Annotated in this window: 206 protein-coding genes, 9 tRNA genes, 1 other RNA gene and 1 riboswitch (2 of these 217 only partly in view); of the genes, 103 read left to right on the top strand and 113 right to left on the bottom strand. The window is 50.8% G+C overall.

Annotated features, from left to right (window positions below; genetic code table 11):
* The 3 genes in view from rcsB to CLR69_RS10245 are tightly spaced (at most 16 nt apart) and all read right to left on the bottom strand, a layout consistent with a single transcriptional unit that may run on beyond the window.
* Window positions 1-511, bottom strand: partial view of a response regulator transcription factor RcsB gene (rcsB, locus tag CLR69_RS10255; RefSeq protein ID WP_005976164.1) — the 5' portion only. It extends 140 nt beyond the left edge of the window; only the first 511 of its 651 coding nucleotides appear in the window; the start codon lies at window positions 509-511; its stop codon lies beyond the left edge, outside the window.
* An 8-nt stretch (window positions 512-519) separates the two neighbouring features.
* Window positions 520-3,207, bottom strand: coding sequence for a phosphotransferase RcsD (rcsD, locus tag CLR69_RS10250; protein WP_129712580.1), 2,688 nt, complete (start codon window positions 3,205-3,207; stop codon window positions 520-522).
* Window positions 3,208-3,223: 16 nt separating this feature from the next.
* The gene (locus tag CLR69_RS10245; protein WP_129712579.1) at window positions 3,224-4,393 is read right to left on the bottom strand and encodes an MFS transporter; all 1,170 of its coding nucleotides are present in this window, start codon (window positions 4,391-4,393) and stop codon (window positions 3,224-3,226) included.
* A 567-nt stretch (window positions 4,394-4,960) separates the two neighbouring features.
* Between CLR69_RS10245 and menF the strand changes: the two genes are divergently transcribed.
* The 6 genes from menF (at window position 4,961) to menE (ending at window position 12,272) form a co-directional block, all read left to right on the top strand.
* Complete coding sequence (menF, locus tag CLR69_RS10240; protein WP_129712578.1) at window positions 4,961-6,283, top strand: isochorismate synthase MenF; 1,323 nt, start codon at window positions 4,961-4,963, stop codon at window positions 6,281-6,283.
* Between the two features lie 284 nt (window positions 6,284-6,567).
* Window positions 6,568-8,250, top strand: a complete 1,683-nt coding sequence (gene menD, locus CLR69_RS10235; protein ID WP_129712577.1) for a 2-succinyl-5-enolpyruvyl-6-hydroxy-3-cyclohexene-1-carboxylic-acid synthase — start codon at window positions 6,568-6,570, stop codon at window positions 8,248-8,250.
* Between the two features lie 50 nt (window positions 8,251-8,300).
* On the top strand, window positions 8,301-9,038 hold the full coding sequence (gene menH, locus CLR69_RS10230; RefSeq protein ID WP_129712859.1) for a 2-succinyl-6-hydroxy-2,4-cyclohexadiene-1-carboxylate synthase: 738 nt from the start codon (window positions 8,301-8,303) through the stop codon (window positions 9,036-9,038).
* A gap of 5 nt (window positions 9,039-9,043) precedes the next feature.
* On the top strand, window positions 9,044-9,901 hold the full coding sequence (gene menB, locus CLR69_RS10225; RefSeq protein ID WP_129703430.1) for a 1,4-dihydroxy-2-naphthoyl-CoA synthase: 858 nt from the start codon (window positions 9,044-9,046) through the stop codon (window positions 9,899-9,901).
* Window positions 9,901-10,872 carry an o-succinylbenzoate synthase gene (gene menC / locus CLR69_RS10220; RefSeq protein WP_129712576.1) on the top strand — a complete coding sequence of 324 codons (972 nt, stop codon included), beginning with the start codon at window positions 9,901-9,903 and terminating at the stop codon, window positions 10,870-10,872. The genes menB and menC overlap by 1 nt, the downstream gene beginning before the upstream one ends.
* Window positions 10,860-12,272, top strand: a complete 1,413-nt coding sequence (gene menE, locus CLR69_RS10215) for an o-succinylbenzoate--CoA ligase (protein ID WP_129712575.1) — start codon at window positions 10,860-10,862, stop codon at window positions 12,270-12,272. The genes menC and menE overlap by 13 nt, the downstream gene beginning before the upstream one ends.
* 18 nt (window positions 12,273-12,290) lie before the next feature.
* On the opposite strand, the gene CLR69_RS10210 is transcribed toward menE, so the two are convergent.
* Window positions 12,291-12,488: a catalase gene (locus CLR69_RS10210; protein ID WP_129712574.1), complete on the bottom strand. Its 198-nt coding sequence runs from the start codon at window positions 12,486-12,488 to the stop codon at window positions 12,291-12,293.
* Between the two features lie 251 nt (window positions 12,489-12,739).
* Here CLR69_RS10210 and CLR69_RS10205 point away from each other — a divergent pair, with 251 nt between their 5' ends.
* Window positions 12,740-13,279 carry a YfaZ family outer membrane protein gene (locus tag CLR69_RS10205; protein ID WP_129703438.1) on the top strand — a complete coding sequence of 180 codons (540 nt, stop codon included), beginning with the start codon at window positions 12,740-12,742 and terminating at the stop codon, window positions 13,277-13,279.
* Between the two features lie 201 nt (window positions 13,280-13,480).
* Here the strand turns inward: CLR69_RS10205 and tyrP are convergent, their stop codons facing one another.
* Complete coding sequence (tyrP, locus tag CLR69_RS10200; RefSeq protein WP_129712573.1) at window positions 13,481-14,689, bottom strand: tyrosine transporter TyrP; 1,209 nt, start codon at window positions 14,687-14,689, stop codon at window positions 13,481-13,483.
* Between the two features lie 485 nt (window positions 14,690-15,174).
* Here tyrP and CLR69_RS10195 point away from each other — a divergent pair, with 485 nt between their 5' ends.
* Complete coding sequence (locus tag CLR69_RS10195; protein WP_129712572.1) at window positions 15,175-16,368, top strand: nicotinamide mononucleotide deamidase-related protein YfaY; 1,194 nt, start codon at window positions 15,175-15,177, stop codon at window positions 16,366-16,368.
* Window positions 16,369-16,796: 428 nt separating this feature from the next.
* Here the strand turns inward: CLR69_RS10195 and CLR69_RS10190 are convergent, their stop codons facing one another.
* From CLR69_RS10190 to tesA, 3 genes are all read right to left on the bottom strand, one after another.
* A complete protein-coding gene (locus tag CLR69_RS10190) occupies window positions 16,797-17,657 on the bottom strand; it encodes a co-chaperone YbbN (protein WP_129712571.1) in 861 nt (286 codons plus the stop codon).
* A 110-nt stretch (window positions 17,658-17,767) separates the two neighbouring features.
* A complete protein-coding gene (locus tag CLR69_RS10185) occupies window positions 17,768-18,538 on the bottom strand; it encodes an SDR family oxidoreductase (RefSeq protein ID WP_129712570.1) in 771 nt (256 codons plus the stop codon).
* Between the two features lie 28 nt (window positions 18,539-18,566).
* The gene (gene tesA / locus CLR69_RS10180) at window positions 18,567-19,247 is read right to left on the bottom strand and encodes a multifunctional acyl-CoA thioesterase I/protease I/lysophospholipase L1 (protein WP_197730574.1); all 681 of its coding nucleotides are present in this window, start codon (window positions 19,245-19,247) and stop codon (window positions 18,567-18,569) included.
* Here tesA and ybbA point away from each other — a divergent pair.
* The 3 genes from ybbA to CLR69_RS10165 are packed head-to-tail and all read left to right on the top strand — an operon-like array spanning window position 19,173 to window position 22,622.
* Window positions 19,173-19,904 (top strand): putative ABC transporter ATP-binding protein YbbA, encoded by a 732-nt coding sequence (ybbA, locus tag CLR69_RS10175; protein WP_129712568.1) that lies wholly within the window; start codon window positions 19,173-19,175, stop codon window positions 19,902-19,904. The two genes, tesA and ybbA, sit on opposite strands and share 75 nt — an antisense overlap.
* Window positions 19,901-22,330 (top strand): putative ABC transporter permease subunit YbbP, encoded by a 2,430-nt coding sequence (ybbP, locus tag CLR69_RS10170; RefSeq protein ID WP_129712567.1) that lies wholly within the window; start codon window positions 19,901-19,903, stop codon window positions 22,328-22,330. The genes ybbA and ybbP overlap by 4 nt, the downstream gene beginning before the upstream one ends.
* Before the next feature lie 43 nt (window positions 22,331-22,373).
* Window positions 22,374-22,622, top strand: coding sequence for a hypothetical protein (locus tag CLR69_RS10165; protein ID WP_039554379.1), 249 nt, complete (start codon window positions 22,374-22,376; stop codon window positions 22,620-22,622).
* A 40-nt stretch (window positions 22,623-22,662) separates the two neighbouring features.
* Here the strand turns inward: CLR69_RS10165 and speG are convergent, their stop codons facing one another.
* The 5 genes from speG to purM all read right to left on the bottom strand — a co-directional run bounded on the left by speG (window position 22,663) and on the right by purM (window position 28,666).
* Window positions 22,663-23,238 (bottom strand): spermidine N1-acetyltransferase, encoded by a 576-nt coding sequence (gene speG / locus CLR69_RS10160; RefSeq protein WP_129712566.1) that lies wholly within the window; start codon window positions 23,236-23,238, stop codon window positions 22,663-22,665.
* A 166-nt stretch (window positions 23,239-23,404) separates the two neighbouring features.
* A complete protein-coding gene (locus CLR69_RS10155; RefSeq protein ID WP_242451578.1) occupies window positions 23,405-25,606 on the bottom strand; it encodes a TonB-dependent siderophore receptor in 2,202 nt (733 codons plus the stop codon).
* The gene (locus CLR69_RS10150; RefSeq protein ID WP_129712565.1) at window positions 25,599-26,705 is read right to left on the bottom strand and encodes an ABC transporter substrate-binding protein; all 1,107 of its coding nucleotides are present in this window, start codon (window positions 26,703-26,705) and stop codon (window positions 25,599-25,601) included. Before CLR69_RS10150 ends, CLR69_RS10155 begins: the two co-directional genes overlap by 8 nt.
* 285 nt (window positions 26,706-26,990) lie before the next feature.
* Entirely contained in the window at window positions 26,991-27,629 is a 639-nt protein-coding gene (gene purN / locus CLR69_RS10145; RefSeq protein ID WP_129703456.1) for a phosphoribosylglycinamide formyltransferase, read from the bottom strand.
* Entirely contained in the window at window positions 27,629-28,666 is a 1,038-nt protein-coding gene (purM, locus tag CLR69_RS10140) for a phosphoribosylformylglycinamidine cyclo-ligase (RefSeq protein WP_129712564.1), read from the bottom strand. The genes purN and purM overlap by 1 nt, the downstream gene beginning before the upstream one ends.
* A gap of 338 nt (window positions 28,667-29,004) precedes the next feature.
* Between purM and upp the strand changes: the two genes are divergently transcribed.
* From upp to hda, 3 genes are all read left to right on the top strand, one after another.
* Window positions 29,005-29,631 (top strand): uracil phosphoribosyltransferase, encoded by a 627-nt coding sequence (upp, locus tag CLR69_RS10135; protein ID WP_014914591.1) that lies wholly within the window; start codon window positions 29,005-29,007, stop codon window positions 29,629-29,631.
* Window positions 29,632-29,847: 216 nt separating this feature from the next.
* Window positions 29,848-31,137 carry a uracil permease gene (uraA, locus tag CLR69_RS10130; RefSeq protein ID WP_129703460.1) on the top strand — a complete coding sequence of 430 codons (1,290 nt, stop codon included), beginning with the start codon at window positions 29,848-29,850 and terminating at the stop codon, window positions 31,135-31,137.
* 99 nt (window positions 31,138-31,236) lie between these two features.
* Window positions 31,237-31,944: a DnaA inactivator Hda gene (gene hda / locus CLR69_RS10125; RefSeq protein WP_005976214.1), complete on the top strand. Its 708-nt coding sequence runs from the start codon at window positions 31,237-31,239 to the stop codon at window positions 31,942-31,944.
* 73 nt (window positions 31,945-32,017) lie between these two features.
* On the opposite strand, the gene arsC is transcribed toward hda, so the two are convergent.
* The 4 genes from arsC to CLR69_RS10105 form a co-directional block, all read right to left on the bottom strand.
* On the bottom strand, window positions 32,018-32,389 hold the full coding sequence (gene arsC / locus CLR69_RS10120) for an arsenate reductase (glutaredoxin) (RefSeq protein WP_129712563.1): 372 nt from the start codon (window positions 32,387-32,389) through the stop codon (window positions 32,018-32,020).
* Window positions 32,390-32,403: 14 nt separating this feature from the next.
* Window positions 32,404-33,867, bottom strand: a complete 1,464-nt coding sequence (bepA, locus tag CLR69_RS10115; RefSeq protein WP_129712562.1) for a beta-barrel assembly-enhancing protease — start codon at window positions 33,865-33,867, stop codon at window positions 32,404-32,406.
* A 169-nt stretch (window positions 33,868-34,036) separates the two neighbouring features.
* Entirely contained in the window at window positions 34,037-34,504 is a 468-nt protein-coding gene (gene bcp, locus CLR69_RS10110) for a thioredoxin-dependent thiol peroxidase (RefSeq protein WP_039356343.1), read from the bottom strand.
* A 53-nt stretch (window positions 34,505-34,557) separates the two neighbouring features.
* On the bottom strand, window positions 34,558-35,109 hold the full coding sequence (locus CLR69_RS10105; protein ID WP_197730573.1) for a glycine cleavage system transcriptional repressor: 552 nt from the start codon (window positions 35,107-35,109) through the stop codon (window positions 34,558-34,560).
* 301 nt (window positions 35,110-35,410) lie between these two features.
* On the opposite strand from CLR69_RS10105, the gene CLR69_RS10100 reads away from it, so the two are divergent.
* The 7 genes from CLR69_RS10100 to CLR69_RS10070 all read left to right on the top strand — a co-directional run bounded on the left by CLR69_RS10100 (window position 35,411) and on the right by CLR69_RS10070 (window position 42,428).
* Window positions 35,411-36,223, top strand: a complete 813-nt coding sequence (locus CLR69_RS10100) for an AraC family transcriptional regulator (RefSeq protein WP_129712561.1) — start codon at window positions 35,411-35,413, stop codon at window positions 36,221-36,223.
* A gap of 76 nt (window positions 36,224-36,299) precedes the next feature.
* The gene (locus tag CLR69_RS10095) at window positions 36,300-36,662 is read left to right on the top strand and encodes a cupin domain-containing protein (protein ID WP_129712560.1); all 363 of its coding nucleotides are present in this window, start codon (window positions 36,300-36,302) and stop codon (window positions 36,660-36,662) included.
* Between the two features lie 214 nt (window positions 36,663-36,876).
* Window positions 36,877-37,755: a 4-hydroxy-tetrahydrodipicolinate synthase gene (dapA, locus tag CLR69_RS10090; RefSeq protein ID WP_129703470.1), complete on the top strand. Its 879-nt coding sequence runs from the start codon at window positions 36,877-36,879 to the stop codon at window positions 37,753-37,755.
* 16 nt (window positions 37,756-37,771) lie between these two features.
* Window positions 37,772-38,809: an outer membrane protein assembly factor BamC gene (gene bamC / locus CLR69_RS10085; RefSeq protein ID WP_129703472.1), complete on the top strand. Its 1,038-nt coding sequence runs from the start codon at window positions 37,772-37,774 to the stop codon at window positions 38,807-38,809.
* Between the two features lie 144 nt (window positions 38,810-38,953).
* Window positions 38,954-39,667: a phosphoribosylaminoimidazolesuccinocarboxamide synthase gene (purC, locus tag CLR69_RS10080; protein ID WP_005976233.1), complete on the top strand. Its 714-nt coding sequence runs from the start codon at window positions 38,954-38,956 to the stop codon at window positions 39,665-39,667.
* A 200-nt stretch (window positions 39,668-39,867) separates the two neighbouring features.
* Window positions 39,868-40,320 (top strand): DUF441 domain-containing protein, encoded by a 453-nt coding sequence (locus CLR69_RS10075; protein ID WP_129703474.1) that lies wholly within the window; start codon window positions 39,868-39,870, stop codon window positions 40,318-40,320.
* Between the two features lie 17 nt (window positions 40,321-40,337).
* A complete protein-coding gene (locus tag CLR69_RS10070) occupies window positions 40,338-42,428 on the top strand; it encodes a tRNA(Met) cytidine acetyltransferase TmcA (RefSeq protein WP_129712559.1) in 2,091 nt (696 codons plus the stop codon).
* Between the two features lie 34 nt (window positions 42,429-42,462).
* Here the strand turns inward: CLR69_RS10070 and CLR69_RS10065 are convergent, their stop codons facing one another.
* From CLR69_RS10065 to CLR69_RS10015, 11 genes are all read right to left on the bottom strand, one after another.
* Window positions 42,463-42,834 (bottom strand): hypothetical protein, encoded by a 372-nt coding sequence (locus tag CLR69_RS10065; protein WP_129712558.1) that lies wholly within the window; start codon window positions 42,832-42,834, stop codon window positions 42,463-42,465.
* Between the two features lie 44 nt (window positions 42,835-42,878).
* A complete protein-coding gene (locus CLR69_RS10060) occupies window positions 42,879-43,061 on the bottom strand; it encodes a hypothetical protein (RefSeq protein ID WP_197730545.1) in 183 nt (60 codons plus the stop codon).
* A 72-nt stretch (window positions 43,062-43,133) separates the two neighbouring features.
* Complete coding sequence (locus tag CLR69_RS10055; protein WP_129712556.1) at window positions 43,134-43,490, bottom strand: hypothetical protein; 357 nt, start codon at window positions 43,488-43,490, stop codon at window positions 43,134-43,136.
* A 126-nt stretch (window positions 43,491-43,616) separates the two neighbouring features.
* Window positions 43,617-44,882, bottom strand: a complete 1,266-nt coding sequence (gene trxA, locus CLR69_RS10050; RefSeq protein ID WP_129712555.1) for a thioredoxin — start codon at window positions 44,880-44,882, stop codon at window positions 43,617-43,619.
* Between the two features lie 65 nt (window positions 44,883-44,947).
* Window positions 44,948-46,393 (bottom strand): metalloprotease TldD, encoded by a 1,446-nt coding sequence (gene tldD, locus CLR69_RS10045; protein ID WP_129712554.1) that lies wholly within the window; start codon window positions 46,391-46,393, stop codon window positions 44,948-44,950.
* A 34-nt stretch (window positions 46,394-46,427) separates the two neighbouring features.
* On the bottom strand, window positions 46,428-47,792 hold the full coding sequence (locus CLR69_RS10040) for a TldD/PmbA family protein (protein ID WP_129712553.1): 1,365 nt from the start codon (window positions 47,790-47,792) through the stop codon (window positions 46,428-46,430).
* 155 nt (window positions 47,793-47,947) lie between these two features.
* Window positions 47,948-48,370, bottom strand: coding sequence for an ExbD/TolR family protein (locus CLR69_RS10035; RefSeq protein WP_010283952.1), 423 nt, complete (start codon window positions 48,368-48,370; stop codon window positions 47,948-47,950).
* A gap of 14 nt (window positions 48,371-48,384) precedes the next feature.
* Entirely contained in the window at window positions 48,385-49,143 is a 759-nt protein-coding gene (locus CLR69_RS10030) for a MotA/TolQ/ExbB proton channel family protein (protein ID WP_129703489.1), read from the bottom strand.
* A 78-nt stretch (window positions 49,144-49,221) separates the two neighbouring features.
* Window positions 49,222-50,103: an energy transducer TonB gene (locus CLR69_RS10025; protein WP_129712552.1), complete on the bottom strand. Its 882-nt coding sequence runs from the start codon at window positions 50,101-50,103 to the stop codon at window positions 49,222-49,224.
* 146 nt (window positions 50,104-50,249) lie between these two features.
* On the bottom strand, window positions 50,250-51,224 hold the full coding sequence (locus tag CLR69_RS10020) for a FecR family protein (RefSeq protein ID WP_242451577.1): 975 nt from the start codon (window positions 51,222-51,224) through the stop codon (window positions 50,250-50,252).
* 9 nt (window positions 51,225-51,233) lie between these two features.
* Window positions 51,234-51,755 carry a sigma-70 family RNA polymerase sigma factor gene (locus CLR69_RS10015; protein WP_129703493.1) on the bottom strand — a complete coding sequence of 174 codons (522 nt, stop codon included), beginning with the start codon at window positions 51,753-51,755 and terminating at the stop codon, window positions 51,234-51,236.
* Between the two features lie 443 nt (window positions 51,756-52,198).
* On the opposite strand from CLR69_RS10015, the gene CLR69_RS10010 reads away from it, so the two are divergent.
* From CLR69_RS10010 to CLR69_RS10000, 3 genes are all read left to right on the top strand, one after another.
* Window positions 52,199-54,571 carry a TonB-dependent siderophore receptor gene (locus CLR69_RS10010; RefSeq protein ID WP_129712551.1) on the top strand — a complete coding sequence of 791 codons (2,373 nt, stop codon included), beginning with the start codon at window positions 52,199-52,201 and terminating at the stop codon, window positions 54,569-54,571.
* 61 nt (window positions 54,572-54,632) lie between these two features.
* The gene (locus CLR69_RS10005) at window positions 54,633-56,435 is read left to right on the top strand and encodes an ABC transporter ATP-binding protein/permease (RefSeq protein WP_129712550.1); all 1,803 of its coding nucleotides are present in this window, start codon (window positions 54,633-54,635) and stop codon (window positions 56,433-56,435) included.
* Window positions 56,341-58,674, top strand: coding sequence for a DPP IV N-terminal domain-containing protein (locus CLR69_RS10000; protein WP_242451576.1), 2,334 nt, complete (start codon window positions 56,341-56,343; stop codon window positions 58,672-58,674). Before CLR69_RS10005 ends, CLR69_RS10000 begins: the two co-directional genes overlap by 95 nt.
* Here CLR69_RS10000 and CLR69_RS09995 read toward each other — a convergent pair.
* From CLR69_RS09995 to CLR69_RS09985, 3 genes are all read right to left on the bottom strand, one after another.
* The gene (locus CLR69_RS09995; protein WP_129712549.1) at window positions 58,671-59,432 is read right to left on the bottom strand and encodes an AAA family ATPase; all 762 of its coding nucleotides are present in this window, start codon (window positions 59,430-59,432) and stop codon (window positions 58,671-58,673) included. The genes CLR69_RS10000 and CLR69_RS09995 overlap by 4 nt on opposite strands.
* Window positions 59,433-59,461: 29 nt before the next feature.
* A complete protein-coding gene (locus CLR69_RS09990; RefSeq protein WP_129712548.1) occupies window positions 59,462-59,833 on the bottom strand; it encodes a hypothetical protein in 372 nt (123 codons plus the stop codon).
* Window positions 59,834-60,055: 222 nt separating this feature from the next.
* The gene (locus CLR69_RS09985) at window positions 60,056-63,007 is read right to left on the bottom strand and encodes an autotransporter serine protease (RefSeq protein WP_129712547.1); all 2,952 of its coding nucleotides are present in this window, start codon (window positions 63,005-63,007) and stop codon (window positions 60,056-60,058) included.
* A 229-nt stretch (window positions 63,008-63,236) separates the two neighbouring features.
* On the opposite strand from CLR69_RS09985, the gene CLR69_RS09980 reads away from it, so the two are divergent.
* The 3 genes from CLR69_RS09980 to CLR69_RS09970 all read left to right on the top strand — a co-directional run bounded on the left by CLR69_RS09980 (window position 63,237) and on the right by CLR69_RS09970 (window position 66,191).
* Window positions 63,237-63,464 carry a DUF1272 domain-containing protein gene (locus tag CLR69_RS09980; RefSeq protein WP_129703505.1) on the top strand — a complete coding sequence of 76 codons (228 nt, stop codon included), beginning with the start codon at window positions 63,237-63,239 and terminating at the stop codon, window positions 63,462-63,464.
* 167 nt (window positions 63,465-63,631) lie between these two features.
* Entirely contained in the window at window positions 63,632-64,249 is a 618-nt protein-coding gene (ypfH, locus tag CLR69_RS09975; RefSeq protein WP_129703507.1) for an esterase, read from the top strand.
* 271 nt (window positions 64,250-64,520) lie between these two features.
* Window positions 64,521-66,191 carry a methyl-accepting chemotaxis protein gene (locus CLR69_RS09970; protein WP_129713370.1) on the top strand — a complete coding sequence of 557 codons (1,671 nt, stop codon included), beginning with the start codon at window positions 64,521-64,523 and terminating at the stop codon, window positions 66,189-66,191.
* A 99-nt stretch (window positions 66,192-66,290) separates the two neighbouring features.
* On the opposite strand, the gene CLR69_RS09965 is transcribed toward CLR69_RS09970, so the two are convergent.
* The 6 genes from CLR69_RS09965 to CLR69_RS09940 all read right to left on the bottom strand — a co-directional run bounded on the left by CLR69_RS09965 (window position 66,291) and on the right by CLR69_RS09940 (window position 71,972).
* Complete coding sequence (locus tag CLR69_RS09965) at window positions 66,291-67,469, bottom strand: acetyl-CoA C-acetyltransferase (protein ID WP_129712545.1); 1,179 nt, start codon at window positions 67,467-67,469, stop codon at window positions 66,291-66,293.
* Window positions 67,470-67,480: 11 nt separating this feature from the next.
* Complete coding sequence (locus tag CLR69_RS09960) at window positions 67,481-68,128, bottom strand: 3-oxoacid CoA-transferase subunit B (protein WP_129703513.1); 648 nt, start codon at window positions 68,126-68,128, stop codon at window positions 67,481-67,483.
* Window positions 68,128-68,784, bottom strand: coding sequence for an acetate CoA-transferase subunit alpha (gene atoD / locus CLR69_RS09955; RefSeq protein WP_129703515.1), 657 nt, complete (start codon window positions 68,782-68,784; stop codon window positions 68,128-68,130). The genes CLR69_RS09960 and atoD overlap by 1 nt, the downstream gene beginning before the upstream one ends.
* A 165-nt stretch (window positions 68,785-68,949) precedes the next feature.
* The gene (locus CLR69_RS09950) at window positions 68,950-69,249 is read right to left on the bottom strand and encodes an AtuA-related protein (protein WP_011092873.1); all 300 of its coding nucleotides are present in this window, start codon (window positions 69,247-69,249) and stop codon (window positions 68,950-68,952) included.
* Window positions 69,249-70,589, bottom strand: coding sequence for an acyclic terpene utilization AtuA family protein (locus tag CLR69_RS09945; RefSeq protein ID WP_129703517.1), 1,341 nt, complete (start codon window positions 70,587-70,589; stop codon window positions 69,249-69,251). The genes CLR69_RS09950 and CLR69_RS09945 overlap by 1 nt, the downstream gene beginning before the upstream one ends.
* Window positions 70,590-70,649: 60 nt before the next feature.
* Complete coding sequence (locus tag CLR69_RS09940) at window positions 70,650-71,972, bottom strand: CitMHS family transporter (protein ID WP_129712544.1); 1,323 nt, start codon at window positions 71,970-71,972, stop codon at window positions 70,650-70,652.
* Window positions 71,973-72,445: 473 nt separating this feature from the next.
* Here CLR69_RS09940 and CLR69_RS09935 point away from each other — a divergent pair, with 473 nt between their 5' ends.
* Window positions 72,446-73,345, top strand: a complete 900-nt coding sequence (locus CLR69_RS09935) for a LysR family transcriptional regulator (RefSeq protein WP_129703521.1) — start codon at window positions 72,446-72,448, stop codon at window positions 73,343-73,345.
* A 63-nt stretch (window positions 73,346-73,408) separates the two neighbouring features.
* On the opposite strand, the gene CLR69_RS09930 is transcribed toward CLR69_RS09935, so the two are convergent.
* The 4 genes from CLR69_RS09930 to CLR69_RS09915 are packed head-to-tail and all read right to left on the bottom strand — an operon-like array spanning window position 73,409 to window position 75,780.
* Window positions 73,409-73,600, bottom strand: coding sequence for a YpfN family protein (locus CLR69_RS09930; RefSeq protein WP_015839454.1), 192 nt, complete (start codon window positions 73,598-73,600; stop codon window positions 73,409-73,411).
* Between the two features lie 2 nt (window positions 73,601-73,602).
* The gene (locus tag CLR69_RS09925; RefSeq protein ID WP_129712543.1) at window positions 73,603-74,277 is read right to left on the bottom strand and encodes a M15 family metallopeptidase; all 675 of its coding nucleotides are present in this window, start codon (window positions 74,275-74,277) and stop codon (window positions 73,603-73,605) included.
* Window positions 74,274-75,401 (bottom strand): succinyl-diaminopimelate desuccinylase, encoded by a 1,128-nt coding sequence (dapE, locus tag CLR69_RS09920; RefSeq protein WP_129712542.1) that lies wholly within the window; start codon window positions 75,399-75,401, stop codon window positions 74,274-74,276. The genes CLR69_RS09925 and dapE overlap by 4 nt, the downstream gene beginning before the upstream one ends.
* Before the next feature lies 1 nt (window position 75,402).
* Complete coding sequence (locus tag CLR69_RS09915) at window positions 75,403-75,780, bottom strand: ArsC family reductase (protein WP_129712541.1); 378 nt, start codon at window positions 75,778-75,780, stop codon at window positions 75,403-75,405.
* A gap of 233 nt (window positions 75,781-76,013) precedes the next feature.
* On the opposite strand from CLR69_RS09915, the gene ypfM reads away from it, so the two are divergent.
* Complete coding sequence (ypfM, locus tag CLR69_RS23405; protein WP_143485675.1) at window positions 76,014-76,073, top strand: protein YpfM; 60 nt, start codon at window positions 76,014-76,016, stop codon at window positions 76,071-76,073.
* 306 nt (window positions 76,074-76,379) lie between these two features.
* Here ypfM and CLR69_RS09910 read toward each other — a convergent pair whose 3' ends face one another.
* Entirely contained in the window at window positions 76,380-77,321 is a 942-nt protein-coding gene (locus tag CLR69_RS09910; protein WP_129712540.1) for a LysR family transcriptional regulator, read from the bottom strand.
* Between the two features lie 82 nt (window positions 77,322-77,403).
* Between CLR69_RS09910 and CLR69_RS09905 the strand changes: the two genes are divergently transcribed.
* The 4 genes from CLR69_RS09905 (at window position 77,404) to CLR69_RS09890 (ending at window position 80,955) form a co-directional block, all read left to right on the top strand.
* Window positions 77,404-78,063, top strand: a complete 660-nt coding sequence (locus tag CLR69_RS09905) for a DsbA family protein (protein ID WP_197730544.1) — start codon at window positions 77,404-77,406, stop codon at window positions 78,061-78,063.
* A gap of 187 nt (window positions 78,064-78,250) precedes the next feature.
* Complete coding sequence (locus CLR69_RS09900) at window positions 78,251-79,084, top strand: MBL fold metallo-hydrolase (protein ID WP_129712539.1); 834 nt, start codon at window positions 78,251-78,253, stop codon at window positions 79,082-79,084.
* A gap of 5 nt (window positions 79,085-79,089) precedes the next feature.
* A complete protein-coding gene (locus CLR69_RS09895; protein ID WP_129703535.1) occupies window positions 79,090-79,479 on the top strand; it encodes a nuclear transport factor 2 family protein in 390 nt (129 codons plus the stop codon).
* Between the two features lie 294 nt (window positions 79,480-79,773).
* The gene (locus CLR69_RS09890) at window positions 79,774-80,955 is read left to right on the top strand and encodes an MBL fold metallo-hydrolase (protein WP_197730543.1); all 1,182 of its coding nucleotides are present in this window, start codon (window positions 79,774-79,776) and stop codon (window positions 80,953-80,955) included.
* A gap of 119 nt (window positions 80,956-81,074) precedes the next feature.
* Here the strand turns inward: CLR69_RS09890 and CLR69_RS09885 are convergent, their stop codons facing one another.
* Window positions 81,075-81,779 carry an aspartate/glutamate racemase family protein gene (locus CLR69_RS09885; protein WP_129712538.1) on the bottom strand — a complete coding sequence of 235 codons (705 nt, stop codon included), beginning with the start codon at window positions 81,777-81,779 and terminating at the stop codon, window positions 81,075-81,077.
* Window positions 81,780-81,997: 218 nt separating this feature from the next.
* Between CLR69_RS09885 and cspE the strand changes: the two genes are divergently transcribed.
* Complete coding sequence (cspE, locus tag CLR69_RS09880; RefSeq protein ID WP_005976270.1) at window positions 81,998-82,207, top strand: transcription antiterminator/RNA stability regulator CspE; 210 nt, start codon at window positions 81,998-82,000, stop codon at window positions 82,205-82,207.
* A 64-nt stretch (window positions 82,208-82,271) separates the two neighbouring features.
* On the opposite strand, the gene crcB is transcribed toward cspE, so the two are convergent.
* Complete coding sequence (crcB, locus tag CLR69_RS09875) at window positions 82,272-82,655, bottom strand: fluoride efflux transporter CrcB (RefSeq protein ID WP_095994005.1); 384 nt, start codon at window positions 82,653-82,655, stop codon at window positions 82,272-82,274.
* A gap of 84 nt (window positions 82,656-82,739) precedes the next feature.
* Window positions 82,740-82,845, bottom strand: a riboswitch (Fluoride riboswitch).
* A 255-nt stretch (window positions 82,846-83,100) separates the two neighbouring features.
* On the opposite strand from crcB, the gene tatA reads away from it, so the two are divergent.
* Entirely contained in the window at window positions 83,101-83,298 is a 198-nt protein-coding gene (gene tatA, locus CLR69_RS09870; RefSeq protein WP_129703541.1) for a Sec-independent protein translocase subunit TatA, read from the top strand.
* Between the two features lie 82 nt (window positions 83,299-83,380).
* On the opposite strand, the gene lipA is transcribed toward tatA, so the two are convergent.
* The 13 genes from lipA to leuS form a co-directional block, all read right to left on the bottom strand.
* On the bottom strand, window positions 83,381-84,346 hold the full coding sequence (gene lipA, locus CLR69_RS09865) for a lipoyl synthase (protein ID WP_039301956.1): 966 nt from the start codon (window positions 84,344-84,346) through the stop codon (window positions 83,381-83,383).
* A 226-nt stretch (window positions 84,347-84,572) separates the two neighbouring features.
* Window positions 84,573-85,256 (bottom strand): lipoyl(octanoyl) transferase LipB, encoded by a 684-nt coding sequence (lipB, locus tag CLR69_RS09860; RefSeq protein WP_197730542.1) that lies wholly within the window; start codon window positions 85,254-85,256, stop codon window positions 84,573-84,575.
* Window positions 85,257-85,427: 171 nt separating this feature from the next.
* A complete protein-coding gene (gene ybeD / locus CLR69_RS09855) occupies window positions 85,428-85,691 on the bottom strand; it encodes a DUF493 family protein YbeD (RefSeq protein WP_005976281.1) in 264 nt (87 codons plus the stop codon).
* Between the two features lie 148 nt (window positions 85,692-85,839).
* Window positions 85,840-87,051 (bottom strand): D-alanyl-D-alanine carboxypeptidase DacA, encoded by a 1,212-nt coding sequence (dacA, locus tag CLR69_RS09850; RefSeq protein ID WP_129703543.1) that lies wholly within the window; start codon window positions 87,049-87,051, stop codon window positions 85,840-85,842.
* 166 nt (window positions 87,052-87,217) lie between these two features.
* Entirely contained in the window at window positions 87,218-88,333 is a 1,116-nt protein-coding gene (gene rlpA / locus CLR69_RS09845; protein WP_129712536.1) for an endolytic peptidoglycan transglycosylase RlpA, read from the bottom strand.
* A 13-nt stretch (window positions 88,334-88,346) separates the two neighbouring features.
* A complete protein-coding gene (mrdB, locus tag CLR69_RS09840) occupies window positions 88,347-89,459 on the bottom strand; it encodes a peptidoglycan glycosyltransferase MrdB (RefSeq protein ID WP_129703547.1) in 1,113 nt (370 codons plus the stop codon).
* A 9-nt stretch (window positions 89,460-89,468) separates the two neighbouring features.
* Window positions 89,469-91,373 (bottom strand): peptidoglycan DD-transpeptidase MrdA, encoded by a 1,905-nt coding sequence (mrdA, locus tag CLR69_RS09835; RefSeq protein ID WP_129703549.1) that lies wholly within the window; start codon window positions 91,371-91,373, stop codon window positions 89,469-89,471.
* Window positions 91,374-91,406: 33 nt separating this feature from the next.
* Window positions 91,407-91,877: a 23S rRNA (pseudouridine(1915)-N(3))-methyltransferase RlmH gene (rlmH, locus tag CLR69_RS09830; RefSeq protein ID WP_011092891.1), complete on the bottom strand. Its 471-nt coding sequence runs from the start codon at window positions 91,875-91,877 to the stop codon at window positions 91,407-91,409.
* A gap of 1 nt (window position 91,878) precedes the next feature.
* Window positions 91,879-92,196, bottom strand: coding sequence for a ribosome silencing factor (gene rsfS, locus CLR69_RS09825; RefSeq protein WP_010284049.1), 318 nt, complete (start codon window positions 92,194-92,196; stop codon window positions 91,879-91,881).
* A 194-nt stretch (window positions 92,197-92,390) separates the two neighbouring features.
* Complete coding sequence (nadD, locus tag CLR69_RS09820; RefSeq protein ID WP_129712535.1) at window positions 92,391-93,080, bottom strand: nicotinate-nucleotide adenylyltransferase; 690 nt, start codon at window positions 93,078-93,080, stop codon at window positions 92,391-92,393.
* Window positions 93,047-94,072 (bottom strand): DNA polymerase III subunit delta, encoded by a 1,026-nt coding sequence (gene holA, locus CLR69_RS09815; RefSeq protein ID WP_129712534.1) that lies wholly within the window; start codon window positions 94,070-94,072, stop codon window positions 93,047-93,049. The genes nadD and holA overlap by 34 nt, the downstream gene beginning before the upstream one ends.
* Complete coding sequence (gene lptE, locus CLR69_RS09810; protein ID WP_129712533.1) at window positions 94,069-94,623, bottom strand: LPS assembly lipoprotein LptE; 555 nt, start codon at window positions 94,621-94,623, stop codon at window positions 94,069-94,071. Before lptE ends, holA begins: the two co-directional genes overlap by 4 nt.
* Window positions 94,624-94,637: 14 nt before the next feature.
* Window positions 94,638-97,220 carry a leucine--tRNA ligase gene (gene leuS, locus CLR69_RS09805; RefSeq protein WP_129712532.1) on the bottom strand — a complete coding sequence of 861 codons (2,583 nt, stop codon included), beginning with the start codon at window positions 97,218-97,220 and terminating at the stop codon, window positions 94,638-94,640.
* Window positions 97,221-97,529: 309 nt separating this feature from the next.
* On the opposite strand from leuS, the gene CLR69_RS09800 reads away from it, so the two are divergent.
* On the top strand, window positions 97,530-98,012 hold the full coding sequence (locus tag CLR69_RS09800) for a zinc ribbon-containing protein (RefSeq protein WP_129712531.1): 483 nt from the start codon (window positions 97,530-97,532) through the stop codon (window positions 98,010-98,012).
* Between the two features lie 280 nt (window positions 98,013-98,292).
* Here CLR69_RS09800 and CLR69_RS09795 read toward each other — a convergent pair whose 3' ends face one another.
* The 9 genes from CLR69_RS09795 to miaB all read right to left on the bottom strand — a co-directional run bounded on the left by CLR69_RS09795 (window position 98,293) and on the right by miaB (window position 108,107).
* A complete protein-coding gene (locus CLR69_RS09795) occupies window positions 98,293-99,018 on the bottom strand; it encodes an amino acid ABC transporter ATP-binding protein (protein ID WP_005976306.1) in 726 nt (241 codons plus the stop codon).
* Complete coding sequence (gltK, locus tag CLR69_RS09790; RefSeq protein WP_129703561.1) at window positions 99,018-99,692, bottom strand: glutamate/aspartate ABC transporter permease GltK; 675 nt, start codon at window positions 99,690-99,692, stop codon at window positions 99,018-99,020. Before gltK ends, CLR69_RS09795 begins: the two co-directional genes overlap by 1 nt.
* A gap of 3 nt (window positions 99,693-99,695) precedes the next feature.
* A complete protein-coding gene (locus tag CLR69_RS09785) occupies window positions 99,696-100,436 on the bottom strand; it encodes an amino acid ABC transporter permease (protein WP_129703563.1) in 741 nt (246 codons plus the stop codon).
* A 220-nt stretch (window positions 100,437-100,656) separates the two neighbouring features.
* The gene (locus tag CLR69_RS09780; RefSeq protein WP_129712530.1) at window positions 100,657-101,553 is read right to left on the bottom strand and encodes an amino acid ABC transporter substrate-binding protein; all 897 of its coding nucleotides are present in this window, start codon (window positions 101,551-101,553) and stop codon (window positions 100,657-100,659) included.
* Between the two features lie 448 nt (window positions 101,554-102,001).
* Window positions 102,002-103,531, bottom strand: a complete 1,530-nt coding sequence (lnt, locus tag CLR69_RS09775) for an apolipoprotein N-acyltransferase (RefSeq protein WP_129712529.1) — start codon at window positions 103,529-103,531, stop codon at window positions 102,002-102,004.
* 7 nt (window positions 103,532-103,538) lie between these two features.
* Window positions 103,539-104,417, bottom strand: coding sequence for a CNNM family magnesium/cobalt transport protein CorC (gene corC, locus CLR69_RS09770; RefSeq protein WP_010285415.1), 879 nt, complete (start codon window positions 104,415-104,417; stop codon window positions 103,539-103,541).
* Window positions 104,418-104,803: 386 nt separating this feature from the next.
* Complete coding sequence (gene ybeY / locus CLR69_RS09765; RefSeq protein ID WP_129703569.1) at window positions 104,804-105,283, bottom strand: rRNA maturation RNase YbeY; 480 nt, start codon at window positions 105,281-105,283, stop codon at window positions 104,804-104,806.
* Complete coding sequence (locus tag CLR69_RS09760; RefSeq protein WP_129712528.1) at window positions 105,280-106,338, bottom strand: PhoH family protein; 1,059 nt, start codon at window positions 106,336-106,338, stop codon at window positions 105,280-105,282. The genes ybeY and CLR69_RS09760 overlap by 4 nt, the downstream gene beginning before the upstream one ends.
* 344 nt (window positions 106,339-106,682) lie before the next feature.
* Window positions 106,683-108,107, bottom strand: coding sequence for a tRNA (N6-isopentenyl adenosine(37)-C2)-methylthiotransferase MiaB (gene miaB, locus CLR69_RS09755; RefSeq protein ID WP_129712527.1), 1,425 nt, complete (start codon window positions 108,105-108,107; stop codon window positions 106,683-106,685).
* Window positions 108,108-108,334: 227 nt separating this feature from the next.
* On the opposite strand from miaB, the gene ubiF reads away from it, so the two are divergent.
* Window positions 108,335-109,501 (top strand): 3-demethoxyubiquinol 3-hydroxylase, encoded by a 1,167-nt coding sequence (gene ubiF, locus CLR69_RS09750; RefSeq protein WP_129712526.1) that lies wholly within the window; start codon window positions 108,335-108,337, stop codon window positions 109,499-109,501.
* 22 nt (window positions 109,502-109,523) lie between these two features.
* On the opposite strand, the gene CLR69_RS09745 is transcribed toward ubiF, so the two are convergent.
* From CLR69_RS09745 to nagB, 11 genes are all read right to left on the bottom strand, one after another.
* Window positions 109,524-110,153, bottom strand: coding sequence for a hypothetical protein (locus tag CLR69_RS09745; protein WP_129712525.1), 630 nt, complete (start codon window positions 110,151-110,153; stop codon window positions 109,524-109,526).
* A gap of 134 nt (window positions 110,154-110,287) precedes the next feature.
* Window positions 110,288-110,362: transfer RNA gene (locus tag CLR69_RS09740), tRNA-Gln, on the bottom strand.
* Window positions 110,363-110,368: 6 nt separating this feature from the next.
* Window positions 110,369-110,445 (bottom strand) — tRNA-Met (locus CLR69_RS09735).
* Between the two features lie 54 nt (window positions 110,446-110,499).
* Window positions 110,500-110,574, bottom strand: a tRNA-Gln gene (locus tag CLR69_RS09730).
* A 35-nt stretch (window positions 110,575-110,609) separates the two neighbouring features.
* Window positions 110,610-110,684, bottom strand: a tRNA-Gln gene (locus tag CLR69_RS09725).
* Between the two features lie 57 nt (window positions 110,685-110,741).
* A tRNA-Leu gene (locus tag CLR69_RS09720) sits at window positions 110,742-110,826 on the bottom strand.
* A gap of 7 nt (window positions 110,827-110,833) precedes the next feature.
* Window positions 110,834-110,910 (bottom strand) — tRNA-Met (locus CLR69_RS09715).
* A gap of 218 nt (window positions 110,911-111,128) precedes the next feature.
* Entirely contained in the window at window positions 111,129-112,793 is a 1,665-nt protein-coding gene (asnB, locus tag CLR69_RS09705; protein ID WP_129712524.1) for an asparagine synthase B, read from the bottom strand.
* Between the two features lie 203 nt (window positions 112,794-112,996).
* A complete protein-coding gene (gene nagC / locus CLR69_RS09700; protein WP_129712523.1) occupies window positions 112,997-114,220 on the bottom strand; it encodes a DNA-binding transcriptional regulator NagC in 1,224 nt (407 codons plus the stop codon).
* A gap of 95 nt (window positions 114,221-114,315) precedes the next feature.
* Window positions 114,316-115,461 carry an N-acetylglucosamine-6-phosphate deacetylase gene (gene nagA, locus CLR69_RS09695; RefSeq protein WP_129703583.1) on the bottom strand — a complete coding sequence of 382 codons (1,146 nt, stop codon included), beginning with the start codon at window positions 115,459-115,461 and terminating at the stop codon, window positions 114,316-114,318.
* A gap of 19 nt (window positions 115,462-115,480) precedes the next feature.
* Window positions 115,481-116,281 (bottom strand): glucosamine-6-phosphate deaminase, encoded by an 801-nt coding sequence (gene nagB, locus CLR69_RS09690; protein ID WP_129703585.1) that lies wholly within the window; start codon window positions 116,279-116,281, stop codon window positions 115,481-115,483.
* Window positions 116,282-116,641: 360 nt separating this feature from the next.
* Here nagB and nagE point away from each other — a divergent pair, with 360 nt between their 5' ends.
* Both nagE and glnS read left to right on the top strand, forming a co-directional pair.
* Window positions 116,642-118,138 (top strand): N-acetylglucosamine-specific PTS transporter subunit IIBC, encoded by a 1,497-nt coding sequence (gene nagE / locus CLR69_RS09685; protein WP_129703587.1) that lies wholly within the window; start codon window positions 116,642-116,644, stop codon window positions 118,136-118,138.
* A gap of 174 nt (window positions 118,139-118,312) precedes the next feature.
* Window positions 118,313-119,971, top strand: a complete 1,659-nt coding sequence (gene glnS, locus CLR69_RS09680) for a glutamine--tRNA ligase (protein ID WP_129712522.1) — start codon at window positions 118,313-118,315, stop codon at window positions 119,969-119,971.
* Window positions 119,972-120,035: 64 nt separating this feature from the next.
* Here glnS and fur read toward each other — a convergent pair whose 3' ends face one another.
* Both fur and fldA read right to left on the bottom strand, forming a co-directional pair.
* A complete protein-coding gene (fur, locus tag CLR69_RS09675; RefSeq protein WP_129703590.1) occupies window positions 120,036-120,485 on the bottom strand; it encodes a ferric iron uptake transcriptional regulator in 450 nt (149 codons plus the stop codon).
* Window positions 120,486-120,815: 330 nt separating this feature from the next.
* The gene (gene fldA, locus CLR69_RS09670) at window positions 120,816-121,343 is read right to left on the bottom strand and encodes a flavodoxin FldA (protein WP_010285453.1); all 528 of its coding nucleotides are present in this window, start codon (window positions 121,341-121,343) and stop codon (window positions 120,816-120,818) included.
* An 887-nt stretch (window positions 121,344-122,230) separates the two neighbouring features.
* On the opposite strand from fldA, the gene CLR69_RS09665 reads away from it, so the two are divergent.
* The gene (locus CLR69_RS09665; protein WP_129703592.1) at window positions 122,231-123,898 is read left to right on the top strand and encodes a methyl-accepting chemotaxis protein; all 1,668 of its coding nucleotides are present in this window, start codon (window positions 122,231-122,233) and stop codon (window positions 123,896-123,898) included.
* Between the two features lie 113 nt (window positions 123,899-124,011).
* Here CLR69_RS09665 and ybfE read toward each other — a convergent pair whose 3' ends face one another.
* Together ybfE and ybfF are read right to left on the bottom strand one after the other, a co-directional pair.
* Window positions 124,012-124,293: a LexA regulated protein gene (ybfE, locus tag CLR69_RS09660; protein WP_010285457.1), complete on the bottom strand. Its 282-nt coding sequence runs from the start codon at window positions 124,291-124,293 to the stop codon at window positions 124,012-124,014.
* Window positions 124,294-124,584: 291 nt separating this feature from the next.
* On the bottom strand, window positions 124,585-125,352 hold the full coding sequence (ybfF, locus tag CLR69_RS09655; protein ID WP_129712521.1) for an esterase: 768 nt from the start codon (window positions 125,350-125,352) through the stop codon (window positions 124,585-124,587).
* A gap of 273 nt (window positions 125,353-125,625) precedes the next feature.
* On the opposite strand from ybfF, the gene seqA reads away from it, so the two are divergent.
* Window positions 125,626-126,162: a replication initiation negative regulator SeqA gene (gene seqA / locus CLR69_RS09650; RefSeq protein WP_129712520.1), complete on the top strand. Its 537-nt coding sequence runs from the start codon at window positions 125,626-125,628 to the stop codon at window positions 126,160-126,162.
* A 126-nt stretch (window positions 126,163-126,288) separates the two neighbouring features.
* The gene (gene pgm, locus CLR69_RS09645) at window positions 126,289-127,932 is read left to right on the top strand and encodes a phosphoglucomutase (alpha-D-glucose-1,6-bisphosphate-dependent) (RefSeq protein ID WP_129712519.1); all 1,644 of its coding nucleotides are present in this window, start codon (window positions 126,289-126,291) and stop codon (window positions 127,930-127,932) included.
* Between the two features lie 63 nt (window positions 127,933-127,995).
* On the opposite strand, the gene CLR69_RS09640 is transcribed toward pgm, so the two are convergent.
* From CLR69_RS09640 to kdpF, 7 genes are all read right to left on the bottom strand, one after another.
* Entirely contained in the window at window positions 127,996-128,424 is a 429-nt protein-coding gene (locus CLR69_RS09640) for an EamA family transporter (RefSeq protein ID WP_129704883.1), read from the bottom strand.
* A gap of 82 nt (window positions 128,425-128,506) precedes the next feature.
* On the bottom strand, window positions 128,507-129,187 hold the full coding sequence (gene kdpE / locus CLR69_RS09635; protein WP_129703600.1) for a two-component system response regulator KdpE: 681 nt from the start codon (window positions 129,185-129,187) through the stop codon (window positions 128,507-128,509).
* Between the two features lie 5 nt (window positions 129,188-129,192).
* Window positions 129,193-131,940: a two-component system sensor histidine kinase KdpD gene (kdpD, locus tag CLR69_RS09630; protein ID WP_129712518.1), complete on the bottom strand. Its 2,748-nt coding sequence runs from the start codon at window positions 131,938-131,940 to the stop codon at window positions 129,193-129,195.
* A 301-nt stretch (window positions 131,941-132,241) separates the two neighbouring features.
* Complete coding sequence (gene kdpC, locus CLR69_RS09625) at window positions 132,242-132,817, bottom strand: potassium-transporting ATPase subunit KdpC (protein WP_129712517.1); 576 nt, start codon at window positions 132,815-132,817, stop codon at window positions 132,242-132,244.
* A 12-nt stretch (window positions 132,818-132,829) separates the two neighbouring features.
* Window positions 132,830-134,974, bottom strand: a complete 2,145-nt coding sequence (kdpB, locus tag CLR69_RS09620; RefSeq protein WP_129712516.1) for a potassium-transporting ATPase subunit KdpB — start codon at window positions 134,972-134,974, stop codon at window positions 132,830-132,832.
* A gap of 15 nt (window positions 134,975-134,989) precedes the next feature.
* Window positions 134,990-136,678 carry a potassium-transporting ATPase subunit KdpA gene (gene kdpA, locus CLR69_RS09615; RefSeq protein WP_129712515.1) on the bottom strand — a complete coding sequence of 563 codons (1,689 nt, stop codon included), beginning with the start codon at window positions 136,676-136,678 and terminating at the stop codon, window positions 134,990-134,992.
* On the bottom strand, window positions 136,678-136,767 hold the full coding sequence (gene kdpF, locus CLR69_RS09610) for a K(+)-transporting ATPase subunit F (protein ID WP_113627333.1): 90 nt from the start codon (window positions 136,765-136,767) through the stop codon (window positions 136,678-136,680). The genes kdpA and kdpF overlap by 1 nt, the downstream gene beginning before the upstream one ends.
* Window positions 136,768-137,176: 409 nt before the next feature.
* Between kdpF and CLR69_RS09605 the strand changes: the two genes are divergently transcribed.
* The gene (locus CLR69_RS09605; protein ID WP_129712514.1) at window positions 137,177-137,383 is read left to right on the top strand and encodes a YbfA family protein; all 207 of its coding nucleotides are present in this window, start codon (window positions 137,177-137,179) and stop codon (window positions 137,381-137,383) included.
* A 141-nt stretch (window positions 137,384-137,524) separates the two neighbouring features.
* Here the strand turns inward: CLR69_RS09605 and CLR69_RS09600 are convergent, their stop codons facing one another.
* From CLR69_RS09600 to CLR69_RS09590, 3 genes are all read right to left on the bottom strand, one after another.
* Window positions 137,525-139,180, bottom strand: coding sequence for an ABC transporter permease (locus CLR69_RS09600; RefSeq protein WP_129712513.1), 1,656 nt, complete (start codon window positions 139,178-139,180; stop codon window positions 137,525-137,527).
* Window positions 139,181-139,380: 200 nt separating this feature from the next.
* Window positions 139,381-140,361 (bottom strand): ABC transporter substrate-binding protein, encoded by a 981-nt coding sequence (locus tag CLR69_RS09595; RefSeq protein ID WP_129712512.1) that lies wholly within the window; start codon window positions 140,359-140,361, stop codon window positions 139,381-139,383.
* Window positions 140,362-140,378: 17 nt separating this feature from the next.
* Window positions 140,379-141,071, bottom strand: a complete 693-nt coding sequence (locus tag CLR69_RS09590) for an ABC transporter ATP-binding protein (RefSeq protein ID WP_129712853.1) — start codon at window positions 141,069-141,071, stop codon at window positions 140,379-140,381.
* A gap of 415 nt (window positions 141,072-141,486) precedes the next feature.
* Between CLR69_RS09590 and CLR69_RS09585 the strand changes: the two genes are divergently transcribed.
* From CLR69_RS09585 to nei, 8 genes are all read left to right on the top strand, one after another.
* Window positions 141,487-142,446, top strand: coding sequence for a YbgA family protein (locus CLR69_RS09585; protein ID WP_129703616.1), 960 nt, complete (start codon window positions 141,487-141,489; stop codon window positions 142,444-142,446).
* 21 nt (window positions 142,447-142,467) lie between these two features.
* Window positions 142,468-143,946: a deoxyribodipyrimidine photo-lyase gene (phrB, locus tag CLR69_RS09580; protein ID WP_129712511.1), complete on the top strand. Its 1,479-nt coding sequence runs from the start codon at window positions 142,468-142,470 to the stop codon at window positions 143,944-143,946.
* The gene (locus CLR69_RS09575) at window positions 143,939-144,682 is read left to right on the top strand and encodes a type 2 GTP cyclohydrolase I (RefSeq protein WP_129712510.1); all 744 of its coding nucleotides are present in this window, start codon (window positions 143,939-143,941) and stop codon (window positions 144,680-144,682) included. The genes phrB and CLR69_RS09575 overlap by 8 nt, the downstream gene beginning before the upstream one ends.
* Window positions 144,683-144,838: 156 nt before the next feature.
* Window positions 144,839-145,495 (top strand): 5-oxoprolinase subunit PxpB, encoded by a 657-nt coding sequence (gene pxpB / locus CLR69_RS09570; protein WP_129703622.1) that lies wholly within the window; start codon window positions 144,839-144,841, stop codon window positions 145,493-145,495.
* On the top strand, window positions 145,489-146,433 hold the full coding sequence (gene pxpC, locus CLR69_RS09565; RefSeq protein ID WP_129712509.1) for a 5-oxoprolinase subunit PxpC: 945 nt from the start codon (window positions 145,489-145,491) through the stop codon (window positions 146,431-146,433). The genes pxpB and pxpC overlap by 7 nt, the downstream gene beginning before the upstream one ends.
* Complete coding sequence (gene pxpA, locus CLR69_RS09560; protein ID WP_129712508.1) at window positions 146,423-147,160, top strand: 5-oxoprolinase subunit PxpA; 738 nt, start codon at window positions 146,423-146,425, stop codon at window positions 147,158-147,160. The genes pxpC and pxpA overlap by 11 nt, the downstream gene beginning before the upstream one ends.
* Before the next feature lie 29 nt (window positions 147,161-147,189).
* Complete coding sequence (gene pcp, locus CLR69_RS09555) at window positions 147,190-147,837, top strand: pyroglutamyl-peptidase I (RefSeq protein ID WP_129712507.1); 648 nt, start codon at window positions 147,190-147,192, stop codon at window positions 147,835-147,837.
* Window positions 147,838-147,889: 52 nt separating this feature from the next.
* The gene (nei, locus tag CLR69_RS09550) at window positions 147,890-148,681 is read left to right on the top strand and encodes an endonuclease VIII (RefSeq protein ID WP_129712506.1); all 792 of its coding nucleotides are present in this window, start codon (window positions 147,890-147,892) and stop codon (window positions 148,679-148,681) included.
* Between the two features lie 76 nt (window positions 148,682-148,757).
* Here the strand turns inward: nei and CLR69_RS09545 are convergent, their stop codons facing one another.
* Window positions 148,758-150,044 carry a citrate synthase gene (locus CLR69_RS09545; protein WP_129703633.1) on the bottom strand — a complete coding sequence of 429 codons (1,287 nt, stop codon included), beginning with the start codon at window positions 150,042-150,044 and terminating at the stop codon, window positions 148,758-148,760.
* 650 nt (window positions 150,045-150,694) lie between these two features.
* Between CLR69_RS09545 and sdhC the strand changes: the two genes are divergently transcribed.
* The 24 genes from sdhC (at window position 150,695) to CLR69_RS09425 (ending at window position 173,070) form a co-directional block, all read left to right on the top strand.
* Complete coding sequence (gene sdhC / locus CLR69_RS09540; RefSeq protein ID WP_129703635.1) at window positions 150,695-151,084, top strand: succinate dehydrogenase cytochrome b556 subunit; 390 nt, start codon at window positions 150,695-150,697, stop codon at window positions 151,082-151,084.
* A complete protein-coding gene (sdhD, locus tag CLR69_RS09535) occupies window positions 151,078-151,425 on the top strand; it encodes a succinate dehydrogenase membrane anchor subunit (protein WP_129712505.1) in 348 nt (115 codons plus the stop codon). Before sdhC ends, sdhD begins: the two co-directional genes overlap by 7 nt.
* Entirely contained in the window at window positions 151,425-153,191 is a 1,767-nt protein-coding gene (sdhA, locus tag CLR69_RS09530; protein ID WP_129703639.1) for a succinate dehydrogenase flavoprotein subunit, read from the top strand. The genes sdhD and sdhA overlap by 1 nt, the downstream gene beginning before the upstream one ends.
* Window positions 153,192-153,207: 16 nt before the next feature.
* Complete coding sequence (locus tag CLR69_RS09525) at window positions 153,208-153,924, top strand: succinate dehydrogenase iron-sulfur subunit (protein ID WP_039302086.1); 717 nt, start codon at window positions 153,208-153,210, stop codon at window positions 153,922-153,924.
* 276 nt (window positions 153,925-154,200) lie between these two features.
* Window positions 154,201-157,008, top strand: a complete 2,808-nt coding sequence (sucA, locus tag CLR69_RS09520) for a 2-oxoglutarate dehydrogenase E1 component (protein WP_129703643.1) — start codon at window positions 154,201-154,203, stop codon at window positions 157,006-157,008.
* A 15-nt stretch (window positions 157,009-157,023) separates the two neighbouring features.
* On the top strand, window positions 157,024-158,250 hold the full coding sequence (odhB, locus tag CLR69_RS09515; protein ID WP_129712504.1) for a 2-oxoglutarate dehydrogenase complex dihydrolipoyllysine-residue succinyltransferase: 1,227 nt from the start codon (window positions 157,024-157,026) through the stop codon (window positions 158,248-158,250).
* A 195-nt stretch (window positions 158,251-158,445) separates the two neighbouring features.
* Complete coding sequence (gene sucC, locus CLR69_RS09510) at window positions 158,446-159,612, top strand: ADP-forming succinate--CoA ligase subunit beta (protein ID WP_010299192.1); 1,167 nt, start codon at window positions 158,446-158,448, stop codon at window positions 159,610-159,612.
* Entirely contained in the window at window positions 159,612-160,484 is an 873-nt protein-coding gene (sucD, locus tag CLR69_RS09505) for a succinate--CoA ligase subunit alpha (RefSeq protein ID WP_014914674.1), read from the top strand. The genes sucC and sucD overlap by 1 nt, the downstream gene beginning before the upstream one ends.
* A 227-nt stretch (window positions 160,485-160,711) precedes the next feature.
* Window positions 160,712-161,881 carry a YfaP family protein gene (locus CLR69_RS09500; RefSeq protein WP_129712503.1) on the top strand — a complete coding sequence of 390 codons (1,170 nt, stop codon included), beginning with the start codon at window positions 160,712-160,714 and terminating at the stop codon, window positions 161,879-161,881.
* Between the two features lie 733 nt (window positions 161,882-162,614).
* Window positions 162,615-164,183, top strand: coding sequence for a cytochrome ubiquinol oxidase subunit I (gene cydA, locus CLR69_RS09495; protein ID WP_129703649.1), 1,569 nt, complete (start codon window positions 162,615-162,617; stop codon window positions 164,181-164,183).
* Between the two features lie 13 nt (window positions 164,184-164,196).
* A complete protein-coding gene (cydB, locus tag CLR69_RS09490) occupies window positions 164,197-165,336 on the top strand; it encodes a cytochrome d ubiquinol oxidase subunit II (RefSeq protein ID WP_129712502.1) in 1,140 nt (379 codons plus the stop codon).
* 16 nt (window positions 165,337-165,352) lie between these two features.
* Window positions 165,353-165,469, top strand: coding sequence for a cytochrome bd-I oxidase subunit CydX (gene cydX, locus CLR69_RS09485; RefSeq protein ID WP_011092952.1), 117 nt, complete (start codon window positions 165,353-165,355; stop codon window positions 165,467-165,469).
* The gene (gene ybgE, locus CLR69_RS09480) at window positions 165,466-165,759 is read left to right on the top strand and encodes a cyd operon protein YbgE (RefSeq protein ID WP_039302106.1); all 294 of its coding nucleotides are present in this window, start codon (window positions 165,466-165,468) and stop codon (window positions 165,757-165,759) included. The genes cydX and ybgE overlap by 4 nt, the downstream gene beginning before the upstream one ends.
* 133 nt (window positions 165,760-165,892) lie before the next feature.
* Window positions 165,893-166,297, top strand: coding sequence for a tol-pal system-associated acyl-CoA thioesterase (ybgC, locus tag CLR69_RS09475; RefSeq protein WP_129712501.1), 405 nt, complete (start codon window positions 165,893-165,895; stop codon window positions 166,295-166,297).
* Window positions 166,294-166,980, top strand: coding sequence for a Tol-Pal system protein TolQ (gene tolQ / locus CLR69_RS09470; RefSeq protein ID WP_129703655.1), 687 nt, complete (start codon window positions 166,294-166,296; stop codon window positions 166,978-166,980). The genes ybgC and tolQ overlap by 4 nt, the downstream gene beginning before the upstream one ends.
* 12 nt (window positions 166,981-166,992) lie before the next feature.
* Complete coding sequence (tolR, locus tag CLR69_RS09465) at window positions 166,993-167,418, top strand: colicin uptake protein TolR (RefSeq protein WP_011092956.1); 426 nt, start codon at window positions 166,993-166,995, stop codon at window positions 167,416-167,418.
* Between the two features lie 64 nt (window positions 167,419-167,482).
* Window positions 167,483-168,667 (top strand): cell envelope integrity protein TolA, encoded by a 1,185-nt coding sequence (tolA, locus tag CLR69_RS09460; protein WP_129712500.1) that lies wholly within the window; start codon window positions 167,483-167,485, stop codon window positions 168,665-168,667.
* A gap of 138 nt (window positions 168,668-168,805) precedes the next feature.
* Complete coding sequence (gene tolB / locus CLR69_RS09455; RefSeq protein WP_039356588.1) at window positions 168,806-170,098, top strand: Tol-Pal system beta propeller repeat protein TolB; 1,293 nt, start codon at window positions 168,806-168,808, stop codon at window positions 170,096-170,098.
* A gap of 40 nt (window positions 170,099-170,138) precedes the next feature.
* Entirely contained in the window at window positions 170,139-170,648 is a 510-nt protein-coding gene (gene pal, locus CLR69_RS09450) for a peptidoglycan-associated lipoprotein Pal (protein WP_010299226.1), read from the top strand.
* 9 nt (window positions 170,649-170,657) lie between these two features.
* A complete protein-coding gene (gene cpoB, locus CLR69_RS09445) occupies window positions 170,658-171,434 on the top strand; it encodes a cell division protein CpoB (RefSeq protein ID WP_129703661.1) in 777 nt (258 codons plus the stop codon).
* Window positions 171,435-171,610: 176 nt separating this feature from the next.
* Window positions 171,611-171,686 (top strand) — tRNA-Lys (locus CLR69_RS09440).
* 40 nt (window positions 171,687-171,726) lie between these two features.
* Window positions 171,727-171,802: transfer RNA gene (locus CLR69_RS09435), tRNA-Lys, on the top strand.
* Window positions 171,803-171,844: 42 nt separating this feature from the next.
* Window positions 171,845-171,973: non-coding RNA, RtT sRNA (locus tag CLR69_RS09430), on the top strand.
* Between the two features lie 380 nt (window positions 171,974-172,353).
* On the top strand, window positions 172,354-173,070 hold the full coding sequence (locus CLR69_RS09425) for a DUF554 domain-containing protein (RefSeq protein WP_129703663.1): 717 nt from the start codon (window positions 172,354-172,356) through the stop codon (window positions 173,068-173,070).
* Between the two features lie 14 nt (window positions 173,071-173,084).
* On the opposite strand, the gene CLR69_RS09420 is transcribed toward CLR69_RS09425, so the two are convergent.
* Window positions 173,085-173,483, bottom strand: a complete 399-nt coding sequence (locus CLR69_RS09420) for a YjaA family stress response protein (RefSeq protein WP_129703665.1) — start codon at window positions 173,481-173,483, stop codon at window positions 173,085-173,087.
* Between the two features lie 215 nt (window positions 173,484-173,698).
* Between CLR69_RS09420 and nadA the strand changes: the two genes are divergently transcribed.
* Together nadA and pnuC are read left to right on the top strand one after the other, a co-directional pair.
* Window positions 173,699-174,760: a quinolinate synthase NadA gene (gene nadA, locus CLR69_RS09415; protein WP_129703667.1), complete on the top strand. Its 1,062-nt coding sequence runs from the start codon at window positions 173,699-173,701 to the stop codon at window positions 174,758-174,760.
* Between the two features lie 58 nt (window positions 174,761-174,818).
* Window positions 174,819-175,544 (top strand): nicotinamide riboside transporter PnuC, encoded by a 726-nt coding sequence (gene pnuC / locus CLR69_RS09410; RefSeq protein WP_129712499.1) that lies wholly within the window; start codon window positions 174,819-174,821, stop codon window positions 175,542-175,544.
* A 7-nt stretch (window positions 175,545-175,551) separates the two neighbouring features.
* On the opposite strand, the gene zitB is transcribed toward pnuC, so the two are convergent.
* Entirely contained in the window at window positions 175,552-176,514 is a 963-nt protein-coding gene (gene zitB / locus CLR69_RS09405; protein WP_129712498.1) for a CDF family zinc transporter ZitB, read from the bottom strand.
* A gap of 294 nt (window positions 176,515-176,808) precedes the next feature.
* On the opposite strand from zitB, the gene aroG reads away from it, so the two are divergent.
* Window positions 176,809-177,864 carry a 3-deoxy-7-phosphoheptulonate synthase AroG gene (gene aroG, locus CLR69_RS09400; RefSeq protein ID WP_129703673.1) on the top strand — a complete coding sequence of 352 codons (1,056 nt, stop codon included), beginning with the start codon at window positions 176,809-176,811 and terminating at the stop codon, window positions 177,862-177,864.
* A 130-nt stretch (window positions 177,865-177,994) separates the two neighbouring features.
* On the opposite strand, the gene gpmA is transcribed toward aroG, so the two are convergent.
* The 10 genes from gpmA to modE all read right to left on the bottom strand — a co-directional run bounded on the left by gpmA (window position 177,995) and on the right by modE (window position 190,510).
* Complete coding sequence (gene gpmA / locus CLR69_RS09395) at window positions 177,995-178,747, bottom strand: 2,3-diphosphoglycerate-dependent phosphoglycerate mutase (RefSeq protein ID WP_129703675.1); 753 nt, start codon at window positions 178,745-178,747, stop codon at window positions 177,995-177,997.
* Between the two features lie 137 nt (window positions 178,748-178,884).
* The gene (locus CLR69_RS09390; protein WP_129712497.1) at window positions 178,885-182,022 is read right to left on the bottom strand and encodes an efflux RND transporter permease subunit; all 3,138 of its coding nucleotides are present in this window, start codon (window positions 182,020-182,022) and stop codon (window positions 178,885-178,887) included.
* Window positions 182,019-183,512 (bottom strand): efflux RND transporter periplasmic adaptor subunit, encoded by a 1,494-nt coding sequence (locus tag CLR69_RS09385; protein WP_129712496.1) that lies wholly within the window; start codon window positions 183,510-183,512, stop codon window positions 182,019-182,021. The genes CLR69_RS09390 and CLR69_RS09385 overlap by 4 nt, the downstream gene beginning before the upstream one ends.
* Window positions 183,509-184,768 carry a TolC family protein gene (locus tag CLR69_RS09380; RefSeq protein WP_129712495.1) on the bottom strand — a complete coding sequence of 420 codons (1,260 nt, stop codon included), beginning with the start codon at window positions 184,766-184,768 and terminating at the stop codon, window positions 183,509-183,511. The genes CLR69_RS09385 and CLR69_RS09380 overlap by 4 nt, the downstream gene beginning before the upstream one ends.
* A 12-nt stretch (window positions 184,769-184,780) precedes the next feature.
* A complete protein-coding gene (locus tag CLR69_RS09375) occupies window positions 184,781-185,134 on the bottom strand; it encodes a copper-binding protein (protein WP_129712494.1) in 354 nt (117 codons plus the stop codon).
* 72 nt (window positions 185,135-185,206) lie between these two features.
* Window positions 185,207-185,659 carry a hypothetical protein gene (locus tag CLR69_RS09370; protein WP_129712493.1) on the bottom strand — a complete coding sequence of 151 codons (453 nt, stop codon included), beginning with the start codon at window positions 185,657-185,659 and terminating at the stop codon, window positions 185,207-185,209.
* A gap of 151 nt (window positions 185,660-185,810) precedes the next feature.
* Window positions 185,811-186,857, bottom strand: a complete 1,047-nt coding sequence (gene galM / locus CLR69_RS09365; RefSeq protein WP_129712492.1) for a galactose-1-epimerase — start codon at window positions 186,855-186,857, stop codon at window positions 185,811-185,813.
* Between the two features lie 124 nt (window positions 186,858-186,981).
* Window positions 186,982-188,001 carry a UDP-glucose 4-epimerase GalE gene (gene galE / locus CLR69_RS09360; protein WP_129712491.1) on the bottom strand — a complete coding sequence of 340 codons (1,020 nt, stop codon included), beginning with the start codon at window positions 187,999-188,001 and terminating at the stop codon, window positions 186,982-186,984.
* 199 nt (window positions 188,002-188,200) lie between these two features.
* Complete coding sequence (gene modF / locus CLR69_RS09355; protein WP_129712490.1) at window positions 188,201-189,679, bottom strand: molybdate ABC transporter ATP-binding protein ModF; 1,479 nt, start codon at window positions 189,677-189,679, stop codon at window positions 188,201-188,203.
* A gap of 39 nt (window positions 189,680-189,718) precedes the next feature.
* Window positions 189,719-190,510 carry a molybdenum-dependent transcriptional regulator gene (modE, locus tag CLR69_RS09350; RefSeq protein ID WP_129712489.1) on the bottom strand — a complete coding sequence of 264 codons (792 nt, stop codon included), beginning with the start codon at window positions 190,508-190,510 and terminating at the stop codon, window positions 189,719-189,721.
* Window positions 190,511-190,706: 196 nt separating this feature from the next.
* On the opposite strand from modE, the gene CLR69_RS09345 reads away from it, so the two are divergent.
* From CLR69_RS09345 to glk, 5 genes are all read left to right on the top strand, one after another.
* Window positions 190,707-190,862: an AcrZ family multidrug efflux pump-associated protein gene (locus tag CLR69_RS09345; protein WP_010285329.1), complete on the top strand. Its 156-nt coding sequence runs from the start codon at window positions 190,707-190,709 to the stop codon at window positions 190,860-190,862.
* Window positions 190,863-191,008: 146 nt separating this feature from the next.
* Window positions 191,009-191,779: a molybdate ABC transporter substrate-binding protein gene (gene modA, locus CLR69_RS09340; protein ID WP_129712488.1), complete on the top strand. Its 771-nt coding sequence runs from the start codon at window positions 191,009-191,011 to the stop codon at window positions 191,777-191,779.
* 2 nt (window positions 191,780-191,781) lie between these two features.
* Window positions 191,782-192,468 carry a molybdate ABC transporter permease subunit gene (gene modB / locus CLR69_RS09335; protein WP_129712487.1) on the top strand — a complete coding sequence of 229 codons (687 nt, stop codon included), beginning with the start codon at window positions 191,782-191,784 and terminating at the stop codon, window positions 192,466-192,468.
* Window positions 192,468-193,526, top strand: coding sequence for a molybdenum ABC transporter ATP-binding protein ModC (gene modC / locus CLR69_RS09330; RefSeq protein WP_129712852.1), 1,059 nt, complete (start codon window positions 192,468-192,470; stop codon window positions 193,524-193,526). Before modB ends, modC begins: the two co-directional genes overlap by 1 nt.
* Before the next feature lie 360 nt (window positions 193,527-193,886).
* Entirely contained in the window at window positions 193,887-194,852 is a 966-nt protein-coding gene (glk, locus tag CLR69_RS09325; RefSeq protein WP_129712486.1) for a glucokinase, read from the top strand.
* Between the two features lie 82 nt (window positions 194,853-194,934).
* On the opposite strand, the gene CLR69_RS09320 is transcribed toward glk, so the two are convergent.
* Complete coding sequence (locus CLR69_RS09320) at window positions 194,935-195,756, bottom strand: pyridoxal phosphatase (protein ID WP_129712485.1); 822 nt, start codon at window positions 195,754-195,756, stop codon at window positions 194,935-194,937.
* A 261-nt stretch (window positions 195,757-196,017) separates the two neighbouring features.
* On the opposite strand from CLR69_RS09320, the gene CLR69_RS09315 reads away from it, so the two are divergent.
* Window positions 196,018-196,105: transfer RNA gene (locus tag CLR69_RS09315), tRNA-Ser, on the top strand.
* A 98-nt stretch (window positions 196,106-196,203) separates the two neighbouring features.
* Here CLR69_RS09315 and CLR69_RS09310 read toward each other — a convergent pair.
* Window positions 196,204-196,566: a DUF4186 domain-containing protein gene (locus CLR69_RS09310; protein WP_129712484.1), complete on the bottom strand. Its 363-nt coding sequence runs from the start codon at window positions 196,564-196,566 to the stop codon at window positions 196,204-196,206.
* Window positions 196,567-196,799: 233 nt separating this feature from the next.
* Between CLR69_RS09310 and pgl the strand changes: the two genes are divergently transcribed.
* Window positions 196,800-197,798 (top strand): 6-phosphogluconolactonase, encoded by a 999-nt coding sequence (gene pgl, locus CLR69_RS09305; RefSeq protein WP_129712483.1) that lies wholly within the window; start codon window positions 196,800-196,802, stop codon window positions 197,796-197,798.
* Window positions 197,799-197,899: 101 nt separating this feature from the next.
* Here pgl and CLR69_RS09300 read toward each other — a convergent pair whose 3' ends face one another.
* The 6 genes from CLR69_RS09300 to metG all read right to left on the bottom strand — a co-directional run bounded on the left by CLR69_RS09300 (window position 197,900) and on the right by metG (window position 207,503).
* Window positions 197,900-199,150 carry an LVIVD repeat-containing protein gene (locus CLR69_RS09300; RefSeq protein WP_129712482.1) on the bottom strand — a complete coding sequence of 417 codons (1,251 nt, stop codon included), beginning with the start codon at window positions 199,148-199,150 and terminating at the stop codon, window positions 197,900-197,902.
* Between the two features lie 13 nt (window positions 199,151-199,163).
* Window positions 199,164-200,240 (bottom strand): sugar ABC transporter substrate-binding protein, encoded by a 1,077-nt coding sequence (locus tag CLR69_RS09295; protein ID WP_129712481.1) that lies wholly within the window; start codon window positions 200,238-200,240, stop codon window positions 199,164-199,166.
* A gap of 355 nt (window positions 200,241-200,595) precedes the next feature.
* Complete coding sequence (fdnI, locus tag CLR69_RS09290; RefSeq protein ID WP_129703713.1) at window positions 200,596-201,231, bottom strand: formate dehydrogenase-N subunit gamma; 636 nt, start codon at window positions 201,229-201,231, stop codon at window positions 200,596-200,598.
* On the bottom strand, window positions 201,224-202,132 hold the full coding sequence (fdxH, locus tag CLR69_RS09285; RefSeq protein ID WP_014700652.1) for a formate dehydrogenase subunit beta: 909 nt from the start codon (window positions 202,130-202,132) through the stop codon (window positions 201,224-201,226). The genes fdnI and fdxH overlap by 8 nt, the downstream gene beginning before the upstream one ends.
* A 12-nt stretch (window positions 202,133-202,144) precedes the next feature.
* Window positions 202,145-205,192, bottom strand: coding sequence for a formate dehydrogenase-N subunit alpha (fdnG, locus tag CLR69_RS09280; RefSeq protein WP_129712480.1), 3,048 nt, complete (start codon window positions 205,190-205,192; stop codon window positions 202,145-202,147).
* 280 nt (window positions 205,193-205,472) lie between these two features.
* Window positions 205,473-207,503 carry a methionine--tRNA ligase gene (gene metG, locus CLR69_RS09275; protein ID WP_129712851.1) on the bottom strand — a complete coding sequence of 677 codons (2,031 nt, stop codon included), beginning with the start codon at window positions 207,501-207,503 and terminating at the stop codon, window positions 205,473-205,475.
* 223 nt (window positions 207,504-207,726) lie between these two features.
* Between metG and apbC the strand changes: the two genes are divergently transcribed.
* The 5 genes from apbC to dcuC all read left to right on the top strand — a co-directional run bounded on the left by apbC (window position 207,727) and on the right by dcuC (window position 213,877).
* Complete coding sequence (apbC, locus tag CLR69_RS09270; protein ID WP_129703717.1) at window positions 207,727-208,836, top strand: iron-sulfur cluster carrier protein ApbC; 1,110 nt, start codon at window positions 207,727-207,729, stop codon at window positions 208,834-208,836.
* A gap of 179 nt (window positions 208,837-209,015) precedes the next feature.
* Entirely contained in the window at window positions 209,016-209,657 is a 642-nt protein-coding gene (gene udk / locus CLR69_RS09265) for a uridine kinase (RefSeq protein ID WP_005974035.1), read from the top strand.
* Between the two features lie 125 nt (window positions 209,658-209,782).
* Entirely contained in the window at window positions 209,783-210,364 is a 582-nt protein-coding gene (gene dcd / locus CLR69_RS09260; RefSeq protein WP_129712479.1) for a dCTP deaminase, read from the top strand.
* 57 nt (window positions 210,365-210,421) lie between these two features.
* Window positions 210,422-212,257 carry an outer membrane assembly protein AsmA gene (gene asmA, locus CLR69_RS09255; RefSeq protein ID WP_129712478.1) on the top strand — a complete coding sequence of 612 codons (1,836 nt, stop codon included), beginning with the start codon at window positions 210,422-210,424 and terminating at the stop codon, window positions 212,255-212,257.
* Window positions 212,258-212,524: 267 nt separating this feature from the next.
* Window positions 212,525-213,877 (top strand): anaerobic C4-dicarboxylate transporter DcuC, encoded by a 1,353-nt coding sequence (gene dcuC, locus CLR69_RS09250; protein WP_129712477.1) that lies wholly within the window; start codon window positions 212,525-212,527, stop codon window positions 213,875-213,877.
* 81 nt (window positions 213,878-213,958) lie between these two features.
* Here the strand turns inward: dcuC and CLR69_RS09245 are convergent, their stop codons facing one another.
* The gene (locus tag CLR69_RS09245) at window positions 213,959-215,545 is read right to left on the bottom strand and encodes a TerC family protein (RefSeq protein WP_129712476.1); all 1,587 of its coding nucleotides are present in this window, start codon (window positions 215,543-215,545) and stop codon (window positions 213,959-213,961) included.
* Window positions 215,546-216,286: 741 nt separating this feature from the next.
* Between CLR69_RS09245 and wecA the strand changes: the two genes are divergently transcribed.
* The 13 genes from wecA to CLR69_RS09180 form a co-directional block, all read left to right on the top strand.
* On the top strand, window positions 216,287-217,372 hold the full coding sequence (wecA, locus tag CLR69_RS09240; RefSeq protein WP_129712475.1) for a UDP-N-acetylglucosamine--undecaprenyl-phosphate N-acetylglucosaminephosphotransferase: 1,086 nt from the start codon (window positions 216,287-216,289) through the stop codon (window positions 217,370-217,372).
* A gap of 123 nt (window positions 217,373-217,495) precedes the next feature.
* The gene (locus CLR69_RS09235) at window positions 217,496-218,632 is read left to right on the top strand and encodes a polysaccharide export protein (protein WP_129703727.1); all 1,137 of its coding nucleotides are present in this window, start codon (window positions 217,496-217,498) and stop codon (window positions 218,630-218,632) included.
* Between the two features lie 8 nt (window positions 218,633-218,640).
* Window positions 218,641-219,075 carry an arsenate reductase/protein-tyrosine-phosphatase family protein gene (locus tag CLR69_RS09230; protein WP_129703729.1) on the top strand — a complete coding sequence of 145 codons (435 nt, stop codon included), beginning with the start codon at window positions 218,641-218,643 and terminating at the stop codon, window positions 219,073-219,075.
* A gap of 16 nt (window positions 219,076-219,091) precedes the next feature.
* Window positions 219,092-221,260: a tyrosine-protein kinase Wzc gene (gene wzc, locus CLR69_RS09225; RefSeq protein ID WP_129712474.1), complete on the top strand. Its 2,169-nt coding sequence runs from the start codon at window positions 219,092-219,094 to the stop codon at window positions 221,258-221,260.
* A gap of 205 nt (window positions 221,261-221,465) precedes the next feature.
* On the top strand, window positions 221,466-222,899 hold the full coding sequence (gene wbaP / locus CLR69_RS09220) for an undecaprenyl-phosphate galactose phosphotransferase WbaP (RefSeq protein ID WP_129712473.1): 1,434 nt from the start codon (window positions 221,466-221,468) through the stop codon (window positions 222,897-222,899).
* A 122-nt stretch (window positions 222,900-223,021) separates the two neighbouring features.
* Window positions 223,022-223,981 (top strand): CDP-6-deoxy-delta-3,4-glucoseen reductase, encoded by a 960-nt coding sequence (locus CLR69_RS09215; protein ID WP_129712472.1) that lies wholly within the window; start codon window positions 223,022-223,024, stop codon window positions 223,979-223,981.
* A gap of 93 nt (window positions 223,982-224,074) precedes the next feature.
* Window positions 224,075-224,848, top strand: a complete 774-nt coding sequence (gene rfbF / locus CLR69_RS09210; protein WP_129703736.1) for a glucose-1-phosphate cytidylyltransferase — start codon at window positions 224,075-224,077, stop codon at window positions 224,846-224,848.
* A 5-nt stretch (window positions 224,849-224,853) separates the two neighbouring features.
* The gene (gene rfbG, locus CLR69_RS09205) at window positions 224,854-225,945 is read left to right on the top strand and encodes a CDP-glucose 4,6-dehydratase (RefSeq protein WP_165345995.1); all 1,092 of its coding nucleotides are present in this window, start codon (window positions 224,854-224,856) and stop codon (window positions 225,943-225,945) included.
* Window positions 225,945-227,258: a lipopolysaccharide biosynthesis protein RfbH gene (rfbH, locus tag CLR69_RS09200; protein WP_129712471.1), complete on the top strand. Its 1,314-nt coding sequence runs from the start codon at window positions 225,945-225,947 to the stop codon at window positions 227,256-227,258. Before rfbG ends, rfbH begins: the two co-directional genes overlap by 1 nt.
* 1 nt (window position 227,259) lies before the next feature.
* Complete coding sequence (locus CLR69_RS09195) at window positions 227,260-228,171, top strand: NAD-dependent epimerase/dehydratase family protein (protein WP_129712470.1); 912 nt, start codon at window positions 227,260-227,262, stop codon at window positions 228,169-228,171.
* A gap of 1 nt (window position 228,172) precedes the next feature.
* Window positions 228,173-228,703: a dTDP-4-dehydrorhamnose 3,5-epimerase gene (rfbC, locus tag CLR69_RS09190; RefSeq protein WP_129703742.1), complete on the top strand. Its 531-nt coding sequence runs from the start codon at window positions 228,173-228,175 to the stop codon at window positions 228,701-228,703.
* Window positions 228,704-228,713: 10 nt separating this feature from the next.
* Complete coding sequence (gene wzx / locus CLR69_RS09185) at window positions 228,714-230,045, top strand: O-unit flippase-like protein (protein WP_129712469.1); 1,332 nt, start codon at window positions 228,714-228,716, stop codon at window positions 230,043-230,045.
* Window positions 230,046-230,063: 18 nt separating this feature from the next.
* A protein-coding gene (locus tag CLR69_RS09180) for a glycosyltransferase family 2 protein (protein WP_242451575.1) crosses the window boundary here: on the top strand, window positions 230,064-230,686 show its 5' portion. It continues 334 nt past the right edge of the window; 623 of the gene's 957 nt are visible here — the first part of the coding sequence; it begins with the start codon at window positions 230,064-230,066; its stop codon lies beyond the right edge, outside the window.

The following is a 230,686-nucleotide window of genomic DNA, read 5'->3' as shown; positions in this document are numbered from 1 at the left end:
TTTCGGTAACCAAAAAACCTTCTGCAAACAAACGTAGCACTTCACTTTCTTTCGGGGACAGGCGTTTATCGCCGTAACCGCTGGCGCTGATTTTTTCCAGTACTTTGGATACGCTATCCGGCGTGAATTTCTTCCCTTTCTGTAGGGCTGCCAGCGCTTTGGGTAGGTCGGTCGGCGCGCCCTGTTTCAGCACGATGCCTTCGATATCCAGATCCAACACCGCGCTCAGAATCGCCGGATTATTGTTCATGGTAAGAACAATAATAGAGAGGTGAGGAAAATGGCGCTTAATGTATTTTATGAGGGTGATGCCATCGCCGTATTTATCGCCAGGCATGGATAAGTCGGTGATTAAAACGTTAGCGTCCAGCTTAGGCAGGTTGTTGATCAGCGCTGTTGAGTCTTCAAATTCGCCAACCACATTGACCCATTCAATCTGCTCAAGCGATTTTTTGATGCCAAAAAGGACAATAGGATGGTCGTCGGCAATAATTACGTTTAGGTTACTCATCGTTTTGGTTACTCATCTTGTTGGCTACCTTGCTGCCCTTTAGGTTCTATTGGGGATAGTAATGCACTGACAAAACGCTCAATTTTATGAAGGTTAGCCTCGATTTGTACACTATCGTGCGCGGTAATATGCTGTTCAAGCTGTTCACACAACTGTTTGCCAGGATGCAGATTCAGCATGGCAAACACGCCTTTCAGCCGGTGTGCCGTCTGCGAAAGTGACGGAAAGTCGCCTGCTTCCGCTTCAGTATACAGCCTCTTTAAATCATCCGGTACTGTCTCCACGAACAGCGAATAATAGTCGCTTGACGCCAATTGAGCGGCGTAAAATTCGACATCGTTCGGTTCTCCCTCTTGGATCGCATCGGGTGGTGTTTCCAGTTGCAGCTCAATCAGCTTAAGCAATGCCTCCAGCAGGAGGTGGCTGATATTATAGTTCACCCGCAAGCGGCGCGGGCCCAAAGGCGTTACTGTGTCATCGTCATGGCTCAACAGTAGCGTATAGTCTGCTTTTTTCTCCGGGTCATCAGTAATACAGATATCGGCTTCCTGATTAATCTGGCGCTCATCGCTGACCAGATAATTAGCGCCCCAGCCCGTCAGCATATTGCCAACAATATGCTGCACTTCATCGGATGTCACATCCAGCAGAACACTAATACCATCAAGCAGTTTTTCTTCCTCAACGGGAAGCGTTTCTGGTTCCAGTTTCAGCGTCAGAATATAGTGCGTGCCTAGCCCGGACTTACTGTTGATGGTTAATGCGCCGCCGAGTTTATTACAGAGTTGATTGCACAAAAATAAGGTCAATCCTGAATTTTGTCCGAAATGATCGGAAGCGGCAGGATGCAGGAAAGGATGTCGAATATTTTCCTGCTCTTTGCCTGAAACCTTCGTCCCTGTATCGCTGACCTGAATAATCAACGTGTCCGACTCATTATTTTTTCTATCAATCGACACCGTGATTTTGCCGTAATCCGTGTTAGTCACCGAATAATTTAGCAACAGCGCCAGCGTCTTTTTCAACAGTCCGGCATCACCTATGTAAGTTTGATTACTATCCAAATTGTAATGATGGAACAGTGTCAGCCCTTTTTGTTTCAATCTTGGCAACAGCTCAAGAAGAACACTATCGATAAGAGCCAGCGGTGAAAAACTGTCATTGACCACGCTCCATTCCTGCGCTTCCAACTTTTCATGCAAAGCGATATTTTCCAGCAGTTCGATAGCACAGCGAGTATCCGCCGTTAGTTGATCCAGCGTTGGTGTTTGTACGGTTGCCGTATCGCTCTGGCGTATCGCATGAATGTGCTGTTGTAGTGAAATCAGCGGCTGTTTAAATTCGCTGAGCAGGTTTTGGAATAAACGTTTTCTGGCATGAATATTCTTTTCGTATTCACGCTGGGCTAGCAGCAATTTCCGCTGTACCAGAATCTCTTTATCCTGTTCACGCAGCAGAAATAGGCAATAATCTGGCGAATATTGGCTACGGATTTGGCGTATTTCGTACATCTCATTATTAATGGTGACCTGAATGACGCCCTGATGTTCATCCGCCATATTGGTGATTTTTTGCAGGCTCAGGTGTGGAAGAAGATGCTCCGCACGCTCATTTTGTATGATCACTCTGTTGCTGCTGAAATCATAAACCAGCACGCCCATCGGGATCCGGCCGGTTGTTTCGCGGTAAATATCCAGTTTCTTTTCCAACTGATGAGATAAATCCTCTCCAGGATTCGCATACTTTCGACGGAAAAGATAAAAACCAGCAATGGATAAACTCAGCAAAACCAGATTCAGCAGCAGAAGCCACACGTTATTACGCACTGAATCAATAATCAGCGCTTTTACGGGCATCTGAAAAACGATTTTTATCGGCGCATTGACGAGCGTAGCGGAGATTTCAAGGTTCGAACCATGAAACTGCACGTCGGCCACACCTTCGCCCGTATTACTGCTATCCATATTGCTGGCCGCTGGCGTATCCGGCTTCAGCATAAGGTATTCACGCGAGATCGTGTCTGGGATTAAGTCGTTGATCGGCAGATCGAACGCAAGAATTGTCGCCAGATGACCCGGCTGATTGAATGTGGTACGCAGCGTAAAATAGTAGTCGTTATAGAAGCGTAATTTACGCAGTGGGGAAAAACTTTCGCGTTCGTCTAACACATTCGCCTGTTGCAGCATTTCCGTCCGACGAGCCTCGGCGATGACCGTAATATAATTGCCGCGGAACTGCGAGGAGATATCTTTCAGCGTCTGTGTAGAAATCATCGTCAGGCTGTTATCGATGCCATTCAGATAATACATGGAGTAGACGTTATTTTCTGCTCCCCAGAGAATATCGAGGTAACGTGATATACGGCGAACCGACGTCAGTGTGCCTTTATCGTGTTGCCCAAAAATCAGAGCATCCGTTTTCTGACCGTTTTTTTCTACGTAGAAAACGTTGGGCATCAGATTAATCGCGGTGATATTGGTGTCGCTAGCGGACGGTTCGCTGTTCAGACTGCCGTAAATTTGGTACGTGAAGAAACGGTAGGTATCGATACGTTTCTGTATGCCTTGGGCAATGGTTGTCAGCGAATGTTTTTTATCCGCCAGCAAATCGTTGATGTAGCTATAGCCGAATGTTCCGGTAATCAGCAGCGATAACACTGTAAGGAGGGAAAAATAACGCAGGATCATGGCTGGCATCAATTAACGCTCCTGATTAGCGGATAACGGCACGCGCACTAGCGCTGACGATCAGCAATAGCAGTGCGACAAACCCGAATGCGGTGGCTAAATTGCTGAATTGTGCAATAAAACCGAGAATAGTCGGGCCGATCAGAATACCCGCATAGCCTACTGTTGTAATAGACGCGATGGCTAGATTTGGCGGCATGACCTTTTGATTTCCTGCTGCGCTGAAAAGGATTGGTACCACATTGGATGCGCCGATACCGACCATAACGAAACCAATAATGGCGGTAACGGCATTATCAATACTGATCGTTAACATCAGACCGAGTGCGGCACAGAGGCTGCCACCGGTAAGAATCGCGTAGCGTCCGAGCGCATTAACGATACGATCGCCATTCAGTCTGCCCAGTGTCATTGCCACGGAAAACGCGGCATAGCCCATGCCTGCCTGCGCGCCGCTCAGGTTGCGTTCAACCGTTAAAAAGAGGGCGCTCCAGTCCAGTATGGAGCCTTCGGCTAAGAACATAATGAAGCACAGTGAACCAATGAACATCACCCAGCCACGTGGAATAACAAACAGTGGGCCGCTGTCATCTTGATTCGTGGTGCGCAGCAGGTGCTTGTGCGCCGTTGCCATGAATATCAACATGAGTGCGACAATAGTCAGAATGGCCAGTAGTGGTGACAGACCAAACCACAGTAGGGCGCTGACGCCACCTGCGCCGACAATCCCCCCCACGCTAAAGAAACCATGAAAACCAGACATCATGGCTCGACCACTCGCACGTTCCACGATGACAGCCTGAATATTCATCGCGACATCGATCATACCGATGGAGGCGCCGAAAAAGATCAGTGTTATCGCCATCAGCGGCAGAGTTTCTGCCTGCGTCAGTGCGGGCAATACCAGGCAAAGCAGTGCACTTGCCAGCAAAATAACGCTGCGACATCCCAGCTTACTGGTAAGGAAACCGGTGAGCGGCATTGCCAGTAGTGAGCCAATACCGAGAGAAAGCAGCAACATCCCCAGAGAGGCATCACTGATAGCCAGCCGCGTTTTGACAAATGGCACCAGTGGTGCCCAGGAAGCCATGGCAAACCCTGCAACAAAGAAAACGATGCGTGTAGCTGCCTGCGCTTTTTTGCCTGGCAGATGCCGATTAATGCATAACGGGTTGGAATTCAGAGTCGTACTCATCCTGAATGAGGCTATCCGGTCGACGTAACAAGGGCCTATTTTTACCATAATTAGCGGTCTGAATGGAAAGAATCCTGACGTGCGGTTTTACGGGGGAGAGAAGAGTGGGGGGCTTTAGGCCACGGAGCAGACAAAAAAATGCCGATTAGATAATCGGCAAAAGAAATCGAACAATTGAAGCAATAATGATGATGGAATAGGATTTTAGTGCGATGTGCGCGCTTCGTTTTGCCGTTTGATGCGATTTCAGTCCATGCTCACCGTTCTGGTCATGCAGATAATCCTCTGTGGGTAAAAAATTTCCGGGAGAAATTTTTAACGTTGCGCTAGCAACGGTCCGTAAGGGGGGCGGCCAGGGATGGCACGTCATAAAAAATTTCCGGGAGAAATTTTTAACGTTGCATCAGCAACGGCCCGTAAGGGTGACGGCCAGGGATGGCACGTCATAAAAAATGCGATGAGGCGTACTCTACTAAAGGTAACCCTTTGGGGTTGTGTAACCTCTCACCCACGACGTGTTTTTTTCCCGTATAATCCCCTACTTTGTGTTAGGTCTCCGGGGTGACGGTGAAACAACTTTCCGACTTGTTGCGACATTTGCAGCAGGATTTGCGCGAGCCACAGCCTGAACGCGCAGGTTTCAGACAAATAACGCGTTCATTAACTCTTAGCGACACGTCCGAACTACTGCCGTGGCTGGCGATCCAGCCAGTGTATCCTCAGTTCTATTGGCAGCACCGTCAGGATCGTGAAGAAGCTGCCGTTTGCGGCAAGGTGTGTGGGTTTCATCATCTTCAGGATGCAGAGGCATTCCTCGTTCAGCAGCAGTGCGATCCCGATGTGCGTATCTGGGGATTGAACGCGTTTAACCAGATAAAAGAAGGCAGTACCTCATCACCTGGCTATCTGTTTTTGCCTCGGGCAGAACTACGGCGTCAGGATGATACGCTCAGCCTGAGTATTAACCTGTTCAGTGAGACGTCATTGCAGCAGGATGCCGATGAAGCCTCGGCGTTTATTAACCTGCTTCTGCCTCCCGCATCACAGCCTATTTTGCATGCGGAAGTGCAGTCCGTTGGGCATCAGCCGGAGCATCAGGGGTGGATTAATTTGCTCCAGCGGGCGCTGCATGACATCAAAACAGGGCTAATGGAAAAGGTCGTTCTGGCGCGGGCTACCACGCTAACGCTCTCACAGCCGTTACAGGCCACTACCTTTATGGCCGCCAGTCGAGCGGCAAATCACCACTGTTTCCATTTCATGCTGGCGCACGATGCGCGTCATGCATTTCTCGGCTCTAGCCCGGAGCGGCTTTATCGTCGGCGGGGAAGCGAACTGGAAACGGAAGCGCTGGCGGGAACGGTGGCAAGCGATCGCGATGCGCTCAAAGCCGCTGAGCTGGCCGATTGGTTGATGAAAGATACCAAGAATCAGTGCGAGAACATGCTGGTGGTGGATGATATTTGCCAGCGGTTACAGCAGTCTGCGCTGTCGCTGGATGTGATGCCGCCAGAAATTGTGCGTCTGCGCAAGGTGCAGCATCTGCGCCGTACCATTCATGCGACGCTGCGTTCCGCGTCTGATAGCGCATGCCTGAACGCATTGCAGCCTACGGCGGCTGTAGCGGGTTTACCGCGGCAAGAAGCGCGCCGTTTTATTGCCGCTCATGAACCGTTTGAGCGTGGCTGGTATGCGGGTTCTGCGGGTTACCTTTCGCGCCATCAGTCCGAATTCAGCGTGGCGCTACGTTCGGCCGAAGTACGGGATCATGTTTTGACGCTCTATGCCGGTGCTGGAATTGTGGCAGGTTCTGATCCAGAACAAGAATGGCAAGAGTTGGAGAACAAAGCCGCTGGGCTGAGATCCCTGCTAGACGGTGATATGTCATAGTTTTGTTTTATGATTGTTGTGTCAGGTACTGGTTTATATCAAAGTCAGCGTGGTAAAAAAAAATATAATAAGGCTGATCGTGATAGTCGTTGAAGGGCAACCAGGCCACCAACAGTTTGATCATTATTATTTGCTATACCCTAAATAATTAGAGTTGCAGGCGGTGAGCGCACGACTCTCAGGAGCTTACATCAGTAAGTGACTGGGGCGAGTAAGAGAAGCCAGCGTATATGCAGCTTGAGGTATGACGGGAATAACCTGCAACCTGAGTTGTTGAGTAAATCATGTCAACAAGTGTATTTAATCGCCGCTGGGCTACATTACTGCTGGAATCGCTGACCCGTCACGGCGTCCGGCATATCTGCATTGCGCCTGGTTCTCGTTCCACCCCGCTGACGCTGTCCGCGGCGGATAATCATGCGCTGATTTGCCACACGCATTTCGACGAACGAGGGCTCGGGCATCTTGCTCTGGGGTTGGCAAAAGCCTCGCGTGAGCCTGTTGCGATTATCGTAACCTCCGGTACGGCTGCCGCGAATCTCTATCCCGCAATCATTGAAGCAGGGCTGACCGGCGAACGGCTGGTGGTTCTGACGGCTGACCGCCCGCCGGAGTTAATTGACTGCGGTGCGAATCAGGCGATTCGTCAGCATGCACTGTATGCGTCACACCCTACGCTGGCGCTGGATTTGCCGCGTCCTACGCCCGATATTCCGGCTAGTTGGCTGGTTTCCTCTGTGGATAGTGCAATGGCGCGGCTTACACACGGCGCGTTGCACATCAACTGTCCTTTTGCTGAACCGCTGTACGGTGCTGATGATGGCACGGCCTATCAGGACTGGTTGATGACGCTTGGCGACTGGTGGAACAGCCGTGAACCCTGGCTGCGTGAAATGCGCCAGAGTGCGCTGGCGGTACAGCCGGACTGGCCACAGTGGCGGCAGAAGCGCGGCGTCGTCCTCGCTGGCCGCGTTAGCCCTGAACAAGGCACGCATCTTGCGGCGTGGGCGAATGAGCTGGGCTGGCCGCTGATTGGTGATGTTCTGTCGCAAAGTGGGCAGCCTTTGCCCTGTGCCGATATTTGGCTGGCACACCCTGAAGCAGCAGATCTTTTACGGCAGGCGGACATCGTCCTACAGTTCGGCGGAAGCCTGACTGGCAAACGTCTGCTGCAATGGCAGGAACAATGTCAGCCGCAAGAGTTCTGGTTAATTGATGATTTACCAGGACGGTTGGATCCCGCTCACCATCGCGGGCGTCGTCTGGTCGCGGACGTTGGCGAATGGCTGTCTGCGCATCCGGCAGACAAACAGACGCCGTGGGCGGATTTACTGGTGGATATTGCCGACAAAACGCAGCGGCAGGTTGACGCGCATCTGGCTTCCCGCTTTGGTGAAGCGCAACTGGCGCAGCGGATACCGGCGCTTTTGCCGCCTGATGGGCAGTTATTTATTGGCAACAGTCTCGTGGTACGTCTGATAGACGCACTGGCGCAGCTCCCGCAAGGGTATCCTGTGTATGGTAATCGAGGCGCCAGCGGTATTGATGGCCTGATTTCCACACTGGCAGGTGTTCAGCGTGCCACGGCGAAAGCGACGCTGGGCATTGTCGGCGATCTCTCTGCATTATACGATTTGAATGCGTTGGCGCTATTGCGTCAGTCCCCTGCGCCACTGGTGTTGATCGTGGTGAACAATAACGGTGGCCAGATATTTTCCCTGCTGCCGACGCCTGCTGCACAGCGTGAAGCATTTTATTGCATGCCGCAAAATGTGGAATTTGGACATGCCGCTGCGATGTTTGGCCTGAATTACGTGCGTGCCGAAAGCTGGGAACAACTGGCGGATACCGTGTCGGATTGCTGGATTCAAGGGGGCGTCACGCTGCTTGAAGTTATCGTTGAACCAAAGGATGGCGCGGAAACGCTTAATGAACTAGTCGCGCAGGTAGCGACGTGGGCTCACTAGGTTTTCAGGGGCTAGCCTGCCGAAAAGCGGCATATGGTGCGGTTGCTCCGATGCAGCCGTGGCTGGTGTGTCTGCATGGTTTATTAGGCAGCGGTGAGGATTGGCAGCCTGTCCTGCCGTTTTTTCGTGATTGGCCCGTGCTGCTGGTGGATTTACCCGGACACGGTGCGTCACAAGCCGTTGCTACAGCAGATTTTGCCGATGTAAGTCGCCAGCTAACCGCTACGCTGCTGGCGCAGGGCATTGAGCGTTATTGGCTGTTGGGCTATTCGCTCGGCGGGCGCATTGCGATGTACCAAGCCTGCGAGGGAAATCATGACGGCATGCTGGGGTTGCTGGTCGAAGGCGGACACCCCGGTCTGGCAACGTCCGAACAGCGTACGGAGCGTATCCACCATGATGCACGCTGGGCGCTGCGCTTTCGTCAGGAACCGCTGCCAGAGGTCTTGCTGGACTGGTATCAGCAGGCAGTTTTTGCCGATGTTGACTCCGTACAGCGTGAGCAACTGGTCACGCGCCGCAGCAATAATCAGGGTACATCCGTTGCGGCGATGCTGGAAGCAACCTCTCTGGGGCGGCAGCCTTTTTTGGCGGAGCGACTCCAACACCTGTCGATACCTTTTGTTTACTTATGTGGTGCCAGCGATGTGAAATTTCAGACGCTGGCGGCGCAATACGGCCTGCCGTTACTGAGCGTAGCTCGGGCAGGTCATAATGCACATCAGGCGAACCCCGCGGCCTATGCTGAGCAGGTTCGCTCTTTTCTTTTGCACCCCGTTAAGGATTGATAACTATGCTTTATCCGAGTGAAGAACTGCTTTACGCACCGATTGAATGGCACGATTGCAGCGGCGACTTCGCCGATATCCTCTACCATAAATCCGTCGATGGTATTGCCAAAATCACGATTAACCGTCCTCAGGTACGTAATGCGTTCCGTCCGCAGACGGTAAAAGAGATGATTCAGGCGCTCGATAATGCCCGTCATGACGATGGTATCGGGACGATCATCCTGACTGGCGCTGGCGACAAAGCATTCTGCTCCGGTGGCGATCAAAAAGTACGCGGTGACTACGGCGGTTATCAGGATGACAGCGGCGTGCATCATCTGAACGTGCTGGATTTCCAGCGCCAGATCCGCACCTGCCCGAAACCGGTTGTCGCGATGGTCGCAGGGTATTCTATCGGCGGTGGACACGTTCTGCACATGATGTGTGATCTGACGATTGCCGCAGAGAATGCCATCTTCGGTCAGACTGGCCCACGTGTCGGTTCCTTTGACGGCGGCTGGGGTGCTTCTTATATGGCACGCATCGTTGGTCAGAAGAAAGCGCGTGAAATCTGGTTCCTGTGCCGCCAGTACGACGCTGCGCAAGCGCTGGATATGGGGCTGGTGAACACTGTCGTACCGTTGGCTGAGCTGGAAAAAGAAACCGTACGCTGGTGCCGTGAAATGTTGCAAAACAGCCCGATGGCGCTGCGCTGCCTGAAAGCTGCGCTGAACGCAGACTGCGATGGTCAGGCAGGTTTGCAGGAGCTGGCGGGCAATGCCACCATGCTATTCTACATGACGGACGAGGGGCAGGAAGGTCGTAACGCGTTCAATGAAAAACGCCAGCCTGACTTCAGCAAATTCAAACGGAATCCGTAATGCGGCAGGTCACTCTCTATCGTTACAGCGTGCCGATGGAAGCCGGGGTGGTGCTGCGCAATCAGCGTCTGAAAACCCGCGATGGCCTTATCGTTCGCCTGCAAGAAGGCGAACGGTTGGGCTGGGGCGAGATTGCGCCGCTGCCGGAGTTCAGTGTAGAAACGCTGGCAGAGGCACAGTCAGCCGCGCTTGAGCAACTGGCTGCGTGGGCGGCAGGATCTGCATTTTCTGACGTTCTTCCACCGTCCGTGGCCTTCGGTTTGAGCTGTGCGCAGGCCGAACTGGATCAGCGCCTGCCGCAGGCGGCGGACTATCGCAAAGCGCCATTGTGCAATGGCGATCCTGATGAGCTGTTCGAAATGCTACAGGCGATGCCAGGCGAGAAAGTGGCAAAGATTAAAGTCGGCCTCTACGAGGCGGTTCGTGATGGCATGATCGTTAACGTACTGCTGGAAGCCTTGCCGGATCTGAAACTCCGTCTGGATGCCAACCGCAGTTGGACGCGAGCTAAAGCGGACGGCTTTGCCCGCTATGTCGCCCCGTCGTTACGTTCACGCATTGCCTTTCTTGAAGAACCTTGCAAAACCCGTAATGAATCTCGTGAGTTTGCGCGGGAAACCGGCATCAATATTGCCTGGGACGAAAGTGTGCGTGAGGCGGATTTTCGGGTAGAAGCCGAGCCGGGCGTGAGCGCGATTGTGATCAAACCGACGCTGGTCGGTGGTCTCGCTCGCTGTCAGCAACTGGTGCAGGAAACGCATCAGGCGGGGTTAACGGCGGTGATCAGCTCCAGTATTGAATCTAGTCTGGGGTTAACGCAGTTGGCGCGGGTGGCGCATTGGTTAACGCCGGATACGATCCCTGGGTTGGACACGTTAGATCTGATGCAGGCACAGGTGATTCAACGCTGGCCGGATAGCACGCTGCCGCTTCTGGCTGCCGAGCAACTGGATGTGGTATGGCTATCCTGACTGACTGGCCGTGGCGACACTGGGCTAACCATACGCCCCGGTCTGTCGCGTTGATTGAAGATGAAACCCGCTGGAGCTGGCAGGCTCTCGCTCGGCGGGTAGATCATCTGGCAGAGTATTTTATACAGCAGGGCGTGACTGCTGAAAGCACGATAGCGCTACGCGGTAAAAATAGCGTACAGATGTTGTGTAGTTATCTGGCGCTGTTGCAGTGCGGTGCGCGGGCGCTACCGCTGAATCCACAGCTACCCGATACGTTAACCGATGTGCTGCTGCCTGCGCTGAATGTGGCATATGGCCTGTGCCTGAATGATAAGCCTTGGCCGGATGCGATACGTTCGCTTTCTTTACCATCAGCCTGTTCGTTATCGGGTGATACCGAAGAAACCGGCTGCACTAATAGATTACGCTGGCAGGCCGATAGGTTGGCGACGCTGACGCTGACATCCGGCTCCAGCGGGATGCCAAAGGCGGTGGTGCATACGTTCGCCGCTCACCTTTCCAGCGCGGAAGGTGTGGTTCAGATGATGGCATTTTCCGCCAATGATAGTTGGCTGTTGTCACTTCCGCTCTTTCACGTTTCCGGGCAGGGCATCGTCTGGCGCTGGCTTGCTACCGGGGCGACGGTTGTTGTCCGTGCGCATCAGCCGTTGGAGAATGCGTTGCGCGATTGCACTCATGCCTCTCTGGTACCGACTCAGCTATGGCGACTGCTGTCAGAGAAGGCCTTTCCTCAAGCATTGAAAGCCGTGTTGCTCGGCGGGGCGACGATTCCGCAGACGCTGACGCAACAGGCAGAAGCTCGAGGTGTCAGTTGCTGGTGTGGCTATGGTCTGACGGAACTGGCGTCTACGGTTTGCGCTAAACGTGCTGATGGACGCTCGGGCGTCGGCATACCGCTGCAAGGACGAGAAATCCGGCTTATGGACGATGAGATTCTGCTGCGTGGCAGTACGTTGGCCGTTGGCTATTGGCGTGACGGAAAACTGATTCCACTGGTCGATGATGATGGCTGGTTCCATACGCGGGATCGCGGGCTATTTGCCGGGGATGAGTGGCATATTCTGGGGCGTTTAGATAATCAGTTTTTCAGCGGCGGAGAAGGGGTTCAGCCGGAGAATATCGAAGCTGTGCTGTTGACGCATCCCGATGTTCAGCAGGCATGTATTGTGCCCGTTGAGGATGTGGAGTTCGGCCACCGCCCTGTTGCGGTATTGGAAGTGGCACAAACGACGACGCTTGATGCGGTTCGCGATTGGTTACAGCCGCAACTTGCCGGATTTCAGCGCCCGGTCGCATATTATGTGCTGCCAGTTGAACTGAAAAATGGTGGGATTAAGCTTTCTCGCCAACAGGTAAAAAACTGGGTCAATGCCACGTATCCCCAACCTAAAAGGTAGGGGGCGCTCGACGGCATATTATTTCTCTGGAACGTGAGGGCTTGAACCTACCTTGCCCTTCCGATGACTGGTGCTGGTTTCGCGATCAAACTGGGCCAGTTTTTCCAAAAACCACATGTCCTGAAACTGTATCGGACTGCGCCTCTCGGCATTCACCGAATGATGATCGACTCTTGCTGTTGTGTTTTGCCCTACGGCTAATTTTCCTTCTCTCATGATCGCTTCCTTCTGCCTGTTTACCCATCATCCATGGTGAATACTATTGCCCACTTTGTGTTTTAGGGGCAAATAGGCGGTGCTTATCGTTGCTATTGTCAGCAATTTTCAATCAGCATTTTTATGATTATTAACAGAATAAATCACTGTTCAGGGCAATTTCATGCTGGAGTGGGGGGACGTTTCGGGTAGAATCGGCAACGATAACATCTTTACACGCGCGTTTAACGACGGTTTTAAGGATATTGAAAATGAAAAAGTTTGTGATTGCCTGTGCGGGAAGCCTGTTGCTAGCAAGCGCTTCTGTACATGCCATTAGCCTTTCTGGGGAAGCAGGTCGTGATTACGCTGGTGCCAGTGCGGGCTTCGGTCTGGGCATTCCTGGGCTTGCGGGCAGTGTGAGCTATGCTCACGGCGACAACAACAATGATGTCTACGGTTTCGGCCTGGGATATACCATTCCTGTTGGCCCACTCAAGCTGACTCTGGGTGGCAAAGCGCTGTATTTGAACCAGGATCACGGCGATGATGGTTATGGCGTTGCTCTGGGCGGTGGCGTGCAGTGGCCGCTGAGCCGTCAGTTCTCGCTGTATGGCGAAGGCTACTATTCACCAGATGCTTTCTCCAGCCATGTTGACCACTATGTTGAAGGGAAAGCAGGCGTGCGCTGGCAGGTCTTTGCGCCGCTGAGCGTTGATGTCGGCTACCGTTACATCAATATGGCGCGTGAGAATGGCCCAGATAATAAGTTGGCTGATTCTGCCTATGTTGGCGTTGGTCTGAGCTTCTAAATACCCATTATATTTCAAGCGGCAGGTGTGTTGGCCTTTTTGCCATATCAGGTATCGCTGTTTGAAAGAAAAAAGAGCGTGAATGCTGAGTTCACGCTCTTTTTTTATGACGGACATCCTTGTCCGCCACCCTTCGGGCCGTCGCTACGCAACGTTAAAAAACGCTCCCAGCGTTTTTTATGTCTAGGAGGGCCGAAAAGATTAGCTGATTGACGGCAGCCAGCCTGCCACCATCGCCAACTGGATCAGGATGATGCTTACGCCGCTGGCGAAGACCAGACCCAGAACTGGCACACCGCCGCGAGTTGTATGTATTTCAGGATGCTTTTTGCGCACCTGCCAACTCAGCAGGACGGGAATGAGTAACGCCAGCACGGCCAGTGCGATAGCTGCATAGCCCAGCGCCATCACAAACCCTTGCGGATAAAATAGCGCAAATACCAGCGGTGGAATAAAGGTCAGTAAACCCGTCTGCGCACGCCCCGTGACGCTATTTTTACGCTTAAACAGATCGGCTAAATAATCGAATAATCCGAGCGCTACGCCGAGGAAAGAGGTCGCCAGTGCCAGATCGGCAAACAGGTGAACGGCCAGTTCAACGTGTGGCGAGGCAACGAGTGTACGAATCGCCTGCATCAGCCCATTCAATCCCGCCTGATCGGCCAAAATGGCATTGAATGTCGAAGAGCTCAGACTGCCTAACATCGCGAGCTGCCAGAAAATATAGGCAATCAGCGGTATCACGCTGCCGATAAGAAATATCCGGCGCAGCTTACGGCTGTCACCGCCCATGTAGTGCACGATACTGGGGATGCTGCCATGAAAACCGAATGAAGTCAGAATAACGGGTAATGCTGAGAGCGTCAGGCCCTGTTGCAGCGGCAGCGTTAAGAGATTGACGCGCTGAATGTGCGGAACCATGACGGCCAGCATAATGACGAGCATCAGCACTTTGCCGCTAAACAAGATGCGGTTGAATAAATCGACTGAAGATGTCCCGATGCAAACGACGCCACCAGCAACCAGCGTGAAGAGTAAAATGCCTGCGGATAGTGGAAGTGAGTAGCCACTCCACTGGCTGATGCTGCTGGAGAGTAGCTCGCCTGCGCCGCTGATATAGGCTGCCGTTAGCGCATACATCAGAAATAGCATACTAAAACCGGTAATCCATTGCCCCCAGCGGCCGAGGTAAATTTTTGCCAATGTGCCTAACCCGGTGTGCGACGGCTGATGTTGATACACTTCAACCAGCAACAAGGCGCTGTAACACATCAGCGCCCACAGACCGATCAATATCATCAATGTGGTACCGAACCCGACGCCAGCCGTTGCCAACGGCATCGCCAACATTCCTGCTCCAATTGTGGTACCAGCAACGATAAAAATACTGCCAAGAGTACGATTTTTCACCTATTCCTCTATATATAGCGTGGTTATACTCCAAATAATTCGAGTTTCATGACAAAACGTACTCGTTTTGAACAACGCTTCGCGTTGGCCCGCTAGGGCGATGCTCAGCAATGTGCATCGTAACGCGGCAAGAGAAGGTCAAATTCGTCGGGAACGAATTTGACCAGCCAACGGCTGGCCTCTAGTGAGAGACAGGATGTCTCTCATTTCATCCCGATGAGCTTACTCAGGTAAGCGATTCGGGTGAGTGAACGCAGCCAACGCACATGCAACTTGAAGTATTACGGGTATATCCAGATATTTTTGGCAGCAGGGTAGAGTATTCAGTGATTTCTGTCAAAAGGCCGTTACGAGACGTGTAACCTTATATTTACACTGGAGCGAGGTACGTCTGCGTGGCGCATTACCGGACAGGCTGAAAGAAATATTGTGTTTGTTCATCTGACTTTCTAAAGTGGTTTCAGAATCATCATCAGGAGTGAAAAATGCTTAGGGTTGAGATGTTATGTACCGGCGATGAAGTGCTGCACGGCCAGATTGTTGACACCAATGCAGCCTGGCTGGCGGATTATCTGTTTCAGCAGGGACTACCGATGACCAGCCGGATGACGGTGGGTGACGATCTCGATGCGCTAGTGACGGCGATAACGCAGCGTAGCCAGATAGCCGATATCCTGATTGTGAACGGCGGTTTGGGGCCGACCAGCGACGATCTTAGCGCGTTGGCGGCGGCTACCGCAGCAGGAGAAGGGCTGGTTGAGCACGCCGAATGGCTGGCGCGTATGGAAGCTTTCTTTGCCGAGCGCGGTAGAGTCATGGCTCCTAGCAATCGCAAACAGGCGCAAATCCCTGCCAGCGCAGAGATGGTGGATAACCCGGTGGGCACCGCCTGTGGTTTTGCGTTGCAATTGAATAAATGCTTGATGTTTTTTACGCCGGGCGTGCCCTCTGAGTTTAAAGTCATGGTCGATCAGCAAATTATGCCGCGTCTGCGCGAGCGTTTTGCTGTCGCGGATGCTCCACTGTGCCTGCGTTTGACCACCTTTGGTCGCTCCGAGAGCGATCTGGCAAGCCAGTTGGATGGTATGGCGTTACCGCCGGGCGTGGTGCTGGGCTACCGTTCTTCTATGCCGATTATCGAGCTGAAGCTGACTGGCCCAGCGGCACAGAAGGAAAAAATGGAGCAACTGTGGGAAACCGTGCGCGCCGTAGCAGGGGAAAATGTCATTTTTGAAGGAACGGAAGGACTACCGGCACAACTGGCTCGGCGTCTTGCCGAACGTGATACGACGCTAGCGGTGAGTGAACATTTCACGGCTGGACTACTCAACTGGCAGCTTCAATCGGCGAGTGCTCCGCTGGCTGGTGGAGAGTTACTGGCAAACGTTCAGGACACCAGTTTGTCTGGGTTAGCGGACTATGCACGCCATCTGGCAGAGCGTCAGGGCGCGTCGCTAGCGCTAGTGGTGGGCAGACGGGATGATGCTGAACTTTCCTTAGCGCTGCATACGCCCGAAGGAGCTTTCGCTCAAACGATACAGTTCAACGTACAGCGCTACAGTCTGAAAACTCATCAGGAAGTGGTGGCGATGCTGGCGATGAACATGCTGCGACGCTGGCTAAACGGCTGGTCAGTCTACGGCGGCCACGGCTGGATCACGGTGTTGAAGACGCTGTAGTCAGCGGGGGATTGAGGGTCTCTGCCTAGCTGCATTTCTATTCGGCTTTCGGGGGAGTTTCGTGCGCGATAATATCGCCATTTTCATGCTACCTCGTAGTATGCGCCCGACACGGGGCGTCTCAAGCGCCGCTCGCCCCGTGACCCCAGGCTTTCGGCGGGAAATTATGCCGCTAACGCGGTGCCTTCGTCGGTATCAGGCTCAACGGACCGCTTGCGACACGTTCCCGACGTGGCGCAAGCTTTCGCCGCGTCCTGCGGCTCATCCTAAGCCTGCTATCTCCTCAGCATAATTTTTTACGCCGAGTTAGCACGCCCGAAACCATCCCATCAATCTAGCATAAGACGATAAGACGATAAGACGATGGCTAATGCTTACCTGCAAATAAGAAGGCCAGAATCAACGTTCTGGCCTTTTTCACAAGAGAATCAGTACAGTAACGAATAGAGCTGCCGGCGGTAGCGCGCGGCGAGGGCATCGCTGGTGCCGAGGGCGGCCATGATGTCCATCAGCGTTTTACGTGCGCTGCCGTTAGCAACGGCCAGATCTTTCTTCAGGAATCCCATCAGTAGTTCGAGCGCTTCTTCATTACGACCAACCTGATGCAGTTGCAGAGACAGTTGTACGGCCAGATCTGCATTTTGCGGGTCAGCGTCCAACTGCTGCTGTAAATGCTGAATTTCTGGCGTATCTGCTGCCTGCTTCAGTAATTCAATCTGAGCGATGAGGCTGTGATAGCGAGTGTCTTGATCCTGCAAAGGAATGGTGGCCAGCACGGCTTCGGCCTCTTCACTGCGTTTAATTTGAATCTGTACTTCCGCCAGCATCAGGCCGATGTCGCTGCGCTGCTGGCTGAGTTGCCAGGCATCTTTCAGCAGTTGCATTGCTTCTGGCAGTTTGTCTTCCTGAATTAACTGCTGTGCCTGCGCGACTTTCAGCTCTTCTTCTTTCGGCAGCGCGCGTTTCAGCAGTTCACGGATCGCTTCTTCCGGCTGCGGGCCTTGAAAACCATCCAGCGGCTGTCCGTCTTTAAACAAATAAACGGTTGGGATTGAACGCAGGCCAAACTGGGCGGCTACGCGCTGCTCGGCATCACAGTCAACCTTCGCCAGAACAAACTGTCCTGCGTATTCCTGCGCCAGTTTGTCCAGCACAGGTTCAAGTTCCAAACAGTGCTGGCTGCGCGCCGACCAGAAGTAAAACAGGACGGGCAGTGTCGCGGAGTGTTCCAAAACCTGATGCAGGTTGGATTCGTTAACGTCAACGATAGTCGTTTGTTGTTCTAACATGAGTAGTCTCTCTTACTTCTTGAATTCGTTTGACCTTTAGATGGGGCCTGTTGGTGTTACTTACAAGCCTCGTGCAGAGGTGAGTGCGCAATACGCCGCCTTCTGCTGCCTTATCCTCGTAATACTTTATCCAGCAGACACCCCGGTAGCAGGCGACGCAACCAGGTTAAAGCATGAGCCACCAGTGTTACGGGATAGCGCAATTTGGGGCGCGAACTTTCCAGCGCATGATGGAGTTTCGGCAGTATCGCTTCCGGCGGTAGCGTGAAGCGTTTGGCGATGCCGGGATTGGTGACCGGTTTGTCCGTCTGCGTCTGTGCGACGTTATCAGTAAAGCGTGTGCTGATCGGGCCGGGCTCGATCAGGCTGACGCGCAGCCCGCTGCCGTGGAGCTCCATGCGCAATGCATCTGACCAGGCCTCCAGTGCATATTTGCTGGCGGCATACGCGCCGCGTCCCGGCGTGGATACTAGCCCCATTACCGAACTGGTCTGGATGATGCGGCCTTCGCCGTGCGGCAGCATTGCGGGCAATAGCAACTGTGTGAGCTGATGCGTACCGAACAGATTGCTGGAAAACTGCTGTTCGAACTGCTGGCGTGAAATCGTATTCAGTGGCCCATACAGGCCGTATCCGGCGTTGTTAAATAAGCCATACAGACGGTTATCAGTCAGTCTGATCACGTCCGCAGCAGCCTGTTCAACGCTGGCGCTGTCATCCAGATCGAGCGTGATTGCTTCAAGACCCAACGCGGTCAGACGCGCGACATCCTCTGCGCGGCGGCAGGCTGCAATCACGCGATAGCCGCGTTTTTGCAAATCCTGTGCGGCAATCAGGCCAATACCGCTGGAGCAACCGGTAATGAAGACCGTTTTTTGCATAACTTTACCTAATTCAAAAGCCTATTTATTAAGACTCATGGTTAACTAAGGGTTCCAACTGCTTCGCCATCCATTCTGCGATAAACGGTTGAGCATCACGGGTTGGATGGATGCCATCTTCCATCATCCACTCCGGTTTAAGATACACCTGCTCCATAAAGAAAGGCAGCAGAGGAAGCGCAAACTGCTCCGCCAATTTGGGGTACATATTGCTGAATGACTCGGTGTAGCGGCGGCCATAGTTGGTTGGTAAACGAACCTGCATGAGCAGCGGCTTAGCGTTAGCCTGTTTGACTAGCGTAATGATTTTCGCCAGATCTTGCTCGATATTGGCGGTCGAAAATCCCCGAAGCCCGTCATTGCCGCCCAGTTCGATCAACACCCAACGCGGCTGATGTTGTTTCAGTAGAGCAGGTAGTCGTGCCAGCCCCTGTGCGGTGGTATCGCCACTAATGCTGGCGTTAACAACAGCGATGCCCTTTTTCTGAGTCTGCCACTGTGTGTTCAGCAGCGTCGGCCAGGCGTTAGCGGCCGGCATCTGATAGCCCGCACTGAGGCTATCGCCCAGAATTAATAATGTGTCAGCGGCGAAAGCACGTACGCTGCATAATCCCAGAAGCAAAAGGACGAAAACATGTTTGCGAAGACCAGCCCAGCGAGTGCTACGCCAAGCAAAACTGCGCACGTAGAAAACATTCTTGAAGTTCATCATCTTAGTAAGCACGTTGGTCAAGGAGAGAATCGGCTTTCCATCCTTACCGGAGTTGAGCTCATTGTCAAACCTGCGCAGACAATTGCCCTGATTGGTGAATCTGGTTCGGGAAAGTCAACGTTGTTGGGAATTCTGGCTGGTCTGGATGATGGCACGGAAGGGGATGTTAGCCTGATGGGCAAGTCGCTGAAGGCACTGGACGAGGAAGGTCGTGCAGCGCTACGTGCCCAACACGTCGGTTTTGTGTTCCAGTCTTTCATGCTGGTGCCGACGTTGAATGCGCTGGAGAACGTGCAATTACCGGCGTTGCTGCGCGGTGAAAGCGACAGCCACAGCCGTGGGCAAGCTGAACAACTTCTGCAACAGCTTGGGTTAGGTGAGCGCTTACACCATCTTCCTGCTCAGCTTTCTGGCGGTGAACAGCAACGTGTGGCGCTGGCGCGTGCGTTCAGCGGCCGTCCTAACGTGTTGTTTGCCGATGAGCCCACCGGGAATTTAGATCGTAAAACCGGTGAACGTATCGTTGATTTACTGTTTTCCCTCAATCGTGACTATGCCACCACGTTGATTCTGGTGACGCACGATGAGCAACTGGCGGCACGCTGCGAACGACGCCTGCGGTTAGTCGACGGCAAACTGCGGGAGGACGCATGATCTGGCGGTGGTTTTGGCGCGAATGGCGCTCTCCTTCCTTACTGATTGTTTGGCTGGCGTTAACGTTGGCGGTGGCCTGTGTGTTGGCGTTGGGCACCATCAGCGACCGCATGGAAAAAGGGCTCAGTCAGCAGAGTCGTGATTTCCTGGCAGGTGACCGCGTGCTGCGTGCGTCGCGACCCGTGGCGGAAACCTGGCTTTTGGACGCGCAGCAGCGTGGGCTGACGCTCAGTCGGCAGATTTCCTTTATGACTATGACGTTCGCGGGCGATACGCCGCAGCTGGCGCAGGTGAAGGCTACTGACCAGCGCTATCCGCTGTATGGTAATTTGCAGACGCGTCCCGAAGGGCTGCATGCCGAAGCGGGGACGGTGCTGGTGGCTCCGCGCCTGCTGGCCTTACTCGGGCTGAACGTTGGTGACATGCTGGACGTCGGGGATACCTCGTTACGTGTCAGCGGTGAGCTGATTCAGGAACCGGATTCTGGCTTTAACCCGTTCGAAACCGCGCCACGTATTCTGATGAATCTGGACGATGTCGAGAAGACGGGGGCGATTCAACCGGGTGGTCGTATTACCTGGCGTTACATGTTTTCCGGCAATGAGAAGCAAATTAGTGAATTCAGCAACTTCATCAAGCCACAGCTCAAGCCCGATCAGCGCTGGTATGGCATGGAAGATTCTGAAGGCGCGCTGAGCCAGTCGTTAAAGCGGTCACAGCAGTTCCTGTTGTTGTCAGCGCTGCTGACGCTGTTGTTGTCTATCGCCGCCGTTGCGGTGGCGATGGGGCATTACTGCCGCAGCCGCTATGACTTGGTCGCTATCCTGAAAACGTTGGGGGCAGGGAAACAAGCGCTGAGGCGATTAATCATCGGCCAATGGCTCTCTGTGCTTGGGCTGGCGGCGGTGTGCGGTAGCGTGCTTGGTTTGGGATTTGAGGCGTTGTTAATGAAAATGCTGGCACCGGTGCTACCCGCTGCACTGCCAGCATCCGGGGTATGGCCATGGGTGTGGGCGCTGGGGTCACTGGTGCTGATTTCGCTGCTGGTTGGGCTGCGGCCGTACCGACTGCTATTGGCGACGCAGCCGCTGCGTGTGCTGCGTCAGGATGTGGTGGCGAATGTGTGGCCGCTGCGCTACTACCTGCCGATTGTCCAGCTTATTGTCGTCGGCCTGCTGGCTGTGTTGTCCGGTGGCGGCGTGCTGCTGTGGTCGCTGCTAGGCGGTGTGGCGGTGCTGTCGTTACTGTTGGGCGTTATCGGCTGGGGCGGGTTGCTGTTATTACGACGTTTGACGGTTAAACGCCTGGCGTTGCGTCTGGCCATTAATCGCCTGTTGCGCCAGCCGTGGTCGACGCTCAGTCAACTGGCTGCATTTTCGCTGTCTTTCATGCTCTTGGCGCTGCTACTGGTGATGCGTGGCGATTTACTGGATCGCTGGCAGCAGCAATTGCCGCCAGGCAGCCCGAACTATTTCCTGCTGAATATCACGAAGGAGCAGGTGCCACAGGTGCAGGATTTCCTTTCTCAGCATGACGTGACGCCGGAGCAATTCTTCCCGATTATTCGTGCGCGGCTGACGGAAATTAATCAGCAGATCGCGACAGAAGTGATCCATGAGGACGATCCGGGCGGTAACACGGTGAATCGTGAACTGAACCTAACCTGGATGAACGGGATTCCGCAGCACAACGTGCTGGTGGAAGGGGAAGCACCGAAGGCGGGTGAAGTCTCGATGGAAGCGAAAGAAGCCAAAGAGATGGGTATCAAGATTGGCGATACGCTGACCTTTACCGGCGACACGCAGCCGTTTAGCGCCACAGTGACCAGCTTCCGTCAGGTTGATTGGGAAAGCCTGCGCCCGAACTTCTTCTTTATTTTCCCCGTGGGGGCGTTGGATAACCAGCCACAGTCCTGGCTGACCAGCTTCCGCTACGATGGCGATGAGAAGATGATTACCCAACTGAATCGTCAGTTCCCGACGGTTAGCGTGATGGATATCGGCAGTATTCTGCGTCAGGTGGGGCAAGTCTTGCAGCAGGTAAGTCGTGCGCTAGAGATTATGGTCATACTGGTACTGTTCTGCGGCGTGCTGCTGTTGCTGGCACAAATTCAGGTCGGGATGCGTCAACGGCGTCAAGAGTTGATGGTTTACCGTACGCTGGGCGCGGGATTACGCTTGCTGCGCACCACGCTATGGTGTGAGTTCGCGGTACTGGGACTCGTGGCGGGAACGGCGGCGGCGATTGGTGCAGAGTCGGCTCTGTGGCTGTTGCAGCGGAAGGTCTTTAACTTTGCCTGGGAGCCGAATATCACGATGTGGATAACGCTTCCGTTAATCGCGGCGTTCCTTTTGTCGCTCTGCGGTGGCTGGTTGGGGCTACGACTCTTACGCGGTAAAGCCCTGTTCCGCCAGTTCGCGGGTTAATATTGCGTATAAGAATACGCCATTTTCTCTGAGACGAATTGCTATGCAAACACAGAGAAAGTTTCGTGCGCAGTACCGCCGCCACGTTTATGCAAAACCTTATAAGCGCCCGACGCAGGGCGCTCAAGCGCCGCAGCCCTGCGAACCCTGGCTTCTGGCTAAATTATGCCGCTACGCGGTTCCATCGGTGTTCATGACCGCTAACCGAGCCGCCAGTGACGCGTTCCCTACGCGGCACTGGCTTTCGCGACGTCCTGTCGCTCACTCGGCGGTCAAGCTCACCGCTGCATAATTTTTGATGCCGTATAACAGAGAAAATCGATCTTTTTACCTTACTGGCTGATGGAACTTCCCGGTGCTTCGCCGCCGGTTCCCGTCACGGTTTTGTGTTTCGCCAGATATTGATGCTGGAAAATGCACATGCGGATCGTGTTACGGTATTCACCGTTGATGAAGAACTCGTGGATCAACTCACCTTCTACCTCAAACCCTAGCTTGCTGTAGATGTGGATCGCTTTCTGGTTTTCCCTATCCACAATCAAATACAGTTTGTACAGGTTCAATACCGAGAAGCCATAATCCATCGCCAATTTGGCTGCCGTGCTGGCGTAGCCGCGGCCCTGATAGGCCGGGTCGATAATGATCTGAAATTCCGCACGGCGGTGGATATGGTTAATCTCCACCAGCTCAACCAGACCTACCTTAGTTTGCTCGTGTTCAATAATGAAGCGTCGTTCGCTCTGGTCATGAATATGCTTGTCGTACAGATCGCTAAGTTCGACAAAGGCCTCATAAGGCTCTTCAAACCAATAACGCATCACACTGGCGTTGTTATCCAACTGATGAACAAACGTGAGATCGTCTCGCTCCAGCGGTCGTAGCCGAACGGAATTGCTCGTACCGGACATAGTGAATCCTTAATTGATAAAAGGGACGTGAACCGTGCTGTTGGGGTCACGCTGGCATGGGTATGCCAACGCTAGTATAGCGGCGGATAGGCTGGCGCTGAACGCGTAATGTGGAATGAAAAATCGTTAAGTGCCCCGTATCGGTGAGATACGGGGCGAAAGTACATCAGAAATCGACGCTAGCGCGCAGTACTACCTGGCGCGGTTCGCCAATGGCGACACGCAGGTTATTACCGCTGGAAGGGTAGTAGGTTTGGTCGAACAAATTTTTTACATTTAATTGCCATTTCACCTTGTAACCGTTGAGCGGCAGGCTATAGGCAACAAACGCATCGGCGACGGTGTAATCGTCCAGATAGAAGGTGTTCGCCGCATCACCTGCACGACGGCTGACGTAGCGTGCCCCCGCTCCGGCGCGGAGATCGTCACCGGCTGCCAGCCCAATGTTGCCGAAGTCCTGTGTCAGGAACAGCGACGCGGTATGACGTGCAGCGTTAGGCATGCGTTTACCTGTATTTTCCGGGTCAGCGGTGACGCGTGCATCGGTGTAGGCATAAGAACCGATCAGGCTTAAAGAATCGGTGAGGCTACCCGCCAGATCCACTTCAACACCCTGTGAACGCACTTTGCCCGCTGTACGGTAAAGATTGTCGTCGACCTTAACCATCACGTTTTGCTTTTCAATGTCGAACAAGGCCACGTTACCGGTAATACGATTGGGCAGATCCAGCTTGGCGCCAATTTCGTAAGACTTGCCAATTTCCGGCGGAAGGGCACCGATATTATTGGCAATATTGCTATTGGGCTTAAATGATCCGCTATAACTGGCATAAAGTGATGAATACGATGTCATGCTATAGATGATGCCCGCACGCGGAACGACGCGATGGTATGAACTGTCCGTGTTGGTGATGAACGGACGCCCCTTACCTGCCATCACATCAAAGGTGTCATAACGCAGGCCACCCAGCAGTTGCCAGCGATCGTTAAGGCGAATGGCATCCTGCATAAATAACGCTTTGCTGTCGATATTTTCGCGCTGGTCACTGTCTTTCGCGTTGACGGCAGTAGAGGCTGGCAATCGACCATATACGGGGTTATAGATATTGAATCCCGAGGTCGCCGTACCGCGAATCATATCACCACGGAATGTTCTATCCGCTTCATAATCAAACCCAAACAATAGCTGATGATTGATGCGGCCCCAGTCGACATCGCCATTCAGCGTGAGCTGGACAATTTGCGCCTGGCTATGTGCATAACCTGTAGAGTCTGGCTGACGGGTTAGTACACCCGTGTTGGCATTGTATTTCGTGGCTCGCGCCTGATTATCGCTGTAGCGGTTGCGGTTATACGAGTAAGTCAGGCTGCTTTTCCAACGGTCATTCACGTTGCGGTCAACTTGCATAGTAACGCTATCCTGATCGCCGCGTGTTGCGTTGTAGCTTTCATCAAAACGGCGGTCACGTGGCGTATTAACTGGTTTTCCCGTCTTTGGATCGATAATGGTGCCGCGATCGAAAGGCGTCAGGTATTCCATGTGTTCGTAGGAAACGCGTACCGTGGTGTCTTCGCCGTACCACATCAGCGACGGTGCAATCGTCGTCTGGCGGTTACGTCCAAAGTTACGCCAGTAGTCGGTTTCGTCGTGATCGACGACCATCCGGTAAGCCAAGCCGGACGTGCCTAACGGACCGGTAACATCCAACTGTCCGCCGCCACCTTTGAAGCTGCTTCCCCAGCCTTCAATGTGCGTTTTTTGTACCAATTCTGGTTTCTTGCTGATGATATTAATGATGCCACCGGGTTCGCCCATACCGTAGAGCATGGAGGCGGGGCCTTTAAGCACTTCGACGCGCTCACTGCTGGGGGTAAAGTTACGCGCCTGAATGGAGCGCACACCATCACGAAAGATCGAACCGTCGCGGTTATCGCCGAAGCCGCGTTTGATGACGGCATCCTGTGTGCCCCCTAGCGTATTAGACTGGGTGATGCCGCTGACGTTATACAGCGCTTCATCAATATTGCGTACCGCACGATCTTCAAGCACCTGCGTGGGGACGACATTGACTGCCTGTGGGACATCCAACAGTCGGCTTTCGGTACGAGTGCCGGTCACGGTTTTATGCGGCTGATAGCCTGTTTCTTTTCCCGTCTGGCTGCCAGTGGTGGTCGTCACCACCATGGTGTCTTCTTTGCTATCGTCGACGGCCGCCTGAATGCTAAATGGCAGCAGCGCCAGCAGAGGCCAGCCGTGACGGAACGCGTTCTTTTTTATGGTCTGCCACTCATGGCGGCCATTTTTCTGTTTGTCGCTGGATCGACGTTGTAAATGGCTTGCGCCATTTTTTGTAGCAAACTTATTCATGCGAAATCTGACTCCAATAAATCCCTGAAAATTCAATAGGTAAAAACTGTTGGTAGAGTTGTTGTAGTGTTTGTTGCGGATCGATATCGGTAAATTGATCGGGGTAGAGCGCCTTGGCAAACATCTCGACCATCACGACGTGATACGGGCTGAGATAGAAGTTATGCCACATGCTCCAGGCGCGACCTGTTTGCACGGCTCGCAGGTGAGACAAAATAGGTTCTTGGCGAATGAGCGTGTCGAAGCTCTCTTTCGCCTGCGCGGCGTTAACCAGTGGTCCGAGCATCAGACTAGAGAAACGTTTGCCCTCCGGCCCAGCCATTCCGGTGGCGATGTAGACGTCGGGATTGGCAGCCAGCACGCGCTCTGGGCTCAACTCGCCGTAGACGCTGTTGATGACGCCAGCGGCAATATTCTCGCCACCAGCGAAAGTGAGTAGATCGCCAAGGCTGCCGCCGACCGCCGTGGTGCAACAGGTGTCTCGTCTGCCCAGGTGCAGGTGCAGCATGACTGTCGGTTTCTTACCGTGATATTGCGCGATGCGTTGGCGAATCACGTCCATATGTTGCTGATAGAAATCGCTGAAGGAAGCCGCGCGTTGGGGTTGGTTCAACACCTCACCAAGCAGGCGAATACTGGGTAACGTGTTGTTAAGCAGGTCTATACGTAGATCGACATAAATGAAGGGAATACCCGCGCGGGTCAGCGTTTGTTGCAACTGATCTTCATTGTCTACATTTTTTGCCAGCCGCGGCAGAATGACCAAATCGGGTTTTAGCGGAAGCAGCATCTCTGCATTCATCGCTTGCAGACTACCGTTGCCGAGCTGTGGGATCTGCTTCAGCTGTGGAAATTTTTCGGTATATCGTAGCCAGCTTTGCGCATCGTAACGTGCCATGTCTCCCGGCCAGCCGACAACATTCTTGGCTGGTTCGTTAGGCTGAAGCAGGGCTAACGTATACAGCATACGGCTCTCACCTAGAATGATGCGCTGGGGACTGTCTGGGATCTCTACCTGTCGGCCTAAAATATCGGTGACGGTTTTTGCTTGTAGGAGTGGGCTGAGGAAAAGCAGGCAAAGGAGTAAGACGGTACGCATGATCGGGTTCACAAAATTTGGGATGGAGAAAGATAATCATTGTCATTTTCGTTTTCAACCGACTAAGAGTGCGTGTAATTACGGTTGATAGAAATGTTCTTTCTTATCTGATGGTTAGTGATTTTTTCGTAAAGATTAGTAAATATTTAAAGCGTAGATAGAGAGTTAAGAACCGCAGTGATGCGAATAGTCAGGAAAAGAGAGAAGTGAAAAAGGAAAGGGTAAGGCCCCGCAAGAGAGCCTTACTTCTATGACGAACTGACAGTATATGACGAACTGACGGTACTACTCGGCGGCATAACCCTGTGGAGGGATACGCACGCTGTCCAACCAGGCTTCATTATCACGCATCACTAGTCGGCCGTTCAGGAACCAGTTAATGACCATCGGATAAATCGTGTGCTCGTGCGTTTTAACGCGTTCGCTCAGACTTTCTTCCGTATCGTCATTAAATACAGGCACCTTAGCTTGCAGAATCAACGGGCCGCCATCCAGTTCATCAGTGACAAAATGTACGGATGTGCCGTGTTCCCGATCGCCATTTTCCAGCGCCTTACGGTGCGTATGCAATCCAGGATATTTCGGCAGCAGGGACGGGTGAATATTCAGCATTTTGCCTGCGAACTGAGCGACAAATTCCGGGCTGAGAATGCGCATATAGCCTGCTAAGACCACCAGCGCCGGTTCATATTGCTCAATTTCGTTTGCCAGTGCCGCATCAAATGCAGCGCGGTCGGCAAAGTCTTCAGGGTTCAGGACGAACGTCGGAATATCCGCATTTTGCGCGCGTTCTAGCCCGTAAGCCTCCGCATTATTACTGAATACGGCGACGATCTTTCCTTTGATACGTCCGTTCTTACAGGCGTCAATCAACGCCTGTAAGTTGCTTCCATGACCTGAAATCAGCACAACGATGTTTTTCATCAGTTAATAACCACTGCGTCTCCGGCATCGGTTTGAGTAATGACGCCGATTTTCCATGCGTTTTCGCCGCTGCTGTTGAGTAATGCAACGGCCTCGTCTGCCTGTTCGGCTGGCAGTGCGATGATCATACCAACACCGCAGTTGAAAGTACGATACATTTCGTGGCGGCTGACATTACCGGCCTGTTGCAGCCAGTTGAAAACTGCAGGCCATTGCCAGCTAGATTCGTCGATAGTTGCCTGCATACCTTCTGGCAGCACGCGTGGGATATTTTCCCAGAAACCGCCGCCAGTCAGGTGAGAAATCGCGTGCACGTCCACTTTTTCAATCAGAGACAGGATGGATTTCACATAAATTTTGGTCGGTGCCAGCAGATGGTCGGCCAGCGGTTTGCCTTCTAGCTCAAACTGCTCTGGATCGGTTTTGCTGACTTCAAGCACTTTACGCACCAGCGAATAGCCATTGGAGTGTGGGCCGCTGGCTGCGAGAGCAACCAGAACATCACCGTGCTGAACTTTGCTGCCGTCGATGATTTCTGATTTTTCTACGACACCGACGCAGAAGCCAGCAACATCATAGTCTTCGCCGTGATACATACCTGGCATTTCGGCGGTTTCGCCACCGACCAACGCACAGCCTGATTGCTTACAGCCTTCCGCGATACCGGTAATTACGCTCGCAGCGGTGTCAACATCCAGCTTGCCTGTGGCGTAATAGTCGAGGAAGAACAGCGGTTCGGCACCTTGAACGACCAGATCGTTCACGCACATCGCAACCAGATCGATACCAATCGTATCGTGGCGCTTCAGGTCCATCGCCAGGCGCAGTTTGGTGCCGACTCCGTCAGTGCCGGAAACCAGAATCGGTTCGCGGTATTTTTGCGGTAAGGCGCACAAGGCACCGAAACCACCCAATCCACCCATAACTTCCGGGCGACGGGTCTGTTTCACTACACCTTTAATACGGTCTACCAATGCATTACCCGCATCGATATCCACGCCTGCGTCTTTATAGCTGAGAGAGGTTTTGTCGGTCACTGCTGAGTCCCCACGAAGGTTACGGGTTGTATTCAGAAAATAGGGTGTTCAGAAAACATACTGTGGTAAAAAATAATGCGCGCTAATTCTAACAGTGTAGGCAATCGTTTGCGAGTGATGAGTCATTGGCTGGCTATTTTTCGTTAATGGCGACAATTTCTTTTCTCGGTTGATCTGGATCAGGCTTAATCATATGGCGATAAGTAAAAAAGGCGGTATAATCCCGCGATTTTTTTACGACGGGCTCTCATGCCCGCCGCCCTGCGGGCCGCCGCAAGCGGTGTTTAAAAACGCGTGTAGCGTTTTTTGTCCGTCCACTAGCCGATGGGGAGATAATGATGAAGATCGTCGAGGTGAAACACCCACTAGTCAAACATAAACTGGGTTTGATGCGTGAGAACGATATTAGCACGAAGCGTTTTCGTGAGCTGGCTTCCGAGGTAGGAAGTTTGCTGACTTATGAAGCGACGGCTGACCTGGCAACCGAAAAAGTCACCATTGATGGCTGGTGCGGCCCGGTCGAAGTCGATCAGATTAAAGGCAAGAAAATTACCGTCGTACCGATTCTGCGTGCAGGGTTAGGGATGATGGAAGGCGTGCTGGAAAATGTCCCTAGCGCGCGTATCAGCGTTGTCGGCATCTACCGTGATGAAGAGACGCTGGAGCCTGTTCCTTATTTCCAAAAGCTGGTTTCCAATATCGAAGAGCGCATGGCGCTGGTTGTTGATCCAATGCTGGCAACCGGTGGTTCAATGATCGCCACGATCGATCTGCTGAAAAAAGCAGGTTGCCACAGTATTAAGGTACTGGTGTTGGTTGCGGCGCCAGAAGGGATTGCCGCACTGGAGAAAGCCCACCCGGATATTGAGCTGTACACGGCATCCATCGATAAAGGCCTTAACGAGCAGGGTTACATCATGCCGGGTCTGGGTGATGCAGGCGATAAAATATTTGGTACGAAATAACAGGTAAGCCGACTTATAGTCGGCTTTTTTTTGGCGTAAACCTAAGTATTCCCTATGGTTCGCCACAGCCTGTGTTACGTCACTCGCGGTTCTTTTATTACATCAGCAGTCAACATCATCTTGCTTCACTACGGTGGGGCGGGATGAGTCTGGCTGTGATAATAAGTGCGGGTCTACCTGCACACACAAATAGCAACACTACAGAGGATATTGAAGATGACTCGTCGCGCCATCGGGGTGAGTGAACGACCCCCCTTGTTACAAACCATCCCGTTGAGTTTCCAGCATCTGTTCGCGATGTTTGGCGCTACCGTTCTGGTACCCATTCTGTTCAAGATCAACCCAGCGACTGTACTGTTATTCAACGGCGTGGGTACGCTGCTTTATTTATTCATTTGTAAGGGCAAAATCCCGGCGTATTTGGGGTCGAGTTTTGCGTTTATTTCCCCGGTATTACTGCTGTTGCCGCTGGGGTATGAAGTTGCACTGGGTGGTTTCATTATGTGCGGCGTGTTGTTTTGTCTGGTGGCGCTGATTGTTAAGAAAGCGGGTACTGGCTGGCTGAATGTACTGTTTCCGCCCGCGGCAATGGGGGCGATTGTTGCCGTAATCGGCCTTGAACTGGCGGGTGTTGCGGCGGGAATGGCAGGGTTGCTGCCTGCCGATGGCACATCCGTTGATTCCACTGCGGTGACAATTTCTCTGGCGACGCTGGCGATCACGATTCTGGGGTCGGTGCTGTTTCGCGGCTTTCTGGCGATCATTCCGATTCTAATCGGGGTACTGGCTGGCTATGCGCTGTCATTCGCACTGGGCGTGGTTGATCTGACTCCGATTCGTGAAGCGCACTGGTTCGCGATGCCGACATTCTATACGCCACGCTTTGAGTGGTTTGCCATTCTTACGATTCTGCCTGCGGCGCTGGTGGTGATTGCGGAGCACGTTGGTCATCTGGTCGTAACGGCAAATATCGTGAAAAAAGATCTGATGCGTGAACCGGGGCTGCACCGTTCTATGTTCGCCAACGGAATTTCTACCGTGTTGTCTGGTTTCTTCGGCTCTACGCCGAACACCACCTATGGTGAAAATATCGGCGTGCTGGCGATTACCAAAGTGTACAGCACCTGGGTTATCGGCGGTGCGGCGATCCTCGCGATTCTGCTCTCCTGCGTAGGTAAACTGGCGGCGGCGATTCAGGCTGTACCGGTTCCTGTCATGGGCGGCGTATCGCTGCTACTGTACGGTGTGATCGGTGCGTCCGGTATTCGCGTACTGATTGAATCCAAAGTGGATTACAACAAAGCGCAAAACCTGATCCTGACCTCCGTGATTCTGATCATCGGCGTCAGTGGTGCGAAAGTGCATCTCGGTTCGACCGAGCTGAAAGGCATGGCGCTGGCAACGGTTGTCGGCATCGGTATGAGTTTGGTGTTTAAGGTCATCAGCCTGTTCCATAAAGACGAAGAGATCCTTGATGCACCAGAAGAGAAAGACGTGCGTTCATAACCACGTTATTCTCCCTGTTGAGGCCGTGCATATCGCGTCCTCAACAGAGTCTGGTTTCTGTGGTAAACTCGATCCGATTTCCTGCCCGTTTTGCTTGAGGTGATTCTGAACACGCCGGCACAGCTTTCATTGCCACTCTACTTACCCGATGACGAAACATTTGCCAGTTTCTATCCGGGTGAAAACGCGTCTCTTCTTGCCGCCGTCAATAATGCTTTGTATCAAGAGCATGGTAGCTATATCTATTTCTGGTCACGCGAAGGAGGCGGGCGCAGCCATCTGCTGCATGCTGCCTGCGCCGAACTGTCGCGTCAGGAACGTGCAGTGGGCTATGTGCCGTTAGATAAACGTGCCTACTTTGTGCCGGATGTACTGGAAGGTATGGAACAGCTGGCGCTGGTCTGTATCGACAACATCGAATCGATTGCGGGCGATGAAGAGTGGGAAATGGCGGTGTTCAATCTGTATAACCGCATTCAGGAAACGGGGCGGGCCCGGCTGCTAATTACTGGCGATCGTCCACCGCGTCAGTTGAATTTACGTCTGCCCGATCTGGCTTCTCGTCTCGACTGGGGACAAATCTACAAGCTGCAACCGTTGTCGGATGATGAGAAGGGGGAAGCGCTACAGCTGCGTGCCAGACTGCGCGGGTTCGAATTGCCGGAAGATGTGAGCCGTTTTCTGTTGAAGCGGTTGGATCGGGAAATGCGCACGTTATTTATGACGCTCGATCAGCTTGACCATGCTTCAATTACTGCACAGCGCAAGCTGACCATTCCCTTTGTGAAAGAGATCCTCGGGCTGTAGTGGGAGAACGATAGTTGAAGATCGCTGACGACTATCGTTCACAGCAATCATCTACAACTGGAATCATTCTCAACTACAGAATCTCCAGTACCTGCTCCGGTGGGCGACCAATACGTGCCTGCCCTTGTGCCACGACGATAGGGCGTTCGATGAGTTTCGGATTCTCGATCATCGCCTGAATAAGCTGCGCTTCTGTCAGCGTGGTGTCAGACAATCCCAACTGCTGATAAATCTCTTCTTTGGTTCTCATTAGCTCGCGCGCGCTGCTAAAGCCCAACTGCTGGATAAGCTGAGCCAGCGTCGCGGTATCGGGCGGCGTGTCGAGATAGAGCACAACGTCGGGAGTAATATTGTGATCCTGTAGCAGCGCCAGCGTTTCACGGCTCTTGGAGCAGCGCGGGTTGTGGTAAATCGTCACGGATGCTTTGGTTGAAGGCTGTGTCATCGTCATGCTCCTTATCAGGATTTCTGGTACTGGCGGAAACGCTGCTGCAACTGGCGGAACTGGTCGATTCGGGCGTCGTAGCGCGCCTGTTCCAGACTACCCAATTTGGCCAGTGAACTCGCGTTGCTCAGTAACCGAATTGATTGATCGAGTTGGCCGTTAAGCGCCAGACTCTCTGCACGTGCAGCCAACTCTTCTGCTCGCTGTCCTTGGGCTGCTGCGGCTTGCGCCAGTAGATCCCAACCGTTCGGATCGTCAGGGTGTGCATAGGTGTAGCGATAAAGTATTTTGCTGGCAGCAGCAGGTTGTTTCCCTTCTACATAGGCATTCGCCAGATTCAGTTGAAGAACAGGATTAACCTGCATTCCTGGCACGTTTTGTAAACGGGCGATAGCTTGCGTGGCACGATTTTCCCCCAGATCGATATCGGTCATCATATCCAGAAACCACGGATTGTCTGGTGCGCTGCTTAGCAGTGGTTGCAGCACATTACGCGCTTCATCGTACTTCTTCGCCTGATAAAGCTGAATCGCACGGCCATACTTTGCGGCCAGTTGTTCCCGTACGTTCCCCTTTTCCCATTGCACCAGCAGATCGTCGTTCAGCGGGCGATCCGGCGAGCCATACATACCAAAGGTGCGTATTTTTGCGAACAAGAAATCCTGAGAAGACTGCACCGGCGTTGAGCGCATCTGGTTGGCACGGTTACGGGCATCGGACAGGCGGCTTTCCGGCAATGGGTGAGTCAGTAGCATTTCTGGTGGTTTGGAGGCGTAACGCGATTGATCAGCCAGCTTTTGCAGGAAATTCGGCATGGCTTGTGGGTCAAAGCCTGCGCGCTGCAACACTTGAATTCCGATACGGTCTGCCTCTTGTTCATTCGACTGCGTGAAGGTAATCATCCCTTGCTGCGCGCCAGCCAGCGTACCGCTAAGTGCCGCCATCCCCAACTGTGGGTTGGCCATCGCTAACAGGATTGAACCGAGTGCGCCGACCCAGGTAAGCGGGGCGCTGCGCTGCTGTGACTCCATGCTGCGAGCAAGGTGGCGTTGGGTAACGTGAGAGATTTCATGCGCCAGAACGGAGGCCAGTTCGCTTTCGCTATCGGCATAGCGGAACAGGGCGGAATGCAGGACGACGTTACCGCCGAAGAAGGCAAAGGCGTTAATGTCGTCGTTACGGATCAGATAAAAATGGAATGGGGTACGCACTGAATCAGCCTGTTTGACCAATCTGTTGCCGAGCTGATTAATGTAATTGAACAGCAGTGGGTCATTGATAAGCGGCGCGCCTGCTCGCAACTGACGGACGTAAAAATCGCCCATTGCCAGCTCCTGATTGATACTGAGCGTACCGCCTGCGGTGGTGCCGATATCCGGCAGCCGATCCTGCGTGTCGGCCTGAACAGGAAGCAGGTTTCCAGCCAGTAGCGCCCCAAACAGGACGGACATGACCGTTTTTCTTAACCGAATAGACATAACGGAAGATAACCTTATCAACAGCTAACGTGAAAGCATTCTGCCGACTATCTTAGCCAGCGATGGCAGACAAAGAAATGCCCGAACGGGAAAAACGTGGTGACGAGAGAGAAAGGCAGGAAAAACCGGCACCTATTAGGGTGCCGGTGGACGCTCTGCAAACTGCGAATCAGGCGCTTTTCAGATAATCGAGAACGATGTCGTGGTGGTTGCTGGTTTTGAAGTCGTCAAAAACCTTCTCGACCTTGCCGTTTTCATCGATCAGGAAACTGATGCGATGAATGCCGTCATAGGTTTTCCCCATGAACGTTTTTTCTCCCCAAACGCCAAATCCTTCTGATACCTGATGATCCTCATCAGAAAGCAGCGTGAAATTTAAGACTTCTTTCTCGACAAAGCGGGACAGTTTTTCTGATTTGTCAGTGCTAATACCGAGAACTTCGACGCCATGTTTTTTCAAATCATCCATGTTATCGCGCAGGCCGCAAGCCTGAACGGTGCATCCTGGCGTCATCGCTTTAGGGTAGAAATACACCAACACTTTCTGTCCCTGGAAGTCGGTTAAATTTACTTGTTCGCCATCCTGGTCGGGCAAGCTAAATTTCGGTGCAATATCACCGGCTTTCAGTGTGTTCATCACGACTCTCCGTCTTGTTTCTCTTCATGCTGTGGATATACCCGTAAATTATACTATTGGGCATAGTTAACGACGCTAATACTGCCTTGTGCGTGCAATTCTGTACATAGCTGATGAAAGGCTGGCTCAATTATTGAGCTGTCGAGCGTGGCAGAACTGTGTGCGGCAATCTGAATATACAGCTGCGGCGGTTTGCCACCCTCGGCGGGCTGCGTTTTGGAAACCAATTCAGCAATGTTTAACTGGTGGGAATCGAACAAATCGGTAAAACGCTCAATGATGTGAGGGGAGTCGACAACGTCAACCTTTACCCAAACGGTGGAGGGGGTTGGCTGACTGGCCTGTGACTCCGTTCGCTTCATCACAATCAATAAATCCATCTCAGCGCCTTTCAGCGGTAGGGTAGATTCAATTAGCGTTATCGCGTTCCAACTGCCGGACAGCAGCATAATAAACGTGAATTCTTTGCCTAGCATGGCAAGACGGCTATCTTCGATATTGCAGCCACAGCTACTGACGTGGCGGGTAATCGCATTGACAATGCCGGGGCGATCAACCCCTAGCGCGGTAATAACCAGATAGTGTTCTTGTGAGCTTGGCAACATCATGCTTCCTGTCTTTTTTCCCATTAATACATGGTAAACATAAAAAATTGCCTGGAGCAATTTTTAACGCCGCTCGCGGCGGCCCGAAGGGCGGTGGGCAGGGATAGCCCACCGTAAAAAAACCTGGAGCAATTTTTAACGCCGCTGCAGCGGCCCGAAGGGCGGTGGGCAGGGATAGCCCACCGTAAAAAACCTGGAGCAATTTTTAACGCCGCTTGCGGCGGCCCAGACAATATTTCCAGATTACGGGCATTCCGCGTTATGGTAGGCGTTAGTCACCAGAGAGACAGACCCTTTAATCATGCGACGTCATCACGCTAATAACGACTGGATAAAACAGGCGCGGCATCCTGCTTCGTTCGAGCGAATCGAGGCTTTCTTCCGTGGGCATGGCTACGATCCCCATCGGCACGATACCTATGCGATAGGGCGTACGCTATCCGGCGTGCAGCGCTTTCACTATCGAGGCCGTCTGTGCAATAGCGTGCCGGGAGGAACGTTGGTACTTCACCCGGATGAAATTCATGATGGTGAGGCCGGTTCTGTCGATGGCTTCCAATACCGCATGATTTACGTTGAGCCTGCGTTGATCCAAAAAATACTCGGCGGTAAACCCTTGCCCTTTATTAACGGCGGCATATCCAACGACCCACGTTTGTTTGCTGCAACGGAGCCGTTGCTCAGAGCAATGGAGGAGGCGTTCGATGAATTGGAAGAGGATGATGTACTTTACGATTTGGCACAGGCGCTGTCGGCCGTTGGTGGGCAGCGGCATCCGCGGCGGTTATTCGACTACCATGCGGCCGAACGGGCGCGTGAATATATTCATGATGCCTTTGATAAGGTGATTACGCTTGATGAGCTGGCACAGGTGAGCGGTCGGGACCGCTGGAGCCTGACGCGTGATTTTCGTGCACTTTTTGGTACAACGCCCTATCGCTACGTCACCATGCGCCGTCTCGAACACTGTCGGCGACTCATGCTGGCGGGTGACAATCTTGATGATATTGCCGCCCAGACTGGTTTTGCAGACCAAAGCCATATGACACGACATTTCGTGAAAGCATTTGGTATTTCACCAGGCTACTGGCAGCGCATGTTCACTACGTTTTAATCGACTTGCACAATCGTTCAATACAGTCGGCACTCTGCTTAGTTAGCCTGATGGCGTCATCATAAGGAGAGACGGTATGTATAAATCCATTAATTTTGCCCAAAAATTAGCGTTATTCGACGATCGTTGGCAGCCGAAAGTGATCGCTGAGATGAATGACTATCAATTCAAAATCGTTAAGATTCAGGGCGACTTCATCTGGCATTCCCATCCCGAAACGGATGAAACGTTTATCGTGCTAGAAGGCCAATTGAGAATCGATTTTCGTGACGGTGATGTGCTCATCAATGCCGGAGAAATGTATGTTGTCCCAAGTGGCGTTGAACATAAGCCGTATGCAGAACACGAAGTAAAAATGCTGCTCATTGAGCCGAAAGGCGTATTGAATACGGGTCATGAAGGCGGCGAGCGGACGGCTGAAAATGATATTTGGATTTGATCGGTTGAGAGAAAAGCAACGCAAAACATCTTGTAAGTAACAGATAAGCCGCAGCAAGCGAGCTGCTTTTGTACCAAAATATCAGAAGCATTTTTAATTTCGTTTGCTGCGTCATAAAAAAACCTGCGTCAGACGCCGACAACGCCCTTGTCCGCTTGCTTTTGCATAGAGGTCAAAAGTACCATGAAGCACTTGTTTGTGGAGGGGATGGCCAATGTTTACGGGAAGTATTGTTGCGCTGGTTACGCCGATGGACGCCAAAGGCGCTGTCGATCGGGCGAGCTTGAAAAAACTGATTGATTATCATGTCGCTAGCGGTACCGCGGCGATTGTCTCTGTCGGCACCACGGGTGAATCAGCCACGCTGAGCCATGATGAACATGGTGATGTCGTACTGCTGACGCTGGAACTGAGCGACGGACGTATTCCTGTTATCGCGGGAACCGGTGCTAATGCGACTGCCGAAGGCGTTTCTCTGACCAAACGGTTTCATGGCACGGGTGTTGTTGGCTGCCTGACAGTCACACCGTACTACAATAAACCGACGCAGGAAGGCCTATACCAGCACTTCAAAGCGATCGCCGAGCATACCGATCTGCCGCAAATCCTGTATAACGTACCTTCCCGCACTGGCTGCGACATGCTGCCGGAAACTGTTGCCCGTTTGTCCGAAGTGAAAAATATTGTCGCAATTAAAGAAGCGACGGGGAACTTAAGTCGGGTAAGCCAGATCCAAGAGCTGGTTAGTGAAGACTTCATTTTGCTGAGCGGCGACGACGCCAGCGGTCTGGACTTTATGCAACTCGGCGGTAAAGGGGTGATTTCCGTGACAGCGAATATCGCGGCGCGTGAAATGGCAGAACTTTGCAGGCTGGCGGCGCAAGGCAATTTTGTCGAAGCGCGCCGTTTAAATCAGCGCCTGATGCCACTGCATCAGAAATTATTTGTTGAACCCAATCCTATCCCAGTGAAATGGGCTTGTAAGGAATTGGGACTCATGGCGACCGATACGCTGCGCCTGCCGATGACACCGCTGACCGATTCCGGTCGTACGGTGATGGGGCAAGCACTTAAGCAAGCGGGTCTGCTGTAATCGTTAGGGAGATTTAATGAGTTATTCATTACAAAAGTCGATGGTGGCGAAAGTCGTTGGCTTATCACTCGTGATGTTGCTTGCGGCTTGTTCCAGCGATCAGCGCTATAAGCGTCAGGTCAGTGGCGATGAATCCTATTTGAAGGCACCAGCGCAGCACGCGCTGAATACGCCTGCCGGGATGATTTTACCGGTACAGAACGGGGATTTTGAGATACCGCCAGTGACCCTGAATGGCGCAGTCGGCAAAGAACTGGATATTCGTCCTCCAGTACAGCCATTGGCTTTGTTGAATGGTTCCCGTACCCAGACCTCAGGAGATACGGCAACGCTGTTGTTAGAAAACAGCGCGCAAAACAGCCAGCTTTGGTCTCAGGTTATCCGCGTGCTGCAAGACAAAGCGTTTACCATTGCCAGCCGTCAGGATGCCAGCCAAACGCTGACGACCGACTGGATCTCATGGCCACGTGAAGATGAAGACGTACCGTATCAGGGGCGTTATCAGATTTCCGTACAGCAGCAGGGTTATCAGGTCGCTCTGATTGTGAAACTGCTGGGATTACAGCTGAACGGCCAATCGGTGACGACGGGCGATCAGGCTCAGCGCTACACTGGCCTGATGCTGAATGCGCTCAGCAATGGTCTGGATTCTCAGGCAACCGCACGCGAAAATGCACTGGCAAACCGCACCATTGGTTCGCTGGATGTGCAGAGCGGTGCGGATGACACTGGCCTGCCGCTGCTGATTGTGCGCGGTCCATACACCGTTGTGTGGGATCGTCTGCCAGTCGCGTTGGACAAGATCGGCATGAAGGTTAACGATCGCAGTCGTCCGCAGGGTTCTGTTTCCGTGACGTATAGAGCACCAAGCAGCGGAACCTGGGATGATCTGGGCGCGAAAAACCCTGAACTGCCTAACGGCGATTACAAATTGCAGGTCGGCGATTTAGATAACCGCAGCAGTCTGCAATTTATCGATTCCAAAGGGCATACGCTCACCCAGTCTCAGAACGATGCGCTGGTGGCCGTATTCCAGGCGGCGTTCAGTAAATAACGCATAAACCTAAGGGTCGGATTATCCGGCCCTTCTTCATTCAACAATCTCTACCCGAATTGACGGGCGCCATTGGCAACCGTTCGGGGACGCGTTAAATATCGGGTCGTACTTTTTGACCCTCACAGTGTGGAGTAATTAAAGATGCAAAAGCTAGCTGAGCTGTATCGTGGAAAGGCGAAAACCGTCTACACCACCGAAGATCCCGATCTACTGGTGCTGGAATTTCGCAATGATACATCAGCAGGAGACGGTGCGCGCATTGAGCAGTTTGACCGTAAAGGAATGGTGAATAACAAGTTCAACCATTTCATCATGAGCAAACTGGAAGAAGCCGGAATCCCAACCCAAATGGTGAGCCTGCTGTCTGACAATGAAGTGCTGGTGAAAAAACTGGAGATGGTGCCGGTCGAGTGTGTCGTGCGCAACCGTGCGGCGGGATCGCTGGTAAAACGTCTGGGTATCGAAGAAGGCATCGAACTGAATCCGCCGTTGTTCGATCTGTTCCTGAAAAACGATGCTATGCATGATCCGATGGTGAACGAATCTTACTGCAAGACGTTTGGCTGGGTGAGCGAAGAGAATCTGGCTCGCATGAAGGAACTGAGCTACAAGGCGAACGATGTGCTGAGCAAACTGTTTGGTGACGCCGGGCTGATTCTGGTCGACTTCAAACTGGAGTTTGGTCTGTTTAAAGGTGAAGTCGTGCTGGGTGATGAGTTCTCACCAGACGGTAGCCGCCTGTGGGACAAAGAAACGCTGAACAAAATGGATAAAGACCGTTTCCGTCAGAGCCTCGGTGGTTTGATTGAAGCGTATGAAGAAGTTGCGCACCGTATCGGCGTAAAATTAGACTAACTGCGCAATCGTTTACGTTCAGGTCGTCAATCGGCAACACGCTGGCGACCTGAATGTTTTAACGCTTTTCCTCTCGAAGTGCCGCCTTTCTATTCTCGTCTTTGCCCGAATGATTTGCTGACCTGTCCCTCACTCCGATTAATGCTATCATCGCGCTTTGCTTAACGCACAACCTGACTACTTTCGACAGATTCGCATCCATGGCTTACTTCGATCCAACATTGTTAATTCTGCTCGTCCTGGCGGGGCTGGGTATCATCAGCCACAACATGACCGTCACGCTGGCGATTCTGGTGCTGCTGGCGATACGCATCACTCCTTTGAATAGCTATTTCCCGTGGGTAGAAAAATACGGTCTGAGCATCGGTATCGTCATCCTGACGATTGGTGTGATGGCACCGATTGCCAGTGGAAAAATTACCGCCAGTGAAGTGATGCACTCCTTCCTGCACTGGAAATCTCTGCTGGCGATTCTGATTGGCGTCGCGGTGTCCTGGCTTGGTGGACGCGGTGTGTCGCTGATGAGCAACCAGCCCTCCGTTGTCGCGGGGCTGCTGGTGGGAACCGTCATGGGCGTGGCGCTGTTTCGTGGTGTTCCCGTCGGGCCATTGATCGCCGCAGGGCTACTTTCTCTGCTGATCGGCAAGACCTGACTTATCCGGCGCGTGTGATGATGCTGCGTGATTTTCTCCATAGCCAACACCAGCAGCAGCGCTATGGCATTCGGCGACTGCTGGTGCTGAGCGGTGAGCCGAGCTGGTGTGAAGAACAGGGGCTGGCGCTCAGCCGCCGGTTAACTGGCGACTGGCTGTGGATGAGTGAACACGCACCTGATTCCGTTACCTCGCTATCGGCCAGTCGTGTTCGGACGCTACTGGGGCGGGAGTTTCTCCACGCGGTGTTTGATGCACGCCGCGGTGTGGATGTTGAGGCGCTGGCGATGCTGTCTGGCACGCTACAGGCAGGGAGCTGGCTGATTATGCTGGTTCCGTCATGGCAAGCGTGGCCGACGCTACCGGATCAAGACAGTCTGCGCTGGAGTGAGCATGCGCAGCCGATTGCCACTCCGCACTTTATTCAGCATTTTCAGCGGCAACTGCTGGCCGATGACGACGTGGTTCTCTGGCAACAAGGTCAAGAATCCGTGATTCAGCCACTGGCTGCAAGATCCGACTGGCAGCCTGCGCAGGGCGAACCGACAGCGGGACAGCAGCACATCCTACATGAGCTCGATACTGCCGAGTCTGGCGTATTTGTGATTACAGCATCACGCGGGCGGGGAAAATCGACGCTGGCGGGAATGCTGACGCAGCGTAGTCGTGGAACCTGTTGGATCACTGCACCTTCTCGTTCGGCGACAAATATCCTGCAACAGTATGCGCGCGGCGATGCGCAATTCTGGGCACCGGATGCGCTACTGGCGCACTGTCGACTTCATGGCGCGCCCGATATCGAGTGGTTATTAATTGATGAAGCGGCGGCGATTCCGTCTTCCGTCCTCTCCGCGCTGTTGCCCTATTTTCCCCGTATTCTGATGACCACGACGGTGCAAGGGTATGAAGGCACGGGGCGGGGGTTTCTGTTGAAGTTTTGCGCGGCATTGCCGCAGTGTCGCGTATTTTCTCTGGACGACCCTCTGCGCTGGGCCGTTAACGATCCGCTGGAACGCGTGTTGGATCAGGCACTGTTGTTCAACGAACCTGTCGCGCTTCATTCTCCGCAAAATCCCGCTGATGGCGCACTGGCTCTGCCCTCTGCCGAACTGGATATCCGTACCGAACGTGCCGACGACTGGCTGACACATCCCGAACGCCTGACGTGGTGCTACGCGCTATTGTGCAGTGCCCATTACCGTACCTCACCGTTGGATTTACGCCGCCTGATGGATGCGCCGGGCATGCATATTGTCAGCGCACAGGTCGCAGATGATACTCGCGGCGTGCTGTGGCTGGTGGATGAAGGCGAGTTGTCTGATTCATTGGCTCATGACGTTTGGGCCGGACGGCGACGCCCGCGCGGTAATCTGGTGGCGCAATCGCTGGCCGCGCATGCTGGCTTGTGGAATGCACCGACGCTGCGTGCGCGTCGCGTGAGCCGGATTGCGATTGCATCGTCATCTCGCCGACAGGGGATAGGGCGAGCATTAATCGCACATCAGACACGTGAGGCACAAAAGCAGGCGCTGGATTATCTGTCGGTTAGTTTCGGCTATCAGCCAGACCTGTGGGCGTTCTGGCAATCGTGTGGGTTTCAACTGGTGCGTATTGGTAGCCATCTTGAGGCCAGCAGCGGTTGTTATAGCGCGATGGCGATACTGCCGCTGAGTGAGGCGGGCCATAGGCTGGTGCAGCAGGGGAGCCAGCAATTGGCGTGTGACTGGTATTGGCTACAACGTATCATTCCGCTAAACCTCACGCTGCCACAGCCAGAAAATACGGCGCTGGGTACAGAGAATATTGAACTGAATGACGACGACTGGCGTGAGCTGGCAGGATTTGCCTTTGCGCATCGGCCGATGGAAGCCAGCTTCGCCGCGATCTGTCGCCTGCTCATTCACTCCTCATTGCCGCTGCCTGCACTACGTCTGTTGACGGAAAAACCGGGTGAAGGCGAACAGGCTGCGGCTACGTTGGGGCTAACGGGCAAGAAAGCGCTTCTGAAACGCTGGCGAGAAGAAACCGCCAATGCGCTAATCGATCTTGATGCGCAACGCGGTGAGCTTTGGCGAAGAAGCGTAATCCAGGTGATGCAGTGCCAGTAAACGTATAGATCTGCTCATCGCCGAGAGGAGGAGATTATTGCGTCTCTAAAAGTTGGAAAATCAGAGAGGCTTTTCCCTGTTTTTCTGGGTAGTCGGCAATTAATGTGAGCTCAGTCTTTTTCTCTCCAGACCAGAGCTGGCATTCCACTCTCTTGCGTTGGGGGGCTGCGTCTATTGCGTAACTGCACAGCGGGATCCTACCCGTTTTATCAGGCGTAAAAGCGAGGTCGTAAGGTGGTGTTGTCAATTCCAGCAGGTTTTCTCCCGCGCTATCCAACTCCTCAAGAATCTCTTCATAAATAGCAGGGCTCACGCCAAAACCCAATAAAATCACCGGGTCGCCATGTTGGATGCCGTGCAACAGCCCGCCGACGAGCTGGTACATTTCATCGTTGTCACTTGTCATCGCTCATTTCCCTTTCGGTTTAAAAGTCATCCCAGGCTACATTTTTAGAGACGTGCTGTGAATTTTTGCAGCACGTTTGCTACTTCCAATGCTTCCGATGCAGAGAGTTCAACGGGATCGTGATGTTCTGTCATTGCCCGGATCTGGATAGATGAGCCTTGTTCGATCCAAATGCGAACGGCTCCATCACTGGTTTCAAAATAGTCTTGCGTTGATTCGTCCTGCATGGTTATTGACCTGAGTAGGAAAGTGTGTGGATGTTTTGCCTGAAAATCATCACATTGACAGCAAATGTACCATCAAAAAGGTAAAAGCGTGGTGAGCTCATCGGCCACACGTGCTCGATGAGACTCTAATGCTATCTTGATGTCGGCAAGCCCACCACATAGCGTGAAAATGTTGTCGTTCAACACATTGCCATCGGGAGTGCACGCAATCAGCGTAATTATATTTTCACGGTTACCGGCATCCTCTCCCTCAAAAATAAGCTCAACTTCATGAGGGAACAGACTGATATAAACGATAAACTTACCGCTCTGGTACACAGTGTGACCAGAGCGTTTGGTTAATACGTTTCCATCGTGTTCTGCAACTGTCTCATAAGCGCTGTCCAAAAACTGTTGAAGGGTGGAAAAAATGTCTTCTTTTTCAACCACGCTCGCCTTCCTGATTACATTCTCTACTGGTTTTAACCGCGTATCGATAACGGTGCTAGCCGTTGTCTGTTTGGGTATTCGACCATTTTTTCTATATTGAATCATCAGGTTTGTTGGATGATGGCATCAGTCCAGCTGTGATTTGAAGGTGGGTGCACGACGAAGCAATTCCCACAGCGCTTCCTGCAAGGGGATTTTCTGCTCTTCTAACAGTTGTGGATAGCGCTGATAAAATGCATCCTCCTTCGTGGAGAAATCCGGGTTCTCCTGAAGCCATTGCTCACGCAGCGCGGTAATTTGCTCATCCGTTAGCTTTTTGTTCGGTGTGGCATCTTCCTGTGCCTGAAACCAGCGGAAGCGTTTATCCGGCGTTGCGCGTTCTTCTCTGCTCCAACCGTTTTTAATTTGCAGGATCTGCGACAGTGCGAAGCCGAGCGTCATACTTATACCCCGCCAGCTATTGGCGTCGGACGCGGCAGGCGGTGGCGACAGGCTAGCGAGTATCGTTGCAATATTCTTTTCAAGGCCCAGTTCGGTAGTGGCTTTTTCTTCCCAGCTTATCGCCTGTTGGTGCAGTGTTGTCCATTCGCTTTCCGCCACAGTTTCACCAGCTAACAGCCGCGAAATTGCCTGGGTCCACTGTTGGCGCAAGCCGTCTACGGTTTCATCTGCCAGCCAGTCAGACCACGGATTCCCTTCGTGACTTAACCAACCGTGCAGCCATTGCAGTGCGACGCCATCTACCGTTTTTCCTGGAGTGAGAGCAGCAAAGAGAGCGTCAACCTGCGCTGGCGTGGTACTCGCCAGCTTTTCCAGCAGCAGGCCGAGTGCGGCAGGCAGTCCGGTGACGCGTTCAAAGATACGTATATCTGCATTGTGCGCCAGAACGGCAGAGACAGAACCTTTGTTGTCCTGCCAGTAGGGGGAAAATGCGTGTTCGATATCGCCGTTCTCCGCGTGTTTACGTAGCCGCTGGTGGAGGAAATTATGCAGAGAAGCATCACCATAGAACGAGCCCCACGTAACGTGGGTGTCTGCCAGCGGTTGGGCGGTGTTCTGTATCGCAATCTGGTGTGATTCCAGCCAGCCGCGTAACTGTGCCAGCGTTTTCACACCGATCTGCCGTGAAATCTCCTGTCCGTTTTTAAACAGAAGCAGTGTAGGAATTCCGCGTACCCCAAAACGTTGCATGAATGCCGGATATTGCTCTACATCCAGCTTGGCGACGGTCAGGTTGTCTGGCGTGTTATCGGCAATCGTGTTCAGCAGAGGTGCCAGCGTTTTACACGGCTGGCACCAGGGTGCCCAGAGATCGAGCAAAATGGGCTTGTCGCTAGTCGTGAGCAACGCATCCAGCGAGGTGTCGCTGGCAGTGATAATGGCGTCTGACATAGTGTCTCCGTTCAGAGAAAATCGTGAGTAAATTGGGTAGGGGCAATGAACCGTTGCAACACGGCTTACTGCGAGCCGCCTACGGTCATGTTGTCGATACGAAGCGTAGGTTGGCCGACGCTGACGGGCAGCGATTGGCCTTCTTTGGTGCAGGCGATATTGCCGTCATCCAAAGCCAGATCGTTGCCCACCATGGCGACGTGCAGCAGTGCTTCTGGCCCGTGACCAATCAGCGTGGCACCTTTAACCGGGCGGGTGACGCGTCCGTTTTCAATCAGATAGGCTTCCGTGGTGGAAAAGACATATTTCCCGCTGCTGATATCAACCTGCCCGCCGCCGAAGCCGACGGCGTAGAGGCCGTTTTTGACCGACGCGATCACTTCTTCGGCGGGATATTGTCCTGCCAGCATGTAGGTGTTGGTCATGCGCGGCAGCGGCAGCGCAGAGTAGGAAGCACGACGCGCGTTACCCGTCAGGGCGGTATTCATCAGTCTGGCGTTGAGGCTATCCTGTAAATAGCCGCGCAGTATGCCGTCCTCAATTAACGTAGTGCACTGCGACGGTGTGCCTTCGTCGTCCACATGCAGCGAACCCCGCCGATTGGCGAGCGTACCGTCATCCACGACGGTAATACCCGGTGCGGCGACGCGTTCTCCTAGCAGGCTAGAAAATGCGGAGCTGCCTTTGCGATTAAAGTCACCCTCCAGCCCGTGCCCGATAGCTTCGTGCAGCAAAATACCGGGAGAACCCGCACCCAGGATCACGCTGTAAGTGCCCGCTGGTACTGGGCTGGCGTCCAGATTATTCAGCGCCTGATCGACGGCCTGATTGACCCACTGGCTAACCGCGTCTTCGGTAAAAAAACCATAGTCGAGGCGTCGTCCGCCACCGCTGGAACCATTTTCCCGGCGACCCTGCTGTTCGACGACGACATTGATGACCAGATTCACCAGTGGGCGAACATCGGTGGCGAGCCGACCGTCATGTCGGGCGATCAGAATGGTTTCATGTGAGGCATTCAGGTAGGCCGTTACCTGTGTCACGCGAGGATCGCGGGCGCGTGCCTGTCTGTCGATCGAGAGCAGAAGCTGACGCTTATGTTCTTCGGTTACGGCAAGTAAGGGATTCTCTGACGGGTAAAGCGCGGTAATGCCGTGTGGCAGCGACGCGGGTAATGCCACACTGGCGCTCTGTCCCTGACGACTGATTTCTCTTACGGTATTGGCTGCTTGCAGAATAGCCTGCGGGCGGAGGTCATTGGTGTAGGAGAACGCCGTTTTCTCACCGCTGACGGCGCGAACGCCAACGCCTTGATCGCGGCTAAATCCTGTTGGACGCACAATACCATTTTCTAACTGCCAGCCTTCCTGCTGACGGCGCTGAAAATAGAGATCGGCATAGTCCACCTGGCGCTGCATGATGTGGTTCAGCGCGTGCGTTATCTCGGTCGTTTCCAGCGAAAATGCCGACAGCGCAGGCGAAACTCCCGCTCTGGAAGCGTGTATTGCCATGATGATGATCCTGTTTCTGTGACGCGATGAGGGATTACTGCCCGGCGATCTGCATCTCTTCAATCAATAGGGAACCGCAGGAAAGATTGCCCTGCGTGTGGATATCCGCACCGAGCGCGACGCATTGCAGGAGCAGCGTTTTCAGGTTGCCTGCAATGGTGATCTCTTCGACCGGATACTGAATTTCGCCGTTTTCGACCCAAAAGCCTGCCACGCCCTGTGAATAGTCGCCCGTCATTGGGTTCAGTCCATGTCCTAACAGCGTGGTAACCAGTAGCCCTGTGTGCATCTGGCGCAGCAGCGCTGGCAAATCATCGTTAGCGCGACTTTGGTTGCTGCTGATAATCAGGTTATAGGCTCCGCCAGCGTGTCCGGTTGTCGTGAGCCCCAAACGTCGAGCGCTGTAGCTTGAGAGAAAATAGCCTTGAGCAATACCGTCTTGGATAACGTGACGTGGCACGGCGGCGACACCTTCGGTATCAAAGCAGGCGCTGGCTAGTGCGCCGGGAATAAACGGATTTTCATACAGGCTCAGGTGTGGTGCTGTGATGGTTTCACCGAGGCATTGCCCCAGAAAGGACGTGGAACGATAAAGCGCCGCGCCGCTCATCGCACCGACCAGATGATGAACCAAACTGTGCGCTACAGGGGCGTCAAACAGCACTGGGCAGCGGCGGGTTGAGAGTTTTCGTGCTCCCAGCTGCGCCACCGCACGTTGTGCGGCGGTGTGTCCGATAGCTTCTGGCGGAGCCAGTTGCGATGGCGCTCTACCGGTGGTGTGCCAGAAACCTTGTTGGCGCTGCGTATCGTTACGCGCGATCGCATGGCTCCACAGCGTGTGCAACGACGTCGGGTAACCTGCCGAAAAACCGGCAGAGTTCGCCAGAATAAAGTCTCCCTGCTGCGAGGTGATTTCCGTGCTTTCGCTGTAGCCATGCTCATGCGTGGTATTGGCGGCTTGCTCGGCGCGCAGTGCCAGCGACAGCGCTTGCTCAACCGTCAGCGTATCGGCGTTGTGTAGCGCAAGATCGTAAATATCACGGGCGAAATGTTGCGCTTCTGGCAGGCCGCTACACGGATCCTCATCGGCATATTTTGCCAGCGTGCTGGCAGCATCAACGGCATCCTGTAACGCTTCCTTGCTAAACAAGGTCGAAGAAACGGTGCCTGCGCGCTGACCGAAGTAGACCGTGACGGAGAGGAAGCGACTTTGGTTTTGCGTCAGCGTATCAATATCGCCGTTCCTGACGCGGATCGTGCGGCGGTTTCCTTGCGATACGCTAACGACCGCCTGACTCGCGCCTTTTGCGGCCGCGAAGTCCAGCACGTCTCCGGCCAGTGACTGAAGCGTATCGGTCTGCGGCGTAGCAAGAACGGGGGATTCATCAAGAGAAGGCATTATTCGGTATCCATGCGTGACAGTGTTCTACTCATGATGTGCAACGAAGAAAGAAAAGCGTCACCGCACGACGAAAATTTTTTACGCTGAGGGTGTTGGGGAGATGATGCATTCTGATGCTGACGAGGCTGCCAGCATCAGAATGGAAGAGGAGGTCAGGGGGCTTTGACAGGTTGCAGGACGAAATCGATTTTGCTCAGGCCACGCTGCTGTGCATTAGTCATGACATAGGCCACCCGACCATATTCGACGGCCTGATCGGCAAACAGGCGTATATTCGGGTGAGTCCCTTCGGCTGAGGCCGCATCGAGTTTAGCGATCAGTTGGGCATCATCAACCGCTTCTTTATTCCAGTTAATTTGTCCGGTTGCGGTAATCGCGATATCCACGGCCTGTGGATCTTTCTTGATTTTCTCGACACTGGCGCGCGGCAGCTCCACTTTGACGGCGTGATTAATCACCGGCAGGGTGATCATGAACACGATCAGTAGCACCAGCATGACATCGATAAATGGTGTCATGTTGATGTCGTTAAGCAAGGCGTCTTCCTGACTTTCAAACGGGGATGACATACTCATGGCGGTGTTCCTCTTTAGGCGGAGCGCTCAACAGAGTGAGTCGGTTCATACCGCGCCGCACTATTCTGGTCGGTAATACTGGTCAGGTCGGTAATACTGGTTTCCACGCGTGCGCCAGTCAGCAGGTAAGCGTGTAGATCGTGCGCAAAGCGATTCATGGCATGCAGGACGATGCGATTGCGGCGGTTGATCGCGTTGAATCCTAATACGGCGGGAATCGCCACGAACAGGCCAAACGCCGTCATGATCAAGGCTTCGCCGACAGGGCCCGCAACCTGAGCCAGATCGGGCTGGCCAATGGTGCTGATGGTTTGTAGCGCGTGAAAAATTCCCCACACGGTGCCCAGCAGGCCGATAAACGGCGCGGTACTACCGATAGACGCCAGCGTTCCGAGGCCGGATTGCAGTTTTCCTGAGTTGGTGTCCAGCGTGTTGCTCAGACCGCGCACTAGCCAGTCGCTGAGATCGACATGTCCGCCTAGTGTGGAAGAGAATTTATGTGGGTGCTTCAGCAGTGCATGCCCTTCGATCACCAGATCGCGGAACGGGTTGAAACGCTGCTTACCGAATTTTTCGACGCTCTCTTGCAGGCTGGTCGCCTGCCAAAAGGTATGTCGACTGTATTGCACGCTCTTGTTCAATGCTAACAGCTGCCGTGCTTTGAGCAGCATGACAGTCCATGACAGCAGCGACATGATCAGCAGAATAATGGCTACCGAGTGGGTGACCACATCGCCCTGCTGCCAGAAATGGTGGATATCTAACGTGTTCATGTGTGACCTCTTATGCAATAACCTGATTCGGGCGTGTTTGCGAAACGACAGATGCGCTCTTTCAACGCGGGTGTTTTCTTAGTGAGTCAGCCGGAAATTAACGGGCTGAATCGTCATGACGGTAATGGCCTGTCCATTTTCGCGGTAAGGCGTACAGCGTGCCTGTGCCACGGCCTCAACTGCGGCCTGATCGAGGGTGTCATAGCCGCTACTGCGAGCGATGTCGTGTCGGAGCAATCGCCCCTCTGGGCTAATCACCAGACGAACCAGAACGTTGCCTTCCTGCTGGAGACGCTTGGCGCGGCGGGGGTAGTCAGGTTGCGGGACGACACAGCCGACGGATGCGACCTGTTTAGGCTGCGCCCCCGGAATGTTCTGCATCAGGTTGCCCTTGCTGGCGAGCGTCAACTGGCCTGGTGTCGCTTCCGGTGCTGCGGGAGAAGGCTCCGGTGCAGGACGAGTCGCAGGCTGGCGCTCGGCGGTGGTTTTTGGGCGGACAGGCTGTGGTTTTACCACTGGTTTCACTGGCGGCTGGTGAACCTCTTTTTTGACCGGTGGCGGTGGCGTTTGCTGTTCCTCAACGACTGGCTTTTCAGGCACAGGGGCAATTTCACGTTCACCCTGTTCTGATGTCAGCACGGGGGGCTCCGGCGACGGTTCGGGAACCGCTTCGGGTTCTGGCGCTTCAACCACCGTCGCCTGAATGCTTATGCTGGCTGCTGGATTGAGTAGGTTGATCGGTGTGTATTCGGTGGTTCGAGTGATGAGTAAGGCTGCGACACCGGCATGGATCAGCGCGACCGTGAGAAAGCTAAGGACAATCTTCCCCATTTCTCCCTGTGTGGGTGCCGCCACCGTCATGCTGCGCGACGGCTGTGCGGGTGCGACGTCACGCCGTGCGGCGGGTGCCGCATCAACGTGCGTGTTTAACGAAAGGTGTTGCACGGATGCCTGTTGCACGTTTTCCTCTGCTGCTCTTGCTTACGGTGCCGGACGCTTCATATCGCCCTGAACATCGAGATTGTGATGACCTCTATTAACGATGTGCAACGAGGCAGGAAAAGTGTCACCACATACGTGAAATTTTTATCTTTGTGAACCATCGCTTATACGTGTCTGGCGTCGGCGGCGCGGATATGTATCCAGTAATCCGTGGTATGCACAATCGCGATAGGCATGGTTTGCGCCAGAGAATCCAGCGTGTAGTTCAGGTTATCTAGCGGGAAATTGCCGCTGACGCGTAGATCGGCGATAGCCGGATCCAGCCGGATAATTCCGGGAGTGTAATCACGCAGCTCGCTGATGACCGACGCCAGCGATCGATCGCGGACTTCCAGGCGACCCTGCATCCAGGCGCTTTCCGCTTCCGACGTGACGGCAACCTGATAGAGCGTTGAGCGATCGAACCAGACGCCTTGACCCGCGTGGAGGCGCAGGCTTTGCCCTGCGTGGTTGGTCACCTTGGCGATGTTATCCAGCACGCCAACGTGGATGCCGCCGCTTTCATAACGCACGTTTACATTCGCCTGAAGCGCGACAATATTCCCCATCTGGGTATCAATAATAAAAGGGCGTTGTGCATCTGGTGTAATCTTCGCGAAGATACCACCGTTGAGGATACCGACCTGACGGATGGTATTTTCTGGTTCGACATTGATGTCGATGGCGGTACGCGCGTTCAGCATGAGCGTGCTGCCATCACTAAGCGGAACGAGCAGGCGCTCTGCTGTGGCGGTCTTCACATCAGATAGAAGCGGTGATAATGGGTAGTGCTGGTTAAGTAGCAGGCTGCTTAGCGACGCGACAGCGACCATGCCCAGCCCATATTGCAAGACTTTCCGCCGACCTGATGGTGCTAATAGTGCCTGGCGAATAGGGTCATGGGGCAGTGCGGCGAGAAGCGGCTGAAATTTCCCCAGCGTTTGCTCGATGCGTTGGCAGGCACACTCATGCAGAGGATTTTCGTATCGCCAGCGGCGGTACTCATCATAATCGGTCTGTGTGGCTTCGCCGGAACGTAGCAGTACCATCCATTCAATCGCCTGTTCGGCAATTGGGTCATCCATGTGTCGTCTTGCCATGCGGTTCACCTATAAGTTACTGCTATCCTGCGTGGCCAGATAGCAGTTGGTCAGCGCTTTGGCGATATATTTTCTCACCATACTGGTGGAGACATTGAGCTGTACGGCAATGTCAGCATAGGTCATGCCATCAAGCTGGCTGTACAGAAAGGCCCGTCGTGCATTAGTGGAAAGCCCGTCCAATGCTTGATCGATGAAAAACAGAGCTTCCATCAACAGCTGTTGCTCTTCCGGTGACGGATGGTGAAATTCAGGTTTACTCGCCAGCGCGGTGAGATACGCTTTTTCCAGATCGCGGCGACGCCAATTTTCATACAGCACGCGTTTGGCGAGCGTGGTTAGCATTGCGCGCGGTTCTTGTACGTTGGCGAGATTCGGTAGAGAAGCTAAACGTAGAAATGCCTCTGAGGCGACATCTTCCGCTTCACAGCCGTAGGCAATGCGGCGGCGTAATTTGTCTGTTAGCCAGCGATAGTCGCTGCGAAATATCAGCGACAGTAAGTCGGTTTTTTTAACAGACTCGGTATACATAGGGCATCCTCAGTAACATAACTCACGACATAAGCAGACAATCTTTGAACCGGGGTAACCCGAGGACGCAACACAGCGAAAACAATAAGTCCTGTATTGCGTTTTAAGACAAAATACGGATGAGTCAAACAACGTTTTTCTTATATGTTTATTTATAATTGTTATGTTGCTAAGAAATTTGTAAAAAAAAAGATTTCCCGCATTTTGCAATGACGCGGCGGTAAGGCCGTTGATGAAGGCTGATTGATGGTGTTTTTCTTATATCTGGCGCATTGAATGGTGAGAAAAATGGGGAATACTTTTTTTAAATCAACTCGAACCTTATTGAAGGAAAATTAATTCATAAAAAAAATCTATTCCTGCTGTCACTTTTTCATCGTCATTGCACAAATCATACGAAGACCAATAAAAACTGATTTGTTGAAGCAATTGACGAGGGAAAAATGAAAAAACGTAATGCTGCCTCTCCCGCTCTGGGGCTGAGTTTTAAGAAGCGCTTATTCTTCACTAATATGTTGGCGATTAATTCTGCGCTATTCATGGGGGCGGCGACCGTTCCTATGACCGTCTATGCGGTGGGTGAAAATGACACCGTGGCATTTTCTATTCCTGCGGGTGATCTGCAAAAAGGGCTATTGGCTATCGCCAATCAAAGCAAACAGACGCTCTCTTTTAATCCTGCGCTGGTGGCTAATTATCAGAGTGCCGCGCTGAATGGCAATTATTCAACGCGTCAGGCTATTTTACGCTTACTGCAAGGTACGCCGTTATTATTGACGACGACGGATAATGGCACGCTGACCATCGTTTCTTCCCGCGCTAATGATGCAGAAGTGGCACAGGCGAGTGATAAAACGCTGCCTGCGATTACTGTCAGTGCAGGCAGTGAAGATGAAACCGTATTGAACCCCGGTACGTCATCTTCGGCATTACGCACTAATACCTCGCTGCAACAAACGGCACAGTCGGTTCAGGTAATCAGTAATAAGCTGATCAATGAGCGTCAGGCTACCTCGCTGGAAGATGCGTTGAAAAACTCAGGTAGCGTGGTGACGGTGCAGTCTAACCGGGGCACTCCCACCTATTGGATTCGCGGTTTTAACGTGACATCGGGCGCGACGGACGGTCTTGCCGGATCCAGCAACGCCGGTATTGGTCAGGGAACGGCTATCGATGGTATCGAACGTGTTGAGGTACTGAAAGGGCCGCAATCGGTATTGGCGGGGAGCAGCTCTGCCGCAGGAACGATTAACATCGTGCGCAAAAAGCCTGTGACGGAGACGATCCGGCGCGTCAAGGTAGAGGCCGCGCGTTACGGTGAATTCAAAACTGCCATTGACCTCGGCGGTGCGCTCACGGATGACAAGGCTTTCAGCTACCGTTTAAATGCGTCAACCATGAAGTCCAATCATTCTTATCCTGACTTCAACGGCAACCACAATGACTATTTGGCCCCAGCTTTCTCATGGAAAGGGGACGCCACACGGCTGACGGTGGGGGCGGAAGTGAATCAACTCCGTGATTCTGGCCCGGCGGGAACGTTCTTCAGCAATGGGGCGATACAAAAACTCCCCGTCTACCGACTGGGCGACAAGGATGATCATAACAAGCTGAAAACGACGAATGCCTATTACGAGTTTGAACAAGATCTGCTGCACGGCTGGACGTTCAACAGTAAAGCGGGTTTCCAAAGCGCCTCTATGCAGGCCAAAATGAATGAAACGCTGCAAATCAATAATGATGGCAGTAAATTCAGCCACCCATTGGCCTATAAGTCCACCAACCAGAACTGGAGCCTGCAAAACGATTTCCGTGGCAAAGTGGAATTAGGGCCGATTACCCAAACGCTCCTGATTGGGCATGATTACCAATACGGGCGTTTTACCAGCTACGATGGCGACTTTACGTTGCTGACTAACGGCAATGTCTACAACCCTGATTCGCTGGTCTATCCCGGTATTGGTGAACCCACAAGGCAAACCTATAACTCGAAGCTGATCCAGAGTGGTTTCCTGTTGCAGGATCAAATCGATCTGTGGGAAAGATGGCACGCCCAACTTGCTCTGAAGCGCTCCAGTTGGAATAACTCTTATCTGGTGGGAACGCGTCCTTCTAATTATTCCTCCAGTAAATGGATTCCAAATTACGGTCTTAGCTTTGATATTACGCCCGATATTACGATTTATGCCAACCTGCTGAACAGCTTCAGCGGTAATGCGCAGGTTAGCCGCACGGGGGAAACGATGCCGCCGACGACGGGTAAATCCAAAGAAGCAGGGCTGAAATTCAATTTGCTGGATGATGACCTGACATTGACGACCGCTTTTTTCAGCTTGAAACAGCAAAATCTGGTGGTGTTCCAGAATGGGATTGCGGTCGGTACGGAAGGACGTGAAACGCAAGGATTTGATGTCGATCTGAATGGCACCGTGCTGCCTGGATGGGACGTAACAGCCAGTTATACCTATTCGGATAACAAAGATCCTTCTGCGGTTCAGTCTCAAGGATCGCCGCGCCATGCCAGCAACGTTTGGACGTCCTATGAGATTCAGTCAGGGCGTTTTCAGGGGGCTGGAGCTTCTGTTGGCGTGAGTGGGACTTCACGTGCCAGCAGCGGACGCGGTACGCAATCCTTTGATATCGGTAGCCAATATTCGACAGATGCCTCTGTCTTCTATCGCCAGCCTGTATGGTCGCTGACGCTGGGCGTCAATAACGTTTTCGATCGCGATATCTACTATCCATCATCCACGCGTTCATGGGTGGGGGTAAAAGATGGCCGGATATGGCGCCTTACCGGGACGTATTCGTTCTGATAACGCGTTCGACGGACAACGAGAACGGCCATTCACGCGAATCAGCAGGTAGAAACGACGCATGAACGCAAGCGAGACGAGTACGACAAGACCGGGCATCGGCCAGATTCTGATGCCCTATTGGCTGACGCCGGAGAAATATCTGGCGCTGTTTATTCTGGCGGTGATTATTAGCATTAATCTGGGGACAGCCTATATCAGCGTGGAGGCGAACCGGATATCGGGGAAATTTACCGATGCGTTGATAGGTCTGGATTGGGAGCAAATAAAACCGCTGTTTATCTTCAGCTTCGTACTCGGTCTGGGTGCGATGATGCTGAGGTGGACAAATGTACTCGCTCAGGGATATCTGGCGTTGCGTTGGCGTACCTGGATGACGCTTGATTATGTTCGGCGTTGGACAGGGACATCGGCGTATTACCAAATAGAAAGGGATGGTACGCTGACGAATGTCGATCAGCGTATCGCCGATGACGTTAACGAACTGGTGTCGGCCTCGCTGAATTTTCTTCTCAGCATTATCTCGGTCGTCATCAGCACTGTCACCTACACCGCACTATTTTGGTCGGTGTCCGGGGTGCTGCGCTTCTCGTTCATGGGCAGTGACTGGGCGATACCCGGCTATATGGTTTACGTTCTCTATATTGAATATTTCCTACAGGTTGGACTCTCACACTGGCTTGGCAAAGCGCTGATCAAACTGAATATGAACCAGCAGAATGCGGAAGGAGACTTCCGCTTTTTGGGGGTTCAAATTCGTGAAAACGCGGAACAGATTGCCTTCTACCAAGGCGGCACACGCGAAGGGGAACGACTGACCCAGCGGTTTGCCCGCGTGCGCGACAATGCGTTAGCCGTACTGTTACGTGGCTTTAAAGTGTCATTTGGTCAGAGTCTGTTTAGCCATTTCCTTTCTCCCTTACCGACGCTGCTGGCGTTGCCACAACTGCTGCGTGGCGAGATCACCTTTGGCGATCTGACGCGTATTCAGATGGCGTATGGCTCATTGGGCGCCACGCTGAGTTTCTTTATGCAGGCGTATCAGGCCTTCACTCGTTGGCTGGCGTTAACGAAGCGTTTGCAGGATATGGAAGAGGTGCTGAATAAAAGCGAGCGGCAGTCGTCGCCCATTCTGGTGACGGAACAAGATGGGCCTGAATTTTCCTGTCGGGGGCTGAATCTGTTCACACCGGATGGCCGTGCGTTAACGGCGTTGAATCAATGGCAAGTATTACCCGGTGAACGATGGATGGTGAATGGTGTATCCGGGGTGGGTAAGAGCACACTACTGCGCGCCTGTGCTGGCCTATGGCATCACGGTACGGGGGAAATTGTGCGTCCTCGCCACAGACACTATCTATTTTTACCACAAAAAAGCTATCTCCCAACGGGAACGTTGAAAGCGGCACTGTGTTACCCCGGCAACGTGCGGGATTTTACCGACGAGCAGTGTCGGCAGGCTCTGTTCGATAGTGAATTACCGGATATGGTGACGCAGTTGGAGAATGAAGATCGCTGGCAGCATCTGCTATCTGGCGGTGAGCAGCAGCGAGTGGCGATAGCCCGCACGTTGCTGCATCGACCCGATTTTATTTTTCTGGATGAAGCAACCAGCGCGCTGGATCCGGAGACGGAACAGCGGGTTTATCAAGCGCTGGTAAACGCTTTACCTGACAGCGCCATCATCAGCGTGGCACATCGGGAAACGCTGGCTGCCTTCCATACTCATCATTTACATCTGACACCGCTAACCGGAAGTGATAACCATCATGATAGGGAAAACCAGACTGGCGATGACGCGCCACGGTATCAACGTACTGATAGTGCTTTTAGCGAGCGTGGCCTTGCCTGGCGTGGCGAGTGAGTCGCCCGATCTGAACCGCGAGGATTATCGCCGGGTTCGGGAACTGGGACAGTATTACCGGACGCTGGTTGATCATTATCCGGGGCGGATGATATGGCAGTCGGATGGCCAGTCGTTTGTTTATCGTCGCTCGGTTGTTGCCACAGCAGATAGACCCAGTGGTTATGAATTTATGCGGGTGGAGGCCGCCAGCCAGACTCAGCGGCCTGCTTTCGATCACGAGCGTCTGGCACAGGCGCTCAACCCATTACTCACCAAGCCAGTGACGGCGACGACACTGCCGTTTGAACAGATTGATTATAACGAACAGGCAAAACTGTTATTTATCCCTCAAGGGGCACGATTGCTTGGCTGTGATATCCATCTCTATCAATGCCGTGTTGTGTCCGATCTCTCTCAAACCTCGGAGCCCGGTCAGGGTACCCCTCAGTATCAGAGCCGGATATCGCCCGATGGGAAATGGGAGGCGATCGTTGATAATCACAATTTGGTGCTGATCGGTAAGCAGGATGGTGAACGGACCACCATCACGCAGGACGGAACGGCAGAGAATGAGTACGAGATCGAACGATTGAGTTGGTCTCCAGACAGCGCGAGATTAGTACTATTCCGTACTCAGCGGGCTGAAAAACGTTATGTTCACTACATTGAATCCTCGCCCGCAGACCAGTTACAGCCGAAATACAGTCAGATTGCCTACCCTAAACCGGGCGATGCGTGGGATAAGCCTCAGCCAGTCGTGATTGAGGTGGCTTCACGGCGTATTACGGCTATCGATCCGGCTCTGTTTCCAAATCCCTATTCGCTCTCTTACCCCGTTTGGCAGAAGGGGGGGCGTGTTTTCACATTTGAATATAATCAGCGTGGTCATCAGGTATATCGGGTTATTGAAGTGGATAGCGAAACGGGCAAGGCACGCACGATGATTAACGAAACGGCGGACACGTTTATCGATTATATGCCGCTGACAGGGGTTTTGACCGGCAGCGGTAAATATTACCGGCACGATCTGGCTAACGGTACAGAGATCGTCTGGGCTTCAGAGCGCAGTGGGTGGCAGCATCTGTATCTGTATGATGCTGTGACCGGAACAGTGAAAAACGCCATTACCCAAGGTGATTGGGTAGTGCGCGCCGTTAACTGGGTTGATGAAAAGAATCGGGTAATTTACTTCAGTGCATCAGGCATCAATCAAGGTGAAGATCCCTATTACACACACGGCTACAAAATCGGCTTTGACGGTAGCGAGCTGACGGCATTAACACCGGAACCCGCCAACCACACGCTGAATTTTTCACCCAACGGCGATTACTATATCGATACCTACTCGCGCTACGATCTGCCGCCGATCACCACGCTCTATCGTACGGCCGATAATCAAGCCGTTATGCGCGTCAATACCACCGATATCAGTCGCTTGCGTGCCGCTGGCTGGCGTCCTCCGGTTCCGTTCATAGCGCCGGGTAGAGACGGTAAAACCGAAATCTGGGGGCTTATTTATCCGCCACATAATGTTAATGAAGGGGAAAAATATCCTGTTGTTGAGGGGATCTATGCCGGGCCGCATGGCTCTTTTGTGCCGAAAGATTTTTCCTTTTGGCCCGAACCCTTGACCGAATTAGGCTTTGCTGTGGCAAAGATTGACGGAATGGGCACCAATAACCGCTCGCGTGCGTTTCACGATATGGCATGGCGTAACCTCAAGGATGCGGGTTTCCCCGATAGGATTCTGTGGCATCAGGCAGTAGCACGACAGTATCCCTGGTATGACATTGCTCGTGGTGTCGGTATTACGGGGGTTTCTGCGGGCGGGCAGAGCGCGATGGCAGCACTGCTCTTTCATCCTGAATTTTATACTGTCGCGGTGGCGGATTCTGGCAGTCACGATAATCGTATGGATAAAATCTGGTGGAATGAGCAGTGGATGGGGTGGCCGATAGGAAAGGAGTATACGGAGTCTTCCAATGCAGAAAATGCCTGGCGTTTACAGGGCAAATTGTTGCTGATGGTGGGGGAGCTGGATAAAAACGTTGATCCATCCACAACGATGCAGGTTGTCGATCGGCTGATTAAAGCCAATAAGGATTTTGACCTGTTTTATATGCCCGGTGGAGGTCACGGTGTAAGCGGCGGTGCATACGGTCAGCGGCTAATGTGGGACTTTTTTATTCGTCATCTCGCAGGGCGAAAAACACCCGACTGGAATAGCCCGGTGACAGAGCAATCGCCCAGACGCTAAAGGGATTCGCCGATGTTATCATCGGCGAATAAGATATCCATCATACCCTGTGGGTTATTTAAAAACTGCCGCGTGATTTGATAGTGCTCCGTCTCCTGCCACGCAACCTGCTGAATACCCTCTTCACCGAAGTGATAAATAACCGCATTGGGGTAGGCCAGGATAATCGGGGAATGAGTAGCAATAATAAACTGACACCCAGAGTTCACTAACTGGTGGATACGCGCTAGCGCAGTGAGCTGCCGAGTAGGAGACAGCGCGGCTTCCGGTTCGTCCAGCAGATAAAACCCGTTGGGGCCAAAGCGATGGTTTAACAGCGCCATAAACGATTCGCCGTGCGACTGCTGGTGGAGCGACACACCGCCGTAGGCCAGTTGAATCAGGCCGGGATCGATATTTTCTATTTCTGTTGCGACATTGAAAAAACTTTCTGCCCGTAAAAAATAGCCGGTGCGCGGACGCATTATACCTTTGACGATGCGCAGGTAGCTACTCAGGTTAGAATGGGAGTCGCGGGTGCTGAAATTGAAGTTACGCGAGCCGCCTTCCGGGTTGAATCCCATCGCTATCGCCACGGCTTCTAACAACGTTGATTTTCCAGAACCGTTCTCTCCTACAAAAAAAGTAACATCGGGGTGGAAGCGAATCTTTTCGAGATCGCGGATTGCCGGAATGGACAATGGATAATGTTGGGGATCACGTATTTTCTTTGGATGAAAATAGACACGTTGCAGATAGGGTTTGTCACTCTGTTCCACTTTATTTACCTTTCAATGTTGAGGGCATCTTATTTTTTTTCTAATAAAGTGCCTTTATTTGAATGATGGAAGATTTTCAGCGTGATAAAACCAGCAACCAGTAAAATAGTACTGGCTAGTAATGCTTTAATGAGTGGCGGAGAGCTTGAGAAAAATAGGTCGAAAGTAGCCGTAGACAGAGAAAACAATATCGTGATGACGGCAATAGCCATAACGTCATAGGGTGATGTTTTGTGCCTGAAAATTATTGCCTTAGCTGCTAACACGATTATGGCGCCGATGACATATCCAGCGACGGACGCTGCGATACCTGAATAAGGATTATTCTCGATTGCAAAGTAACCTGCGACGAATAGGATTAAAATGCTAGAAATAACAAAGGAGAGAATTATTCTTTTCACGCCGTTTTCCCTTATTGAACTGATTGAGAATTAAGCACCCAGATTGAGTTATTTTACGGCATGTATGAATTTAGGTCTCATGATTAAAGTGGTATAGAACAGAAGAAATATGAATATATACATCGAGCTGCTTGTGGTTAGCTACATTTAAATTCGAGTTTTTCCGTGATGATGGGAATATTATATTGACGCCGACGGAGATGCCGCCAGCGTCATGGGTGGTTAGAAGGAAACGTCGACGCCGCCGCGCAGCACTTCTTCGTTACCGCGATCGGCAAAGTGTTTGTCAGCACGCAAGAAGAAACGTGCATCCGCTGCCTTACCTACGTCTAGCCTCACGCCTGCCCACTGCGAGTCTTTATCCAGTCGAATGCCCGGAATATCGAGGCGCTCGCCTTCACGGCCCAGTCCGCTCCAGCGGGCGGAGACGTCAAGCGATGGGTTAGTAAACGCATGTTGATACTCACCGCTAACACCGATGCTGCTCCACCATCCCTGATTCCATTGCAGCAGGGCGCGCAGGTTAAGCCCCGTCAGACCCACGGTACGGGAATAATCGTTGCCTTCTCCCGTCAGCCCGAATGCGCTGCCGGTATCTGTAAAGCCGCCGGTAGACAGATAGCTGTATTTGAGTCCTGCATAGGGTTGAACGCTAAAGATGTCGTTGATCGCAAATTCGTAGCCGGTCTTGAGCAGGCTCTGCCAGCTATCGCTTGAGGTGCTGCTGGAAACGGCTTCGACATTATTCAATAAGATAGAACGCTTCAGCTTATCGCTGCCGTGCTGATAGCTTAGGTTGCCCTGAATGTACCACTCTGGCGTAAGGTTGTAGCGCGCGTAGGTCATTACCCCATGCAGCTCATTCTCACTACTGCCGCCGCTACCGTCATAGTCCGCTTTGATCTGGCTGTTGGTATAGGCAACCCCGGCGCGTAATCCTGGGGTGTTGAAGTCGGTATCCGTACCGATGGCCGTCAGGGTGATATCGTAATCGCTACCCAGATAGCCGGACTGTCTCAGATCGCCGCGCAGCTTGCCCGTTTCAATCCATAGTCCGTAGTGCTTCCCGCTCCCTAACAGATCCAGCCGGTTGTTTAGGAGCTGGTTCTGATAATCCAGACTAGTAAACAGAATCGCGTTGCTGGAAGCGTGCGCCTGACCGGACAGTGAATCCAGTGCGATGGCTGCGGCTCCCGCGCTGCCCAACTGCTGAAATGCGGCGGCCTTCGCCAACAAGCTGGATTGCTGCTCGCTGGTTGAGGATAAGGTTGACCAGCGGTCGGCAACCTGTAGCGCCGATTCGATATTGGCAGCGGTCTGCAACTGTGCAGCGCTTTGTAAGCCGCTGTTGGTAACCGCGTCTACCGTGTTGAGGCGGCTAAATGCACCTGTCACATCGTTGCTGGCGTAGGTCAGGTTCCCCGTCAGGAACAGGCCGAGATCGACATTACTGAAGGTGCCGCTGACCCCCTGATTGCTGTGCAGTAGTGTTTCTTGAGCCTGAACGATATAGGTGTTGCTGGGGAGACCAACGCGTAATCCGCCATCCAGCACTGCGCTACCTTCAACGGTGAACGGATTGGCTAACGTCACGCTCAGCAGGCCGTTACTGCCTTGGGTATAATTGCCCCCGACGGTCAACCCGCCATCTGCGGTGGTGGCAACGATACTCGTGTTACTCACATTGCCGCCAATACGACCTTTTCCTGCCAGCGTGCCGGAGCCGGATACGCTGGCATTGCCCGTAATTGAACCGTCAACGTACAAACTGTTGGCGGTAATCAGCGTGTCGCCTCTATAGGTGTTACTGCCGGTTAAATGCAGAACGCCTCCCGCATTGCTGGCGCCGTTGACGATGAGACCGTAGTCGCCGCTGATGTCGTTGGCGAAGGTGTAATTTCCTGCTGTCAGGCGGGCGGTAAAATCATCGGCATAAAACATCGCCGGGCCTTTTACCGCTTTCTCGGTATTCAGATCTCCCCAGCCAAAGGTGTCATTGTAGGGCCTGCCGTTGGCGGTGTCGGCGACGGTGGTATAGGCTGGACGGAAAATAACCTCGGTAACATTCCCCTCGCTGTCCCTGATGGTTTCATAGTAAGAATTATCCGCGTCGTATCGTCGATAGCCATCGGTGTGATAGGTCGCGGTAGTAAGCAAGGTCTGTTGCAGGTTATAGCCAGTCATCCACGGGTAGACTGCCTTGACGAGTGATGCGCCGCCTGCAACGCGCGGAGCCGCAAACGAGGTGCCGTGGCTTCGTTCTATTGTGCTGCTGTTGGCAATCGGATAATCGACGTAGCCCGGTGCGCTCATGCAGTAGGCCGCGACATTACCGCAGGCATCAAAGAGATAGAGTTCTGAAGGGCGTGTGGTGCCATCATTGCCTACCCATTCGGGAACATACCCGGTAACGGCTAAAATGCCTTTTTGCAGCGAGGCATCACCAAAAATTAGTGGGATTTGGGTATTGGGCGAGGGAGTGGAACCGGCATTATTCCCCGTGGCGACGATACTCAGCGCTTCGGCGTTAACAATATTTCGTAGGTCACTGCGAACGAGTTGGTAGTCAAGGCTATTGCGGGCAGTCGTCAGTTCGGCGGTGCTGGTGAGCCGTTCCTCCGAAGCATAGGACATATTGATAATTTTTACGCCTGAATTGAGCAGCCAGCTCACCGCATTCGTGGTGTTTTGATAATTAAATCGATTATTTGCCGAGGATTGTGCGATGTAGAGTTCGCTGTCTGGCGCAATGCCTCCCAAATAACGTTCCGTTGCTATTCCTGCAAGCGTCAGCGCCACGAGCGTACCGTGCCCGTTCACGCCCTGATTATCATTGACTTGCGGGTTACCGCCGACAAACGTTGAAAAGTGCAGGTTGCTGTAATTAAATTCCGGGCGAGCCGCTTCAAGACCGGAATCAATAATCCCGACTTTAACGGCAGATGTGGTTGGCGTTTCCGGTGTTGTTGGAGTAGTGGGAGTTGTTGGCGTCGTCGGCGATGGCGACGTTGGCGCGACGCTGGCAGTTTCACCGCCACCACCTCCGCTACTGCCGCAACCTGCCAACATCAGTAATGCGATACTGATATTGGCTGCAATGACGGATTGGCGAAATGTTTTTCTTTTTAACGAAACGTTCTTTTTTAATGAAAATAGCTGCGCTGCTGCTGTCATTTTATTTTCCCTGCATTTTAGAACATAGAGCCGCCTCCCAAATAAAAAGGGATTTGGAAAGTAAGGTTGACGTTAATGCGATGCATTATTTCGGCGTATAAACCTTATTTGCATGAATGACGGTTTCTGGTAGAAAAGAACCTCAGTCTCCTTCACTGATCTTTGTGCAATAACCACAGAAAAGTGACAGCGAGAGCCTCACTATTTTTTGTTGAATTAGGATAAGCCGATGCTGGAATTACGCCCTAACTGTGAACACTGCGACTGTGATTTGCCGCCGGACGCCGAAACGTATATCTGCTCCTATGAATGCACGTTCTGTCCTGACTGTGCGGATTCCGTATTTCATCACGCCTGTCCGAACTGTGGGGGAGGATTGGTCAAACGGCCCGTGCGTCCGGTAAGTTGCCTGACGAACGATCCGGCTTCAACGATCCGCATTATCAAACCGCATTGACAGGGAGAGATTGTGGGAGGCTCCGCCTGTCGTTGCAAAAAATGGAACATCTCGTTCAGTAATTCCCGATTTCTCCTGTCAGTGCGCGGCGTATAGTGAGAATTAACCGTACTTTATGACGAACGTCGCCAGGTGTTGCGTTTGACGCAGGCCTTCAGGAGAAAAACATGAATCAAGATTATGTTGTTGTTCAGCAACCCTCAGAGGCAAATCGGTTAATTCTGTTGTTTCATGGTGTGGGCGATACCGCCGCTGGTATGGCGCAGATTGGACGCTATTTTGCCGCTGCATTACCGCAGGCGATCGTGATCAGTATTGCCGGGCCGTTCAGCACTGGCTATGGCGACGGGCGGCAGTGGTTTTCTGTTCAGGGCGTCACGGAAGAGAACCGGTTATCCCGAATTGAAGCAAACCTGCCGCGTTTTGTTGATACCGTGCGCCACTGGCAGGAACAAAATGGCATTAGTGCGGAACAAACCGTGCTGGTGGGTTTCTCGCAGGGGAGCATCATGTCGCTGGAAGCGTTGAAGTCTGAGTCCTCGCTGGCTGGGCACATTGTTGCCTTCAGCGGTCGCTTTGCCGTTTTGCCAGAAAAAGCCTTTGCTGATGTCGCGGTGCATCTGATTCACGGTGAAGCAGACGGCGTTATTGTGGTTGGGCATGCTCATGCTGCCGCTCATCGCTTTCAGGAACTCGGGACGTCGTTTACGTTGGATATCGCACCCGGTGTCGGGCACGGTATTGATGAACAAATGCTGAAGCAGGCGCTGGCTTATCTGAAATAAGATAATCTATCAGATTATCTTATTGGTGATTGTTGATGCGGCAGCGCTCGTTATCATTACGTACGGTATACATAATGATTTGTCGGCGCTGCCTCAATTCAAAATAAAGGATATATTTTGTAGGTGAGGTTTTATCCATATTTAAAATAATATAATCCATATATGGATGTTAAATAATATAGGCAATGTTTTTATTTGTGTTGAGTGTTCAATATTTCCTTTATTTTTTCGGATATAACTATCACATCCTTATGGAAAAAGAGGGTGTGCCATGTTTAAGCGTATTAAAGTCATTACCATCCTTGTCATTTTATTGTTTGTATTAGGAATATCTCAGTTTTTAACAGGGGCGCTATCCGTTCGGGCATTGATGAACGATAGAGATAGTTTCCTTGTTTCTCAACGCTCTAACCAGAATGTGGCCGCCTTTACTGATGCCTGGATTATGATGAACCAGACACGCATCGCTATCGGTTCAATTATACAAAACATGATGATGGGGAATGCGGATAAAGAGGCCATGCAGGCACTTTTACAGCAGGCCAAATCACAGTTGGCTGCCTCAGAGAGTAGTTATAAACATTATTTGTCTCTGCCTAATACGCCCGGATTGGATGAAGCATTATCCAAAAAACTTGAGGCAAGCTATACCGCTTATGACAAGCTACTGAATGATATTGTGGATTCGCTTTCCGGTGGGTTAGCGGGAGCAGCGATGAAATTGAGCAGTGGGGCGACACCGTTTAACGTGGCAATGCAGGACGCTTATATTACGTGGCGTGCGGCACAAAATCAGTTGTCGGATGACGGCTTACAGGAAAACCACGTCGCATTTGAAACCATGCTGTGGCTCTTAGGCGCACTCTCCGTGGTTGTCGTGCTAGTGATTATCCTCAGTTGGATCGGATTACAGCGTATTCTTCTGCACCCGCTGCGTACGCTCATGCGGCATATCAGTGCTATCGCCGAGGGTAACCTGACGCATCATATTGATACCGCAGGCCGTAATGAGATGAGCCAATTGGCGGCGGGGTTGCACCATATGCAGCAGTCATTAATCCGCACCGTGAGTCTGGTGCGCGACAGTTCCTACTCCATTCATTCTGGAGCGAGTGAAATTTCGGTGGGCAGCAACGATCTGTCTTCGCGTACGGAGCAACAGGCCGCCTCGCTACAGGAAACGGCGGCCAGCATGGAGCAGCTAACCGCAACGGTGAAACAGAATTCAGACAACGCACGTCAGGCCACGCTGCTGGCAAAAAATGCATCGGAGACGGCGAATAAAGGTGGCGCTGTCGTCGATAATGTCGTGAAAACGATGAATGAGATTTCTGATAGCTCACAAAAGATCGCCCACATTACCAGTGTGATTGATAGCATTGCTTTCCAAACCAATATTCTGGCACTGAATGCGGCAGTAGAAGCGGCGCGAGCGGGGGAACAAGGACGGGGCTTTGCCGTGGTAGCGGGTGAAGTCCGTACGCTGGCACAGCGCAGTGCTCAGGCTGCTAAAGAGATTAAAGCGCTGATTGACGATTCGGTTAGCCGTGCTCATACCGGTTCTGTGCAGGTTAAAGACGCGGGCGATACGATGAAGGAAATCGTCAGCGCCGTGAGCCGGGTAACGGATATCATGGGTGAAATCGCGTCGGCGTCGGATGAACAAAGCCGGGGGATCGATCAGGTCGGGCAGGCGGTTAATGAAATGGACCGCGTCACGCAACAAAACGCCTCGTTGGTTGAGGAATCGGCTTCTGCCGCGGCGGCATTGGAAGAGCAGGCCAGATTTTTGCAGAACGCAGTTGAGGTGTTCAAAATTAATCAGGCGGCCGCGCAGGAACACCGTGCGGCGAGCGCACCTTCTCTTACTGCATTACCAAAATCGCTGTTGCCCAAACCCACGTCTGCCGGATCAGCGAATGCAAATTGGGAAACGTTTTAACCGAGGAATCGTGCTGCTGCTGATCGAAACGTGTAGCACGAACAAAGCAATGCAGGCCGTAATGGCCTGCATTGTCGTTTTAACCGGGAACAACCCGCTTTAAACGCGCTCGACGATCATCGCAATACCTTGTCCGCCGCCGATGCACAGCGTCGCCAATCCCAGCGTTTTGTTATAGCTATGCAGCGCATGTACCAGCGTGACGAGAATACGCGCACCGCTCGCGCCGATAGGGTGGCCCAGCGCAATTGCGCCGCCGTTGACGTTCACTTTTTCTGGATCGAGTTGCAGGTCGCGCTGTACGGCCAGGAATTGTGCGGCAAAGGCTTCATTCGCTTCAATCAGGTCGATATCACCGATCGTCAACCCAGCCTTTAGCAAGGCTTTCTGCGTTGCCGGAATTGGCCCCAGCCCCATCACCTCACTCGGCACCCCAGCAGATGCCCAACTGCGGATCCGCGCCAGCGGGGTAATCCCCTGTTTTTTCGCTTCGGATTCACGCATTAACACCAGCGTCGCGGCAGCATCGTTAATGCCGGACGCATTACCTGCGGTGACGGTGCCATTCGCGGAAAACGCCGGACGTAACGCGGCCAGCGATGCCAGTGTGGTGTCTGCACGAGGGAATTCATCCCGATCGAAAATCCGCGTCTCTTTTTTGCTACGCAGTGACAGCGGGGTAATTTCGGCTTTGAAGCGACCCGCTTCAATCGCGGCGACCGCTTTCTGCTGCGATGCCAGCGCCACCAGATCCTGTTCTTCTCGCGTGAGTTGGTAGCGTTCGGCGATATTTTCCGCCGTGGTGCCCATGTGGTAATCATTAAACGCACACCACAGGCCATCGTTAATCATGATGTCAACGAGCTTGCCGTCTCCCATGCGATAACCGTGGCGCGCTTTTTCCAACAGGTAAGGCGCGGCGCTCATGTTTTCCATCCCACCGGTCACGCAGACCTGATTATCGCCGGACAGAATCGACTGGGCACCCAGCACAACCGCCTTCAGGCCGGAACCACACACTTTGCTGATGGTCAGCGAAGGGGTTTCAAAAGACAGGTCCGCAGCCTGGCTGGCCTGATGCGCCGGGTTTTGCCCCAAACCGGCTTGCAGTACGTTACCGAGGATCACTTCATCAATCGCCAGCGTGTCCGGCAGCGTCGACAGGCAGTCACGGATGGTGGCTGCTGCCATGTCGATAGCCGATGTGTTGGCCAGGCTGCCTGCGAATTTACCAATTGCGGTACGTTTGGCATTAACAATAACAACGGAGTCGTTCATGGTTGCCTCGATTAATGAATGCTGAAGGGTTGTAAAGCGGCGGACACGGTGAAGTTCGCCTCGGTTTTTTGGCGCAGTTCGTCCACGGTGATGTCAGGGCTGATTTCGGTCAGCACCATTTGCTGGTCGATAAACTGGAAGACCGCCAGTTCAGTGACGACCATGCTGACTTTATTGGCGGCAGTCAGTGGGTAGGTGCACTGGTGCAATAGCTTCGCATCGCCATTTTTGGCGCAGTGCTCAAGGGCGATGATGACCTTCTTCGCGCCGACAACCAGATCCATCGCGCCACCCATGCCAGGCACCATCTTTCCCGGTACCATCCAGTTGGCGAGGCTACCGTGCTCATCGACCTGCAAGCCGCCCAGCACGCAGACATCGACATGGCCGCCACGAATCAGCGCAAAGGAAAAGGCGCTATCGAACATTGCGGCACCCGGCACCATGCCGCATGCCTGACCCCCGGCGTTAACCAGATTGCCATCCGGCTCGGTAACTGCTCCAAGCCCCAAAAAGCCGTTCTCTGATTGGAAGGTCACTTCGATGCCGTGCGGCACGTAATTCGCCACTTTGGTGGGTAAACCAATGCCTAAATTCACCACGTCACCGTTTTTCAGTTCCAGCGCGACGCGGCGGGCGATTAATTCTTTCGCATCCATTATTTCTCTCCCAAATAAAGGTGATCGACCAGCGCCGCTGGGGTGACAATACATTCCGGCGCAAGTTGGCCAACCGGAATAACCTGCTCACATTGCGCCACGACCTTTTTCGCTGCGAGTGCAATGAGTGGGTTAAAATTACGGGCAGTGAGGTGATAAATAAGGTTTCCGCTGGTATCGGCAATGCTGGCTTGTAATATGGCTAGATCTGCTTTAATTGGCAGCTCTAATAAATAGGTAATATCGTTAATGGTTATTTTTTGTTTATTCTCTTCGACGATGGTACCAACGCCGGTTGGTGTCAGAAAACCGCCTAAGCCCGCGCCGCCGCTGCGAATGCGTTCCGCTAGCGTCCCTTGTGGCACCAGCTCTACGTCAATTTCGCCGGACAGCATACGGCGCCCGGTTTCTGGGTTCGTACCAATGTGTGAGGTAATCAGTTTTTTTACCTGACCGCTGACAATTAACGGCCCAACGCCGGTATCGACAAACCCGGTATCATTTCCAATCAGCGTTAAATCAGAGACGCCGGATTTAATGATTTCATCTACCAATAATTTCGGTGTTCCGACGCCCATAAAACCACCGAACATAATTGTCATTCCGTCAAATAAATAAGAACGGAAATGGCTGGCATCAATGACTTTATTGTTCATTGCATATTTACTCTTAAATAATGACTCTGAAAGTTGTTGCTCTGAAAAATGGCCGCACGAATCCCCGCAGATAAATAAATATCTGCTAATCATGGCGGCACATGTACGTTATTTAGCGGGAACAGAGGGGGGTTAAATAATCTCCATCTGTTCCCTGTTATCGGATTAAATATCGATATCCAGTATGGCCGAGCTTAATCCTTTGCCATGCATGTCCAGCGCCAGCGAGCGCGTGACGCCGCCGCCGAGTGCGCCGTACATGACGAAATTCAGTGCGCCGATGCTGGGTAATTCATAGCGGACGACATCACCCGTCACGATATCGGCAAACCAGGATTTCACTTTTTCGGCAGTGATCTTCTCTTTCAGCACTTCATAATCTTCCGCACGGTAAGCAATCAGCGAAATATTGGAGGTATTTCCTTTATCACCGGTACGAGAGTGAGCAATTTCACGCAGTTTCATTATTTAATCTCCAGATAATCAACGGCTGGTGTGACGCAGGCGCGAGACAGCAGGGTGGAATCCATCGCCAGTATTTCTTTTACTGCTTTGTTAACACCGCCGCCGCCTGCCGGGCCGTTGGTATAGAGCGTTTCAACTTCGTTACCCACTTTGACCGCCTGTGCTCTGGAGGTGCAGCGTGCTGCGACGCGAGCGCGAACTTCATACGGCTCGCTGCTTTGCGACCGCTGTGCGCCGTGCAGTGAATCAACGCCGATCAGGTCGTAGCGCACTTCCTGAGGATCAAGCTGGCACAGCGCAAAACGTCCTTTAACGATATCCAGTGCCAAACGACCACGCGCTACCGCGCCGGGACCGGCGTAAGAAATTTCGCCTTCGCCGATGAACCCATCCTGATAGCCGACAGACACTTTTAAGGTGTCGGTTTTTGCTCGTCCGGTTGCACCCTGTACGCGCACACGGTTCTCACCGTCTTGCGTAAATGTCACGTGGCTGAAATCGGCAATGACGTCTGGGGTGATGTAGCTGTCCGGGCGGTGGATTTCGTACAGCAACTGTTCTTTACAGGTATCCACACAGACACAGCCGCCGGAACCCTCAACCTTGGTGATCACGGCGCTACCATCTTCGGTAATTTCCGCAATTGGGAAGCCCAAACGGTCAAGATTAGGGATATCTTTAACACCCGGGTCGGCATAGTAACCGCCGGTGATTTGTCCCGCACATTCCAGCAGGTGGCCGAGGCAGGTGCCTTTGCCCAAACGATCCCAGTCATCGGCAGCCCAGTCGAATTCATACATCATCGCAGACAGGAATAGAGAGGGATCGGAAACGCGACCGGCGATAATCACGTCCGCACCTTGACGCAATGCTTCAACCAGCGCATCCGCACCCAGATAGGCATTGGCGGAAAGAATGTCTTTGCCGCAGCGTGAAATAGGTAAGCCAATCTCATCCAATTTGGAATCTTGTGCGATCAGCACCGAGTGCACATCGTCACCGGTGACGATCGCAATCTTCAGCTTGTCTGCGCCGAGTTCTTTGGCGATTTCCAATACGCGCTGACCGGCGGCGACAGGGTTAGCCGATCCCATGTTGGTGATGATCTTGATACCTTTTTCCAGACAGAGGGGCAGCACGGCGTGCATGCGGTCGGCCAGTAGTTCGTTGTAGCCTTTTTCTGGATTCTGCTGTTTTTGCTTTTGGCCGATGGCGATAGTACGTTCCGCCAGACATTCAAATACCAGATACTGAATGTCGCCTTTTTGAGCCAGTTCTACGGCCGGTTCGATGCGGTCGCCAGCATAGCCAGCGCCGGAACCAATACGGATTGTTTTCATAAACTTACCTTTATCAATGAAATGTGTCTGTTGGCGTAATCAATGGGAAACTGTATGTCCCTATAAGGGGAAGACCCCGAAGATGACGCAGGCGAACGTCATGATGACGCTGGCGGCCCAGAGCACAGGAATAGAGAATTTCTGGTGGTCGGCGAGATCGACACCTGCCAGGCTGACCAGCAGGAAGGTCGCTGGTGTGAGCGGGCTAACCGGGAAGCCCGTGGTCATCTGTCCTAATACGGAAGCCTGAGCAACCTGAATCGGCGGTACACCCAGCATGTCCACGGTGTGGGCAATAACTGGCATGATGCCGAAGTAGTACGAATCAGGATCGAACACCAGACTCAGCGGCATGGAAATCAGACCGACGATAAACGGAATGTGGGAGGCAAAAGACTCTGGCACAAAGCTGACCGCCGAGAGCGACATTGCTTTCAGCATGCCTGTACCGCTCATGATGCCGGTGAAGGCACCCGCAGCGAACAGAATGCTGGCCATCATCAGTGCGGCTTTGGCGTGGGCGTTAATACGTTCTTTTTGCATTTCAACGTTGGGGTAGTTGAACATCAGCGCCAGCGTCAGGGCGATCATGAAGGCGACCGTCGGTGAAATTTTGGTAAACACCATGGTGCCGATAACGGCAAGAACCAGCGCAATGTTGACCCAGAACATCTTCGGACGACGTAGCGCTTTTTCTGCATCGGTCAGCTCTTTTACATGCTCTTGAGCCGTGATGGATTGCGTACCACCCGCCAGCGGATTACCCGCTGCTAATCCCAGACGCTTCTCTTCTTTCTTGCCCCAGTAATAGCCCATGAGCACCATGAAAGTCAGGCCGCAGACCTGTGCCGGGATGAGCGGAATGAACAGGTCGTGCGTGGTGGTGTTCAACGCGGCAGCAGCACGGATCATCGGCCCGGTCCACGGCAGGAAGTTAACTCCTGCGCTGAGCGCTGTAATGCCGACCAGAATGCGCTTATCCATGCCGAGCTTATTAAACAGCGGCAGCATCGCGGGAATGGTGATCAGAAAAGTGACGGCACCGTTACCGTCCAGGTGTGCAATCAGCGCTAACACGCCTGTACCGATAATGATTTTTACCGGGTTGGTGCCGACCATGCGTAAGATCCCTTTGATAATAGGATCAAACATACCGGCATCGGTGACTACGCCAAAGAAGGCGATGGCAAAAACAAACATCGCCGCCATCGGTGCCAGCTTGGTGATGCCGTCTACCACGTATTTCGCGGTATCGGTGCCACTACCTGCTGCGAGTGCACCGAGAACCGGAATCACGATGAGCGCAACCAAAGGCGACATTCGTTTTGTCATGATGAAAAATAGCAGGGTAGCTATAGTGAGCACCCCGATGAGAGCCAGCATAAAAACTCCTCATTAGTATAATCGTATGGTTTTATTTACAATAAATTAAACAACTCAATAACAATCCATGTAATAATTAACAAATAAAAAATGAATGCTTATCCCAGAGTCATTTGATTTTTTGTCTGCGCTATTTTTATCACCCCTGACCCTCTTTATACTAACTCGTAATCGCAATGGTTTTATTCGTAAATCTGATGGGTTTATTTCATTTGTTAATGAAATTAATTGTTTTGTTTTTCTTATTAATGGCTAATTGATTGATTTGGTTTGCTTAGTTAGGTCTTTTTGTTCAATTGTTTTTTACGCTTTGTGATATTTATCTAAAATGTCCATTTTTATGAATGCCGAACGTTGTTTGAATGGAATTAAATAAATGCGGGAAGGATCATAAAAATAGTAGGTGCCGATCGTTTTCTATTGAATTTGTTCCTTTCTTACCGGAGACTTCATTTTATTTATATAAAAACACTATGAACTTATCGATAAAACAATTACGGGCCTTTATCGCACTGACTGAAACTGATAATTTCACGCGTGCCGCTCAGAAAATAAATCTCTCGCAACCTGCATTTAGTTCATTAATTGCCGGGTTAGAGGAAGAGGTCGGTTATCGACTGTTTGACCGTGATACACGTAAAGTGCAGCTCAACGCTGATGGCCTCCATTTCATTGATATTGCCCGTCGGCTGGTGCAAACCCATGACGATGCCGTTGGTGAAATCAAGTCTTATGCCACGGGGTATAAAGGGAAGATTGTGTTGGCAGTGCTGCCGTCAATGGCGGTGGAATGGTTGCCTCAGGTGCTGGCGCAATATCATCGTGCTTACCCCAAGATAAAGGTTGAACTGCTGGATACGCAGTGGGATCGCTGCCTGAAAGCCGTGTTGGATGGGCGTGCCGATCTGGCATTGACGGCAGGGCAGCCGTCACCGGGAACATTCAGTTCTCGCATGCTGTTCGCCGACAGTTTTTATCTGATTTGCCAGAATTCGCACCCGCTGGCGCAGCGCGACAGTGTTGATGTGGCCGATGTGGCGCAATACCCGTTTGTCGGGTTTTGCAAAGGCACCAGCATTCGGCAGTACACCGATCAGCTTATCGAACCAGAAGGTTTTAACTACGTGCTGGAAGTGCGTCAGTTGACCACCATGATGGGGCTGGTGGCAGCAAATTATGGCGTGAGTATTGTGACGGGGCTGACGCTGTTCCAGTTCCAGCACAAAGATATCGCGATTATTCCATTCCGGGATTTATCATTGCAGCGCGGTATCTATCTGGTAACGGATAAAGAGCGGCAGCTTTCGGTGTGCGCGAAAGAGTTTTATGATTTTCTTCTGGAGCGGGCGGAAAGTTTTGTTCCCGCTGCATGAGAATCCAAACCGCCCGCAGCGCGGGGCTTAGCTCGCGTGCAGGCAGTTTGGCGATGACAGGAGTCAGGGTTTTTTCTTCGGCCAGTCGTCGTCTTCATCGTCCCATTTATCGTTGTTGTCACGATGTGGGGGCAATTTCGGTTTATTGAGCAGAAAACGCGTATGGTCAACGTTACGCAATTCTTTGATGCCGTTAATCAGCATGCCTATCAGGATAATCAGGATTATCCACCAGTAATCAGCCAGCCATGCCATGGTCACGCCTCATCAACGTTATGAATGTAACGGGTAAACAGCTGCGGCAAGTGCTGGCAAAGCCAATGGTAGCCTGCAATGTCTTCATCTTGCCAGGCGGCAAGAATGAGGTCGGGTGTAAGCTGCTCTTCCGCATACTGTGCTAATGGATAATAGCTGATATGCCAGGGTTCGACTGCGACACCGCCGAGATCGTGTGCATAAGGCCGATAAAAACCGTATTCATGCATGTGTGCGCTCAGCCACGCATTCAGTGTGGCAAAATAGCCGCCTTCTTCATATTCCCACGGTTCCAACTGGAGCGAACGGCCTACGGGTAATAAATCAGGATCGTAGATATCAAGATCGCTGCCCCAATGGTGACGGCTGGAGCCCGGCATCGCAGACCAGCGCAGAATGGCCTCACAGCGTTCCCCATCGTCCAGAGACGCTATATCTAGCGGTTGGCTGTTGGCATCCATGACGGGACGCTCGCCGCGAAACTTGCTATTCCAGATCTGGCGCTGACGCTCAAAATCGCGAAATGTGCTGGCGGGCTGTAGGTTAAATCCTGCTGTTTTTGCCGCGTGCTGTAGCGCCAGAAACGCGGTTACCGCTTCCGGCTGAAGACGATGGCGACCGTGTAAAGTGACCAGATGCTGGTCGCTTTTACCGGTTAACATAGCTGGCGTCATCATGCGATGAGCTGCTCCATAATGCGCTGATACATCCGGCTTAGCAGTTGTAGGTCTGCCGCGTTGACGCATTCGTCGACTTTATGAATCGTGGCGTTGACGGGACCTAGCTCAACGACCTGCGCACCCATGCGGGCAATGAAACGGCCGTCGGAGGTGCCACCATTCGTCAGCAGCTCTGGGGTGACTTCGTTGTAATGCTTGACGGCATTCACCACGGCATCGACCAGTTCGCCGCGTGCGGTCAGGAATGGCTGGCCGGAAAGCTTCCAGTCAATGGTGTAATTAAGCTGGTGGCGATCCAGTAATTCCGCTACGCGCTGCTGGATTAACACATCCGTTAATTCGGTGCTGAAACGGAAATTGAATTGCACAAACAGTTCTCCGGGGATGACGTTATTGCTCCCCGTGCCTGCCTGAATATTGGCAATCTGCATGGTGGTTGGTGGGAAGAAGTCGTTGCCCCGATCCCATTCGGTGGCGATCAGCTCGTTCAGCGCTGGTGCTGCACGGTGAACGGGGTTGTCTGCCAAATGAGGATAAGCAACATGCCCTTGAACGCCATGTACGCGTAAATTCGCGGTGATAGAACCACGACGGCCGTTTTTCACCACGTCGCCTACGACATGCGTACTGGACGGCTCGCCGACCAGGCAGTAGTCCAATCGCTCGTTGCGTGCCATCAGCGCATCGACCACTTTTACGGTGCCGTTAATGGCGCTAGCTTCTTCGTCTGACGTAATCAGAAACGCCAGACGCCCCTGATGGTTAGGGTGGGCTGCGACGAAACGCTCGGCGGCAATCACCATGGCTGCCAGTGAACCTTTCATATCTGCTGCACCGCGACCATACAACATACCGTCACGGATAATGGGTTCAAACGGCGGATGCTGCCAATGGCTTTCATCGCCGCTGGGAACCACATCGGTGTGCCCCGCAAAGGCCAGCGTTTTACCTGTGCCGCGCCATGCCCAGAAATTTTGGGTATCGCCAAAATCCATTGCTTCGACGGTAAAGCCAATCGCCGTCAGTCGTTCAATCATGAGTGCCTGGCAGCCCTCGTCGTTCGGGCTGAGGGAAGGGCGTTTAATTAACTGTTGAGCGAGCTCTATGACTGGGCAAGACACGTTATTGGTTCTCCGCAATAAATTTCTGGTAGCTGTCGATACTAAACCCAAGCAGTGCGTTACCGCCATCGGCAATCAACAATGGCCGTTTAATGACTGCTGGTTGTTCCAGCATAAGGTTTTTGGCGGCCTCTGCGCTGTCGCGGGTACTACTGTTGATTAATTCACGCTGTTCTTCGCTGAGCTTACGCCAGGTTGTTCCACGCGTATTGAGCAAGGCCTGAACCCCCAGTTGGTCGATAAAACGCTGCAACAGCTGTTCATCCAGACCGTCGGCACGGTAATCATGAAAGCGATACGCCACTTGTTGATCTTCCAGCCAGCGGCGCGCTTTCTTTATGGTGTCACAGTTTTTAATGCCGTACATGGTCAGCGCCATAGGGGTAAAATCCTTTCTGCTTATTGAGTTGCGTGACGATTGCTGTGGAGTACAGCGCGGCCTGATTGGGCCCCATCGTGCGATAGCCCAGCATGCCGAAAAAAGGCGGGGAGATCTACTGTGAACTACATTGCAGAAATGAGCGGGAGTACACTTTTTATACTTTCATAACCCTTTTACCTGATTAAAAAGTGTGCGTATAATATGCCGCCGTTAATCACCAAGAGGTTCGCATGGTAGAAGCAGAAGTGAGTACTTGGAAAGATTTTATTGAAGCAATGTTACGCAAATAATAACGATAAGTACCGATAGTCATTGCATACCAGGAATAAAATCATATGAATAAGCAGTATTGAGTCTCTCAATGCTGCTTTTTTTTATGCAAAAAGGGGAAACCTGAGTAAATAAAAGAGGGTATTATTAAATATTAACCATGATTTATAATATCAATAAAATTCAATAATTTATTTTTATTCTCATGATTTTCTTAGTGGTGCTGTCATGATCGGCAAGGCGTTAAAAAGAGGAAGAGATCCTCAAAGTGCAGCTATCGCGCTATGAACTTATGCTGCGTTGGCTGACTTTGCGTCTCTGTGTGCTTAGGGCGTTGGGGTGATTCGGCGTGTGAGCAGCTCAATGAAGGCTTTAACTTTTGCTGGACGAAAACGTGCGGTAGGAAATACCGCATAAATATATCCAATCGGTAAATTCCATTGTGGAAGTACCTGAATGAGCCGACCTGAGGCAAGTTCATCCGCAATGGTAAAATCCGGTAATATGGCAAGCCCCGCTCCGTCGAGAACGGCTTCTTTCACAGCCAATGTGGCGTCAAGCAAGATGGATGGGTGAAGACGTATGGTTTGCCGCTCAAGCTCATTTTGCGAGAATGTCCAGAGAGAATGTTCGCGTAGGGCCGTATTCGCGATAAAAGGTAGGGAGATAATCTCCTGTGGCTCAGTAAGCTCACGAATGCTGGGATTGTCATGCCCTGATGCTACTAGCACTTGCCGAAAATGACCTATTTTCCGTGCCTGTAAATGCTGTTCTGTGAGCCAACCTACGCGTATTGCCACATCTGTATTCGTATTTTCGGACATCACATCCATCGTTTTGTCGCTAAACGATGCTTCAACTTTGCACTGGCTAAATTGCCTGGAGAATTCGGTAATCGTTGGGACGACGACATTAATCCCGTAATCCAATGGGGCGGTGAGTCGTAGTGTTCCTGAGGGCTCACTGATGCGTTCAGCCAGTTCGCTAAAGGCATCCTCTGCATCTTTCAAAATCAATACACAGCGATAATAAAATGCCTGTCCTGCTTCCGTCGTGCGGACACGGCGTGTGCTGCGGATTAATAGCGTTGTGCGCAATTCATCCTCAAGTTTTGCAACTTGCTGGCTGACCACTGCTTTTGTAATACCCAACCGCTCGGCTGCCGCAGTAAATGACGATGTTTCGACTACCGCAGTGAAATAGGCCAGACGATTGAGGTTGGATAAAACGACCGAGTTTATCCGATCTTTATTGTATGCTTTTTCCATACAATGTGTTTATAGCGTTCATATTTATCTGTCAATGACTTTTGCGTAGCATGTTCTTCATCCAATCAACGGGCAGAGTTCCTTGACGAAAGAAGAAAATGCTATGGCTAAGGTTTTAACGTATTTGTTCGACCCCTTATGTGGATGGTGCTATGGCGCGTCTTCAACAGTAACAGCAGCCTCACAACTGCCAGATGTGACGCTTCAGCTTATGCCGACAGGGCTTTTTTCAGGTCAGGGCGCTCGTTTAATGGATGACGATTTTGCTCAGTATGCCTGGAGTAACGATCAGCGTATCGCTCGCCTGACTGGACAACGTTTTACTGAAAACTACCGTCAGCAGGTACTGAGTGACCAATCTCAGGCTTTTGATAGTGGTCCGGCGACGGTAGCGCTTACTGCTGTGTCATTGACGGCTCCAGAACATGAGTTAGAAGCGTTAAAAGCGATTCAACATGCTCGTTATATTGACGGAAATAATGTCACAAGCAGAGAAATGCTGGCGGGGTGGTTAGAACAACGTGGTCTGCATGAGGCGGCTAACCTAATCGCACAACCGGATAATGCGCTTTTACAGGCGAATCAGTCTCGTATCAATTATGCGCGGCTTTTGATGCAAGAATTTGGGGCACAGGGTGTACCTAATTTTATTCTGGATGACGGTAAAGAACGTCGTATATTGCCTACAGGTAAGGTTTTTTCAAACAGCCAGGATTTTATTCAGGAAATTAACAATGCTTAGTTGATATCGTGATTATTATTCACGATAAGTACCATCTATTATTTATTAGTAATGTATATATCCGTGATATTTCAAGTGGCATGTGCGCTGACTGATCAATTCGTTGTCGACGAATTTTTCATTCTTTTATCGCCTGTCTAAAAATAGAATTATGTAATGTATATAAGACAATATAAAGGGGATTCATATGACAGTTCATACAGAGATAAAAAATAATCTGAGTTGGCAGCATTTTCCAGCGGGTGAACATGGCTTTTTCCGTGCGCCAGTTTTACTTTTCGGTGAAAATGAAGCCATCCTTATTGATGGTGGTTTTACGTTATCTGATGGTCAAACTATTGTTGAGGCGATTCAAGCATCCGGCAAAACATTGAGCACAATTTACATCAGCCAAAGCGATCCAGACTATTATTTCAGCCTGGGGCCGATTAAAGCTGCTTATCCGAACGCAAAAGTGATTGCGGCGTCATCTACTGTTGAAGCGATAAAAGGAAACGTTGAGAAAAAATTAGCGGTATGGGGTCCACAACTTAAAGAAAATGGCCCACAGAATCTGGCAGATATTGTTTTACCCGATGTATTTGATGGCAGCGCACTGACTCTGGAAGGCCATGAGATCCAGATCGTGGATGCTGAAGGGTTGACTAACCGCCGCTATCTCTGGGTTCCATCGCTTGGTGCTGTGTTTGGCGGCGTGCTGATTTTCTCAGGACTGCATGTATGGACTGCTGATACTGCTACGCCAGAAGCACGTAAAGCGTGGGTGAAAAATCTGGATGCAATCATTGCCCGTGACCCTAAAGTCGTTGTACCGGGACACGTGGCATTAGACGCACCGATCGATGTTGCCGCGATTCGCCACACGCGTGATTACCTCCTGGCTTTTGAAGAAGAGTTGGCTCGATCTTCTGACAGCACGGCATTGATTGCTGCATTAACCGCGCGTTATCCCGATGCTAAATTGGATGTTGCACTGCAGATTGGCGCGAAAGTAGCAACCGGCGAGATAAAGTGGGGTTAAGGATTATGCCAACAAATTTGGATATTATTAAAGCGACCTATGAAGGGTCATCCGCAGAGAATGGTAAAAATCTGCTTGCTGTCTTGGCAGCAGATGCAACATGGACAGAGGCGGCTGGCTTTCCCTATGCCGGTACTTATGTCGGGCCTCAGCAGATTGTTGAGGGGGTATTTCATCGGTTAGGTACGGAGTGGAAAGACTATCAGGCCAAAGTACATACTTACCTGGCTGATGGCGATCGTGTTGCTGCATTTGGTGTGTATTCTGGTACTTATCTTAAAACAGGTAAATCCATGACGGCAACGTTTGCGCATTTATATCATCTTCAAGATGGCAAGATCGTGAAAATGGAGCAGTATGTGGATAGTGAGAAGGTTCAAGAAGCCCTTCGTTAATTATGTCGTCACTATACTTGCTATATTCCGGCTAACAGTAAATAGGTGGGGGTCGAACCCCATCTGTTCAATGTTAGGTTATATCTTTATTTTATTTTTATATGACTGGAGGGTCGTTTAAATAAATTAAGAAAATGGTGATTTATCCACTTATCTAAATATCATTTTCTTTCTATTTATTGATGCCTATTTTTTTTCTCGTTGTGTTGAACAACTCAATGCGTGAGATGCATTCGTGTGGGCGTAAAGATAATTAGGGGTATTTGATAATCTATTATATAAAAAGGATGATCTATGATGAAAAAAATAAATAGCGCGACATTTATTGCCGCAATGGCGATCTCTGCTAATGTTTTTGCCAGTTCACTTAACTTAACGACATTCAATCCAGGTTCAGATGCGATATTCCCTGTCTCTTCTACGCTGATTTATGGCGATCGTGATGCAGTGCTTGTTGATGCACAGTTTCAAAAGAAATACGCCAAAGAGGTTATTGATATTGTCAATGCTTCTGGAAGGGATTTGAAATATATCTATATTTCTCATAGCGACCCAGATTATTATTTCGGCTTGGATGAAATCAAGAAAGCCTTCCCTAAAGCACAGGTAGTGTCTACTGCACAGACGGCTTATCTTATTTCTGCATCCAAAGATACTAAATTAGAGGTTTGGAAAGAAAAACTCGGATCCGATGCGCCAGAAAAACTCTATGTTCCAGAGGCTGTGACGACGAATAAGCTGGTTATTGATGGAGAAAATATTTATATCAGACAAGTCAAAGGTGATTCCGCACATAGCTATCTATGGGTTCCATCACTTAAAACGGTGCTAGGGGGAATTCCTGTGAGTGAAGGCGGGCATCTGTGGATGGCAGATACGTCAACAGCTAAAGATATCGATCGCTGGATTAACGTGATTGACGATATGCGATCGTTGAAACCGGAGAAAGTGATTCCCGGTCATTACGTGAAAAGTGATTTCTCGCCTGCCATTTTGGGTTTTGTCAGAAAATACCTGTCTGATTATAAGGTTGCGGCATCCACGAATAAAGATGCATCGGGCATCATTGCTGAGTTGGAAAAGGCTTATCCTGATTTACCGGGCAAAGAATCGCTTGAATTTGGTGCGAAAGTGTTTACCGGTGAACTGCCTTGGCATGTTACATCGCCTTATCCACCAATCGGCAGCAAGGCTGAAATTCACTTCGGTGATACGGTCTTTGAGTTGACCTTTAAAGATAATCATACGATGTCATTTATTGGTACATCAGGAGCTTTTAAAGGCGTTACGGATACGGTGGAGTACCTCCCGATTGAGGTGAGCAAAAACGTGTTCATGGTCTATTGGAATGAGCCACATACGGGGTCGAATGTGGTTCATGTACAAGATTGGAATACCGGTACGGTTTATACCAATATTGCGGCGAAGGATTACTCCTTTACGCATCTGAAAGGGACAATAGCCCTTAAAGATTAACCGCAGTAGTGGGAATTGCTTGACGCGTAGTCAGTGCTAATGAATATATCACTCGGCACCTATATTCGTGGTAGCCGAGTGATACTGTTTATTTTATATGGGTGTGCTATTACAACGGATTAAGACATATTAAGCGCAAATTTCGCGGCAGCGATGGCGTGAAGGTAACTGGTATCAAAGAGAGGAACCGTCGCATCTCCTGCACTGATTAATAGCGGAATTTCTGTACACCCCAGAATGATGCCTTCCGCACCTTGCTGTTCAAGTTGTTGGATTATATCCCGATAGACCTGCCGTGATGTGTCGTTAATGTTCCCCAGACACAATTCATCGTAAATGATGCGATTAACTAATTCTTTCCCCTCATGGTCAGGAACAATTACGTCCACGCCAAATCGTTCCTGAATGCGCTGGCGATAGAAATCCTGCTCCATCGTGTAGCGGGTGCCGAGCAAACCAACTTTCTTCAATCGGTGCTGTTTCAGACTGGCGCCGGTAGCATCGGCAATATGCAAAAGGGGAAGCTGACAGGTGCGTTCAACGTCATCAGCGACTTTATGCATGGTGTTGGTACAGATAACGATAGCGTCTGCCCCCGCCTGGCGTAATCCTACGGCGATATTGCTTAGTACGGCCGCTGCCTGTTCCCAATCACCTTGTGACTGCAATTGTTCGATCTCGTGAAAATCGACACTGTGAAGGATGATTTTGGCGGAGTGCAGGCCACCAAGTTGGTTTTTTACATATTCGTTGATAATGCGGTAATACGGGATCGTGGATTCCCAACTCATGCCCCCGATCAGACCCAGCGTTTTGCTTACCATGGCACCTTCCTTTGATATCGTAAAAAGTGATGAATCGACCAGAACTGAACTCCCTGTATTCTGCATTCGGTTAAAATAGGGCAGCGAAGTCGTTCGGTATACATTTTTAGCGACTTTTATCACTTTTTATCCAACTTCAACTGGACAAAAGGTCAATCTATTGTTGTACTGTACCTGACACAGATTTTGTGTCTTTCATTCATGTAAAGGTAAGTTTGATGTCTAAGATTAAAGGTAGTGTTAAGTGGTTTAATGAGTCCAAAGGCTTCGGTTTCATTACTCCAGAAGATGGTAGCAAAGACGTGTTCGTACACTTCTCTGCCATCCAGAGCAATGGTTTCAAAACTCTGGCTGAAGGTCAGCGTGTAGAGTTCGAAATCACTGACGGTGCCAAAGGTCCTTCTGCTGCTAACGTTAACGCTATTTAATTATACCGATTTCGTGAAAAACCCGCCAATGGCGGGTTTTTTTTGCCTCATTTTCTACGTTATATCAGTGTGTTGTTACCCAAGTGACCAACGCAAACGCCAATGCGGTCATAAGTAATGAGCCCGCCAAATTCAACAGCACATGTAATCCCGCCGCAGCCAACTGTCCGCTTTGCAGAAACATGACAACTTCTGCGGAAAAGGTCGAAAACGTCGTTAAGCCGCCGCACAGCCCGGTAGTAATTAATATTTTCCAGTCCTGATCGAGATGGGGATGGCGCAGGAAGAAGGCTAACGCGCCGCCAATAACGAAAGCCCCAATCAAGTTGGCAAGCAAAGTGCCCAGCGGTAACGTTGGATACAGGTTGTTAAACTTAACTCCCAACTGCCAGCGCGCCACGCTGCCGACTCCGCCACCAATAAATACCGCGAGTAATGTACTAAACATAGAAACCTTTTTGGATTACTTTGCACAGATTGCTTTTTGCGATCTCGGAGAGTATTGGGCAGGACACTACGCCCTCTCTGCGAGGTGGACGTAGACATCATTAGCCGAGTGGCGGTTGTACCCTGTACTTCAGGCTACCAGCGTTTTTGGTGGCGCTAGGGTAGGGAGGAATGTCATCTCCACTTTAGTAGGGAAAGTTTACGCCGTCAGATGGGATTTTTGTAGTGATGCAGAGGGGAAAGTTGTAAAGCGATCTGAATATGTGCGAAAGCGGCGTCTTACTTTGTTACAGATAGCAATTGTGTCGTGCGGCGTAAGGTTTTACATAGAGGACATAGGATGCAAAAAATTTTTTCGACAACCCTGTTTTTTGACAACCATTATTCGACAAGTACGTGTTCTCGTTCGCTGGCGTCTCCAGCCTCTGTAAATCAGGTAGGTTTGTATGGAAGGTATCAGTATTGCCAAACTATTGGTGATTGGCGCATTAATCATTCTGCTGTTCGGTACGAATAAACTTCGTAGCTTAGGTGGCGATTTGGGTGCGGCGATTAAAGGTTTCAAGAAGGCGATGAATGACGAGCAACCGGCAAAAACGGATGACACGGCAGCGCTGAATGATTCATCTCGTAAAGAATCCTGATCGCACTTCACATAACAAAACGGACAGCAATTGCCGTCCGTTTTTTATTCCACACAAAAAATGTGTAAAAATGTATGAGTGCTTATTTTACTTCGATGCCCTTTGCCTGTAGGTCGGCATGGTAAGACGAGCGAACAAACGGGCCGCAGGCCGCATGGGTAAAGCCCATCGCCATCGCTTCGGCTTTCATCTCATCGAACTCATCTGGACTGACATAGCGCTGTACCGGCAGGTGGTGGCGGCTCGGCTGTAAATATTGTCCCAGCGTCAGCATTGTCACACCGTGGCGGCGCAGGTCGCGCATGACTTCCACGATTTCAGCATTGGTTTCCCCTAATCCAACCATCAGACCAGATTTGGTCGGGATGTCAGGGTGCGCGTTCTTGAAGTTTTCCAGCAGCTTCAGCGACCATTCATAGTTCGCACCAGGGCGGACCTGGCGGTAAACGCGCGGTACGTTTTCCAGATTGTGGTTGAATACATCTGGTGGCGTAGCGGTCAAGATTTCCAACGCGCGATCCATACGGCCACGGAAGTCTGGCACCAGCGTTTCGATCCGAATATGTGGGTTCTTGCGGCGGATAGCGCTAATACAATCCGCAAAGTGTTGTGCTCCACCGTCGCGCAGGTCATCACGGTCAACGGAGGTGATCACGACATAGCGTAAGCCCATGTCATGGATTGTTTGTGCCAGCTTCTCTGGCTCATTGGCGTCCGGCGTAAGCGGGCGGCCGTGGGCAACGTCACAGAACGGGCAGCGACGCGTACAAATGGCACCCAGAATCATGAAGGTGGCCGTACCGTGGTTGAAACACTCGGCCAGATTCGGACAGGACGCTTCTTCGCAAACTGAGTGCAACCCATTTTTGCGCATTGCCGCTTTGATTCCCTGAATACGGCTCGAATCCGCCGGAAGTTTAATCTTCATCCATTCAGGTTTGCGCAGAAGCTCTTGGCGTTCGGTAACGACGGTACGTACCGGAATTAGGGCCATCTTATCGGCATCGCGGTATTTGACACCGCGTTCGATCTGAATCGGTTTACTCATGTTTGCGTAAGTTCCAGTTCTGAATCGTTTCTTTAAATTTGTTTTTCAAATTCAAAGGATTATGTTTTTTGTTAAACTTTTTTTAAAAAACTATAAAAATTATATCATCTTGCCTAATCACAATCAGCTTTTGCACGATCAAAATGAAGAAATTATGTGAATAAAATGTAATTTATCAAAAAGCGAGCGTCCAACTGGCTGATTTTTATTGACAGAATGAAACAGGTTAAGCAGAAAGCGGCTCACCCTGAACGTCCAGGTTCCACGGAATATATTCGGGTGCGGAATAGCCGACTAACTGCAAAAAGGTCTTCACCAGCACCGGTGAGGTGTCATCCAACGTGATGCCTGGCACGAGATCGCTTACCTGCGTCATTTCCATACCGGCGTAACCACAGGGGTTGATACGCAGGAAAGGAGAAAGATCCATGGCGATATTGAGCGCCAGCCCGTGGAAAGAGCAACCTTTACGAATACGCAGCCCTAGCGAACAAATTTTACGCTCACCCACGTAGACACCGGGTGCATCAGGGCGCGCATGAGCTTCAATCTGGAAGTGTGCCAGTGTGCCAATCACGGTATTTTCAATCGCAGTAACCAGCTGGCGAACGCCGAGCTTGCGACGCTTAAGGTCAATCAACACGTACATAACCTGCTGGCCGGGGCCATGGTAGGTCACCTGGCCGCCTCTGTCGCTCTGAATCACGGGAATATCACCGGGCATAAGTACATGTTCGGCTTTGCCCGCCTGACCCTGTGTGAATACGCGAGGATGCTGAACCAACCAGATTTCATCTGGGGTTCTATCATCACGTCGGTCGGTGAAGTTATGCATCGCCAGAGAGACGGGTTCATACGGTTGCACGTCGAATTGACGTACGATGATCTTATCCTGTAGCAAGTGTGTCATCTTCAGGTTAAGGAAAGGTGGGGGGATTATAACGGCGGGAAGCCTCAGCGAACAGCACTATGCAAAATTACGCAGCGCTATACGGCACAAAACTATGTGTCATAAAGCTATGTGTGTAAAGCTATGGTCACAAAACCATGCTGCACTCGCCCATTTTCCCGCCTGTTCTTCTTACAGCACCATACGCACGATGTCGATGTTGCCCAGTTCTTCGTACAGCGTTTCCACCTGCTCAATGTGAGTCGCCGTGATGGTGATGGAAACCGAGTGATAGTTCCCTTTGCTGCTGGGTTTGATCTGTGGAGTGTAGTCGCCAGGCGCATGACGCTGTACCACTTCAACGACCAGATCGACTAACTCCGGTTTTGCCTCACCCATGACCTTGTAAGTAAAAACGCAAGGGAATTCAAGCAGTTCGTTTAATTTGGTTTTCATTTGCGCTCCAGAGAGGGTAATACGTCGGGGTAATTCCGACGGTATTAGCACGATGTCATTACATTATACTAAAAAACATAACTCCCGCGTTTTTGCGGGAGTTAAGGATACTACCTATATGGGGACGTTTTGGCCCCAGACAAGGGGGTTAGCCGAACCAGTGGTGGAACATCAGTTTGATGTAGTCGATCATGCGGCCAAAAATTCCGCCTTCTTTCACTTCGTTCATAACTACCAGCGGGCGCTGATCGATAGTTTTGCCATCCAACTGGAAGTTGATGGAACCCACAACCTGATTTTTGGCTAACGGCGCATGCAGTTCGGTGTTGTCCAGAACATAGCTGGCTTTCAAATCTTTCATACGGCCGCGCGGAATGGTCAGATAGGCATCTTTCTCAACGCCCAACGCAACGCGGTCGCTGTCGCCAAACCAGACCGGCTCAGACGCGAATTCTTTGCCTGCTTTCAACGGTGCGACGGTTTCAAAGAAGCGGAAGCCCCAGGTCAGCAGTTTTTTACTTTCTGATTCACGTCCTTTGGCATTACGTCCGCCCAGTACCGCTGAAATCAGACGCATCTGACCTTCTGTTGCCGAGGCGACCAGATTAAAGCCAGCTGATGACGTATGGCCCGTTTTGATACCGTCAACATTCAGGCTGGAATCCCACAGCAAGCCGTTGCGGTTAGGCTGGCGAATGTTGTTGAACGTGAACTCTTTCTCTTTGTAAGTCGCGTACTCTTCTGGAACATCGCGGATTAACGCCTGACCAATTAAGGCCATATCGCGCGCTGAACTGAACTGGCCGGGTGCATCCAGACCGTGTACGGTTTCAAAATTGGTATTTTGCAGCCCAAGCGCTTTCACGTAACCGTTCATCAGGTTAACGAAAGCATCCTGACTGCCTGCAACATAGTCAGCCATCGCAACACAGGCGTCGTTACCGGATTGCAGGATAATGCCACGATTTAATTGGGAAACAGGAACACGGTCACCTGGCTTCAGGAACATCAGGGAAGAACCCTGAAAGGTCGGGTTGCCGGTTGCCCACGCATCTTTACCGACGGTGACGATGTCGTTAGGGCTGATTTTTCCTGATTTAATCGCCTGACCAATGACGTAGCTGGTCATCATTTTCGTTAAGCTGGCCGGATCGCGGCGCGTGTCGGCATTCATTTCCGCCAACACTTTCCCAGAGTTGTAATCAATCAGGATGTAGGATTCGGCATCGATTTGCGGGACGCCGGGGATCATCGTTTTAAGATTGATATCTTCAGCATAGGCAAAGGAAGAGGCACTAACGAGGAGTAGTGCGCCAAGCGCAGTACGCTTAGTAAAACGAGACGTGTTTACAGTATTCATGATTGGAACAACAACATCCGTGGGTATAAGTTAAAAAACGAGCCACACTATAGCAGATGGGGAAAGGGCAGGCATCAGGCATTACGTTACGTGATTTTGCAAAAGGGCGGTATGTTCAATGCCATAGCCGCCGCTTTCACTTCGTGAGCCTGCCGATTATCCGTGACTAGAGCGTGCCGGGTGCGGCGGTAATAAACGACTGTTGCTGAGCTTCGACTGACAAACGTTGTTGAAGTTCAGCGGCTTGCTGACGATTCTGGAATGGCCCCAGTTGAATACGGTACAGTCCGCCACTTGCTGTGACTTTACCGGCCACGCGGAAGCGTTCACTCAGGCTGCGCTGCCAGGTTTGCGCTCTTTGCTGATCGCTCAACGCACCGACCTGAACCACATAGCGACCCGTGGCGGAGGGAGCTGCTACTGCGGGAGCGGCAACAGCAGCGGTAGCTGGCGCGACGTTCATTGGCGCAGTGGATGGTGTTGCAGTTGGCACGACATTGGACTCAACCACGCCAGATCGTAGTGCTGAAGGCGCGCCTAAAAAGCCACCGCTGTGCGAAGGCGCGCTACTTTGCTGCTGAGTATTTTCTGTTGGCGTGCTCAGGTTGCTATTGCTGATCGGACGAACGGCATTGTTGGGTGTGGATGAGGTTGTTTCCATCATGGGTGTACCCAATCCGCTAGCACCGAAGTTCGGGCGTTCCGGCAGGGAGAAGCTTTGTTTGGCAACGGTAGTGCCTACGGTTCCCGGACCGGAGAGCGTACCGTCAGGCGCGACGCTGATGAAATCTACTTTTACTTTGGTATTGTTAGAGATGTTCAGTCGATCGCCCGCAGCTTTCGACAGGTCGATGATTCTGCCCGGCGTGTACGGCCCGCGGTCGTTAACACGCACAACCAGACGGCGACCGTTACTTAGGTTGGTGACGCGGACATAGCTTGGCAGCGGCAGCGTCGGATGGGCCGCAGTGATCGCGTTAGGATCAAAAATTTCGCCTATTGACGTGCGGTTACCGCTGGCTTCTTCGCCGTACCATGTTGCTAAACCCGCTTCGCTAAAGTTTTGCGGATCTTTGACAATTTTATAGCTCTTGCCCTTGATGCTATAGTCTTGCAGCGTACCCTGATTATAGGGTTCATAACGAGGTTCTGCACCGCCGATCTCTTCCGTCGGGCCGCTGTAAACCTGAGTGACAGGCGGCGCAGGCTGCCGCTGTTCCGTTGTGGTACAGGCCGCAAGCGCCAGAGTTGCTACGCCGACCCAAAGCCAATCCTTACGCATTGCTCACCTCGTGTTATAAATTCTTAGATAGCAGTTTGCGGTGAGTATGTATCGACATGACGATACCGAACCCCGCCATTAAGACGACCAGCGCTGACCCGCCGTAACTGATCAGCGGTAACGGCACGCCAACGACGGGAAGTATACCGCTGACCATCCCGATATTGACGAAAACATAGAAAAACAGAATTAACATCAGCCCGCCGACCATAACCCGACCGAACGAGGTTTGCGCATTTGCGGCAATCACCAGACCGCGCATAATCATGAACAGATACATGGCGAGTAGAATCAATACGCCGATTAAACCAAGCTCTTCAGCCAGCACGGCAAAGATAAAGTCAGTGTGTCGCTCTGGTAGAAACTCTAACTGAGACTGTGTGCCATGCAACCAACCTTTTCCTGACAGGCCACCTGAGCCTATCGCAATTTTCGACTGAATAATATGGTATCCGGCCCCTAGCGGGTCGCTTTCGGGATCGAGCAGCATCATTACCCTGGCACGCTGATAATCATGCATCAGGAAAAACCAGAGTATAGGAATAAAAGCGGCTAATAACAGTACGGCGACGCCAATCAAGCGCCAGCTCATACCTGCCAGGAAAAGCACAAATAGTCCTGATAAAGCGATCAGAATTGAGGTGCCTAAATCCGGTTGTGCGGCAACCAGCAGCGTAGGAACAAAAATCAGAATCAGGGCGATCGCCGTATTTTTTAACGACGGTGGGCACATATCACGGTTAATAAAGCGGGCTACCATCAGCGGTACGGCGATCTTGGCAATTTCCGATGGCTGAAAACGGATGAAACCCAAATCCAACCAGCGCTGTGCGCCTTTACTGATTTGTCCAAAAATATCCACGATGAGCAGCAAAATTACGCAGACAATGTAGAGGTAGGGGGCCCAACCTTCATACACGCGAGGGGGAATTTGCGCCATCACGACCATCACCGTAAACCCCAGCACGATTTGAACGACTTTTCGCTCCATCATGCCGACGTCTTGTCCGCTGGCACTCCACAAGACAAATAGGCTATAGCCCAGCAGTGCCAGGATGCAGAGAAGAAACGGCAGATCGATGTGGATTTTCGCCCAGAACGATCCCTTTTGTTGGCTATCGGTCATGTATGTCTGTTACTCACTCTCGCTACCCGGTGGCGCAGGGGGCGCACTGGGTAAATCGGTATTGTTATCACCCAGCAGGATATGATCGAGGATCTGGCGGGTGATGGTGCCAACGGTCGGGCCAGCCCCACCGTTTTCCAGAATAATCGACATCGCTACTTTAGGGTCTTTATACGGGGCAAACGCAACCATTAATTTATGGTCACGCAGATGTTCTGCGATCTTGTGCGCATTATAGGTTTCGTTTTCTTTCAGGCCAAAGACCTGTGCTGTACCGGATTTTGCCGCAATCTTATAAGGGGCATCATCGAAACTTTTGTGTGCGGTACCGTTAGGCCGATTTGCTACGCCATACATCCCGTCTTTCGCCACTTCCCAATAGCCAGAGTGGATGTTGCCAATTTGCTGATTCTCTGTCTGCCGGAAAGGCACAATTGTGCCATTTTCCCGCGAGCTATAAAGCAGATGCGGCGTTTTGACCTTGCCGTCATTGATCAGCGTAACCAAGGCTTTATTCATCTGGATAGGCGTTGCGGTCCAATAGCCTTGGCCAATCCCAACCGGAATGGTATCTCCTTGATACCATGGCTTTTTGAAGCGACCTAATTTCCATTCGCGCGTTGGCATATTGCCTTTGCTTTCTTCCGAAATATCGATACCGGTTCTCTCGCCGTAACCAAATTTGTTCATCCATTCGGATAGACGATCGATGCCCATGTCATAAGCGACCTGATAGAAGAAAGTATCCGCAGACTCTTCCAGAGATTTGGTGAGGTTAAGACGACCATGTCCCCATTTTTTCCAGTCGCGGAAGCGTTTTTCGGAACCGGGCAATTGCCACCAGCCGGGATCGAACAGGCTGGTATTGGTCGTGATAACGCCTGCGGTCAGAGCGGAAACCGCGATATAAGGTTTAACGGTGGAAGCGGGGGGATAAATCCCTTGTGTTGCCCGATTGATCAACGGACGATCGGGATCGCTTTGTAATTTTGCATAGTTTTTGGTGGAAATCCCGTCGACAAACAGGTTGGGGTCGTAGCTGGGCGTAGAAACCATCGCCAGAATACCGCCATCGCGTGGATCGGTGACAATTACGGCGGCGCGACTGCCTTCCAGCAGTTTCTCGATGTAGATTTGCAGGCTCAGGTCCAGCGTTAGATAAATATCACGCCCTGCCTGCGGTGGCTGTTCGTGGAGCTGGCGGATTACACGGCCACGGTTGTTAACTTCAACTTCCTCATAGCCGGGTTTGCCATGAAGCAGATCTTCATAATGGCGTTCAATACCCAGCTTACCGATGTCACGCGTGGCGGCGTAATTAGCAATTTTTTCTTCTTTGGTCAGCCGCTCTACGTCTTTATCGGTGATTTTGGAAACATAGCCAATGACGTGCGTCAGAGCAGAACCATAAGGATAATAGCGGCGTTGATAGCCTTTAACTTCTACGCCGGGGAAGCGATATTGGTTGACGGCAAAACGGGCAACCTGAATCTCATCGAGTCCGGTTTTTACCGGAATCGAGGTAAAGCGGCGTGATCGCTTGCGTTCTTTTTCAAAGTTTTCCAGATCGCTATCGGTTAGATCGACGACGGGGCGCAACGCTTCCAGCGTATCTTTAAGGTTGTCGACTTTGTCGGGCACCAGTTCTAATTGATAGATGGTGCGGTTCAACGCCAGCGGTGTGCCGTTACGGTCATAGATGATGCCGCGACTGGGTGCGATAGGAACCAGCTTAATGCGGTTCTCGTTGGAACGCGTGCGATAGTCATCAACACGCAAAATTTGCAGATGATAAAGATTAGCGACTAATACACCGGAAAGCAGCAAAATGCCCAGAAATGCCACCAAAGCACGGCGCACGAACAGGGCGGACTCAGCCGTATAATCACGAAAGGGTTTACGTTCTACTTTCATCCAGTGCTATTTCACATGTTTCATCGTATCGCCTTACTCCCGGTGGTAAGGGTGATTAGTCGTAATGCTCCATGCACGATACAGGCTCTCCGCTACCAGTACACGAACCAACGGGTGTGGCAGCGTTAATGGCGAGAGTGACCAGCTTTGTTCTGCTGCTGCCTTGCATTCCGGCGAAAGCCCTTCAGGCCCGCCAATCAGCAGACTGACATCGCGCCCGTCCTGTTTCCAGCGCTCCAACTGTTGCGCCAAGTGCGGCGTCTCCCAACGAGTCCCTGGAATATCCAGCGTAACAATACGGTTGCCTTTGCCCACCGCAGCTAGCATCTGTTCGCCTTCGCGCTCCAGAATGCGTTTGATATCGGCGTTTTTACCTCGCTTCCCCGCTGGAATTTCGAGTAATTCGAAAGGCATGTCTTTCGGGAAGCGCCGCAGATAATCGGTGAAACCAGTCTGCACCCAGTCGGGCATTTTGGTGCCAACGGCGACCAGTTGCAGTTTCATGCTAGCCCCACAGCTTTTCCAGTTCGTATAGCTGGCGGCTTTCTTCTTGCATGACATGAACCATTACGTCACCCAAATCGACAACAACCCAATCCGCAGCACTTTCACCTTCTACACCGAGTGGGATGAGGCCCGCAGCGCGTGAGGATTGTACGACGTGATCGGCAATAGACGCGACATGACGCGTAGAGGTACCCGTACAGATAACCATGTAATCGGTGATGCTGGATTTACCCTGGACGTTGAGTGCAACGATATCCTGGGCTTTTAAGTCATCGACCTTATCAATAACGAAGTCTTGGAGTGCTTGACCTTGCAAAGGTTCCCCCTCAATGGCGTTCTGTCAGTAACTGATGAACGCGTGTGGCGCTGAATTGTTTAGGAAAAACGTAAATCACCGAGTAATTGCCGAGAATTTCCGCTTTTCCCGGTGATTGAAACCAGCCGCGGAGTATATCACGCACTTTTGCCGAGTGGTATAAAGCCCGTGGCTGATGGGCGGGAAAACCTGCGCTATCGGTACAGGCTGTGTTCGTTGATGTAACTGAGTACAGCAGGAGGTAATAAATCGTGGCAGTCCAGACCTTGTTGGCGTCGCTGGCGAATTTCCGTTGCGGAAATAGTGACCAATGGTGTGTCTGCCAAGAAGATCCGTCCATGCGGCTGCTGATGAAGATCTTCTGGCGCGTGAGTTAGATGCTCGTTCAGCCACTGTTGTAATTCGGGTGTTTCCAGCGTTGAACGATAGCCGGGACGAGCACACACGAGCAAATGACAAACGCCGAGCAGATCCTGCCAGCGGTGCCAATGGTGTAGTGTTAGCAGCGAGTCCTGCCCGATGATAAAGCCCAACGGCGCATCATGACCCTTTTCAGCTCGCAGCGCCTCAAGTGTATCAATAGTGTAGGAGGGGGTTTGCCGTTGCAGTTCACGATCGTCCACGGTAAAGAGTGGATTGTCTTCGACTGCCAGTTCAGACATATGGAAACGCTGTCGGGAACTGGCTTCGGGCTGCTGTCGGTGAGGCGGAACGTTATTGGGCATCAGGACAACCTGAGTCAGACCCACGAGTTTTGCCAGCGCGGTTACCGGTTTAAGATGACCGTAATGAATGGGATCGAACGTGCCACCAAAAAAGGCGGTCAACGAGGGCGCAGTGGATGACCTATTCAGATGAATGCCTCCGGCAAGGCTTTGCCGCACAGCAGCATGGCAAGTGATTCAAGTTCAGACCAAACTGACTGACCGTAGTCTTGTTTTAAGGTTATTTCCACCTGCGTCAGCAGCCGTACGGCTTGCTGTAGCTGTTGAAGAGAGAGCCGTTGTAATGCCTGAGTAAGCAGATCACGCCGGTTTTGCCACACTTTTTGCTGATCGAATAATGTGCGCAGCGACGTGTTTGACATACGCCGTTTCAGTGTCAACAGTTGCAGCAGTTCCCGTTGTAGCGTGCGCAGCAAAATGACAGGTTCACAATCTTCCTGTTTTAGCTGCTGCAAAATGTGCCAGGCGCGTTTGCTTTTGCCTGCCAGCAAGGCATCAAGCCAGTGGAATGGCGTGAAGTGAGCGGCATCATTTACCGCATTTTCTACGCGCGGCAGGGTCAGCTTGCCATCGGGATAAAGCAGCGCCAACCGCTCTAACGCCTGAGACAGCGCCAGAAGGTTGCCTTCATAGCAATAGCAAATGAGCTGTGTAGCCTGATCGTCCAGCGTCAACTTCATGGCTTTGGCGCGCTGGGCAACCCAGCGGGGGAGCCGTGCTTGTTCTGGTGTCAGGCAATTGATGTAGGCGCTGTCTTGTGCCAACGCTTTGAACCAGGCACTGTTCTCTTGCGCTTTGGTCAGCTTGTGACCACGCAGAATCAGCAAAATATCGGGGTGCAGTAATGCAGCGAGCTTGACCAGATTTTCGCTCATTGCCGCATTCGGGCCATTTTCCGGCAAGACCAGCAGAAGCGATTGGCGTGAAGCGAACAGGCTGAGCGCCTGACAGGTGCCAAAAATCGCATCCCAGTCAGTATGAAGATCCAGAATGAAGCTGAAATGCTCGCTGAATTCGTGCTGTTGAGCGACCCGTTTAATACTGTCGAGGCTTTCCTGCAACAAGAGCGGGTCTGAACCAAAGACCAAATAACAACCGCGCAGCCCCTCATGGAGTTGCGCGGTGAGTTGTTCGGGGTAAAGCCGAATCATGAACGCTTGGCGGCAGTCGTTGAATCGGTGGACTGAAGCCGATTTTTGACTTCCTGACTACCGTTGACGGTCAGCAATTTACGCACCAACTGCTGCGCAGCCTGCTCACGCATTTCCTGACGGACGATGTCTTGCTCGGCATCTTTCGCCAGTGCAGCCAGCGGGTTATCAAAGAACGTGCGGAACACCGTCACGCTGAGCGGATAAATATCTTCACCCGGCATCAGCACTTGCGCCTGCAATGTCAGCACCATCTGGTACTCCGCTGTTTTACCGTCCTGAAAAATGGAGACGGTATCGCGCGTTTCGCTTGAGCCCAGAACCCGCAGAGACGGAATATCCTGACGCGTCGCATCGTCAACGATTTTCACATCGCTGAGACGGAGTTGTTCACGTACCGCGCGTGTTAGCGGGCCATAAGGGTCACTGCTGTCGAGCACCAGTGTTTGTAACTGTGCAGGCACTTGTGTCGTGCCGCGCAGATGAAAACCGCAGCCAGCGGTGATTAACACCGTCAGCCCCAGCAACAACGTGAATAGACGATGTCGCACAGTTCCTCCTTGCCTTAACCTACAACCAGGTTAAGCAGTTTGCCAGGGACATAAATCACTTTACGAACCGTGACGCCGTCCAGATATTTCGCGACCAACGGTTCCTGAGCAGCGCGTTCGCGAACCTGTTCTTCGCTGGCGTCAGCGGCTACGGTAATTTTACCACGTACTTTACCGTTAACCTGAACCACAACCAACTTGGAGTCTTCAACCATCGCGTTCTCATCCGCAATCGGCCATGGTGCGGTATCGACATCACCTTCGCCTTGCAGCGCCTGCCACAGTGTAAAGCAGACGTGCGGAGTGAATGGATACAGCATGCGAACGACGGCCAGCAGCGTTTCCTGCGTTAGCGCGCGATCCTGATCGCTTTCCTGCGGTGCTTTAGCCAGCTTGTTCATCAGCTCCATGATGGCGGCGATCGCAGTATTGAAGGTCTGGCGACGGCCGATATCATCGGTCACTTTGGCGATAGTCTTGTGCAGATCGCGGCGCAGTGATTTCTGATCTTCGGTCAGCGTAGCGACATTCAGTGCCGTTACTGCACCTTTCTCAGTGTGTTCGAATGCTTGTCTCCAAACGCGTTTCAGGAAGCGGTTTGCCCCTTCTACGCCGGATTCTTGCCATTCCAGCGTCATTTCCGCCGGAGAAGCAAACATCATGAACAGACGGACGGTATCCGCACCGTATTTCTCTACCATAACCTGCGGGTCGATGCCGTTGTTTTTCGACTTCGACATTTTACTCATGCCCGCGTAAACCACGTCACGGCCTTCGTTATCTACGGCTTTGACGATGCGACCTTTCTCATCACGCTCAACGGTAACATCGGTAGGGGAAACCCAGATACGCTCGCCGTTATTACCCAGATAGTAGAAGGCATCTGCCAGCACCATGCCCTGACACAGCAGGCGTTTGGCTGGTTCATCGGAGGTCACCAGGCCTGCGTCACGCATCAGCTTGTGGAAGAAGCGGAAATACATCAGGTGCATGATGGCGTGTTCGATACCGCCAACATATTGGTCAACGGGCAGCCAGTAATTGGCAGCAGCTGGATCCAGCATCCCTTGATCGTACTGCGGGCAGGTATAGCGCGCGTAGTACCAGGAAGATTCCATGAAGGTGTCGAATGTGTCGGTCTCACGCAGCGCTGGCTGACCGTTAACGGTTGTCTTCGCCCATTCCGGGTTAGATTTCAGCGGGCTGGTGATGCCATCCATCACAACATCTTCCGGCAGGATTACCGGCAACTGATCTTCTGGCGTCGGGATGACGGTACCGTCTTCCAGCGTCACCATTGGAATGGGGGCGCCCCAGTAGCGCTGACGGGATACGCCCCAATCGCGCAGGCGATAGTTGACTTTACGCTCGCCAATGCCTTTTTCTACCAGCTTATCGGCAATGGCATTGAATCCAGCTTCGAAATCCAGGCCGTCAAATTCACCAGAGTTGAACAGGCAGCCTTTTTCTGTCATCGCCTGAGCAGACAGGTCGGGCTCGCTGCCGTCGGTATTCAGAATAACCGGCTTGATGGACAGATCATATTTGGTGGCGAATTCCCAGTCGCGTTGGTCGTGGCCCGGAACGGCCATGACAGCGCCTGTGCCGTATTCCATCAGGACAAAGTTAGCAACCCAGATCGCGACTTTTTCACCATTCAGTGGGTGAATGGCATACAAGCCGGTCGCCATGCCTTTTTTCTCCATCGTCGCCATATCAGCTTCGGCGACTTTGGTATTACGGCACTCTGCAATGAAATCAGCCAGTGCTGGGTTCGTTGCGGCAGCCTGTGCGGCGAGAGGGTGGCCCGCTGCAACAGCAACGTAGGTCACACCCATAAACGTATCCGGGCGCGTGGTGTAAACACTTAGCTTCTCTGCGCTGTCCGCCACATCAAAGATGATTTCCACACCTTCTGAGCGGCCGATCCAGTTACGCTGCATGGTTTTGACCTGCTCAGGCCAGCTTTCCAGCGTATCTAAATCATTCAGCAGTTGGTCTGCATAAGCGGTGATTTTGATAAACCACTGCGGAATTTCTTTGCGTTCGACTTTCGTGTCGCAGCGCCAGCAGCAGCCATCGATAACCTGTTCATTCGCCAGCACGGTCTGATCGTTCGGGCACCAGTTAACGGCGGACGTTTTTTTATAAACCAGACCTTTTTCATACAGCTTGGTGAAGAACCACTGTTCCCAGCGGTAGTAGTCTGGTTTACAGGTCGCGACTTCACGATCCCAGTCATAGCCAAAGCCCAGCAGTTTGAGCTGGTTTTTCATGTAATCGATATTGGCGTATGTCCAGGGTGCTGGCGCAGTGTTGTTTTTGACCGCGGCCCCTTCAGCTGGCAGGCCAAACGCATCCCAACCGATCGGTTGCAGAACGTTTTTGCCCAGCATGCGCTGGTAGCGGGAAATCACGTCGCCGATGGTGTAGTTACGGACGTGGCCCATATGTAGTCGACCAGAAGGGTATGGCAGCATGGAAAGGCAATAGTATTTTTCCTTGCCAGGCTGTTCGGTGACTTTAAATGTCTGCTTCTCTTGCCAGTGAAGCTGGACGTCCGCTTCTATCTCTTCTGGGCGGTATTGCTCTTGCATGGCTGCCAGGGGTCCTGTTTAGTGGAGAATCGCTACGTGAGTAGCCTGTTCTGATTCATAACAAAAGATCCGCATAGCATAGCCGTAAGCGGCGCGGGCAACAACACCCAGCGCCCGACTGAGGAATATTTCTGATCGATAAGCAACATACTGCGAGGGATTGCGCAAATTGGCGACAATTCCTCAGACAGGTGGAGAAAATAATCTAAAATAGAGAGAGATAGGCAACGTATCGGTTTTTGGCCTAGTGTGCCAGACGGCGAATATTCGTTCTTTATCACCTTTCAACCCGCTTATTCAGGAGGAAGCATGAATAAACTAGCCCGCTATTACCGCGAGTTAATGGCTTCAGTGACGGCCCGGCTGAACAACGGTGAACGCGATCTCGACAGTCTGGTGCTGAGCGCCCGTAAAACGTTGCAGGAAAGCTCGGAACTGACGCAGAAAGAAATAGAGCAGGTGATTCAGGCTGTTCAGCGCGATCTGGAAGAGTTTGGCCGAAGCTATAGCGAAAGTCAGGATGAATTTACCGATAGCGTTTTTATGCGAGTCATCAAGGAAAGTCTGTGGCAGGAGCTGGCGGATATTACGGATAAAACACAGTTGGAGTGGCGTGAGCTCTTTAAAGATGTGAATCATCACGGGGTGTACCACAGTGGTGAAGTCGTGGGATTAGGTAATCTGGTCTGCGAGAACTGCCATCATCATATCGCGTTCTACACGCCGGAAGTTTTGCCTCTTTGCCCTAAATGCTCACATGACCTGTTTCATCGCCAGCCGTTTCAGCCGTAGGGCTGTTGGACGCGCTAAATAGAGACAGCGTGCCTTGCGGCACGCTGACAAAGCCCTTAGAGCGAGAGTAACGGATAGATCATAAAGACGCTGTGAATACATCCTTGTACGCTCGGCTTGCGCAGATATGAATCTCATCCCTGAGATTCACCCTTTTAGAGCCGTCGCGAGCGACGTTCAAAAACGTTCCTGACGTTTTGTCCCTGGCGCAAACGCTTTACTCTTCTATTCCGTTACTCCCGTTTTTATTCAGTAAATAGGTTTTTCAATGGTCTGAGCATTAATGCAGGATTTTCGCCAAGAAGTCTTTAGCACGTTCGGACTGTGGGTTATTGAAGAAATCATCCTTGCGGGTGTCTTCAACGATTTTTCCCTCATCCATAAAGATCACACGGTGCGCCACCTTACGGGCAAAGCCCATTTCATGGGTGACAACCATCATGGTCATGCCTTCTTGTGCTAACTCAACCATGACGTCCAGTACTTCATTGATCATCTCTGGATCGAGCGCGGACGTCGGTTCGTCAAATAACATCGCGATAGGATCCATACACAGCGCACGGGCAATGGCGACACGCTGTTGCTGACCACCGGAAAGCTGCCCAGGGTACTTGTTGGCGTGTGCTGCCAGTCCAACACGTTCTAGCAGTTTCTGTGCTTTGGCTTTGGCATCTTCACGTTTACGCTTTAGCACTTTTACCTGCGCCAGCGTCAGGTTCTCGATAATCGACAAATGCGGGAACAGTTCAAAGTGTTGGAACACCATCCCGACTTTGGAACGCAACTGGGCCAGATTGGTTTTTTTATCGTTAACAGCGGTGCCATTGACGGTAATTTCACCTTTTTGAATCGGTTCCAGACCGTTTACGGTTTTGATCAGGGTTGATTTACCGGAGCCCGAAGGCCCGCAGACGACCACGACTTCACCTTTTTTTACTTCTGTGGAGCAGTCGGCTAGCACCTGAAATTGGCCGTACCATTTAGAAACATTTTTCAGGGAAATCATCAAACCGTCCTTTTTTTCAGGTAACTGACCAGCATTGAGGCAGTAATGCTGAAGAGAAAATAAATGAACCCGGCAAACAGGATCATTTCAACTTGTGTTCCGTCACGCTCGCCGATGGTTGAGGCGGTACGGAAGAAATCAGCGAGGCTGAGTACGTAAACCAGTGAGGTATCCTGAAACAGAACAATCCCCTGCGTCAGCAGCAATGGCACCATAGCGCGGAACGCCTGCGGTAGAATAACCAGTTTCATGGATTGCCAGTGCGTCATTCCTAATGCTAACGCTGCGGAGGATTGACCGCGCGATATGCTGAGGATACCCGCACGAATGATTTCTGAATAATAGGCCGCCTCGAACAGCGAGAAGGCTACCATAGCTGAAATCAGTCGAATATCGGTTTTCGGCGATAGACCAAGCACATTTTGTAATAAGCTAGGAACCACCAGATAAAACCACAGCAGGACCATGACGAGTGGCACGGAGCGGAACAGGTTCACATAAAGCTTGGCGAACCAACTGATAGGTTTGATCGGCGACAGACGCATTACAGCCAGAATCGTCCCCCAGACAATCCCGAAGACTACCGCTGTCAGCGTAATTTTGAGTGTGACAACCATTCCCTGAATCAGGTACGGCATGCTTGGCCCAATTGAGCTCCAGTCAAATTCATACATGATTTATTTGCTCCCCATATTGCCCGGCAAACGGGTTTTTCGCTCAACGACCTGCATGATCAACATAATGATGGCGTTGATGCCAACGTACGCCAGCGTGATAGCGGTAAAGGATTCATAGGCGTGGGCGGAATAGTCCAGTAGTTTCCCCGCCTGTGCTGCCATATCAACCAGACCAATTGTGGAAGCGATAGCCGAGTTTTTTACCAGGTTCAACATCTCTGATGTCAATGGCGGAACGATCACGCGATATGCATTAGGCAGTAACACATAGCGGTAGGTTTGTGGCAGCGTCAGGCCCATCGCTAGCCCGGCGGCTTTCTGCCCACGTGGTAATGACTGAATGCCTGCTCGCACTTGTTCACAAACGCGCGCCGCGGTGAAGAGCCCCAGACAAATCATCGATGACAGGAAGAACTGAATATTCGGGTCTAGTTCGGCTTTAAACCACATACCGATGTTGGCGGGAAGAAGTTCGGGAACCACCAAATACCAGGTAAAGAACTGAACAATCAATGGGACGTTGCGAAATAGCTCAACGTAGCAGGTACCAATACCCGCAACAAAACGGTTTGGGACGGTACGCAGGATTCCAAATAAAGAACCAATCAGGAAGGCGATAATCCAGGCACAGATAGATAATGTGACGGTGACTTGCAGACCGGACAAAATCCACCCGAGGTAGGTTGTGTTGCCGAAGGGGGCGGCTTGTAGAAATATGCCCCAGTTCCAATCTATTGACATAACGAACTCCGGTAAAAAAAGGGTAGCGAAGCTACCCTGAAGATTGATGAGCGGCCATATTCCCGTTCAGTTTCAAACTACAGGCGTATTGTTTATTTTCCTGTTTATCGAAATTTCTCGGGGCAACATGTGATGGGGAACGACCATCACATGCCTGTCTGTCCTGCCACGAATCAGCAATCAGAGGGCAGAGTGATTCTGCCCTTATTCTCATTATTAATTAGTTTAGTGCTTTGTCATTTGGCGCTTTGAACAGCGCTTTCATTTCGTCTGACAGTGCAAAGTTCAGGTTAAGATCTTTTGGTGGAATCGGTTGTTTGAACCAGCGATCGAACCATTTTTCGGCTTCGCCAGAGGTTTGTACTTCGGCGATGGTGTCATCAACCAGTTTCTTGAATTGTGGATCGTCTTTGCGCAGCATACAGCCGTAGGCTTCTTCGGACTGTGCTTTACCGACGATGTCCCATTGATCTGCGCTTTTCGCTTTCGCACGTTCGCCAGCCAATAAGGCATCATCCATCATAAAGGCTACAGCACGGCCGCTTTCCAGCGTACGGAAGGAGTCACCATGATCTTTTGCACTGATGATGCGCATTTTCATTTGTTTTTCTTCATTCAGCTTGTTCAGCAGAACTTCAGAGGTTGTACCGGAGGTCACGACGACAGTTTTACCCGCCAAATCCGGGAAATCTTTGATGCCGGAATCTTTTTTGGTTAACAGGCGCGTACCGACAACGAAAATGGTATTAGAGAACGCGGCTTGTTTCTGGCGTTCCAGGTTGTTGGTCGTTGAACCACATTCCAAATCGAATGTACCGTTTTGCAACAGAGGGATGCGGTTCTGAGAGGTAATAGGAAGTAGTTTGACCTGCAGGTTAGGCGCATCCAGTTTTTTCTTAATCGCTTCGACAATTTTGTCAGAGTAGGCCTGAGAATAGCCGACGACTTTCTGCGTATTATCGTAGTAAGAAAAAGGGACGGATGATTCACGGTGGCCAATGACGATCACGCCATTATCTTTGACCTTTTTCAATGTACCGGCCAGATCTTCAGCCTGGGCTGCACTGGCGGCAGTGCCAAGCAGAATCAGTGATAATGCCAGTTTACGCATTTGCATGTTCTAACTCCTTTGCTGTCGTTGCTGCAATAGTTATAGCGCTGTCATCAATAACCATATGGTTAATGTGTTCGTTATCTTCAAGTTAACACTGTCTTCAAGTTAACATCGCATCGCTGAGTCACTCATGACACTTTGCTACTTCCCAGTGATAACGTTGCACCGTTAAAGCGCGAAGTTACTGCGTACACAGTTAAAAAATAGCTGATTGTAAATAGATTGAAATGGAAATGTTTTCTTTTTGCGATATCTGCCGCACCAAATGGCAGCAATGTCAGAGGTTGGCACCAATTTGGTGCGTTACTTGCCCTGAGAAGGGGCTTTAAGCTGACGTAATATCCAAAAAAGTACAGAAACAACCATTTACAGAGTAATAAGAGGCAAATACCGTGCCATAAATAAAAAAGGCATGCAAAAGCATGCCCTTAGGGAAGTGAGGAAGGGACTATTATCGGCGACGTAAACCGTAGAATACAGCTACAACGCCACCCAACAGCGTTACGATCCAGAGCGGCCAGGACCCGAAACGGGCATAAGGCGTTATTCCAGTTGCAGGAACGACCTGCGTGTCCAGCACTGCACGCGTAAATTGCGGCAGACTGGCGCTGACCTCGCCATCGGGCGCAATCACCGCAGTGACGCCGTTATTGGTACTACGAACCAGAGGACGCCCTAATTCCAGCGCTCGCATACGTGCCATCTGGAAATGTTGCCATGGGCCGATTGAGTGACCGAACCAGGCGTCGTTTGAGATGGTCAGCAGCATATCGGTGTCTGGCCGGAAATTATCACGCACCTGTTGGCCTAAGATGATTTCATAACAAATGGCGGCATTAAGTTTGAAACCATGGACAGAAAGCTGTGGCTGAACATAGTCTCCACGGCTAAATGACGACATCGGAAGATCGAAGAACGGAGCCAGTGGGCGTAACAATGTTTCCAGCGGAACAAACTCGCCAAAAGGCACCAGATGGTTTTTGTTGTAGCGGTTCGTCGTGGGATAGCTGTACGGCTCTTTGTCGCCGAGTACGATAATTGAGTTATAAAAATCGGTCTTATTGCCATCGCGCCGAATATCGACGATACCCGTAATCAGGCTGCTATTACGGCTACGCAGGATATCGTCAATTTGCTTTAAATAAGCGTTCTGACGGCTTTCAATATCAGGAATTGCCGTTTCCGGCCAGATAACGATAGGTGCCTTGTCCATGTAGGGCAGACTGTTATCCAAATATATCCTCAGGGTGTTCAGCAGCTCATCTTGTTCCCACTTCATAGCCTGAGGGATGTTGCCCTGCACCAGTGCGACATTGACGGCGCGTTCAGGTTGCAGGGTATACCACTGCACGTTGCGCAGTGGCCATGATAAAACGAAAACACCGATAGCAATGGCCGCTGGGACGACCTTGCGTTGATTGATGGCATAAACGAGTAGCCCGCTGAGGCTCATCAAGAGGAAGGTAATGGTGTCGATACCCAGAATGGGTGCAATACCTTTTAGCGGGCCGTCAATCTGGCTGTAGCCGAATTGCAGCCACGGGAAACCGGTGAGCACCCAGCCGCGCAGAAATTCTGTTAACTGCCAGAGTACGGGGGCGGCGAGTGCCAGACGCCATAGCGTTGTTTTCGGCCACAGTCGCGAGAGCAAGGCGGAAAACAGCAGAGGATAGAGAGACAAATAGGCTGCAAGCAGAATGACTAGCGCAACATTGACTGGGCCCGGCATTCCGCCAAATTGCGAGATGCTGACGTAAACCCAGTTTACGCCGCTGCCGAACAGACCTAGTCCCCAGCAAAATCCGATCCAGGCTGACTGACGACTCGTGCGGTTTAGCGTCAGCGCCTGTAGCCCCATGAGCGAGATAATCGCCGCAGGCCAGAAATCAAAGGGAGAGAACGCTAGTGTGCCACAGGCACCAAATAAGAGCGCCAGCAGGGCTTTAACCTGCTGGCGTTGTAGAAAAGAAGCGACAACCATTGCCAAATTATTCTTCCAATTTTGGTTGAGGGGCGTTGTCAGGGATTCTGACATGAACCTGAATAATACGGCGGCTGTCTGCCATCGCAACCTTAAACAGGTAACCTTCTATGTCGATGGTTTCGCCACGAGCAGGAAGATGGCCGAAAGATTGCATAACCAAGCCGCCAATGGTATCGACCTCGTCATCGCTGAACCGTGTACCGAAAGCCTCGTTAAAATCTTCTATATCGGTTAAAGCACGAACGGTGTAGGTCTGACGATTAAGCTGACGAATGTCTCTGTCTTCTTCATCGTCATATTCGTCTTCAATTTCGCCGACGATCAGTTCAAGAATATCTTCAATCGTGACCAAACCGGATACGCCACCAAATTCATCGATGACAATCGCCATGTGATAGCGCAGCGAGCGGAACTCATTCAGCATCCGGTCAACGCGTTTACTTTCCGGCACAACGACGGCGGAGCGCAGGACTTTATCCATACTGAACGGTTCGGAATCGCTGCGCATAAACGGCAGCAAATCCTTGGCCATCAGGATGCCTTCAATGTGGTCTTTATCTTCGCTAATAACGGGGAAGCGGGAATGGGCGGATTCGATAATCACGTCCAGACACTCTTCCAACGTTTGATCGCGCTTGAGCGTAATCATCTGCGAGCGGGGGATCATAATGTCGCGTACACGCTGGTCGGCGATATCCATGACGCCTTCGAGCATATCTCGTGTTTCAGGATCGATCAGTTCATTCTGTTCGGAATCACGAATCAGTGTGAGTAAACCGTTACGATCTTTTGGCTCGCCGTGAAAAAGCTGATTAAGAATAAGAGAAAAGAAGCCCTTTTTGGGACTGGGTGCATCGCTGTTTTGAGAATGGTCGTCGCTCATGCGTTTTAATTAACATCACTCTTGTTAAGGAATTATTGCCAGCAACTGGAAGCGGCACAGTTGCTGATAAGTACCCGACATCTTCCCGATCTCGAGCAGACCCGTCATACTTCAAGCTGCACGTGCGTTGGCTGCGCTACTCGACACACTGATGTGTGTCTCGCCCCGCAGGGGTCGCTGCAAGCAGCGTTCAAACCTGCCTCTGGCAGATTTGTCACTCACCCGACTCACTTACCTGAGTAAGCTCATCGGGATTCACTCCCTTGCCGCGTTACGAGTCCCATAAATGGTACTCGCCCTAGCGGGCCAACGCTTTGCGTTGTTCAAAACGATAACGTTTTGTCCTGCACTCGAATTATTTAGGGTCATATAAAATGTATTTCTATTTATTCGGTGAGGCCATCTTTTTCTGCAAGGTAAGGATCGGCATAACCCATACTCTGCATAATCTCGGTTTCCAGCGCTTCCATTTCTTCGGCTTCGCTGTCTTCGATATGGTCATACCCTAGCAGATGCAGGCTACCATGGACAACCATGTGCGCCCAGTGCTCTTCTGCGGTTTTTTCCTGCTCTGTTGCTTCATGTTCGACAACCTGACGACAGATGATTAAATCGCCAAGCAGAGGAAGCTCGACTTCGGGCGGTGCTTCAAAAGGAAACGACAGCACGTTGGTCGGTTTGTCTTTACCGCGATAGGTATTGTTCAGGTCGCGACTTTCTGCTTCATCCACGATACGGATGGTGACTTCAGAGATTTCCTGAAACTGCGGCAGAACGCCTTCCAGCCAGCGCTGAAAGTCTTTTTCTTCCGGTAGTCCCTGCGCTTGCTCACTGGCGATTTGTAAATCGAGAATCACCTGACTCATTTTTGCTCCTGATCTGATGCCGCTGCCTGCGCTTCACGCTTACGCTGTTCTGCTAAGGCGTCTTTACGTTTCTGGTCGGCATTTTCCCACGCTTCATAGGCATTCACAATCCGCGCAACCACCGGATGACGTACTACGTCTTCGCTGTGGAAAAAATTAAAGCTAATCTCTTCCACATCGGTCAGCACTTCAATCGCGTGGCGTAAGCCGGATTTCAGATTCTTTGGCAGGTCTATCTGTGTGACGTCGCCAGTGATGACGGCTTTTGAGTTGAACCCGATACGTGTCAGGAACATTTTCATCTGTTCGATGGTGGTATTCTGGCTTTCATCCAGAATGATAAAGGCATCGTTCAGCGTTCGGCCACGCATGTAAGCCAGTGGCGCAACTTCAATCACATTACGTTCGATAAGCTTCTCGACACGCTCAAAGCCCAGCATTTCAAACAGGGCATCATAAAGTGGGCGCAGGTAGGGATCGACTTTCTGGCTGAGATCGCCAGGCAGGAAGCCCAGTTTCTCACCGGCTTCGACCGCTGGGCGAGTTAACAGAATACGGCGAATATCCTGACGTTCCAATGCATCCACGGCGGCGGCGACGGCCAGGTAGGTTTTCCCCGTACCCGCCGGGCCAACGCCGAACGTGATGTCGTGATCGAGGATGTTGGCGACATACTGTGCTTGATTCGGCGTGCGCGGTTTGATTACGCCGCGCTTGGTACGGATATTGACCACTTTGCCATAGTCAGGAACGTGTTCCGCAGACTGCTCCAGCACGCGAGATTCTTTAATTGCAAGGTGGATTTGTTCAGGATCGATATCACCGATGACACCACGTACCGGAGCTGTATCGACATACAGACGTTGTAGGATGTCAGCCGCAGCCTGAGTCAGCAGGCTCTTGCCGACCAGTTTGAACTGATTGTCTCTGCGATTGATTTCGATGCCTAAGCGGCGCTCTAACTGCTTAATATTGTCATCAAATGGACCGCAAAGGCTGAGCAGGCGTTGATTATCTGCGGGTTCAAGGGCAATTTCTTTTGTCGTTACGTTCAAATTATTCCTCTTGAGCGTTACTGTGCTGGCACGATTTCTGCCCGCACAAAATGAACTGTTATCAGATGGCCTGATGTGTCCGCCATGTGAGTGAATTATTCATCGTGAATGCCCAATGCTGCAAGTCACAATAATGATATTGGGATGCTGCTTCGCAAAAGCAAATGTAAGCGTCATGAAATTGAAGTGGATTGAAGGTTAAAGATAGCCTGCCATAAAAAAACGCGGGGAGCGTTTTTCAACGCTGTAAGGCAGCGGCCCGAGGGGTGGCAGGTAGGGATAGCCCGGCATAAAAAATGGGCGGCAGAGCCACCCACAATAATATTCAAGCGAATGAAAGTCGATTACGGCTGGTAGAATCCGACGCCGATCTCGTTCTCTTTACGGGTTCGAGCAATTACGGAAGACGGTGATTCATGTACGCGCAGATCCATTTGATCTTCGGTACGCACCACGATGCCACGCAGCGAGTTGGTATAAACATCAACGATTTCAACATCGACAAATTTACCAATCATATCCGGCGTCCCTTCGAAGTTGACGACCCGGTTGTTTTCCGTACGACCAGACAACTCCATCACGCTCTTACGCGAGGTACCTTCCACCAGAATACGCTGAACGGTGCCCAACATGAGGCGGCTAAATCGCATAGCCTGCTGGGTGATGCGTTCTTGCAGAAGGTAAAGACGCTGTTTTTTCTCTTCTTCCGGTACGTCATCGACCATATCCGCAGCCGGTGTTCCCGGACGGGCAGAGTAGACAAAGCTGTAGCTCATATCGAAATTCACATCGGCAATCAGCTTCATCGTTTGTTCAAAGTCAGCCTGCGTTTCGCCAGGGAAGCCAATGATAAAGTCAGAGCTAATCAGGATGCCTGGACGTGCATTGTGCAGCTTACGAATGATGGCCTTGTATTCCAGTGCGGTATGACGGCGTTTCATCATTGTCAGTACGCGGTCAGAACCGCTTTGCACTGGCAAATGCAGGAAGCTGACCAGCTCCGGTGTGTCCTCATAAACGCTGATAATATCGTCTGTGAACTCAATTGGATGGCTGGTGGTGAAGCGGACACGATCGATCCCATCAATGGCGGCGACCAGACGCAGCAGCTCAGCAAAAGAGCAGATTTCACCGTCATAGGTTTCGCCGCGATAGGCGTTAACGTTTTGCCCCAGAAGGTTAACTTCACGCACGCCTTGCGCGGCCAGTAGAGCGATTTCAAACAGTACATCATCACATGGGCGGCTGACTTCTTCGCCACGGGTATAAGGCACAACGCAGAATGTGCAATATTTATTGCAGCCTTCCATGATGGAGACGAATGCCGTTGGTCCTTCGGCGCGCGGTTCTGGCAGGCGGTCAAATTTTTCGATTTCAGGGAAACTGATGTCAACGATGGGGCTACGTGTGCCCTGAACGTGATTAATCATTTCCGGCAGGCGGTGCAGCGTTTGTGGGCCAAAAATAACGTCAACGTAGTGCGCACGCTCACGAATGTGCGCGCCTTCCTGCGATGCAACACAGCCACCGACGCCAATAATCAAATTCGGATTAAGATCTTTCAGCGCTTTCCAGCGACCAAGTTGATGGAAGACCTTTTCCTGCGCCTTTTCACGGATCGAGCAGGTATTGAGCAGCAAGACATCAGCTTCTTCAGCGATTTCAGTAAGCTCATAGCCGTGCGTACTTCCCAGTAAATCAGCCATCTTTGATGAATCGTACTCATTCATCTGACAGCCCCAGGTTTTAATATGCAGTTTTTTTGTCATCGACTTGCCATTACTCAGTGCGGATAAGAAAGATTCCCCTCATTTGGGGTGGGTATTGTAATCGTTAGCTGACGTTGTGACCAGTACTGGAAGATGAGCTGATTTGTTAACTCCTTACTTTCTATAAAAATGCGGCTTTTCTGAAAAATCACCCGCAAATCCAGTACACTATTTTCAGGCATTTTTACTGGTGTGAATAAACCAGAACCAGAGAGGATAAAGCCAATATGCATTACGATGCGATTGTGGTTGGCGGTGGAATGGTCGGTGCGGCTGCGGCGCTTGGGCTGGCACAACAAGGATTCCAGGTTGCGGTGATTGAGCAGGAAATGCCGACGCCGTTTGATGCTGCCAGTCCACCAGATTTACGGATCTCAGCGATTGGCTATGCGTCGGTTGCGCTATTGAAAGAACTAGGGGCGTGGCAGCGAGTGAGGCAGATGCGCAGCGCGCCTTATCGACGGCTGGAAACCTGGGAATGGGAGAATGCCAGAGTCGTTTTTGATGCCGCCGATATTCACCTGCCTGAACTGGGTTTCATGGTGGAAAACCGTGTGCTGCAACTGGCACTCTGGGAAAGTTTACAGGAAGAGAGCCGTTGCCAATGTTATTGCCCAGCTACGCCGCAAGGCCTGCAGCGTACGGATGATAGCTGGTGTTTACAGCTTGCCGACGGGCAGAAGCTAACGGCTTCGCTGGTTATTGGTGCCGATGGCGCGAACTCTCAGGTTCGCCAGTGGGCAGGGATTGGCATCAGCGGCTGGCAGTATCGTCAGTCTTGTATGTTGATCGGTGTTGAAACTTCACAACCGCAGCAGGATGTTACCTGGCAGCAGTTCACTCCGAGCGGCCCGCGAGCGTTTTTACCGCTCTTTGACCAATGGGGATCGTTGGTGTGGTATGACAGCCCACAGCGTATTCGTCAGCTTCAGGCGATGCCGCTTGCACAGTTGGATAAAGAAATTGCGGTCGCTTTTCCTGAACGATTGGGCGCAGTCAAAGCGCTCTCAGCCGGGTCATTCCCGCTGGTTAGACGCCATGCGCAAACCTATATCAAGCCCGGTTTAGTCTTGCTGGGTGATGCGGCCCATACCATTAATCCGTTGGCAGGGCAGGGCGTTAATTTGGGATATCGCGATGTTGAAGCGCTGCTGGATGTGTTGATCAACGCGCGTAATGCGGGAGAAGAGTGGGCCTCTGAACGTGTTTTACGCCGCTATCAGTGCCGCCGTCTACCGGATAACCTGATGATGCAAAGCGGGATGGATTTATTCTATAACGCGTTTAGTAACGCATTACCGCCGCTGAGTTTTGCCCGTAATATGGCGCTGATGGTTGCACAGCGCGCTGGTGCGTTAAAACAGCGCGCATTGAAATATGCCATTGGTGTCTGACCAATAATAAGGGCACCGTTCGCTATAACACTGGCTCGGCGGTGAAAATGATATCGGTGTCCTCGTTAGTTGTTGCCGTAAAGCGAACGTTTCCTAACTGCCGCATGCCTTTACCTGAGGTCTGGCTATCCTGAAGCAGGCTGAACATCATCGCTGTTATCTCAGGGCTTTCGAGACTATTTTCACCTGATGAGTTCTCACCCAATAGTGCAGAAAACGCAGCAGTGACGATTTGCAGATTTTGTCTTGTTGCTTCGGGGGATTCTGACGTGGCGTTGAGTATCACGAGCCCATTAAGCTTTTGGGTTTTACTCGCTACGGACCCAATTAATCCGACGTGCTCATTAAAAATGTGCTGAAAGTCATCGACGGACGTTCCCTTTTCCAGATTAATCGTCAACTTGAGAGGGATATTGAGTTTCGCCAGATTGGCATTCATCCGATCAGCGAACGTTTGTGCTGACATCTTGAAAGACGCTGCATCGGCAGCATAAGTCGGAGTGAGAAAACAAAACAGTAGCGCCATGCCGAGTAGCAGTTTACTTAGCTGCATACGTATGGCAGATCGCCACGGCTGGCTGACGTCATTCTGCTGTGGCACAACAACGTGGTTGAAATCATGCATAACAGAGGATGTAGATAAAACCTTCATGCCTGCCCTTTTGGGAAAATCGATATAGTTGGTTTGGATATGTTAGCACTAGACTATGTTAATGCCAGACATAACAAAACGGGGCGACATCTTTCGATTGTCGCCCCGTTTCTTGCTGTTTTACCAGCTTAATTTGGCTGGGGTACGAGGATTCGAACCTCGGAATGCCGGAATCAGAATCCGGTGCCTTACCGCTTGGCGATACCCCAAAAATGTGGTGGCTACGACGGGAATCGAACCTGTGACCCCAGCATTATGAGTGCTGTGCTCTAACCAGCTGAGCTACGTAGCCAAATGTACTGCTATTCTTACTTCACTTCAACAAAATCTTCTACTATCAAGTAGATGGCTGGGGTACCTGGATTCGAACCAGGGAATGCTGGTATCAAAAACCAGTGCCTTACCGCTTGGCGATACCCCAACAGGACAACGAATTTTTCAGCATATGTTTTGAAATGGCTGGGGTACCTGGATTCGAACCAGGGAATGCCGGTATCAAAAACCGGTGCCTTACCGCTTGGCGATACCCCAATCACTACAAAACACTAACAAGCTTCGAAAAGCGATGTCAGACCGACAAGATGATAATGGTGCGGGAGGCGAGACTTGAACTCGCACACCTTGCGGCGCCAGAACCTAAATCTGGTGCGTCTACCAATTTCGCCACTCCCGCAAAAAGATGGTGGCTACGACGGGAATCGAACCTGTGACCCCAGCATTATGAGTGCTGTGCTCTAACCAGCTGAGCTACGTAGCCATCTTTTCCGCGTCACCTTCATCGGCGTTGCGGGGCGCATTATGCGTAGTTGGCCTAATTGCGTCAACTAGTTTTTTCCCGAAAAGTGTCCTCAATGTACCGTTTGTTTGGGTTGTGAACAGTATGGTGAGAAAAACGCCAAAAAGCACGCATTCCCAATCAATTAAGCGTACAAAAACGGGCCTGAAAGGCCCGTTGACTGGAGAAATTAAACCGAATTATTTGTAGGCTGATTGGTGTACACCAACCGCGCGGCCTGACGGATCATCCAGTTTCTTGAAGGATTCATCCCATTCAATCGCTTTAGCCGATGAACAGGCGACGGAGGGGCCACCAGGGACACATTCTGCCGCACTTGGAACTGGGAACAGCTCTTCGAAGATTTCACGGTACAGATACGCTTCTTTGGAGCCTGGCGTGTTGTATGGGAAGCGGAAGTGTGCCGTTTCCAATTGTTGATCGGTAACCTGGTTAGCAGCCACTTCTTTCAGCGTGTCGATCCAGCTGTAGCCCACGCCATCAGAGAACTGCTCTTTCTGACGCCAGGCAACGCTGTGCGGCAGGTAGGACTCAAAGCACTCGCGCAGGATGTGTTTTTCCATCTTGCCGTTGCCACACATTTTGTCGCGTGGGTTGATACGCATGGCGACATCGAGGAAGTTTTTGTCCAGGAATGGTACACGAGCTTCCACGCCCCATGCCGACATCGCTTTGTTAGCGCGAGCGCAGTCATACTGATGCAGTGCCAGCAACTTACGCACGGTTTCTTCATGCAGTTCTTTGGCGTTTGGCGCTTTGTGGAAATAGAGGTAGCCGCCGAATACTTCGTCAGAACCTTCACCTGACAGCACCATCTTGATGCCCATCGCTTTGATTTTACGCGACATCAGGTACATTGGCGTTGAAGCACGAATCGTGGTGACGTCATAGGTTTCGATGTGATAAATCACGTCGCGAATCGCATCCAGCCCTTCCTGCACGGTGAAGTGAATTTCGTGGTGTACGGTGCCTAAGTGGTTAGCAACTTCCTGCGCCGCTTTCAAATCTGGTGCGCCTTCCAAACCCACAGCGAAGGAGTGCAACTGAGGCCACCAAGCTTCACTGCGCTCATCATCTTCTACGCGACGAGCGGCATATTTTTTGGTGATCGCTGAGATAACAGAAGAATCCAGACCGCCAGAGAGCAACACGCCGTAAGGCACGTCAGACATCAGGTGACTTTTCACGGCTTCTTCCAGCGCATCGCGCAGTGCTTCTTTATCCGTTTCGTTGTCTTTTACCGCATCGTAGTCAAACCAGTCACGCTGGTAATATTCGCGGATTTCACCGTCTTTGCTCCACAGGTAACTGCCTGCCGGGAATTCTTTGATGGTGCGGCAAACCGGTACCAGCGCTTTCATTTCAGAAGCGACGTAGAGGTTACCGTGCTCATCGTAGCCCATATACAGCGGGATGATACCGAGGTGGTCACGCCCAATCAGGTAGGCGTCTTTTTCGCTGTCATACAGTGCGAAAGCGAACATACCGCGGAGTTCATCTAGGAATTCTGGGCCTTTTTCCTGATACAGCGCCAGGATGACTTCACAGTCGGAGCCAGTCTGAAACGCATAACGGTCACCATATTGCTGGCGCAATGCCTGATGGTTATAAATTTCACCGTTAACGGCCAGAATGTGGGTGCGCTCGGCGTTGTAAAGCGGTTGTGCCCCTGTGTTGACGTCAACGATAGACAGACGTTCGTGAGCCAGAATCGCTTTGTCGCTGGCATAAACGCCGGACCAATCTGGCCCGCGGTGACGCATTAAACGGGATAATTCCAACGCTTTCTTACGCAGCTCAATAGGATCGCTTTTCAGATCAAGCACACCAAAAATAGAACACATACATGACTCCCAATAATTACGAATTCGACCTTAGTGCCATTGATTTAGCATCAAAGTGCCATAGGAATTCAATATTATTTAATGAAAAAAGCCATTGCTGTGGTGTTTCGTTAATTTATTGGGTTTTTTGGTGTTGATTCGTCAAATACATGGAAGGGAAAGGCCGGGTTTTTAGTGATTACATAATCCGGCCAGAAAGGGAATCAGGCGTTTTCGAGCAATTGCTGTAGCAGAACACCATTTAGCATCGCACGTTTGACCAATGCAAAGGCGCTGATAGCCGAAAGATGGTTGAGGCTGGAAATCTCAATCGGCAGGTTATGACGAAATTCTTTCAGTACCTGCGTGTTGATGCAGCGTTGAATCGCAGGAAGTAGTGTTTTTTCTGCTTCGGTAATTTCACCAGCAATCACGACTTTCTGTGGATTGAACAGATTGATCGCGATGGAAAGTGCTTTACCAAGATTGAGTCCAACCTGTTCGATCACCTCACGGGCGAGGGCGTCGCCCCGGTTTGCCGCTTTGCAAATTGCCGAAATCGTACTGTTATTTGCAGAAAGCTTGCTGGGGTAGCCTTGGCGCAGCAGATGTTGTACACGTTGTTCAATTGCTCCGTTGGCGACAACCGTTTCCAGACAACCGAAGTTACCACAGTGGCAGCGATCGCCGAGTGGATCGATCTGAATATGGCCAATCTCGCCCACGTTGCCGTTACTGCCGAGAAAAATTTGTCCGTTGACGAGGATACCCGCCCCCGTACCGCGATGCACACGTACCAGAATAGAATCCATTGAGTCGTGGGTGGCACCGAAATAATGCTCTGCCAGTGCCAGACTGCGGATGTCGTGGCCGACAAAGCTGATAACGTTGAAGTGGCGTTGCAGGTTTTCAACCAGTTGCCAGTTATTTACGCTGATGTGCGGCATATAGCGGACAATGCCCGCAACCGGATCGACCAACCCCGGCAGCACCACGGAGATCGCAATAAGCTCGCGGATACGGCGTTGGTGGATGGTGATAAAGTCACTGATAGACTGAAAGAGCGTGGCTTCCAGCGCCTCCTGAGTTTTTTCTTGCAGGTCGTAGTGCGTTTCTTCTAGCGCTTTTCCCTGCAAATCGTACAGCGCGATGGTGGCGTCATAACGACCAAGACGTATGGCGATGGTATGGAAAGGGCGATTTTCGGTGATAATCGAAATGGCGCGTCTGCCACCAGTGGAAGCCTGCTGATCGACTTCTTTGATGAGTCCGCGTTCCAGAAGCTGGCGGGTTATTTTGGTGACGCTGGCGGGCGCGAGTTGGCTCTGTTCTGCTACCTGAATCCGTGAGATTGGGCCTTGCTGATCAATCAGGCGGTAAACCACCGCGCTGTTTAATTGCTTAACCAGATCGACATTCCCTATCTGCGCCTGTCCGCCTGTGGTCATTAAAGGTTACTCGCTTAGGTTTAACTCAACGTTGGGGAAACCTTATCTCGGTTTACCCCTGCGTATTTCCGTTTTACCCCAAGACGTTTCTCGCTTTATCCCCAAACAGGATTACCGTTAACAAAGGTCTTGAGAATGTGATAATCACGGTCAAATGCGGTCAGATTGGCCACTTTACCGCTTTCAATACTGCCTAACTGTCTATCGACGCCGATGGCGCGAGCGGGGTAGAGCGTAGCCATCCGAATTGCCTCATCCAGTGCGATACCAGCGTGTTCGACGCTATTACGCACGGCTTCGATCATCGTCAGTGCCGAACCGCTCAGGGTGCCGTGTTCATCGACACAAATGCCATCACGGTAGTATATGGTTTTACCAGCAAAAATGAACTGGTCAATATCTGCGCCAGCCGGTGCCGTGGCGTCGGTCACCAGAACCAGTTTATCGCCCTTGATACGCTTACTGTTGCGAATATTGGCCCAGTCTACGTGTCGACCATCTGCGATAATGCCACAATAGACTTCTGGGGCGTCATAAATCGCGCCGACTAGCCCAGGTTCACGCCCAGTCAAATACGGCATGGCGTTGAATAGGTGAGTGGCGAAGCGAATGCCAGCGGAAAAGCCCTGCTTAGCCTGTTCCCAGGTAGCGTTAGAGTGTCCGGCGGAGACGATAATACCCGCAGCCGTTAACTGGCGGATAACTGCCGGTTCGACTTCTTCCGGCGCCAGCGTAATTTTCGTAATCACATCCGCGTTGGTACACAGAAAATCGACGAGATCTTGCGTTGGTTTGCGGATAAAAGCAGGATCATGTGTGCCTTTTTTTATCACGTTCAGCCACGGGCCTTCGAGGTGCAATCCAAGCGCTTGATGTTTATTCTGCGCCAGCCAGTCTCTCATTACGTTGATGCTGTGTTTCATAAACGCATCGCTGGAGGTAATCAGCGTGGGTAAAAAACTGGTGCAGCCCGAACGCTGATTCGCCTGCTGCATGATCTCCAGCGTTTTGACGGAGATCGTATCCAGCGAGTCGTTAAATTGCACTCCGCCGCAGCCGTTTAGTTGGAGATCGATAAACCCTGGAGCGAGAAACGCACCGCCCAGATCGCGTTGTTCAATGTCAGCAGGGAGCTCAGCAAGTGGGCAGACTCGCTCGATCAGCCCATTAGCAATCACGACGGCGTGATTATCCAGAATCTGATGGCCGGTGAAAATCCGGCTATGGGTTAAGGCGTACATCATCGACTCCCGCGATCGGTTAAAGATTTTTCATACTTTCCGTTTCTAACTCACGGAAATATTTAACGGTTTTTACCTTCAGCTCCATTGTTGAAGGTTCGTCACAAACCATAATGGCTTTAGCATGAAGTTGCAGACAGCTGATGGTCCACATGTGGTTGACGTTGCCTTCGACCGCTGCCTGTAGTGCCTGAGCCTTGTTGCGACCGGTCACCAGAATCATCACTTCTTCGGCATCCAGCAACGTACCGACGCCCACGGTCAGGGCAAATTTAGGCACCAGACTGACGTCCCCACCGAAGAAACGAGAATTGGCGATACGGGTTTCTTCCGTCAACGTTTTGATGCGAGTGCGGGAAGCCAGGGAGGAGGCGGGTTCATTGAAGGCGATATGTCCGTCATTGCCCACGCCACCCATGAAAAGATGAATTTTCCCGTAGGACTTTATTTTCTCTTCATAACGGCGACATTCTGCTGTGGTGTCTTCTGCGTTGCCGTTCAACAGGTTAATGTTTTCACGCGGAATATCAATGTGATTGAAGAAATTCTGGTGCATGAAGGTATGATAGCTTTCCGGGTGATCGGTCGGCAGGCCGACATATTCATCCATGTTGAAAGTTACAACGTGTTTGAAGCTCACCAGACCCGCTTTATGCATGGCGACCAGCGATTTATATGCTTCCAGCGGTGAACTGCCTGTTGGTAGCCCAAGAATGAAAGGGCGCTCAGCGCTGGGATTGAAGGCATTAATTTTCTCAACAATGTGGCGGGCGGCCCATTTTCCGACGTCGGCGGCGGTAGTTAAGGGAATGAGTCTCATCAGCGCTCTCCTGATTTTTAGTGGAATTAAAGACGTTATTGCGCAAATCACGCCAGTCACGCGTTTTGTCTATGCATTAAAATTAGTCTACTCTGTTTTTTTTAATCTTGAAATAAGTTGGGGTTTTATTCAGGTATAAACTTTTTATATGCAGTTTTTTGGTGATTTTTATCACATAATTACGGGGTTTAATTTGTGTAGCGAATTATTTTTCTTACACTCCCCCTAAGAACTATCGCTGTGCCTGTTTTTTCGACAATGACGCTTTGTAATCGTGAAGTTTTTCGGCAGTGAAATTTATTGGCAGGTTTGTTTGCCCCACAACATTTCATTTACCTCGCAAAGGTAAGAGAGGGAAAAGTGAGTACTCTGAGCTATTTACAAAAAGTCGGCCGGGCATTGATGGTGCCTGTCGCGACACTGCCTGCTGCCGCTATCCTGATGGGGATAGGTTACTGGATTGATCCGGTTGGTTGGGGAAGCGAAAACGCGTTGGCAGCACTTCTCATCAAATCGGGTGAGGCGATTATCGGGCATATGGCGGTGCTGTTTGCGGTCGGTGTCGCTTACGGTATGTCGAAAGATAAGGATGGCGCGGCGGCATTAACCGGTTTTGTCGGTTATCTGGTGCTGACCACGTTGTGTTCCCCGGCCGTTGTCGCCATGATCCAGCGGATCCCTGTTGAACAGGTGCCCGCTGCGTTTGGCAAGATTGAAAACCAGTTTATCGGGATTCTGGTCGGTGTCATGTCCGCCGAATTGTATAACCGCTTCAGCCAGGTTGAATTGCCTAAAGCGCTGTCGTTCTTCAGTGGGCGGCGTCTGGTACCGATTCTGGTTTCTTTCCTGATGATTCTGGTGGCGTTCATTTTAATGTACGTCTGGCCAGTGATTTACAATGCGCTGGTATCGTTTGGTGAACATATTCAACAGTTGGGATCTGCTGGTGCTGGGGTTTATGCCTTCTTTAACCGTTTGCTGATTCCTGTTGGGTTGCACCACGCGCTCAACTCCGTGTTCTGGTTTGATGTTGCGGGTATCAATGATATTCCTAACTTCCTCGCAGGCCAGCAGTCAATCGATTCTGGCAAAGCCGTGGTGGGGATCACCGGACGTTATCAGGCGGGCTTCTTCCCGATTATGATGTTTGGCCTGCCGGGAGCCGCGCTGGCGATTTACCACTGCGCGCGCCCTGAGAACAAAAGTAAAGTTGCGGGGATCATGCTGGCGGCGGCGTTTGCTTCATTCTTCACTGGCATCACTGAGCCGCTGGAATTCTCATTTATGTTCGTTGCGCCAGTGTTGTACTTCCTGCATGCGTTACTGACGGGCTTCTCCGTCTTTATCGCGGCTAGTATGCATTGGATTGCCGGTTTTGGCTTCAGTGCCGGTCTGGTGGATATGGTGCTGTCCTCGCGTAACCCCCTGGCCACCCAGTGGTACATGCTGATTGCACAAGGGCTGGTATTCTTCGTTATTTACTATGTGGTGTTCCGCTTTACTATCACGCGCTTCAATCTATTAACACCGGGACGCGAGCTGGCAGTGAGCGGTAGCGAAGCCGATGGATATGACGTAAGTACTGCCTCTGCGAGTGAAAAATCAAGTGATACGGTGACGTTGGCGCGCGGCTATTTGCAGGCGCTTGGCGGTAAAGCCAACGTGATCGGCATTGATGCTTGTATCACGCGTTTGCGTTTGAATGTGGCTGACTCTTCTCTGGTTGATGATGCGCAAGCGAAGCGTCTTGGTGCGGCAGGTGTTATTCGTCTGAATAAGCAGAGTGTGCAGATTGTCGTGGGCACGCAGGCTGAATCGATCGCAACCGCACTGAAAGCAGAACATGACAAAGCGTAATGTGACGGCGTTACTTGTTTAACGCGGTGTTATGCCGATGAAAGCGATGGGCGAGATAGCAATCTCGCCCTTTTTTTTCGTTATGAATAATTAAATGAAACTAACGGTTGTTTCCCAGCGTAGCTTGTTGGATCATTGTCGGTTATACGTCGTTTTAGCATTGAGGAATGAAGAATGAGTGAGGCTGAAGCCCGCCCAACCAACTTTATCCGTCAGATTATCGATGAAGATCTGGCGTCCGGTAAGCATGACCATATTCAGACGCGTTTCCCGCCAGAGCCGAACGGCTATCTGCATATTGGGCATGCAAAGTCTATTTGCCTGAATTTTGGTATCGCACGTGACTATCAGGGGCAGTGCAACCTGCGTTTTGACGATACCAATCCGGTAAAAGAAGATATCGAATACGTTGAGTCGATCAAACGTGACGTCGAGTGGCTGGGTTTTTCATGGAGCGGCGATGTTCGCTATTCTTCTGATTATTTCGATCAACTGCACGCTTATGCGGTTGAGTTGATCGGTAAAGGGCTGGCTTACGTTGATGAACTGACGCCTGAACAGATTCGTGAATACCGTGGCACATTGACGGCGCCGGGTAAAAATAGCCCTTACCGCGATCGCACTGTGCAGGAAAACCTGTCGCTGTTTGAAAAGATGCGTAACGGTGGGTTTGCGGAAGGTACTGCTTGTTTGCGTGCAAAAATCGATATGGCATCGTCCTTTATCGTGATGCGTGATCCCGTGTTGTATCGCATTAAATTCGCCGATCACCATCAGACGGGGAATAAGTGGTGCATCTACCCGATGTATGACTTCACCCACTGTATTTCCGATGCCCTGGAAGGGATCACTCATTCGCTGTGTACGCTGGAATTCCAGGATAACCGCCGCCTGTACGATTGGGTGCTGGATAACATCTCGATTCCTTGCCATCCACGTCAGTATGAATTTTCCCGCCTTAACCTCGAATACGCGATTATGTCCAAGCGTAAGCTGAATCAACTGGTCGTGGAAAACGTCGTTGAAGGATGGGACGATCCGCGTATGCCGACCATCTCGGGTCTGCGTCGTCGTGGTTACAGTTCGTCCTCTATCCGTGAATTCTGTGTACGCATCGGCGTAACGAAGCAGGATAACAACGTAGAAATGGCCGCGCTTGAATCTTGTATCCGCGATGACCTGAATGAAAATGCTCCGCGTGCGATGGCAGTGCTGGATCCGATCAAAGTGGTGATCGAAAATCTGCCAGCCGACCACGAAGAGTTTGTTGCGATGCCAAATCATCCGAATAAACCAGAGATGGGCTCACGTCAGGTGGCATTCAGCCGTGAAGTGTATATCGATCGCGCTGACTTCCGTGAAGAAGCTAACAAGCAGTACAAGCGTCTGGTGTTGGGTAAAGAAGTTCGCCTGCGTAATGCTTATGTGATCAAAGCCGATCGTATTGAAAAAGACGAGCAGGGTACCATCACCACGATTTACTGTAGTTATGATGCGGAAACGCTGAGCAAAGATCCTGCGGATGGTCGTAAAGTAAAAGGCGTTATCCACTGGGTTTCTGCGGCGCATGCGGTGCCGGCGGAATTCCGTTTGTACGATCGTTTGTTTAGTGTGGCAAATCCTGCTGCGGCGGAAGATTTCCTGTCGACGATTAACCCTGACTCACTGAAAATTACGCAAGGTTTTGTAGAAGCGAGTTTGGCGGAGGCTGAAGTAGAGAAAGCGTATCAGTTTGAGCGCGAAGGTTACTTCTGTGCCGATCGCATTTACTCAAGTTCGGAACACCTGGTGTTTAACCGTACGGTTGGACTACGAGATACCTGGGTAGGCTAAAGTTACCCGGTAAAAAGACAAAAATAAAACCGCCTCGGCGGTTTTATTTTTTTATGCGGTCGATTTATCGTGTGGAATCGTGCAGGGTTTCATCCTCTCGGCAATCCCCTTCACTGCAATGCCCATAGAGATACAAACTGTGGTTGGTCAGTTTAATGCCGTGTCTTTCTGCGATCTCGCGCTGACGTGCTTCGATATATTCATCGCGGAATTCAATGACTTTGCCACAGTCGAGGCAAATTAAGTGATCGTGATGATGCTGCTGCGTCAATTCGAAGACGGATTTGCCACCTTCGAAGTTATGACGGGTGACGATACCCGCATCATCAAACTGGTTGAGTACGCGATAGACGGTAGCAAGACCAATCTCTTCGCCCATATCAATCAGTCTCTTATATAAATCTTCCGCACTGACGTGATGGCAGACAGGATCCTGTAACACTTCCAGTATTTTCAGTCTTGGAAGAGTGACTTTCAGGCCGGCCTTCTTTAATGCGGTATTGTTGTCAGTCATGCGGGTTTAGTCCTGTTGCTTACTTATCAATGGAGGCTGCCTAGCCTATGACATCGGTCGGCTCAAAAAATGTAATAACGTCCCAATTATAGAACCGCACATACAAAATGAAAACAAGGGAATGTTAACAATATTGTCCCCATTCACACTACTGGTATACAACGCAATCCGTTGTTGATGAATGAGGAAATGAAGATGCACCTATAAAACCGATGGGATTATTGTACAGGTTTACTGATAGAAGTTAAAAAAATGTATCAATTATTATGAAAGGTTTTATCTATCAATGCTGTTTTGGCTCTGATAGGGGGTATCAGAGCCAAAAATGGATTAGCCAACCAGCTCTTTCAGGTTCAGCTCATCGCTGATCTGTTTTACCCACGTCGTCACACGTTCGCTGGTGAGTTCAGGCTGACGGTCTTCATCGATAGCTAAACCAATAAAGTGATTGTCGTCTGCAAGCCCTTTAGAGGCTTCAAAGTAATAGCCTTCTGTTGGCCAGTGGCCGACAATCGTCGCACCGCGCGGTTCAATAATGTCACGGATGGTGCCCATGGCATCACAGAAGTATTCCGCATAGTCTTCCTGATCGCCGCAACCAAACAGAGCAACCAATTTTCCTGTGAAATCAACTTCTTCCAGTGACGGGAAGAAATCATCCCAATCACATTGGGCTTCACCGTAATACCAGGTTGGAATACCCAACAGCAGAATATCGAAACCTTCGAGGTCTTCTTTGCTGCTTTTGGCGATGTCATGGACATCCGCAACGTTGGTGCCTAACTGCTGTTGGATCGTTTTAGCAATGTTTTCAGTGTTGCCAGTATCACTGCCAAAGAATATTCCGATGAGTGCCATGAATTGAATAACCTCTTGATTCCTAATGGTATGGTGTAATATTTCACCCACTTATCTGTTAATAATAACAGACACTCACATCGGGAGAAACTCGTATCGGTAAGGAGGCGTAAATCAAGAGCGTGTCAAAGGCGCGCGTCAGGAAGAGAAATGAAAAGCATCTCTGCTGATGTCAAAATCCTCATAATGAATGTGGTTTATGTTATCGTCTGAGATTAAATGGAGGTATCCTCAATATCATTATGGTTATTAACTCATAACCATGTTTCATTTTTTATGAATGTGTTTTTTATTTTTTCAACTTGTTCCGATTGTAATTAAAAGCAGACTTCTGTTTGTGAAAAATAAAAGTCACGGAGCGGTACATTACTATTTAGGTGAATTAAAATTCATACAAAAGATAATGTTTTTATCGAATTGAAAACCGTAACACTCCACGGGAATATTCCTAACAAAAGAGAATAAGAACTATAACCATTTATAGCTGAAACGATGCACTGCTGCGGATAATGGCCTTATTCTTTTGATGTTAAAGAATAAAATGGAAATTCATCTCTAATCACCGTACTGCATGAGAGATTGTTCATGCCAGCGTGCATAGAGCCTGGGTGGTGATGCCTTCACCTGCAACCCTCTGATTAAAATCCTTATATCTGTAAAAAAGGTGAATTTATTCTCAGTATGAAAAATTATATTAATAAATATAGCGAGAACGCTAAATATTCTCGGTAATTAGCCGATGAGTTAGCGTGGTTTTTGAGTTTTCAACTCGGTGAAATGTGAACGCTAGGGAGAAGTGACCTGTTTCATGGTGTGAATTTTCTGATTCATATCGGTTGATTAGCGATAAAAATCTTTTTAACCATTTTCCTGATTTGGAGTGAACTATGAGACTTATAAAAAATATTGCTATCAGAACCGCTATGTTATGGGTGCTGGGCATTTTTTGTGTCCTTTGGGGCGGCGTATCAATATATACCATGTTCTCTTTTAAAGAGATGACGGCGACTTCGAAGACCAGCACCTTGCTGGTTCAGAACATGAATTTTATCAACCAGGGCAACGATCAATACTTCCGCATGGTAACCCGTCTGGCGCGCGCTGTTGACGCTCGTCGTAGCGGTGATAATGCAACCGCAGATAAAGAGCAGGCATCGGCGTTAGTTGCACTGGATAAACTGAAGTCTGATCTGGTGGCGTTTAATGCTATCGATCATGCGAGTCTGGACGATGCGCTGGTACAGGCTGTCAGCCGTGACTGGAACAATCTGGTTGTTCAAGGTGTTGAGCCGCTTTACCAAAAGGCTGCGGCCAATGCACTAGATGACTACCAAAATCATGCCAAGAACGTGGTGCCACCATTGAGTCGCCAGTTTGGCGCATCTCTGTCCGCGTTTAGTAACGCTAGTGCAGAAAAATTCGCTGCCGCGGGTGTTCGTTTTGAAAGAATCACCACGATTGGGCAGAACATTTTGCTTAGTGGGCTGTTTATCGGCCTTATCATGCTGTTCCTGACCGACCGTTATCTGGTGGTGTGTCTGGTTCGTCCGTTAAATGATCTGCGCTATCACTTTAGCGTGATTGCTTCTGGTCACCTGGGTAAACCGATTCTGGATTTTGGTAATAACTGTGTCGGTCGCCTGTTCCCACTGCTGCGTGAAATGCAGGGAAGTCTGGCTAACACCGTTAGTACGATCAGAAACAGTACAGACTCCATCTATCAGGGGGCTTCTGAGATTGCTGCGGGTAACAACGATCTGTCATCACGTACCGAAGAGCAGGCTTCTGCGCTGGAAGAAACCGCAGCCAGCATGGAGCAACTGACGGCAACGGTGAAACAGAACGCCGAAAACGCCAACCACGCCAGCCAGCTCGCATTGCAGGCCTCGACAACGGCGAAGAAGGGCGGTGACATCGTTGAGAACGTGGTGAAAACCATGGCGGAAATCTCCGGCAGCTCAAGAAAAATCGCAGAAATCACCACCGTGATTAACGGCATCGCTTTCCAGACCAATATTCTGGCATTAAACGCGGCAGTAGAAGCGGCGCGTGCGGGTGAACAAGGGCGTGGTTTTGCCGTGGTTGCGGGAGAAGTTCGCAGTCTGGCGCAGCGTAGTGCGCAGGCAGCAAAAGAGATTGAAGGGCTGATTTCTGAATCGGTTCGCTGTGTGGATACTGGTTCCAACCTGGTTAGCGATGCTGGTGACACCATGCAGGATATCGTCCGTGCAGTCACTAACGTGACAGATATCATGGGTGAAATCGCTTCTGCATCGGAAGAGCAGAGCAAAGGTATTGCGCAGGTTGGTCAGGCGGTGGCGGAAATGGACAGCGTAACGCAGCAAAACGCCGCGTTGGTTGAGCAGGCCTCTTCGGCAGCCTTGTCGCTGGAAGAACAAGCGGCATTGCTGAACCAGACCGTGTCGCTGTTCCAACTGTCTGATTCGCAGTCAGCGCTGCAAGTGGCAGCAAAACCGGTGCAGAAAGCGCAGGTGATTGCCCCTCGTGCAGGTAAAGCGCTACCGGTCAGTAGCGACAACTGGGAAAAATTCTAACTGTTGTTTTAATCCGGGATGGTGTTTTTAGTCTTGGGTTAACGTTCAGGCGGCGTCAGAAATGGCGCCGCACAAGATGTGAATACTGAATGATGTGAATATCGTTACGTCAATCAGGACTGTTGCTCGGCCAATTGCGCCAACAGCATCTCTTCAATCAATTCACTGCGGCTAATGTTCCGCTCTTCAGCAAGGCTGTTCAGGATATCGACGGCGTCACTGTTAATCTTTAATTCAACACGGCGCAAGCCACGAACTTTATCGCGACGTAGTTGATTACGTTTGTTAATTCTTAGTTGTTCGTCACGTGTGAGCGGGTTGGTCTTGGGGCGGCCCGGACGACGCTCATCTGCGAACAGATCCAGTGTGGTGCGATCCGTTTGTTCTTTTGCCATAAGTAATGATACTGCAAGGTATTCGGACCAAAAGACACGGTGCCGTCCGTCTTGTTCTACAAATAAAACCGATGCCTATTCTCATCCTGAAACAGAATTGTCAGGTCGCGGTTTGCCTATGTGTGGAACATGCCGGGAAGTTATGCGTGCATTTTGATGAAGTGGTTACAATGCTTGTGGCTGAATCAGCCGTCCCTCTACTGCGAGCGCCATCATACCCTAGCCGCACTGGCGGCGACAACGGTTAACTGTCGCCGTTGCCATGAATCCACCAGTGTGAGTATCGTCTGGTTAATTCGCGTCCAGAAAACGATGGATGGCGCGCAAAACCGCATCGGGTTTTTCTGAGTGAACCCAGTGGCCTGCGCCACTGACTACATGTGCACGCGCGGCTGGGAACTGGCGCAGCAGTGAATCACGGTAGCGATCGTCCAAATAGGGAGAATCGCCGCCGCGAATGAACAATATTGGCCCTTGCCAAGCCGGAACATCTTGCCACCCAACGATATTTTCGTACTGTTCCCACAAAACCGGTACGTTAAAACGCCACGCTCCCTGCTGGAAGGATTTCAGCAAAAACTGAATCACGCCCTCTTCTTCTATATGCTGGCGCATGAGGGCTGTCGCTTCGGTTCGTGATGTCAAGCCGGCTTCCGTTACGGCGCGTAGCGCGGCGAAAATGGTGTCGTGGCGGCGCACTTGATAATCCACTGGCGCGATATCAATCGCGACCAGTTTGTCCAGTCGTTCTGGAATGAGTCCACTGAGTGCCATGGCGACTTTCCCGCCCATCGAATGGCCAATAACAATAGCGCGTTCGATGTTCAGTTCATCCAGTAGCTCTAGCACGTCCTGCGCCATCGCAGGGTAGTTCATCTGTGATGAACGCGGTGACAAACCGTGATTGCGTAAATCGATTTGCAGAATGTCATGCGTGTTTTGCAAATCCCGAGCCAGTACGCCAAGGTTATCTAGTGTGCCAAACAGGCCATGAATCAGGACAACAGGGAGTTTATCTGTGGGCTGGTGCGCATTTTGCCAGCGATGATTCAATTTCATAGTGAAGGTCATTCAGAGAGACATGGGCTTAGGGTATCATGACTTTAGATGCAATGTTGTCACTGAAGGAACAGCATAGCCACTCAAATGGATGTGAAAGACATTGGGGCATAGTCTGACTTTTGGTATTGTCCCATTATGCCGCTGTTCGATAATGTTTGAACGCCTGTATAATCCTTTTGATTTGAGTCATCTACCCATCGATGTCGGGTTGCAGAAGGGAAGTATCTCTGTAATTTGCACGATAATGGGTAAAAACAGCACTGGATAAAGATGAAAACTATTGAAGTCGACGAAGAGCTTTATCGTTATATTGCCAGCCACACACAGCATATTGGTGAGAGCGCATCGGATATTTTACGGCGTATGCTGAAGTTTACTGCTGGGCAGCCTATCGCAACGCCAGCGGTAGAGGCGACGGCAACGGCGATGTCTCAGCCTGCCACTGCGCCAAGCCCGCGCGATCGAGTACGCACCCTTCGTGAGCTGCTGCTGTCGGATGAATACGCTGAACAGAATAAGGCCATTAATCGCTTTATGCTGGTTCTGTCTACGCTGTATACCTTATCGCCGCAGGAGTTTGCTGCCGCGACGGAATCTCTTCATGGTCGCACGCGGGTCTATTTCGCGGGCGACCAACAGACATTGCTTCAGCATGGCACACACACAAAGCCTAAACATATTCCAGGCACGCCATACTGGGTCATTACCAACACGAATACCGGTCGTAAACGTAGCATGGTTGAGCACATCATGTTGACGATGCAGTTCCCTGCGGAACTGACAGAAAAAGTGTGCGGAACCATCTAATCATCTATCTATGCCCTGAATCATTCGAGTTGCGTGAAGTCAATTCACAAGCAGCTTGAAGGATGAGGGGTATAGCATTAACCACTTATCTAACTACACTAACTACAGCGTTAGGGAGAAGCGCCAATGGCTAATCACCCAAGAGCCGGACAGCCTGCCCGGCAGAGCGATTTGATAAATGTGGCGCAGTTAACGTCACAATATTATGTGCTGCGCCCAGAAGTCGGTAACACAGCACATGCGGTGAAATTCGGTACGTCTGGCCATCGCGGTAGTGCGGGGCGTCATAGCTTTAACGAACCACACATTCTGGCAATTGCGCAGGCGATTGCTGAAGAGCGTAAAAAGCAGGGCGTCAGCGGCCCGTGCTATGTAGGTAAAGACACTCACGCGCTCTCCGAGCCTGCGTTTATTTCCGTACTGGAAGTGTTGGCTGCTAACGGTGTGGATGTGATCGTTCAGTTGGATAATGGTTTTACGCCAACTCCTGCGGTGTCTAACGCGATTCTGGTTCACAATCGTCAGGGCGGCGCGCTGGCGGACGGCATTGTGATTACGCCGTCCCACAACCCGCCGGAAGATGGCGGCATCAAATATAATCCACCGAACGGTGGTCCTGCTGACACCAACCTTACAAGTGTCATTGAGACGCGCGCAAATGCGCTGCTGGCCGATGAACTGCGTGACGTGAAGCGCATTACGCTGGATCAGGCGTTGAAAAGCGGACATGTTCACGAGCAGGATCTGGTTCAGGCCTATGTAGAAGGGCTGGCTAGCGTGGTGGACATGGCGGCGATTCAGCGCGCGGGTCTGAAACTGGGTGTCGATCCGCTGGGTGGTTCCGGTATTGCCTACTGGCAGCGCATCGCAGAGCACTATAAGCTGGATCTGACGTTGGTTAACGACGCAGTCGATCAGACATTCCGCTTTATGTCGCTGGATCATGATGGTGTGATCCGTATGGATTGCTCGTCAGAATTCGCCATGGCTGGGCTGCTGGCGCTGCGTGATAAATTCGATCTGGCGTTTGCCAACGATCCTGACTATGACCGTCACGGTATTGTCACCCCGGCGGGGTTGATGAACCCTAACCACTATCTGGCGGTGGCGATCAACTATTTGTTCCAGCATCGTCCACAGTGGGGGCAGTCTGTTGCCGTCGGCAAAACGCTGGTATCCAGTGCGATGATTGACCGCGTGGTGGAAGATTTGGGCCGCAAACTAGTGGAAGTTCCGGTTGGCTTCAAGTGGTTCGTTGACGGCCTGTATGACGGCAGCTTTGGCTTTGGCGGTGAAGAAAGTGCAGGGGCTTCCTTCTTGCGCTTTGACGGCACGCCGTGGTCGACGGACAAAGACGGGATCATCCTGTGTCTGCTGGCGGCGGAAATTACGGCCGTGACGGGTAAAAACCCGCAGCAGCATTATGATGAACTGGCACAACGCTTTGGTGCGCCGAGCTACAACCGTATTCAAGCGTCTGCAACGCATGCGCAAAAAGCTGCGCTGTCTAAACTGTCGCCTGAACAAGTGTCGGCCAGCACGCTGGCGGGCGATCCGATCACTGCTCGCCTGACCGCTGCGCCGGGCAACGGAGCATCGATTGGTGGCCTGAAAGTGATGACCGAGAACGGCTGGTTTGCAGCGCGTCCTTCAGGTACGGAAGAGGCTTACAAGATCTACTGTGAAAGTTTCCTCGGGGTGGAACACCGCGAGCGAATCGAGAAAGAAGCGGTAGAGATTGTTAGTGCGGTGCTTGCAAGCGCCAAATAAGTTAAAAGGGCGCTGCTTGCAGCGCCTTTTTCATCTCGTACAACCAGAAAACGCAGAATGCCTTTATCCCAACGCGACCAGTAGAGCACCTGCGGAAATCAGCGCAACACCCGCTCCCGCCATCAGCGAAATTTTTTCTCCCAGCAGTATGACCGCCAGCACAACGGCAAATACCACGCTGAGTTTATCGATCGGCGCGACCTGTGCGACGTTACCGGTCTTCAACGCGACAAAGTAAAACAGCCATGACAATGCCCCCGCGACGCCGCTGAGCACAATGAACAACAGTGCTTTCTTATTGGCAATAATCTCGCCGACCAGCCCCAGCTTACCTTGCGCGACCACCACTCCCACCAGAAAAAGCGCCATGATGACGGCACGAATCGCGGTTGCCGTATTAGCGTCCAAATTTTGCAAACCGATCTTGCCAAATATCGCGACCATCGCAGCGCATACCGCAGACAGCAAGGCGTAAATCAACCAACTACTCATGACGATGTATTCCTGAAGAAAAGACGGGCGCGTACTACGGGAGATATTCTCCACGTACGTCGCCTGATACAGAAAGATGATTTTACGGCATAAATCGATAACCGATAGCGGTTTCAGTCAATAGATGGCGCGGTCTTGCGGGGTCGCTTTCCAGCTTCTGGCGCAGATGTCCCATATAAATGCGTAGATAGTGGCTGTGCTCGACGGCGTTGGGTCCCCAGACCTGCGTCAGAAGCTGGCGCTGCGTCAGCACTTTTCCGGGGCTGGCGAGTAAAGTCGCCAGCAGACGAAACTCAATGGGAGTCAGGTGTAATGCCTGACCATCGCGATTCACCTGTCGATTAAGCAAATCAACGGTGATCGTACCGAAACTCACCAGCGGCGTTTCCTGCTGAGTATTGCTATGGCGACGTAGTGCGACACGCAGTCGTGCCAGCAGCTCTCCGATACCAAATGGTTTGGTCAGGTAATCATCGGCACCAGCGTCCAGTGCGTCTATTTTATCCTGTTCGTCGGTACGAGCAGACAGCACGATCACGGGCAGGCTGCTCCACTGGCGTAAATCACGGATGTAGTCAATACCGTTGCCGTCCGGCAGGCCTAAATCGAGGATAATCAGATCGGGTTTGCGCGTGGCCGCTTCCAACAGGCCGCGCTGCATCGTTTCTGCGTCAAATACGCGACAGCCTTCTCCTTCCAGCGCTTGACGAACAAAACGACGGATCTCTTTTTCATCTTCAACGATCAGAATAGTGGCCTGCAATGGATTCAGTGCTCCTCAATATCTTCCGGTTCGAGATCTGGCGGTGCCGACAGCGGTAGCGTGAAATGGAAGGCTGCACCGCCGCTTTCGGCATGAGTTGCCCAGATACGACCGCCGTGAATTTCCACAATTGCCCGGCAGATCGCCAGCCCCAGTCCTACGCCGGGAATCGATGACTCTTTGTGGCCGCGGGAGAATTTATCAAAAATCATGCTTTCCTGCCCGTGCTCAATCCCTGGGCCATTGTCCTGCACGATGATTTCCAGTGCGTTTTCCTGCATATCGGTCTGCATGGCGGCACTTATTGGAATAACGCTTGCCGAAATAACGATCGTAGCCTGCTCTCCGGCGTATTTCAGCGCATTCTCCAGCAGGTTAATGAACACGCGCTCCATCAAGCCAGCATCACAATAAACCAGAACCATCTCATCGGGTAGATTAACCCGGATAGTGTTTTTCGCCAGTGCGGTTTCCAACTGTTGCAGGGCACTACCGATTAACTCCTCCGGCGTTTGCCACTCTTTACGCAGGTTAAAACCATCCGACTGAATACGTGCCATATCGAGCAGATTATTTACCAGCCGTGTCGTGTTTAAAATGTGCTGGCGAATCTGGTTAGCCTGCTGAGCATAAGGCGACCCTTCGCTCGCCAGATTCAGCGTCAGAATTTCAGCCTGACCAAAAAGTACGGTCAGCGGAGTACGTAGATCGTGCGAAAGTGCGGCAAGCAACGAGTTACGCAATTGCTCACGCTCGGCATCCAGCCTGGCATTTTCCGTACTTTGCATCAGGTGCAGACGCTCCAGTGCATTGGCGATCAGCACGGTAAAGGTTTCCAGCAGGCGCTGTTGCTCGGGAATCATCAACTGCCGTGCGTTATTGGGTTCGATAGCCAAGACGCCGAAGATTTGCTGCGTGGTGGCGAGCGGCAGAATCTGATACGGCACGCCGGGCAGGGTGGATGTTCCCGCTCCGGCAGGCGCACGATGATCGAAGCTCCAGCGAGCGATAGCGTTATCTACGATCAACTGCTGATTATCCCGTGTGGGCTGCGCTAAGTCGGACGAGGTGTGGTGCAGGCTATCGGCCAGCAGAACTGCGATCTTGGCCTGAAACGTTGTGCTGAGAAAATGCTGACTGGTTTCGACGATATCGGCGCTAGACAGGCTGCGGTTCAGTGCCTTGGACATCTCATACAGATGACGGACGCGCTGCTCGCGATAGCGGGCGACTCTGGCCTGATAGCGCACGCCTGCCGTCAGGTTACCGACCAGCAGGCCGACGCCGAGCATGACGGCAAAGGTCACTAGATATTGGGCATCCGATACGGCAAATGTGCCGCGTGGCAGAATAAAGAAGAGATCGAAACTGGCAACGTTGATGACGGCCGCGAATACTGACGGCCAGCGGCCAAAGAAAAGCGCGACGATCACGACGGCCAGCAGATAGATCATCACCAGATTGACCGGTTCCAGCATGGCAAACGGCGACCATGAGGCGAGCAGGGTGATAAAGGCACACAGCAGCGTTGCCAACCCGCAACCGAATAGCTGCATGCGCCATTTCTCTACCAGCCCACGTGCATCAGGTGTCTTAATTGGTGCGGCAGGCACGTCGTCCTGCACAGCGACCACAACCAGATCGAGATCCGGCCCCAGCCTGCCGAGCCGTTCGGCAAAACGGGTGCGCCACCACCAGCCGAAGCGCTGTTCCACATGGCGGCCAATGACGATTTTGCCGAGGTTATGCTCACGCGCATAGCGCAGGACGGCAATCTCTTCATCGGGTTCGGATAGCGTAACGGTTTCTGCCCCGAGATCCTGCGCCAGCTTGAGTGCACGTAAAATGGCACGCCGCTGCGGTTCGGGTAAGCGGTGCAGGCGCGGCGTTTCAACATAAACCGCATGCCAGGCGCTGCCTAAGCGCGCCGCGAGCCGTGCTGCCGTGCGCACCAGTTTTTCATTGCCTGTGCCGTGACCGATGCATAACAGAATGGCGTCGCGTGTATGCCAGACTTGTTCTCGACCTTGTCCAGCACGCATGGCGCGCATTTGATCGTCAACCCGATCTGCCATACGTCTCAGTGCCAACTCGCGTAGGGCGATCAAATTTCCTTTACGGAAAAAATTCTCGACGGCACGTTCGGCCTGAAGCGGCAAATACACTTTGCCTTCATTCAAACGCTGTCGCAGGTCGTCTGGCGGCAGGTCCACCAAAATGACTTCGCTGGCCTGATCGAAGATCGGATCCGGCACCGTTTCTCGCACTCTTATCCCCGTGACGCCCCCGACCACGTCGTTCAGGCTTTCCAGATGCTGGACGTTCACCGTAGTAAAGACATCGATACCGGCATCAAGTAGTTCCTGCACGTCCTGCCAGCGCTTGGGATGACGTGAGCCATGGACGTTGCTGTGTGCCAGTTCGTCGATCAGAATCAGTGCCGGACAGCGTGCGAGTGCAGCATCCAGATCGAATTCAACAGTGTGGCGACCGTGATGGCGAAGATGCTTGAGAGGCTGTTGCGGTAATCCATCCAGCAGCGCGGCGGTTTCGCTACGTCCGTGGGTTTCGACCACGCCAACAAGAATATCCAATCCTTGCGCCCGTAGCCGTTGAGCTTCCTGCAACATGGCATAGGTTTTCCCTACGCCTGCACAGGCGCCAAAAAAGATTTTCAGTTTGCCACGCGGCGGTGTACCGACTTGTGCCAGCAGGCTATCGGGATCCGGGCGACGATCTTCACCGTCAATCATGTTCTATCCCTTATTAGCGCGGCCTGAACCGTGGTCAGGCCGCAGATAGCGATTTGTGGAACGAAAACGGTGGTAATGGGATAGAAGAGTAAAGCGTTTGCGCCAGGGACAAAAACGTCGGGAACGTTTTTGAACGTCGCTTGCGACGGCTCTGTAAGGGTGAATCTCAGGGATGAGATTCATATCCGCGCAAGCCGAGCGTACAGGGACGTATTCACAGAGTCTTTACGATCTACCCATTACCACCGCTCTACGGCCTCAGCGGGGTTCCGTATAATGATTAATAGTAACGCACTGTCGATTAGGGCAGCGGTTTTTCCTTATCCAGCGCCAGATTAAGCAGCAGGACATTGACCGCGGGTTGCCCGATGAACGCGGGCCTACTGGTCTCAGTAAAGCGATCGATTAATTGCTGTACCTGCTGGAGCGACATCCCTCTGGCCTGGGCGATGTAGAGCGCCTGGTAGCGTGCCGCCTCTGGGGATATCTGCGGATCCAGTCCGCTGCCGGATGCCGTCAACAGCTCAGTAGGTACTGGATTCTGATTGCCGACGGCCTGATGCCAGTAAGTGGCGCGTTCGCCAATCTGTTTATCCAACGCCGGATTGCTGGCGGCCAAGTTGCTACCGCCCGACGCCAGCGCGTTATAGGGTGCATCCGACGTCGCGGAGGGGCGTCCCTGAAAATAGCCAGCCCGACTGAACGACTGCCCGATCAGGGATGAACCGACGACGGTATTGTCACGATAAATCAGCGATCCGTTTGCCTGTGCTGGAAATAGCCACTGTGCCAGCACGGTGGTCAGCAGCGGATACGCCAGACCGGTCAACAGGAGTAATAACAAGAATAAAAACAAAGAAGAACGTAAATAACGCATACCCGTCAGTCCTTAAGCCAGATTCAGCACGGTCAGTAACATATCAATGAGCTTGATACCGAGGAACGGCACCAGCAGCCCGCCAAGACCATAAATCCACAGATTGCGGCTTAGCTGTGCTGCCGCGCTCATGGGTCGATAGCTAATCCCTTTAAGCGCTAACGGGATGAGAAACACGATAATCAGCGCATTGAAGATCACCGCTGACAGCATGGCCGACGTGGGGGAGTGCAACTGCATCACGTTTAACGCATTGAGCTGCGGATAGGTGGCAGCAAAGGCGGCTGGGATAATGGCGAAATATTTCGCCACGTCGTTGGCGATACTGAACGTCGTCAGCGAGCCGCGCGTCATCAGCATCTGTTTGCCGATATGCACCACTTCGATCAGCTTGGTCGGGTTGGAATCCAGATCGACCATGTTGCCCGCTTCTTTCGCGGCCTGCGTACCGGAGTTCATGGCAACCGCAACGTCTGCCTGCGCCAGTGCGGGAGCATCGTTAGTGCCGTCGCCTGTCATTGCCACCAGCCGACCTTCGGCCTGATACTGGCGAATCAGCGCCAGCTTGGTTTCCGGTGTGGCTTCCGCCAGAAAATCATCGACGCCTGCTTCTGCGGCAATAGCTGCCGCTGTGAGCGGGTTATCACCGGTGATCATCACGGTTTTGATCCCCATGCTGCGCAGCTCGGCAAAGCGTGTTTTGATGCCGCTTTTCACGATATCTTTCAGTTCCACCACGCCAAGCACGCGTTTGCCTTCTGCAACGACCAGCGGCGTTCCCCCGCTACGTGCAACGTTGGATACCGCTTCCTCGACCTGATGCGGGAAATCGCCATTGTTCGCTTCAATGTAGCGACGCAGGGCATCGACGGCGCCTTTACGAATGGTACGTTGCCCGAAATTGACGCCACTCATGCGCGTCTGGGCAGTAAAGGGAACAAAGGTTGCGTCTAATTGTTGTAAGTCTTGTTCCGCCAGATTAAAGCGCTGTTTTGCCAGCACCACGATGCTGCGGCCTTCGGGCGTTTCATCGGCTAACGAGGCGAGGCGTGCGGCGTCAGCCAGCGCTTGCTCGGTGACGCCCGGCGCGGGCAGGAAGGCGGAAGCCTGGCGATTACCCAGTGTAATGGTGCCGGTCTTATCCAGTAATAGAACGTCGATATCGCCCGCCGCTTCGACCGCCCGGCCGCTGGTGGCAATGACGTTAGCCCCCAGCATCCGGCTCATTCCTGCTACGCCGATAGCTGACAGCAGGCTGCCGATGGTGGTCGGGATCAGACAGACGAGCAGAGCGACAAGTACGGTTACACCGACGACATCGCCGCTGTGATTAGCTTGTACACCAAACCAGGAAAATGGATAGAGCGTCGCTGTCACCAGTAGGAAGATGAGCGTTAACTCGATCAACAGAATGGTCAGTGCGATTTCGTTTGGCGTTTTACGACGCTGCGCACCTTCGACCATCGCGATCATGCGATCGAGGAAGGTTTCGCCGGGGTTGACGCTACACTGAATCACCAGCCAGTCGGACAGCACGCGCGTACCGCCCGTGACGGAAGCGAAATCGCCGCCGGACTCGCGGATGACGGGAGCCGACTCCCCGGTAATGGCGCTCTCATCGACTGATGCGCCGCCTTCCAGCACTTCACCGTCGCACGGGATGGTTTCACCCGCGCTTACCAGTACGATATCGCCTTTGCGCAGACTGTCGGCTGGAACTGACTCCGAACTGGCGTTGTGATTTGGCGCAGTGAGCTTGTTAGCCCAACTGGTTTTTTTTACGCCTTTTAGCGCGTTTGCCTGCGCTTTACTGCGACCTTCTGCCAGCGCTTCGGCCATGTTGGCAAATAGCACGGTAAACCATAACCAGAGTGACACCAGCCCGGTAAACACGGCATTACCTTCCGTTTTACCTGCCAGAATAGCCAGCCAGACAAGGGTGGTTAGCATACTGCCGAGATACACCACAAACATGACCGGGTTGTGCCACTGCACGCGTGGGTCGAGTTTCTTCAGCGCATCTTTCAGCGCCGAGCGGATTAACGTTCTATCAAACAGCGTTTGCTGTTTACGTTTGCCAACGTGGCGGGAGACCTCATCCTGTTGAGATGAGGTCGGTTCCTGTGTTGCCTGATGATTCATCGTGTGACGAGTCATAAAGAGTCTCCAGCCTTAGTGGGTCAGGCCGAACTGTAAATGTTCAGCCACTGGCCCTAACGCCAGTGCAGGGATAAATGTCAGCGCACCAATCAGCAGAACGATGGCGATGAGCATGCCGATAAACAGCGGACTGCGGGTAGACAGTGAGCCTTTGCTTTCCGGCTGGCGCTTTTTCACGACCAGCGAACCGGCGATAGCCAGCACAGGCACCATGACGGCAAAGCGACCCAGCAGCATAGCGATAGCGAGCAAGACGTTATAGAACGGCGTGTTGACGCCCAGGCCAGCAAATGCGCTGCCGTTGTTATTCGCGGCGGAAGATACGGCATAGAGCACCTCGCTAAAGCCGTGTGCGCCGGGGTTCAGGATACCGCTGCGTCCGGCGTCAGTACTCAGCGCGATTGCCGTACCGAGCAGCACTAGCGCAGGGGGAATCAGTATCGCCAGCGCCGTCATCTTCATCTCGTAGACTTCGATTTTTTTACCCAGATATTCCGGCGAGCGGCCAATCATCAGGCCAGCGATAAAGACGGTCAGAAGCACAAACAGCAGCATGCCGTATAGTCCTGATCCGACGCCGCCGAACACCACTTCGCCAAGCTGCATCAGCCACATGGGAACCATACCGCCGAGTGCCGTGAAGGAGTCATGCATGGCGTTCACTGCACCTGTTGAGGTTGCCGTGGTGACAACGGCATACAGGCTGGAAGTCAGAACGCCAAAGCGCGTCTCTTTGCCTTCCAGATTCACGGCGCTGTCTGCCCCTAATGCCAGCAGATGTGGGTTACCGGTGATTTCCATTTTTATCACCACGGCCGCCGCAACGATAAAGATGAGCGCCATTGCCCACAGCAGCGCATGGCCCTGACGCTTGTCGCTGACGGCTTTACCAAAGGCGAAGCACAGCGCAGTAGGAATCAGCAGGATCGCCAGCATTTGCACGATATTGCTGAGTGCCGTCGGGTTTTCAAACGGATGCGCGGAGTTTGCGCCAAAGAAACCGCCGCCGTTGGTACCCAGTAGTTTAATGGCTTCCTGTGAGGCAACGGGTCCCATCGGCAGCGTTTGTGCTGCACCGTCGAGCGTGGTCAGATGTTGATAAGGCAGTAGGTTCTGCAATACCCCCTGACTGACAAAAAACAGCGCCAATAGCAGGGACAGCGGCAGCAACACGTACAGCGTGATACGTAACAGGTCGAGCCACGCGTTGCCCAGCGTATCGACACAGCGACGGGAAAAAGCGCGGATTAACGCGAAGGCCACCGCAATGCCGCTGGCGGCGGAAAGGAAGTTTTGTACCGTTAATCCGACCATCTGGCTTAGGTAGCTCAGCGAATTTTCACCGCTGTAAGCCTGCCAATTCGTGTTGGTGACAAAGCTGACGGCGGTGTTTAACGCTAAATGCCACGACAGCCCCGGCATATTTTCTGGGTTAAACGGCAGGTAGCCCTGTACCATTAACAGCACAAACAGGACGACAATACCGATCAGGTTAAGGGTCAGAATAGCCGCAGCATACTGCTGCCAGCGCATCTCAGTTGTATCCAGAGCGAAGAAATGCGCTGTCCCCGTTTCGAATTTTTGCAGGAGCGTACCCGTTTCACCCTCAATCAGGCGAGCCAGCCCGCTACCCAACGGCTGAGCGACGATCAGCACCGTGAGCAGCAGGCCAAAGATCAGTAAAAAAGCGTCAGCGGCCATCAGAATTCCTCCGCCTTCAACAGGGCATAAATCAGATAGGCCAGTAACAGCAGCACGAGCAGGCCACCTAAGACGATGCTAAGTGTCACAACACACCTCCAGAACAAAATAGACAGCGTCAGGGTAGGAAAACGCAGGAAAAGAAGGTGCAAATTTCCCGTCTGTGGGCGTAAAAAAAGTATAAAAATGGAGTGAAAAGCAGGCGTGAGAGGCGGTTATGAGGTTACGGGGTGAATAACATCCTATGTAGTGAGAAGTGCGGGAGTAAATTGATCCAATCTAAAACCATAAATTAACTAATGGTGAGTTTGTTTTTAACGTTGCTGTAACTTAATGACAAGATGGCGAAAAAATTGGCGATTATTTCATCTTTTTCTGGTCCGATGAGTAGTAAACTTTCAGGAAAGGCGGTAAAATTTTAACCAATGTCACAGTTCTTATTTTATCGTTATGAAAAGCGCTCCTGAAAAAGGGCGCTTATCCCAGAGGAGGATCGTTATGTCGCTTTATACTACTTATCCCTTGCACCGTATTCTCCTGCGTCGCGCTGCTGTGGTTGCCATCGGCCTGCTGGCGTTACCGGTGATGCTGTTTCGCCGCGATCGGGCACGTTTTTACAGCTATTTACACCGTGTCTGGCTGAAAACTAGCGATAAACCGGTATGGATGGCGCAGTCTGAAGCCGCTGCCTGCGATTTCTATTGATAATATCTCTCGCCAGCCTGCCGTTGGCTGTCCTGTTCGCGTAATGATGACGTCAGTACATTGCATACTGACGTCATGTGTTTGAACAAGCTCATATTCAACGGCAATCATTAAGCGCCATTTCTGTTATGGATTTGGCGCTTATTTTGTTTTTAGCGAATGAAATCTTAACGCCAGCAACATTACCGATAGGCTGATAAATACCGCAACGCTTGCCATCGCCATACCATCTCCGACAGAACCTTGCTCGAACTGACGCCAGACAAAAATGGACACGGTCTGCACGCCAGCAGGTGATAGCAAGAGTGACGTCACCAGCTCGCGCGATGCGACGGCAAAGACCAACATCATGGCTGCCAGCAGACTGGGAAATACCAGCGGGAAAACAATCAGCCGTAATGCCGCCATTGCGCTAGCACCGTGAACGCGCGCTGCTGACTCTAAATTACTGCCGATTTGCGCCAATGCGGCACTGCTATAGCGAACGGGATAGGGGAGAAGCAGGCAACTGTATGACAGTAGCAAAATCACCCAGGTGTTATAGGGCGTTATCGGCCAGAAGCTTTGATTCCAGGCAAGAATCAATCCCACCCCGACAACAATTCCCGGCAGTGCAGCAGGTAGCATCGACAGCCCATCCAGTACCGCCGCACCTCGAATACGCTTGGCGACGACAAACCAGGCTGCGAGGAAGCCGACCGTTCCCGTCAGTAAAGCACTGCCGACAGCCAGCCCCAAACTGGTCGTCAGTGCTGGTAGCGCTTCGTTTTCGTAATCAACCAACATGGTGAAGTGCTGCCAGGTTAAATTTTGCCAGGAAATCGCGCTAGAAATGGTGGCAGAAAACGCCGTAATCAGCATGGAGGCAAGTGGAATTCCTACCGCCAGCAGCCCGACAACGCTAAACAGCATTAATACTGGCCAGCGCCATATTCCTAATGGACGAGTAACAATAGCGGCGGGTTTGCCTGTGGTCGTTTCCACATTGCTACCGGCGACAATCGCTCGCTGTAGGGTAAATGCGCAGAGCGCGATAGCAACCAGCAGCAAAGACAACACCGCTGAGCCGGAGAGATCGATTGGCCAGTCCGCCAGACGCTGCTCAATATTTGTCGTCAATACCTGAATACCCGCACGCGATCCTAGTGCTGCGGGTATACCGTACTCTTCGATCGCCAGTGTGAAAGCGAGTAGCAGGCTGGCCGCTGTTGCAGGTAGCGACAGCGGCAGCGTGACCCGCAAGAATGCCTGCCAGCTGCTGGCACCGTGAACGCGTGCGACATCGGCAAGGCGGTTTCCGCTCGCGGCCATACTGCGTGAAACGGCGAAATAGACTACCGGGAAAATATTCAGCGTCATTACGCCAATCATGCCGGGCAATGAAAACAGGGTCTCGCCCAGTTGAATCGGTAATATCTGTTCGGCATACCCCCTTGGCTGTAGAGCCAGCATCCACGAGAGTCCGGCGATATAAGGTGGGATCAGGAATGGAATGAGAAACAGTAAATCCCAAAATCTTGCCAGCGGTAGCGCAAAGAGTCCGCGCAATGCACCGAGTGGAATAGCAATTACCGCACAACACAGGGCAACACCCAGTCCAAGCAGCAGTGTATTTTTCAACAACGCAAACAGACGTGCCTGCGCGAAAACGTCCGCAAAGGTTGAGAACGGATTGGAAAAAGAACCCGCTCCCAAATTGGGGAAGATCGCCTGTAGCGTAACGAACAATACGGGAATGCCAACCAGGGTAAAAAGTACCGCCACCGTCAGCAGTGGCAGTAAAGCAAACTTGTTCATTTGATACTCCAGCCTTGCTGACTGTTGTCAGCAAGGCATTATCGATACTCGTTATACTTCAAGCTGTATGAGCATTCGCTTAGCTGCTCGATCCCTCCGTGGATTCATGCGTGTATTGCTCAGAAATATCGCGTTGTTCAAAACGCGAACATGGTGTCCTGCCGCTCGAACTATCCAGGGTATGTCATGAATGAACAGGCTTAGCGCTGACCAAACAAGGCGGCAAAGCGATCGAGAACGGCCGCACGGGAAGCTGAAGCGCTATCGCCTTCCGGCAACAACGTCAGGTTCTTAAACAGAGGTCGCTTGGCTTCAATGTCCTGGCGTGCTGGCATCAGCCAGGCTTCTGCCACGGCTTTCTGGCCTTCAGGCGACAGCATGTAGTTGATGAAGTCTTTTGCCTGCTGCTGGTTCTTACTGCTTTTCAGGATCATCATTGGGCGAGGGGCAATGACGGTACCACTGGAAGGGAAGATGACTTTAATGGATTCGCCAGACTCCATACTGCCGTAAGAAACGTAGTCCACTGCACCGAAAACAGCGGCTTTCGCGCCTTGCAACACTGGGGTTAATGCCTGTGCGTTCGGGCCTGCGATGATCATGCCGTTGGCTTTTAAGCGATCGAACATTTCCCAGGCTTTATCTTTTTCCGCATTTTGCAAACCAATCAGCAGATCGAGTGAGGCGCCGGACAGTGCGGGATCGGGTGTCGTGACTTTATCTTTAAATTCAGGTTTGGTGAGGTCGCTCCAGTCTTTGGGTTCTGGGGTGCCGCTTTTGCTATTCCATACAATACCAAGCGCGGAAATGCCCTGTGCCACGTAGAACGGGGTTTTGAACTGTGCAGGCACGGTGGCTGCATTCGGGCTATCAAACGCCAACAGCCAACCTCGTTGCTGCAAATCTGTTGCGGTATCCCACGACGCAGAAATCAGAACATCGGCACGTGGATTGGCCTGCTCGGCTTCCAGTCGGGCCATGACTTTACCGGTTGTTGCCTGAAAAACATCGACTTTCACGCCAGTCTGCTTTTCATAACCTGCTGCCAGTTTCTTTGCCAGTGCTCCTGGTCCGGCGGTGTACAGCGTCAGGGCATGTGCGCTGCCTGCCACCGCTGCTAATGAGAGGGCTATACCCATAATGATGCCTCGTTGATTCATGGTAAACAGTGTGTTTTTCATTGCATTTTTCCCCAAAATTAACGTGTGGTGATATCAGTAATGTGGCCTTGCGACATGTGAACAATGCGGTGCGCCAGTATGTTGGCTTCGTCTCTGTCATGGGTGACATACACGGCGGTGGTACCAAGATGGCGTAAGAGTGACGCCATCTCCTGACAAAGCGATTCACGTAGATCCCGGTCGAGATTGGATAACGGTTCATCAAATAACAGGATGTTTGGTTCCGCGATAATGGCGCGCGCCAGTGCGACTCGCTGTTGCTGACCGCCGGATAAATCGGCCGGTTTGCGATCGCCAAAATCAGCCAGACCGACGCGCGCTAGCGTGACGTCAACGCGTTGGCGGCAGATATCGCGCGGAACCTTCCTCATCAGCAGTGGGAACCCGACGTTTTGTGCCACGGTCATATGTGGCCACAGTGCGTAGTCCTGAAAGACCATGCCAAGATTGCGTTGCTCAGGTGGCAGGGATAGCTGATGGCCAGCAACCTGACGATCGCCAAAATGAATGGTGCCCGCATCTGGCTGTAACAATCCGGCCAGCAACTTTAGTAATGTGCTTTTGCCGCAGCCGGAAGGCCCTAGCAAAGCCAGAATGGTGCCTTTCGGCACATTGAGGCTGATCGAGTCGAGAACCGTTTTTCCTGCGAAAGCGTGGGATAATCTGTCGATCGCAATCGCGGCAGGTGTAGCGAGTTCAGCCGTGGTCATCATCGCCTCCGTGCAATAACGGGAGGCGATATCCATTGTGATATCGATGGAGCAGACGAGCGCTTCTAGGTTGCCAGTTTAAAAGGCATAGGAAAGCGTCCCGCCGGTAAAGCAGGGGAAAAAACATGGGGTATCCTCTTTGGGACTCTATATCGGAATGGGGATTGTAATCGGGGAATAAGGCTATTTGATGACAGATGAAAAGATGGCTGAAGCACACCTTCCTGATATGAATTCTGGTCGCAAACAAAACCGCCTCATTTGCTCGGCATAATCCATCAATCTCATGATTTATTACTTTATTCTTCACTGTCACTGCACAGAATCGTGGTGAAATCCGCTATGCTGATGAGAAGGTCTGCAAAATGTCATCAAGGCACTGTAGCTTGAAATATGACGGGTATAAGGATAAATCATGACGCTCGAACTCATCCCTGTTGGTATCAGCGCCTGTCTGCTCGGTAATCCCGTGCGGTTTGATGGCGGACACAAGCGTCTGACGTTTGCCGTTGAACAACTGGCTCCCTATTTTCGTTTTGAACCGGTCTGCCCAGAAATGGCGATTGGTTTACCTGTGCCTCGTCCTGCGCTCAGGCTGGTGCGAGAAGGGGAAAGCCACATCACACTGCGTGCCAGCAATGGTTCGCCGCTGGATGTCACCCAGCAGATGGCGGTGTTTTCCGCTGACAAAGTCAGCCAGCTTCAGGACTTATGCGGGTATATCGTCTGCGCCAAATCACCAAGCTGCGGTATGGAACGCGTGAAGATTTACGATGAAGCGCAAAAGAATGCGCGTAAAAGCGGAATCGGCCTGTTTACGCAGGAACTGATGCGGCAAATGCCCTGGCTACCGGTTGAGGAAGATGGGCGCCTGCACGATCCCGGCTTACGGGAAAATTTCATTGAACGCGTTTATGCGCTGCACGAACTGAATCAGCTATGGCAAAACGGACTGAGTCGTGGTGCGCTCATTGCCTTTCATAGCCGCTATAAATTACTGCTGCTGGCACATTCCCAGCCGGAATATCGTGAACTGGGGCCGTTTGTTGCGGGGATCGATAAGTGGGAATCGCTGGAAGACTATGTTGTTGAATACCGGGCGCGGCTGATGAAGCTGTTGTCGACGCCTGCGACGCGGCGCAATCACACCAATGTGCTGATGCATGTGCAGGGCTACTTCCGACGTCAGCTGAGTTCTCAACAGCGGCAGGAACTTGCACAGCTTATCGATCGCTATCGGCAGGGTTTGCAGCCGCTATTGGCTCCTATCACGTTGCTAAAACATTATATGGCGGAATACCCCGATGCGTACCTGGCTCAACAGCGTTACTTTGAGCCGTACCCGGAAGCATTACGCTTGCGTTACGGACACTAGTTTGACCGCCCAAGGAGTTTCATGATCTCGCATGGTGTTACACATGTAGTCTGGCTGCGTAATGACCTGCGCATTACCGATAATCTGGCGCTGTACTCGGCTTGTCAGAATCCGAATGCGACCGTGCTGGCGGTATTTATTGCGACGCCTGCACAATGGGAAAAGCACGTTATGGCACCGCGTCAGGCTGCCTTTCTGCTAGAGAACCTGACGTTGGTACAGCACGCGCTGGCCGAAAAAGGCATCCCGCTGCACTACCACGAATGCGCTGACTTTTCCGCGTCGGTTGACTGGCTGGTGCAGTTTTGTGCGCAGCAGCAGGCCACCGATCTTTTCTACAATTACCAGTATGAAATTAACGAGCGCCTGCGTGATAAGCAGGTGAAAGATCGTCTGGCCGATAGCGTGATTTGTCATGGCTATCATGACAGCCTGTTGCTGCCGCCGGGCAGCGTGCTGACGGGCAATGGCGAGATGTATAAAGTGTTCACGCCATTTCGTCAGGCTTTTATCAAGCGCCTGTTGGAAGCGGATTCGACGTGTGTACCTGCACCGGACGCACGCGGTGAGCCGATCAATAACACGGCGGCATTAGTGCCGTTCAGCTATCCGCTGTGCGAGGTGGATAGTGATGATTTCCCCTGCGGCGAACGTGCTGCATTACAGCAGTTGCGCCGTTTTTGCCGCGAGCAGGTTCAGGATTACGATCGGCAGCGGGATTTCCCCGCGCTGCCCGGCACCAGCAAACTGTCTCCGTATCTGGCACTTGGAATTGTATCGCCGCGCCAATGTTTTAACCGCCTGCGTGCCGAATGCCCGGAGATGCTGGAACGGCGTGAGGGCGGGGCATTTACCTGGTTTAACGAGCTAGTCTGGCGTGAGTTTTACCGTCACCTGATCGTGTCCTGGCCGCAGTTGTGTAAACACCGACCCTTCACCGCGTGGACGCAGTGGGTGAAGTGGCGATCCTCTCCTGAGGATTTAGCCGCCTGGCAACAGGGTAAAACGGGTTATCCGATTGTGGATGCGGCGATGCGTCAACTGAATGAAACGGGGTGGATGCATAATCGACTGCGTATGATCTGCGCCAGTTTTCTTGTCAAAGATTTGCTGCTCGATTGGCGTGAAGGCGAGCGCTACTTTATGTCACAGTTACTGGATGGCGATTTGGCGGCGAATAACGGCGGCTGGCAGTGGGCGGCGTCGACGGGCACCGATGCGGCACCTTATTTTCGTATTTTTAATCCGACAACGCAGGGTGAGCGTTTCGATCCTGACGGTCGGTTTATTCGTCACTGGCTACCCGAACTGGTCGCCGTGCCGGATAAAGACATTCATCAGCCCCATCGCTGGGCAGACAAACAACACGTTAAGCTGAACTATCCGCTGCCAATCGTTGACCACAAAACAGCTCGTCAGGATACGCTGGCGGCGTTTGAAGCGGCAAAGAATATCGGCATGGCGAATAACGATCGAGAAGAGAAAAATAAGTATGCGTAATACGGAACTGGAAAGAATCATTAACGAGAAGCTGAGTACGGGGACGTTTCAGGACTACGCGCCTAACGGTTTACAGGTTGAGGGGCGTGCGGAAGTAAAACGTATTGTGACGGGAGTCACCGCCTCACAAGCGCTGCTGGATGCGGCGGTAGAGAAGCAGGCCGATGCGATTCTGGTTCATCACGGCTATTTTTGGAAAAACGAACCGCAGATTGTTTGCGGCATGAAGCGTAACCGGCTGAAAACGCTGCTGCTTAATGATATCAACCTGTATGGCTATCATCTGCCGTTAGATGCACACCCGGAATTAGGGAACAACGCACAGCTGGCGGCTTTGCTGGAAATTCAGGTGCAGGGCATGATCGAACCGCTCGTGCCGTATGGCGAACTGGCACAACCGATGACAGCAGATGCGTTTTGCCGTCGCCTGGAAAAACGGCTGGGGCGCAGCGTGCTGCATTGTGGGGATAATGCACCGCAACAGATACAGCGTGTGGCCTGGTGTACCGGTGGCGGTCAGGGGTTTATTGAACAAGCCGCCCGATTTGGGGTCGATGCCTTTATTACTGGTGAAGTGTCTGAGCAAACCATCCATATTGCTCGCGAGATGGGGCTGCACTTCTTTGCTGCCGGACACCATGCTACCGAGCGCGGCGGCATTCGCGCGTTGGGTGAATGGTTGGCGGAACAACATGGTTTTGATGTGACATTCATTGATATTCCCAACCCGGCTTGATGGGCTGAAAGTATCGGTATAGCACAGGAATGCTGATGTATTTTGCATGTTGGCATTGTTATTGCTTGGTTCTTGAGAAGAAAATATATCAGTAAGCTACGCTAATCATTTAGCCATGTTCACCATGACGGATAAAACGCGATTCAGGAGGAAAGATTGCAACGAGCACGGTGTTATCTTCTGGGCGAGAGGGCTGTCGTACTGGAACTGGAACCGCCAATGTCTCTGGAGAGCCAGCAGCGGATATGGGGGCTTGCCGAGCGCCTGAATCACCATGAAGAGGTGCTGGAAGCGATTCCGGGTATGAACAACCTGACGGTGCTGTTGGCGCATCCGCAACAGGTGGCGCTGGATGCGATTGAGCGTTTGCAGAGCTGGTGGGAAGAAAGCGAATCGCTGGTGTTTGATCCACGAGATATCGACATTCCTGTCATTTATGGTGGTGAGGCGGGGCCGGATCTGGCAGAGGTTGCCGTTCATAGCGGCCTGAGTGAGAGTCAGGTTGTAGAAGCGCATGCGGCCGTACAGTACGTGGTTTACTTTTTGGGTTTCCAACCGGGGTTTGCCTATCTCGGCGGATTAAATGAGAAATTACATATGCCGCGTCGTGCTGAACCACGCCTGCGAGTGCCAGCGGGATCGGTCGGGATTGGTGGTGCACAGACGGGGATTTATCCGCTGGCAACACCGGGCGGCTGGCAGTTGATTGGCCAGACTTCATTGACGCTATTCAACCCACAAACGATGCCGCCAACGCTGCTGCGCCCTGGAGATAACGTTCGGTTTGTGCCACAGAAGGAGGGGGTATGCTGAAAGTTATCCATGCAGGATTGCATACTTCGGTGCAGGACGGTGGTCGCGTCGGTTTTCGTCGTTTGGGTATCAGCCAGTCAGGAGCACTCGATCTGCCTGCCCTGAAAATGGCCAATCTGCTGGTGGGCAACGACGATAACGCCGCTGCGCTGGAAATTACACTGGGCAAGTTTACCGCAACGTTCACGACGGCCTGCTGGGTGGCGCTGACCGGTGCAGACTGCCATGCCGAACTGGATGGAAAGCCGCTCTGGACTGGCTGGCGTTTCGCCGCGAAGCCGGGGCAAACGTTGAAAATGCGTATGCCGCGTAACGGAATGCGCAGCTATCTGGCCTTGTCTGGCGGTGTGGACGTGCCGGAAGCACTGGGTTCACGTAGTACCGATTTGAAAGCCGGATTCGGTGGTTTTGACGGACGTTTACTCATGGATGGAGATGAGCTTCCGCTGGGAACGCCGACTCGCGAACTAACGCGAGAAATTGGTATCAAGCAGCTGTTATTCAGCAACCGCGTGCGGGCATTACCGGGACCGGAGTATCAGGAATTCGGCGACGAGATGCAGGAGTTGTTCTGGCGAACCTCTTGGCAGTTGAGTCCGCAAAGTAATCGTATGGGTTACCGTTTACTGGGTGCCGAGCTACAGCGCACCACATCATCAGGCAATAAACCTCGCGAACTACCATCACATGGGCTGCTACCGGGTGTCGTACAAGTTCCACATAATGGCCACCCTATCGTACTGCTGGCGGATGCGCAGACAACCGGTGGTTATCCGCGTATTGCGAGTGTGATCGAAGCAGATCTGTTCCATCTGGCACAAATTCGACTCGGTGAACCGATACATTTTATTCACTGTACGCAGGCTCAGGCGCAAAAAGCTGCTGATGAACAGCGGCGTTACCTCGAACAACTGGCGTGGAGGCTGCATGATTATTGATCTGAATGCCGATCTGGGAGAGGGCGGTGAGCATGACGAAGCGCTGCTCAAGCTGGTGACCTCTGCCAATATTGCCTGTGGATTTCACGCGGGTGACGCGCAAACCATGCGTCAGTCAGTACGCTGGGGAATGGGCTATGGCGTCGCGCTTGGCGCACATCCCAGTTTCCCCGATCGTGAAAATTTTGGCCGTAAGGCAATGAATGTGCCTGCGGAAATTGTCTTTGCACAAATGGTGTATCAACTAGGCGCACTTAGCGCGATCGTCGCTGCTGAGGGGGGAACGCTGTCCCACGTTAAGCCCCACGGTATGCTTTACAATCAGGCTGCGAGCGAAGCGGCACTGGCTGATGCGATAGCCAAGGCGGTGAAGGTCGTTAACCCTGCGTTACGCCTGGTTGGACTGGCGGGAAGTGAGTTGATCCGCGCCGGGAAACGGTTGGGGTTAGAGACGCGTCAGGAAGTGTTCGCCGATCGCTGCTATCAGCCTGACGGATCGCTGGTGCCACGCACTCAGGCTGGCGCGCTGATTAATAGCGATGAACTGGCGCTGGCGCAGACACTGGAAATGATTCAACGTCAGCGGGTTAGGGCGATCGACGGTTCCTGGGTTAACGTACAAGCGGATACCGTGTGTGTTCACGGTGATGGACAACATGCGCTGCTGTTTGCCCGTAAGTTACGTAACTGCTTTAGCCTGCATAAGATCGCGGTTGCTGCGGCATAATCATTATTTTTGTATGACGGGGATAATAGATGAAAACCGTTTTGATCACGGCGTTTGAACCTTTTGAGGGCGAACCGATTAATCCCTCATGGGAAGCGGTGAGAGTACTCCATCAGCAAGAAGTTGGCGGTGCACGAGTGGTAGCTTGCCGTTTATCTTGCGTCTTTGATCTGTCACTGGAACAGCTTTACCGTGCGATAGTTGAATGGCAGCCGGAAGTCGTGATCGCGGTGGGGCAGGCGGGCGGACGAGCTGATATTTCTGTCGAACGCGTGGCAATTAATATTAATGACGCCCGAATTGCGGATAACCGAGGCAACCAGCCGATAGATACGCCTGTGGTAGAAAAGGGGCCTGCGGCGTATTTCTCGACGCTACCAGTAAAAGCGCTGGTGCAGGCATTACGCGCAGCAGGGATTCCTGCATCGGTGTCACAAACCGCAGGGACGTTTGTCTGCAATCACGTGATGTACGGGCTTTTGCACCAGTTACACCAACAAGGTGATGTGGTTCGCGGTGGATTTGTTCATATTCCCTATTCACCTGAACAGGCAGCACGACACCCCAGCGAACCGAGCATGCCAACGCCGTTAGTCACGGCGGCGCTGGAAGTGATGATTAAGCAATCACTGGTGCAGCAAATTGATGTGGCGGTCACTGGTGGGGCATTACATTAGTTTAGCGAATCGCTCAGTCGCAGTGCGTCTGATTTTCAGGGAGTAGTCGAGTATGCCGGAAGGGCCGGAAATTCGCCGAGCGGCCGATAAGCTGGTTGAGGCAGTGGTGGGAAAAACGCTGACGCGCGTCTGGTTTGCGTTTCCCGCACTTAAGCCGTACGAAACAGAATTGGTTGGGCAGCAGATCAGGCAGATCGAAACGCGCGGGAAGGCACTGCTGACCTATTTTAGCAACGATCGGGTGCTGTATAGCCACAATCAACTCTATGGTGTGTGGCGAGTCGTGAATGCTGGTGAGTCGCCGGAAACGAAGCGGGATTTACGCATCCGGCTGGAGACGCAGGATCGCGCCATTCTGCTCTACAGCGCGTCAGATATTGAAATGCTGACACCGGAGACACTCACGATGCATCCTTTCCTGCAACGTATTGGGCCGGATGTATTGGATCTTTCTCTGACGCCAGAACAGGTGTGTGAGCGTTTGTTATTACCGCGTTTCCGTCGTCGCCAGTTCAGCGGGTTGCTGCTGGATCAGGCTTTTCTCGCGGGGTTAGGGAATTATCTGCGCGTTGAGATTCTGTGGCAGGCACAGCTGGCACCGCAGCATACGGCGTCTCAACTGAATGAAGAGCAGTTGCAGACGTTAAGTCGGGCGCTGCTGGAGATTCCTCGGTTGTCTTACAACACGCGTGGTACCGTGGATGAAAATCGACATCATGGGGCGATTTTTTCGTTCAAGGTTTTCCATCGTGAAGGGGAAAGCTGTGAGCGCTGCGGCGAAACCATTGAAAGAACGATGCTGTCATCACGCCCGTTCTATTGGTGTCCGCACTGCCAGAACTAGAGAGTATGTAAATACCGTTCTGAAACAACAAAGGCCGGATAGTGATATCCGGCCTTTTGTGTTGGTGCTGAATAGATTAATCGTGTTTCAGATTAGACGAGAAGTCACGTTTGTCGTAGCCGGTATACAGCTGGCGTGGACGTGCAATTTTGATGCCGTCGTCGTGCATTTCGTTCCAGTGTGCAATCCAGCCTACGGTACGCGCCATCGCGAAGATAACGGTAAACATGGAAGACGGAATCCCCATTGCTTTCAGGATGATACCAGAGTAGAAGTCCACGTTCGGGTACAGTTTCTTCTCAATGAAGTACGGGTCGTTAAGCGCGATATGTTCCAGCTCCATCGCCACTTCCAGTAAGTCATCTTTTCTGCCCAGCTCTTTGAGCACTTCATGGCAGGTTTCACGCATGACTGTGGCGCGTGGATCGTGGTTTTTGTACACGCGGTGGCCGAAGCCCATCAGACGGAAGGAATCGTTCTTGTCTTTTGCACGTTCAATAAACGCCGGGATGTGTTCCACACTGCTGATTTCTTCCAGCATACGCAGACAGGCTTCGTTCGCGCCGCCGTGCGCTGGCCCCCACAGCGAGGCGATCCCCGCGGCGATACAGGCAAACGGGTTTGCACCAGATGAACCCGCGGTACGCACGGTAGACGTCGAGGCGTTTTGTTCGTGATCGGCATGCAGGATCAGAATGCGGTCCATTGCTCGTTCCAGCACCGGATTCACAACATATTCTTCACAAGGGGTGGAGAACATCATGTGCAGGAAATTACCCGCGTAGGACAGGTTGTTTTTCGGATAAACAAACGGCTGGCCCAGTGAATATTTGTAGCACATCGCCGCGACGGTCGGCATTTTAGACAGCAGGCGATAGGCCGCGATTTCGCGGTGGCGCTCAATATTGATATCCAGCGAATCGTGATAGAACGCTGCCAGTGCGCCAGTAACGCCGCACAAGACCGCCATTGGATGTGAGTCACGACGGAAACCGTGGAACAGACGGGTAATCTGCTCATGGATCATCGTATGACGAGTCACGGTCGTCTTGAAGGTTTCATACTGTTCTACGGTCGGGGTTTCGCCGAACAGCAGGATGTAACAAACTTCAAGATAATTAGATTTTTCAGCCAGTTGGGCAATTGGGAAGCCACGGTGCAGCAGAATGCCTTCGTCACCGTCGATATAGGTAATCTTGGATTCGCAAGATGCGGTAGAGGTAAAGCCTGGGTCAAATGTGAAGTAACCTTTGGAACCGAGAGGACGAATATCAATCTCATCATGCCCTAATGTGCCGGATAGGACATTTAGCTCAATTGGTTCTTTACCTTCTAGGGTAAGTGTTGCTTTTTTATCAGCCATTTACAGTCTCCTTAGCGCTTTAATTTTAAAAATTTTCACTGAAGAAATACCGTCATGCCTGTGCACCGGACAAATAATGACCAGTGAAACTCTGTTGTGACACAGCCGTCAAATAGGATACAGAGTAAGGCGGATAGCCGCATTCAGGATGAAAAATTCGTTCTCCAGGTAATTAGCGATCTTCAGGCAATTAACCATGCTCTGAATAGATTGTAGTCATTACCTATGACTTTTACGTGGACTCTCTTCACTGTTACATAAGTTACGTCAGTGTGGAAGTGTCACCGTTGTGCTTTAACACATCATAAGGAATTCAATCCCCTAGTTGTAATTGAAATGTTGAAGTTTTGTCAAATCAGATAATTAATTTTATATAAATTGTGAACTTCGTGATCTAAATCACTGTTCGGGGCAAATGTCACCAAACAGTTTGTATGGGAATTGTAATAGGAATGTGAAGGACCTATACTCCCGCCAGGTCTCCGGAATCACCCTGCAGTAGGAGCACCCAGTATGGAAGGATCATGCGCTGTTTAGACACCGGAATGTCGATGTTTGAGCGCGTATCGCAAACCCACTCTCAGGGCTGTAACTTTCATGCTGTCTGACCTCACATCAGGCCCGGAGGAAGAAACAATAATAAAAGCTGTGTGGGCAAATCCGTGAAAAAACAAAGACCTGTCAATCTGGAATTGCAGACGATCCAGTTTCCCGTTACTGCGATAGCATCTATTCTTCACCGCGTCTCCGGCGTTATCACCTTTGTCGCTGTCGGTATTTTACTGTGGCTGTTAGGCACTTCTCTTTCTTCTGAGGAAGGGTTCCTGCGCGCTGCGGAAATTATGGATAGCTTCATCGTCAAATTTATCGTTTGGGGCATCCTCGTCGCGTTGGCTTATCACATTGTTGGTGGTATACGTCACCTATTGATGGATTTTGGCTATATAGAAGAAGAGCTTGCCGCAGGTAAGCGTTCTGCAAATATCTCCTTTATTATTACTGTCGTGCTTTCAATTCTGGCTGGAGTCCTCGTATGGTAAGCAATGCTTCTGCGTTAGGACGCAATGGCGTACACGATTGGTTACTGATTCGCGCTTCCGCCATCGTCATTGTTCTATATGTGGTTTATATTATTGGCTTTATTGCCACTACTGGCGACATCACTTATGAAATCTGGCGTGGTTTCTTCGCGATGGCCCTCACCAAAGTATTCACACTGCTAACGTTATTTTCCATTCTGGTTCATGCCTGGATAGGGATGTGGCAAGTGCTGACCGACTACATTAAACCGCTGGCCTTACGCCTGACTTTACAGTTGGCAATTGTGGTAGCGCTGTTGGTGTACGTCATTTATGGAACTATTGTGGTGTGGGGTGCGTGATGAATTTGCCAGTCAGAGAGTTTGATGCAGTGGTTGTAGGTGCGGGTGGTGCAGGTATGCGCGCCGCACTGCAAATTTCCCAAATGGGCCTGTCCTGTGCCCTGTTATCTAAAGTGTTCCCAACCCGTTCCCATACTGTGTCCGCGCAGGGCGGTATTACCGTTGCGCTAGGTAACACCCATGAGGATAACTGGGAGTGGCACATGTACGACACCGTAAAAGGGTCGGATTACATTGGCGATCAGGACGCAATTGAATATATGTGTAAAACCGGCCCAGAAGCGATTCTGGAACTGGAACACATGGGATTACCGTTCTCTCGTTTGGACGATGGCAGCATTTATCAGCGTCCATTCGGTGGTCAATCCAAGAATTTTGGCGGCGAGCAGGCCGCACGTACCGCAGCCGCTGCTGACCGTACTGGCCATGCGCTGCTGCATACGCTGTATCAGCAGAACCTGAAAAATCACACCACGATTTTTTCCGAATGGTACGCACTCGATCTGGTGAAGAATCAGGATGGTGCGGTTGTCGGCTGTACGGCAATTTGTATCGAAACGGGCGAAGTGGTTTATTTCAAAGCGAAAGCAACCGTGCTGGCAACCGGCGGTGCGGGCCGTATCTACCAGTCCACCACCAATGCGCACATTAATACTGGCGACGGCGTGGGCATGGCACTGCGTGCCGGTGTTCCGTTGCAGGATATGGAAATGTGGCAGTTCCACCCGACTGGTATTGCTGGTGCGGGTGTGCTGGTAACCGAAGGCTGTCGTGGTGAAGGCGGCTATTTGCTGAATAAGCACGGTGAACGTTTCATGGAACGCTATGCGCCAAACGCGAAAGATCTGGCGGGGCGTGACGTTGTTGCCCGTTCTATTATGATCGAAATCCGTGAAGGCCGCGGCTGTGAAGGCCCGTGGGGGCCACACGCCAAGCTGAAATTGGACCATCTGGGTAAAGATGTTCTGGAATCCCGCCTGCCGGGTATTTTGGAACTGTCTCGTACGTTTGCTCACGTCGATCCGGTTAAAGAGCCGATTCCCGTTATCCCAACCTGCCACTATATGATGGGCGGTATTCCGACCAAAGTGAGTGGTCAGGCGCTGACGGTGAATGAGAAAGGCGAAGATGTGGTGATTCCTGGGCTGTTTGCCGTGGGTGAGATTGCCTGCGTATCGGTCCATGGTGCCAACCGTCTAGGGGGGAACTCGCTGCTTGACCTGGTGGTATTCGGCCGCTCGGCGGGTGTCCATCTGCAAGAGTCTCTGGAAGAGCAGGGCGAAAGCCGCGATGCCAGCGAATCTGATATTGAAGCCTCTCTTGACCGCCTCAACCGCTGGAACAATACCCGTTCCGGTGAAGATCCAGTGGAAATCCGTAAAGCGCTGCAATCCTGTATGCAAAACAACTTCTCGGTATTCCGCGAAGGCGATGCGATGGCGAAAGGGCTGGAAGAGCTAAAAGTGATCCGTGAGCGCCTGAAAGACGCTCGTCTGGATGACACATCAACGGAGTTCAACACCCAGCGTATTGAGTGTCTGGAACTGGATAACCTGATGGAAACCGCGTATGCAACGGCTGTTTCGGCTAACTTCCGTACTGAAAGCCGTGGTGCCCATAGCCGCTTCGATTACCCAGAGCGTGACGATGAGAATTGGCTGTGCCATTCGTTATATCTGCCGCAAACCGACAGCATGACGCGCCGTGAGGTGAACATGCAGCCTAAATTGCGTCCGGCCTTCCCGCCGAAAATACGTACTTATTAATTGCGGAGATCAAACGATGAAACTCGAATTTTCTATTTATCGTTACAACCCGGATGTTGACGATGCTCCGCGGATGCAGGATTACCAACTGGAAGCGGAAGAAGGCCGCGACATGATGTTGCTGGATGCACTGATGCTGCTGAAAGAGCAGGATCCGACGCTCTCGTTCCGTCGTTCCTGCCGTGAAGGCGTCTGTGGTTCCGACGGCGTTAACATGAATGGCAAGAATGGACTGGCCTGTATTACGCCAGTTTCCGCGTTACGGCGTGGAAACAGCAAAATTGTTATCCGTCCTTTACCTGGATTACCCGTTGTACGTGATTTGGTAGTGGACATGGGGCAGTTCTATGCTCAATATGAGAAAATAAAGCCTTACTTGTTGAATAATGGGAAAAATCCGCCAGCGCGTGAACATCTGCAGTCGCCTGAACAACGTGCCAAGCTGGATGGATTGTATGAATGCATTATGTGCGCCTGTTGTTCAACGTCTTGCCCGTCGTTCTGGTGGAACCCGGACAAGTTTGTTGGGCCTGCGGGGCTGCTGGCGGCGTATCGCTTCTTGATCGACAGTCGTGATACGGAAACCAAGCCACGACTGGACGATCTGGACGATGCGTTCAGCGTGTTTCGCTGCCACGGCATCATGAACTGCGTCAGCGTTTGTCCGAAAGGGCTGAACCCGACCAAGGCTATTGGCCATATTAAATCGATGTTGCTGCACCGTAGCGCGTAACCGATAGTTAATACGTAACGCGTTATTGCATAAAGATTAAGTAGTAAAACATGTATCTCCCTCTGAAGTTGCTATTCTTCAGAGGGAGCGCAGGAAACCTTTAAAAGCTGGCTTGCGCGCCAGAACCAGTTTTTAAAGGTTCCTTAGGGGGGACGGATACCCTAAGCGCGTACCGATTGTACGACAAGTGAACCGTTTGTATGGCAAACGATATACGGACACTAATTACATGTTAACCACGGCGAAAACTGAAGCTTATTAGCTTAAGGGATCATAATGCAGAACGGCGCGATGAAGGCCTGGCTGGATTCCTCCTATTTGGCGGGTGCGAATCAGTCCTACATAGAGCAACTCTATGAAGATTTTTTAACCGATCCTGACTCGATCGAACATAGCTGGCGCTCGATCTTCCAGCAATTGCCTACGAGTGGAGTCAAACCGGATCAACTCCATTCCAAAACGCGTGAATATTTCCGCCGTCTGGCGAAAGATTCTTCGCGCTTTACCTCATCAGTCACCGATCCCGATATTGATGCTAAGCAGGTCAAGGTATTACAGCTGATCAATGCGTTCCGCTTCCGTGGACATCAGCGAGCTAACCTGGACCCGATCTTCCTGCGCCCTCAGGAACCCGTTGCTGAACTGGATCTGGATTACCATAACCTGACTCAGGATGACCTGCAGGAATCCTTCAACGTGGGTTCTTTTGCTATCGGCAAAGACACCATGAAGCTGGAAGATCTGTATGACGCGCTGAAACGCACTTATTGCGGTTCTATCGGTGCGGAATACATGCATATGACCAGCACGGAAGAGAAACGTTGGATCCAGCAACGTATCGAATCGGTAGCTGGTCAGGCGTCGTTTACGGTAGAAGAGAAGCGCCGTTTCCTGAAAGAGTTAACCGCAGCCGAAGGGCTGGAGCGTTATCTGGGCGCTAAATATCCTGGTGCCAAGCGTTTCTCGCTGGAAGGCGGTGATGCACTGGTTCCGATGCTGAAAGAGCTGATTCGCCATGCGGGTGCAAACGATACTCGTGAAGTGGTGTTGGGGATGGCTCACCGTGGTCGTCTCAACGTACTGATCAACGTGTTGGGCAAAAAATCTCAAGACCTGTTCGACGAGTTCGCCGGTAAACATAAAGAACATCTGGGTACGGGTGACGTTAAATATCATCAGGGCTTCTCGTCTGAATTCGAGACGGCTGGTGGTCTGGTGCACTTGGCGCTGGCGTTCAACCCTTCGCATCTGGAGATCGTCAGCCCGGTTGTGACGGGCTCGGTTCGTGCGCGTCTCGATCGCCTGAATAGCCAGAGTGGTCCGCGTGTTCTGCCAATCACCATTCACGGTGATGCAGCGGTCAGTGGCCAGGGTGTAGTGCAGGAACTGTTGAATATGTCGACGGTGCGCGGCTACGAAGTAGGCGGTACGCTGCGTATTGTGATCAATAACCGTATCGGCTTCACCACTTCTAACCCGCTGGATATCCGTTCCACCGAATACTGTACCGATATCGGTAAAATGGTGCAGGCACCGATTTTCCACGTTAATGCAGACGATCCAGAAGCCGTGGCGTTTGTCACGCGTCTGGCGCTGGATTTCCGCAACGCCTTTAAGCGCGATGTATTTATCGATCTGATTTGTTACCGTCGCCACGGCCATAACGAAGCCGACGAGCCAAGTGCAACGCAACCAATGATGTATCAGAAGATCAAAAAGCATCCGACGCCACGCAAGGTGTATGCCGATCGTCTGGAACAAGAAAAAACGATCACGTTGGAAGATGCCACCGAAATGGTCAATCTGTACCGTGACGCGTTGGATGCCGGTGAGTGCGTAGTCGATGAATGGCGTGAGATGGATATGCAGTCCTTTACCTGGACGCCGTATCTCAATCACGAATGGGATGAGCCTTATCCGCACGCAACGGAAATGAAACGTTTGCAGGAGCTTGCCAAACGTATCAGTGAAGTACCTGAAGGTATTGAGATCCACCCTCGCGTGGCTAAGGTTTATTCTGACCGTGCTGAAATGGCCGCAGGTAACAAACCGTTCGACTGGGGCGGCGCAGAAACGCTGGCCTACGCTACGCTGGTGGATGAAGGCATTCCGATTCGCCTGTCTGGTGAAGACAGCGGTCGCGGTACGTTCTTCCATCGCCATGCTGTTGTGCACAATCAGAAAAACGGTTCCAGCTACACGCCGCTGAACCATGTGCATAACGGACAGGGCGAGTTCAATGTATGGGACTCTGTATTATCCGAAGAAGCGATACTCGCGTTTGAATACGGCTATGCCACCGCAGAACCGCGTACGCTGACCATCTGGGAAGCGCAGTTTGGTGACTTTGCCAACGGTGCACAGGTGGTGATCGACCAGTTCATCAGCTCCGGCGAGCAGAAATGGGGCCGGATGTGTGGTCTGGTCATGTTGCTGCCACATGGTTATGAAGGGCAGGGGCCTGAGCACTCGTCCGCCCGACTGGAGCGTTATCTGCAACTGTGCGCTGAGCAAAATATGCAGGTATGTATCCCGTCAACACCAGCACAGGTTTATCACATGCTTCGCCGTCAGGCGCTGCGCGGGATGCGCCGTCCGCTGGTGGTGATGTCACCGAAATCCCTGTTGCGTCATCCGCTGGCAATCTCTTCACTGGATGAACTGGCAAATGGTTCCTTCCAGCCAGCGATTGGTGAGGTAGAAGAATTAGATCCGGCAGCCGTGAAGCGTGTCGTGCTTTGTTCCGGCAAGGTCTACTATGATTTGCTGGAACAGCGCCGCAAGAACGAGCAAAAAGATGTCGCGATCGTCCGTATCGAACAGCTTTATCCGTTCCCGCATCAGTCCGTTCAAGCGGCACTGGAACCTTTTGCCCATGTTCACGATTTCGTGTGGTGTCAGGAAGAGCCGCTGAATCAGGGAGCCTGGTATTGCAGTCAGCACCATTTCCGTGAAGTGATTCCGTTTGGGGCTTCTTTACGTTACGCAGGACGCCCGGCGTCTGCATCACCCGCCGTTGGCTATATGTCCGTACACCAGAAACAACAGAAAGATCTGGTTGATGACGCGCTGAACGTTGATTAAATAAAAGGATAGATAATGAGTAGCGTAGATATTCTTGTACCCGACCTGCCTGAATCTGTAGCTGACGCCACTGTTGCTACCTGGCATAAAAAACCAGGCGATAGCGTCCAGCGTGATGAAGTATTGGTTGAGATTGAAACTGACAAAGTGGTGCTGGAAGTTCCTGCTTCTGAAGCGGGTATTCTGGATGCTGTGCTGGAAGACGAAGGCGCAACCGTCACGTCTCGCCAACTTCTGGGCCGTATTCGCCGTGGCGATAGCTCTGGTAAAGAAACCGGCGAGAAATCTCAGAGTAAAGAATCCACACCGGCACAGCGTCATACCGCTGGTCTGGAAGAAGAGAACAGTGACGCACTTAGCCCGGCAATCCGCCGCCTGATTGCAGAGCACGATCTCGATGCGTCTACTATCAAAGGCAGCGGCGTCGGTGGTCGAATTACTCGTGAAGATGTGGATAAGCATTTGGCTGCCCAGAAGAAAGATTCTGGTAAAGCCGCTAAGCCTGAGGCTCCGGCAGGTTCTCCTGCACCTGCTCTGGGCGCGCGCAGCGAAAAACGCGTACCGATGACGCGTCTGCGTAAACGCGTTGCAGAACGTCTTCTGGAAGCGAAAAACAGCACGGCAATGTTGACGACGTTTAACGAAATCAACATGCAGCCAATCATGGATCTGCGCAAGCAATACGGTGAAGCGTTTGAGAAGCGTCATGGTGTACGTTTGGGCTTCATGTCTTTCTACATCAAAGCCGTCGTTGAAGCGCTGAAACGCTACCCTGAAGTGAATGCCTCAATTGATGGCGAAGACGTGGTTTACCACAACTACTTCGATGTCAGTATCGCGGTTTCTACCCCGCGTGGCTTGGTTACGCCAGTGCTGCGAGATGTGGATGCGCTGGGCATGGCCGACATCGAGAAGCGTATCAAAGATCTGGCAGTGAAAGGTCGTGACGGCAAACTGACGGTTGAAGAGTTGCTGGGTGGTAACTTTACGATTACCAACGGCGGTGTCTTTGGCTCTCTGATGTCTACCCCGATCATCAACCCACCGCAGAGTGCGATTCTGGGTATGCACGCCATTAAAGATCGCCCAATGGCGGTTAATGGTCAGGTGGTTATTCTGCCAATGATGTATCTGGCACTGTCTTACGATCACCGTTTGGTCGATGGTCGTGAATCCGTTGGCTTCCTGGTCACGGTGAAAGAGATGCTGGAAGATCCAGCGCGTCTGCTGTTGGACGTGTAGTCCACAGATAGACTTTCGGGCGGATAACCCTGACGGTTTCCGCCTGAAACACTGATTAAGTGCTATGCAGGCCGTTTTTTCTCAACGGCGTTATCCAAATATATCAGAGAGTTAATGGCGTTTTTCTCGACCTGAAGATTCGGTGATGAAAAATCGTCTGCCGACTTATCTCCAAACCTAAATGGATAGAACATCATGAATTTACACGAGTATCAGGCAAAACAACTCTTTGCTCGATATGGTTTGCCGGCACCGACCGGTTATGCCTGTACTACACCGCGTGAAGCAGAAGAAGCCGCATCTAAGATTGGTGCAGGTCCGTGGGTCGTAAAATGTCAGGTTCACGCAGGCGGTCGCGGTAAAGCGGGCGGCGTTAAAGTGGTCAGCAACAAAGAAGACATTCGCGCTTTTGCTGAAAACTGGTTGGGTAAAAAGCTCGTGACTTATCAAACCGACGCACAGGGCCAACCGGTTCATCAAATCCTGGTTGAAGCGGCAACGGATATCGATAAAGAGCTTTATCTGGGCGCGGTTGTTGACCGTGGCACTCGTCGTGTTGTGTTCATGGCATCCACCGAAGGTGGCGTAGAAATTGAAAAAGTTGCGGAAGAGACGCCGGAACTGATCCACAAAGCTGCCATTGATCCATTGGTAGGCCCACAGCCTTATCAGGGCCGTGAGTTGGCCTTCAAACTGGGTCTGAGCGGCAAGCAAGTTGCCCAATTCACCAAAATTTTCATGGGGCTGGCGACGCTGTTCCTTGAGCGCGATCTGGCGCTGGTCGAAATCAACCCGCTGGTTATCACCAAGCAGGGCGATCTGATCTGTCTGGATGGCAAACTGGGCGCGGACGGTAATGCACTGTTCCGTCAGCCTGAGTTGCGTGAAATGCGTGACCCAAGCCAGGAAGATTCCCGTGAGGCGCATGCGGCACAGTGGGAACTGAACTATGTGGCGCTGGACGGTAACATCGGCTGTATGGTGAACGGTGCTGGTCTGGCAATGGGTACCATGGACATCGTGAAGCTGCATGGCGGTTCTCCTGCTAACTTCCTCGATGTAGGTGGTGGCGCAACAAAAGAACGCGTGACTGAAGCATTCAAAATTATCCTGTCGGACGACAAGGTAAAAGCCGTCTTTGTTAACATCTTTGGTGGCATCGTGCGTTGCGATTTGATCGCTGACGGTATCATCGGCGCGGTGGCCGAAGTCGGTGTTAACGTACCGGTTGTGGTACGTCTTGAAGGAAACAATGCGGAACTGGGTGCCAAGAAACTGGCGGATAGCGGCCTGAATATCATTGCCGCCACCAGCCTGACGGGTGCGGCTCAGCAGGTTGTTGCAGCAGTGGGGGATAAATAATGTCCATTCTGATTAATAAAAATACCAAAGTTATCTGTCAGGGTTTTACCGGTAGTCAGGGGACATTCCACTCTGAGCAAGCGCTTGCTTACGGTACGCAAATGGTCGGTGGTGTGACGCCGGGTAAAGGCGGCACGGAACATCTGGGTCTGCCTGTATTTAATACGGTGCGTGAAGCGGTAGAAGCGACGGGCGCAACGGCATCCGTTATCTACGTTCCTGCACCGTTCTGTAAAGACTCCATTCTGGAAGCGATTGACGCAGGTATCGAACTGATTATCTGTATCACTGAAGGTATCCCGACGCTGGATATGCTGACGGTGAAAGTAAAACTCGACCAGAGCGGCGTACGGATGATCGGTCCGAACTGCCCAGGTGTGATCACGCCGGGTGAATGTAAGATCGGGATTATGCCTGGCCATATTCACCTGCCGGGTAAAGTCGGTATCGTTTCTCGTTCAGGTACACTGACGTACGAAGCGGTGAAGCAAACGACCGATGCGGGGCTGGGTCAGTCCAGCTGTGTAGGTATCGGTGGCGACCCGATCCCCGGTTCTAACTTCATCGATATTCTGAAGCTGTTTGAGCAGGATCCACAGACAGAAGCCATCGTCATGATCGGTGAAATCGGCGGTACGGCAGAAGAAGAAGCGGCGGCGTATATTAAAGAGCACGTGACTAAACCTGTTGTTGGTTACATCGCAGGTGTGACGGCACCGAAAGGCAAACGTATGGGCCATGCTGGTGCCATTATTGCCGGTGGTAAAGGTACTGCTGATGATAAGTTCGCAGCGTTAGAAGCGGCGGGTGTTAAAACCGTTCGCAGTCTGGCGGATATCGGCGACGCAGTAAAAGCGATATTAGCGCGTTAATCTACTATTCGATTAAATATCCTAGCCACCTTCGGGTGGCTTTTTTTATCCAAATTTGGTTGTTAAGGTTAATTGGCACAATCGAATTACACATGACTTTCTCACTGTTTTATTGGATAATTCGCGCGCCTGAAAAGGGTGGTTAGTGATAAATAGAAATGATGATTATCTCATTGAGCTAATGTAAGCAGGGAATGATTAATTAATTTGCCTTAAGGGGATGTTTTGTGAAAGGAAATATAATAGCGCTAACTCTGGCATTGTCTGTATTTACCTGTGCGGCCAGTGCGCAATCTATTAATATTGAAGTGCTGAGTGCGACGGTTAAAGATAAAAAGATTGATGACGCGGCGGTGATTCTACAGAAGAACGGTGCTCAGTCAGTGACTGCTCGCTCTGATGCCGCAGGCCGCGCGGCGCTTAATGTGTCGTTCGACGTCGATCAGGACAGTCTGCTGATCATTAAAAAAGAAGGCTATTCCGATCTGGTGGTGAAATGTCCGTGTGATGGAATGACTTATGCTATTAGTCCAGTAATGAAAAATCTGGACGGTATGCGAATTGTATTAACTTGGGGTGAAAGGCCTTTCGATTTAGATTCCCATCTTATATATCCGGATAATCATATTTATTTCCAACACAAGAAAGGACGCGATGCCAATCTTGATGTCGATGATACCGATAGCTTTGGGCCGGAAACCATCACCATTGATAAAAAGCGTTTAGGTGAAAGTTATCTTTATGCTGTTCATGATTATACGAATGGTGATAAAACTAATTCATCCGCGCTTTCCGCAAGTAGTGCAAAGGTATTTGTCTATGTGGGGAGTTCATTAGTGCGGACGTATTCCGTCCCAATGAATAAGCTGGGGAATATCTGGACGGTTTTCCGTCTTAACCCTAACGGTGATTTTGACGATATCAATGCCGTTGGCGAGGCCGATTTCTCAAAAGCGAAGGATGGTAATGCGTTGCCAATGGTGCTTAACCCGGCGCAGACGGCCACTTTCATTACTGGAAATACCGCACTGGCAAAAACGCTTAACCGTGACGGTGAGGCTGCCTATGGGCGCGGTGAACTGGAACAGGCCACAACTCTGTTTCTGGCCGCGATCGAACAGGATAGTGCATTTGGTCAGGCATACAGCAACCTGGGCCTGGCCTATCAAAAACGGGGCAATATTGCCGAAGCGATTTGGGCCAACCGTAAAGCGATAGCGCTGGCAAACGGTAGCAATGCGGCAACCACGCGTGCCAGCTCGTACTACAACATTGCAAAAATCTACGAGAATGCGGGCCAGTTCAGCGATGCACTTCAGCATTATGAGCTTGCGAGAAGCCAGAAAAGTAACACGGTTTACGATAAGGCTATCGAGCGTATGAAAACGAAGATGTGAATACCGCATCTTGCTACGTATCATCTAATCTGTGATCACCGCGGAGGCCTTTTGGCCTCCGTTTTTGCATGCAGCGTGACAAACTGACGATACACCGAGGAAAGAGCAGGGGGAGTTCTCTTCAGGTTGATAAAAAATATCGATTTTTTGTCAGAAATAAAAAATAAAAATCTGACACAAAATAGAAGATAAAAAAACATGTGAATAATCGATAACGGGAAGTAAAAATTATATTGCTGAATTAATTTTAATTTAAACTGAAAAGTCACAATAAATTAACAATGAGCGTAATAAAGAAATTAATGCAACGCATCTATCACGAGAAAAGCGTTAAATTGTTTTAGATCAAAAAACGCCTCTGGATATAATTTCTGAAATAGGCTTAAATTGCGCGAGGTCAATTATCGGTTTTCGCATTGCTTAGTGGAAAAGTTGATTTGAAGCCAAAAACCTAGTCTGGGTCACGTAAAAACCTATTTATTGTGTGGGATTACAGGCGTAATATACGACTACCTCCTTACGGGGTACGCTATTTGTAATACTTGTGATTTATCTTGAGCTTGCTGTCGGGGCGTCACGGTGTGGCTGCCTTAGTGAACGGTATTTTTAGCGTTTGTTACAGCCTGTGTTAAAGCAATTCTTGTTGTGTTCTTTTTGGGTGTAATGGCCGGATGTTTGGCAGCTTGTTAGCGTTTGCAAGCTAATCCCTTCCTGCGAGGAGCAAGGAGTCAAAATGTTTGATGTAGTCGAACTGTCACGTTTACAGTTTGCCTTGACCGCAATGTACCATTTTCTATTCGTACCATTAACGCTGGGGATGGCGTTTTTGTTGGCGATTATGGAAACGGTATATGTGCTGTCCGGCAAACAGATCTATAAAGATATGACCAAATTCTGGGGCAAGTTATTCGCAATTAACTTCGCTCTGGGGGTTGCTACCGGATTGACCATGGAGTTTCAATTCGGGACCAACTGGTCATATTTCTCTCACTATGTCGGGGATATTTTCGGCGCACCACTGGCGATTGAAGGCCTGATGGCATTCTTCCTGGAATCGACCTTTGTTGGCTTGTTCTTCTTCGGTTGGGACCGTTTAGGAAAAGTGCAGCATATGGCCGTTACCTGGCTGGTTGCACTGGGCTCTAACTTCTCTGCACTGTGGATTCTGGTCGCCAATGGCTGGATGCAAAACCCTATCGCATCGGATTTCAACTTCGAAACCATGCGTATGGAAATGGTGAGTTTCGCCGATCTGGTACTGAACCCAGTCGCTCAGGTGAAATTCGTTCACACGGTGGCAGCAGGTTATTGTACTGGTGCGATGTTCATTCTGGGTATCAGCTCTTACTATCTGCTGAAAGGCCGCGACATTGCCTTTGCCAAGCGTTCATTTGCCATCGCAGCAAGCTTCGGTCTGGCTTCTGTTCTGTCCGTTATCGTATTGGGTGATGAATCCGGTTATGAAATGGGCGACGTGCAGAAAACCAAACTGGCCGCGATTGAAGCCGAATGGGAAACACAGCCCGCCCCAGCATCCTTTACGCTGATCGGCATCCCGAACCAGGATACGATGGAAAATAACTATTCCATCAAGATTCCTTACGCTCTGGGAATAATTGCCACCCGTTCGACTGACAAAGAAGTCACAGGTCTGAAAGAGCTGATGGCGATGCATGAAGTGCGTATTCGTAATGGTATGCAGGCTTACCATCTGCTGGAAGAATTACGCGCAGGCAATACCGACCCAGCGGTTAAAGAAGCGTTCGATCAGTCTAAGCAAGATCTGGGCTATGGCCTGTTGCTGAAACGCTATACGCCGAAAGTCTCTGATGCGACAGAAACTCAGATTCAACAAGCGGTTAAAGATTCTATCCCACGCGTTGCGCCGCTGTACTTCTCTTTCCGTATTATGGTGGGTTGCGGCATTCTGATGCTGTTGATCATCGGCCTGTCTTTCTGGACCGTTCTGCGTGGCAAAATTGGTCAGAAACGCTGGCTGCACCGTATCGCACTGTATGGTATTCCGCTGCCGTGGATTGCTATCGAAGCCGGCTGGTTTGTCGCTGAATACGGTCGTCAACCTTGGGCCATTGGTGAAATTCTGCCAACAGCCGTCGCGACGTCATCACTGACAGCAGGGGATATCCTGTTCTCAATGGCGCTGATCTGTGGTCTGTATACGCTCTTCCTGGTTGCAGAAATGTATCTGATGTTCAAATACGCACGTTTGGGGCCGAGCAGCCTGAGAACTGGGCGTTACCATTTTGAACAACCTATAGCGGCTGCGCAGGAAGCACGGTAAACAGGAGTCCACTATGTTTGAATATGAAGTCTTACGTTTTATCTGGTGGCTGTTGATCGGTATTTTGCTGATTGGCTTCGCTGTCACTGATGGTTTTGACATGGGTGTGGGCATTCTGGTCCGTCTGATGGGACGTGGGGATACTGAGCGTCGTGTCATGATTAACAGCATTGCGCCGCACTGGGACGGTAATCAGGTATGGTTGATCACCGCGGGTGGCGCTTTGTTTGCTGCCTGGCCGATGGTTTACGCTGCCGCGTTCTCCGGTTTCTATATCGCCATGATTTTGGTTCTGGCCTCATTGTTCTTCCGTCCTGTCGGCTTCGATTACCGTTCAAAAATCGAAGATCCGCGCTGGCGTGGGATGTGGGACTGGGGCATCTTCATTGGTAGCTTTGTTCCGCCAGTTGTCATCGGTGTCGCGTTTGGCAACCTGTTGCAGGGTGTACCGTTCCACGTCGATGAGTATCTGCGTCTGTACTACACCGGAAACTTCTTCCAACTGCTGAACCCGTTTGGTTTGCTGGCTGGTGTGGTGAGTCTGACAATGATTCTTGCTCAGGGCGCAACCTACCTGATGATGCGGACCACGGGCGACTTGCACGTGCGTTCCAAATCTGCCGCGCAGATTTCCGCATTGGTGATGATGGTGGCGTTTGCTCTGGCTGGCGTATGGGTGATTTACGGTATTGATGGTTATGTAGTGACTTCTGCGATAAATACCGCGGCTGAGTCTAATCCACTGCGTAAAGAAGTTGTTCAGCAGGCGGGTGCCTGGTTGGTTAACTTCAATAACCATCCGGTGTTGTGGGCTATTCCAGTGCTGGGCGTGATATTGCCGATCTTGACCACCCTCATGGCGCGCGCAGAGAAAGGAGCATGGGCATTCTTGTTCTCTTCTCTGACTATTGCTTGTGTGATTCTGACTGCTGGGATCGCAATGTTCCCGTTCATCATGCCATCAGTCACGGTGCCTAACGTCAGCTTGACGGTATGGGATGCGACATCGAGCCTGCTGACGCTGAAAGTGATGACGGTGGTTGCGATTATTTTCGTTCCTATCGTGCTTTCTTATACCGCGTGGTGTTACTACAAGATGTTCGGTCGCATTACCAAAGAGCAGATTGAGCAAAACACTCACTCTATGTACTAAGTAAGGAGCTTAATTTATGTGGTATTTTGCCTGGATACTCGGAACGCTTCTTGCTTGCTCACTGGGGATCATCACGGCCCTGGCGATTGAGCAGAGTGAGGCAAGCAAAGCGGCTGAAGAAGATAAGCAATGAGTGATCTGGTCGATAAACTCTATCGCCTGATGGATAAGAGCCCGATAAGGGCTCTTTCCCTTATCATGGCGTTGCTGCTGGCTGGCTGTGTATTCTGGGATCCGACGCGCTTTGCGGCGCGTACCAGTGAACTCGCGGTTTGGCAAGGGCTGCTGTTGATTTGGGCCGTTTGCGCTGGCGTTGTTCATGGTGTCGGCTTCCGTCCACATCGTCTGCTCTGGCGCGCGTTTTTCGCCCCACTTCCCGCCTTTGTGATCCTGTGCGCAGGATTGTACTATTTCTTCGGCTAAAATAGCCTCCTATTCCATTTAGTTATGGGTTGCTTGCAGCCCATAATTATTTTCTTTCCGCAGTCACAATCCATTCCAAACCTCATTTCTCTTGCGTATAGTAGCGAGGTTTAATGCATTACCGGGATGTAGAGTGAGTAATTCGTTGTTTCGCTGGCCAGTTCGAGTCTACTTTGAAGACACTGATGCAGGTGGCGTTGTCTACCATGCACGCTATGTTGCCTTTTATGAAAGGGCAAGGACTGAGGCGTTGCGTGAGCGCAACTTTCACCAGCAAGCCTTGTTAAGTGAGCACGTCGCGTTTGCTGTTCGTCGGATGACGGTGGAGTATCTTGCTCCTGCTCGCCTCGACGACATGCTGGAAGTGCAAAGCGAGATTATCTCGCTACGTGGTGCTTCTCTGACTTTCGCACAGCGTATTCTCAATGCTCGTGGCACCCTGCTAAGCCATGCTGAAGTTTTGATCGCATGCATCGATCCACATCAAATGAAGCCAATTGCGCTTCCTAAGTCTATTGTCGCGGAGTTCAAGCAGTGACTGACATGAACGTTTTTGATTTGTTCCTGAAGGCAAGCCTTCTGGTCAAACTAATCATGCTGATTTTAATCTGTTTTTCTATCGCTTCCTGGGCGATCATTATTCAACGTACCCGAATTTTGAATTCGGCGACGCGTGAGGCTGAAGCGTTCGAGGATAAGTTTTGGTCGGGCATTGAACTGTCGCGTCTTTATCAGGAAAGCCAAGGTCGTCGCGATAGTCTGACGGGCACTGAACAAATCTTCCATTCAGGTTTCAAAGAATTTGCGCGGTTGCATCGTGCTAACAGCCATGCGCCGGAAGCGGTGGTAGAAGGTGCATCCCGTGCGATGCGTATTTCAATGAATCGTGAATTGGAAACGCTGGAAACACACATTCCCTTCTTGGGCACCGTGGGTTCTATCAGTCCGTATATCGGCCTGTTCGGTACCGTTTGGGGAATTATGCACGCCTTCATCGCGCTGGGCGCCGTGAAGCAGGCAACCTTACAAATGGTTGCTCCCGGTATTGCCGAAGCCTTGATTGCAACCGCAATCGGCTTGTTTGCCGCGATTCCTGCGGTAATGGCGTATAACCGCCTTAGCTTGCGAGTGGGCAAACTGGAGCAGAACTACGACAACTTTACAGAAGAGTTCATCGCGATCCTGCACCGTCAGGCGTTCTCCAGCGACAACAGCAAGTAATCAGGGGGGATCATGGCACGAGTACGCAGAGGTCGTCGTGAGCTGAAATCCGAGATCAACATTGTTCCGCTACTGGACGTGCTGTTGGTGCTGTTGCTGATTTTTATGGCGACAGCACCGATTATTACGCAGAGCGTTGAGGTGGATCTGCCTGATGCGACCGACTCAAAAACGGTCTCAAGCAACGACAATCCGCCTGTGATCGTAGAGGTTTCGGGCGTAGGTCAATATAGTCTGGTTGTTGAGCAAAACCGTATGGAACAGCTTCCGGCAGAGCAGGTGGTTGCCGAAGCGCAATCACGACTGGCAACCAACCCCAAGACGGTCTTCTTGATTGGTGGCGCGAAGGATGTTCCTTATGATGAGATCATTAAAGCGTTGAATTTGTTGCATCAGGCTGGCGTAAAATCCGTTGGTTTGATGACGCAACCGATTTAAATGAGCACATCACGGTAATGATCGTTAAGCCTATTTCTGGCAACACTGTTTTTGGGAATCGCTTGTGTTAAAGGCAAACGAACAAAACGATAAGCTGAAACGCGCCGTTATTATCTCGGCTGTTTTGCACGTCATACTGATTGCTTTGCTGCTCTGGAGTTCGTCGACGCAAACGATGGATGCCAGCGGGGGCGGCGGAGGCTCGTCAATTGATGCCGTAATGGTCGATCCGAGCGCAGTCGTGGAGCAGTATAACCGCCAGCAGCAGCAACAGACTGATGCGAAACGTTCTGAACAGCAGCGTCAAAAGCAGGCTGAACGGCAGGCCGAAGAGCTTCAGCAGAAGCAAGCCGCTGAACAGCAGCGGCTGAAAGAGCTGGAAAAAGAACGTCTGCAAGCGCAAGAAGAGGCGAAGAAGCAGGCTCAGGAACAGGCTGAACAGCGTAAGCAGTCTGAAGCGGCGGCTCAGCAGGCAAAAGAACAGCAGAAGCAAGCCGAAGCTGCTGCCGCAAAAGCGAAGGCGGAAGCTGAACAGCAGGCGAAAGCGGCTGCAGACGCTAAAAAGAAAGCAGAAGACGAAGCGAAGAAGCAAGCTGCTGCCGCTGCTGCTAAGAAGCAGGCGGAAGAAGAGGCGAAAGAAAAAGCCGCTGAAGCAGCCAAGCAAAAGGCAGCAGAAACCGCGAAAGCAGAAGCAGCAAAGGCCGCAGCGGAGGCAGCAAAAGAGGCTGAACAAGCTAAACAAAAAGCAGCAGCTGAGGCAGCTAAACAAAAAGCTGATGCTGATGCGGCGAAAAAAGCAGAAGCAGCCGCAGCGGCTAAAAAAGCCGCTGATGATAAAAAGAAAGCGGCAGCAGAGGCGGCTAAGCAGGAAAACGCCGTTGATGATTTGCTGGGCGGCTTGGCATCATCGAAGAATGCGCCGAAGTCTGGCGGTGGTGCGCCTGCGGGCACAGGTAACAATAAAAAGAGTGGTGCATCAGGTGCGGCACTCGATAGTTATGGTGGTCAGGTTCGTTCAGCCATTCAGAGCAAGTTTTATGACTGGCAGCTCTACAAAGGGCGTACCTGTACATTACGGATTAAGCTGGCGCCAGATGGTCTGCTGATTGATGTCACGGCTGAAGGTGGCGATCCTGCGTTATGCCAGGCGGCTATTGCGGCTGCCAAACAGGCCAAAATACCGAAGCCACCAAGTACGGATGTTTATGAGGCTTTCAAAAATGCGCCAATAGATTTTAAACCGCAGTAACCGGGCTGTTTACCCAATAGATTTAAGATTATTACGATGGTAAATAAACCAGGTTATGTTGTTTTGTTGACATTGGTTTGTTTTTGTTAAAATTCTGCTAATTTATCGTAGACTTCGCGTCTGGATAAGGGAGATGAGATGAAGCAAGTACTGAAAGTTGCAGTAAGCTTTTTAATGCTGTGGGCAGCGGCGCTGCACGCGGAAGTACGTATAGAGATTACCCAAGGGGTAGACTCTGCACGTCCTATTGGTGTCGTTCCGTTCAAATGGGCAGGGCCGGGCGCTGCGCCTGAAGACGTAGGCGGCATCGTGGGTGCTGATTTGCGTAACAGCGGGAAATTCAATCCGATCGATGCAAACCGTATGCCGCAGCAACCTGCAACGGCATCTGAAGTGACGCCTGCTGCATGGACGGCGTTGGGCATTGATGCGGTGGTTGTTGGTCAGGTTCAACCGAGCGCCGATGGCAGCTATCTGGTTTCTTACCAGCTCGTTGATACGTCGGGTAACCCTGGGAACGTACTGGCTCAGAACCAGTTCAAAGTGACCAAACAGTGGTTGCGCTATGCTGCACATACGGCAAGTGATGAAGTGTTTGAAAAGCTGAGCGGTATTAAAGGTGCGTTCCGTACCCGTATCGCTTACGTCGTACAGACCAACGGCGGCCAGTTCCCTTACGAACTTCGCGTTGCGGATTATGACGGTTACAACCAGTTTGTCGTTCACCGGTCACCGCAGCCGCTGATGTCTCCAGCCTGGTCAGCAGACGGTAGCAAACTCGCCTATGTAACGTTTGAAAGTGGTCGTTCAGCACTGGTTATCCAAACGCTGGCAAATGGCGCGATTCGTCAGGTTGCTTCTTTCCCGCGTCACAACGGTGCGCCTTCTTTCTCTCCTGATGGCAGCAAGCTGGCGTTTGCTCTGTCTAAGAGCGGTAGCCTGAATCTGTATGTGATGAATCTGGGATCGGGACAAATCAGTCAGGTGACTGATGGCCGCAGCAATAACACGGAACCAACCTGGTTCCCAGACAGCCAAACCTTGGCCTATACTTCAGACCAGGCTGGCCGTCCTCAGGTTTACAAAGTTAATGCTAACGGCGGTGCTCCACAGCGTCTGACTTGGGAAGGTTCTCAGAACCAGGACTCAGATGTGAGCGCCGACGGGAAATTTTTGGTAACGGTGAGCTCTAATGGTGGGGCTCAGCATATTTCCAAACTGGATCTGGTAACGGGTGCCGTACAAGTATTAACGGACACGTTCCTGGACGAAACGCCAAGTATCGCACCGAATGGCACGATGGTGATCTACAGTTCTAAACAAGGGCTGGGATCAGTGCTACAGCTGGTTTCGACAGATGGACGTTTCAAAGCGCGTCTTCCGGCTACTGATGGACAGGTTAAATTCCCTGCCTGGTCGCCGTATCTATAAGTACAGATATGTACAATAAACTCGTCAAAGGACATAAGAAATGCAATTCAATAAAGTGCTGAAAGGCCTGATGTTGGCTCTGCCGGTACTGGCAGTGGCCGCTTGTAGCTCCAACAAGAATGCGGACAATGACCAATCTTCCATGGGTGCTGGTAACAACGGCATGATGGACGGCGGCAACATGTCTTCTTCTGAGCAAGCTCGTTTGCAGATGCAAGAATTACAGCGCAACAACATCGTTTACTTCGGTCTGGACAAGTACGATGTGAGCTCTGAATTCGCTCAGATGCTGGACGCACACGCTGCATTCCTGCGTAGCAACCCGTCTTACAAAGTGACTATCGAAGGTCATGCGGACGAACGCGGCACGCCAGAATACAACATCGCTCTGGGTGAGCGTCGTGCCAACGCGGTACAAATGTACCTGCAGGGTAAAGGCGTTTCTTCCGATCAGATCTCTATCGTTTCTTACGGTAAAGAGAAACCAGCTGTTCTCGGTCATGACGAAGCGGCATATGCCAAAAACCGTCGTGCCGTTCTGGTATATTAAGAGAATCGCATGAGCAGTAACTTCAGACGTCACCTGTTGGGTCTGTCGTTACTGGTTGGCGTAGCGGTCCCTTGGGCCGCTACTGCCCAAGCGCCAATCAGTAATGTCGGCTCAGGCTCGGTCGAAGACCGCGTCACTCAATTGGAGCGTATTTCTAACGCTCACAGTCAGCTTTTAACCCAACTTCAGCAGCAGATCTCTGATAATCAACGTGATATGGACAGCCTCCGTGGGCAGATTCAGGAAAGTCAGTATCAGTTGAATCAGATTGTTGAACGGCAGAAGCAGATCTATCAGCAGATTGATGGATTAAGTTCGCAATCATCTTCTACACCGACAACAGACGGCACACCTGCCGCTGCTGCGGGTACTGATACCGGTGCCGCCAATACGGCGGCACCGGCCAGTACGGGTGATGCGAATACTGATTACAATGCTGCAGTCGCACTCGTATTGGAGAAAAAACAGTACGATCAGGCGATCAGCGCATTTCAGGCATTCGTCAAGAAGTACCCTGATTCAACGTATCAACCTAACGCTAACTATTGGCTTGGTCAGTTGAATTACAACAAGGGGAAAAAGGACGATGCGGCGTACTATTTCGCCAACGTTGTTAAAAATTATCCCAAGTCACCAAAAAGTTCCGAAGCCTTGCTGAAGGTTGGGGTGATCATGCAGGAAAAAGGTCAGGCTGATAAAGCCAAGGCCGTTTACCAGCAAGTTGTAAAAATGTACCCCAATACGGAAAGTGCAAAGCAGGCGCAAAAGCGTTTAGCGGGATCGTAATACCAGTATTAATTGGCACAAAAATTGCGCATCATGAGCGGTTTTTGTGCCTAAACGTCTTAAGAGTAAGCAATCAAACAGTTTTTTAAGAAAATAGGTTGCGCTGAAAATTTAAATCAGTAATATGTGCCGCCGTTGCCAAGGCAAACAGCGAAACGCTAAAGCAGCATGAAATTGGGTCGTTAGCTCAGTCGGTAGAGCAGTTGACTTTTAATCAATTGGTCGCAGGTTCGAATCCTGCACGACCCACCAATTTCAAGAAGAATGTTAGTAAGCAGTAGTTCCGCATTGCGGGTCGTTAGCTCAGTCGGTAGAGCAGTTGACTTTTAATCAATTGGTCGCAGGTTCGAATCCTGCACGACCCACCATCTTCTAGCAGTTCAATTCCTGATAATACTATCTGCGTTTCTATGCAATGAACATCGTGACTTTCAATCAATTGGTCGCAGGTTCGAGCCGAGCGAAGCGAGACAGCAACGCGCCAGCGTTGACCCCGAAGGGGCGAAGCCGAAGGCTGAGTCATCCTGCACGACCCACCATCTTCTAGCAGTTCAATTCCTGATAATACTATCTGCGTTTCTACGCAATGAACATCGTGACTTTCAATCAATTGGTCGCAGGTTCGAGCCGAGCGAAGCGCGTCAACGTTGACCCCGAAGGCTGAGTCATCCTGCACGACCCACCACCGCTTCAGCAGTAAATCTCCTCCTTTGAATAAATTCATTTTAGTCTATGCAGCACGTGTCGTCTCGATGAGATAAAACCTATTATCATTCCCAGCTCGTTAAAGCTTTGGAGTATAGTAGGGTTTCACCCCTCTGCATGGACTACATAACCCGTCAGGAACTGTTTCCTAATCCTATCAAGCAGGGAAGTCATTGCCACAGGGAAGCGTGTGTCGCCCTGTTTAGGAAGATATATGATTGGTCCGTTGATTAATGGTGCCGCCATCTTGATTGGTAGCGGTCTGGGCATTGCTTTACGTCGCTTTATTCCTCAGCGTTTGCAGGATGGTTTGCCTCCTGCATTTGCGATGGTGTCGATTGCCATGGGGGTCACGCTGGTTGTTAAAGTCCAGCAACTCCCTGCAGTGGCGCTGGCTATCGTGATTGGCGTGGCGTTAGGTGAACTGCTACGTATGGAGTCCGGCGTGCAGTGGGCTGGTACGATGATTCAGAAAGGATTAAACCGCGTTCTGCCTGCGCAGGAGCATCGCCTACCGCAGGATGTCTACACTCAGAACTTTACCGCGCTAATCGTTCTGTTTTGTGCCAGCGGCACTGGTGTAGTTGGGGCGTTGACGGAAGGGTTAACGGGTGATTATCAACTGCTGATTATTAAATCTGCTTTGGATATTTTCACCGCGCTGATTTTCTCCATCACGCTTGGCCTTGCTGTAATGTCGATTGCGATACCGCAGATGATTGTCCAGATCTTGTTATTCTTCTCCGCCAAATTGATTATGCCCTTTATGACAGAGGTCACGATGGGTGATTTTTCTGCCTGTGGCGGAATTATCATGATTGCGGTAGGGCTGAGAATCGCGCAGATCAAATCATTTGCGGTAGTTAACTTCCTGCCTGCTTTGGTTCTGGTTATCCCTATCTCTTTGTACTGGCATCGATTCTTCGCCTAAAACGCAGTGTCTGATTAGCGGCTGACGATAGAAGGCATGTCGCCGCTAAAAATTTGTATAACTTCCTGGTCGGTAAGCGGCACATTTTTGCTACATACATAAATATGTTTTCCTTGCGGACTGATGCTCTTGGCTAACTCTATGTAGCTGGCAAACTCAACCTGGCTGTGCCCGCCTTCATTCATCTCCATAGCATGGATGATAACGTTGTGTGAGGAGAACAGATCAGCCAGTCGTTTGGCCGCTACCTTGCGTGCGAGTCGGTCCAATAGCTTCATCGCAGGAATCATCTGCCCGAGCAGTAAGCGCGTGGTTGTAAAAGGTACTTCTGATTGCTCAGTCACCTCTTTTTTAGTGTCCACGTTTCTGACGGTCAACGTATCGCGATATATTCTGATATAGAGGCTGGCCATGCCATTTTTCTCCTTGTCTCTCTTCTACTGATGGTCCCATCCACGTATCCCATATCACTATTTTAAGCATATTAAACAAAATGGTGGGTTTACTAGAAAAAATACCGCGACTTTAGGCAAGGTTTTCGGTATTTTGTTTAGGATAGAAAACTCCGCTGCTGGTGCTGAACCAGTATCAGGTGTTCCAACCCGAGTTGTCATCGTGGAAATCCATAATGAGTATCCTTTTTGATAGCAATGAGACTATTTACCCCTTTCCGCCGAAGCCCAAGCCATTATCGGCTGATGCAAAACAGCATTATCGCAGCAGGATAAAGACGCTGCTGCGGGAAAGAAACGCTGTCATGGTCGCGCACTACTATACCGATCCGGAAATTCAGGCGCTGGCTGAAGAGACTGGTGGCTGTGTGGCGGATTCGCTGGAAATGGCGCGGTTTGGTAGCACCCACTCTGCATCGACGCTGTTGGTAGCAGGGGTGCGCTTTATGGGGGAAACCGCCAAGATACTTAACCCGGAAAAGACGATTCTGATGCCTACGCTGGAAGCCGAATGTTCGCTCGATCTCGGTTGCCCCGTCGATGAGTTCAGCCGTTTTTGTGATGCGCACCCAGACCGAACGGTAGTGGTGTATGCCAATACCTCTGCGGCAGTAAAAGCGCGTGCAGATTGGGTCGTTACATCCAGTATCGCGGTGGAGCTGATTGAACATCTGGATAGTCTGGGAGAAAAGATTATCTGGGCGCCGGATCGCCACCTGGGAAGCTATGTACAAAAACAGACGCAGGCGGATGTGTTGTGTTGGCAAGGCGCGTGCATTGTGCATGATGAATTTAAAACGCAGGCGCTGAAACGCATGAAGATTCTGTACCCCGATGCGGCAATTTTGGTCCATCCAGAATCGCCACAGAGCGTGGTAGAGATGGCTGATGCCGTTGGGTCAACCAGCCAACTGATTCAGGCTGCGAAGACGCTGCCACAGCGTGAATTGATTGTAGCGACCGACCGCGGCATTTTTTACAAGATGCAGCAGGCCTGCCCGGAGAAAACATTGCTGGAAGCGCCGACAGCGGGTGAAGGGGCAACCTGCCGCAGTTGCGCTCACTGCCCGTGGATGGCGATGAATGGGCTGGAGGCGATTGTTAACGGTCTGGAGCAAGGCGGTGATGCACATGAGATACATGTTGATGCAGCTTTGCGAGAAGGCGCGCTAATCCCGTTGAATCGCATGTTGGATTTTGCTGCTTCGCTAAAATTGCGTGTGAAAGGGAATGCTTGACGGGGATTCAGGGCATTTTGATATAAGTTTCTTACAATAATTGAGACAGGGTGGTGAGATGGATTTTTTTAGTACCAGTAATATTTTAATTCATATTCCTTTGGGCGAAGGGGGATACGATCTTTCCTGGATTGAGGCGATTGGCACGCTATTTGGGTTGCTGTGTATCTGGTTCGCGAGCCAGGAAAAAACCATCAACTATCTATTTGGGTTGATTAACGTCACGCTGTTTGCCGTGATCTTTTTTCAGATTCAGCTTTACGCTAGCCTATTGCTGCAAATCTTCTTCTTTGCCGCCAATATCTATGGTTGGTACGCCTGGACGCGCAAGACGGATACGCAGGAAGTCGAGTTACGCATTCGCTGGCTACCCGCGCAGAAGCTCATTGGCTGGTCGGTAGCCTGCGTTGTCGCGATTGGTTTGATGACGTTCTACATTGATGCGGTGTTTGCTGTGCTAACGCGTATTGCCGTTTCTGGTATGCAGGGGCTAGGGTTGTCAGTACAAATGCCGAATCTTCAGCCGGATGCGTTTCCATTCTGGGATTCCACGATGATGGTGTTGTCGATTGTGGCGATGATTTTGATGACGCGTAAATACGTCGAGAATTGGCTGCTGTGGGTGGTGATTGATGTGATAAGCGTGGTAATTTTTGCTTATCAGGGGGTGTATGCGATGGCGGTCGAATACGCGATCCTGACGCTGATTGCCCTGAACGGCTCTTGGCTGTGGATTAAGAGCGCAAAGGAAAATCGCGTCAGCGCGGTTTCAAACGGCGTGTAACCCAAACTTAATGCTTGTGGTGGTGGCCTTCTACATCATGCTTTTCATTATCATGAATAGCCGAATGATGGTTTTCCTGATGAAAAGAGCAGTGGTCATCATCACAGCGTTGATATTCCATCTGAATGGTTGCGTGTTCAATCTGGTAATGCGTCAGTAAGTATTCCTGAATACGTCTTAGCAGCGCATCGTGATCGTGAGGCGGCACCACTTGTGCATGCAGCGTCATCATCGGTTTTTCGCCAACCTGCCATAAATGAACATGATGGATGTTCCTGACTTCGGGAATATTCAGCGTCAGATCTTTCTGCAGCGCCTCAACGCTGAGCTGGTTTGGTGTGCCTTCCAACAGTTCATGAATACTCTCTTTCAATAGCGCCCACGCACTACGCAGTACCAGACACGACACCAGAATAGAGAGAATCGGGTCGATAGGCGTCCAGTTGGTATAAAGAATGATGACGGCGGCGGCAATCGCCCCAACGGATCCTAGCAGATCGCCCAGCACATGCAGGGCCGCTGCGCGGACGTTAATATTTTTCTCTTCACTACCTTGGTGTAATAGCCAAAACGCCACAATGTTTGCCAGTAACCCAGCAATGGCGACAAGCAGCATAGGGATGCCAGCAACGGGCTGAGGGTCATTGAAGCGTTGAATCGCTTCCCAGAAGATAAAAGCAGTAATCAGTATCAGCGTTAGCGCGTTAACAAAGGCTGCGAGGGTGGTGAATCGCAGATAACCAAAGGTGTGGCGCGAATTCGGTTTACGCTGTGCGAAACGTACAGCGACAAGCGCGACGAACAGCGCTGCGGCGTCGGTCAACATATGACCGGCATCGGCGAGCAGAGCCAGGGAGCCGGACAGCAGGCCGCCAATGACTTCTGCCACCATAAACGTGGCGGTAATGATAAATGCGGCCAGCAGACGTTTACTGTTGCCTGATTCCGTGTGGCTGTGGTTATGTGCCATAAATCACCCTGAGTTGCGGTTTTATCCTACTTTACTGAAACCCACAGAGAAAACCTATCCTGTGTTCACTGACCCGTTGGTTGGGCTATTTTTTGGTGAAAATAGGACGGATGCGGCATCTGAGAGCATTTGATCGCGCAAATCCTACTGATTTCAGCGTCCTGATAACACCAGCTTGACATATAATAATCAATCTTCAATATGAAACATCCCGTTTCTCAGGCTGCCCGCACAGGCGGAATGGCGCGTATTGGATGGGGCTAACATACCGTTTCGGAACCGATGGATTTATTTATGAATTACCAAAATGATGATTTAAGAATTAAAGAGATTAATGAACTGTTGCCGCCGGTTGCTTTGCTAGAAAAGTTTCCAGCCACGGAGAAGGCCGCGGAAACGGTATCGTTCGCGCGTACTGCTATCCATAAAATTCTTAACGGCAATGATGATCGCCTGCTGGTGGTGATTGGTCCTTGTTCGATCCACGACACAAAAGCAGCGAAAGAGTATGCCGCGCGTCTGCTGACGCTGCGTAACGAGTTGAGTGACGATCTGGAAGTGGTCATGCGGGTTTATTTTGAAAAACCACGTACCACGATTGGCTGGAAAGGGCTAATTAACGATCCGCACATGGATAATAGTTTCCAGATCAATGATGGCCTGCGTATTGCGCGCCAGTTGCTGTTGGAGATTAACGATATTGGTTTACCTGCTGCGGGTGAATTCCTGGATATGATTACCCCGCAATACATGGCGGATCTGATGAGCTGGGGCGCTATTGGTGCACGTACTACAGAATCTCAGGTACACCGTGAATTGGCGTCTGGTCTGTCATGTCCTGTTGGCTTTAAAAACGGCACCGACGGCACGATCAAGGTAGCGATTGATGCGATCAACGCAGCCAGCGCGCCGCACTGCTTCCTGTCTGTCACCAAATGGGGACATTCAGCTATCGTGAACACCAGCGGTAACAACGATTGCCACATCATTCTGCGCGGTGGCAAAACACCGAACTACAGCGCCGAACACGTTAAAGACGTGAAAGTTGGCTTGGAAAAAGCGGGCCTGACACCGCAGGTCATGATCGATTTTAGCCATGCGAACAGCAGCAAGCAGTTCAAAAAGCAGATGGAAGTCTGTACTGATGTCTGCGGGCAAATCGCTCAGGGCGAAAAAGCGATTATGGGTGTGATGGTGGAAAGCCATTTGGTTGAAGGTAACCAGAATCTGGAAAGCAATGAGCCGTTGGTTTATGGCCGTAGCGTTACCGATGCTTGTATTGGCTGGGAAGATACAGAATCCCTGCTGCGTCAGTTAGCGTCTGCTGTGCGCGAACGCCGCAGTCAGTAATATCAAATGGCGTTGCATTCTCACGCCATACAAAAACGTTCCCTCTATTTTTCTGCCTGCAATAGGGTGTGACAGATAGCGGAGAATAAAAAACCCGGCGTAGGCCGGGTTTTTCTTATCCAGAGGTAAATTACTTCGCTTTACCCTGATTCGCTACTGCGGCAGCTTTTGCGGCGATTTCGTCCGCGTTGCCCAGGTAGTAACGTTTGATAGGTTTGAAGTTCTCGTCGAACTCATATACCAACGGCACGCCAGTCGGGATATTCAGTTCCAGAATTTCATCTTCACCCATGTTGTCCAGATATTTCACCAGTGCACGCAGTGAGTTACCGTGAGCTGCAACGATAACACGCTCACCGCTTTTGATACGTGGCAGGATGGTTTCGGTCCAGTAAGGCACAACACGTTCGATGGTCAGCGCCAGGCTTTCAGTCAGTGGCAGCTCTTTGTCACTCAGAGATGCGTAACGTGGATCGTGGCCAGGGAAACGCTCGTCATCACGCGTCAACTCTGGAGGCGTAATTGCGAAACCACGACGCCATTGTTTAACCTGCTCGTCACCGTATTTTTCAGCGGTTTCGGCTTTGTTCAGACCCTGCAACGCACCGTAGTGGCGCTCATTCAGTTTCCAGGATTTCTCAACTGGCAACCAGGCTTGATCCAGCTCGTCCAGTACGTTCCACAGTGTGTGAATGGCACGTTTCAGCACAGAGGTATACGCGAAATCAAAGGCAAAACCTTCGTCTTTCAGCAACTGACCTGCGGCTTTGGCTTCTGAACGGCCCTTGTCGGACAGATCAACATCGTACCAGCCTGTGAAGCGGTTTTCGTTGTTCCACTGGCTCTCACCGTGTCTTACCAGTACTAGCTTAGTTACAGCCATAGCTAAACTCCTTCCTATCCTAAGATTTCTGTGATAACTGATTTCATTATAGGGGCGTAGAACGGTTATCGGCAATCGATAGTCGCTGGCAAGCGTGATTTATCCGCAGGTTATTTGCGTAAAATCACGCTCTGGCTTTACCGTTTCAGCAAAGCGGAATCTCCCTTGTGTAATAACAGATAAACCGCTGGAATCACCAGCATGGACAGCAGAGGGGCGCTGACCATTCCGCCTATCATCGGCGCGGCGATCCGCTGCATGATTTCAGAGCCGCTCCCGCCGCCCCACATGATGGGAAGCAGCCCTGCCATAATCGTTGCTACGGTCATCATTTTCGGGCGTACGCGCAGAACTGCCCCTTCGTGGATCGCATCCATTAGCTGTTGGCGCGAAAGCGCCTGACCCTCTACACGGTGCTTTTCTACCGCATGATTGAGGTACAGCAGCATGATGACGCCAAATTCCGCCGATACCCCCGCCAGTGCAATAAAACCTACCGCACCGGCTACAGAAAGATTATAGCCGAGGATATAAAGCAGCCAGACGCCGCCAATCAGCGCGAAAGGTAACGTTGCCATAATCAGCAGCGCATCTTTGATGCGGTTGAAGGTGATATATAGCAGCACAAAAATGATCAGCAGCGTAAAGGGCACGACAACTTTCATTTTCTCCGTGGCGCGCTCCAGATACTCAAACTGACCGGACCAGCTCAACGACACGCCTTCCGGCAGTGTGACCTGTTGGGCGACCGCCTGCTGCATGTCTTCAACGGCGGATTTTAGATCGCGGCCGCGCAGGTCGACATAAATCCAGTCTGACAGTCGACTGTTCTCGCTTTTTAGCATAGGTGGCCCTTCGCTGACGCGAACATCGGCCAGTTCGGCCAGCGTTACTCTGCTGCCATTGGCTGTCACGATAGGCAGGTCGCGTAATTTTTGCAGCGAATCGCGTAATTCACGCGGGTAGCGGATGTTGATGGGATAACGCTGACGACCTTCAATGGTTTCGCCGATGTTTTGTCCGCCGATAAGCGTAGCGACCACCGATTGAAGTTCTTCGACGGACACGCCGTAACGTGCAGCACGCTGGCGGTCGATATCAATATCGATATAGCGCCCACCCGCTAGTCTTTCCGCCAGCGCAGACGTCACACCAGGAACCTGTTTTACCACCTGCTCGATTTGCGCAGCAGTATGTTCGATATCCTCCAGATTGTTGCCGTTAACCTTAATGCCTACCGGACTTTTGATACCGGTAGCCAGCATGTCCAGACGGTTGCGGATAGGAGGAACCCACACGTTAGCGATGCCTGGCAGATTGACGGTACGATCCAATTCGGCAACCAGCTTGTCCATAGTCATGCCTTCACGCCACTGGTCGCGGGGTTTCAGCCTAATCGTGCTTTCCAACATGGTCAGCGGTGCAGGGTCAGTCGCCGTATCGGCACGGCCTGCTTTGCCGAAGACCGACTCGACTTCGGGCACTGTTTTAATCAGCCTGTCCGTTTGTTGCAGCAGTCGGCCTGCTTCCCGTGCGGAGATACCGGGCAGGGTAGAGGGCATATACAGCAGGTCACCTTCATCCAGCGGCGGCATAAATTCACTCCCCAAACGGCTGAGCGGAAATAGCGTCAGTAGTAATAGCAGGCCGGACACCAACAGCGTGGTCTTTGGGTAGCTCAGTACCTTTTGCAATATGGGGTGATAGAGCGCAATCAGCCAACGGTTGATCGGATTTGCCTGTTCATCCGGTATTTTACCGCGGACGAAATATCCCATGAGTACCGGCACCAGCGTAATCCCTAATCCTGCGGCGACGGCCATGGCATAGGTTTTGGTAAAAGCCAGCGGTGAAAACATGCGGCCTTCTTGTGCCTCCAGTGAGAACACCGGCACAAACGACAGCGTAATGATTAGCAGGCTGCAAAACAGTGCGGGGCCCACTTCCACCGCTGCCCGTTCTGCTAACCGCCACCATTCATTATTCTGCGGCTGCTTTCCGGGGTTTTCATGCCGCCACTGCTCAATGACTTTATGCATGTTTTCTATCATCACGATGGCAGCATCTACCATTGCGCCGATGGCAATCGCGATACCGCCCAGCGACATGATGTTAGCGTTCACGCCCTGATAGCGCATGATGATAAACGCCCCCAGGATCCCCAGCGGCAGGCTGATGATCGCCACCAGCGCGGAACGGAAGTGAAACAGAAACAGAGCGCAGATGACGGCGACAACGACAAACTCCTCAAGCAGTTTGAAGCTAAGCGTGTCGATGGCATGTTCAATCAGCTGCGAGCGATCGTAGGTTGGGACGATCTCTACGCCTGCGGGCAGGCTTTTTTGTATTTCCTGTAGTCGTGCTTTGACGGCATGCAGCGTATTCAGCGCGTTTTTTCCATAGCGCATCACGATGATGCCGCCAGCCACTTCGCCTTCGCCATTTAGTTCCGCGATGCCGCGCCGCATCTCCGGTCCTTCTCGGAGCGTGGCTACATCCTGCAATAGCACAGGAATACCGTTGCGGGTGGTAATCACCACGTTATTAAAGTCTTGTGCCGTTTTCAGGTAGCCAGTGGTGCGTACCATATACTCGGCTTCACCCAACTCCAACACAGAGCCGCCATTTTCCTGATTAGCCGCCTGAACGGCACTGACGATCTGCTGGTGGGTGATACCCTGAGTCCGCATACGTTCTGGGTCAACGACGATCTGATACTGTTTGACCATACCGCCCACGCTGGCGACTTCCGCTACATCGGGAACGGTTTTCAGCTCATACTTCAACAGCCAGTCCTGAAAGCCGCGCAGATCGGCCAGACTGTATTTGCCGCTGCGATCAACCAGCGCATATTCGTAGATCCAGCCAACGCCAGTGGCATCCGGGCCAAGCGAGGTTTTCGCATCGCTAGGCAGGCTGGATTGCACCTGGCTGAGATACTCCAGTACGCGGGATCGTGCCCAGTAGGGATCGGTGCCATCTTCAAACAGCACATAGACGTAGGCATCACCGAACATGGAGAAGCCCCGTACCGTTTTGGACCCCGGAACGGAAAGCATGGTTGTAGTCAGCGGGTAGGTCACCTGATTTTCCACCACCTGTGGCGCTTTCCCTGGATAGCTGACGCGAATGATGACCTGAACATCAGACAAATCGGGCAGGGCATCCAGCGGCGTTTTTTGCAGAGAAAGCAGACCCCAAGCCGCCATAAACAGCGCTGCCAGTAAAACCAGCAGGCGGTTTTTGAGTGACCACCGAATCACGTAGGCAATCATGAGTGACCTCCGTGCCCGGCATGTGGATCGTCAGCGGGTAAAAAATGCAGAACGTGAATCCCGCTATCGTCCATGTCGAATTGGAAACTGACGGTGCTGCCGATCTCCACACCCTGTGGCAGTCCTGACGGTGGCAGCGTGAAATCCATCGTCATCGGCGACCAGTTGAGCGCCGGAACGGCTTCATGCTCAATGGTAACTTGATTGCCGTTTATCGCTTTGATCACTCCCTGAGTTTGATAGCCAACGGGAGCGGCGGGCGTGGCTGATGCGTCAGCCGCAAATTGCGGCAGTGCGCTGCGCAGGCTGGCTTCGGAGTCAATCAGGAACTGACCGGAGGTGACCACGCTGTCGCCTTCTTTCAATCCATCAATGATTTCCACCCAGTTGCCCAACGATGCACCAGCGGTGACGTTACGCGGGGTGAAATGGCCGCTGCCGTCGCTCAGTAAAACCCGATTCTGGCTACCGCTGACCAATAATGCTTCCTGTGGGATCGCCAGACGCGGCAGCGCCCGAGAGCGAGAAAGTTGGACAGTCAGGTACATGCCGGGTTTGAGCTGCTGTTGCGGGTTGTCCAGCACCACGCGTGCTTTTAACGTGCGCGTGGTGCTATCCAGTACGGGGAGCAACTCACTGATTTTGCCGTGGAAGGTTTTACCCGGCCAGGCGCTATTGGCGGCGCTGATATCACTACCGATTGTTAACTGCGCCGCCTGTGCCTCGGGATAATCGACATCCACCCAAACCGGGTTCAGGCTGGCAAGCTCGAATAACGGTTGGGCAGGACTTAACTGCATACCTTGCCGCACCTCCAGCTTATTAACGTAGCCATCCTCCGGCGTGGTAATCACGATCCTATCCTGTGGTTTGCCGCTACGCTCTACCTGCCGAATAATGGCTTCCGGTATGAATAGCAGCGCCAGTCGCTGACGGGCTGATTGTGTCAGGGCTTCATCACCCAGTTGCCGCACCGCCAGATATTCGCGCTGCGCTGCTGCCCAGGTTGGGTTCCACAATGTGGCTAGCGTCTCGCCTTTCTTCACCTGCTGTTGCAGTGCATTGACCGTGAGTTTCTCGACGATCCCGCCGCTAGGCGCGACCAGCGTGTGTAATCCACGTTCGTTGAGCACGACTGTACCGTAACCCGTGTTGCGGTCAGCAAGTTCGCGCATTTCTGCGCGGGCTGTACGAACGCCAAGATTTTGCTGTTGACGCGCGCTGACCGTGACTCCTCCGTCTTCCTGCACGTCATCGGCATAGCGGGGAACCAATTCCATATCCATGAAGGGCGATTTTCCCGGTTTGTCGAAACGCTTATCCGGCACCATTGGGTCGTACCAATAAAGAACAGATCGTTCTGGCGCGGCTGTAGAAGGCGAATGCGGCGTTTGCTGTTTGCCAACCAGATAGCCCACGCCACCCGCACTGAGAATAGCCAGCGTCATCAGGCTAAGCATCAGTGATTTTCTCATTACTGTTTTGGTCATCGCGTAGGGCTTCCCTGTGGCGTTAGATAGCGGATAGCGGCCCAATATTGAGCCATCTCCCGTGCGGTATCCTGAACGGCAATTCTGCTTTCGAGCAGTGCCCGGCGAGCATCCAATACGGCAGAGAGATTACTACTGCCGGATTGATACTGAGCCTGAATCAGTTTGATGCGCTGCTGTTGGAGGGGCAGAATCTCGTTGTTCTGACGCTGCCAGCGTGACTGTGCTGCTTGATATTGAGCGATCAGCGTATCGAGTTGCGCCTGATGTTCTCGCTCGGTGAGCAATACTTTGTCGCGAGCCTCCATGCTGCGCGATACGTCTGCGGCGTAGTCCTTATCCTGACGTTTGGATTTGAACAGCGGTAGATCAACCGTCACCATCATGCCCGCCATGTCGTCGTAATCATCCCCACGCTTCGCGTAATAGACTTCAACATCGACATTAGGGATGGCTGCAACGGCTGACTGTGCGGAACGAGCCTGAGCTAACTCGGCTTCACGCTGTGCCTGTTGCATTTCTGGATGCTGATGAATGGTGTTGCTCAACACATCCGGTGACGCAGGTAGTCGTTCAAAGCGAGGAAGCTCTCCGTTTACATTGATGTCTGCAATGCCGGTAAGCTGCACCAGTCGGGCATGTGCAATACGGGTATCTCGCTCTGCATCGGCCTGTTTGTCCTGCATGGTTGCCAACGTCAGGCGGGCATCCAGTACGCTACTCGCTTCACTCCCCGCCGCCACACTCGCTTTTTGCGAAGCGATCTGCCGCTGGCTTTCTGTAACCAGCGCGGTTACCTCATTCAGCGCTTTGCGTGAGAGCGCCAGATCCAGCCATGCCTGTGCTGTTTCACGTTGCAGGCGAGCACGAATGCTTTCGCTATTGCTTTGCAGCGCATCGGCTTCTACCCGAATGGCCTGCGCTTTGCTATCACGCTTACGGCTGCTGACATAGGTTTGCATGACGCCGATACGTTGCATAGTCATGCCTTCCCGCGTGAGTCGGCTACCGTTGTTGCCACCCAATGGCAGGTTTTCGACGCCAAATTTCAGTTTAGGATCGGGAAGCTGTGTGGCGGAGTCGGCCATGTTCTGTAGCGCATTAATCTGGTGTTGATTGGCTGACAGATCGGCGGAATAACGTTCCGCCGCCTGTAGGGCCTGCTCAAGACTCAGATCTGCCGCAAAAACGGCGGCAGGCAGCCACAGCAACATCGCCAGACACGCGCGCATGGCGCCGTGTTTGGATAAGTTCATGATGTGCTCCGGTTAGGGCTGCTGTGGCGTAATCGCGGTCAGGATGTAGCCGCTGTCATTCTGGATAAAGCTGAACGTGACTGGAGTGTTGACTGGGAGCGGTGTTATTTCACCACTGGATGGCAGCGTGAATGCCATCGTCATGGCGGGCCATTTTAGATCGGCAATCGGAGCATGGGAGAGCGTGACGCTGTTGGTATCCCATTTTTTTATGATACCACTGCTTTGATAAACGGCTGTCGTGGCCGCAGTTGGATTGGTATGCATCATCGCGTGGTGTTGGTGGTCATTTGCCCACACGGGGAAGATGAAGGAAGAGACGAAAAAAATCAGGCTGCTGATAATGGCCGAGTAAGTGATACGCATAAAAATAATCCCAAAAAATAATTGATAAACAGAGTGTTGTGCCTACGGCACAGGAGTTATCAATAGCTTGGGTTATTCTCTGAATCGGCAGAAGCGGATCTCAGCCGGAGGGCCAGCCGCAGGAGGAGAAAACCAGGTATCGCATGCCTGATTAAGCATGACTGGGTTATCCGCTACTACCAGCTCGCTACTAACAGGTAGCGCTAATAATGCCAGCGACCCATTATCCTGCTTCACGCTATCCGGCACGCAGTGTTTTTCACACAGTGGCGTTTGCTGGTCGGCAGCGTAAGAAGCTTTCACTGCATGATGAGCGTGAGATGATAACGGCTGAACGTCAGACTGTTGTAGATGCGCCTGATGTTGGATAGCGGGGGATATCTGGCTGAGCGTCATATCGCATTGATGACCCGCGATAGCCAGTTGTGCATTCAGAAAAAGCCAGCACAGTGCCAATAGCAATCCCCATCTGCCTTTGTGGCGCAGATGATGAATGAGCAATGGAGACCGTGATGATGCGGACATGGCATTTCCTTTTTGGACGTTGTGGCAGTGTAAGCGTCTGGGTAGGAAAGGGGCAAGCGGGGAATGGCATAGTTTTGTAAAGTAGGGGCGTAAATTGGCAGATCGTTATCTGCCAATGTTATCAATGGGTTAATTATGCTTTACCGTTCAGTTACTGGATAAGAAATTGGTACGTGGTATCCGAGCGATAGACTTTCCCTGGCTTCAGCCAGCAGTCGGGCTGCGGCCAGTCTGGGTGATTCGGGCTGTCCGGCAGGAATTCACTTTCCAGTGCGACACCGGCATAGTTTTCATACAGATTGCCGTCTCGCGAAGGTGTTCCGGCCAGAAAGTTGCCGCTGTAAAGCTGCAAGGCGGGAGCACTGGTGAAAACACTCATCAGCACGCGACCATCGGATGACCACAAATTGGCCGCCGGGCTTTCGCTGGATCCGCAGGTGCGATGCAACAAGTAGGCGTGATCGTAGCCGCCGACGGCCATTTGATCGCTATCGCGTAGGAAATCTTCCTCCAGCGTTTTCGGCTGGCGAAAATCCATGCCCGTAGCATTTACCGACGTCAGATCGGCATTGGGGATTCCTGCGCTATTAACGGGTAAATAATAGTCGGCAAATAGCTGCAACTGGTGCTTACGTACATCAGTCAAATCGCCATCAAGGTTGAAATAGGCATGGTTGGTCAGGCAGACGGGGCAGGCTTTCTCTACGGTAGCCTGATACGAAATTTCTAACGAATTATGTTCGGTCAGCGCGTAGGTTACCTGCACATTAAGATGCCCAGGATACCCTTGGTCGCCATCCGGGGAGTGCAACTGATACGTTACCTGCGTTGCATCCTGACTGGCGATTCGCCAGCGGCGGGCATGAAAGCCTTCCGGGCCACCGTGTAATTGATGTTCGTTCTGATTCGGTACCAGATGGAAGGTTTCTGTTTCTCGGCTGAATGTAGCTTTGGCTATGCGGTTGGCATAGCGGCCAATCGATGCACCGAGATAAGCGCTTTGTTGTGGATACTGTTGGGGCGATGCACAGCCCAATAGAACCTCTCGCACCTCACCTTCCGGTAGAGGAAGTTCACAGGAAAGCCAGGTTGCACCCCAGTCCATCAGGCGCACGCGCATACCTGCCTGATTCTGCAAGGTTGTTAATTGAAACGGCTGACCATCTGGCGCCAGCGTGCTAAGACTTTCATTCAACATGACTTGCTCCTGTAGAGACTCGACAAGATAGAGAGAGTTGATCGGTGTGTGCAATGCTGGGGAAGGCGCAGAGATCAGCTCTGCTTCTCTTCCCCTAATTCATCACCTGGCGTAAAAAACGCGGTTACGCCTCTTCGTACCCATTAGGATGGGTGGATTGCCAGCGCCAGGTGTCCTGCGCCATTTCTTGCAATGAGCGGGTGACCCGCCAGTTAAGATCTTTTGCTGCACGTCCTGCATCCGCCCAATAAGCAGGCAGATCACCCTGACGACGTGGGGAAAAATGGTGAGCGACTGGTTTACCACAAGCCTGACTAAAAGCCTCGACGACCTGTAATACACTGTAGCCTACACCTGCACCCAAGTTATAAATGTGTACGCCAGCACGATTTTGCAGTGTGTTCATAGCGGCGATGTGGCCATCAGCCAGATCGACAACGTGGATGTAGTCACGTACGCCAGTGCCGTCAACGGTTGGGTAGTCATTACCGAAAATGGCCAGCGAGTCGCGACGCCCTACAGCAACCTGAGCGATATAAGGCATCAGGTTATTGGGAACACCTTGTGGATCTTCGCCCATCTCACCAGATGGATGTGCACCAACCGGGTTGAAATAACGTAATAGCGTAATGCTCCATTCCGGCTCTGCATGCTGTAAGTCTTGCAGGATCTGCTCAACCATCAGCTTGCTGCGGCCATAAGGACTGGCAGGGTGTCCTGTTGGAAAACTTTCCTGATAAGGCGTGTGTGGTTGATCGCCATAGACGGTGGCGGAAGAGCTAAATATCAGGTTCTTCACGCCAGCTTTCTTCATTGCTTCAACCAGCACGAGCGTGCCGTAGACGTTATTGTCATAGTAGCTCAGTGGCTCACGCACCGACTCACCCACGGCTTTTAAGCCAGCAAAGTGGATGACGGAATCAATGGTGTGTTTAGCGAAAATATCGTCCAACAGTGCGCTGTCGCGGATATCTCCCTGATAAAAAATGGGCGTTTTATCGGTTAAACGTGTAATGGTTTTAACGACGCTAGCCTTGCTGTTGCACAAATTATCGAGAATGACGGGGGTGTGCCCGGCAGCCAGTAATTGTACGCACGTATGACTTCCTATGTAACCGCTACCACCTGTGACGAGAACGTTCATAATTACCCCTATTATCGCAATGCTGCAAAATAACATGGCTAGATGCTCAGAAAGGTGATCTATAACGATAATCTGCCTATGTCATCGATGATTCTTATTACGAATAAACTTAGTGAAGCGTAGGCTACAGTGTAAATGAGCCTGGCTTTCTACCCTACATTTTATTTTGTGGTAGCGTTATCATCCCTGTTTTTAGGCGTTATTTAGATAACTCATCAATTTGATAGCCATAGATATCATTTCTTTGTGGGACGAAAGTGAGCCGATGTGTGATGCACTCGGGTGCATCTTCTGCATGATGAGAGACAAAGAGTAGCTGCGTTTCGCCCTCGCCAATCAGAATATCCAGCCAGCGTCGTACTAGCTGGCGATTGAGGGGGTCAAGCCCCTGTAGAGGTTCATCAAGAATGAGCAAGGCAGGGTGTTTGACTAGCGCGCGGGCAATCAGCGTCAGACGCTGCTGACCCCAGGAGAGCGATTGAAACGGTGCATCGGCGATGGTGCCATTGAGCCCAAGCAGGATGAGCCACTGTTCGGTCAGGTGACGTTGACGATCGGAGACGGCCTGATAAATACCGATAGAGTCAAAGAAACCAGATAGGATAACGTTGCGTACGCTGGTGCTGACGCGGTAATCCAGATGAAAACTGCTGCTGACGTAGCCGATATGGCGCTTGATATCCCAGATGGTTTCACCACTGCCGCGCTTACGGCCAAACAACGTGAGATCATTGCTGTAGCCTTGTGGGTGATCGCCGGTAATCAGGCTGAGCAACGTCGATTTTCCCGCGCCATTTGGTCCGACAATTTGCCAATGCTGACCGGGCAATACTTCCCATGTCAGCTTGTGCAAAATAGGACGATCGTTGTACTGCACTACGCCGTTACGTAGCAGAATACGCGCTTCATTGGCGGGGAGCGTCATATACCGTTGTGGATCTTCGGGTTCTGGCAGCGAGCTTCCCGACAGTTTTTCGCTAAAAGCGAGCTGAGCCACTAGTGCTTCAGAGAGAATAGCTTCACGCTCGCCAACGCGGGTCAGCGTACAGTCTGCCAGCACACCAACATGGTTGATAAAATCAGGGATGTCGTCAAAGCGGTTCAGAATGAGTACCAGCGCATAGCCAGCGCCTGCCAGTTTCCTCAGCTCGTCAGCAAGCTGCTGGCGAGAGGCAACGTCCAGTCCATCAAAAGGCTCATCAAGGATCAGCAGGTCAGGCTGAGGCATCAGTGCCTGGCAAAGCATGACCTTGCGTGTTTCCCCCGTTGAGAGGTATTTGAAGCGACGCTCCAGCAAAGGTGCAATGCCAAACTGGTGAGCTAACTGTTGGCAACGTGCGGGATTGTTGAGGCTATCCTGAATTACTTCTGCTGTGGTACGGCCGGTGTCATCTTCGCCTTCACTCAGGAGATCGGTATTATTGCGTTGCCACTCGTCGGAAACCAGCTTTTGCAATTGCTCAAACGACAGACGAATAGGGCGGTGGAATCCTGTTGTTCGTTCACCACTCAATAGCGGTAGTTCGCCAGATAGCGCCCGTGCCAGTGCGGATTTGCCGCTTCCATTAGCTCCAACAAAGGCCCAGCACTGGTTTTTTTCAAGCGTCAGCTCGTCCAAACGCAGCATGCGGGTATCGCTGAGACGAAATAGCCCTTGAGTGATTTTCAACAATGACATCTTCTATCCTTCGTCAGTGGTCGTAGCGCTAAAGTGGTATTAACAAAGCGTGGCGATGATGACCCGGTCAGCATTGAAACAGGCCTTCACGTCCGTTCCCTGTTGTAAATTTTGTTGCTCAAGCAAGGCATTTGGCACCATGGCACACAGACTTTCCCCACCAATTAGCGTAATGATAATTTCGCTGTTTTCTGCACCGCGCTGAATGGCCTGAATTTGCCCAGACAAGATGTTATCAACAGCGGGCACAGGGGATGTGGTGGCGTACACATCGATCCAGGGGGCTTTAATCAGTGCCAGCACCTCTTTCCCTTTCTGTAATTGCAGACGCTCGGCGCTTTGCTGTGTAATCAGCGCGCTAATCGTTGTTTTACCATCGGCGAGTAAAATATCCAGATGTTGTTGCACCTGCTCTTCACTGCGTGCGAGCACAGTTCCAAAAAATTGATTACGTGCGCTGGTTTGCAATGAGAAACGCGCAATGGCTGCCAGCAGGCTATCTAACGGCAGCCCATCTTCCTGCAATACATCAAAGGCTTTTTGCTGAATCTGTGCGAGCAAATCGTACAGTTGGAGAAGGCGTTCGCCATAACGGGTGAGTTGCGCACCGCCGCCGCCTTTGCCGCCAGTCATGCGCTCGACGATGGTTTGTTCAGCCAGTTGGTTCATTTCATTGATGGCATCCCATGCGCTTTTGTAGCTGATTTCCGCCAGTTTGGCACCCTGACTGATTGAACCGGTATGACGAATTTGCTTGAGCAATTCAATACGCCGCGGGTCGGCGAATAAACGCTGTTGGAGTTTCAGGGTGAGAAGAATTTCAGCCTGCATAGTGAGAGCACCGTCGATGAGTTTAATTCTCTGTATTGTCGCTATTTTCTTCATCAGGGGCAAATCGCACAAATAGACGCACTATTTTCTATTACTGCGGTAGACTACGTGGCAGTTATGACGATCTCGGTTTACAGTGAAATAGTGCGTCAGGCGGGCTAAAGTAGCGCTAACCGTTGCAATAAGTGAGGTAAGCATGTTGGAATTGTTGAAGAGCCTGCTGTTTGCAGTTGCTATGGTTCCTGTGATGATGGTGGTTATCATGGGGGCAATTTATTGCCTGGGCGAAGTGTTTAACGTGTTGTCCCGCATTGGCCATTCTGACGGTCAGCGCGCAAAGAATCAGCATTGATTCACGATCCTTTTCTATTTTGATGTCCGGCTTCTTGCCGGACATTTCTTTTCTACCTCTCTGTATCTACCTCTTTAAAGCACATGACACTGCTTCATCATTCGTTATATCATTATTTACACAACGATAATTGTCAGGAGACAAGAATGAAGCAGCAATGGTTAAAATGGTTTGCCGCATTGACCCTCAGTGCAGGAATGACGTTGCCCGCTGTGGCAGAAGATAAAGTCACGGTGTTCGCCGCGGCATCACTGACGAATGCGTTGCAGGAGATCGCTACGCAATATCAGAAAGAGAAAAACGTCTCTGTAGTGGCGTCTTATGCCTCATCCTCAACGCTGGCACGCCAGATTGAACAAGGTGCCCCTGCCGATCTGTTTATCTCTGCTGACCAACAGTGGATGGACTACGCGCAGGATAAAAACCTGATGGATACCGCGACACGCCACACACTGCTGGGCAATGAGCTAGTAGTGATTGCGCCGAAGGCGAGTGCGCAGAAAGATATCAACATTGATGAAAAAACTGACTGGAAAAGCCTGCTGAAAGATGGACGTTTGGCCGTAGGTGACCCGGATCACGTGCCGGCTGGGATCTATGCCAAGGAAGCTTTGCAGAATCTAAAAGCCTGGGATGAACTTTCCCCGCTGATGGCACGAGCCAACAACGTGCGCGCAGCCATGGCGCTGGTGGAACGTGAAGAAGCCCCGTTGGGTATTGTTTATGGTTCTGACGCGGTTGCCAGCGACAAAGTTAAGGTTATCGGTACGTTCCCTGCATCAAGCCACAAGCCTGTCGAATATCCGATGGCGGTAGTAAAAGAACATAAAAACCCTGCGGTGACTGGTTTTTATGACTATCTGAAAACGCCGGAAGCGGCAGCAGTGTTTAAACGTTATGGCTTTACGCCACGTTAACGATGCTGAGTGATTACGAATGGCAGGCTATTGAGCTGAGCCTCAAAGTATCTGTTGTGGCCGTGGCTTGTAGCTTGCCGTTTGGGATACTGATGGCGTGGATTTTGGTGCGCTGTCGGTTCCCCGGTAAATCGCTGCTGGATAGCATTATCCATTTGCCACTGGTGCTCCCGCCAGTAGTCATTGGCTATTTGCTACTGGTAGCGATGGGAAAACGCGGCGTAATTGGTTCCTGGCTCTATGACTGGTTCGGCTTCAGTTTTAGTTTTAGCTGGCGCGGCGCGGCATTAGCGTCTGCGGTTGTTGCGTTCCCACTGATGGTTCGAGCGATTCGGCTGTCGCTTGATGCCGTCGATGTGCATCTGGAACAAGCCGCTCGAACACTGGGTGCCTCGCCTTGGCGGGTGTTTTTCACTATCACATTACCTCTCTCTTTTCCTGGGATCGTTGTTGGGACCGTATTGGCGTTTGCCCGTTCGCTTGGCGAATTTGGCGCGACAATTACGTTTGTCTCTAATATTCCTGGTGAAACCCGAACCATCCCACTGGCGATGTATACCTTGATTGAAACGCCCGGCGCGGAAGCTGATGCAGCAAGGCTGTGTATCATAGCTATCGTCTTGTCGCTAGCTGCGCTGTTGGCTTCGGAATGGCTAACAAACTGGAGCCGCAAGCGGTTGGGGGGATAATGCTGCAACTCGACTTTCATCAACAACTGGGTAGCCTCGAACTTCACGTTCAGTCTGAATTACCCGCGAACGGTATTACCGCTATTTTCGGCGTGTCTGGGGCAGGGAAAACGTCACTGATCAACGCCGTTGTTGGTCTGACCCGACCAGATGGAGGTCGGATCGTGCTTAATGAGCACGTGCTGGTGGATACGCAGAAGCGTGTTTTCCTCCCGCCCGAAAAGCGGCACATCGGCTATGTATTTCAGGATGCTCGCCTGTTCCCGCATTACCGTGTACGCGGCAATTTGCGCTACGGTATGGCTCAAACGATGGAATCGCAGTTTGATGACATCGTCAACTTACTGGGTATCGAACATTTACTGAATCGCTACCCGCTGACGCTGTCTGGTGGAGAGAAACAGCGTGTTGCGATTGGTCGTGCGTTGCTGACTGCGCCAGAATTGCTACTCATGGATGAACCGCTGGCGTCGTTGGATCTGCCCAGAAAGCGTGAGCTGTTGCCCTATTTAGAACGGCTGGCAAAAGAGGTCAATATTCCCATTCTGTATGTCAGCCATAGTCTGGAAGAAATTGTCCGGTTAGCCGATCACGTTGTGGTGCTTGATAAAGGTAAGGTGAAAGCACAAGGGTTGCTGGAAGAGGTGTGGGCCAGTAGCGCATTACGCCCCTGGTTACCGAAAGACGAGCAGAGCAGTATTCTGAGTGCACGCGTGTTGGCCCAGCATGAGCATTACGCGATGACGGCATTAGCATTAGATGACCAGCAGGTGTGGGTCGGAAAAGTCGAGCTACCGCAGGATGCAGCATTGCGCATTCGCGTGAATGCCGCCGATGTTTCTCTGGTGCTACAGCCGCCGGAAAAAAGCAGCATCCGTAACGTACTGCGTGCCAGCGTGGTGGAATGCATTGATGTCGACGAACAGGTTGAAGTGAAGCTGTCGGTCGGTCAGCAGACGCTATGGTCACGTATTACACCGTGGGCACGAGACGATCTCGCGCTTCATCCGGGGCAAATGCTCTACGCACAGATTAAGAGCGTGTCTATTACAGCGTAATGGAGAAGAAACGCGATTTTTCTCTGTTACGGTGTAGTCAATCGGCAAGAAAGCCGTGACTTTCTTGCATCAACCTGTGGTTAGTGGATACGGGTTGTCAAGTTCGGTTAATCACCACTGATGTCGTGTGTTGATTAACCTCCCCCTCAATACCTATCTTTTAGCGGACGCTTTATTACTTCTATTACCTGAGTGGCTGGCATCTTGTGGCTACAATTTCACGGCATGTTTGCTGATTTGAGCTACACGTTGTTGAATGGCGTAAATGCGACCCTTATCACTAGAAAGTGATATAGCCATAGCGTAGTTGCCTGTTTTCGCGCAATGATCGGGCATCTGCTTTATTGAGGGGAAAGAAGAATGACGCACTTTGTTTTAGTGGGCGATGTCGGTGGCACGAATACTCGTTTGGCGCTGTGTGACGCCATGACGGGCGAATTGTCGCAAATTGAGACTTATTCTGGACTGGATTTCCCTTCACTGGAAGGCGCGATCCGTGATTATCTCGATTCGCGGCAGGTCACGGTGCAGGATGCCTGTATCGCGATTGCCTGTCCGATTACGGGTGACTGGGTGGCGATGACGAACCACACCTGGGCATTTTCCATTGCTGAAATGAAAGCGAGTCTGGGTTTACGCCATTTTGAGGTCATCAACGATTTTACTGCGGTTTCCATGGCGGTTCCGGTATTGGGGCGAGAGAGTTTGCTCCAGTTCGGCGGCGGGGAACCGGTGCCGGGTAAACCTATTGCCGTCTATGGTGCAGGTACCGGGCTGGGGGTGGCCCATCTGGTTCATGTTGCCAATCAATGGATCAGTCTGCCGGGTGAAGGCGGGCATGTGGATTTTGCAGCCAATTGCGACGAAGAAGACAACATTCTGACTATTTTGCGTCAATCGTTAGGGCATGTTTCTGCGGAGCGCTTGCTGTCTGGGCAGGGGCTGGTGAATATTTACCGCGCTATAGTGCTGTCTGACGAGCGCACACCAGAGGCGCTGGAACCGAAAGATATTACCGAGCGTGCCGTCAACAATACGGATGTGGATTGCCGCCGCGCGCTATCGCTCTTCTGCGTCACCATGGGGCGCTTTGGTGGCAATCTGGCGTTAAATTTAGGCACATTTGGTGGTGTTTATATTGCTGGCGGCATCGTACCGCGCTTTCTTGAGTTTTTTAAAGCCTCTGGCTTTCGGGCTGCTTTTGAAGACAAAGGGCGATTTAAAGGCTACATGCAGGATATTCCCGTATATCTGATTATCCATGAACAGCCGGGATTAATGGGGGCAGGGGCTTACCTGCGACAGGTGCTGGGTAGCGCGCTGTAAGCCTGTTTGATAATTGAACGCAATCAGGAAAAGCGGCGGGATCGTCTAATACCACCCGCTTGCCTGATTGCGAGACTATTGGTTATGCCAGAATGCGGGTGCGGATAACTTCAGCGATGCTAGGTTCTTCATTGCTGCCAATCACCAGATCGGCACGCGCTTTGATCTCGTCGGCGCTATTACCCATTGCCACTCCCAATCCTACGCCTTCCAGCATGCTGATATCATTAAAGTTATCGCCAAATGCCACGACGTCCTTCATGCTGATACCCTGTTCACCGAGCCATTGCTGAAGCAGTTTACCTTTGCTGTTGCCGGTTTGGGCGATATCAACCTGATCCTGCCATGACCACTCGCAGGCCAATCCAAGCTGCTTTTCCACTTCCGCAGCGAAATGGTTTAGCGTAGGGACATCGGCGTGCGTGGTCGCGAATTTCCAGATGTCATGAGATGTCTCCGCTTGACGCACCAGATTTTCCACCTGCGCGAAGCGCGGGCGCTGTAGTTCCGGCAACGTAGAAGCCCACGCCAGTGTACGAACCACATGTCCCGTAGAGTATTGATAATACATATCGTCATCGGCATACATCAGTCCATGAATATCAAACTCCTCTAGCAGCGAGATGACATTTTTGGCCTGATCGACAGATAATGGATTGGTGTGTGACGCTTGGCCGTGCTGGTAATCATAGACATAGGTGCCGTTGCAGCAGATAGCGGGCGTATCCAACTGCAATCCCTGATAAAAAGGGTGGATCGCTGAATGGTGGCGTCCCGTGACGATCATCACTTTTATGCCTTGCTGGCGGGCTAGTGCGAGTGCGCTAAGAGATTCAGGGAGGATTTTTTTCTGTTGATTCAGTAGCGTACCATCAAGATCAAGTGCAATTACTCGGTAGGTCATTGTTGTCTCGCAAATAAAAATGTGGATATCAAATTACCCCTACGATAAAGGACATGGCGAAAAATAGACAGATAACAGCGAGATAAAAGTGTCCGGCGGGCTGGGTGATGAAGTATTCGGTACTGTGGGATGAAATAGGCTTATACAGGATATCATTGTCTATTTTCTATGCTTTCAACGGGTTATCACCTATTTTTTAAGCAATTAATCACAAGGTGGCTTTACAATACACGGCGTACTGTTTATAGTGCGCGTCATTGCGGAGGAGTGGCCGAGTGGTTGAAGGCACCGGTCTTGAAAACCGGCGACGCGAAAGTGTTCTAGAGTTCGAATCTCTACTCCTCCGCCACTTTCAATATTTCCCTTTCTTATCTGATTACTTCTCTTCTCATTTATCCTTGGCTGTTTATCTCCTATTGCTTCTACTTTATTCATCACCCTGCATTTTTAGCGTCGACTAATCAAATCGTTTTCCAACCAGTACAGAATGACCTCGACCACATAGTGCTGTTCTTCGTCACTCAGTGGTCGGTGTTGGGCGATGTGATGCCATTTTTCCAGACATCCCCGGCAGCAGGTCGCGGTAGCGTGCTGTGCAATAAACACCGGATGACCACGCATCGGTGTCTGTTTCCCGTCATTGAGCGGATCCGCTGGTGCTAGCCTACGTGCGATAAAATCGGCCGCGTGGGATGCGACCGTTTCCTTACCTTTGCTGTAGCAATAGTCACGCTCTTTGACACCCAACTTAAAACGCTGGCGAAAAGGGGAACGCGACAGCCGGGAAAACAGCGAATCAAACATGTTCATAATATGAAGTCCGTAGAACGTACATTGTGCAATAACCGATAGGTGCGGGCACCATCGTATAACTTAATCAGCCATTGCTTAAATCAATAGTAGCCTTGCGATGTCTCTGTAGAATAGAGTGATTGATCATTTATGGTATACGTGCGCCAGGGTGAGCTAGTTCGTTATCCTTTCAATGAACCTCTTCTGAGCTTTCCTGTGCCGCCACATTCGCGTGAAATAAGGAGAATACGATGCAGCAAGTTGTTTATGTCGCCAGCCCGGAAAGCCAGCAGATTCATGTCTGGCAACTCGGTGCTCAGGGAAATCTGACATTATTGCAAACCGTTGACGTCCCAGGGCAGGTTCAGCCGATGACGATCGCGCCAAATAAGCGCCACCTGTATGTCGGTGTTCGTCCTGACTTCAGGGTTCTTAGCTATCGTATTGATGAGCAGGGTAAATTGACGGAAGCGGGTGTTGCATCCTTGCCGGGTAGCCCGACGCACCTGTCTACCGATAACGACGGACGTTTCCTGTTCAGCGCGTCTTACAGCGGCGCTTGCGTTAGCGTTAGCCCGATTGATGCTGACGGTATTGTCGGTGAGCCGATTCAACAACTGGACGGATTGGAAGGGTGTCACTCTACTAATATCGATCCAACCAACAGCATCGTGTGGGCACCGTGCCTGAAAGAAGACCGTATTCGCCTGTATGATCTGGGTGCGGCGGGCGAATTGAGCGTACATCGCCAGGCTGAAATGACGACGGTATCTGGAGCGGGTCCACGCCATATGGCCTTCCATCCTAATCAGCGATTTGCCTATTGTGTGAATGAACTGGACAGTTCAGTCGATGTGTATCAGTTGGATGCAGCCAGCGGCGACTTGCAGAAAGTGCAAACGCTGGATGCTATGCCTGCTGGCTTCAGTGATACACGCTGGGCGGCAGATATTCACATCACGCCGAACGGCCGTTTCCTGTACATCAGCGATCGTACCGCCAGCTTGTTGAGTATTTTCCAGGTGTCTGAAGACGGCAGCACGTTAACGTTGAACGGTCATCAGCCGACCGAAACGCAGCCGCGCGGTTTCAATATCGATCACACGGGTGAGTTCCTGATTTCAGCAGGGCAGAAGTCTCAGCATATAGAGGTGTATCACATCGATCAGCACACGGGCGATCTGCAACCGTTGGCGCGTTACGCTGTCGGTCAGGGACCTATGTGGGTGTCGGTGCTGGCGCTGGATTGAGTAAGCTAAATACGATATTAAGCCCTGCGTTTATCCGCAGGGTTTTTTTTGCATCCAATATTGTGAGACGTTGAATGCAGGTGGGGTAGAAGAGAAGGCCATTAGCCTCGGTATTCGATAATCGACAAACCGGCATTGTAGTCCGTGCTGTAGATGATGCCGTCGGCATCAACAAATACATCGCAAGACTGAATAATCTGCGGCCTGCCGGGACGTTTATCGACCATTGTGGCGGGCGCAGCAGGCACCAGTGCGCCAGTTTCTTTCGGCTGATACGGGTTACTGATGTCGTAAGCCCGCACCCCCGCATTTTGGTAGGTTGCGAAGATCAGTGATGAACTGATGAAGCTGCCGGGTCGATTTTCATGCAGATTATGTGGACCAAAGTGTGCGCCTTTCTTCACATAATCGGCCTCTTTCGGCTGTGGAAAGGTGGCAATACTGACCGGGTTGCTCGGTTCACGAATGTCGAACACCCAAATCAATTTCTCGCCATCTTCCTGATTATCCAATACCGCCTCATCTAATACGATCAACAGATCGCGATCCGGCAGCGGTAGCGCCGTGTGTGTGCCACCGCCAAACGGTGGGCTCCAGTTACGGTGGCTGATGAGCTGTGGATTGGTACGATCGCTCACGTCCAGCAGCGTCAAGCCGCCATCGCGCCAGCTTCCGTAGGCGGTGTCGCCGCTGATGATGGCGTGGTGCAGGGCGTAACGCTTGCCTTCCGGCCAGCTTGCTGTCTCACCGCCTGCGGTGTGCATGCCGGGTAACCAGTAACGGCCGGCAACTTCAGGACGTTGCGGATCGGCCAGATCGATAGTGAGAAAGATGTAGTCGCTATAGCCGTCGAGCAACGCAGAGACATAAGCCCAACGCCCGCCCACGTACCAGATGCGATGAATGCCAATGCCGTCTAACGGTAGGAAGCTGATTTCGCGCGGTTTATCCGGTGTTGAAATATCGAAAATCCGTAATCCGGCGCTCCAGCTTTTGCCCTGCTGTTTGGTGCTGACCGTGTCGGCGACGGAGCGGGTGTAGTAGACCTTTTCCTCGGCGAAGCTGGCGTCGGCAAACAAATCGCGCGCATTGACGACGAGCAGGAGGTCATCATGTGTTTGCAGATGGATATTCCAGGTGCCTGGCGGGGCTGCAATAAACCCCGCTGGCTTAGGATTCTTGGCATCGCGCACATCCACAATCGACACGCCTTGTGAAACCATATGCCCGATGTAAGCGTAGCCGCGATGAACCATCACCTGCACACCATCGGGTCTGCCGCCCTGATCGCTGTGTCCAATCAGCCGCATATTGCGGCTGTAATCGGGTGTTGGCAGAGGAGTCGATGCCATAAGTTTCTCCGTATTATTTCGCCTGTTTGGCTTCCAGTGTAGCAAACCACGGTGCGATAAAATCATCCGTATGGCCCCAGCCTGGGATGATTTTCGCCAATCCGGTGACGTTGACTGCACCCGGCTGGCTGGCTAACAACGCTTGTGGAATCGCGGCCGCACGGAATTCGTAGGTTGCAGGCGTCGGTTCACCGGCAATCTTGTTGGCAACCAGACGCAGATTCACTTTACCGATCAGTTTAGGATCGACGGCCACGCTGACTTTCCACGGGCTGCTCGCTTCGCGCATCAGTTGTAAATCCTGATTGGAGATGTCGATGCTGTACAGTTTGATTTCAGTCCGGCCATTTTCTTTCAATGCTTTATAAGCGCCCTGGCTGAAAGCATCCCAGGATCCCCAGATCGCATCGATTTTGCCTTTCGGATACTTCGCCAGTACTGCACCGACTTTGTTGGCGGTATCACCCTGCACGTCAGAGGACACGGCACCAATCGATTCCAGTTCTTTGATTCCGGGGTTAGCTTTCAGGATCTGTTGATAAGCGAGCTGGCGGCGTTCCATCGGCGGGAAGCCTGCGACCCACAGTTTGATGATGTTGGCTTTGCCGTTGAAATCCTTCACCAGTTGGCCGAGTGATTCGTTAGTCAGTGAAGCGTCATCCTGCTGGGTGACGGTCACGCCCGGAATCTCGCCATTCACGGCGGTATCAAATACGGAAACGGCAATGCCGCTGTCGACGATGCGCTTAATCAAATCGGTAGAGTAGGGATCGCGTCCCTGTGACAGGATGATGCCATCATATTTCTGGCTAATGGCCTGATTCACGAAATCCTGAAAACGAGCGTCATCGCCGTTGCTCAGGAACGTGCTGACCTTGAAGCCCAGCTTTTTACCTTCTTCGAGTACGCCGGAAACAAACTGCGTGGTGTTGTCGTCCGATCCCAGATTGCGGATGACGGCGATGCGAACCGGACCATTATGATTGGCGATAGCTGCTGGAACGGGGGCAATGGTGGCGTCCTGATTCGCCAGTGCCGGTAATGCTGTCAGTAAGCTCAGGACAAGCAGTGCAGGCGTAAATTTCTTCATTATCAGCTCCATGGCGTTTTATAAATTGATGTTGTGTGATGACAGTATTGTTATGTAGTTTGCGTTACCACTTTATAGCTGTCTTTATGTCTGGATGTCTATTTAAAAAATAATACTGCATCATAGCCATCGAGCGATAGATGGGAAAGTTATGACTTTTGGATTTAAGTTATAACGATTAGTACTGATTGCGGGATAAAAAGAAAAATGCCCGCAAGGCGGGCATTTGAGACCGTTAACAAACCTATCTGCGCAATCCGAGCTTACATGGACGTACTTGCAGCGTCTTTACGATCTATCCGTTACTAGCGCACTACGGACGGTGGTGAGAGTCGTGAGATGAAAAGAGAATGAATTATTTCTTCGCTTCTTTCTCTTCCATTTCACGCGCCCAGCGCGGGTGGTGTTTACGTGCCCAGCGTTTGGAGACTTTGCCTTCAATCATGCCCTTGATCGAGCCTTTAACCCAGAATGCCATGTACATGTGGATCAAGATGGCGTGGATGAGGACGATAGCCGCAGCAGCGTGGATCAGAATGGCGTAGCGCACGATATCAATCGGGAACAGGTGGGCAAAATAAGGACGCCACATGATAACCCCGGTGATCAGCAGTACCAACGTCAGCCCCATGATGCTCCAGAACATCATCTTCTGGCCTGGGTTGTATTTACCCACCTCAGCCACTTCATGTTCATTGCCTTTCAACACTTCAATGATGTTGAGAAACCACGGCAGATCGCGCTTCTTCGGGATGTTATGGCTAACAAAGCGGAAGAACATCGGGATCAGGCAGATGACGATCAGCACGCCAAAAAAGGGATGCAGAATACGCCCCATTTGTGGCGTACCAAACGTCTGTGTCAGCCATTGCAGAGTTGGGAAAAACAGAGCAATCCCTGACAGCGCGACCAGGAAAAAGCTGATCACCACAATCCAGTGACAGATGCGATCGATAAACTTGGTACGCAAAATCATTTTTGGTTTACTCATGTTTGTCTCCCCCTTCTTTATCTTCTCCTTCGTGCTCATGTTCCATTTCTTCTGTGTTCGGACCTACACCAATGTAATGGAACATTAACCCGGCGAACGTGGCGACAAAACCTAACGCAGAGAGTGGCTTCAGGATGCCTTTCCACAGATTGACTGGTGTAGAAATCTGCGGGTCATCCGGCAGGTTGTGATAGAGCGAAGGTCTGTCTGCGTGGTGCAGAACATACATCACGTGCGTGCCGCCCACGCCTTGCGGATCGTAAAGACCTGCATGCTCGTAACCACGGCTTTTCAGATCGGCGATGCGTTCTTCCGCCAGATGCTTCATCTCTTCTTTCGTACCGAAACGAATGGCACCGGTCGGACAGGTTTTCACACAGGCAGGCTCTTGCCCAACGCTGACTCTGTCGACACACAGCGTACATTTATAGACGCGGTTATCTTCTTTATTCAGACGCGGAATATTGAACGGGCAGCCAGCGATGCAATAGCCGCAGCCGATACAGTTTTCGGACTGAAAATCGACGATACCATTGGCGTACTGAATGACTGCGCCAGCAGAAGGACAGGCTTTCAGACAGCCTGGATCGCTACAGTGCATACAGCCATCTTTACGGATCAGCCATTCCAGGCGATCGTTCTCTTCCACTTCGGAAAAGCGCATCAGCGTCCAGGATTTGGCACTCAGGTCTGCCGGGTTATCGTAAACCCCGAGGTTATGGCCGACTTCGTCACGAATATCGTTCCACTCTGAACAGGCCACCTGACAGCCCTTACAGCCGATACAGGTGGTGACGTCGATCAGTTTTGCCACTTCGCTTTTGTCATTACGCACATGCGGAGGCGGTGTAAAGCCGTTGGTGGCCGAACGTTTAATAATATCTTGTGATTGCATTGACATAGTTGGCTACCCTTACACCTTCTCTACATTAACCAAAAACGCTTTGTATTCAGGCGTTTGTGAATTAGCGTCGCCGACGCTCGGGGTGAGTGTATTAGCCAGGAACCCTTTACGTGTGGTTCCTTCAAAGCCCCAGTGGCAGGGAATACCAATGGTTTCCACGTTGCGTCCGGCAATTTCCAGCGTTTTGATGCGCTTGGTAACCACCGCTTTGGCTTTGATATAGCCACGCTGGCTGGAGATTTTGATTTCATCGCCTGCTTTGATGCCTTTGCTCTTCGCCAAATTTTCACCGATCTCAACAAACTGCTCCGGCTGCACTATCGCGTTCAGACGCGCGTGTTTTGTCCAGTGGCGGAACAATTCGGTAATCGAGTACGTGGTCGCTACGTAAGGGAAGTCCTTCGCGGTACCCATCGTTTTCGCATCACGTGCAAATAAACGCGCTACCGGGCTGGAAATCACCGATGGATGCAGCGGGTTAGTGCCGATAGGTGATTCGATCGGTTCGTAATGTTCAGGGAACGGACCGTCTACCAGTTTGTCCACAGAGAACAGACGTGCCAGACCTTCCGGCAGCATGATGAACGGTCCGGTGTCTTTACCCGGTGGTACGGTGGCGGCGAAATCAGGCACATCAATGCCTTGCCATCTCTGGCCGTTCCATTCCAGCAACTTGCGCTTGCTATCCCACGGTTTACCTTGCAGGTCGGCGGAAGCGCGGTTGTAGAGGATGCGGCGGTTCTGCGGCCAGCACCATGACCAGTTCGGCGTGCAGCCAAGACCCGCATCGGCATTGTCGCGTCTATCCATTTGGTTACCCGCTTCCGTCCAGCTACCGGCATAGATCCAGCAGAAGCTAGAGGTTGTACCGTCATCGCGTAGCTGTGAGAAATCAGCAAGCTGCTGGCCTTTTTTCAGGAGCAGTTTGCCGCTGTCGTCGTAGACATCGGCCAGCGCCATACCGTTGGCTTCGCGAGCGATCTCCTCTGGTGTTGGATCTTCCGGGTCTTTATAGTTCCAGTTGATGTTCATCAACGGGTCGGAATAAGCCCCGCCTTCTTCGGTGTACAGTTCACGCAGGCGCATCAGCAGTTTGCCGAGGATTTTACCGTCGTGATGGGCTTCTCCTGGTGGCTCAGCCGCCGCCCAGTGCCATTGCAACCAGCGGCCGGAGTTGGCGATAGAACCATTCTCTTCGGCAAAGCAGGAAGAGGGCAGACGGAAGACTTCAGTCTGAATGGACTTCGTATCCACGTCATTGAATTCACCGTAGTTCTGCCAGAACGTGGATGTTTCAGTGATCAACGGATCGATGATGACCATATACTTGAGTTTGGAGAGTGCTTCAGTCGCTTTGTTCTTGTTGGAGAATGCGGCAACGGGGTTAAAGCCCTGAACGATGTAGCCGTTCATTTTGCCTTCGACCATCAGCTCGGTTTGCACCATGACGTCGTAGCTACGATCCCACTTCGGTAACCAGTCATAACCCCAGTTATTTGCAGCCTGTGCATGATCGCCGTAGAAGCTCTTCATCATGCTGATAAAGAATTTTGGCGTGTTTTTCCAATAGTTAACCTGATCGGGCAACAGTGCTGCTGGCGTAATTTGAGTGAGATAGGTTTTCAGATCTGGCTGTTTTTCTGACGGTAACGGCATATAGCCCGGCAGGTTTAACGACAGCAGACCAAGGTCGGTATAGCCCTGAATATTGGAGTGACCACGCAGGGCGTTGATGCCGCCTCCTGCCATGCCGATATTGCCCAGCAGAAGCTGGATCATTGCTGCTGAGCGGATAATCTGCGCACCGTTAGTGTGGTGCGTCCAGCCCAGGGCATACATGAAGGTCGCCGTTTTATTTGGCACGCAGGTTTCGGCCAGTGTGCGACAGATCGTTTCATAATCTTTGGCTGATGTACCGCACAGGGATGTCACCATTTCCGGCGTATAGCGGGAAACGTGCTTTTTCAGCAGATTCCAGACGCAGCGTGGGTGAAACAGCGTGTTATCACGTTTGGCAAAACCAGACTCATCCAACTCGTACTGCCAGCTGGATTTATCATATTGGCGCGTTTGTTCATCGTAGCCGCTGAACAAGCCTTCATCAAAGCTGAAATCTTCACGCACAATCAGGCTGGCGCTGGTGTAGGACACCACGTATTCGCGATGAATTTTCTCGTGTGTGATGAGGTAGTTAACGATGCCGAGTAGGAAAGCGGCATCGGAGCCCGCACGAATTGGTGCATACAGGTCGGCAACGGCAGCAGAGCGGTTAAAGCGGGGGTCGACAACAATCAGTTTTGCATTATTGTGCGTTTTCGCTTCAACAGCCCATTTGAAACCAACCGGGTGCGCTTCTGCTGGGTTGCCGCCCATCACGATAATAACGTTGGCGTTTTTGATATCAACCCAGTTGTTGGTCATTGCACCGCGGCCAAATGTCGGTGCCAGTGCGGCGACAGTGGGGCCATGACACAAACGAGCCTGACAGTCGATGGCAACCATGCCGAGCGATCGAGCAAATTTCTGGTCGAGAATACCGGTTTCATTGCTGGCGGCAGAAGAGCATAGCATGCCAGTAGTCAGCCAGCGGTTGACGGTTTCGCCTTTCGCGTTGGTGCGCTGGAAATTGGCGTCACGGTCAGCTTTCATCAGGCGCGCGATGCGTTCAATCGCGTCGTCCCAGCTGATTCGTTGCCATTTGTCTGATCCTGGCGCGCGGTATTCAGGGTAGAGCAGGCGGTTTTCGCTGTGGATGTAGTCGACCAGGCCTGCACCTTTCGGGCAAAGGGAGCCGCGGCTAACTGGATGATCTGCATCGCCTTCGATATGAAAAACAGAGGGTTTTGCATTCTTGGCGCCATCGCCCAGGCTATACATGAGCACACCACAACCGACTGAACAGTATGTGCAGTTGTTACGCGTCTCTTTCGCCCGTAACAGTTTGTATTGACGTACTGATGCCATTGCTTCCGTGGGTGTAAAGCCTAATACCGCGAGAGTGGTTCCGGCCATCCCCCCCGCGCAAACTTTAAAGAAACCTCTTCTATTCAGTTGCATTAGTTTCCCTGTGTAATTATGTGTCATTTTTGTTGCGAGCAATTTAACAACACATAAAATGTGGGCTTTGCGCAAAATCAAAATTTAAGTATTTAAACCCCCATTACACCTACAAAGAGGTATATTTTTTATTCGTTATATATTGTAATGCATAACGATTTTGTTATTTCGTGGTTACAAACTATGCGAAGTTACGGATCAATCGGAGAAGGAGAAGCGGGCATTTGTGGAGAAATTGTTGCAAAAAAAAGCCGGATAAGAATCCGGCTTGATTGGATGATTATTTGACCTGCATGCCAGGTTGAGCGCCGCTGTCCGGGCTCAGTAGGAAGATATTTTTTCCACCGGGACCTGCAGCCATCACCATGCCTTCGGAGATGCCAAAGCGCATTTTACGCGGTGCCAGATTGGCGACCATCACCGTCAAACGACCTTCCAACTTCGCTGGATCGGGATAAGCCTCACGAATACCTGAGAAGACCTGACGGGTTTCTCCGCCTAGATCCAACGTCAGACGTAATAGCTTGTCAGAGCCGTCAACAAGTTCAGCCTGCTTAATCAGCGCGATGCGCATATCGACTTTGGCAAAATCGTCAAAGTTAATGGTGTCCTGCACTGGGTTGTCTGCTAATGGACCGGATACGACTTTTTGTGCTGTGACCATGTCTTCTTTAGACGCGTCAACCATTGCGTTGACCTTATCCAGATCGATGCGGTTGAACAGCGCTTTGAATGGATTAACCTGATGGCTCAGCAGAGGAGTGGTGATAGCATCCCAGCTCAGTTCTGAGTTTAAAAACGCTTCTGTACGCTGCGCTAGCGAAGGCAGAACCGGTTTCAGGTATGTCATTAATACGCGGAACAGGTTAATGCCCATTGAACAGATGGCTTGCAGATCGGCATCCCGACCTTCTGCTTTCGCCACCACCCACGGGGCTTGTTCGTCAACATAGCGATTGGCAATATCTGCCAGTGCCATTATCTCACGAATAGCACGCCCAGATTCACGGCTGTTGTAGGCTTCCGCAATGCTAGCGGCGGCGTCGGTGAAGGTTTTGTACAGTTCGGGGTCGGCGAGTTTGTCAGCCAGTTTGCCGTCAAAGCGTTTGCTGATGAAACCCGCATTACGCGATGCCAGATTCACAACCTTGTTAACGATGTCAGCATTCACGCGCTGGACGAAATCTTCCAGATTGAGGTCGATGTCATCAATGCGAGAAGACAGTTTCGCCGCGTAGTAATAGCGCAGGCAATCGGCATCCAAATGTTGCAGGTAGGTGCCCGCTTTAATGAAGGTGCCGCGTGACTTAGACATCTTGGCACCGTTGACGGTGACATAGCCATGCACAAACAGATTGGTTGGCTTACGGAAACCACTGCCTTCCAACATGGCTGGCCAGAACAGGCTGTGGAAATAAACGATGTCTTTACCGATAAAGTGATACAAATCTGCGTCTGAATCTTTCTTCCAGAAATCATCAAAATTCAGATCGCCACGCTTGTCGCACAGGTTCTTAAACGAGCCCATGTAGCCGATTGGTGCATCCAGCCAGACGTAAAAATACTTACCCGGTGCATCAGGGATTTCAAATCCGAAATACGGCGCGTCGCGAGTAATGTCCCACTGTTGAAGACCAGAATCGAACCACTCCTGCATCTTGTTGGCGACTTGTTCCTGCAATGCGCCGGAACGCGTCCAGGCTTGCAGCATGTCGCTGAAAGCGGGCAGATCGAAGAAGAAGTGTTCTGATTCACGCATCTCGGGTGTCGCACCAGAAACCGCAGACTTCGGTTCGATCAGCTCTGTTGGGCTGTAGGTCGCGCCACACACTTCACAGTTATCGCCATATTGATCGGCAGCCTTACATTTCGGGCAGGTGCCTTTAACGAAACGATCTGGCAGAAACATGCCTTTCTCAGGATCGTACAGCTGAGAAATTGTGCGATTTTTAATAAAACCGTTCTCTTTCAGACGGCCATAAATCAGGCCTGACAGCTCACGGTTCTCTTCGCTATGCGTAGAGTGGTAGTTGTCATAACTGATATTGAAGCCAGCAAAGTCTTGTTGATGCTCCTGACTCATTGCCGCGATCATCTGTTCTGGCGCAATCCCCATCTGCTGTGCTTTCAGCATGATCGGTGTGCCGTGGGCGTCGTCCGCACAGATAAAGTGAACCTGGTTGCCGCGCATTCGCTGGTAACGAACCCAAATATCGGCCTGAACGTGTTCAAGCATATGACCGAGGTGAATCGAACCATTAGCGTAAGGCAGCGCGCACGTTACCAAGATTTTCTTTGCGACTTGAGTCATGAGGAACTTGCTTTCTTTTGTGAATAGAGGGAGATCGATGTTAACCGATAGCGCCTTGCTGCGTAAACCGCTGGCGTGAGTAAAAACGGTAGGAAACACCACGGCAGACTCTATTTTGCGTAGCGTTTCCACGTTTTTGATGCCGAAGAGCGTCAGGTCGCTATGGCTCTGATATGCTATACACGGTCTCAACGGTCAAATATGAGAATTTCAAGGAGCCGGAATGAACGCTACAGTCCCCGAACAACGTCCTGAAGCATTGCGTGCGATGGTCACCGGGGTTTTATCTACTTTTCAGCACCCGACACTGAAAAATAATCTGACGACACTGAATGCGCTGCGCCATTGTGCACTGCTGGATAATGTGTTGCACATCGAACTGACGATGCCGTTTGTCTGGCTGAGTGGTTTGGCTGTATTAAAAGAAACGGTTAGCGATGAGTTATTACGTTTATCAGGCGCAAACGCCGTCGAATGGCGCTTAACACATGATGTCGCTACGCTACGCCGGGTTAACGACCTGGCGGGCGTGAAGGGGGTGAAAAACATCATTGCTGTCAGCTCTGGGAAAGGGGGCGTTGGCAAATCCAGTACGGCGGTCAATATGGCGCTGGCCTTAGCGGCAGAAGGCGCGAATGTGGGTATTCTGGATGCCGATATCTACGGCCCTTCCATCCCGACCATGTTGGGTTCGGCCAGTGAGCGTCCAACCTCACCGGATGGCCAGCACATGGCGCCGATAATCGCGCACGGTCTGGCAACCAACTCGATTGGCTATCTGGTGACGGATGATAATGCGATGGTGTGGCGTGGACCGATGGCCAGTAAAGCGTTATTACAACTGCTGCAGGATACGCTTTGGCCGGATCTGGATTATCTGGTGTTAGATATGCCTCCAGGTACAGGAGATATACAACTGACGCTGGCGCAGAGTATTCCTGTTACCGGTGCCGTTGTCGTGACGACGCCACAGGATATCGCGTTGATGGATGCTATGAAGGGCATCGCGATGTTTGAAAAAGTCAGCGTGCCTGTGTTGGGTATCGTTGAGAACATGAGCGTCCATATTTGTAGCAACTGTGGTCATCTGGAACCGATCTTCGGGACTGGCGGGGCGCAGAAGCTGGCGGAAAAATATCACTGTTCTCTGTTAGGTCAGCTTCCACTGCACATCTCCCTGCGTGAAGATCTTGACCGTGGTGAGCCGACGGTGGTCAGCCAGCCGGACAGTGAGTTCACTTCTCTGTACCGTGAACTGGCAGGGCAGGTTGCCGCTCAGCTCTACTGGCAGGGTAATGTTATCCCCAGCGAAATTTCATTCAGAGCGCTATAACGTTTCTATCAATGCCGGGCATCGTCCCGGCTTGTTGAATGCGTCAGTGCCTTGTTTCCCCTGACACAATGCGCGGAAAGGGTGGCGTCAAGGGGGGTAACTCCCTATAATTGCCGCGTCAAAGTGCCTGTTGGCGCATTCCCCTCTCTTTTATTTATGTTAATCAGGTCGTTAATACCATGACTGATCAGTCTCACCAGTGCGTCATCATCGGGATCTCAGGAGCGTCCGCTTCGGGTAAAAGTCTTATTTCCAGCACCTTGTATCGTGAATTGCGCGATCAGGTTGGTGATCAGCATATCGGGGTGATATCTGAGGACAGTTATTATAAAGATCAAAGCCATCTGACCATGGAAGAGCGGGTAAAAACCAACTATGACCATCCAAGCTCGATGGATCACAGCTTGCTAATCAAACATTTGCAGATGCTGAAAGCCGGTCAGGCAATCGAAGTGCCACAGTACAGCTATGTCGAGCACACGCGTAAACAGGAAACAGTGCATATTGAGCTGAAAAAGGTCATTATCCTGGAAGGTATCCTGTTGCTGACGGATGCGCGCCTGCGTGATGAGATGAATTTCTCTATCTTTGTTGATACACCACTGGATATTTGCCTGCTGCGCCGTATGCGTCGCGACGTTAATGAGCGTGGTCGTTCAATGGATTCTGTGATGGAACAGTATCAGAAGACCGTACGCCCGATGTTCCTGCAATTCATTGAGCCATCTAAACAGTATGCCGATATTATCGTGCCACGCGGTGGTAAAAATCGCATCGCGATTGATATTTTGAAAGCGAAGATAAGCCAGTTCTTTGAATAATATGTCCTGAATCATTCAGGTTGCGTGACCGAACGTTAGCGTTTGAAAAAAGGTGCAGCAGCGTGAAGTATGACGGGGATAGATGAGGTTTATCTGATAGATACCAGTGTCGAATGGAGAATAAGATGAGACTGTGTGACCGTGACATTGAAGCCTGGCTGGATGATGGCCGACTGGTGATTACACCCCGTCCGCCAGTTGAGAGGATCAGTGGCGCGACCGTTGATGTTCGTTTGGGAAATCAGTTTCGCGTCTTCCGCGGACACACTGCGGCTTTCATTGACTTAAGCGGCCCGAAGGATGAAGTCAGCGCGGCGCTGGATCGCGTCATGAGTGATGAGATTAATTTGCCTGAAGGTGAGGCATTCTTTCTGCACCCGGGAGAATTAGCGCTTGCCGTGACGTTTGAGTCCGTCACGCTGCCGGATAATTTGGTTGGCTGGCTGGATGGCCGCTCTTCTCTTGCTCGTTTGGGATTGATGGTTCACGTCACCGCACACCGTATTGATCCAGGTTGGCAAGGAAGAATTGTGCTGGAGTTCTATAATTCAGGTAAGTTGCCGCTGGCGTTACGCCCCGGCATGATGATTGGCGCACTGAGTTTTGAACCGCTTTCCGGGCCGGCTGCTCGTCCGTACAACCGCCGTCAGGATGCCAAATATAAAGATCAACAGGGTGCGGTAGCGAGCCGGATCGATAAAGACTAAGCGTTTGGCGACAGGCATGTAAAAGCGGGTAGCCGTACGTTTCGCAATGAGGATGGCATGAGAAGATTTCTGACGACGCTGGCAATTCTGCTTGTGGTGCTGGTGGCAGGAATGACGGCCTTGGTCGTACTGGTTAATCCAAATGACTTCCGCGCTTACATGGTGAAGCAGGTTGAGGAACGTAGCGGCTATCATCTGCAACTGGATGGCGACCTGCGCTGGCATGTGTGGCCGCAGCTGAGTATTTTATCTGGCGGTATGTCATTAAATGCGCCGGGTTCTAGTGCCCCCATTGTCAGTGCTGAAAATATGCGCCTTGATGTGCAACTATGGCCGCTACTGTCGCACAAACTGGCAGTCAAACAGGTGATGCTGAAAGGCGCTATTATTCGACTGACGCCGGAAAGTGAAGCCAAACAATCGAACAATGCGCCAATTGCCCCTGCGGGCTCGCAAGCCCCATCGGAAGAACGACGCTGGCGATTAGATATTGATAAGATAAAAGTTGCTGATAGCCTGTTGGTTCTGCAACGTAGTAATAATGAACAGATTAATGTTCGCGATATTAATCTTGCGATGGAGCAGAGCAGCGATCGTCAGATCAACATCGAATTATCTAGCCGCATCAATCGCGATCAGCGCGATATCGCTTTCTCTCTTGCCGCAGATGTCGACTTACTGCATTTCCCTCAGCAGATAAATGCCACTATCACCAAACTGGATTATCAGCTTCAGGGCGCGGGGATACCGACAAACGGTATCAGCGGAACGGGAAGTGTGCAGGCGAGCTATCAACAGCAACCTGAAAAAATCACATTTAACCAGCTTTCACTTAATACCAATAACAGCCAGTTGTCTGGGTCTGGTAGCATGACGCTGGGTGATATTCCGCATTATGAATTGGATCTGTTGTCTGAAAAACTGGATTTGGATTCTCTGCTGGGGCTCGCATCGGTAAAAGAGAATAACGCCCCTACGGTGGCCGTTAAACCATCCGCTCCTGTTATTTCAAATGAAAGTGGCGCGGCTAATCCAGAAGATAGCCTACAGCAATTCACTGCTCGTCTGTCGTTACAGGCCGCATCACTGATCTACCGTGGACTTGATGTCCGACAATTTGCGCTACGCGCAGACAATCAGCCAGGGTTGTTAGATATCACTACTTTAAGTGGTGAGCTGGGTGGTGGACATTTCTCTTTACCCGCTAAAGTCGTGACAAAATCATCAACCAACATCACGTTACGTCCAGATCTCAAGGATATTGAACTGTCTCAACTGATGTCCGCACTTGCACTGCCTGCTGAGACGGTCAGCGGAAAATTGTCTATGGTGGGGCAATTTAGCGGCAATAGTATTGCGTTACCGGCATTGCTCCAGCAATGGCAGGGAGCTGCGACGCTGCAAGCCAATAATGTCCGTCTACAGGGCTTGAATATTCAGCAAATGGTGCAGATGGCTGTAGCCCGTAGCAACGGAAATGTGCGAGGACAAGAGCGTTATGAACGTTATACCGAACTGCAACAGCTGACGGGAAAAGCACAGTTGAATGCCGGTAAGTTGCGCCTTACCGATATTAATGGTCGCTCAGAGCTGATGTCGCTAAGCGGTGCAGGGCAATTCGATCTGCCAGCGCAGACGTGTGACGTCAATGTGAATGTCTCTATCACGCAGGGGTGGCAGGGCGATGAACAACTGGTCAGCGTGTTGAAAAACACAGCGATTCCGTTACGCGTCTATGGCGAGTGGGATAAATTGAATTACCAGTTGCAGGTGGATCAGTTATTGCGTAAACGCCTACAGGACGAACTGAAGAAACGCCTGAATGATTGGGCCAGCGAAAATCAGAAAAGTCAGAAGGGCAAAGACCTGAAGCAACTGCTTGATCGTCTTTAATTTTTCAGAAATGCTCTGTGCTTTTAGCCGATTTGCTTATTCCCGTCAGCAAATCGGCCACTTCTCCCTACTATTTTTCCTGAATCCGTCATCCTCCTCTAACGAGACTTTGTGCTCGATGTCTCTTTTTTAACGCTAGATATTAATATTTTTCTCTTTTTTTATTTTCTAAAGCAGTAAACTCCGCTCCCTGTTTTCGGTGCGGTGCCATTCCGCTGCCGGGGAATTTCTGTCAGATCATTTATTACTCAGGTATCGAAACTCACTATGCTCGAACTTTTGGTTGGTGTTGCTGTAACGATTCTGGTTGGTCGTTACATTATAAAAGGGTACTCCGCGACCGGCGTGTTGCTGGTAGGAGGCCTGTTACTCTTGGCAATCAGTGCCATGCTGGGGAAAAACATACTGCCAGCCAGTGCAAAAGCGACGGGCTGGAGCGCTACAGATATTGCTGAATACGTAAAAATTTTGTTGATGAGCCGTGGTGGCGATCTCGGCATGATGATTATGGTGCTGTGTGGGTTTGCGGCTTATATGACGCATATTGGTGCCAATGATGTCGTCGTCAAGCTGGTTTCCCGTCCGTTGAAAATGATCAACTCGCCTTATTTGCTGATGATTGCGGCCTATTTTGTCGCTTGTCTGATGTCACTGGCGGTGTCATCGGCAACCGGACTGGGGGTACTGTTAATGGCAACACTATTCCCTGTCATGGTGAATGTCGGTATTAGCCGCGGTGCGGCTGCGGCAATTTGTGCATCCCCTGTGGCGCTGATCCTGTCGCCGACGTCGGGTGATGTCGTGCTTGCTGCGCAGGCATCGCAGATGAAATTAGTGGATTTCGCCTTTAAGGCCACGCTACCTATTTCTATTATGGCTATCGTGTGCATGGCCGTCGCGCATTTCTTCTGGCAGCGCTATCTGGACAACAAAGCAAATGTTAGCCATGAGATTCTGGATGTCAGCGAAATTACGACGAATGCCCCACGTTTTTACGCCATTCTGCCGTTTACGCCGATCATGGGTGTACTGGTCTTTGATGGAAAATGGGGGCCGGAACTTCACATTATCACCGTACTGGTTATCTGTATGGTGCTGGCCGCGGTGCTGGAATTTGTCCGTTCATTCAATGCGCAAAAAGTATTTGATGGGCTGGATGTCGCTTATCGTGGCATGGCAGATGCTTTCTCTAGTGTTGTAATCCTGCTGGTTGCCGCCGGTGTTTTTGCTCAGGGGCTTGGCACGATTGGCTTTATCAGTGGCCTAATTGGTCTCGCGCAGTCATTTGGCAGCGGTGGGTTGGTGATTATGCTGGTACTGGTGGTCATTACGATGTTGGCAGCGATGACGACGGGCTCGGGTAATGCGCCGTTCTATGCGTTTGTTGAGCTGATTCCAAAACTGGCGTCACAAATGGGTATAAACCCTGCTTATCTGGCTATTCCAATGCTTCAGGCTTCCAATCTGGGCCGTACGATTTCTCCGGTATCCGGTGTAGTCGTTGCTGTTGCCGGGATGGCGAAAATATCGCCGTTCGAGGTGGTGAAGCGCACATCTGTTCCCGTGTTGGTTGGGCTGATTGTGGTGGTGGTTGCCACTGAGATTATGATACCTGCCTGATAATACCTAGCAAACAGTCCCTACCGTTCTGGAAGGGGCTGTAAGTACGACTATGTTGTCTGTTGTGCTACATCGGCATCATCACACTTCAAAATCAGTCTGTGGCTCGTCGTTCGGCGTGATACGGACTTCCATGATACGATGACTTTCCACCGCAAGGATAGTGAACTGATAGTTATCGATTGATAATGTATCACCGACTTGCGGAACACGCTGTGCGTGCTCCATCAGCAGCCCTGCCAGCGTGTAGTATTCACGTTTTTCATCCAGCGTCAGCGGAACATACATCGTCAGATCTTCCAGCGGGATATAGCCGTTTACGGTCCAACTGCCGTCGTTATTCTGCTGAATACTGTGGCGTGCATCGCGATCTTCGCCTTCGCGTGGCAGGTTGCCTGCGATGGTCTCCATCACGTCGCTTAATGTGACAATCCCTTCCATCGAACCAAACTCATCAACGACAAACGCAAAATGCGTTCTTCCTTCTCTAAACTGTTCTAACGCCTGTAAAAGCGAAAGTTGTTCAGGAAAGACCAGCGGCTGACGAATCAAAATACGTGGGTTAAACGGTTCGCGGTTTAGCTGTTGTTGCAGCAAATCAGCAACATGTACGATGCCTAGCGGTTCATCGGAGGTATTGCTGTCGGTGACCACGAGTCGGGAGTGCTGGTTGGTCGTCAATAGTTTAGCGAGCGCATCCTGTGTGATATCCAACTCAACCGATTCGATATCATGCCGCGACGTCATAATGCTGCTGATGGTTCGCTGTGCCAGCCCCAGTACCCGCTTTATCATCCGGCGTTCCTGAATATTGAAAACTTCGCGGCCTGCCCGGGTATTGTCTGCGATCATCGACGAGGTTTGATTGTCGAGCTCGGCTTCTTCATGATTGCCTCGCAAAATACGTAAAACAACTTCTGCGGTACGCTGGCGTAGCGGAACCGTAGAAGAAAGAAAGCGTCGGCGATTAAACAGGGAAACCTGGTTTAACATCTCGATCATCACCGAGAAACCTATCGCAGCGTAGAGATAGCCTTTGGGGATGTGATAACCAAACGCGTCTGCTACCAGACTGAAACCAATCATCAACAGGAAGCTGAGACACAGAATAACGATGGTTGGGTGTTCGGCGACAAAACGGGTAAGTGGCTTACTTGCCAGTAACATCAGGAAGATGGCGATAGTCACGGCAGACATCATGACCAGCAGATGATCGGTCATGCCCACTGCGGTAATCACGGAATCCAGTGAGAATATGGCATCCAGCACCACGATTTGTGCGACGACTGGCCAGAATCGTGCGCCTTTACGCTGGGCTTGCTGCTCCTCATCTTTTCCTTCGAGACGTTCGTTGAGCTCCATTGTGGCTTTAAAAAGTAGAAATAGCCCGCCAACCAGCATGATGACGTCTCGCGCGCTGAATGTATGCCCAAGGAACGTGAAAAGGGGGGTCGTCAAAGACACCAGCCAGGAAATGGACGCCAGCAGACCCAGACGCATAACCAGGGCAAGCAACAGACCGACGACTCTGGCTTTGTCGCGTTGTTCTTTTGGTAATTTCTCAGCCAGAATGGCGATGAAGATAAGATTATCAATGCCCAGAACGAGTTCCAGAACAACCAGCGTGGCCAACCCGGCCCATATCGTTGGATCAGCGATCCACTCCATATCTATTTTTTCACCTTTAAATGAACATAACCCCGATAGCGTATCAGGGCACGCACAGATGAACCAGAATTTGCAGGGATATTCTTTATTTTTACGAGGCCAACAAACCAGTAGATAGCTTGTTTACTCGCATTTCATCTTGCTTTTATGGGGCAATTAGCCATTTTTCAATGCTGCGTGGTGAATTGCGGAAAACAGTGTGAAAAAGCATCGATAGGCAAGATTTTCAGAATTATGAGCGGGATGGGGCGCGTTAGTGTTTGATAGTGTCGGCAGACAACGCATAGAATAGCGTGCCGATTTAACAGGATTTTCACGACAGGGAGGCTCTGATTTTTGCTATGATTTTTTATTCGCATCCGACCGCTTCCTGTAAGGTGGCCTTTTAGGCCGGCAGTGCATTAGGGAAAGTGAGTGCGTAGTCTTATTCTGAAAAGAACGTTCAGGAACATCTTACCCTTGTACTCTTTACTTCGTCATCAATACTATTGGGATGAAAAATAAGTCTCTGCGGTGATAGTGTAGTTGTATAAAGAAAAATAATGATTATTAACAAGTGGTTAGTGGTGTCTATGAGTTTGCTAATAAGAAAAGGCTGATACGCAGCGGACGTTTTATGGGTTTTAATCTTTAATCCAGTAAATGAGCTTCATACATGATTTAACAGTGCATTGGTAGCTATGAGCCAAGGGCGGTAGCGTTCCTGATGCAGAACATTTAACGGTTGATGATGGTGCAAAAATGCAAGATTTCATCGCTGTATTTTTAAGCGCATTCGTCGCGCTGTTTTTGGCTAGAAAAGTAGCAACCATCATCGGATTGGTGGATAAACCGTGTGCCCGGAAAAAGCACCGCGGAAATATTCCTCTTGTCGGGGGCTTGTCGATTTACCTCGCTCTCTGCACTTTGTTTATGTTTCATTCTGATTGGCTTCCTGATTTCCCTCTATACATGCTTTGCGTCACATTGCTCTTGGTTATCGGTGTCATTGATGACCGGTTTGACCTTCCTGTTCTGCCACGATTCGCGGTTCAAATGATAGTGGGCTGTTTAATGATGTACTCCGGTTTATACCTTTCATCATTGGGGAGTGTGTTATTTGGGCATGAGCTTCTTTTAGGGGGATTCGGATACGTTATTACGCTGTTTGCCGTATGTGGTGCTATCAACGCCTTTAATATGGTCGATGGAATTGATGGTTTACTGGGTTCGCTTTCCTGTATCGCTTTTTGTTCGCTATTTTTCTTGTTCTATTCTGGAGGCGAACGTCAGCTAGGACTCTGGAGCCTATGTATGATGGTGGCTACGCTACCTTATCTTTTTCTTAATCTTGGCATTCCGTTGGGAAAAAAATTTAAAGTTTTTATGGGGGATGCGGGTAGCACCGTTATAGGATTTACCGTACTTTGGTTACTGGTTCTTGCGTCTCAGGGAGAGACTGCAGTTATGCATCCAGTGACGGCACTTTGGTTAATTGCACTCCCATTGATGGACATGATTGCCATCATGCTGCGGCGGTTTTTGAGAGGCGATAGTCCGTTTAAAGCTGATAGGGGCCATCTTCACCACATTTTGATGTCCTCAGGACTAACCTCGCGGCAGTCGTTGATGATAATTACGTTTGCGGCATTGTTGCTGGCTGCCATAGGTATCATCAGCGATCGTAATAACGTGAGCCAGTCCATGATGTTGGGCCTGTTTTTTTTAACGTTTATTGCTTATTTCTATTTTATGCCGCGTATAGGAAAAGTAGTGCAGTTGAGGCGGCGAACGCATTCGAGCAGGCTGGTGGCTAAGCTGCCAAACCGTATCGTGCAGCGCCGCTAAGCGACAAATTACAGACTTTTTATACGCTAGACTGCAGGTTCAGTTGAATAAATATTCTCTATAATCATTTGATATTTTGTAGGGATTTGTGCAATTTTGAATTAAGAGTGATGGAATAACAGGATGATAAAGCACAAGTTAAAATTGGCACCGTTAGTTGTGTCTATAGCCTTTCTTAGCGGCTGTACCATAATTCCCGGAAGTCATCTTTCGACGAGTGGTAAAGAGGTTATCGAGCAGCAAGACGCTGATTTCAATATTGATAAACTGGTGAATGTTTATCCTCTTACGCCTTATTTAGTCGATAAAATGCGCGTCAAACCATTAATCGCACAGACTAATCCTGCATTGGAAAGCGAACTACAGCAGTATGAATATCGCATCGGCATTGGCGATGTCATCATGGTGACTGTATGGGACCACCCTGAATTGACCACGCCTGCTGGTACATACCGTACCGCTGCTGATACCGGTAACTGGGTACATTCCGACGGTACAATCTTTTATCCGTACATTGGTAAGGTTAAAGTTGCAGGTAAAACGGTGACGGAGGTTCGTGATGAGGTCATGGGCCGTTTAGCAACATATATTGAATCTCCGCAGGTTGATGTCAGCATTGCCGCGTTTCGTTCGCAAAAAGCGTATGTAACCGGTGAAGTTGATAAATCAGGGCAGCAACCTATCACGAATGTGCCTCTCACTGTTTTAGATGCTATCAACAGTGCTGGCGGACTGACGGAGAATGCTGATTGGCGTAACATAGTTCTTACTCATAACGGTCAGGAAAAACGTATTTCTCTTCAGGCGCTGATGCAAAATGGCGACCTGTCTCAAAACCATCTCCTTTATCCTGGCGATATCCTCTATATACCGCGTAATGACGACCTGAAAGTGTTCGTAATGGGCGAAGTCAAAAAGCAAAGTACACTTAAAATGGACCGCAGCGGCATGACGTTGACGGAAGCTTTAGGTAACGCCGAAGGTATGGATCAAACGTTGGCTGATGCGACTGGTGTCTTTGTCATTCGCCCACTGAGAGGAACACAGGGGCCGAAGCTGGCTGATATTTATCAGCTTAATGTCGCCGACGCAACTTCGCTTGTTATGGGCGCGGAATTCCAACTGCAACCTTATGATGTGGTTTATGTGACTTCAGCACCAATCGTTCGTTGGAACCGTTTGATTTCACAACTTGCACCGACGATTTCTGCGTTTAACGATTTGAGTGAGGGGAGCCTGCGAGTTCGCACCTGGCCATAGAGATAACTATGTTTGATTCTATATTAGTTGTTTGTGTAGGTAACATTTGCCGTTCTCCTACGGGGGAACGACTATTAAAAAAGGCATTTCCTGCTAAAAAAATTTCATCCGCTGGATTAGGTGCGTTAGTCGGAAAACCCGCAGATGTGACCGCAGCAGATGTTGCGAACCAGCATAATCTTTCTCTTGATGGTCATGAAGCACAACAACTGACTTCAGAGCTATGTCGGCAATATGATCTTATTTTGGTTATGGAAAAAGGGCACATTGATGGAGTGTGCCGTATCGCGCCAGAGGTCCGAGGTAAGACAATGTTATTTGGCCGTTGGGTCAATCAGCAAGAGATTGCCGATCCATATCGTAAAAGTCGTGAAGCATTTGAATTCGTCTACTTGCAACTTGAGCAGTCCGCCCAGAAATGGGTACAGGTATTAAGCCGTTAACAAGTCAGGGAAACCCATGGCAGAGAAAATTTCAGTAAAAACATCTGAAACGAATTCGGATGAAATTGATTTAGGGCGTTTATTAGGAACATTGCTGGATCATCGTTGGTTAATTATTGGTGTTACTGCAATTTTTACTATTATTGGTATCCTTTATGCTACGTTTGCTACTCCAATTTATAAATCTGATGCTTTAATTCAAGTCGAAAAAAATACGGGTAATTCATTATTAAAAGATATATCCAATGTTTTACCCGATGCTAAACCTGAATCTGCGGCTGAAGTAGAGTTGATAAAATCCCGCATGGTGGTGGGGAAGACGGTCAGTGATTTATCTTTGGATGTCGTTGTCCAAAAAAAATACTTTCCGCTTTTTGGCAAAGGATTCTCTCGTTTGATGGAGTATAAGCCTGAGGGAATTGCAGTGTCTCGACTTGATGTTCCTGCATCATGGAAAGATGAATGGTTTGATTTACGTGTTATTGATGCTAATACTTATGAAGTCGATATTAGTGATGCAATAAAAATTGAAGGAAAGGTAGGGCAGCTAACAAATAAAAATGGTGTATCCATATTAGTGAGTGATATTCAGGCTGCAAATGGCACTGTTTTTCGTGTTAAAAAATTAAATGAAATTACTGCAATTAATAACGTTTTAGAAGATTTGATTGTAGCTGATAAAGGTAAAGATACAGGTGTGTTGGCATTAGGTTATCAGGGGGAAGATCCTGATTTAACTAATAAAATATTAAATAGCATCAGCCAAAATTACCTGCAGCAAAATGTTGAGCGTAAATCTGAAGAAGCAGGAAAAAGCTTAGAATTTCTTAAGGAGCAACTCCCTAATGTACGTTTAACGCTTGATGAAGCCGATAATAAACTGAATAGTTATCGACAAAAAAATGAATCTGTTGACCTTACTCTGGAAGCAAAATCGGTATTGGAAACGATGGTCGCAGTTGAATCTCAACTTAATGAATTGACATTTAAAGAAGCAGAAATATCAAAACTGTATACCAAAGAACATCCGGCTTACCGTGCGCTAATGGAAAAACGAAAAACACTTGAAGAAGAACGTGAGAAAATCAATAAGCGTGTAGGTGCTATGCCTAAAACTCAACAGGAAATATTACGATTAACGCGCGATGTGAATGTTGGGCAAGAAGTTTATATGCAGTTGCTAAATAAACAACAGGAACTAAACATTAATAAAGCGAGTACAGTTGGTAATGTTCGTGTTATTGACTCGGCTGCTCTTAGTATTAAGCCTGTAAAACCAAGAAAAACAGTGATAGTTCTACTGACGATGATTGCTGGGATTTTTATATCGGCAATATTTGTGATACTTAAGACTTTGTTACATAAAGGACTTGAAAGCCCTGAACAACTGGAAGATATGGGCATAAATGTTTATGCCAGCGTCCCATTATCTGAATGGCAACAGAAGAAAGATAGAGCTCTACTAGTTAAAAGTAAAAGAGGCAATACTCGATCTACAGAATTACTTGCCGTTGGGAATCCCGCGGATCTCGCGATTGAAGCCATCAGAAGTTTACGCACCAGCCTACATTTCGCCATGATGGAAGCCAAAAACAATGTGCTTATGATCTCTGGTGCCAGTCCTGCGATAGGTAAAACGTTTGTCAGTGCGAACCTCGGAGCTGTTATCGCTCAGTCAGGGCAGCGAGTACTCATCGTCGACTGTGATATGCGCAAAGGCTATGCTCATGAGTTGATGGGATGCCAGGGTACAGACGGGCTTTCCGATATACTGTCTGGGCAAATCACGACCGAGAAAAGCATTCGTAAAACCGCTGTAGAAAATATGGATTTTATCCCTCGTGGACAAATCCCACCTAATCCTTCTGAATTGTTAATGCATAGTCGTTTCTCACAATTTGTCGATTGGGCGACGAATAACTATGACATTGTATTGCTGGATACGCCTCCAATTCTTGCTGTAACTGATGCTGCTGTGATTAGTCGGCATGCTGGAACTTCACTTCTGGTCGCTCGTTTTGAGGTGAATACACTGAAAGAAATTGAAGTGAGTATCCGTCGTTTTGAGCAGAATGGTACAGAGATTAAAGGTGTTATTCTGAATGCTATTGTAAAACGTGCGGCTAGCTACTATAGCTATGGCAACTATGATTATTATTCATATGAATATAAATCAGATAAATAGTCTTCTTAAATAAGTGTATCTTTCTTACCATGGCAAGTAGTTCTCTTATAGGATTACTTGCTCTTCCCACTATCAATGCTTATATCGAATATAATAAATCTACTAAAATAATGTTACCTAAAGCATTATAAATGCTAAGGCGTTTTTTTATTTTTAAATAAATTAGTTAATGAAATATTAGCAATTGCTAAGGTGTGTAATAATCATGCATTCATTTTTAAATTTTAGAAAAATAAATATAATAAAATTCTCATTAGCTTTTTCAGATTTTTTCTTTTTTAATTTTTCATTAATGCTTACTTTTATTCTGATTGAGCTTTTTGGTCTTGATCTTTATTCTTTTATTCCAAAAAATGAATTTTTTGCCAGATTTATTTCACATGTTGTTCTTTCGGGTATTTGTGTCAGTTGGTTTTGGGTTAGATTGAGACATTACTCTTATCGTAAGCCGTTCTGGTTTGAGTTAAAGGAAGTTTTAAGAACGTTAGTCATTTTTTCCATCTTAGATTTGGCATTTGTCGCGTTTTCAAAATGGGATTTCTCCCGATATGTTTGGGTGCTAACGTGGTTTTTCGCGCTTATGCTCGTTCCTCTGGGGCGCTCGTTAACTAAACGTGTTTTAGACAAACTGAATCTTTGGAAAAAGCAAACGGTCATTATTGGAAACGGTAAAAATGCCAGAGATGCCTATGCTGCTTTACAAAGCGAAGAGATTCTGGGTTTTAGTATAGTTGCGTTTTTTTCAACTAAGAAAAATGACGATAAGAAAATTTTTAATATTCCCGTTCTCTCTTCTGAAGATGAACTTTGGGAACAGTGCTGTTCTGAAGAAACGCAATTCATTGTCGCTGTTGATGCTGAAGATTATGATCTGAGAGATTACTGGTTAAAATCACTAGCTAAAAAGAAATGTCGTTCTGTCTCTGTCATTCCAACGTTGCGCGGCGTTCCTTTGTATGGAACTGAAATGTCCTTCATTTTTAGCCACGAAGTGATGATTCTGCGAGTCAGTAACAATCTGGCTAAAAGAACGTCACGAATAGTAAAAAGAACATTTGATATTGTGGGTTCTATCTCTATTATTTTGGTTGCTTCACCCCTGTTGTTATTCTTAGCTTTCCTGATTTCTAAAGATGGTGGCCCTGCCATATATGGGCATGAACGTGTTGGGCGTAATGCAAAAAAATTTAAATGTTTGAAGTTTCGTTCAATGATCGTCAACTCTCAGGAAGTGTTGCAGGAATTACTCGATAAAGATCCCGAAGCCAGAGCCGAATGGGAAAAAGATTTTAAGTTAAAAAACGATCCCAGAATCACCAAAGTAGGTCATTTCATTAGGAAGACTAGCTTAGATGAGCTGCCTCAGTTGTTCAATGTGTTGAAAGGAGAAATGAGCTTGGTTGGCCCTCGTCCTATTGTTGAGCAAGAACTGGAACGTTATGCCGGCGATGTCGACTATTATCTCATGGCAAAGCCAGGAATGACCGGGCTATGGCAGGTCAGCGGCAGAAATGATGTTGATTATGATACCCGTGTGTACTTTGATGCATGGTATGTAAAAAATTGGTCACTATGGAATGATATCGCTATCTTATTTAAGACGATCAATGTTGTTTTAAAAAGAGACGGTGCGTATTAGTGATTTCTCAAATGAAATAGACATTGAGAAGATAATATCAGTGGCATTTTTCATATTTGTAATTAGTGCTAAATCGACTAACTGAATTTAGCCGAAAATATAAATAATAGTTGGCTTCCATTATGACGAATAAAATCACATTAATGCCTTCTGGTGTTGTTTTTGAATGTGGATCAGAAAAAACAATTTTAGATGCAGCAATAGATCAAGGAATTGTTCTGGAACATAGCTGTAAAAATGGTTCGTGTAACGCTTGTGAAGCCCATATTCTTAGTCCTCAAGGTGAAATCCTTACTACTATTTTGACTTGTCAGGTAAAGCCTGACTGTGATATGACCCTAGAGGCGGAGTACTATCCTGAACTGGCGAATATTAAAAGTAAAACCGCACCGTGCAAGGTTGATTCTATCGAATATCCTCATGAGGATATTGTAATTATTACGCTGCGTTTACCACCTACAGCTAACCTTATATTCTTGCCTGGGCAGTATCTTGATCTTAAGTATCAAGGAATAACCAGGAGTTACTCTATTGCCTCTATTCCGAAAAATAATAGCAAAATTGAACTTCATTTAAAGCGTGTAGAAAATGGTGCTATGAGTAGCAAGGTATTTAGTAATTTATCCGCTAACCAATTAATGCAGCTTGAAGGGCCCAAAGGCACCTTTTTTTATCGGAATAATGAAAGCTCTGGGCCAATAATATTTCTTGCAACGGGTACTGGATTTGCACCGATAAAGTCCATTGTTACTGACTTGCTTAATAATGGTGTTCAACGAGATATTTATATTTATTGGGGAAATAGAAAAAGTAGTTTGTTCTATGATCCTTCTGTTGAGCTATGGGAAAGCCAGCACGCTAATGTTAAATGCAATCTGGTTTTGTCTCAACCTGAAGAGGGTTGGAATGGAAGATACGGCTATGTTCAGGAGTTTGTTATCGCTGATATTGGTGACTTGAATACAGCCAGTGTCTATGCCTGTGGAAGCCAATCAATGATTGAGTCGGCAAAAGCATTATTGATTGAAAAGGGACTTCCTACCGCTAATTTTTATTCAGATGCCTTTGTAGTATCTGGTTGAATAATAAGTGATTAAGAAAGATATACCGAATGTATTATTTGTCATCTGTATATGGCAAAAAATTAAAGAGTAGGGACCAACTAGGAGCGTTCCATGAAAGCGGTGATACTTGCAGGTGGGTTAGGTACTAGGCTGAGCGAAGAAACGGTGACTAAGCCTAAGCCCATGGTTGAAATTGGTGGGAAACCTATCTTATGGCATATCATGAAGATGTACTCTTATCATGGCATAAATGAATTCATCATATGCTGTGGATATAAGGGATATGTTATTAAGGAGTATTTTGCGAATTATTTCCTGCACATGTCTGATATTACCTTCAATATGAAGGATAATGAAATGACGGTGCTTCAAAAACGTGCCGAGCCCTGGAAGGTTACGCTCGTCGATACCGGCGATCACTCCATGACTGGAGGCCGACTACGCCGCGTTTCTGAATATATTAAAGATGATGAGTGCTTTTGCTTTACCTACGGTGACGGTGTATGTGGCCTCGATATTCAAGATACGATCGCCTTCCATAAACGCCATGGCAAACTTGCCACATTAACTGCGACATTACCGCCTGGCCGTTTCGGAGCCCTTGAATTATCTCAGGGACAGGTGAAAAGTTTTAAAGAAAAACCAAAAGGCGATGGTGCCTTGATTAATGGCGGCTTCTTTGTTCTGTCACCTAAGGTGTTAGATTTGATTGATGGTGATAGCAGCGTTTGGGAACAATCACCTCTGATGACTCTGGCCGCACAGGGTGAGCTGATGGCTTATGAGTACACGGGTTTTTGGCAGCCAATGGATACGTTAAGAGACAAAATGCTTCTTGATGAACTTTGGCAAAATGGTGAAGCTCCTTGGAAAAAATGGGAGTAAGCAGCGTGATAAATTCAGCATTTTGGCAAGGAAAAAAAGTCTTCGTAACAGGGCATACTGGCTTCAAAGGTAGTTGGTTATGCCTGTGGCTACAGAGCATGGGGGCAGAGGTAAAGGGGTATGCGTTGCAACCACCTACCGAGCCATCTATCTACCAAGCTGCCTGTGTTGAAAAAGGAATGTCCAGTGACATTGGGGATATCCGTGATTACCAGAAAATGGAAGAAAGTATCAGAGCATTCGGTCCTGAAATTATTTTCCATATGGCGGCTCAGCCGCTTGTCAGACTTTCATACGATATTCCTGTCGATACTTACGCTACGAATGTCATGGGGACCGTGCATTTGCTGGAAGCGGTGCGTAAAATCGGTGGCGTTAAAGCGGTAGTCAATATTACCAGTGATAAATGCTACGAAAATAAAGAGTGGGTCTGGGGATATCGTGAGAATGAGCCCATGGGCGGTTATGATCCTTACAGCAACAGTAAAGGCTGTGCTGAATTAGTCGCCGCAGCATATCGACAGTCATACTTTAATGCTGATAAATATCAGAAACATGGTTGTGCGCTGGCTTCTGTCAGAGCGGGTAATGTGATCGGCGGCGGTGACTGGGCCCTCGATCGTCTTATTCCTGATATCCTTAAAGCGTTTGAAGAGCAACGCCCTGTGCTGATTCGCAATCCGCACGCGATCCGTCCTTGGCAGCATGTACTTGAACCCCTATCTGGATATCTTTGTGCCGCGCAGGCGCTTTATGTAAATGGTACGGAGTATGCAGAGGGCTGGAACTTTGGACCGTTAGATGAAGATGCCCAACCGGTTCAATGGATTGTTGAAAAGATGGTTGGTGCGTGGGGCAAGGATGCATCATGGATTCTGGATGATGGTGAACACCCCCACGAAGCACACTATCTGAAGCTAGATTGTTCCAAGGCTAAAATGCGTTTGAATTGGGCACCAGTATGGCGGCTTGAAGAGACGCTGAACCGCATTGTCACGTGGCACAAAGCTTGGTTAGCTGGTGCAGATATGCGCCAGATTACGTTAAATGAAATACATGATTATATGAAAACTCAAAACGATAAAGGTCACTATTGATGAGCACCCAAAACCTAAGAGAAGACATCGCTAAACTGGTCGAACAATATGCTAACCAGGCTTTTGCCTCCAAAGTATTTTTGGCTGGTGAAAGTATCATCCCTCCTGCGGGCAAAGTGATCGGTGCTCCAGAAATCAAAATGATGGTTGATGCTTGTCTGGATGGCTGGCTGACAACAGGGCGTTTTAACCGTGAATTTGAACGCCGTTTGGGTGAATTCCTTGGTGTAAAACATGTCCTGACGACAGTATCAGGTTCTGCCGCTAACCTTCTGGCTCTGGCTACGCTGACGTCCCCGAAACTGGGTGATCGTGCGTTAAAGGCGGGTGACGAAGTGATTACTGTTGCTGCAGGGTTTCCAACCACGGTTAACCCATCGATTCAGTATGGCCTGATTCCTGTTTTTGTTGATGTTCATATTCCTACTTACAATATCGACCCCTGTAAAATTGAAGCGGCAATCAGTGATAAAACCCGTGCGATTATGATCGCCCATACTCTGGGGAATGTGTTTGATTTATCTGAAGTTAAGAGAATTGCCGATAAATACAATCTCTGGCTGATTGAAGACTGCTGTGATGCGTTGGGTGCCAAATACAACGGTCAGATCGTTGGCACATTTGGTGACATTGCTACCGTAAGTTTCTACCCTGCGCACCATATTACTATGGGCGAAGGCGGTGCCGTCTTTACTAATTCATCCGAATTGAAAACGATCACTGAATCTTTCCGCGATTGGGGACGTGATTGCTACTGTGAGCCGGGCTGTGATAACACCTGTAATAATCGATTTGGCCAGAAATTAGGTTCCCTGCCTTTTGGCTATGACCATAAATATACCTATTCACATGTCGGGTACAACCTAAAAATCTCGGACATGCAAGCTGCATGTGGCCTGGCGCAAATGGATCGCTTGCCGGATTTCGTTGCGAAGCGTAATGCCAATTTTGAATACCTGAAAGCAGGCCTTGCATCATGCGAAGAATTCATTGAGTTACCTGAAGCTACGCCAAATTCTGAGCCTTCATGGTTCGGTTTTCCGATTACCCTTAAAGAAGAAAGCGGTATTAATCGTGTCGATCTGGTTAAATTTCTGGACGATGCAAAAATTGGCACACGTTTGTTGTTTGCGGGTAACCTGACTCGTCAGCCTTATTTTGAAGGCGTGAAATACCGTGTTGTCGGTGAATTAACCAATACTGACCGTATCATGAACCAGACTTTCTGGATCGGCATTTATCCGGGATTAGATACTGAACATTTGGATTTTGTGATCGGAAAATTTGAAGAATTCTTTGGGTTGAATTTTTAACATGAAGAAAGTATTGATTACCGGAATTACAGGTTTCATCGGTAGTCATGTAGCAGAGGCCCTTATAAAAGAGGGCTTCTGTGTAATTGGCTATAAGCGTTCTACGTCTGATTTATGGCGTTTGCAAGAAATAAAATCAGAAATAATATTTTACGATATTGATAGAGTTCCTCTCGACTCTGCATTTTCGCAACATAAGATTGATTATATGATACATCTAGCGACCTTATATCGAAAATTTGATAACGAGAATGATTTTATCGACCAAATGAATTCTAATGTTACGTTTCCCACAGCTTTATTGGGATTGTGTGAAAAATATAGAGTTAAAGGGTTTATTAATACTGGAACGTTTTTTGAGCTTGATTGTAGCCAGCAACCAGTTTCAGTAAATGCCAGCGAAAAAGCATTTAATTTTTATGCGAAAACTAAGCTTGCTTTTCAGCATATCCTAAAAACTTATCAGGATAGTGTTCCATCGATAACCTTTAGAATTTTTTCACCTTATGGTGAAAAAGATAATACCAAATTGATACCTACGGTTATTCAGAAATCATTGAGAGGAGATAAGGTTTCTCTTTCTGATGGATTGCAAAAAATTGACCCTATTTATATAAGTGACGTTGTTAGTGCTTATATTTCTGGTGTTAAAAGTTTTGAGGGGGAGAGGGGGTATCGAGTATACAATCTAGGTTCTGGCCGCGCTATCAGCATCAGGGAACTTATTTCTATAATAGAACAACATCTCTGCAAAACGGTTGATAAGGAGTGGGGCGAACCATCGGAAAATGATATTCCTATAGCGTATGCTGATATTTCTACGCTGCAATCTGAGTTGAATTGGTCTCCCAAGTATACAATACATCAGGGCATTAGTAGGACAATTGATTACTACAAAGATTTGGAGGGATGAAGTGAAAATAAATGCTACAAATCTAGATGGCATCTACGAGATAGATAATAAATTATTTAAAGATGAACGTGGTTTTTTTGTTAAAACTTTTCATGCTCCGACTTTTATTGAAAATGGATTAGAGGGGGATTTTACAGAGAGTTTTTATTCAACTTCACATAAGGGGGTACTGCGAGGAATGCACTTTCAACTTCCACCTTATGATCATACAAAATTGGTTTATTGTGTTAGTGGCGAAATTTTGGATGTCGTTGTAGATATTCGTATCGGTTCAAAGACATTTGGAGAGTATTTTTCAACGACACTGTCGTCGGAAAAAGCAAATGCACTGTACATTGGCCGAGGTTATGCTCATGGATTTCTGGCTTTATCGGAAAGTGCAACAATGGTTTATATGACGTCCACGGTTCATGCTCCTGATCATGACTCAGGTATTCGCTGGGATAGCTTTGGTTTTGATTGGAATGGTAAGGATGTGAAATACATAATCTCACAAAGAGATTTAAATTTTCCATTATTAAAATCATGGTAATATTTTTATTATGCATAGTGTAGGAAAAAAGCAGATCATTACTGGGTATTTGTCTCAAATACTTAGTATAGGTTATGGGGTTCTTTTGCTACCTTTTATGTTGGCCTATTTGCCTCAGGAGCAAGTTGCTTTTTGGATGATTATTTTAGCTGTAATTAGTTTTACTGGGGTTCTCGATTTTGGTTTTTCGCCAACAATATTAAGAGCGGTTTCTTACGCTTATAATGGTGCGGATAAAATAGTATCAGAAGGGTTTTCATTAGGTGATAATAGTAAGTTAAACAAAAGGAATGATATGTTGCTGGGTGATATATATATATCATCGAAAAAGATATATAGGACAATATCTACAGTGGCTTTTAGCCTTTTGCTTTTACTTGGTACATATTATATTCATGGTTTTACTATTAAATCAGATATTCCAAATGTATGGTGTTTATGGGCGATCTTTGTTATTGGTTTTGTTTTAAATATATATTATTTATATTTAAACCCCATACTGATGGGTGTAAATAAAATTTATGAGAGCAATGTATCAAATATAATTATAAAGACTGCGTGGATAATATTTAGTATTTTTGGGTTGATAATAACAAAAAGTGTTTTGTCATTAGCTATCTCATATCTTTTGGGGGTTCTTCTTGGTCGGGTTTATTGTATATATGCTCTAAGGAATGAACCGTTTTTATTACATGATGGAAATGATAAAACTAAATCAGTTTTATCAGCGATGATACCAAATTCCTTTAGATTAGGTGCTGTTACATTTGGCGCATATCTTATAAATAAAGCATCTATTTTCATCGGGGGAGTTTATTTAAATAGTCAAGATTTAACATCATTTGCTATTGCTATGCAAGTTTTAAGTGTCAATATGGCGATATCACAAGTGTATTTTAATTTAAATATACCCAAGTTTGCTATGACACACGTGAATGATTCTAGTGAAAATTGGTTCTTGTACAAAAAAGTACTGTTACGTTCATTACTGATTTTTTTTATTGTGGCTTTTTTTTCGGTGACACTAGGTAGTTATTTTCTTTCTTTTCTGAAAGAAGGAAGTCACCTGCCATCCAAAAGTGCTCTTCTGTTAATTTTCTGTTTTGGGGCGCTGGAACTAAACCATACTATAGCAGCCACTTATATAACAACTAAAAACACAGTGCCTTTTTTATATCCAGCATTGATATCAGGTATTGTGATTGTATTATTGATATATGTTTCGATGCGTTTTTTTTCACCGTCAATGTATTTCTTGATTGTTATACCAGGTGTTATTCAACTTTTATATAACAACTGGAAATGGCCATATATGATATATAAAGATTTTCATGTTAAATGAATTTAAAGAAAGAGCGTTATGATGAATGATAATTATTCGGTTTTTTTTAATTCTTATAATGATGAGGATGAGTTTCTTCTGACAATAGCAATACCGACATATAATCGATTTGCTCTATTGAATGAAACATTAAAAAGTTGTTTTATTCAAAACTTTATTTTTCCAGTTGAAGTTATTATTGTTGATAATAATTCTATTGAGTTAAAAGAACGTCATGAGTTCATCGCTAAAAATAAAAAATTAGGTAGGTTTAAGTATGTAATAAACCATGAAAACTTAGGGATGTTTGGCAATTGGAATCAATGCCTTTCTTTAGCAAAAGGAAAGTATATTACTATATTACATGACGATGATGTGTTTAAAGATAATTTTTCGGTCGCTATAAATAGAATGTTTCCTGATATGACCGAAGGGAGTATTCCTATTTTTGGTTTCGATAGTTACATATCAGATGAGAGATTGAAAAAAAGCGAAAAAATAAATAATGTATCGAATAATATACGCCAAAAAAAGTATTATTCGAAAATTGATTTTTTTATATCAAATCGCTTTAATGGTACCCTTTCTGTTGTCATGGATCGGAAAAAAAGTATTGCTCTTGGCGGGTTTATTGCTGATTGGGCCCCTGTAGCTGACTATGA

This window comes from Pectobacterium zantedeschiae, from assembly GCF_004137795.1.
GTDB classification, from domain to species: domain Bacteria; phylum Pseudomonadota; class Gammaproteobacteria; order Enterobacterales; family Enterobacteriaceae; genus Pectobacterium; species Pectobacterium zantedeschiae.
This window is presented reverse-complemented; position numbering and strand designations above follow the sequence as displayed.

Bases quoted from the DNA above. Each gene is read 5' to 3' on its own strand.
- dacA (WP_129703543.1), bottom strand. From the start codon at position 87,051: ATGAATACTGTAAACACGTCTCGTTTTACTAAGCGTACTGCGCTTGGC.
- bepA (WP_129712562.1), bottom strand. From the start codon at position 33,867: ATGTCTATTCGGTTAAGAAAAACGGTCATGTCCGTCCTGTTTGGGGCG.
- modE (WP_129712489.1), bottom strand. From the start codon at position 190,510: ATGCAGGCTGAAATTCTTCTCACCCTGAAACTCCAACAGCGTTTATTC.
- purN (WP_129703456.1), bottom strand. From the start codon at position 27,629: ATGAAAAACATCGTTGTGCTGATTTCAGGTCATGGAAGCAACTTACAG.
- wzc (WP_129712474.1), top strand. From the start codon at position 219,092: ATGGCAGAGAAAATTTCAGTAAAAACATCTGAAACGAATTCGGATGAA.
- CLR69_RS09600 (WP_129712513.1), bottom strand. From the start codon at position 139,180: ATGAACAAGTTTGCTTTACTGCCACTGCTGACGGTGGCGGTACTTTTT.
- CLR69_RS10005 (WP_129712550.1), top strand. From the start codon at position 54,633: ATGAACGCAAGCGAGACGAGTACGACAAGACCGGGCATCGGCCAGATT.
- CLR69_RS09425 (WP_129703663.1), top strand. From the start codon at position 172,354: ATGATTGGTCCGTTGATTAATGGTGCCGCCATCTTGATTGGTAGCGGT.
- zitB (WP_129712498.1), bottom strand. From the start codon at position 176,514: ATGGCACATAACCACAGCCACACGGAATCAGGCAACAGTAAACGTCTG.
- atoD (WP_129703515.1), bottom strand. From the start codon at position 68,784: ATGAACAATAAAGTCATTGATGCCAGCCATTTCCGTTCTTATTTATTT.
- CLR69_RS09980 (WP_129703505.1), top strand. From the start codon at position 63,237: ATGCTGGAATTACGCCCTAACTGTGAACACTGCGACTGTGATTTGCCG.
- modA (WP_129712488.1), top strand. From the start codon at position 191,009: ATGAAGCAGCAATGGTTAAAATGGTTTGCCGCATTGACCCTCAGTGCA.
- CLR69_RS10100 (WP_129712561.1), top strand. From the start codon at position 35,411: ATGCGACGTCATCACGCTAATAACGACTGGATAAAACAGGCGCGGCAT.
- CLR69_RS09585 (WP_129703616.1), top strand. From the start codon at position 141,487: ATGACGCTCGAACTCATCCCTGTTGGTATCAGCGCCTGTCTGCTCGGT.
- upp (WP_014914591.1), top strand. From the start codon at position 29,005: ATGAAGATCGTCGAGGTGAAACACCCACTAGTCAAACATAAACTGGGT.
- modB (WP_129712487.1), top strand. From the start codon at position 191,782: ATGCTGAGTGATTACGAATGGCAGGCTATTGAGCTGAGCCTCAAAGTA.
- CLR69_RS09785 (WP_129703563.1), bottom strand. From the start codon at position 100,436: ATGTCAATAGATTGGAACTGGGGCATATTTCTACAAGCCGCCCCCTTC.
- CLR69_RS09915 (WP_129712541.1), bottom strand. From the start codon at position 75,780: ATGGCGCTGACCATGTACGGCATTAAAAACTGTGACACCATAAAGAAA.
- dcuC (WP_129712477.1), top strand. From the start codon at position 212,525: ATGCTCGAACTTTTGGTTGGTGTTGCTGTAACGATTCTGGTTGGTCGT.
- ybfE (WP_010285457.1), bottom strand. From the start codon at position 124,293: ATGGCAAAAGAACAAACGGATCGCACCACACTGGATCTGTTCGCAGAT.
- kdpA (WP_129712515.1), bottom strand. From the start codon at position 136,678: ATGGCCGCTGACGCTTTTTTACTGATCTTTGGCCTGCTGCTCACGGTG.
- modC (WP_129712852.1), top strand. From the start codon at position 192,468: ATGCTGCAACTCGACTTTCATCAACAACTGGGTAGCCTCGAACTTCAC.
- gltK (WP_129703561.1), bottom strand. From the start codon at position 99,692: ATGTATGAATTTGACTGGAGCTCAATTGGGCCAAGCATGCCGTACCTG.
- CLR69_RS10245 (WP_129712579.1), bottom strand. From the start codon at position 4,393: ATGAGTACGACTCTGAATTCCAACCCGTTATGCATTAATCGGCATCTG.
- cspE (WP_005976270.1), top strand. From the start codon at position 81,998: ATGTCTAAGATTAAAGGTAGTGTTAAGTGGTTTAATGAGTCCAAAGGC.
- CLR69_RS10010 (WP_129712551.1), top strand. From the start codon at position 52,199: ATGAAAAAACGTAATGCTGCCTCTCCCGCTCTGGGGCTGAGTTTTAAG.
- CLR69_RS09910 (WP_129712540.1), bottom strand. From the start codon at position 77,321: ATGGAAAAAGCATACAATAAAGATCGGATAAACTCGGTCGTTTTATCC.
- CLR69_RS10000 (WP_242451576.1), top strand. From the start codon at position 56,341: ATGATAGGGAAAACCAGACTGGCGATGACGCGCCACGGTATCAACGTA.
- ybeD (WP_005976281.1), bottom strand. From the start codon at position 85,691: ATGAAAACCAAATTAAACGAACTGCTTGAATTCCCTTGCGTTTTTACT.
- CLR69_RS09390 (WP_129712497.1), bottom strand. From the start codon at position 182,022: ATGATTGCCTACGTGATTCGGTGGTCACTCAAAAACCGCCTGCTGGTT.
- udk (WP_005974035.1), top strand. From the start codon at position 209,016: ATGACTGATCAGTCTCACCAGTGCGTCATCATCGGGATCTCAGGAGCG.
- holA (WP_129712534.1), bottom strand. From the start codon at position 94,072: ATGATTCGGCTTTACCCCGAACAACTCACCGCGCAACTCCATGAGGGG.
- ybeY (WP_129703569.1), bottom strand. From the start codon at position 105,283: ATGAGTCAGGTGATTCTCGATTTACAAATCGCCAGTGAGCAAGCGCAG.
- wecA (WP_129712475.1), top strand. From the start codon at position 216,287: ATGCAAGATTTCATCGCTGTATTTTTAAGCGCATTCGTCGCGCTGTTT.
- CLR69_RS09370 (WP_129712493.1), bottom strand. From the start codon at position 185,659: ATGTCCGCATCATCACGGTCTCCATTGCTCATTCATCATCTGCGCCAC.
- CLR69_RS09745 (WP_129712525.1), bottom strand. From the start codon at position 110,153: ATGAAGGTTTTATCTACATCCTCTGTTATGCATGATTTCAACCACGTT.
- CLR69_RS09590 (WP_129712853.1), bottom strand. From the start codon at position 141,071: ATGACCACGGCTGAACTCGCTACACCTGCCGCGATTGCGATCGACAGA.
- pxpC (WP_129712509.1), top strand. From the start codon at position 145,489: ATGCTGAAAGTTATCCATGCAGGATTGCATACTTCGGTGCAGGACGGT.
- lipA (WP_039301956.1), bottom strand. From the start codon at position 84,346: ATGAGTAAACCGATTCAGATCGAACGCGGTGTCAAATACCGCGATGCC.
- CLR69_RS09935 (WP_129703521.1), top strand. From the start codon at position 72,446: ATGAACTTATCGATAAAACAATTACGGGCCTTTATCGCACTGACTGAA.
- apbC (WP_129703717.1), top strand. From the start codon at position 207,727: ATGAACGCTACAGTCCCCGAACAACGTCCTGAAGCATTGCGTGCGATG.
- CLR69_RS09345 (WP_010285329.1), top strand. From the start codon at position 190,707: ATGTTGGAATTGTTGAAGAGCCTGCTGTTTGCAGTTGCTATGGTTCCT.
- menB (WP_129703430.1), top strand. From the start codon at position 9,044: ATGCTTTATCCGAGTGAAGAACTGCTTTACGCACCGATTGAATGGCAC.
- CLR69_RS10185 (WP_129712570.1), bottom strand. From the start codon at position 18,538: ATGCAAAAAACGGTCTTCATTACCGGTTGCTCCAGCGGTATTGGCCTG.
- CLR69_RS10190 (WP_129712571.1), bottom strand. From the start codon at position 17,657: ATGTTAGAACAACAAACGACTATCGTTGACGTTAACGAATCCAACCTG.
- mrdB (WP_129703547.1), bottom strand. From the start codon at position 89,459: ATGACCGATAGCCAACAAAAGGGATCGTTCTGGGCGAAAATCCACATC.
- cydA (WP_129703649.1), top strand. From the start codon at position 162,615: ATGTTTGATGTAGTCGAACTGTCACGTTTACAGTTTGCCTTGACCGCA.
- CLR69_RS09525 (WP_039302086.1), top strand. From the start codon at position 153,208: ATGAAACTCGAATTTTCTATTTATCGTTACAACCCGGATGTTGACGAT.
- CLR69_RS09930 (WP_015839454.1), bottom strand. From the start codon at position 73,600: ATGGCATGGCTGGCTGATTACTGGTGGATAATCCTGATTATCCTGATA.
- CLR69_RS09945 (WP_129703517.1), bottom strand. From the start codon at position 70,589: ATGAAAACAATCCGTATTGGTTCCGGCGCTGGCTATGCTGGCGACCGC.
- CLR69_RS09595 (WP_129712512.1), bottom strand. From the start codon at position 140,361: ATGAAAAACACACTGTTTACCATGAATCAACGAGGCATCATTATGGGT.
- CLR69_RS09215 (WP_129712472.1), top strand. From the start codon at position 223,022: ATGACGAATAAAATCACATTAATGCCTTCTGGTGTTGTTTTTGAATGT.
- sucD (WP_014914674.1), top strand. From the start codon at position 159,612: ATGTCCATTCTGATTAATAAAAATACCAAAGTTATCTGTCAGGGTTTT.
- CLR69_RS09795 (WP_005976306.1), bottom strand. From the start codon at position 99,018: ATGATTTCCCTGAAAAATGTTTCTAAATGGTACGGCCAATTTCAGGTG.
- CLR69_RS10060 (WP_197730545.1), bottom strand. From the start codon at position 43,061: ATGCAGGACGAATCAACGCAAGACTATTTTGAAACCAGTGATGGAGCC.
- pgl (WP_129712483.1), top strand. From the start codon at position 196,800: ATGCAGCAAGTTGTTTATGTCGCCAGCCCGGAAAGCCAGCAGATTCAT.
- CLR69_RS09300 (WP_129712482.1), bottom strand. From the start codon at position 199,150: ATGGCATCGACTCCTCTGCCAACACCCGATTACAGCCGCAATATGCGG.
- CLR69_RS09385 (WP_129712496.1), bottom strand. From the start codon at position 183,512: ATGACCAAAACAGTAATGAGAAAATCACTGATGCTTAGCCTGATGACG.
- menD (WP_129712577.1), top strand. From the start codon at position 6,568: ATGTCAACAAGTGTATTTAATCGCCGCTGGGCTACATTACTGCTGGAA.
- ybfF (WP_129712521.1), bottom strand. From the start codon at position 125,352: ATGAAATTGAATCATCGCTGGCAAAATGCGCACCAGCCCACAGATAAA.
- CLR69_RS09195 (WP_129712470.1), top strand. From the start codon at position 227,260: ATGAAGAAAGTATTGATTACCGGAATTACAGGTTTCATCGGTAGTCAT.
- CLR69_RS09235 (WP_129703727.1), top strand. From the start codon at position 217,496: ATGATAAAGCACAAGTTAAAATTGGCACCGTTAGTTGTGTCTATAGCC.
- CLR69_RS09245 (WP_129712476.1), bottom strand. From the start codon at position 215,545: ATGGAGTGGATCGCTGATCCAACGATATGGGCCGGGTTGGCCACGCTG.
- CLR69_RS09380 (WP_129712495.1), bottom strand. From the start codon at position 184,768: ATGAACTTATCCAAACACGGCGCCATGCGCGCGTGTCTGGCGATGTTG.
- CLR69_RS10075 (WP_129703474.1), top strand. From the start codon at position 39,868: ATGGCTTACTTCGATCCAACATTGTTAATTCTGCTCGTCCTGGCGGGG.
- nagC (WP_129712523.1), bottom strand. From the start codon at position 114,220: ATGACCACAGGCGGACAGGCGCAGATAGGGAATGTCGATCTGGTTAAG.
- CLR69_RS10015 (WP_129703493.1), bottom strand. From the start codon at position 51,755: ATGTATACCGAGTCTGTTAAAAAAACCGACTTACTGTCGCTGATATTT.
- CLR69_RS09640 (WP_129704883.1), bottom strand. From the start codon at position 128,424: ATGAGTAGTTGGTTGATTTACGCCTTGCTGTCTGCGGTATGCGCTGCG.
- kdpD (WP_129712518.1), bottom strand. From the start codon at position 131,940: ATGATTGACGGTGAAGATCGTCGCCCGGATCCCGATAGCCTGCTGGCA.
- CLR69_RS09960 (WP_129703513.1), bottom strand. From the start codon at position 68,128: ATGGATGCGAAAGAATTAATCGCCCGCCGCGTCGCGCTGGAACTGAAA.
- tolB (WP_039356588.1), top strand. From the start codon at position 168,806: ATGAAGCAAGTACTGAAAGTTGCAGTAAGCTTTTTAATGCTGTGGGCA.
- cydX (WP_011092952.1), top strand. From the start codon at position 165,353: ATGTGGTATTTTGCCTGGATACTCGGAACGCTTCTTGCTTGCTCACTG.
- tolR (WP_011092956.1), top strand. From the start codon at position 166,993: ATGGCACGAGTACGCAGAGGTCGTCGTGAGCTGAAATCCGAGATCAAC.
- gpmA (WP_129703675.1), bottom strand. From the start codon at position 178,747: ATGGCTGTAACTAAGCTAGTACTGGTAAGACACGGTGAGAGCCAGTGG.
- cpoB (WP_129703661.1), top strand. From the start codon at position 170,658: ATGAGCAGTAACTTCAGACGTCACCTGTTGGGTCTGTCGTTACTGGTT.
- ybbA (WP_129712568.1), top strand. From the start codon at position 19,173: ATGTTTGCGAAGACCAGCCCAGCGAGTGCTACGCCAAGCAAAACTGCG.
- mrdA (WP_129703549.1), bottom strand. From the start codon at position 91,373: ATGAAAGTAGAACGTAAACCCTTTCGTGATTATACGGCTGAGTCCGCC.
- CLR69_RS09950 (WP_011092873.1), bottom strand. From the start codon at position 69,249: ATGAAACTGCGTGAAATTGCTCACTCTCGTACCGGTGATAAAGGAAAT.
- ybbP (WP_129712567.1), top strand. From the start codon at position 19,901: ATGATCTGGCGGTGGTTTTGGCGCGAATGGCGCTCTCCTTCCTTACTG.
- cydB (WP_129712502.1), top strand. From the start codon at position 164,197: ATGTTTGAATATGAAGTCTTACGTTTTATCTGGTGGCTGTTGATCGGT.
- kdpB (WP_129712516.1), bottom strand. From the start codon at position 134,974: ATGACTCGTCACACGATGAATCATCAGGCAACACAGGAACCGACCTCA.
- CLR69_RS09665 (WP_129703592.1), top strand. From the start codon at position 122,231: ATGAGACTTATAAAAAATATTGCTATCAGAACCGCTATGTTATGGGTG.
- CLR69_RS10150 (WP_129712565.1), bottom strand. From the start codon at position 26,705: ATGCGTACCGTCTTACTCCTTTGCCTGCTTTTCCTCAGCCCACTCCTA.
- CLR69_RS09900 (WP_129712539.1), top strand. From the start codon at position 78,251: ATGACAGTTCATACAGAGATAAAAAATAATCTGAGTTGGCAGCATTTT.
- fldA (WP_010285453.1), bottom strand. From the start codon at position 121,343: ATGGCACTCATCGGAATATTCTTTGGCAGTGATACTGGCAACACTGAA.
- nagB (WP_129703585.1), bottom strand. From the start codon at position 116,281: ATGAGACTCATTCCCTTAACTACCGCCGCCGACGTCGGAAAATGGGCC.
- fdnG (WP_129712480.1), bottom strand. From the start codon at position 205,192: ATGCAACTGAATAGAAGAGGTTTCTTTAAAGTTTGCGCGGGGGGGATG.
- corC (WP_010285415.1), bottom strand. From the start codon at position 104,417: ATGAGCGACGACCATTCTCAAAACAGCGATGCACCCAGTCCCAAAAAG.
- tatA (WP_129703541.1), top strand. From the start codon at position 83,101: ATGGAAGGTATCAGTATTGCCAAACTATTGGTGATTGGCGCATTAATC.
- CLR69_RS09895 (WP_129703535.1), top strand. From the start codon at position 79,090: ATGCCAACAAATTTGGATATTATTAAAGCGACCTATGAAGGGTCATCC.
- pal (WP_010299226.1), top strand. From the start codon at position 170,139: ATGCAATTCAATAAAGTGCTGAAAGGCCTGATGTTGGCTCTGCCGGTA.
- glk (WP_129712486.1), top strand. From the start codon at position 193,887: ATGACGCACTTTGTTTTAGTGGGCGATGTCGGTGGCACGAATACTCGT.
- CLR69_RS09310 (WP_129712484.1), bottom strand. From the start codon at position 196,566: ATGAACATGTTTGATTCGCTGTTTTCCCGGCTGTCGCGTTCCCCTTTT.
- CLR69_RS09885 (WP_129712538.1), bottom strand. From the start codon at position 81,779: ATGGTAAGCAAAACGCTGGGTCTGATCGGGGGCATGAGTTGGGAATCC.
- nagA (WP_129703583.1), bottom strand. From the start codon at position 115,461: ATGTACGCCTTAACCCATAGCCGGATTTTCACCGGCCATCAGATTCTG.
- lnt (WP_129712529.1), bottom strand. From the start codon at position 103,531: ATGGTTGTCGCTTCTTTTCTACAACGCCAGCAGGTTAAAGCCCTGCTG.
- CLR69_RS09800 (WP_129712531.1), top strand. From the start codon at position 97,530: ATGAATAAACTAGCCCGCTATTACCGCGAGTTAATGGCTTCAGTGACG.
- aroG (WP_129703673.1), top strand. From the start codon at position 176,809: ATGAATTACCAAAATGATGATTTAAGAATTAAAGAGATTAATGAACTG.
- purC (WP_005976233.1), top strand. From the start codon at position 38,954: ATGCAAAAGCTAGCTGAGCTGTATCGTGGAAAGGCGAAAACCGTCTAC.
- rfbH (WP_129712471.1), top strand. From the start codon at position 225,945: ATGAGCACCCAAAACCTAAGAGAAGACATCGCTAAACTGGTCGAACAA.
- modF (WP_129712490.1), bottom strand. From the start codon at position 189,679: ATGTCATTGTTGAAAATCACTCAAGGGCTATTTCGTCTCAGCGATACC.
- CLR69_RS09295 (WP_129712481.1), bottom strand. From the start codon at position 200,240: ATGAAGAAATTTACGCCTGCACTGCTTGTCCTGAGCTTACTGACAGCA.
- ybgE (WP_039302106.1), top strand. From the start codon at position 165,466: ATGAGTGATCTGGTCGATAAACTCTATCGCCTGATGGATAAGAGCCCG.
- CLR69_RS09605 (WP_129712514.1), top strand. From the start codon at position 137,177: ATGTCGCTTTATACTACTTATCCCTTGCACCGTATTCTCCTGCGTCGC.
- CLR69_RS10210 (WP_129712574.1), bottom strand. From the start codon at position 12,488: ATGAGAGAAGGAAAATTAGCCGTAGGGCAAAACACAACAGCAAGAGTC.
- seqA (WP_129712520.1), top strand. From the start codon at position 125,626: ATGAAAACTATTGAAGTCGACGAAGAGCTTTATCGTTATATTGCCAGC.
- CLR69_RS09375 (WP_129712494.1), bottom strand. From the start codon at position 185,134: ATGCGTATCACTTACTCGGCCATTATCAGCAGCCTGATTTTTTTCGTC.
- menC (WP_129712576.1), top strand. From the start codon at position 9,901: ATGCGGCAGGTCACTCTCTATCGTTACAGCGTGCCGATGGAAGCCGGG.
- menE (WP_129712575.1), top strand. From the start codon at position 10,860: ATGGCTATCCTGACTGACTGGCCGTGGCGACACTGGGCTAACCATACG.
- CLR69_RS09965 (WP_129712545.1), bottom strand. From the start codon at position 67,469: ATGAACGACTCCGTTGTTATTGTTAATGCCAAACGTACCGCAATTGGT.
- pxpA (WP_129712508.1), top strand. From the start codon at position 146,423: ATGATTATTGATCTGAATGCCGATCTGGGAGAGGGCGGTGAGCATGAC.
- CLR69_RS10195 (WP_129712572.1), top strand. From the start codon at position 15,175: ATGCTTAGGGTTGAGATGTTATGTACCGGCGATGAAGTGCTGCACGGC.
- ypfH (WP_129703507.1), top strand. From the start codon at position 63,632: ATGAATCAAGATTATGTTGTTGTTCAGCAACCCTCAGAGGCAAATCGG.
- rcsD (WP_129712580.1), bottom strand. From the start codon at position 3,207: ATGCCAGCCATGATCCTGCGTTATTTTTCCCTCCTTACAGTGTTATCG.
- arsC (WP_129712563.1), bottom strand. From the start codon at position 32,389: ATGACACAGCCTTCAACCAAAGCATCCGTGACGATTTACCACAACCCG.
- nadA (WP_129703667.1), top strand. From the start codon at position 173,699: ATGAGTATCCTTTTTGATAGCAATGAGACTATTTACCCCTTTCCGCCG.
- rlpA (WP_129712536.1), bottom strand. From the start codon at position 88,333: ATGCGTAAGGATTGGCTTTGGGTCGGCGTAGCAACTCTGGCGCTTGCG.
- CLR69_RS09925 (WP_129712543.1), bottom strand. From the start codon at position 74,277: ATGATGACGCCAGCTATGTTAACCGGTAAAAGCGACCAGCATCTGGTC.
- CLR69_RS10020 (WP_242451577.1), bottom strand. From the start codon at position 51,224: ATGGCAAGACGACACATGGATGACCCAATTGCCGAACAGGCGATTGAA.
- sucA (WP_129703643.1), top strand. From the start codon at position 154,201: ATGCAGAACGGCGCGATGAAGGCCTGGCTGGATTCCTCCTATTTGGCG.
- trxA (WP_129712555.1), bottom strand. From the start codon at position 44,882: ATGTCAGACGCCATTATCACTGCCAGCGACACCTCGCTGGATGCGTTG.
- CLR69_RS10065 (WP_129712558.1), bottom strand. From the start codon at position 42,834: ATGACAAGTGACAACGATGAAATGTACCAGCTCGTCGGCGGGCTGTTG.
- CLR69_RS09940 (WP_129712544.1), bottom strand. From the start codon at position 71,972: ATGCTGGCTCTCATCGGGGTGCTCACTATAGCTACCCTGCTATTTTTC.
- leuS (WP_129712532.1), bottom strand. From the start codon at position 97,220: ATGCAAGAGCAATACCGCCCAGAAGAGATAGAAGCGGACGTCCAGCTT.
- CLR69_RS09575 (WP_129712510.1), top strand. From the start codon at position 143,939: ATGCGTAATACGGAACTGGAAAGAATCATTAACGAGAAGCTGAGTACG.
- sdhD (WP_129712505.1), top strand. From the start codon at position 151,078: ATGGTAAGCAATGCTTCTGCGTTAGGACGCAATGGCGTACACGATTGG.
- CLR69_RS10040 (WP_129712553.1), bottom strand. From the start codon at position 47,792: ATGCCTTCTCTTGATGAATCCCCCGTTCTTGCTACGCCGCAGACCGAT.
- uraA (WP_129703460.1), top strand. From the start codon at position 29,848: ATGACTCGTCGCGCCATCGGGGTGAGTGAACGACCCCCCTTGTTACAA.
- CLR69_RS09420 (WP_129703665.1), bottom strand. From the start codon at position 173,483: ATGGCCAGCCTCTATATCAGAATATATCGCGATACGTTGACCGTCAGA.
- CLR69_RS10105 (WP_197730573.1), bottom strand. From the start codon at position 35,109: ATGTTGCCAAGCTCACAAGAACACTATCTGGTTATTACCGCGCTAGGG.
- CLR69_RS10165 (WP_039554379.1), top strand. From the start codon at position 22,374: ATGCAAACACAGAGAAAGTTTCGTGCGCAGTACCGCCGCCACGTTTAT.
- CLR69_RS10205 (WP_129703438.1), top strand. From the start codon at position 12,740: ATGAAAAAGTTTGTGATTGCCTGTGCGGGAAGCCTGTTGCTAGCAAGC.
- miaB (WP_129712527.1), bottom strand. From the start codon at position 108,107: ATGACAAAAAAACTGCATATTAAAACCTGGGGCTGTCAGATGAATGAG.
- CLR69_RS10070 (WP_129712559.1), top strand. From the start codon at position 40,338: ATGATGCTGCGTGATTTTCTCCATAGCCAACACCAGCAGCAGCGCTAT.
- wbaP (WP_129712473.1), top strand. From the start codon at position 221,466: ATGCATTCATTTTTAAATTTTAGAAAAATAAATATAATAAAATTCTCA.
- sucC (WP_010299192.1), top strand. From the start codon at position 158,446: ATGAATTTACACGAGTATCAGGCAAAACAACTCTTTGCTCGATATGGT.
- CLR69_RS09985 (WP_129712547.1), bottom strand. From the start codon at position 63,007: ATGACAGCAGCAGCGCAGCTATTTTCATTAAAAAAGAACGTTTCGTTA.
- CLR69_RS10155 (WP_242451578.1), bottom strand. From the start codon at position 25,606: ATGAATAAGTTTGCTACAAAAAATGGCGCAAGCCATTTACAACGTCGA.
- tesA (WP_197730574.1), bottom strand. From the start codon at position 19,247: ATGAACTTCAAGAATGTTTTCTACGTGCGCAGTTTTGCTTGGCGTAGC.
- asmA (WP_129712478.1), top strand. From the start codon at position 210,422: ATGAGAAGATTTCTGACGACGCTGGCAATTCTGCTTGTGGTGCTGGTG.
- speG (WP_129712566.1), bottom strand. From the start codon at position 23,238: ATGTCCGGTACGAGCAATTCCGTTCGGCTACGACCGCTGGAGCGAGAC.
- CLR69_RS10030 (WP_129703489.1), bottom strand. From the start codon at position 49,143: ATGAACACGTTAGATATCCACCATTTCTGGCAGCAGGGCGATGTGGTC.
- bamC (WP_129703472.1), top strand. From the start codon at position 37,772: ATGAGTTATTCATTACAAAAGTCGATGGTGGCGAAAGTCGTTGGCTTA.
- sdhA (WP_129703639.1), top strand. From the start codon at position 151,425: ATGAATTTGCCAGTCAGAGAGTTTGATGCAGTGGTTGTAGGTGCGGGT.
- fdxH (WP_014700652.1), bottom strand. From the start codon at position 202,132: ATGTCAATGCAATCACAAGATATTATTAAACGTTCGGCCACCAACGGC.
- wzx (WP_129712469.1), top strand. From the start codon at position 228,714: ATGCATAGTGTAGGAAAAAAGCAGATCATTACTGGGTATTTGTCTCAA.
- pcp (WP_129712507.1), top strand. From the start codon at position 147,190: ATGAAAACCGTTTTGATCACGGCGTTTGAACCTTTTGAGGGCGAACCG.
- odhB (WP_129712504.1), top strand. From the start codon at position 157,024: ATGAGTAGCGTAGATATTCTTGTACCCGACCTGCCTGAATCTGTAGCT.
- CLR69_RS09230 (WP_129703729.1), top strand. From the start codon at position 218,641: ATGTTTGATTCTATATTAGTTGTTTGTGTAGGTAACATTTGCCGTTCT.
- tldD (WP_129712554.1), bottom strand. From the start codon at position 46,393: ATGGCAATACACGCTTCCAGAGCGGGAGTTTCGCCTGCGCTGTCGGCA.
- CLR69_RS10095 (WP_129712560.1), top strand. From the start codon at position 36,300: ATGTATAAATCCATTAATTTTGCCCAAAAATTAGCGTTATTCGACGAT.
- ubiF (WP_129712526.1), top strand. From the start codon at position 108,335: ATGCATTACGATGCGATTGTGGTTGGCGGTGGAATGGTCGGTGCGGCT.
- CLR69_RS09890 (WP_197730543.1), top strand. From the start codon at position 79,774: ATGATGAAAAAAATAAATAGCGCGACATTTATTGCCGCAATGGCGATC.
- asnB (WP_129712524.1), bottom strand. From the start codon at position 112,793: ATGTGTTCTATTTTTGGTGTGCTTGATCTGAAAAGCGATCCTATTGAG.
- glnS (WP_129712522.1), top strand. From the start codon at position 118,313: ATGAGTGAGGCTGAAGCCCGCCCAACCAACTTTATCCGTCAGATTATC.
- bcp (WP_039356343.1), bottom strand. From the start codon at position 34,504: ATGAACACACTGAAAGCCGGTGATATTGCACCGAAATTTAGCTTGCCC.
- rfbF (WP_129703736.1), top strand. From the start codon at position 224,075: ATGAAAGCGGTGATACTTGCAGGTGGGTTAGGTACTAGGCTGAGCGAA.
- lipB (WP_197730542.1), bottom strand. From the start codon at position 85,256: ATGACACACTTGCTACAGGATAAGATCATCGTACGTCAATTCGACGTG.
- phrB (WP_129712511.1), top strand. From the start codon at position 142,468: ATGATCTCGCATGGTGTTACACATGTAGTCTGGCTGCGTAATGACCTG.
- CLR69_RS09320 (WP_129712485.1), bottom strand. From the start codon at position 195,756: ATGACCTACCGAGTAATTGCACTTGATCTTGATGGTACGCTACTGAAT.
- rlmH (WP_011092891.1), bottom strand. From the start codon at position 91,877: ATGAAACTGCAACTGGTCGCCGTTGGCACCAAAATGCCCGACTGGGTG.
- galE (WP_129712491.1), bottom strand. From the start codon at position 188,001: ATGAACGTTCTCGTCACAGGTGGTAGCGGTTACATAGGAAGTCATACG.
- CLR69_RS09545 (WP_129703633.1), bottom strand. From the start codon at position 150,044: ATGGCTGATAAAAAAGCAACACTTACCCTAGAAGGTAAAGAACCAATT.
- kdpC (WP_129712517.1), bottom strand. From the start codon at position 132,817: ATGCGTTATTTACGTTCTTCTTTGTTTTTATTCTTGTTATTACTCCTG.
- metG (WP_129712851.1), bottom strand. From the start codon at position 207,503: ATGACTCAAGTCGCAAAGAAAATCTTGGTAACGTGCGCGCTGCCTTAC.
- menH (WP_129712859.1), top strand. From the start codon at position 8,301: ATGCAGCCGTGGCTGGTGTGTCTGCATGGTTTATTAGGCAGCGGTGAG.
- dcd (WP_129712479.1), top strand. From the start codon at position 209,783: ATGAGACTGTGTGACCGTGACATTGAAGCCTGGCTGGATGATGGCCGA.
- CLR69_RS09970 (WP_129713370.1), top strand. From the start codon at position 64,521: ATGTTTAAGCGTATTAAAGTCATTACCATCCTTGTCATTTTATTGTTT.
- dapA (WP_129703470.1), top strand. From the start codon at position 36,877: ATGTTTACGGGAAGTATTGTTGCGCTGGTTACGCCGATGGACGCCAAA.
- pnuC (WP_129712499.1), top strand. From the start codon at position 174,819: ATGGATTTTTTTAGTACCAGTAATATTTTAATTCATATTCCTTTGGGC.
- crcB (WP_095994005.1), bottom strand. From the start codon at position 82,655: ATGTTTAGTACATTACTCGCGGTATTTATTGGTGGCGGAGTCGGCAGC.
- galM (WP_129712492.1), bottom strand. From the start codon at position 186,857: ATGTTGAATGAAAGTCTTAGCACGCTGGCGCCAGATGGTCAGCCGTTT.
- fdnI (WP_129703713.1), bottom strand. From the start codon at position 201,231: ATGAGTAAACCAAAAATGATTTTGCGTACCAAGTTTATCGATCGCATC.
- nei (WP_129712506.1), top strand. From the start codon at position 147,890: ATGCCGGAAGGGCCGGAAATTCGCCGAGCGGCCGATAAGCTGGTTGAG.
- pgm (WP_129712519.1), top strand. From the start codon at position 126,289: ATGGCTAATCACCCAAGAGCCGGACAGCCTGCCCGGCAGAGCGATTTG.
- fur (WP_129703590.1), bottom strand. From the start codon at position 120,485: ATGACTGACAACAATACCGCATTAAAGAAGGCCGGCCTGAAAGTCACT.
- CLR69_RS09780 (WP_129712530.1), bottom strand. From the start codon at position 101,553: ATGCAAATGCGTAAACTGGCATTATCACTGATTCTGCTTGGCACTGCC.
- CLR69_RS10035 (WP_010283952.1), bottom strand. From the start codon at position 48,370: ATGAGTATGTCATCCCCGTTTGAAAGTCAGGAAGACGCCTTGCTTAAC.